This window comes from Pseudomonas sp. B21-047, from assembly GCF_024748775.1.
Classification (GTDB): domain Bacteria; phylum Pseudomonadota; class Gammaproteobacteria; order Pseudomonadales; family Pseudomonadaceae; genus Aquipseudomonas; species Aquipseudomonas capeferrum.
Genome location: NZ_CP087169.1, coordinates 1,535,532 through 1,766,217 on the forward strand (window position 1 = coordinate 1,535,532; position 230,686 = coordinate 1,766,217).

The window sequence follows — 230,686 nt, forward strand, 5'->3', positions numbered from 1 at the left end:
ATGTTGTCGTAGCCATCGTAGGTGAACGTCTGCGAGCTGATTGGCCGCCCGAGGGCATCATGCGGCAGTTGCAGGCCTTGGCACTGATGGCGGATTAACTGACCCCGTGGGTTGTAGCTGAACGTCTCCTTCAGCAGGTCTACCTGCGCCTGTTGCAGGTGGCGTTGTGCCAGCAAACCGTCCTGGCCCCAGGTCTGTTGCAGGCTGCGCTCCGGCTTGCCAGGCTGGCGCCAGGTGCGCCTGCATTCGCGATCCTGGTCGTCGTATTCGATCTCGGTTTCCAGCGATTTACCGCTGTGCAGGTCGCGACTGGTGACCCGTTGCGGCCGCCCAAGCAGGTCATAGGCGTACTGGATCTCCAGGTGGCCTTGGCGCAGTGTCGATACACGCCCAAACTGATCGTACTGGAAAGCGCTGACCAGGCCATTGTCTTGCGTGGTGGTCAAAGGCAGGCCCAGCAGGGAGTGGTCGTGGCGGCGGGTCCAGGCGAGTCCGGACGGTTGCTGCAGGTGCTCTGCCGTCAGTTGATCGTTGATGTTGTACTCGTACTGGTACTCACTGTTGCCATTGCTGCACGCCGTGACCTGGGCACTCACCGGGTCGTAGACAAAACGTGCTTCATCATCGCTCGCGCTGCTGAGCAACGGATAGAGGGTGTGGCTGAGGGTATAGTCGTAAACCACTTCGCGGCCATCGGCGACGACCTTGTGCCGAGCACGTGATTCACCGCCCTGGTAGTGGTAATGCTCCAGCCGTGGGCCGCTGCTGTTTGCCTTGAGGCGATCGAGGCCGTCGAAGAACTGCGCGCCGACTTCTGCACTGCGGTGGAACTCATTGCCGGGCTGAACAAACACACGGATCGGCAGGTCGGTTTCGCTGTGCCCTGCGTAATCCCGGCTGACCAGGGTGTTATCAGGCAAGCGGGTGCTGAGCATCCGGCCCCAGGCGTCGTAGGTATAGTGTTCGGCGTTGCGCCGCTCATCGAGCTTGCGCAAGCACCGACCCAACCCGTCATAGTACCAGCTCTGTTCCGCCTGCTGTGTGCCGTCGCTGTTCAGGCGCAGGGCCTTGACAGGGTTTTCGAACAGGTTCAGCCAGGTTTGCTCACGGGCGCTGACCAGGTCTGCCTGTTGCCGCCAGCGCTGGATGATTTTGCCCGAGTGGCTGGCGTTGCCCAGCGGGTCGGTCTGCTCGTGCCATTCGACACCGTCGGGTGCGACGGTGCACCGGCGCTCACCCCAATGGTCGTACAGAAAACGCTGTGTCAGTGTCAGGCGCTGCCCATCTGCAAGGTAGTCATAGCGGTCTTCCCGAATTGGCCGGCCCTGTTCGTCATACGCCGCATTCAGGGTGTCGACGAAAACTTCTGGCCGTTCGGGGTAAACATGGTCGCGCTGCTCCCGAATGACCCGCCCAAGGCCATCGAGCAGGCTGCGGGTGCACACCTGGCGGGCATCGCTCACCTGTTGACTGGCCTGTTGGTTGTCTTCGGCGCACAGCGCATACTGGTAGTGCCTGCTGGCTTGGTGAGGGGTGTCTTCAGCGACGGTCTCGCGCACCAGGCGGCGCAGTGCATCGTGTTGGTAGCGGGTCTCTACACCGTCGCCATCACGGCCCAGGACCTGCTCGCCGGTGAACAGCGAGCGTTGTTCCAGCGTGGTGCGTTGCGGGCCATCGTAGCCGGTCACCAGCGTTTCCACCTGCAGCACCGTTTGGCTGGGCGCTGTGCCGGCTACCGTGCGATAACGCCACTCGGTGACTGTTTGCAGGGCGTTGCTGACCTGCACCTTGCGATAGGGCCGGCCATGCTGGGCCGGGTCGGTCGGGGCGTCAGTGTGGTGATGCTCGATGCGGCGCAGTTCCTGCTCGCCTTGGCTCAGGTCGAGCAGGGTTTCAGTGCGCAGGGCGTGCCAGCGCGGCAGGTCGCTGCTGGCCAGTGCCGGGAGTGTCACATACCGGTACTGCTGGCTCAGGATGGGCGCTACCCCTTCACCTTGAGCGGGGAAAGTAACCTGCGCCTTGAGGTGACGCACGAACCCTTCGGGGTCGGCGGGGTGGCCATCTTCATCAACCGGGTTGCCATCGTCGTCGCGAATGACCTGGTACCACTCAGAGGTCTGTGTAACGCCGGTGGCTTCTGTTCGACTCAACAGGTTGCCGTGCGTGTCATAACGGCTGGTGACCACCTCGCTACGATGCGGACGGCTGCCGTCCGCCAGCCGCCACTGGCGCTCTTCGGTTACAGGCAACTGAAAGCTCGGCGGCTGTTGAGCGAAAGGCTTGTGGTAGTCCACGTCGTAGCGGGTGAACTGCGTATTGACATGGCCCTGTTCGATCGACGTTTCCCGGGTTGTCAGGTGGAAGCGGTCGAAGCGCCGTTCGATGCGCCGCAGTTCCTGGCCATCGACTGAGATTACCTCGTTGCTGCCGTACTCGTATTCACCCAGCAATTGATACAGGTTGTCTCGCCCTGAATCATCCCAGCCGATGCTAGTGCTACCGCCGATGAAGTTGTTTCCATCGGGAAACGTGTACTCGATACTGATGGGCGGTTGGCCGAAACGGGGCTCTATGCGGTGAGTGGTGACCCGCGGCAAGGGGATGCGGCCGCTGCGGTTGGGGAACTGATGCCCGCCATCGTCGTAACTCAGGTATTCGCGTGAACCCGTCGGGGTGCCGACCTCGCTCATGCACAGATGGCCGAACACCGTTTGGTAGGTGTAGCGCCAGCTGGCCATTTCGGCCGTTGGCAAAACGATCGTGGCCACCCGATTGTCGCTGCCTTGCAGCACCATCCGGTACCTCGCCAAAGGGCCGCCGTCTTCACCCTGGTAGGGGTGTTCATCCAACTCGATACCGCCGCCGTCCCTTTTCAGGCTGAACAGCAACCGGTCGCTGCCGTCTTTGATAGTCGCCAGCACGGGGTGGGTGCTGGCGAACAGGACGTAATCGAAGTTCAACCGGTGCCCTTGGGGCGAGAGCAGGGTCTTGGTCAGGTACACCTGGCGATCGGCGCTACCTTGCTCGGTGAGGATCTCCACCACCCCCGAGCGGTGCACCACACGCAGGCCATCGGCCCCTTCCTGGTAGACATGGAAGTTGTCGAGCCGCTGCTCCTGCAGCGTCATCGGTCGTGTGCCCTGGTCGGTGATCTTGAACGACTCGCCGGTACTCAACGACAGCACCTGGTCGTGGGGCGTGAACTGCGAAATCTTCAGGTTCCAGCCCATGCCGTAACCCGAATCCTCGGTATTGAGCGGGCTGAAGAACAAGCTTGGCTTGAACGCCGGCCCCTGTCCGTCGTTGCCACCCAGTTCTGACAGTTCGATCGCCACCGTGTACTGCCCGGTGCGAGGATCGACGCCGCCTGAAATGAAACTCATGAAGTTCATTGCATTGGAGTGCACGGAAGTCTTGATGGTCATGGTTCACCCTCACGTGGGACGGTCGTGACAACCGCTTTGCCAGTTGGGGGTCACGCTAAGGCCACGCTGCTGCGCTGTCACCTGGCATTTTTGCCAGTTTCGCCACGTTGTGGCGAGCGTATATAACTCTCGCCATTGATCACCGGCACTGCTCGAACGAGCAAGCGAGGCATGTATGGTTTCAAGACCCGTGCTACCCCATATTCCGCTATTGCGTGATGCAAACATCGATGTGGTCGAGCTCAATGGCGGCGCCCTCGAGACCTGGATCAACCCCGGTATGAGCGCTGGCGATCCCATCACCTTGAACTGGCGCGGCTGCACCGCCGATGGCGATGTGGTCGACCTGCTCGGTTTAGAGTGCCCGCAAGATGTCGACCCGGTGCGGGGCGGCAAGGTGACCATTCCGAATGGCGTCCTGGTCAGGTTGTCCGGAGGGTACGTGTTCTACTCCTATGCACCGGGTATGCGGGTGGGGCCTGACACCGAATCGCTGCGGTTGTTCTTCTCGGTCGACGGCGTTGCGAACACGGGGTATTCGTTGGGCGTTGCGCAGATCGCGCAATCGCACGATCTGGTGCTCGAAGTCGGCAAGCTGAATGAGGACCAGACCGTTACCATCCCTCCCTATGAATCGATGTCAGTGGATGATGAGCTGGTTCTGACCTGGCAAGCCTATAGCCGCGACTCTCCCGATCAGCCCTATAAAGGCCGTCACCCTGTCGGGGCGCATGACATCGGCCATCCGATCAGCATGCAGCTCCCTGTCGAGTATGTGTGGGACCTTCAAGAAGGCGACTACGGCGACCTGCACTATGTCATCGCGTACTCCAACGGCAGTACCAGCGAATCCCCGACACAGCGTTTCGTCGTGCAGTCATTCGCCTCGCCCGAACCCCTGTTGGAAGCGCCGCAAATCCCCGGGTACGACGGCAATGGTTACTTGAACCCCGATGACTATCGCGAGGGTGTTCCGCTGGTCATAGCGCCTTACCCCGGAATGCAGGCAGGTGACCAGATCGTCGTGTCCATCAACGGCCGTGATCGCACGGTGCGCGGTGTGCGCATGGATATGAGCAACATCGATAGCCAGCGCCTGTTGGTGTTGTTGGAGCCAGGTTGGCTGAGCGAAGAGCGATTCGGCCAGGCGTTCGAGATCTATTATCAGTATTCCCGTCATCGTCAGGCACGGCGTTCGCTGCCGTTGCAACTGACCGTGCGCCGCCCGCTGTATCTGCCTTGGCCGATCATCGAAAATGCGGTGCCAGACGTCGGCGATGATCCGAACCAAGCCACGCTGCATCCGCGCGATGCGCTCTGGGGGGCCCATGTACGTATTCCAGCCGATGCTGAAACAGCCGGCGCGGTGGTCAAGATGCACTGGGACGGGCATGCCAGTACTGGCTCAATCATCATCGATACGCCCTCTGCCGGTGATCCTCGACGGTATCCCGTCCCTGGCTCTGCCATTCCAGCGAACATAGGTAAGCGTCTGCGGGTGTATTACACCGTCACGCCGCCTGGTGAACAGGCTTATCCCTCCGCAGCCTTCGACCTGCGTGTCGATGATTATGCACAGCAGGTTTATCCGCTAATCAGTGGTCGGGATATCAAGAACAGCGAACTGAGCCTGGCGGATGTGCAGGGTGACAGTAGCCCGTTCACCTTGGCCTCCTGGCCCTTCATGGCTGAAGGGCAACTGCTGCGTATCCAGGCCTTGGGTAGACGCGGGCCGAACGATGAGGTGTCGATCTGGCTGCGTGACAACCTGCCGGTCAGCGAAGAGGAATATTACGTCAGCGAGATTCACGCCCAGTTGCCGAAAAGTTGGCTGGAAAGCCTGCAGCTTGGTCAGGTGTTTCTCATCACGGTCGCAGCAAGTTTCGACGATGGCGAAAGCTACAAGCCTTTTCGCTCCGTGTCTGCACGGCTCGTGCATTAACCATCACTTCAACGTGAGAACCTGCACATGAATAACACATTGCCTGCTTTGCTGAACTGGATGCGTGAAAGAAGTCGGTTATTCGACTGGGACATGATCGTGTCGCTGGACCGCGCCAAATACAACAGGCTGCTCAGCCAGGAATATATTCGTCGTTTCGATACCCAGTCTTACTTGCCGCCAATCAGCGGCAGCATACCGATCATTAATGAATACAAGGTATTCATTCACGACTTCACCCTGGACCGCCCGCGTCTATCGTTCGAGAACGCCACCCTGAACGACTCCAAGGCACGCCTGCGCATGTCGGTCATCGCTGGGCAGCAGGTGGATCTGCAAAATCGTCTAGGCAAATGGTATGTCCAGAGGCTCGACTTCATCGGCCCGCTTGCAGGGCCCGAATTGAAACTCGATCTGCGTTTGGGTGACGTGCCAGGGAATGTTGCGCAAGGGGGCGAGATCAGCCTGGACCTCAGCCAAAGCGACAATTTCGAATTGAGCTTTGCTGATAGCAATAGGGCTAAGGAAGAGGGCGGGGCCTTTTTCCGGGAACTCTTCAGAAAGTTGCCGCCTGCGCAGCGGATGTGGTCTGCGGGGCAGATTGCACCAGGGCTTGAGCCGTTGTTGTTCCCGCAGAGTTTTCGCCTGCGCACCCAGGCGCACCCGGATCAAGCGCCCGGCACCGACGAGGGCGATGGCGCTGTGCTGGGGTTCGTGCGCATGGCAGGCAGCTATGAGGGGTCGCTGCCTGAGACGGATTCAGACTTTCGCTACCTGATCCCCGACGAACCCAGCTACTCGGCGACCGTGCTGCTGGACCGCCAGCGCATCATGACGGCCGAGTTGTTGCGCCAGTTCCGCGGGCTACTGACCGACGCAGAGTTTGAACTTCACTACAGCGAAGGTAAACGGCTTGAACGTATTTCGGCGGTGAACGGGCATTACCTTCATCCCTACCAGGAATTTGATACGGTCGGAGACCCAAAGTTCAGGCTGAACGGCGAGCAAGTCCTCATTTTCATGAAACATAGCGTCGACGTCACCCCAGCGCCCTTGAAAAACAACTTCCACTGCGTACTTGAGGGTAATGATCTTCATCTGGAATGGACAATCACCGCTCTGGCCTCCGTGAAATTGCTGAAACTGGAGGATACGCACCAGCTCTTCACTGAGCATGACTGGGAACAATTTTCAGTTGTCGATCAGCCCTTTTCGCTGCGGGTGAATGCCCATTATGAAATGGGTATTGGCGACACAGGAACGCTTCAACTGAAGTCGCTTGATGTCAACGACATCACACCGCCTGTTGACATACCCGACCATGAGGTTCCGTCGGACAGCGACACGACCCTCCAGGCTTCGCGGAGCAGCGACGCGACCCTCCAGACTTCGCGGGACACCTTGATGGGGTTGTTAGTACTCTACTACGTGTTTTTCGTTCTATTTACGATCCGTGGCCACCTTAGGCCCACTTACGAGACTGCCATCAGAGCCCGCCTGGCCAAGGATATGCCCACGGGCCTGCTGACCGAAGCCCTGGTCCACGATACAGTGCGCTTGAGTTTCGGCGGCGCTGTGATTGGGCATGAGGTGCAGGCGCCTAACGACATCGGCCTGTTCGGCGCGGTCAGCCCGTCACTGACTACCTTCGACATATCGCCCCTGGAACCGGTGATGGTTCAGGGTACTTCGTTGCAGTTCATCAGCGGGCAGCGTGACGATGCGCTGGATTGGGCGTTGAAATGGGTCGATGGCGCCACAGGCAATGTCGGCAGCATTACCCATGGCAATTACCAGGCGCCCCCCGCAAGTGCCATGGACCGAGACTATCTACGTGTCCGCGTCACCGCTACCGATCCCGTGACGAACTTCGCAAGCTCCGCATTGGTTACCGTAATGCGCCAGGGCCTGGACCTGAGTCCCTTGGTGGAGGTCTGCCCCGTGAAGGCCGAGGTGGTACTCACAGCAGGTAGCCTGACGCCGCAGAACCTCAGCTGGCGCATTCTGGGTGACAGCCCCCATGGCTCGCTGAGCGTGACCACTGGCGCACGCACTCATTATGTCGCTGGGGAGGGGATAGCCGGCGCCGCGTTCTTCGTCGAACAGGTTGAAGTGCAGGACAGCGTGTCCCGGCAAACCCATACCACGTGCGTCATCACCCGCATGGCCACTAGTGCGACCCTCTCAATAGCGCACATGGACTTGGTCAAGGGGGAGGTGCAACTTGAGCTCTATGTCAATAATGCCCCGATGCCGAATGCCGCGTGGTCGGTGCTTGTCGGTCCCGGTTCGTTCGACGCCGACACGTACCGAGTTGATCCACTTAGCGATGCACGTTTCGTGGTGCTCCAAGGGCTCTACGACTTCTGCATCCCGACCTTACCCCCGTTCGCCGACTTCATCGTCCTGCCGCTGCCTCTGGCTGATTTCGAGGCTGAAATGCGAACCCTGTGTGCCCATGTAGTCGGGACGGCAGCCGGCCAAGGCTGACGCGCTCCCGCACGCCATTGCAAGCCTCGTCATCGAATCTGGAGAACGCCATGTCTGGTAACGCATTGCCACTGCTGCTGGCTTGGATGAAAGATCACCCCACGCATGGGGATTGGGACTTCATCGCCGCGCTGTCCCCTGCAGTATTCAACCAGTCCCTGCAGGCGGGCTACGTTCAGCGCCTGGCAGAGCAAGGTGCCATAGAGGGGATCGACGCACGCATCGCCATACCCAGCACGGGGATTACCCATCATCTGTTCGGGTACCATCTGGCGGCACCTGAGTTTGAACTGACCGTGCCTTCCTACGAAACTGCGCGGTTCACCCAGCGCACTGCGGTCGCGGGAGGTGTGCATGTTGTGCGCGACAGCATGCAAGGGGTGATCGGCGTAAGCGCTCACGATGCGCTCGACGGCTTGTGTTTGCGACAGACGTTGGACCTGATCGATGGGGGGCAGACGTTGTCCGCCGACCTCGCACTGTCTGACGACCTGGAGTTGTCCCTTGGCCAATCATTACCGGAACGCACTGCGGGCGGCGAGTTTTTCAAATTTTTCTTCACCAGCTTGCCACCTGAGCTGCGCGTCCAGACCTTGCTGGAATTTGCAGACACCTCAGGTAATGCCTATTTGAGGTCGCGCAGGCTTGGTCTGCGTAGCCATGTCAGTGCAGTCGATGGTCAGCTTGCGGTGGTGTTGTTTGCCGCATTGGAGCATGGCTCCTTTGGGGCCTACCCCGCCCGAGGCTCGAATTTCCCGTTTTTGCTGACCGACGAGCAGGGCCCCGACAACCCGGCAACCGTGCTGCTGTCGCGGCGCCTAGTGCACCGCGCCGCTTTTGCTAACGCTGTAGAGCATCTGCTCGAAGGAGGGCAGTTCGATTACCAGCAAGAGGCGGATGTACGGGTGAGCATGCAGGCGAAGGCAGGGTTGCTGCAAGGCCCAGGTATCCATTACGACACCCGTGACTTTCAGTTCCAGTCGTCCAGTATCAGCGTACCTGTTGGGGCAGGTGCGTTGCCGTTGCGTGTGGACCTGCTCGCAAGCCATGCCGAGCTGAATTGGCAAGCACCCTGCTCGGTCGAGTTTCGTTACAAGCGCCCTGATGCCACTTTATGGAAGACCCACACCGCGACATTCGACTTCCAATTGCAGCACCGTTTCGACCTGTTCAAACCAGAACCTGAAGAGGCTGCTGGCGGCCTGTTGTTGGGGCAGATCCTGTGGCCGGTAAGCGATGCGCCTGAGGTGACTCATGTGTCTGGCCTGCCCGAGCTCCTGCCGGCTTCGGAGCTGGCACAGATCAATCAGTTCATTGCCCTCGCCCTTAAACAGACGATTCTCAAGCGTTTGACCCTGCGACTCACGGCGAGGGTGCCTGAGCAAGTGTTGGGGCAAGTGCGCTTGGCCCGCCATGCGCGACTCGCAGCGCGACAGTTGGAGATGCCCAATGGCCTTGCGTTGTTCGGGTCGTTGCAGTCAGGCAACGACACCTTACGTATCACTGAGCCCTACGTGTTGTTGGCGGCGGGTGACCGGCACAGCTTCGAGATCGACCCGGCGCACCGAGGCACTGTTACCTGGAGTGTGGCCGTTGTACCTGGCAGCCAAGGCCTGCCCGGCAACATCGACGCCGCCACCGGCGCCTACCGGGCACCGCCGGCCCATGGTATGGGGCGCGATGGTGTGCGGGTACTGGTCACGGCGACCGACACCAGCACCCGCGCGCGGACCATCAGCCTGGTGAGTGCGCTGCGCCAGCGCATCACGGTCAACCCTTTGATACGGGTTTGCAGTGTCGGCGATGAAGTGCCGGTGAGCGCCGGCACGCTCGGTGGCGAGCTGCAATGGGCGCTGGTCGATCCAAAACCTGGCAGTGGTGCCCTGCGCCCGGCGGCTGAAGGTACTGGCCAAGTCTACGCCGCTGCCGAGCAGATCAGTGATGCCCCGTATCTGATTGAAGAGGTACAGGCCAGTGATTTGCAAACTGGGGCGGCTGCTTCTTGCCATGTTTTGGTGATGGCAGCCGAGCCTTTGCTCCAGGTGCGCTACACCCTGTTGCCCAACGGGGCGCTGCAACTGCAGGCGCTGATCATGGGCAACCCGGTATCCACTGATGTGCAGTGGCAATTACCGCTCGACGGCCCAGGTGAAGTAACCGCCGATGGCCGTTATCTGCCAGACCCGAGCACCGCTGCGCCTTACGTGCTGGTCATCGCTACCTACGAGTTGCCTTCGCCATTAGGGACGGCCTACGGCTACCTGATTCTGCCCCTGGACGAGCGCTGGGACGTCACTGCTCACGCGCATGCCAACCAACCGTAATCAGTTACATGAGGATGAATCATGGCCAATTCAAAGGAACAATTGCTCCGGCGGATGAGTGAAAGGCCGGTAACCGAGGGTTGGGGGGCCGTCGCTGTTTACAGTCGCTCGCGTCTCAATCATTTGTTGGAACAGCAATACAACGAGCGGCTGGACACGATGCGTTTTCTGCCGTCGTTCAGCCAATCGCTGGCCAGTCCGGCGCCTGCTGAACATCGAATCAAACTGGAGAGAATCAACTTTGGTACGCCTCGGCTGTCTTTCAGCAATGCCTCGCTGAGCAACTCCCGGGCATTGCTTACACTCGCTGTTGTTGGCGGGCGCTGCACCACGTTTGATCAAGCTAACGGCGTGCTGCTGTCCACCTTCAGCGTCACCGAGGCCATGGGTTTTTACCTTGAGATGGAGATCGACCTGGAGCATGTCGCGGGCGAGGTTAACCGGCGCGGGCGGGTTACCCTCGACCTGACCAAGGGCGCGCGAATGGCCTGCAATCTGCTGGCTGAGCAGCCCGTGCTCAATGAAGCGCTGGTCACGGCGCTGCACGCCTGGTTCCAGGGTTTGCCGGGCCGTGTCAGTGCCTTCGACCTGGGCATGATCGACTTCGATGGCTACGACCCGCTCTCGCCGGCCAGCTTCGTGCTTCGCACCCAGGCTGCCCCCGGCGCCAGGATCCCCGGCTCGACAAACCATGGCGATGGTGCGGTGCTGGTGTTCATCCGTGTGCTTGGCGACAGCCAGAACGGTGCTTTCCCCGGCGAGGACTTCCCCTACCTTATTCCCGATGGCGACTACTCGGCAACGCTGGTCCTCGCGCAACGCTTGCTCGAGCAGGTGCGCGATGGGCATCTGGAGGTGCTCAGCAGCCTGCTGTTCCCAGGCTCCCACGCCTTTATCGAAAAAGAGCGTAAAACGCCCTTGGACTTGGTGGTGTTCGGCAATATCGACCCGCTGCTCACCACCTATCATATCGAGCCGGCCGGCGTCGTCATTGAGGCAGGGCAGCGCCAGCAGTTCACCTTGCATGACGGTGCCGGCAAACCCGTAACTGCCAGCCGCTGGCGTGCGGTCAGCCTGTCCAGCCACACGGTGCAAGGCCATGGCGAGATCGACTCGCGCAGCGGCCTTTATACCAGCCCGGCACGCAATGCCATCGGCCGCGAAAGCATGGCCGTAGTGATCACCGCCGAGGTGGACAGCGACGTGACCAACCGTCCTTATGTCGCTTCGCTGCGGGCGCTGGTGACGTTCGAGGCGCTGACGCTCTGCCCGCAGGTGGCGAGTTTCGCACCTGGCCAACAAGAGGCCATCGCCCTGAGCGGGTGGAGCGCTGATGCGGCGCCGGTGAGTTGGGAGCTGATCGAACCTCGCCATGGCGAACTGGCGGAACTGGATGGGCAAAAAGCCGTGTTCGTTCCTACACCCCGTGATGTTCAGCGCTCTCTGGTGGCACAACAGGTGCGGGCGCAGGGCACCGCTGAGGCGACAACGGCCTTGTTACTGGTCAATGGTCAGCAGTTGCTGACGGTAGACCCTCCCTATGCCGCCCATGTGCAGCGCGGCAACAGCTTGCAACTGGCCGACGATGGGCGCTTCCTGGACGCCATTCCACGGCGTTGGCGGATGCTCGCGGGCGATGGCCAGGTCGATGAACGGGGTCTGTTCATGAGTGCGGACCAGAGTGCCAGCCAGAGCAACGTGGCCGTCTGCGAGCTGATTCACAATGGCGTGGTGTACGCCAGTGGCTACAGCGTGGTCAACCAGAGCGAAATGGCGCAGGAAGCGTCCTGGAACTTGTTGAGTGTGTTTAATGTGCGAGTTTTGGGTGGTGCGGACAACGGGCGGCTCGGCAGGCTGTATGCCAACGGCTACCAGCAGCTGGAACTGGAGGTGTACATCGAAACGGCGCCCAATGGGCAGGATTACCCGTTGAGTGTCGAAGAGCGAGCCAGCCTGAACCTCATGCTGGTAAGAGGGCCTGAGCATGTGCCGTTCCTCGATGAGCAGCAAGAGGGCATTGAACCGTCGGATGAAACGCCTTGGGCCGTCCGGCTCACGGGTAACCGCTTCGACATGGCCAATGCCAACACGGCGCACTCAGAACGGTCGCAGCTGCTCAATGACCGGCAATGGACCACCAGCCTGTTCCTGCACAGCAGAACGTCTGTGGGCCAGAGCCGTGAATTGTATGCGCGCATCCAGAGCGACAGCGGTGAGTGGCATTCCTCCAACGACACCTCTGACCCGCGTGCGACGGTGGAGGTGACTGCAGCCGAGCTGCCGCGTCAGGGCGCGGAGGACTACAGTTTCGAGCGCCTTCGGGTGGCGGGCGGTTCGCGTAACCCGGGTGACCCTGAGGAAGACGACTTCGATTTCCATTTGCGTACGGTCGACTACTGGACACTCAAATACCGCTATGCGGACTTCGTCAGTTGCGAATTCGTGGCTGTTGAAAATAACCAGGTGCAGCCCGCCAAGCTGACCAACCTCTCGATGATCCGTTGGGAGAGCGAGTACGTGGGCGAGTCGATGTTCAGTTACACAGGTTCCATTTTCCATAATCGACAACGCGGGTATCCGCAGTATGTGACCTTCGACGCGAGCCTGCCGGCCTTGTCGCAGAGGCAAAAGTGGGGTGAGAACGACCTGGAGGTCGGGGCAACAGGCTTTGAGACCGGTGCATTGGTCATTGTCAATGTGCGTGTTGACGACATGCCCTATCACCCGGTGGGTGACCCGAATCGCGACTTCGTTTCCAAACCCGTGGTGGTACTGCTGCACGACAGCAAGGGCAATTCACACTATCGACGCATCGACTACCTGCCGCGAAACACACCGAGTAATCGTAATTACCTGACGCAGCTCCGGGTGGAACCCACGCTTGTTGAACCGGGCCGTACCCTCACCGTTGCGCTGGATCTGAAATACTGACATACCAGGAGCGCCATCATGGTCAACAGATTGTCATACGCTTGTTTGTTGCTCGTTTGCGTGTCCCTTGGGCTATTAGGGGCGGGGTCGAAGGCGCAGGCGCAAGGTTCGATTGATTTTGCCGAACGATTCGAGGGGGGCGCGCCTGCGGGCAAACAGTGCTCGGTCAGTTTGCCGGAAAAGTACAGTATCACGCAACGGCTCGACGAAGTGGGGTGCCACATCAACTCTCAGTACTTCAAATTTAATAATGTGGAGTCGGGGGCGGTTCTGGAACTTTGGGATCATAGAACCTGTGGTGTTCTTCGCGCGGACACGAGGAGCAGTGATTGGGTATTTATACTGCGCACCATCAAGCAGCCGACCACCACGAGATGGATGGCAGTTGCTGAAATTCAGACCGCCGATCCTATGAATAATCCAATCGTTGCCGCAGGTGTTCAAATGCTATTCAAACGCGTTGTGAACAGCGAGTGGGATCAGCTAAGTTGTATCAGGGTTATGCGGCCTTAGCGATGTGCACGGTGAGTTTGGCGCTTCAGGCACGCCGGGATCCAACGCGGGCGAAATGATGCGTTAGCCCTGACAAAACTATTGGAGAATTACGATGTTTTTAGATACTTTCCTGGTTCGATCATCGAGGGTAGGGGTGTTGCTGGCCGGGCTCCTTGTTGTACAAGGGTTGAACGCGCAAGGCCGCATTGTAATGCAAGGTGCTGACAGCAAGGGGAACCCCTCTGGGCCCACGTGCAGCCTTCTCCTGCCAGAGCGTTACAGTGATGAAGTCATTGTCAGAACATTGGGTTGCCCCAATGGCGCATATCATATTACATTTGAGGGTGTGGGTAATTCGGGGCTTTTTCAATTCTCGCAAGGCGAAAGTTGTGGTGTTGTTGATGGTTCTAACTTCTTTGGTCTGTTAACGTGGGCAACATTGCAGACGACCGCTGACAGTGTCACGAGTGAGCGATTTTCCGCAGAGGACCTGTTCTCAACTTTTGATCCGAGGAATAGGAATATTATCGCGCCTGGACTCCGCCTGATCAGTAAAGATGCGGTGCCGGATGTCAGGCGTGGTGAGCCATTTCAGTGCGTACGGTATATACGCTTGTAACTCATCGGGCCGTGCGGGCAGAGATCCCTACTCGTTAATGAGGTGGTTATGACTACTCAACATTCTGTGCACTCGAATGCCTTCAACTTTATGAGCTTCGTCAAGGGCGGTGTCGACTCGCGTACTGGTCAATATACCGTGGCGCTCAAGTTGCCGGAGATCAAAGGCAATGACCTGCAGGGCCCTGCCTTCGAGGTCAATCTGTTTTTCAGCCCGTTGAATGGCGAAGACTCCGGCTATGGTCTGGGCTGGAATTTGCAACTGTCCCAGTACACCCCCCACAACCAGGTGCTGGCGTTAAGTAGCGGCGAAACCTATAAGATCACCGACCAGAGCACCAGCCCGATGACCCTGCGCGAGCAGAAGATAGACAGTTTTCATGTGTACCGCGAAGGCGATGCGGATTTACGTGTTGTGCACCGTTCTGGCCTGGTCGAGATTCTTACTCGGCAAGGCACCCGTGACCATCAGGTGTGGATGACATCCACGCTGTTTTCGCCCTTGGGGCATCGCCTTGATTTAACTTACAGCCTGTTCGACAGCCGCCACCCGATTCTCGACAGCGTCATCGACGGTAATGGCACGCTGCTGTTCAAGCTTACCCGCGAAGGCGGCAAGGTCTCGTTGCTGGAGCAACCCGGGAAGGGTGCGGGGGGGGAGCCGTTGGCGACCTACGAAATTCACCTGACCAGCTCTGACTCGCGCGTTTCAAGCATCGTACTGCCCAGTGCAGATCGAGCCAGTTGGCGTTTTGCCTACAGCAGCGTGCGCGGGTTCCTGTGCGTAAGCGACGCCTGGACGCCTACGGGAGCTCACGAGCAGTTGATGTATGGCGACTCCGGCCACCAATTTCCCCCGGCCAGTGGGCGGCCAGCCTTGCCCCGCGTCACCCGTTACCTGGTTGACCCTGGGTTTGAGCAGGCGCTTGTCGACCATGAATATGAGTACCCCGGTGCTCACAACTTCGTCGGTGGTGGCACACAGATCCCGTGGGACGACACCTCTGGGTACGACAACCTGTACAGCTACCTCGACGCCTACGAGTACGGCTCCGATGAAAAGCTAATGATCGGCGGGCGTGTGGCCCGCGTCATTGAGCGTCGCTTCAACCGCCTGCACCTGATGGTCCGTGAAACGACCCGGCAGAACGGTCACGTACAGGAGAACATCACCCGCTACCATGTGGTCGACGGCAGGCCCTTCGAACAGCAGTCACCAACCTGTCAGCTGCCGATCGAAGACGTACGCAGCTGGGCGCTAGACGGCAGTTGTCTACCACCTCGTACCGAGCGAGTTACCCGCAGTTACGACAACCATGGCAACCTGCTGACCCAGACCGAGGCCACCGGTGTCAACCAGACCAACCAGTGGTATTCGGCAGCCGAAGAAGATGGCCATCCGGCCGACCCGGAAGGCTTCGTGCGCCACCTCAAGCAAACGACCACCACACCGGCTGCAACTGGCAAAGGGTTTGCGCCCGTGCTTTGCCGCACGTATCGCTACCTTACCCTGCCGGCCCTGAGCGGCAGCGGCGTCGCACCTGCGCATCTGGTCGAACAAGAGTCATTGTCCGATATTTCCTCCCAGGCGCTGCTGGAAACCACGCAGTTTCAGCATGCCGATGCGGACGAAGACGCCTTTCTCCACGGCAGGGTGATCAAGCAGGTCGTGAGCAATTTCGACGAGTCCTCGCCGGGCGTGTCGGAGGCTTACGAGACCACCACTGAATACGTTTACACCAAGGCCCCGGCTACCTATGCCTATGAAACCGTATTGAAGACGCAAGAGCGGCTTAGCGGCCATGACGGCGAGAGCAAGACAATCCACCTCGAGCATTCGCTGCTCACTGGCGAGCCGCTGCTCAACCAAGACCAGACGGGGGCGGGCGAAAGCGACATCGAGATTCGTTATGAATACGACGCCTTGCGCCGCGTCACTCGCGAAACGGTAGCGCCCGGCAAACCTTATGAAGCTTCACGCCGTTACGAATATCGCCTCTGCGCGAATGAAGGCGATCAGGCGATGCAGTGGCAACATGACGTCAAGCAGGTCATGACGACCTCGTGTCTCGATGGCCTGAACCGCGCCATCGCTGAAGAGCGGCAAGATGTCGACAACCCCGATTTTGACGGTGCGTCTCGCCCCAGCTATCGCGCCCGCTACGATGCCTTTGGTTTGATGGTCGAGCAAACTGAAATCGACTGGCTGGGCCAGGACACGCTTGAGCTCACCACGACGTTCGAGTATGACGACTGGGGCGCCCAATACTGCATGACCGGGCCAGACGGGGTGAGCACCTTCGAGCAGACCGACCCGGTCGGCACGCCCCAGTCCAACGGGCCGATCATCACACAATGGCGAGAACATTGCGCTAGCCAGGCCATTACCGGCGCGACCATCACCTGGCTGAACCTGTTCGGAAAGCCTGTGCGTATCGAGCGCTTCGACCTGGAGGATGTGGCGATCAGCCTGCAGCGTAACGAGTACGATGGCCTGGGGCGTGTGACCAAGGAAAGCGTAGGGCAGGGCTTGGACCCGCGGGTCAACCAGTACAGCTACGATGCCTTTGACCGCTTGCTAGCCCATACCCTGCCCGACACCCATGTCGTTCACCGTGCTTATGCACCGCACAGCCGCGAAGACCTGCCTATCAGCATCAAGGTCAACGCGATCTTGCTGGGTGAACAGACCTTCGACGGCTTGGGGCGTCGTACCAGCGCCACCACCGGTGGGCGCTTGCAACGCTTCGAATACGCCCCTGGCCAGGCACAACCGAGCCGGATGATCGCCGCCGATGGTGAAGTGGTCGAATATGAATACCTGCCAGCGCTCAGCGATGAACCGCAAAAACGCATCCTGTCGGGCGTCACGGCCAACTATCAGCGTGATCCGCAGAATGGCCGCCTGCTCAGTTGCGATACCCCCGAGATGAAAGTCACGCGTGAGTATTTCAGCACTGGCCAGGTCAAGTATGAACAGCGTGACGATGAACAGAGCCACAGCATGAGCTACGACTACAGCCTGCGTGGGCGCATCCTGGCGTATGCCGATGTTCTCGAACAACTCCAGCTGTACCAGTACGACACTGCCGGCCGTTTGCTGCAGACCCAGCTGTGCCGCCCGGTATCTGGGCCAGTGCCCGCGTACCAGGTGCATCACCAGGAACCCGAACCCGAACTGGAAGTGTTGATCCAGGCGGACTTCACGTATGACGCCTTCGGGCGCAACGAAACTACCACCACCCGGGACATGCTCAGTGGGCAGGTCTTGAAGACCTCACTGCACTACGATGCATTCGAACGCGAGCAGTTGCGTACCTTTGACTTTGGCGATTCTGTCCAGACCCTCGAACAGCACTACGACGACATCGATAATATTACCAAGCGTGTGCTGAAGGAGGGCGAGGAGGTACTTCGTGACGAGGCATATTACTACGACAGAAGAGGCCGCCTTATCCGCTACACTTGCACCCCGGACAGCCCGCTGGCCCCGGTTGACCCTTACGGCAAGACGATCACTCGACAGTCCTTCTCCTTTGACGAGCTGGACAATATCACCCGGGTCATCACCCTCTTCCCGGGCGGGGACAACCAGGCGATCTACGCCTTCGACAATACCGACCCTGCGCAGCTGAGCTCGATCACCAATGACCATGACGATTACCCGAAACGCATCGATTTGACGTATGACGCCAACGGCAATCTGGTGCGCGACGAGGCGGGGCGCGAGTTTCACTACGACTCGCTGAACCGCCTGCTGCAGGTGGTGACGCCTGAAACGTCAGCGAGTTATAGCTACGACCCGCAAGACGTGCTCAGCAGTACCACCAGCGCAGCCCGTTGAACCCCGGCAGGTTAGCGATAGCGGACGATGAAGTTCAAGGCGCCTTTGGCCAGCCCGGCACGCACAGCGTTGCTGGGCTTGGTCTGAATGAACTGCGCTGCGAAGTTGAGGGTGGTCGTGCCATCGTTGAGCGGCACCAGTTCCACTTCGGTCTGCAAAGGCACCGGGCTGCCGCCGTCCCCGAGCAAGCGGATGCCTACGCCTTCGGCGCCGGAGTCCCCGGTTAAGCCGAACACGCCGTCGCTGGGCGGGCCGATGGGTACTGAACCGTTGACCCCGGCGAATTCGATGGTGGCGTAGGTATTGCGGTCCGGGTCGATCTGGCAGCCGCTCAGGACGATCTGGAAGGGCGTCGGCCGGGTGACGAAACCAACGCCGGTGAAGTCCGAGGTGGCCCAGTCGCCCAGCAGCACCGGGTTGGCGCTGACCCCACTGCCACTCAGGCTGCATTCGGTATTCCTGATTTGCCCCTTCAGGTAGTAGATGAAGGCATGGCCGATGTTCGGGTGATCCAGGTGGCCGCTGAACAGGGGGGTATCCAGGTTGTGTATACCCAGGGGTGTGTCACCTGTTTTCACGAGTGTGATCCTGTGGCTCAGGTGGGTGAACGCGAATTCCGTCAGCCATGACTGCCGGTTGTGGACGGCCTGGAAGGGCACAAAGGGCTCACCTATCGGGACGAAGTGCGAGTCGTTGAGGTTGTTGAACGGACTACCGATGCGCACCCGTGCGCCAATGCCCGGCACATTGGTGGGCATGACGGGGCCATCAAAACCTGGCACCGGTACCAACGCCTGCATCTCGCTGAACGTGAAGGTATAGCGCTGCGTTCCATCGTTATTGCACACAAGCCTTGCGCGTTCGGGATTGGGGGTAAAGGCCTGATTGTTCTCGATGCCCAGCAGCCGTCCCACCCTGGCGTCGCGCGGCACGTGGACGGTGCCTAAGTCTCTGGTAAATGTCATTGGTCCGCTCGGCTGCTTGCTGTCCCAATGGCAATAATGACTCGTGACTTCATTTGCCAGTGCCTGCTGGTGCTGGCCAGCGATGACCACGAGCGCGGCCAAGGGCAGCCAGGACTTGATTGATCTCATGTGTGCGGTTTCCTCGTGCGATGCTTTCAAGCGCAAGTTAGGTTTTGCAGGCGGTAGCCCTGGGTGCTGTCGAGGGCCTGCGGGTCGACGTCGAACTCACAGCTATCATCCGCCTGATCACCCCATTGCACGCTCAAGGTCTGGGCCTGTTCGACGTCGCTCAGCATGACGCGCCCGCCCTGGCCAATAAGCCCAAGCATCTGGCCGTCGCGGTCTTGCAGGCGAGCGCCGAATGGCAGCGGCTGGCCACCGGCGTCGTGCAGGGTCAGCACCAGGCGGGTAACGTGGCGGGCGGCGAAGCGCTGTTTGACGATGGCGCCGCGTCGCGGTACGACTTGCGCGGTGCCGTTGTCGATCTCGACTTCGGGGCCCAGTTGGTCGGTCTGTAAAACCAGGTTATTGACCCGATAGGGTTGCAGGTAGGGGATCATGGCGTAGCCGTCCTGGTTGGTCTGTGCGGCTGTCGCGTTCTGCACACCCACCCCCGCCACCGCCGGCACCTCGACCACTGCCGCCGTGTCCCCCACGTAGGGGCCGAACAGCAGCCCGTCACCGTGCAGCAATACCGCACCGCTGGCGTTCAAGGAGAAGTTGCGATAGTCGCTGGCCTCGGTCAGGCCTGCGCTGACCGAGGCATACGGGCCTTGATGGATGATCGTCAGGGCAGCGTTGTTGCGGTAGCGTTCATCCTGGCCGACGCTTGCGTTGTAGCTGTAGCCTTTTTCGTTGCCCCTGAGCGAGGCGCGCTGGTTGTAGCCGTTGGCATTGCTGAAGACGTTGTAGCCAACGTGGGTAGAGCGCCCGAACTCCAGCGGCATGGACAGGCTCAGGCCAAGTTGCCGGGACTTGCCACGTGCATCAGACAACGACTGTGAAGCGAACAGGTTCCAGCTGACGCCTGCCAGGTGGGTATTGAAGCCGAGTTGATATTGGCGCTGTGTGTCGTTGTGTTGCCAGTAATCCTGCTGCGACAGGCTCAAGCTCAGTGAGTGGCGTTTGCCCAGCGACTGGTAAACTGACGCCTCCATGCGGCTACGGCGGCTACCCAGAAACAGGCCCTCGCGGCCGCGTTGGCTTACCGCTTCGTCAAAATCTCGGTAGCCTTCGGTCGAATAGCGATAGCCGGCAAAGCGCAGGCTAGTGCCGGTGATAAAGGCCTTGCCGTATTTCAGTGCGTAGCTCAGCCCCTGCACTTGGGCACCGGTGTTGGCATCCACCTCGGCGCGGGCGTGGGTAACGTCAAAGGCCAACGCGCCCAGTTCGGCAAAATCCCGGCCCACACCCAGGTTGGCGGCGTGGTAATACTCACTGGCCATGAGGCCGCCGTACAGGGTGGTGTTCCACGCCAGACCTGTCGCGAGGGTGCCCTGCGCCAGCCATGGCTTGTCCAAGCTACTGGCAGGATTGTAACGGGCGAATGCCGCGCTGTAGCGCCATACGCCCCGGCGCATGAGGTTGCCGATGCTGGAGTACGGTTGGGTGAAGCGCTTTACCTCGCCGTCGTCTTCGGTCAGGACAACCTCCAGTTCTCCGCTGCCAGAGGTGCTGAGGTCATCGATCGCATAGGGGCCTGGGCTGACGAAGGTTGAGTAGATCGGGTAGCCGTTTTGCCACACTTCCAGTTTCGCCCGCGTCTGCGCCACGCCACGGATGATCGGGGCATAGTTTTGCAGTACGTCGGGCAGCATGCCAATGTCCGAGGCGATGCGTACACCGCTGACCGGGATGCCTCGAAACACGTCGCTGTCGAGAAAGGTCTCGCCCAAGGTAAGGTTGGCGCGGGTGCCGGGGATATCCCGTTGTGCGTAGGTCTGGGTGCGGGTCCACTGCTGTTCGCCATCGTTGGCATCGCGCCACGACTGGCTGCTGCGCAGGCGCCAGTCGCCGAGATTGATCCCCGTGTTCAGGTACAGATCGCTGCTGGCAGTGCTCCCGCTGCGGCGATGGCGGCCCTGCAGGGTGGATGCCTGGTAATTGATGAACGCAGCGTTGATCCCCTTGTCCCATCGTGCAGGGTCGACGCTGCCGGCGATGCCGCGGCGCATGGCGATTTGCGGGACGGAAAGCGCCACTTGCAGTGTGCTGCTATCGAAATCGACTGTGGCGCCCGGGATGACCCTTGCGAGGTCGAGGCAGGCGGCGTTGCTGAGGCTGGCATCGGCCAAACCCTCTGCCCTGACACCGAACTCGGCGAGCATTGCTGCGGGCAGGCAGGGCGCAAGCTGCTGATTGTCGTCTGCGCTGAAGTCCAGTTCGCGGCTGCCTACTGGGTTGAGGTTGACCAGGATATCAACCCGATAACGGCCTGCGGCGAGGGTCTGATGCTCACTCAATGTGTTGAGGATCGCGCTGGATACGCCTTGGGCAAGCTCACTGGTATGGCGCAAAAAGCCCGCATTGAATTCCACGGGGGCGGTACTTTGCGCATGAACGGTCGGCGTCCAGATGGCCAAGCTACCTGACAGGCACAAAAAGCCATACCACTGACGGCCTGATGCCCGCCAGCTAGGCGTGATAACGATCATTGGGACGAATCCTTGCCGGGGGGCTGTTAACGGGTGGCAGCGACGGGTTGCTTGAGCAATGGGGTGAACCCACCGAAGTCATTGATCACGCCGAACTCCGCCTGAAGCTGGCTGCTGGGCTGGATGCCCTTGACGACGTAGTCTTCGCCACTGAAAGGGGCAAGCATGGCCGGGTTTTTCACGCGGGCGGATTGCTGCGGGTCGGCGAGGTTGAGCTGGCTGAACGTGATATGGAAAGGGGAGGGGTTGTGCACCCGCAAGTGAGCCTCACCTGCGACCATGCGCAATGAGAACTGCAGGTTTTTAGCCTCGGTCGCCGGGGTGCCTTTGAGCTGATGGGGCCTGTAGAACAGTTTCAGCCGAGTGCGCAGGGCAATGTTCAAAGCATTGCCTTGGCCAGGAACGGCCTGCGGGATTTCCTGGACATTGAGGAAGAACAGCGATTCGCGGTCTTCGGCCAATGTGTTGGGCAGTGCGTTGATCTGCAGCAGTTGTTCGTTGCCCGGTACCAGACGGAATAATGCGGGCGCCGGCAGCAGCGGTACCACGCTGACATTGTCGTCCGCTTCAGTGTTGATCCAGGCCTGTACCGCGTACGTCTGTTGGCTCGGGTTACGAACCACTACCGAGGTGCTGCGGTTGTCGCTCTGATGGATGATTCTGGTATTGCTCAGGGTCAACGCCGCGTGGCTATCTGCAGTTGGCATGCCGAGAATGAATACGGCCGCGCAGGCGGCCACGGCGGGATGCGCACGAAGCGCCCGATACAATGAAAATGGCATGTGGGTAGCCCCCTGAGCCAGGCGCAGCGCGCGCCTGGCAATGACATTCAAACAGGCGTACAACGCTTAACGTTGTACGTGTGCTCAGTGTTACTTGATGGTGACGGTGAAGTTCACATCCGCATTGGCCTCGCCGGCATCGACGGGGAAGCCAATCGAGCGGTAGTAGGCATAGAACGGAATAACAGTGTCGCCACTGGCGGCGAGGGGCATATCCGCCGATTGTGTGCCAGGAACCAGCAAGTTGGAGTTGCTGTCGCGTATGGCGATGGCAATATTGTCTGCAGCATTGGCTCCGCTTTTGATCGCGAAATAACTACCGCTTGAGTCTGCACTGCCGGCAAACAATACGTTGGCTTCGTTGCTGGTGCCTTTGCATTCCTGTTGGTCCGGGATTACGACGTTGAAGCGCTTGCCCACGCGTTCCTGGTTGGCGGCGGTGAAGCTTGCTGCAGGAACGCTGCCCATGTCTACGCTATTGCTCGCGCCATTGCCCGGATCGATGATGGTAATTGGGCAAGTGTCGGCAGTAATGCTGCCTTCAAAGTTGATGATGCCGGTGTTGGCAAATGCGGTATTCATAGCCGTTGCCGAAAGCAGGCCGAGCGAAAGCGCGAGAAGAGACTTCTTCATTAATGACCTCTGGTTTGATAGTGGAGTGTATGTGGCAATCATGCGCAAACTGACGAGCGTGGTTAGTTTGGGGCGTGACGCCGGTTGCAAGTGTAGGGGTGGGTGTTTTTAATGTGCAATACTGAATATTGCAGTGACTGCCAATTATTTTTTTCAAATAGGCGGATGCAGATTTTTATGTTGTATTTTCTGAAGAAGTTTAAGTGGGAAAGGAAGGCCGTGTGGGGGGCGGGTGAGTTGCAATCAGAATAGTTTGCAAGGTGGGGTAAATAAGGAGGCGGGGGTTTAACTGCTGAGTGACGGCCGGGTGTGAGAATTACGCCTCACGCAGGGCATGAGGCGTAATCAGGCTGGGCCGGTCAGTGCAAGTCACCCTGGCCTGGCAGGGCCAACAGTTTTTTTTCCAGGTGCCAGTCGAAGGGTTCATCATTTTGCTCGGCTTCATGGCGACGTTCTTCGAGCTGCTGATATAAGTCCAACTCATCGTCGGGCATGAAGTGCAGGCAGTCGCCGCCGAAGAACCACAGTAAGTCACGTGGCACCAGATGAGCGATCTGCGGATAGCGCTGGATGACCTGGCAGATCAGGTCCTGGCCCAGGTACTGACTCTCCAGAGGGTCTTGGGGCAGCAGTGTCAGCAGTTCGTCGAAGCGCTCGAGGAACAGGGCGTGGCTTTCTTCTGGCACCTGCTCGGCTTCGCCCAGGGCAACCAGGATGGTGCGCAGGTGATGCAGCAGTTGCAGGTGGTAGTCCAGGTGCGGGGTGGCCATGGAAGGGACCTCGGGGTGGCTGAAAACGGGGGCGGAGTATACGCCGGTCGGGGCCGCTGTGCGGCCCCTTTTGCCGATCGCTCAGCGCACCTTGCCTGTTGTCGGCAGCAGTTGCGCCTTGTCGAACGCATCCACATCGATCACTGCTCGCCGAGCCGTTTCGGCAGCATGAAGGCGCTGAGCCTCCGCAGGCTGAAGCACACCCGAGTCGACGGCAGCGTCAACCGCCAACTGCCCGGCTGCCGGTTGCACCTTGCCTTCCTTGAGCGCCTGGTGCAGGGCCTTGTGCAGGGGCGCTACGTCATCCAGCAGGTCGCTTGCCCGTTGCAGCGCCGCAACCGGATCGCCTTCTGCCTGGGGCCTGTAGCAACCGGCCAGCAGCTCTTCCAGTGCAGGGTCACCCTTGCTGCGGCCGATCAGTTCGGCTACTTCGGCATCCAGTTCATCACTGGGGCCGGTATGACGACGGCCGAACGGAAACACCAGCACGCGCAGCGCGCAGCCCATGAAGCGGTTGGGGAAGTTGTCGAGCAGACGGTCCAGCGCATTTTCCGCCTGGCCTAGACTCTCCTCCATCGCCCAGCGCAACAGCGCTCGCATGTGCTCTGGGGAGCCCAGATCGTGATAGCGCTTGAGCGCGGCAGAGGCCAGGTACAAGTAGCTCAGCACATCACCCAGGCGTGCGCTCAGGCGTTCGCGGCGCTTGAGTGCCCCGCCCAGCAGCATCATCGACAAGTCGGCCATCAGTGCAAAGGCTGCCGCCTGGCGGTTGAGGGCGCGGAAGTAGCCCTGGCTCAGGGCATCGCCCGGCACTTTTTCCAGGTGGCCCAACCCCAGTCCATACACCAAGGTGCTGGCCGCATTGCCGGCGGCGAACATGATGTGCTTCATCAGCAGTTCATCGAACTCGACCAGCGCCTGGTCACGGTCTTCGCGAGCGGCCAGTGCCATCTCCTTGAGTACGAACGGGTGGCAGCGGATGGCGCCCTGGCCAAAGATCATCAGGTTGCGCGAGAGGATATTGGCGCCTTCGACGGTGATGAAGATCGGCGCCCCTTGCCAGTTGCGCCCCAGGTAGTTGTTGGGGCCCATGATGATGCCCTTGCCGCCGTGTACGTCCATGGCATGCTGGATGCATTCGCGGCCACGCTCGGTCAGGTGGTACTTGAGAATGGCCGACAACACCGAAGGTTTCTCGCCCAGGTCCACGGCCTTGGCCGTCAGCAAGCGGGCGCTGTCCATCAGCCAGGCGTTGCCGCCGATGCGGGCCAGCGATTCCTGGATACCTTCGAAGGCGGCCAGTGGCACGTTGAACTGTTCGCGAATGTTCGCGTACTGGCCGGTCACCAGGCTGGTGTACTTGGCCGCGCCTGTGCCTACGGCTGGCAGCGAGATGGAACGGCCCACCGACAGGCAGTTCATCAGCATCATCCAGCCCTTGCCGAGCATGTCCTTGCCGCCGATGAGGAAGTCCAGGGGCACGAACACGTCCTTGCCACTGTTAGGGCCATTCATGAAGGCCGCGCCCAGTGGCAGGTGGCGCTTGCCGATTTCAACGCCAGGGGTATCGGTCGGGATCAGCGCCAGGCTGATACCGAGCTCTTCTTCTTCGCCAAGCAGATGGTCTGGGTCATAGGCCTTGAAGGCCAGGCCCAGCAGAGTAGCGACCGGGCCCAGGGTGATGTAGCGCTTCTCCCAGTTCAGACGCAGGCCGATGACCTCTTCGCCGTGCCATTGGCCTTTGCAGATGACACCCGTGTCAGGCATGGCGCCCGCATCGGAACCGGCCAGCGGGCCGGTGAGGGCGAAGCAAGGGATATCGTCACCGCGGGCCAGGCGCGGCAAGTAGTGGTTGCGCTGTTCGTCGGTACCATAATGCAGCAGGAGCTCGGCCGGGCCCAGTGAGTTGGGGACCATGACGGTGGAGGCCAGGTCGCCGCTGCGCGTGGCCAGTTTCATGGCCACCTGGGAGTGGGCATGGGCAGAGAAGCCCTTGCCGCCGTACTCCTTGGGGATGATCAGGGCGAAGAAGCCATGCGTCTTGATGTGCTGCCAGGCCTCGGGCGGCAAGTCCATGTCCTGGCCGATTTGCCAGTCACTGACCATGGCGCAGAGCGCTTCGGTCGGGCCATCGATGAAGGCCTGTTCCTCTTCGGTGAGTTTCGGCGCCGGGTAGGCGAGCAGGGTGCGCCAGTCTGGGCGGCCGCTGAACAGCTCGCCATCCCACCACACGGTGCCAGCATCGATCGCTTCGCGTTCGGTTTGCGACATAGGCGGCAAGGTGCGCTGGAACCATTTGAACACAGGGCCCGTGAATACCTTGCGGCGCCAGTCAGGCAGCACCAGCAGCGCGGTTTTGGCTGCGAGTATCAGCCAGATCACCGCTAGCAGCCAGCCGGGGGCCTTGCTGAAGATACCCATCAGCAGCGTATAGATGGCGATGATGCCGAGTATCTGCAAGGGCGGCAGGCGCCGGTGCGTGAGGTACGCAGCGCCGATCACCAGAACCACCAACCACAACAGCAACATAATCACTCCTCCTTGGAACCAGGGGCTAGAGCTAACCCACAGAGCTTAGACGCAACGCTATGAACGGCATCGTCAGAACAGTGACAGGGTGTGGCAGCAGGAGTTTCAGGGCATCGTCTGTCTATGCTGGTACAGGCGGCGCAGGTCTGGAGTAGACTTCAGCCCTCTGCACTCATAAGGACGTTGCCATGCTGAAGATCTGGGGCCGCAAGAACTCGAGCAATGTGCGCAAGGCGCTGTGGATCGCCCACGAGCTGGGCCTCGACTTCGAATCCATCGATGCCGGCGGCGCTTTCGGCGTGGTCAACGAGCCGCACTACCGTGCACGCAACCCCAATGGCCTGGTGCCGATGCTCGAAGATGGCGACCTGACCCTGTGGGAGTCCAATACCATCGTGCGCTACCTCTGCGCCGAATATGGCCAAGAGCAGGGTTGGTACCTGGACGACCCGCGGCAGCGGGCCCTGGCAGACAAGTGGATGGACTGGACCACCTCGTCCTTCGCCACCCCGTTCCGCCCGTTGTTCTGGGGCCTGCTGCGCACGCCTGAAGACCAGCGCGACTGGGTGGCGATCAACGCCGCACACAAGCAGTGCGCGCAATTGCTGGCGATTGCCGATGAAACCCTGGCCAGGCAACCCTACCTTTCCGGTGACCAGATCGGCATGGGCGACATCCCACTGGGTAGCTTCATCTATGCCTGGTTCGAACTGCCCATCGAACGCCCGGCCATGTATCACCTGGAGGCCTGGTACGCGCGCCTCAAACAGCGCCCCGCCTATCAGGCAGCGGTGATGACAGCGCTGACTTGAACCTGCCTCGATAGTCACTATCAATACACATGACTGTACTTGTGCGGCCAGCCCTAGCACCATGGCCGCACTCACTGCGCCAGTGATTTGCCCTGGCGTGTCCTGACCTTTTCACTCGGTACGTGACCCGCTATGAGTTCTGCCCTGTCCATTCGACAGCTGACCAAAACCTACGGTAATGGCTTCCAGGCCCTCAAAGGCATCGATCTGGACGTCGCCGAAGGTGACTTTTTCGCCTTGCTCGGCCCCAACGGCGCCGGTAAATCCACCACCATCGGTATTCTTTCGACCCTGGTCAACAAGACCAGTGGCACGGTGAACGTGTTCGGCCACGACCTGGACCGCGAGCCTTCTGCGCTCAAGCGCTGCCTGGGCGTGGTGCCGCAGGAATTCAACTTCAACCAGTTCGAAAAGACCTTCGATATCGTCGTCACCCAGGCCGGCTATTACGGCATCCCACCCAAGCTTGCCAGGGAGCGCGCCGAGCAGTACCTGACCCAGTTGGGCCTGTGGGACAAGCGCGACGTGCAGTCGCGTTCGCTGTCGGGTGGCATGAAGCGCCGGCTGATGATTGCCCGTGCGCTGATCCATGAGCCGCGCCTGCTGATTCTCGATGAGCCCACCGCTGGTGTGGACATCGAGCTGCGCCGGTCGATGTGGAGCTTCCTCACCGAGCTCAACCAGAAGGGCATCACGATCATCCTCACCACGCATTACCTGGAAGAGGCTGAGCAGCTGTGCCGTAACATCGGCATCATCGACCACGGCACCATCGTCGAGAACACCAGCATGCGCCAGCTACTGGGCAAGCTGCATGTCGAAACCTTCGTTCTCGACCTCAAGCAGGACCTGCCCGCCGCCCCTGCGCTACAGGGCTACCCGTGCCGGTTGATCACCCCGCATACCCTGGAGGTGCAGGTGGACAAGGACATCGGCATCACGGCGCTGTTCGGCCAGCTGGCGCTGCAGAACATCGAAGTGCAGAGCTTGCGCAACAAGACCAACCGACTTGAGGAGCTGTTCGTGTCCCTGGTGGAAAAAAACCTGTCGAAGGTGGCCGTATGAGTGTGGAACTGCGCACCAACTGGGTCGCCCTCAACACCATCGTCTACCGTGAAGTGCGGCGCTTCCTGCGGATCTGGCCACAGACCTTGCTGCCGCCAGCGATCACCATGGTCCTGTACTTCGTCATCTTCGGTAACCTGATCGGCCGGCAGATCGGCGACATGGGTGGTTTTACCTACATGGAGTACATCGTGCCCGGGTTGATCATGATGTCGGTGATCACCAACTCTTATGGCAATGTGGTGTCGAGTTTCTTCGGCAGCAAGTTCCAGCGCTCGATCGAAGAACTGATGGTGTCGCCGGTATCGCCGCACACCATTCTCGTCGGCTATGTGCTGGGCGGCGTATTGCGTGGGCTGGCAGTGGGGGTGATCGTCACGATCCTGTCGATGTTCTTTACTCACCTGCAGGTGCATCACCTTGGCGTCACTGTCGTCGTGGTGCTGCTGACGGCCACGATTTTCTCGTTGCTCGGCTTTGTCAACGCGGTGTTCGCACGTAACTTCGATGACATCTCGATCATCCCCACTTTCGTGCTGACGCCGCTGACGTACCTGGGCGGGGTGTTCTATTCGATCAACCTGCTGCCGCCGTTCTGGCAGGCCGTGTCAATGGCCAACCCGGTGCTGCACATGGTCAACTCGTTCCGCTACGGCATCCTAGGGGTGTCGGATATCAGCATTGGCACGGCGATCACCTTCATGCTGGTCGCCACTGCGGTGCTCTACACCCTCTGCATTCGCCTGCTGGTCAGCGGCCGCGGCATGCGTGCATGAGCATTTGAGCTTGCGCCGGCGCCACTGCCGGCCAACCCACCAGCGCCAGTACAGCATGGTGGTGAAGTAGGCGAGGATGCCCAGCACCACGCCGCACACCACCGAGCCCAGCAGGAAGGGTTGCCACACGGTCGACAGCTGGTCGGTGATCCATTCGAAGGTCAGTTCGTCGGGCAGTGTGCGCGGCGGGATCTGCAACAGCCAGGCGCCGGTCATGTAGGTGATGAAGAACACCGGTGGCATGGTCAGCGGGTTGGTCAGCCATACCAGGCTGACGGCGATTGGCAGGTTGCCACGTACCGGGATCGCCAACGCAGCGGCCAGCAGCATCTGCATGGGGATGGGGATCAGCGCTGCGAACAGCCCCACGCCCATGGCCCGAGCCACCGAGTGCCGGTTCAGGTGCCAGAGGTTCGGGTCGTGCAGCAATTTGCCGAAAAAGCGTAAGGATTTGTGTTCCCGAATGCTGGTCGGATCCGGCATGTAGCGTTTGAAAAGACGGCGCGGCATGTAGGCTCCCGGGGCGTTTATCGGGGCAGTATGCCTTGAATCCCTAACCGCCTCGTTTAGAGTTTGTGACAATTGTTGAGCAAGGTTTGCCAGCATTTGCGCTATGCCTCAGAAGGTCATTTCGCTTCTGGGGCTCTACCTTATGCGCACAGGGATGTTTGCGCTCGCACTCGGGCTGCTTTGCCTGGGTTTTCTTCCCGTATTGCCATCGGTCGGATGGCTGCTTGTGCTGTTGCTCGGCGCCGTCGCCAGCCTGTTCACCCGGTTGTGGCCATTGGGCTGCTTTGTGCTGGGGCTGTGCTGGGCGTGCTGGTCGGCCCAGCACGCGCTGGACGATCGGCTCGCGCCTGGGCTTGATGGCCGCACAGTGTGGCTGGAGGGCAGGGTAGCCGGCCTGCCGAGCCGCACCGCGCAAGGTGTGCGGTTCGAGCTGGAGCAGGCCGCTTCGCGGCGTGGCGCATTGCCACGGCGCTTGCAGCTGAGCTGGTACGACGGGCCGCCACTCAGGGCGGGCGAGCATTGGCGTTTGGCGGTGACCTTGCAGCGCCCTGTCGGGCTGCTGAACCCGCACGGGCCTGATCGCGAAGCGCAGTTGCTGGCCCGGCGGATTGGCGCCACTGGCACGGTCAAGGCTGGGCAGGTGTTGAGCGCAGTGGCCGGTGGCTGGCGGGACGAACTGCGCCAACGCCTGCTGGCGGTCGATGCCAACGGCCGGCAGGCGGCGCTGGTGGCGTTGGTGCTTGGGGATGGCGGGGGCCTGGCCCGCGAGGATTGGCAGACGTTGCAGGCCACGGGCACGGTCCATCTGCTGGTGATCTCTGGGCAGCATATCGGCCTGGTCGCGGGCCTGCTGTATGGCTTGGTCGCCGGGCTGGCGCGGTGGGGGCTTTGGCCCGCACGGCTGCCCTGGTTGCCCTGGGCGTGTGGCTTGGCCATGGCGGCAGCACTGGCCTATGGCTGGCTGGCCGGCGCTGGCGTACCGGTACAGCGCGCCTGCCTGATGCTGGCTGTGGTGCTGCTCTGGCGCCTGCGTTTTCGCCACCTCGGCGCCATGCTGCCGTTGCTGCTGGCGCTGGTCGCGGTGCTGCTGGTCGAACCGTTGGCGGGGCTGTTGCCTGGGCTCTGGCTGTCGTTTTCTGCCGTGGCCATTCTTATTTATTGCTTCAGCGCCCGGTTGGGCGGCTGGCGGCCCTGGCAGGCCTGGACGCGCGCGCAGTGGGTGATCGCTATCGGTTTGCTGCCGGTGCTGCTGGCCACTGGTTTGCCGGTGAGCCTGAGCGCGCCGCTGGCCAATCTGCTGGCGGTACCGTGGGTCAGCCTGGCGGTTTTGCCGTTGGCGTTGCTGGGTACGTTGCTTTTGCCCCTGCCGGGCTTCGGGGAGGCGCTGTTGTGGCTGGCCGGTGGCTTACTGGATGTGCTGTTCAGGGGGTTGGCCGTGGTCGCGGGCTGGCGGCCAGCCTGGGTGCCGCCGGCTCTGCCACTGTGGGCCTGGGCGTTGGTTGGCGTGGCCGCGCTGTTGGTGTTGTTGCCCCGTGGCGTGCCCATGCGCGGGTTGGGTGGGGTCATGCTGCTGGCCCTGTGGGTACCCAGAGAGCCGGTGGCGGCAAGGCAGGTGGAAGTCTGGCAGTTGGATGTCGGCCAGGGGCTGGCGGTACTGCTGCGTACCCGTCATCACAGCCTGCTCTACGATGCCGGGCCGGCCAAGGGTGAGTACGACCTGGGCGAGCGGGTGGTGCTGCCAACCCTGCGTAAGTTGGGGGTGGGCAGCCTTGACCTGATGTTGATCAGCCACGCCCACGCCGACCATGCGGGCGGTGCTGGGGCTATCCACCGTGGGCTGCCGGTCAGGCGGATGCTGGGTGGCGAGGCGCTGGAGGGCCTGGCGCTGCAACCATGTGTCAGTGGGGAGCAATGGGAATGGGATGGGGTGCGCTTTTCGCTATGGCGTTGGGCCGAAGGGCAAAGCAGCAATGACCGCTCTTGTGTGCTGCTAGTCGAGGCGCAGGGGGAGCGGCTGCTGTTGGCTGGGGATATGGAGGCGGGTGCCGAACGGTCATGGCTGGCGGCCCACGGGGCGACACGTATCGATTGGTTGCAGTCACCGCACCATGGCAGCCGTAGTTCGTCCACCGAGGCGTTTATCCGCGCTACGGCGCCGCGCGGGGTACTGATTTCGCGGGGGCGTAACAACAGTTTTGGTCATCCACATGCGCAAGTGGTCGAACGTTATCGGCGGCATGGGCTGGCGATTCATGATACGGCGGTGGACGGGGCGTTGCGGTTGGTGTTGGGGGCGCAGGGGGCGGTGGAAGGTGTGCGCGGGCAGCGGCGGTTTTGGCGGGGTGGGGAATGAGGCCCTGAAGCGCTACCGCTGAAAACCCGGCAGCCAATTCCCTGACCTTCGGCAGATGAGCCCCCTGCGCTCCTATGATAGAGTGGCGGCCTTTTTCCGAAGGGGCGTTTACTGTGTGGGAATTGGTCAAGTCCGGTGGTTGGATGATGCTGCCGATCATTCTGAGTTCCATCGTTGCCATGGCTATCGTCGTCGAGCGCCTGTGGACCCTGCGCGCCAGCCGCGTGACCCCGCCACACCTGCTGGGCCAGGTCTGGATGTGGATCAAGGACAAGCAACTCACCAGTGACAAGCTCAAGGCCTTGCGCGCCGATTCGCCGTTGGGCGAAATCCTCGCTGCGGGCCTGGCCAACTCACGCCATGGTCGCGAGATCATGAAAGAGTGCATCGAGGAGGCCGCGTCGCGCGTCATCCACGACCTTGAGCGCTACATCAGCACCCTCGGCACCATTGCCGCGATGGCCCCGCTGCTGGGCTTGCTGGGCACCGTATTGGGCATGATCGACATCTTCAGCGCCTTCATGGGCTCGCAGATGACTGCCAATGCCGCTGTGCTGGCCGGCGGTATCTCCAAGGCACTGGTCACCACCGCAGCGGGCTTGATGATCGGTATCCCGGCGGTGTTCTTCCACCGCTTCCTGCTGCGCCGCATCGATGAGCTGGTAGTCGGTATGGAGCAAGAGGCGATCAAGCTGGTGGAAGTGATCCAGGGCGACCGCGAAGTCGAAGTGGCCGGAGGCAAGGCGTGAAGTTTCGGCGCAATCGCCAGCGGGAGAACGTCGACATCAACCTGGCGTCGTTGATCGACGTGGTGTTCGTCCTGCTGCTGTTCTTCGTGGTCACCACCACCTTCACCCGCGAGACGCAACTGCGCGTCGAGCTGCCCGAGGCCGCCAGTGCCGAGCAGCCGCCGGCCGATGAGGGCAAGCGGGTGGAGATCACCATCAGCGCCGAGGGCGTGTATTCGGTGAACAACAACCTGCTGCCCAAGAGCGACCTGGCCACCTTGAGCGAGGCCATCGAGCAGGCGTCGGGCGGTGATCACAGTTTGCCGCTGGCGATCAGCGCCGATGGCAAGACCCCGCACCAGGCCGTGGTTACCGCGATGGATGCGGCCGGCAAGCTCGGCTTCAGCCAGTTGCGCATGACCACCGTCGAGGCCGCCCAGGGGACACCTTGATGGCCTTCGCCGACCGTTTGCTCGCTGCCTGGTACGCCGGGCATCCGGCGCTGGCGCTGCTGCGCCCGCTCGAAGCCCTGTACCGCCGTGTGGTGATGCGCAAGCGTGCGCGTTTTCTCAGGGGTGAAAGCGCCAGCTACCGAGCCCCGGTGCCGGTCATCGTGGTGGGCAATATCACTGTGGGCGGTACTGGCAAGACGCCGATGATCCTCTGGCTGATCGAGCATTGCCGAAAGCAGGGGCTCAAGGTCGGGGTGGTCAGCCGCGGTTATGGCGCCAAGCCCATGCATCTGCCCTGGCGCGTCGAGGCCGATCAGCGCGCCGAACAGGCCGGTGATGAACCGCTGTTGATCGTGCAGCGCACGGGCGTGCCGCTGATGATCGACCCTGATCGGTCCCGCGCCGTACAGGCGCTGCTGGCCAGCGAGCCGCTTGACCTGATCCTGTGCGATGACGGCATGCAGCACTACCGCCTGGCGCGCGACCTTGAGCTGGTGCTGATTGATGCCGCCCGTGGCCTTGGCAATGGGCGCTGCCTGCCGGCCGGGCCGCTGCGCGAACCGGTCGAACGCCTGCAAGAGGCCGATGCGGTGCTGTTCAACGGTGCCAGCGCTGACGCAGAAGCAGGTTTTTCCTTCCGCTTGCAGCCGTCCGCGCTGGTCAATGTGCGCAGCGGCGAGCGTCGCGGCCTTGATCTGTTCCCGGCAGGCCAGCGCCTGCATGCGGTGGCGGGTATCGGTAACCCGCAACGTTTCTTCAATACCCTGCTGGGGCTAAACTGGCAGCCAGTGCCGCACCCTTTTGCCGACCACGCACAATTCAGCGCCGACCGCCTGTCGTTCACACCGCCATTGCCGCTGGTGATGACCGAGAAGGACGCGGTCAAATGCCGTGCCTTCGCTGCCAACGACTGGTGGTACCTGGCCGTCGAGGCGCAGCCGTCGCCGGCGTTCAGCGCCTGGTTCGACAGCCAGCTGCAACGCTTGCTGCCTGGGCACCGTAAGCCCTGAGCCCCTAATCAATTGCCGGCCACTTGGCCTCAAGGAAGCTTCCATGGACACCAAACTGCTCGATATCCTGGCCTGCCCGATCACCAAAGGTCCGCTCAAGCTCAGCGCCGACAAGACCGAGCTGATCAGCAAGGGCGCGGGCCTGGCCTACCCGATCCGCGACGGCATCCCGGTGATGCTGGAAAGCGAAGCGCGTACCCTGACCGACGACGAGCGTCTGGACAAATGAGCCTGGACTACACCGTGGTGATTCCCGCCCGCCTGCGCTCCACGCGCCTGCCGGGCAAGCCGCTGTTAACGATCGCCGGCAAGCCGATGATCCAGCACGTGTGGGAACAGGCGCGTAAAAGTGCTGCCAGCCGTGTAGTCATCGCCACCGACGATGCCAGTATCGTCGAGGCCTGCCAGGCGTTTGGCGCCGAAGTGCTGCTGACCCGCGCCGACCATGAGTCCGGCACCGATCGCCTGGCCGAAGTGGCGGCGCGTCTCGGCTTGCCTGCCGACGCCATCGTGGTCAATGTGCAGGGTGACGAGCCGCTGATCCCGCCGGTGATCATCGACCAGGTGGCGGCGAACCTCGCGGCCCACCCGGAAGCCGGCATCGCCACTCTGGCCGAGCCGATCCACGAGCCGCAGGCCGTGTTCAACCCCAATGCGGTCAAGGTCGTCAGCGACAAGAACGGCCTGGCCTTGAGTTTCAGCCGTGCGCCGCTGCCCTGGGCGCGTGATGCCTTCGCCAAGGGCCGCGACCAACTGCCCGAAGGTGTGCCCTACCGCCGTCACATCGGCATGTATGCCTACCGCGTGGGCTTTTTGCAGGACTTCGTCGGCTGGGGCCCGTGCTGGCTTGAGCAGACCGAGGCGCTGGAGCAGTTGCGCGCCCTGTGGCATGGCGTGCGCATTCATGTCGAAGACGCCATCGAGGCGCCCGCCGTGGGTGTCGACACCCCTGAAGACCTGGAGCGCGTAAGGCGCCTGCTGGAGGCTTGATGCGCGTCCTGTTCGTTTGCCTGGGCAACATCTGCCGCTCGCCCACCGCCGAGGGCGTGCTGCGTCATCAGTTGCAGGCCGCAGGGCTTGCCGAGCAGGTGCACGTGGCGTCGGCTGGTACCGGTGACTGGCACGTCGGCAAGGCCCCAGACGGCCGTACCTGCAAGGCCGCGCTGGCCCGCGGGTATGACCTTTCGCAGCAACGCGCCCAGCAGGTGAGCGTGGCGCACTTTGCCGAGTACGACCTGATCCTGGCCATGGACGAGAGCAACCTGAGCCACTTGCGTGCCCTGCGCCCGCATTCGGCGTCAGGTGAGCTCGACCTTTTCCTGCGCCGCTATGGCGCGGAGCTGGATGAGGTGCCAGACCCGTACTACGGTGGCGCCGCCGGTTTCGAGCAGGTGCTGGACCTGATCGAGGTGGCGTGCCAGGCATTGGTGGTGGAAATCAAGGGGCGGTTATGACAGCGCTTTGGCAGGAGCAGGTTTCGCTCAAGCCTTTCAATACCTTCGGCATTGACGTCAAGGCCCGGTATTTCAGCCAGGTGCATGATGATGACGAGGTGCGCGAAGCGCTGGCCCAGGCACAGCAGCGCGGGCTGCCAGTGCTGGTCATCGGCGGAGGCAGCAACCTGCTGTTGACCGGTGATATCGATGCGCTGGTGCTGCACATGGCCAGCCGTGGCCGCCGCGTGCTGAGCGATGACGGCGAGCGCGTGGTGGTTGAAGCCGAGGCGGGTGAGCCTTGGCACCCGTTCGTGCAGTGGGCGCTGGCGCAAGGTTTGTGTGGGTTGGAAAACCTCAGCCTGATCCCGGGCACCGTGGGCGCAGCACCGATGCAGAACGTGGGCGCCTATGGCGTCGAGATCAAGCATGTGTTCGCCGGCTTGACTGCGCTGGATCGCCAGACCGGTGAGTTGCGTGATTTTGGTCTGGAAGAGTGCGCCTTTGGCTATCGCGACAGCCTGTTCAAGCGTAACCCTGGCCGCTGGTTGATCTTGCGGGTGCGCTTTGCGCTGAGCCATACGCTGCAGGCTCATCTGGATTATGGGCCGGTACGCCAGCGCTTGGTGGAGCAGGGCGTTGAACAGCCCAGCGCGCAGGCGATCAGCGACGCTATCTGCAGCATTCGCCGGGAGAAGTTGCCGGACCCGGCCGAATTGGGCAATGCCGGGAGTTTTTTCAAGAACCCGGTGGTCTCTGCTGAGCTTGTCGAGGGTATTCGCGGGCGTTTCCCGGGCGTTGTGGCTTACCTTCAGGCTGATGGCCAGGTGAAGTTGGCGGCGGGGTGGCTGATCGAGCAGGCGGGCTGGAAGGGGTATCGCGATGGCGATGCGGGCGTGCATCGGCTGCAGTCGTTGGTGCTGGTCAACTATGGCCAGGCGAGCGGGGCGCAGTTGCATGACTTGGCGCGGCGCATCCAGGCGGACATCCGCGAGCGGTTCGGGGTTGAGCTCGAGATGGAGCCTAATCTGTACTGATTGTTTGGTGCGGGCCGTAGTGCCGCCATAAAAGCGCATAGCCGGTAGCGGCCGCTTCCCGGCGGTGGGAATCCAGTTGCTGGCAAGCCCGGCAGGCGCTTTGGGGCCGATGTAAATCGTGACGCTGCCGTCCGCATTTTTCTTCATCGCGTCCAGGTCATAGGAGGACAGTGTCGTGCGATTGGTATCGCTGTAGATGAACGACATGGTGTCACGGTTATAAACGGTCAATGCCCAGAACTGTTTGACCGGCATGTTGGCGGGGACGCTGATCTTGTAGGTCTTGCCAGGCTCAAAGGGTTTGCCGTTTTTATCGGACATGGCCATCAGGTATTGGGTTGCCGGTGAGTCGCTCAATGCCTTCGGCATATAGGTACACCAGAAGTACTCCGCCGCCCGACCGATCAGATCAATACTGTCGGCGTACTCAAAGGAGAAACGCTTGTTTTCATCCGTCATCAACAGCGAAGCATAGTGGCGATCCGGCCAATAGAACTTGTCTTTGGGCAGGTTATCGAACCTCAGCGATGGTAAGCTGCCATGCGTAGAGACACGACCTTAGACCATATCGCGGAAAGGCTCCAACGCTGGTGAATTTTGCACATTGATCGCCGTTGCCTACGCTCATCCCTGCTTAGTCGATTTCAGGGGATGAGTGATGGATCTGGAAAAACATTGGAGTTACACCCGTTCGGCACTGTTCGCGTCGCTGTGCGTTGTACCCATGGCCCAGGCTGAAGATTCGGCAGAATTGGCGAAAAAAGCCCTCAATCCCGTGGCAGCCATGTACAGCTTGCCGGTGCAATACAACTGGGATCAGAAAATGGGGCCGAGCGGGGAAGGCATGCACAGCGTGACCAATATTCAGCCAGTGCTGCCATTTACCCTCAACGATGACTGGAACCTGATTTCGCGCACCATCCTGCCGATTATTGATCAACACGGCCTGGCACCCAACGGTGCGGCGGACAAGTCGGGTGTCGGCGATATCACCCAGAGCTTTTTCTTCTCGCCCAAAGAGCCTACGGAAAGTGGCTGGATACTCGGTGTCGGCCCGGCGTTGTTGGTTCCCACCGGTAGTGATGAATTGCTCGGTAGTGAACAGTGGGGCATCGGCCCGACCGCCGTTGCGCTTAAACAGGCCAATGGCTGGACTCACGGAATACTTGCCAACCATATCTGGGGGCTGGAGGGCAGCCCGCCGGACGACAAGGAAAAGGTCAACCAGACCTTCCTACAGCCTTTTCTTTCCTACACCACCAGCACGCTCACCACGTATGGGGTCAATACGGAATCGACCTACAACTGGCAGTCACGCGAATGGTCGGTGCCGATCAATCTCACGGTCACGCAATTGTTGAAGATCTCAGGGCACCCACTGACGGTACAGGCTGGGCCGCGATACTGGCTCGACAGCCCGGATGATGGCCCACAGGGCTGGGGGGTTCGCTTCGCCGTAACGTTGTTGTTTCCACGCTGAGACAGAGGCGAAGCGATCAGCATTCAGAAGCGCCAGGTCGCACCGCCACCAATGATATGTAAGGCCGCATTGCGGTAAGTACCCGAAAGCGTATCACCCGAGCGTGCTTTCGTTTGTTCGACGTCCATATCGCCGAGCCAAACCAGGGTATAGGCTGCGTGCAAATCCAGCCCTTCATCGATTTGGTAGTTGACTCCAGTAGCCAGTCGCCAGGCTTCCCCCATGGGGTTGTCAACCGTACGATCCTTATCATCGACTGCTGAGCTGTCGTAACCGATGCCCATGCTCCAGCGTAATTTTTGGGTGGCCTGGTATTGGGTGCCAATCGAGGCGTGCCAGGTGTCTTTGTATTTGCGGTCAACGGTTCGGCTGACATCGGTAGCGCTTACGTCGACGTCTATGCCGATGCTGCCAAACTCACTCCAGTCTTGCCAGCCGAGGCTGCCGAGTAGCTTCCATTGCGAATTCAATTCATGTGCGACGCTGATGAGAGCGGTCTGTGGCACCGCCATATCCAAGTCGAGATCATTCACGTCGAGTCTGCTCAACGCGGCGTTGATTAGTGGATTACTGACCTTGTTCACACTGGGGCTGTCCTTGAATTCCAGATCGATCTTGCTGGTGTAGGCCAAACCAATCTGCGTCCGCGCGTTCAGTCGGTACAGCAGCCCCAGATTCACCCCGGTTCCGACATCAGTGTCTTTGTACTCCAGTTGCCCGTCGGGACTGTCACGCAGTCCGAGCAAGTTGTTGTTGATGGCCATCTCGTTACGGTAGTAGGCGAACATGATGCGCGGCCCTATACCGATGGACAGATCATCGGTGAATTTGTGCGCCAGGGTGGGCTGAAACGACACGCCGATAATTGCGGCCTCTTGATTGAAATAGCGGCCAGCCCAGTCGTCGTCGTAATTCAGTGCGAGTCCAAAGTTACCGTACATGCCAAAACCGACCGCTGAGCGCTCGTCGATTTGATGACTGATGAACAGACTGGAACCGGGCAAGTATTGCAGGGCGTTGCCCCCTTCGTTGCCGTCGAACTGATTGTTACTGTCGCGGGAAAAGCGCATGTGGCCAAGAATTACCTGGGCATTGGCGCTGACCTGGGTTCCTTGCAGCTCGGTGATACCCGCCGGGTTGCTCATGAGAACACTGGGATCGCTGGCCAATGCAGCGGCGCCCGCGTTGGCCAGGCCGTTACCTTCCTGACCGGTTTCATAAACCAGAATTCCGCCCGCCCAGGCGTCGCCAGCAAGCAGACCAAGGCCGAAAATGATTGAGTGTGCAAGACGTTGGCGGCTGAGGTTGAGTGTATTCATCGCGCTTCCCTTTACGAACTCGGCGGGCACTGCGTATCGCCATCCAAGATGACTTAACGAAGTTTTGAAGCTTAGTCATGAATCGTAGAAATGCGATCACTGGCGGTGGACGCAGGTTTGACGGACGGTAAGAGCGCGCCTAGGGTTCACACGGTATTCAGTCTCAGGTCGATCTTAGAGACGGCTTGTGTCCGTCGCACCTGCACGTGAAAGGACGCTCACCATGATTTCATCACGCCATTGGTTGTCTTGTGTTCTGCCCTTGTGTGTTGCGCTCGGCAGCGCGATGCACGCGCAAGCCAGCACGCCGGATTTACTGCTGACCACGCCCGCAACACCTGACGTGGTGGAAAAGGGAATGCAAGCTGATGGCTATAGCCTGGCGATCTCGGCTTACAACTGGGGTTATCCGCTGGTGCGCATGGAAAGAGTGGCACGGGAATACATTACCGTTCCTTCGCCAAAACCAGACACCAGCTATCGCGCCGGCCTTAACCAGATTGGCTGGGCAACCGCGCTGGCGTCGCCGTCCGCCAAGGACATGCCCACCGCCAACAATGACACCTACTACATGAGCGCGGTGCTGGATCTAACCGAGCCCTATGTCTTGAGCGTGCCCGATACCGATGACCGCTATTACGTGGTCGATGTATTCAACATGTGGCAAGAACTTGAGCACTATGTCGGACGACGCACTACTGGCACCAAGGCCGGCAAATATGTCCTGGTGCCACCGGACTGGAAGGGCGAGTTGCCAAAGGACGCGAAGCGCCTCGACGTCTCGACCAAAAAAATCTGGCTGTGGGGGCGCATTCACGTCAAGCAGGGTGAAGATGTCGCGCCGATCCTCGCCTTGCAGAAACAGTTCAGTGTCGTGCCGTTGAGTGGCAAGTCGAACAAGGATGGGGCATTGCCTGCATTGCCGCAGACGGGCGACGACCCGCTGGGTTTCTTCATCGAACTGGCGTCGGCGCTCAAGGACAACCCGGTCAAGCCTGCCGACGCAGCATTGTTTGCCCAATTCGCCCGCATCGGCCTGACGGAAAAAGGCTTTTCACCCGATAAGCTGAATCCGGCCAATCGCAAAGGTCTAGAGCAAGGTTTGAAAGATGCCCCCTACGTGGCGATCGCGTCGCTGGCGAGCACGTCGGAAGTGCGCAATGGCTGGAACTGGGTGACCGGTCTTGACAGCTTTGGCTTCAACTACCCGCTACGCGCCATGGTGGCTGGCCCCTATCTGGGAGGCCAGGGTGAGCGTGAAGCGATGTATCCGTTGCGCTTCACCGATAGCCAGAATCAACCACTCACAGGGGCCAACCAATATGAAATAAAACTGGCCTCTGCACCGCCGGTGAATGCGTTCTGGTCGCTGACCATGTACAACGCTAGCGACAAAATGTTGGTCGACAACGAGATCAGTCGCTACAAGGTCGGTCCCGATACAAAGGGTTTGAAAGTCGCGGCGGACGGTTCAATTACCATTCCGATCTCCCACAAAAAACCGCAGGGAGAGAATGCCGCCAACTGGTTACCGGCACCCGAAGGCGGTTTCTACGTGATGTTACGTCTGTATCAACCTTCAGAGGAGGCTCTCTCGGGCAAGTGGCAGCTTCCACAGCTGAACAAGGTCAATTGAGTACCTGGGACGTCCTGTCCTAACCGTCGGCCAATAGCTTGGGCTTAGCCGTCCACTATTGGCCGATTCTGTTGAAAACGCGCAGCCACCAGGCCACTAGGCAAGAAAAAGCCCCGCCAGTTCGCACTGGCGGGGCTTTTTCATTCAGCCGTTGGCATCAACCGTGATGAGGCTTGTGCTCATCAGCGGTTTCCAGGGCCGGCTCTGCAGCTTCCTGCGCGGCCTTGGCAGCAGCTTCAGCTTCACGCTTGCGGCGACGGACTTCACGTGGGTCGTTCGGCGCGCGGCCGTTGGCCAGCATGACGGTAGCAGCTTCAACCACGGCAGGTGCTTCGACCGGTGCAGGCTCGACAACAACTGGCGCTGGCTCCACGACCACTTCGGGTTGCGCTTCGACAACCACGGCAGCCTGCTCGGCAACCACGGCTTCTTCAACGACTACCGGCGCCTGCTCGATTTCGCCGGCTTCAACTGCTGGCGCTTCGACTGGGGCTTCGACTGGGGCTTCGACAGGCGCTTCGGCAACGACCACCGCTTCAGCGGCAGGGGCCGCTTCGACAACTGGCTGCGGCGTGACTTCGACCACGGGCTCGGCGCTGGCCTCGACCACGGCGACAGGCTCGCTGAGCGGTTGCTCAACCACAGGGGCAACAGCGGCTTCCTCGGCCTGTGCAACAGCTTCGACCTGCTCGGACGGTTTGGCGGCTTCGCTGTTGTCGGTTTCGACGACTTCGGCGGTGGCGCGCTCGGCCTGCTGGTTGGCTTGCGCTTCGGCATCGGCGCTGATGTTGCTGCTGGCAACAGCTGCGGTGACGGCCAGGCCGGCGGCCAGTTCGGCACCCAGCTCGGTGGCCTGGTGCTGTTGTGGCTGCTCTTCGCTGCCTTCGTCTTCACTGCCTTCGATCAGCTCACCGTTGGCATTGCGCTGACGCTCGCGACGGTTGCTGCGACGACGCTGGCCGCGGGAACGGCGACGTGGACGCTCGCCATCTGCGCCTTCCTGCTCGTCCTGCAGCAGTTCATCGTTCGGCAGTTGCTCTTCGGCAAGCTCAGCAGCCTGCTCGGCCGCTTCTTCGGTGGCACGTGGCTGGCGCTCTTCACGCGGCGGGCGCGGGGCACGCTCTTCGCGTGGGGCGCGTTCTTCACGAGGGGCACGCTCTTCACGCGGTGCACGTTCTTCGCGAGGGGCACGCTCTTCACGCGGTGCGCGTTCCTCACGAGGGGCACGTTCTTCACGCGGTGCACGTTCCTCACGTGGTGCACGTTCTTCACGGGCTACACGCTCTTCACGTGGCTGACGCTCTTCGCGTGCAACCGGTGCCGGCGAGGCCTCCAGTGGCTCGCGCAGTTCGCGTACCGGGCGCTCTTCGCGGTTGCCACGACGGTCTTCGCGTGGCTGGCGTGGTTGGCGCTCTTCGCGAGGTGCGCGTTCTTCACGCGGGGCACGTTCTTCACGCGGCGCGCGTTCTTCGCGAGGCTGGCGCTCTTCACGCGGGGCGCGCTCGGCACGCTCTTCGCGTGGTTTGCGCTCTTCGTCGCGGCGGCCATTGCGGTTGCGGCTCTGCTGGCGGCCGTTACGGCGTTCTTCGTTGCGTGGCGTGCGATCAGCGGCTGGTTTTTCGGCCGTGACGGCCGGTGCGGCGACCGGTTCGTCCTTGCCGGCGAACAGGCTGACCAGCGACTTGACCAGGCCTTTGAACAGGCTCGGCTCTGGGGCGCTTGGCGCTGGGGCTACCGGTGCGGCGGGCTGCTGAGGCTCTTCGACAGCGCTCGGCACCGGCGCACTGGTGCGGGCCGGGGCGGTCTTGACCGCAGCCTCCTGGCGAACCAGGGTGCGCGTGGCGGCGGGTACCGGCGTCGCTTCTTCGGTCTCGGTGGCGGCGATCTCGTAGCTGGACTGGTTGTTCAGCACTTCCGGGTTGTCATCGCGCAGGCGCTGGACTTCGAAGTGCGGGGTTTCCAGGTGATCGTTCGGCAGGATGATGATGCGTGCGCGGGTGCGCAGTTCGATCTTGGTGATCGAGTTGCGTTTCTCGTTGAGCAGGAACGCGGCGACCGGGATCGGCACCTGGGCGCGCACTTCGGCGGTGCGGTCTTTCAGGGCTTCTTCTTCGATCAGGCGCAGAATGGCCAGCGACAGCGATTCGACATCACGGATGATGCCGGTGCCCGAGCAGCGTGGGCAGACGATGCCGCTGCTTTCGCCCAGCGATGGGCGCAGGCGCTGACGGGACATTTCCAGCAGGCCGAAGCGCGAGATGCGACCCACTTGCACGCGGGCACGGTCGGCTTCGAGGCACTCACGCACACGCTCTTCAACGGCGCGCTGGTTCTTGGCCGGGGTCATGTCGATGAAGTCGATGACGATCAGGCCGCCGATGTCGCGCAGACGCAGTTGGCGGGCGATTTCCTCGGCCGCTTCCAGGTTGGTCTGCAGGGCGGTTTCCTCGATGTCGCTGCCTTTGGTGGCGCGCGCCGAGTTGATGTCGATGGAAACCAGGGCCTCGGTCGGGTCGATCACGATCGAGCCGCCGGACGGCAGGTCGACGACACGCTGGAAGGCGGTTTCGATCTGGCTTTCGATCTGGAAGCGGTTGAACAGTGGCACGCTGTCTTCGTACAGCTTGACCTTGCTGGCGTACTGCGGCATCACCTGGCGGATGAAGGTCAGGGCTTCTTCCTGGGCGTCGATGCTGTCGATCAGCACTTCGCCGATGTCCTGACGCAGGTAGTCGCGGATGGCGCGGATGATGACGTTGCTTTCCTGGTAGATCAGGAATGGCGCAGCGCGGTCAAGGGAGGCTTCCTTGATGGCGGTCCACAGCTGCAGCAGGTAGTCGAGGTCCCACTGCATTTCTTCGCTGCTGCGGCCAAGGCCGGCAGTGCGCACGATCAGGCCCATGTCGCCCGGCACGGTCAGGCCGTTCAGGGCTTCGCGCAGTTCGTTGCGCTCTTCGCCTTCGATGCGGCGAGAGATGCCACCAGCGCGTGGGTTGTTGGGCATCAGCACCAGGTAGCGACCGGCCAGGCTGATGAAGGTGGTGAGGGCGGCGCCTTTGTTGCCGCGCTCTTCCTTCTCGACCTGGACGATGACTTCCTGGCCTTCGCTGAGGACGTCTTTGATGTTGACGCGGCCTTCGGGGGACTTCTTGAAGTACTCGCGGGAGATTTCTTTCAGCGGCAGGAAGCCGTGACGTTCGGAGCCGAAGTCGACGAAGGCGGCTTCGAGGCTAGGTTCGATGCGGGTGATCTTGCCTTTGTAGATGTTGGCCTTTTTCTGCTCACGCGCGCCGGACTCGATGTCCAGGTCGTAGAGGCGTTGGCCGTCCACCAGGGCTACACGCAACTCTTCGGGTTGAGTTGCGTTAATCAGCATTCTTTTCATGTTGTACCGTCGGTTTCCGGGCTGCCGGAAACGGCGTTCGGCACACACGACGTCTCATGGTCGGTGCCAAGGTGCGCAAAGGGTGGCGGGCCACCCCCGTGTCGAGCGACGTTCGGCACCAGCCGGTTGCCCAGCCTGCCGTTGTCACGACGACGCGTCCTGTTTGCTGCGGTGCCTACCAGGCCCTTGTGGCTTTCGAATAGGTATCCGAATCAACCCAGCGGGCCAAGTGCACTCAGTCAGGAGGAGGAATCAACCTTCAGCCGTGGACGCCCGGAGGCATCTGTTTCAGGACCTTATCCGCTCGCCGGCCATTTCAGTGGGCCGGTGGCCGGACGCGGTGCTACACGGTCCGAGGGCTGTGCATCTCCACCCTGCACGTATCCCTGATAATTCGGGTGCTGCCGCGCGCTGAATCCGCAACGGGTTGCATTTTTCGCCAGCGCAGGTTGAGCGCTGGCGCCATTCATGTCCAAGGCAGGTATTTCCGAAGCATTCGCCGTGCGTTGCGTGCAAACGTCGGGGCGGGCAGAGGTGCAGCGAAAAGAAGCGGGTAAGCAGGTGAAACACCGCACTTGTCGTTTTTTTTCAGTCTTCTCTACACAGCGCTGGTGGCGATTCCAGGCAATTCGGTAAACTGGCGAAAACCCCGTAGGACGGCCTCGCGTCCTGGAGAATTGCGAAGGTCAGGGACCGGCGAAGAGCCTGGTGCCGCTGGCCTGCCGCTTTTGGCGGCGTTCGCGACTATAGCAGCAATGATTAAGTGCTTCAATTCCATAAAAAATTGTTATGATCCCTTGATGACGACCAATACCCCTCCGACTTCCGGCGTTCAGCTGATCGAAGTCGCGCCGGAGCTTGCCGGCCAACGCATCGACAATTTCCTCATCACGGCGCTCAAGGGCGTGCCCAAGACCTTGGTTTACCGCATCCTGCGCAAGGGTGAGGTGCGGGTCAACAAAGGGCGCGTCAAGCCTGAATACAAAATTCAGGCTGGCGATATCGTACGGGTACCGCCCGTCCGCTTGCCTGAGCGTGATGCACCTGCGCCCGTAGCCCAGGGGCTGCTGCAGCGCCTTGAAGCGGCGATTGTCTACGAAGACAAGGCGCTCATCGTGATGAACAAGCCGGCGGGTATCGCCGTGCATGGCGGCAGTGGCCTGAGTTTCGGGGTGATCGAGGCGTTGCGTCAGCTGCGTCCGGATGCCAAGGAGCTTGAGCTGGTGCATCGCCTGGACCGCGACACGTCCGGCCTGCTGATGATCGCCAAGAAGCGCAGCATGCTGCGCCACCTGCATGCCGCCCTGCGCGGCGACGGTGTCGACAAGCGCTACATGGCGTTGGTGCGTGGCCACTGGCCGACCGCGAAGAAGCAGGTCAATGCGCCGTTGCTCAAAAGCAACCTGCGCTCTGGCGAGCGCATGGTCGAGGTCAACGAGGAGGGCAAGGAGGCGCTGACCCTGTTCCGCGTGCTGCGCCGTTTCGGTGAGTTCGCCACCATTGTCGAAGCGCGTCCGATCACCGGCCGTACCCACCAGATCCGCGTGCACACCTTGCATGCCGGGCACATGATCGCCGGCGACAGCAAGTACGGCGACGAAGACTTCAGTCGCGAGATTCGCGAGCTGGGTGGCAAGCGCCTGTTCCTGCATGCCTATGCCCTGACCGTGCCACTGCCTGACGGTGGCGAGCTCAAGCTGGAGGCGCCGGTGGATGAAGTGTGGGCCAAGACTGTAGAGCGTTTGAGTGCGTCCTGAGCGATGAAAAAGTCTTATGAGCTGCTGATCTTCGACTGGGACGGCACCTTGGCCGACTCCATCGGGCGCATCGTCGAGGCCATGAACGCTGCCGCCGAGCGCGCCGGTGAGGCGCCGAGTCACGATGATGCGGTCAAGGGCATCATCGGCCTGGCCCTGGGCGAGGCGATCCATACGCTGTATCCGCACCTGACACCCGTGCAGCTCGAGCGTTTTCGGCAGCACTATGCCGACATCTACACGGCGCTTGATCAAAAGCCGTCGCCGTTGTTCGAGGGTGTGGTCGAGTCGCTGGATGCCTTCCGTGCCGAGGGTTACCGCTTGGCGGTAGCAACTGGCAAGGCCCGTCGAGGCCTGGATCGGGTGCTCAAGGCCAATGGCTGGGAGCAGTTCTTCGATATCACCCGCGCCGCCGACGAGACCCGTGGCAAGCCACACCCGCTGATGCTCGAGGAGATTCTCAGCCATTGCGGTGTCGAGCCTGGGCGCGCGTTGATGGTCGGTGATTCGGCGTTTGATCTGCAGATGGCCAGCAATGCGGGCATGCACTCGGTGGCTGTCGGCTATGGCGCGATGTCGCTGCAGGCACTGGCCGAGTTCGGCCCGCAGGTGTGCATCGATCATTTCTCCCAGTTGCGTGAGTGGCTGGTCGGTTCCGCGTAATTTCACTTCCAAGGCAGGTGAGCATGGCAGACGAATGGAAAGCCCCAGAGTCCGAACCCGAGGAGCGCGAAGAGCGCAAGAGCTGGAAGCTGTTGGAAAAAACCCTGCTGGCGAGTGTTCAGGAGCAGCGCCGCGCACGGCGCTGGGGGATTTTCTTCAAGCTGCTGACCTTTGTTTACCTGTTTGGCATGCTGGTCTTGTTCACGCCGGTGATGGACATGGACAAGGCCGCCTCGCGCAGCGCCAGCCATACGGCATTGATCGAGGTGCGCGGCGTGATTGCCGATCAGGAGGCGGCCAGTGCCGACAACCTCGTCAAGAGCCTGCGTGAGGCGTTCAAGGACGCCAAGACCAAAGCCGTGGTGTTGCGGATCAACAGCCCGGGTGGCAGCCCGGTGCAGGCGGGCTATGTCTATGATGAGATTCGCCGGCTGCGTGCCGAGTACCCGGCGATCAAGCTGTATGCAGTGATCACCGACCTGGGGGCTTCCGGTGCCTATTACATCGCCAGTGCGGCGGATGAGATCTATGCCGACAAGGCCAGCCTGGTTGGCTCCATTGGGGTGACGGCGGCGGGTTACGGGTTTGTCGGCTCGATGGAGAAGCTGGGGGTCGAGCGGCGCACCTATACCGCAGGTGAGCACAAGGCCTTCCTTGATCCGTTCTCGCCAGAGAAGCCTGATGAGCGGGCGTTCTGGCAGGGCGTGCTGAATACCACGCACCAGCAGTTCATCGCCATGGTCAAGCAGGGGCGGGGTGATCGGCTGAAGGACAAGGAGCACCCGGAGCTGTTCAGTGGGCTGATCTGGTCGGGCGAGCAGGCCAAGGCGCTTGGCTTGGTGGATGGCTTGGGCAGTGCCAGCTATGTGGCGCGGGAGATTGTCGGCGAGAAGGAATTGGTGGATTTCACGGTTCAGGAATCGCCGTTTGACCGGTTCTCCAAGCGGATCGGCGCCAGTGTGGCTGAGCATCTGGCGATGTACATGGGGTTCCAGGGGCCGTCTTTGCGCTGAGGGTTGGCCGTTGGTTGTGTGGCACCCCTTTGCAGTACCCATGAGGTCGAGCACCGCTCGATCTCATGGTGCTGGATCGAACTACGGAACCACCACCCCTTCCTTGGTCAGCATGTCCACCAGCCGAATCAGCGGCAGCCCGACCAGGCTGGTCGCATCGCACCCATGCGTGCTTTGAAACAAACTCACCCCCAGCCCTTCGGCCTTGAAGCTCCCTGCGCAATCCAGCGGCTGTTCCGCAGCCACGTAGCGCTCCACGCGCTCCCGGCTCAGTTCCCGCATCGTCACCGTAAACGGCACGCAATCGACCTGGCATTGCCCTGTAGCGCTATTGAGTAGCGCCAGCCCGGTCAGGAAGGTGACCTGCTGCCCGCTGGCCTCCAGCAGCTGCTCGCAGGCCCGCTCGAAGCTCAAGGGCTTGCCAAGGATCTGTTCGCCCAGCACGGCCACCTGGTCCGAGCCGATGATCAGGTGCCCGGGGTGGCTGCCCGCCAGTGCCTCGGCCTTTTGTTTGGCCAGGCGCCGTACCAGCTCCACGGCAGGCTCGTCACCCAGGCGCTGCTCGTCTATATCGGGGCTTTCCCAGGTGAAGGGCAGGCGCAGGCGGGCGAGCAGTTCGCGTCTGTAAGGTGAACTGGAAGCCAGTAATAAGGGCAGCATGGTAGACTCCTGATCTGTTGTACTCATCCTATCACGCGATTTGCCGCCGAATTTCCTTTGACAGGGGCGGGGGCCATCCCTAGAATGCTGCGCCTATGTTGAATGACCCGATTCCACCTCACGTTGACCCGCGCAAATTAGCCGATCGTGGCGTAACCCTTAACGGTTCGCTGCAACTCGCTGATTTGGAAAGACTCTGCGACCCGCTTTCCGACAATGTCGGTACGGTGCAGGCGAAGTTAAATTTTGAACGAGATGAACAGCACGTGGTGGTTATCCACAGCGAGCTTGACGTCGAGGTCAAGATGGTTTGCCAGCGTTGTCTTGAGCTGGTCACCCTGCCGATCCACAGCGAATGTACTTACGCCGTGGTAAAGGAGGGTGCGAATACCCAGTCGTTGCCGAAAGGCTATGACGTGCTGGAACTGGGCGAAGATCCATTGGATCTGCAGGCGTTTATCGAGGAGGAGCTTCTGCTCGCCTTGCCAATCGTGCCTGCTCATCATCCGGAAGAATGCCAGCAGCCGGCGGGCGCAGACGAGCCCGATTCGAGCAAGGACGAGGTATCGCGGTCCAACCCGTTCAGTGTTTTGGCGCAGTTAAAGCGTGACCCAAACGTTTAGGAGTTAATCAATTATGGCTGTTCAGCAGAACAAAAAATCCCGCTCTGCCCGTGACATGCGCCGTTCGCACGACGCCCTGTCGGAAAACGCGCTGTCGGTAGAGAAGACCACCGGTGAAATTCACCTGCGCCACCACGTATCGCCAGAAGGCGTATACCGTGGTCGCAAAGTGATCGACAAGGGCGCTGACGAGTAATCCTTGTCCGCTCAGATCATCGCGATCGACGCAATGGGCGGGGACTTCGGTCCCCGCAGCATTGTCCAGGCTAGCATTGCCTGCCTTTCGGCTACCCCCTCGCTGCACCTGACCCTCGTCGGTCAACCCTCCCTCCTTGAAGATCTTGTCAGCGGCCTTGCAGCTGCGGATCGCGCGCGCCTGCAGATTGTCGCGGCAAGCGAGGTGATCGGTATGGACGAGCGGCCTTCCCAGGCGTTGCGCGGCAAGCCGGACTCGTCGATGCGCATTGCGCTCGAACTGGTGCGTGACGGCAAGGCCCAGGCCTGCGTGAGTGCCGGAAACACCGGGGCGCTGATGGCGTTGTCGCGCTTCGTGCTCAAGACCCTGCCGGGTATCGATCGGCCCGCCATGGTGGCGGCGATCCCGACCCAGGCGGGGTACTGCCAGTTGCTCGACCTGGGCGCCAATGTCGATTGCAGTGCCGAGAACCTTTACCAGTTCGCCGTGATGGGCTCGGTGGCTGCCCAGGCCTTGGGCGTTCATCGCCCGCGCGTGGCGCTGCTGAACATCGGCACCGAGGACATCAAGGGCAACCAGCAGGTCAAGCTGGCGGCCACGTTGCTGCAGAACGCCCGCGGCCTTAACTATGTGGGTTTCGTCGAAGGCGATGGCCTGTACCGTGGCGAGGCGGATGTGGTGGTGTGCGACGGCTTTGTCGGCAACATCCTGCTCAAGTCCAGCGAAGGCCTGGCGACGATGATCGGTGCGCGCATCGAGGCGTTGTTCAAGGGCGGAGTGCTGGCCCGTGCTGCCGGCGCCTTGGCCATGCCATTGCTCAAGCGCCTGCAGGCCGACCTGGCGCCGGCGCGGCACAATGGTGCAAGCTTTCTGGGGTTGCAGGGTATCGTCATCAAAAGCCATGGCTCGGCGGGCGTGCAGGGGTTTCAGAGCGCCATTCAGCGCGCGTTGATCGAGATCCAGGAAAACCTGCCCCAGCGGCTGCATGGTCGCCTTGAAGACCTGTTGCCTTAGGCATTTCGCCGATGAAGTGCTTAAATGTGACCGCTTGGTCCGCGTATCCATCCAAGTTTTCAGATTCCGCGCCAGGCTAACGCCCGGCGTACCCCATCCGACGACAAGATCATAAGGGCTTGTTCAATGTCTGCATCCCTCGCATTCGTCTTTCCTGGTCAAGGTTCCCAGTCGCTGGGCATGCTCGCCGAACTCGGCGCCCAGAAGCCGGTGATCGTCGAAACCTTCAAGGAAGCTTCCGAAGCTTTGGGCTACGACCTGTGGAAGCTGGTCCAGGAAGGTCCGGAAGAGCAACTCAACCAAACCGACAAGACCCAGCCGGCCATTCTTACCGCCTCCATCGCCTTGTGGCGCCTGTGGCTGGAAGAGGGCGGCGCAAAGCCTGCGTTCGTTGCGGGCCATAGCTTGGGTGAATACAGCGCGCTGGTCGCCGCTGGCAGCCTGTCGCTGAAAGACGCAGTCAAGCTGGTCAAGCGCCGTGGTGAGCTGATGCAGGAGGCTGTGCCGGCCGGTCACGGCGCCATGGCCGCAATTCTTGGCCTGGGCGACGATGAAGTGAAGGCCATTTGCGTCGAAGCGGCCGAAGATGAAGTGGTCAGTGCAGTGAACTTCAACTCTCCGGGCCAGGTAGTCATTGCCGGTAACGTTGCGGCGGTGAACCGTGCCATCGAGTTGTGCAAGGCCAAAGGCGCCAAGCGTGCCTTGCCGCTGCCGGTCAGCGTGCCATCGCACTGCGCCTTGATGAAGCCTGCCGCCGAGCGTTTTGCCGAGTCGGTCAACGCCATCGAGTGGAAGGCCCCGCAGATCCCGGTGGTGCAGAACGTCACCGCCGCCATCGCCGCCGACCTCGATGCGCTCAAGCACGACCTGCTGGCGCAGCTGTACCAGCCCGTGCGCTGGGTCGAATGCGTGCAGACCCTGGCCGCCAATGGCGCCGTCAATCTTGTTGAATGCGGCCCAGGCAAAGTCCTTGCCGGCCTCAACAAGCGTTGCGCCGACGGCGTGACCACCTACAACCTCAATACCCCTGATGCCGTCGCCGCCACCCGCGCGGCGCTGGCCTGAATTGGAGAAGCTTGCATGAGCCTGCAAGGTAAAGTTGCACTGGTCACCGGCGCCAGCCGTGGCATTGGCCAGGCCATCGCCCTCGAACTGGGCCGCCAGGGCGCGACCGTGATCGGCACCGCCACGTCCGCCTCCGGTGCCGAGCGCATCGGCGCTACCCTGAAAGAGCACGGCATCACCGGTACCGGCATGGAGCTGAACGTGACCAGCGCCGAGTCCGTCGAAGCGGTGCTGGGCGCCATCACCGCGCAGTTCGGTGCACCGGCCATCCTGGTCAACAACGCAGGTATCACGCGCGACAACCTCATGCTGCGCATGAAGGACGACGAGTGGTTCGACGTGATCGACACCAACCTGAACAGCCTCTACCGTCTGTCCAAGGGCGTGCTGCGCGGCATGACCAAGGCGCGTTGGGGTCGTATCATCAGCATCGGCTCGGTCGTCGGTGCCATGGGTAACGCTGGTCAGGCCAACTATGCCGCCGCCAAGGCTGGCCTGGAAGGCTTCAGCCGCGCCCTGGCGCGTGAAGTGGGCTCGCGAGGCATCACCGTCAACTCGGTGACCCCAGGCTTCATCGACACCGACATGACCCGTGAGCTGCCAGAAGCGCAGCGCGAAGCCCTGCAGACCCAGATTCCGCTGGGCCGCCTGGGCCAGGCCGAGGAAATCGCCAAGGTGGTTTCCTTCCTGGCGTCCGACGGCGCAGCCTATGTGACCGGTGCTACCGTGCCGGTCAACGGCGGGATGTACATGTAAAACTGCAACTCAATGTGACGGATTTCGTAAAAAAAGAGTCATACTGCGAGCCTAAAATCCGTTATAAAGCTGCAACCAGATTCCAGGCAGAGGGTCGGGTGACTAATTCGAAGGTGCGTTTAGCTTGAAAAGCGAACGTCTTTCTATAAAATTGGTCACCGGCCAGCTGCCTGACATATGTCCATTAGGAGTGAAAACTAGGTATGAGCACCATCGAAGAACGCGTCAAGAAAATCGTCGCCGAGCAACTGGGCGTCAAGGAAGAGGAAGTGACCAACGAGAAGTCCTTCGTCGATGACCTGGGTGCCGATTCGCTTGACACCGTTGAGCTGGTGATGGCTCTGGAAGAGGAATTCGAGACCGAAATCCCAGACGAAGAAGCCGAGAAGATCACTACCGTTCAAGCCGCTATCGACTACGTCAACAGCCACAAGGCCTAAGACGTTTTAGTCGACGCTACTTGTCGGGAAAAACCGCACTGCCTTTGCTGGCGTGCGGTTTTTTCTTTGCGAGCCCCCCTTGGCTCAAGGGTATCGTTCACCGCGCACCGAGAGCCTGTTGTCATTTCATTCCATCGCATGAATGCAATGCCAAGAGACTCTGTTATTAGAAAAGGAGAGTACTGTGTCGCGTAGACGCGTCGTGGTCACCGGTATGGGTATGCTGTCACCACTGGGTACCGATGTACCGAGTACCTGGCAGGGCATTCTGGCTGGCCGCAGTGGCATCGGTCCGATCGAACATACGGATCTGGCTGCCTACTCCACCCGTTTCGGCGGCTCGGTGAAAGGCTTCGAGGTCGAGCAGTACCTGTCGGCCAAAGAGGCCCGCAAGCTTGACCTGTTCATCCAGTACGGCCTGGCGGCCGGTTTCCAGGCGGTGCGTAATGCCGGCCTGGAAGTGACCGACGCCAACCGCGAGCGTATTGGCGTGGCCATGGGCTCAGGCATCGGCGGCTTGACCAACATCGAAGAAACCAGCCGGACCTTGCATGAGCAAGGCCCGCGGCGCATTTCGCCGTTCTTCGTGCCGGGTTCGATCATCAACATGATCTCCGGCTTCCTGTCGATCCACCTGGGGCTGCAGGGGCCGAACTACGCCATTGCCACCGCCTGCACCACGGGCACCCACTGCATCGGCATGGCCGCGCGCAACATCGCCTACGGTGAAGCCGACGTGATGATCGCCGGTGGCGCCGAGATGGCCGCTTGCGGCCTGGGCATGGGCGGCTTCGGTGCCTCGCGCGCGCTGTCGACCCGTAACGATGAGCCAAGCCGTGCCAGCCGTCCTTGGGACAAAGGCCGTGACGGCTTTGTGCTGTCCGACGGTGCTGGTGCCTTGGTGCTCGAAGAGCTTGAACATGCCAAGGCCCGTGGCGCGACCATCTATGCCGAACTGGTTGGTTTCGGCATGAGCGGTGACGCCTACCACATGACCTCGCCACCCGATTCCGGTGAAGGTGCTGCCCGTTGCATGGCCAATGCCCTGCGCGACGCTGGCATCCAGCCTGAAGAGGTCAGCTACATCAACGCCCATGGCACCTCGACCCCGGCGGGCGATGTGGCCGAAGTGGCTGCGATCAAGCGTGTGTTCGGCGAGCATGCCTACAAGCTCGCGGTCAGTTCGACCAAGTCGATGACTGGCCATTTGCTGGGGGCTGCGGGCGCGGTGGAAGCGATCTTCAGCGTACTGGCAATCAACAGCCAGATGGCGCCGCCGACCATCAACCTGGATGAGCCGGACGAGGGCTGTGACCTCGACTTCGTGCCGCACCAGGCGCGCAGCATGCCGATCGACGTGGTGCTGTCCAACTCGTTTGGCTTTGGTGGCACCAACGGCTCGCTGGTGTTCCGCCGGTTCGCTGGTTGATGCACAGCTGGCTCGACGGCCAGCCGGCGGATGCAGTCAATCTGCAGAACCGCGGCCTGGCCTACGGCGATGGACTGTTCGAGACCATCGCCGTGCGAGGCGGCCGGCCGAGCTTGATGGCCGGCCACCTTGCACGCCTGGCGCTGGGTTGCCAGCGCCTGGCCATCGACGTCGACCTGGCGTTGGTCGAAGACGAGATCCGGCGTTACGCCAGCCAGCTAGGTGATGGCGTTGCCAAGCTCATCCTCACCCGTGGCGACAGCCAGCGAGGCTATGCCCCGGTTGCCGGTGCGGCGCCACGGCGCATCCTTCAGGGCGGCCCGCTGCCCAGCTATCCTGTCGAACATGCCGAACTCGGTGTGCAATTGTTTCCCTGCCAGACCCGGCTTGGGGAACAACCGCTGCTGGCCGGCCTCAAACACCTCAATCGCCTGGAGCAGGTGCTGGCGCGTGCCGAATGGCAGGGCGGCGAGCATGCCGAAGGCCTGATGCGTGATGGGCAGGGCAGGGTAGTCGAAGGGGTGTATAGCAATTTGTTTCTGGTGCGTGACGGTGTGCTGCTGACCGCAGACCTCAGCCGCTGCGGCGTCGCCGGCGTGATGCGTGCCGCGTTGCTGCAGCAGGCCCAGGCATTGGCCATCCCCGTACAGGTCCGCGACCTGGCATTCGATGAACTGGAGCAGGCGGATGAGGTATTCGTGTGCAACAGTGTCTATGGTGTCTGGCCTGTGCGGGGTTTTGCCGCGCTGAACTGGTCGCCGGGCCCACTCACCCGTAAACTGCAGGCCGTTGCCCGTACGTTACTGGATACCTGAATTCGTGAGACGCAAATTCCTGCTGCTGCTGGAAATGGGGTTGATCCTGGCCGGCCTGGCTTTGGGCTGGTCGGCCTGGAAGGTCGACTCGGTCCTGGAGCAGCCCTTGCACGTGACGCAGGAGCGCCTGCTCGACGTGCCCAATGGCACCAACCCCAACCGCATGTTTTACCGCATGCAGAACGATGGGCTGCTCGATGACGCCTTCTGGTTGCGGCTTTACTGGCGCTTCAATATGGCTGGCACGCCCTTGCATACTGGGGAGTACCGCCTGACCCCGGGGATGACGGTCGAGCAGCTGTTCGACGCGTGGCGCCGTGGCGATGTGGTGCAGTACAACCTCACCCTGGTCGAAGGCTGGACCTTCCGCCAAGTGCGCTCGGCCGTTGCCAAGCACGAAAAGATCAAGCACACGCTGGACGGCCTGACGGACGCCGAGGTGATGGACAAGCTTGGCCACACCGGCGTGTTCCCCGAGGGCCGCTTCTTCCCGGATACCTATCGCTTCGTGCGTGGCATGAGCGACATCGAGTTGTTGCAACAGGCCTACATGCGCCTGGACGAAGTGCTGGCCAAAGAATGGTCGGAGCGCACCACCGACCTGCCGTATCGCGACCCTTACCAGGCGCTGATCATGGCCTCGCTGGTGGAGAAGGAAACCGGCATCCCACAAGAGCGTGGGCAGATTGCTGGCGTGTTCGTGCGGCGCCTGCGTCTGGGCATGATGCTGCAGACCGACCCGACCGTGATCTATGGCATGGGCGAGCGCTACAACGGCAGAATTACCCGTGCCGACCTGCGCGAGCCGACGCCCTATAACACCTATACCATGACCGGCTTGCCGCCGACGCCGATCGCCATGGTCGGGCGCGAGGCTATTCACGCTGCGCTCAATCCGGCCACTGGCACCAGCCTGTACTTCGTTGCCCGCGGCGATGGCAGCCATGTGTTCTCCGACGACCTGGACGACCACAATTCGGCGGTGCGCGAGTTCCAGCTCAAGCGGCGTGCGGATTACCGCTCGAGCCCGGCACCGCAGGCCCAGCCGGGTGTCAGCGAGGCCACCGAGCCCGATGCGCCCGCAGCGGACCAGCCGTCTGCGCAGCCTGAGCCCGACGCGGCCCCCGCGCAGCAATCGGCCCCGGCCGGCGACCCCGCAGCGGCCGATGCGCCGACGCCCGAAGAACAACCTTAAGGACTGCCTGTGAGCGGCTTGTTTATTACCCTGGAAGGCCCCGAAGGCGCGGGCAAGAGCACCAACCGCGAATACCTGGCGGCGCGCCTGCGCGAACATGGCCTGGATGTGCTGCTGACCCGCGAGCCGGGCGGTACACCGCTGGCCGAAAAGGTGCGCGAGTTGCTGCTGGCGCCAAGCGATGAAAGCATGGCGGCGGATACCGAGCTGCTGCTGGTATTCGCTGCGCGCGCCCAGCACCTGGCGCAGGTGATCCGGCCTGCCCTGGCCCGGGGGGCGGTGGTGCTGTGTGACCGGTTTACCGATGCTACCTACGCTTATCAGGGCGGTGGGCGGGGATTGTCCGTCGAGCGCATCGCCACACTGGAGCAGTTCGTCCAAGGCGACCTGCGCCCAGACCTGACCCTGGTCTTCGACCTGCCGGTCGAAGTCGGCCTTGCCCGTGCTGCCGCACGTGGCCGCTTGGACCGTTTCGAGCAGGAAGGCCAGGCATTCTTCGAGGCGGTGCGCCAAGCCTACCTGCAGCGTGCCCATCGCGCGCCGCAGCGCTACAGCCTGCTGGATGCCGCGCAGCCCCTGGAGGCCGTGCAGCGCGCCATCGACGCACTGCTGCCGGGTATCCTGGAGCGTTGCCGTGGCTGAGGCCTACCCCTGGCAGCAAGCCATCTGGCAGCAGTTGGCCGGTCGCAGCCAGCACGCACACGCCTACTTGCTGCATGGGCCGCAGGGTATCGGCAAGCGAGCCCTGGCCGAGCGCCTGATGGCGCGTTTGTTGTGTCAGCACCCTCAGGGGCTGGATGCCTGCGGCACCTGCAAGTCCTGCCTGTTGCTCAAGGCCGGTAGCCACCCGGACAACTACGTACTGGAGCCGGAGGAGGCCGACAAGCCGATCAAGGTCGATCAGGTGCGCGAGTTAGTGGCCTTCGTGGTGCAGACTGCGCAGTTGGGCGGGCGCAAGGTCGTGTTGATCGAGCCGGTCGAGGCGATGAACGTCAATGCGTCCAATGCGTTGCTCAAAAGCCTTGAAGAACCTTCGGGCGATACCGTCCTGCTGTTGGTTACCCATCAGCCCAGCCGCCTGCTGCCGACCATCAAGAGCCGCTGCCAGCAGGTCGTCTGCCCGCAGCCCAGCCTGGCCCAGAGCCAAGCCTGGCTTGCCAATGCGCTGGCCGACAGCGATGAAGCCGAGCGCGAAGAGCTGCTGACCCTGGCCGCAGGTTCGCCGTTGAGGGCGGTCAGCTTGCAGGCACAGGGCATACGTGAACAGCGCGCGCTGGTCACCGATGGGGTGAAGAAACTGCTCAAGCAGCAACAGTCCCCTAGCCAGCTGGCCGATGCCTGGAGTGGTGTGCCGCTGCTGCTGCTGTTCGACTGGTTCTGCGACTGGTCGCACCTGATCCTGCGCTATCAGTTGACCCAGGACGAAGAAGGGTTAGGCTTGGCCGATATGCGCAAGGTCGTGCAGTACTTGGCGCAAAAGAGCCGCCAGGCGAAGGTGCTGCAGGTTCAGGCGTGGGTCCTGGAGCAGCGCCAGAAGGTGCTGGGCAAAGCCAACCTCAATCGCGCCCTGCTGCTCGAAGCGCTGCTGGCTCACTGGCAGCAGTTGCCGGGCGCCCGCTGACTTTCCCTTTTATTCATGTGTGCCGTTATCCCATGCTCGTAGATTCCCATTGCCACCTTGACCGTCTTGACCTGAGTGCCCACCAGGGCTCGCTCGATGCTGCCCTGCAGGCTGCGCGCGAACGCGGGGTCGGGCATTTTCTGTGCATTGGCGTCAGTGCCGATAACGCCGGGGCGGTCAAGGCCCTGAGTGAGCAGTACGCCGATGTCGACTGCTCGGTGGGGGTGCATCCACTGGACCTGGCGCCGGGCGAGACCCCAGCGCTGGAGTGGCTGTTGCGTGAGTTGGCACACCCGCATGTTGTGGCGATCGGCGAAACCGGCCTGGACTACCACTACGAGCCGGAAGCGGCCGAGTTGCAGCAGGCATCGTTTCGCCTGCACCTGGAGGCATCGCGCCAGACCGGCAAACCGGTGATCGTGCATACCCGTGCAGCGCGGGCCGATACCCTCGCGCTGCTGCGCGAGGCGAACCTGCCTCAGGCCGGTGTGCTGCACTGCTTCACCGAAGACTGGGACATGGCCAAGGCGGCGCTGGACCTGGGCTATTACATTTCGTTGTCGGGCATCGTCACCTTCCGCAATGCTGACGCCTTGCGTGAGGTGGCACGCCAAGTGCCGGTCGACCGCCTGCTGGTGGAAACGGATTCGCCTTACCTGGCGCCGATTCCGTATCGGGGCAAGCCGAACCTGCCGCAGTATGTGCGCGAAGTGGCCGAGTATGTCGCCTCGTTGCGTGGGGCCAGTTATGAGCAGTTGGCGGAGCAGACCACGGCGAACTTCAAGCGCTTGTTCCCCTTGGCACGTGTGGTCTGAGGGCACCCCTTCAAACAGGCAAAAAAAACCCGGGTTCTGGGGGAGGGAATCCGGGTTAAGACCATTAGGAGTAAAACAAAGGTACGCGGTCCCTGAGCACCTTTATCGGCGCGCCACTTGGGGGGGATGCGCCGCGCCAACAGTTCAAGTATTGGTCAGGTTTGGCACAGTGCCAGTCCCTATTGGTCGTTTTTTAAACAGATTTGGAATACGTCCGGTATCCATCCCCGCTCTCAATGCATGGCCAGCCGGCGAACCTGCTGCACAGCTTCGTCAATTAGCTGCTCGCTGGTATAGAAATGCGGTGAAAATCGCACGCCACCGCCCCGTAGGGCACAAATTGTGCGCTCAGCCATCAATGCCTTTTGAGTCTGCACGCTATCCTGGCCTTTGATACTGAATGTGACGATGCCCGCCCGCCTGTCGGGATCAGCGGGTGTCTGCAGCAAAACGCCAGGCACCGCAGCCAAGCCTTGATATAACTGCGCCACGCGCTGCTGCAAGCGCTGCGCTACCGTGCTGATCCCGACCTCCTCCAGCAACGAAAGGCTCGCCTCCAGGGCGCAGGCACCGAGCATGTTCGGGCTACCACATTCAAAACGCCGCGCGCTACGCGCCGGCTGCCATTGGCGCCGCTCGAAATCGCCCAGGTGCTCCAGCATGTGCCAGCCATACGCATTGAGCTCAAGCTGCGGGCGTATTTCGGCGCGGCAATAGAACAGCCCCAACCCCTCGGGGCCGAGCATCCACTTGTGGCCATCGGCCATGGCGAAATCGCATTGAAAGCGCTGCACGTCGAAGGGCAGGGCGCCGACCTGCTGGATGGCGTCGACGCAAAACAGCACATTGCGTACCCGGCAACCTTCACCAAGGCGGGCCAGGTCAAGGCGCAGGCCGCTGCCGAATTGCACGGCGCTGATCGCCAGCAAGCGGGTGCATGGCCCGCAGGCCGCCAGCAACGTGGCCTCGGGGTCGGGCCCCGCCAGGCTGGCCTGGATCACCTGCACGCCACGGTCGGCCAAGGCTTCCCATACGACGCGGTTGGAGGGGAATTCCTCGTCGCTGATCACCACTTGGTCGCCGTGCGCCCAGTCCAGGCCAAAAGCGACCAGCGACAGCCCCTCGGAAGTGTTCTTCACCAGGGCGATGTCGCCGGGCGAGGGGGCGTGGATCAGCCGCGCCAGCCGCTCGCGCAGGCGCCGCTCGGTCGCCAGCCAGGTCGGGTACTCGCTGGCACCCAGGCAAACGTTGTCGCGGGCAAAGCGTGCCACCGCCTCGGCAGCCCGGCGTGGCCAGGGGGCGATGGCCGCGTGGTTCAGGTAGCGCAGCCCCGGGGTTTGATCGAACTCATCGTGAAACATAGACATGGTTGGATGATCCGTGCAATTTCCCGCAAGTTAGGCATAATAAACCGCTTCGATCGTCAACCAGTCCTTCCTATGCAGAAAGAACCTCGTAAGGTCCGTGAGTTTCGCCGTCGCGAACAGGAAATCCTCGATACGGCGCTCAAGCTGTTTCTCGAACAGGGTGAAGACAGCGTCACCGTCGAGATGATCGCCGACGCCGTGGGTATCGGCAAAGGCACGATCTACAAGCACTTCAAGTCCAAGGCGGAGATCTACCTGCGCCTGATGCTCGACTACGAGCGCGATTTGAACGAGCTGTTGCATTCGGCCGACGTCGACCGTGACAAGGAAGCCCTGTCGCGCGCCTACTTTGAGTTCCGCATGCGCGATCCGCAGCGCTACCGGCTGTTCGACCGCCTGGAAGAAAAGGTGGTCAAGGGCAATCAAGTGCCGGAGATGGTCGAGCAGCTGCACAGCATCCGCGCCTCCAACTTCGATCGCCTGACCCAGCTGATCAAGGGCCGTATCAGCGAAGGCAAGCTCGAAGACGTACCGCCGTACTTCCACTACTGCGCGGCCTGGGCCTTGGTACATGGCGCCGTGGCGCTGTACCACTCGCCGTTCTGGAGCAACGTGCTCGAAGATCAGGAAGGTTTCTTCCAGTTCCTCATGGACATCGGCGTGCGCATGGGCAACAAGCGCAAACGCGACCCAGAACCCGCCAACTGACAGAGCAGGGCCGCTGCGGGGCCCTTGCAGTTGACCCGGCATGAACAAGGGGCTTGCAAAAACCTGATTTATGAGTCAGGTTTTGCCAGCCCCGCTTCATCCATGCCGGAGTCATCCATGATTGTCGATCGTCAAGGCAGGCGCTTTCGTAACCTGCGTGTCAGCCTGACGGCTGCCTGTAACTATGCCTGTACCTACTGCGTGCCCGATGGCAAGCGCCTGGTGGCGGCGCAGCACGAGTTGCCTGCCGAGGCGTTGGCGCGGGGCGTTGCCTACCTGATTGAAGCCGCTGGCATCGAGCGTTTGCGCATTACCGGTGGTGAGCCGTTGGTCAGCCCTAGGCTGGACGATTTTCTGGCTGCCGTGGCCAAGCTCCCCCTCGGCGATATCTCGCTGACCACCAACGGCCAGTTGCTTGCGCGCAAGTTGCCACAGCTACGCGCAGCAGGCATCCGCCGTCTGAATGTATCCCTCGATACCCTGGACCCACTGGCTTTTCGCCGCATCGCCCGCGGTGGCGACCTTGCCAGCGTGCTGGCGGGCATGCAGCAAGCCAGCGCGCAGGGTATGCAGATCAAGGTGAACATGGTGCCGATGCGCGGCCAGAACCTCGACCAGGTTCTGCCGATGCTCGATTACTGCCTGGCGCGGGGTTTTGAGCTGCGTTTCATCGAGCTCATGCGCATGGGCCATCTGGCCAATGACCGCAATGCTTTCCTGCAGCAGTTCGTTGGCCTTGACCACTTGCTCGGGCTGATCGGGGCCGAGCATGCCTACGAGCAGGTGGACGCGGCGGTGGATGCCACTGCCCTGCGCTACCAGGTCCCCGGTAAAGGCCATTTCGGTGTGATCGCCAACGAGAGCGTGCCGTTCTGCCGGAGTTGTTCGCGGCTGCGTTTGTCATCCACCGGTTGGCTGCATGGCTGCTTGTCGTCGAGCAATCGCCACTTTGTCGGCGACCTGTTGGAAAAGCCGCGTCATCAAGCGCTTCCCGCCTTGCAGCGGCTGCTGGTCAAGGCCCTGGCAGACAAACAGGATGTGGCGTTTTCCGGGGGGGTGACAGTGATGAAGGTGATCGGCGGCTGAGTCTGGCGCAAAAGCTGCATCCGCCGGCTATTCGCCGGTTTTTCGTCGCCGGCCACTGGAGGAAAGATGCGTAGCTTGGTCTTGCTGCTGGCGCTGATGGCGTTGGGCGGCTGCATGAATGTCAGCGATATGGGCGAGGGCGTCCGTTACCACATGAGCGATGCCGGTCTGCTCGACCACAGCGATACCCGCCGGACCCTATCAATCCGTCTGCAGCCCGACTCGTTTATCTTCATTGGCCAGGGCGCGTTCATGCCCCCCGGTAAAGGCCCGTTGCCGCGGCAAAATGTGGTGGCCGACGAGGCGTTCAAGGGTTTCGTCGAGTATTTCCCGCTGGTGCGCCGCGCCCAAGGCCCGCTTGGCCTGGAGGAAGCGATGGCCGAGGCGCGCTCGGTGGGCGCGGACTATGTGCTGTACACCCGTTTCGCGCGCACCGACGACCGTATCGGCAACGGTGACGAGTGGTATGACGAGCAGGCGGTCGACCGGCTGGGTTGGGATACCGGAGTGGTGCAGATGATGCTCATCGAAACCAATACCCGCTACCTGATCGACACGGCCCGCATCAAGAGTCGTGGCGGTTTGTTGACGTTCCACGACAACACGCCGGAAGATTTGCTTGCCGCGCCGATGCGCGAGTACGCTCGTAGCCTTCTGGGCATGAGCGAATGAGGCAAGTGTGATGAGCGATTCCGGCAAGGCCAATGATCTTCTGGCACAAATCCCCAAAGCAAAGGGGCTGCCGCCGGTGCATCTGTGGAACCCGGACTTTTGCGGCGACATCGACATGCGCATCGCCCGCGATGGCACCTGGTATTACCTGGGTACGCCAATCGGGCGCAAGCCGATGGTGCGGCTGTTTTCCACGATCATCCGCCGCGATGGTGATGACTACTTCCTGATCACACCGGTGGAGAAGGTCGGTATCCGTGTCGATGATGCGCCCTTTGTCGCGATTGCCCTGGAGGTGCTGGGCAGTGGTGAGCAACAGGTGCTGCGCTTTACCAGCAATGTCGATGACCAGGTCGAGGCGGGCCCGGCTAACCCGCTGCGGGTCGAGATCGATCCTGTTACCCAGGAGCCTTCACCTTATGTGCTGATGCGCAGCAACCTCGATGCGCTGATTCATCGCAATGTGTTCTATCAGCTGGTCGAGCTGGCGGTGCCGCGCATCATCGAGGGTGAGGAGTGGTTAGGGGTCTGGAGCCAGGGTGAGTTCTATCTGATCGGGCGTACCTGAGAGCAGGGGCCGTAATAGGCCTCCTGGTTTTTCGCCGCATTGGCCATTTTCCCCAGGCACCACCGGGCCTAACCTGCTGGCAGTCGCCCATCAGGAGTAGCCCATGAAACCCTCATCTTTTGCCATTGCCTCGCTCATCAGCATTGGCCTGCTCGCCGGCCATATCCCCGCCTGGGCGCATGGCGATGCCCCCGATCAGGTCCAGGTCCTGCAAGAAAAAATACCCAGCAACGCCACCGGTAAAAAGGCGGTGATGCTCACCGTCAGCTATGCCCCCGGCCAGGCGTCGCCCGCCCACCAACACCCTGGGGCAGTCATGGCCTACGTATTGGAAGGTGCGGTGGTTTCAAAGCTCAATGATGAGCAAGAAAAGACCTACAAGGCCGGCGAGTACTGGTACGAAGCGCCTGGGACCGTGCACAGTGTGTCGCGCAATGCCAGTAAAAGCAGGCCTGCCAAGCTGTTGGTGTGGAGCCTGGTGGATGAAGGCAAGCCTGTGACCGAGCCGCTGCAGCAGTAGCAGGGCCGGAAATGAAAAAACCTCCAGTGCTTGCGCAACTGGAGGTTTTCAGTGTTTGGCTCCGCGACCTGGACTCGAACCAGGGACCCAATGATTAACAGTCATTTGCTCTACCGACTGAGCTATCGCGGAATCTGCGTTCATCTTACTGATCACCAAGGGGAAGTCAAGCTTCCCCTCGGTAAACTAGAGCAGAATCAAACAGTTACAGGACTTCGACGATGGCCTTGGTGACCACGTGGATGTTGCTCTGGTTCAGTGCCGCTACCGCGATACGGCCAGTGTCCAGCGCGTAGATGCCGAACTCGTTCTTCAGGCGCGCGACCTGCTCTACAGTCAGGCCCGAGTACGAGAACATGCCAACCTGGCGGCCGACGAAGCTGAAGTCGCGCTTGGCACCGTAAGTCGCCAACAGCTCGACCATCTGCTTGCGCATGCCGTGGATGCGCTGGCGCATTTCACCCAGCTCGTCTTCCCACATCTGACGCAGCTCATCGTTGTTGAGCACGGTGGCGACGATGGTCGCGCCATGGGTCGGCGGGTTGGAGTAGGTGGTGCGGATCACGCGCTTGACCTGCGACAGCACGCGGGTGCTTTCGTCCTTGGAGCCGGTCACGATCGACAGTGCGCCCACGCGCTCGCCATACAGCGAGAACGATTTGGAGAACGAGCTGGAGACGAAGAAGTCCAGGCCCGACTCGGCGAACAGGCGTACGGCGAAGGCGTCTTCGGCGATGCCGTCACCGAAGCCCTGGTAGGCCATGTCGAGGAATGGCACGTGGCCTTTGGCCTTGACCACTTCCAGGACGTTTTTCCAGTCGTCCAGGGTGAGGTCGACGCCGGTCGGGTTATGGCAGCAGGCGTGCAGGACGATGATCGAGCCGGACGGCAGGCTGTTCAGATCTTCGAGCATGCCGGCGCGGTTGACGTCGTGGCTCGGAGCGTCGTAGTAGCGGTAGTTCTGTACCGGGAAACCTGCGGTCTCGAACAGCGCGCGGTGGTTTTCCCAGCTTGGGTCGCTGATGGCCACCACGGCGTTGGGCGACAGGCGCTTGAGGAAATCGGCGCCAATCTTCAGAGCACCGGTGCCGCCAACGGCTTGCACAGTGACGACACGGCCGGCGGCCAGCAGCGGCGACTCGGCGCCGAACAGCAGCTTTTGCACGGCCTGGTCATAGGTGGCGATGCCGTCGATCGGCAAGTAGCCGCGCGAGGCATGCTGGGCAGCACGCTGGGTCTCGGCTTCGATCACGGCGCGCAGCAGCGGAATGCGGCCTTCCTCATTGCAGTAGACGCCCACGCCAAGGTTGACCTTGTCGGTACGTGGATCGGCGTTGAATGCTTCGTTGAGGCCCAGAATAGGGTCGCGGGGTGCCAGCTCGACAGCGGAAAACAGGCTCATTGTTACCTTGGCTCTGAATGGAGAGTGATAGGACGTACACGCTCCAGCCCGAATGCACTGAAGCGGTGCACAAACGGGGAGTCAGTATAGTGATACCGACCGGTCACTGCGACACTCTGGCACAGCTTTTCCAGGCATTTGCGCAAATATTTTTTGACCATTGGTCTATTTGCCGTGTCCACAGCAATAAGCGTTCACACCCGGGGCTTGAAACCGGCCCCGAATGGGCGCATTTGGGTATAGACTACTGGCTAAATTTACAGTTGCTGCAGCACCGCGAGGTCCCTCATGTCCGAGTTCCAGCTCGTCACCCGTTTCCAGCCGGCCGGCGATCAGCCCGAAGCCATTCGCCAGATGGTCGAAGGCATCGAGGCCGGGCTGTCGCACCAGACGCTGCTCGGGGTGACCGGCTCGGGCAAGACCTTCAGCATCGCCAACGTCATCCAGCAGGTGCAGCGCCCGACCCTGGTGCTGGCGCCTAACAAGACCCTGGCCGCGCAGTTGTATGGCGAGTTCAAGGCGTTTTTCCCGAACAACGCGGTCGAGTACTTCGTTTCCTATTACGACTACTACCAGCCCGAAGCCTATGTGCCGTCGTCCGACACCTTCATCGAGAAGGACGCGTCGATCAACGACCACATCGAGCAGATGCGCCTGTCGGCGACCAAGGCATTGCTCGAGCGGCGTGACGCGATCATCGTCACCACCGTGTCGTGCATCTATGGCCTGGGTAGCCCCGAAACCTACCTGAAAATGGTCCTGCACGTGGACCGCGGCGACAAGCTCGACCAGCGCGCCTTGCTGCGCCGCCTGGCCGACCTGCAGTACACCCGCAACGAGATGGATTTCGCCCGTGCCACCTTCCGCGTGCGGGGCGATGTGATCGACGTGTTCCCGGCCGAGTCCGACCTTGAAGCCATCCGTATCGAGTTGTTCGATGACGAGGTGGAGAACATCGCCGCTTTCGACCCGCTCACCGGTGAAGTCTTTCGCAAGCTGCCGCGTTTCACCTTCTACCCCAAGAGCCATTACGTCACCCCGCGCGAAACGCTGCTGGGTGCGGTCGAGGGCATCAAGGAGGAGCTCAAGGACCGCCTCGAATACCTGCACAAGGGCAACAAACTGGTGGAAGCGCAGCGGCTGGAGCAGCGCACCCGTTTCGACCTGGAGATGATCCTCGAGCTGGGCTACTGCAACGGCATCGAAAACTACTCCCGCTATCTGTCCGGGCGCCCCTCGGGCGCACCGCCACCCACCCTCTACGATTACCTGCCAGCGGATGCGCTGTTGGTGATCGACGAATCGCACGTCAGCGTTCCCCAGGTCGGCGCCATGTACAAGGGTGACCGCTCGCGCAAGGAAACCCTGGTCGAGTACGGTTTCCGCCTGCCCTCGGCGCTGGACAACCGGCCCATGCGTTTCGATGAATGGGAGGCGGTCAGCCCGCAGACCATTTTCGTTTCGGCAACCCCCGGCCCTTATGAAGCGGAACATGCCGGGCGGGTGGTCGAGCAGGTGGTGCGACCGACCGGTCTGGTCGACCCTCAGGTAGAAATCCGCCCGGCGCTGACCCAGGTCGATGACCTGTTGTCGGAGATCCGCAAGCGTGTCGATGCCGGTGAACGGGTGCTGGCGACCACGCTGACCAAACGCATGGCCGAAGACCTCGCCGATTACCTGGCCGATCACGACGTGCGGGTGCGCTACCTGCACTCGGACATCGACACTGTCGAACGGGTAGAAATCATCCGCGACCTGCGCCTGGGTACCTTCGATGTGCTGGTGGGCATCAACCTGCTGCGTGAGGGGTTGGACATGCCGGAAGTGTCGCTGGTGGCGATCCTCGATGCCGACAAGGAAGGCTTCCTGCGTTCAGAGCGGTCACTGATCCAGACCATCGGCCGGGCTGCGCGTAACCTCAATGGCCGGGCCATCCTCTACGCCGACCAGATGACTGGCTCGATGCAGCGGGCCATCGACGAGACCGAGCGGCGTCGGGAGAAACAGATTGCCTTCAACCTGGCCAACGGTATCGTGCCCAAGGGGGTGGTGAAGGACATCACCGACATCATGGAAGGTGCCACGGTGCCTGGCTCGCGCAGCAAAAAGCGCAAAGGCATGGCCAAGGCCGCGGAGGAGAGCGCCCGCTACGAGGCAGAGCTGCGCACGCCGGGCGAAATCACCAAGCGTATCAAGCAGCTGGAAGAGAAGATGATGCAGTTCGCCCGCGACCTGGAGTTCGAGGCTGCGGCGCAGTTGCGCGACGAAATTACCCAGTTGCGCGAGCGGCTGATTACCAGCTGATGCTTCGCCACCTGCACTGGCCTCTTCGCGGGGCGGATCGCCGCACCGCGAAGAGGCCAGTGCAGCTAAGCGCCCATTCAGTGCGCTTCGCCAGCCTTCAACCCCTCCGGCAGCTTGCGCGTCAGCAGCACTGCCACCATGCTCACCGCCAAGCCGATCCCGACAAAATGGAAGGCGTCGTTGTACGCCATGATCTGCGCCTGCCGCTCCGCCAGTTGTGCCAGGCGCTCTGCCACCTGCGGATTGCTCGGCACCAGTGACTCGCGCAGGTAGTCGAAGTACACCTTGGTCCGCGCATCCAGCAAGGTGGCAAGCAGCGCGATGCCGATGGCGCCCCCCAGGTTGCGCAGGCGTTGTCGGGTGGTAGCAGGCTGAACTGGGCGCCGGAGGCTGCGAACAGGCTGTTGACCCTACCCTCGACAGTGTCGTTCGCGCGATTGCTGGAGCCCGGTGCCTGCTCCCTGCTAACATCCCGCCTTTGTTTCATCTTTCGTTCGAGACCTTCCATGACCACCGTACGCACGCGCATCGCGCCATCGCCCACGGGCGACCCCCATGTTGGCACCGCCTACATCGCCTTGTTCAACTACTGCTTTGCCAAGCAGCACGGCGGTGAGTTCATCCTGCGCATCGAAGATACCGACCAACTGCGCTCCACCCGCGAGTCGGAACAGCAGATCTTCGACGCCCTGCGCTGGCTCGGCATCGAATGGAACGAAGGCCCGGATGTTGGTGGCCCGCACGGCCCTTACCGGCAGAGCGAACGTGGCGAGATCTATGCCCAGTACGCCAAGCAACTGGTCGATGCCGGCCACGCGTTCTACTGCTTCTGCACCGCCGAAGAGCTGGAGCAGATGCGCGCCGAGCAGATGGCCCGTGGCGAGACCCCGCGCTACGACGGCCGTGCCTTGTTGCTGAGCGCCGAGGAAGTACAGCGCCGCCTGGACGCCGGCGAGCCCCACGTGATCCGCATGAAGGTGCCGAGCGAAGGCATCTGCGTGGTGCCGGACATGCTGCGCGGTGACGTCGAAATCCCGTGGGACCGCATGGACATGCAGGTGCTCATGAAGAACGACGGCCTGCCGACCTACTTCCTGGCCAACGTGGTCGACGACCACCTGATGGGCATCACCCACGTTCTGCGTGGCGAAGAGTGGCTGCCGTCGGCTCCGAAGCTGATCAAGCTGTACGAGTACTTTGGCTGGGAGCAGCCGAAGCTGTGCTACATGCCGCTGCTGCGTAACCCGGACAAGTCCAAGCTGTCCAAGCGCAAGAACCCGACCTCGGTGACCTTCTACGAGCGCATGGGCTTCATGCCCGAGGCGATGCTCAACTACCTCGGCCGCATGGGCTGGTCGATGCCGGATGAGCGCGAGAAGTTCTCCCTGGACGAGATGGTCGAGCACTTCGACCTGTCGCGCATCTCGCTCGGTGGGCCGATCTTCGACATCGAGAAACTGTCCTGGCTCAATGGCCAGTGGCTGCGTGAGCTGCCGGTCGAAGAATTCGCCACACGCCTGCAGAAATGGGCGTTCAACAGCGACTACATGATGAAGATCGCCCCGCACGTGCAGGGCCGGGTCGAAACCTTCAGCCAGGTTGCACCGCTGGGTGGTTTCTTCTTCGAAGGCGCGCTGAAGCTTGATGCCAAGCTGTTCGAGAGCAAAAAGCTGTCGGGCGACCAGGTGCGTCAGGTCATCCAGTTGATCCTGTGGAAGCTCGAAAGCCTGCGCCAGTGGGAGAAGGACCGCATTACCGGCTGCATCCAGGCGGTGGTCGAGGCGTTGGAACTGAAGCTGCGTGACGCCATGCCGCTGATGTTTGCCGCCATTACTGGCCAGGCCAGCTCGGTGTCGGTGCTCGATGCCATGGAAATTCTCGGCCCGGACCTGACGCGCTACCGCTTGCGCCAGGCCCTGGACCTGCTCGGTGGCGTGTCGAAGAAAGAAAACAAAGAGTGGGAAAAGCTGCTGGCGACTATCGCCTGACGTGGCGTTAGCGCGAACCTGTGGGCGCAGGCTTGCCCGTTACCACAGGTTCAAATGCTCAGAAAACCATGGGAGAACAAAGGGCAGGGCGGTAAGTGATTGTTATCTGTGAAAAAACTTTTGGATAATTTCAAAAATTCGTTTGACAGCCGTGCAATCCGATCTTAATATGCGCCCCGTCCACAGCGATGAGCGAAACGAAACGCCAGCCACCCAGCCAGCGATTCTGCTCAAAGCGACATTGTGGGGCTATAGCTCAGCTGGGAGAGCGCCTGCATGGCATGCAGGAGGTCAGCGGTTCGATCCCGCTTAGCTCCACCAAATTCCGCTTAGCAGCCAAGGCTGATAAGCAAGACCGGGTCCAGCAACCGGGTCTTGAAGGTAAGAAGGTTCGTCCCCTTCGTCTAGTGGCCTAGGACACCGCCCTTTCACGGCGGTAACAGGGGTTCGAGTCCCCTAGGGGACGCCAGTTTTGCACAAGCGATGTTTCATTGTGTCGCTGGGCCGAGAGGCTAGAAATCCGGGGCTATAGCTCAGCTGGGAGAGCGCCTGCATGGCATGCAGGAGGTCAGCGGTTCGATCCCGCTTAGCTCCACCAATTTTGCCGCGGTACGTGAAAACGGACCGGCACGAAGGTTACGTCCCCTTCGTCTAGTGGCCTAGGACACCGCCCTTTCACGGCGGTAACAGGGGTTCGAGTCCCCTAGGGGACGCCACTTTTACCCGCGTTTTGCGGGGCTTAAAGAGGCTCATTCGTATATTGGATGAGCCTTTTGTTTTCGGGGCTATAGCTCAGCTGGGAGAGCGCCTGCATGGCATGCAGGAGGTCAGCGGTTCGATCCCGCTTAGCTCCACCAATTTTGCCGCGGTTTGTGAAAATGAACCGGCACGAAGGTTACGTCCCCTTCGTCTAGTGGCCTAGGACACCGCCCTTTCACGGCGGTAACAGGGGTTCGAGTCCCCTAGGGGACGCCAGTTTTACCCGCGTTTTGCGGGACTTTAAAGGCTCATTCGCTTATTGAATGGGCCTTTTGTTTTTTCCCCTCCAACTATTCCCGGTACCGACAGGTGGCTGAGAATTCCGCTTGCCAAAAAATATTACGCCTATCATATTACTAGCATAATATTTGAGGTGGCCATGAACGACAAAAAGAGCAAGACCCGCGAACGGATTCTCGAGGCAGCGCGCAGTGCCTTGATTCAACATGGCCCGGCAGAGCCGAGCGTCAGCCAAGTCATGGGCGCCGCCGGGCTTACCGTCGGGGGGTTCTATGCCCATTTCGACAGCAAGGACGAGCTGATGCTCGAAGCGTTCCGCCAGTTGCTGGGCGAGCGGCGGGCCTTGCTGGCCCAGGTCGACCCTAGCCTGGATGGCGAAGCACGCCGCGCCTTGGTGTCGGCCTTCTACCTCTCGCGCAAGCACCGCGACGCTGAAGTTCATGCCTGCCCGCTGCCCAACGCCCTGGGCGAGATGCAGCGGTTGCCAGAGGTGTTCCGCGAGGTGCTGGCCGAGCACATCGAGCTGATGACCGCGAAAATGGTCGATCGCCCCGAAGACAGCGACAAAGCCCTGGCCGACCTTGCACTGATGGTCGGTGGCCTGGCCCTGGCGCGTGCCCTGGGCACTGGCGAGCTGTCCGACCGTGTATTGCGTGCCGCCAAGTCGGCGGTGATCTGAATAACCACAAGGCGGGAGCAAGGCGATGACTACCCTGAGCTGGATTCGTGGCATCAATGGCACCCTGGGCCACCTGGCGCCGGAGCATGTGGCCGGCAAGATGCGCCGCGCCTTCATGACCCCGCGCACGCTGCCGCCAAGAGCGTGGGAACTGCCACTGCTGGCCAAGGCCGAGCGCATCACCCTGCGCTTCGGGCTTTCGGCGTTGCGCTGGGGCAAGGGCCCGACGGTATTGCTGATGCACGGCTGGGAAGGGCGCCCCACGCAGTTTGCCGCGTTGATCGAAACCCTGGTCCAGGCTGGGCACACGGTAGTTTCGTTGGAGGGGCCGGCGCATGGGCGTTCGCCTGGCCATCAGGCTCACGTGGTGCTGTTTGCCCGCGCGCTGCTGGAAGCGGCGGCCGAGCTGCCGCCGCTGCGTGCAGTGATCGGGCATTCCATGGGCGGTGCCAGTGTGCTGCTGGCGCTGCAGATGGGCTTGCGCGCCGAGGCGGCGGTGAGCATCGCGGCACCGGCGCGATTGCTCGGCGTGTTGCGCGGCTTCGCCCATCACCTGGGGCTGCCAGCGCGGGCGCGGGCAGCGTTCATTCGCCAGGTCGAGCGGGATGTCGGGATGCAGATCGCACGCCTGGATGTCAGTGGTTATCAACTGGAGCTGCCAGGCTTGGTGGTGCATGCCGCTGACGATGGCCTGGTGGCCGCCGAAGAGGCCCAGATCATCCACAAGGCCTGGTTCGACAGCCGCCTGATGCTGTTGGAGGAGGGCGGGCACCAACGGGTGCTGGCCGACCCGCGTTTGGGCGAGGCAGTGCTCGAGCTGTTGAGCCGTGCCAGTGCGCCGGCGCGGCAAAGCGCCTGAGCATCCGTTACACTCGCCAGGACCGTGGAGCGCAAAGCGCCGCAATCTCCCCCAAAGAAACCTCTCAGGAGCGCGCATGAGCTGGGACCTGGCAACACCCTTCATCATCGACCTGCGCGTCGGCAGCGAAGACATCGACGGCCTCGGCCACGCCAACAACGCCGCCTACGTCACTTGGCTCGAACGCTGTGCCTGGCGCCATTCCCAGCGCTTGGGTCTGGACCTGGCCGAGTACCGGCGCCTGGACCGCGCCATGGCCGTGGTACGCCACGAAATTGACTACCTGGCCGCCGGCTACGAAGACGACGAGCTGCAACTGGCAACCTGGATCATCGAATGGGATCAGCGCTTGCGCATGACCCGCCGCTTCCAGCTCAAGCGCCCACGCGATGGTGTGACCCTGCTGCGGGCGCAGACCACCTTCGCCTGTATCGAGTTGTCCAGCGGCAAGCCCAAACGCATGCCGGTCGAATTTATCGAGGGTTACGGCCAAGCGCTGATCGGTGCCTGAAGGCGTACGGTTTTTTGCTAGACTGCCGCCTTTTCCCGCCGAGACCCACACATGCAAATTGCCCTGGCCCCCATGGAGGGGCTGGTCGACAACATCCTGCGCGACGTCCTGACCCGAGTGGGTGGCATCGATTGGTGCGTCACCGAGTTCATCCGGGTGTGCGACCGCCTGTTGCCGCCTTCATCGTTCGACAAGCTGGCGCCTGAGTTGCGCCAGGGCGCAAGGACTGCGGCCGGCGTACCGATGCGTGTGCAACTGCTGGGCTCTGACCCGGTGTGCCTGGCCGAGAACGCTGCGCTGGCCTGTGAGCTGGGGGCACCGGTAATCGACCTGAATTTCGGCTGCCCGGCCAAGACCGTGAACAAGTCGCGTGGCGGCGCGGTGCTGCTCAAGGAGCCTGAGTTGCTGCATGCCATCGTCCGCGAGGTACGCCGAGCGGTACCGGCGGACATCCCGGTCACTGCAAAGATGCGCCTGGGCTTCGACAGCCCCGACGGTGCACTGGAGTGCGCCACGGCCCTGGCCGAGGGCGGTTCGGCGCACCTGGTGGTGCATGCGCGGACCAAGGTCGAGGGCTACAAGCCGCCGGCTCATTGGGAATGGGTGGCGCGGGTGCAGGATGTGGTCAAGGTGCCGGTGTTCGCCAACGGCGAGATCTGGACCGTGGACGACTGGCGGCGCTGCCGCGAGGTCAGTGGTGCCGAGCACATCATGTTGGGGCGCGGGCTGGTGTCGCGGCCCGACCTGGGCCTGCAGATCGCCGCTGCCCGCGACGGCCGGGCGTACCAGCCCATGAGCTGGGATGACCTGCTGCCGCTGCTGCGCGAATTCTGGCGTCAGGCCCAGGCCAAGCTGTCCCCGCGCTATGCGCCGGGGCGGATGAAGCAGTGGTTGGCGATGCTGACCCGCAGCTACCCAGAGGCGGTGGTGCTGTTTGCCGAGCTGCGTCGGGAAGATGATTGCGCGCGCATCAGCCGCTTGCTGGGGGTTGAGGCGCCGGCCTTCGAGGCATGCGTGGCCTGATCTGCCGCTGTGCAGTAAAAGCGGGAAAACAGAAAATTTTTTCGTAGCCCCTCTTGAAAGCCGTTTCACCGGCCATATCTTTTGAGTACGCGATGCCGAAGTCGGGTCGCGTAGTGACTTACTTGCTGAATCTCAGGAGTTTATGACCATGACTACCGCTTTCTCTCTCGCTCCACTGTTCCGTCATTCCGTTGGTTTCGACCGTTTCAACGACCTGTTCGAATCCGCGGCACGTAACGAGGCCGGTAGCAGCTACCCGCCCTACAACGTGGAAAAACATGGCGAAGACCACTACCGCATCGTGGTTGCCGCTGCCGGTTTCCAGGAGCAGGACCTCGACCTGCAGGTCGAAAAAGGTGTCCTGACAGTCTCCGGTGGCAAGCGCGACAGCAGCGCCGCTGAAGTGACCTACCTGCACCAGGGCATCGCCCAGCGTGCCTTCAAGCTGTCGTTCCGCCTGGCCGACCACATTGAGGTCAAGGCCGCTGGCCTGGCCAATGGCTTGCTCAGCATCGACCTGCTGCGCATCGTGCCTGAAGAAGCCAAAGCCAAGCGCATCCCGATCAATGGCGATAAGCCAGCGCTGAACTAACAGTCAGCCGGTCGGTAACGAGAAGGGCACCTCAGGGTGCCCTTTTCGCATTCCGGCATCAGAAATCTGCCGGTGCCTCCAGCAACATCTGGCGGAACTCCGACAATGGCAGTGGCCGGCTGTGCAGATACCCTTGGTACAAGTGGCAGCCCAACTGCTCGAGAAACGCCAGTTGCTCGGTCAACTCCACGCCTTCGGCGATCACCGCCAGGTCCAGGCTGTGGGCCATGGCGACGATAGCGCGGACGATTTCGGCGTCATTGGGGTCGATCGGCGCGTCGCGCACGAAGGTCTGGTCGATCTTCAGGGCGTCCACTGGCAAACGCTTGAGGTAGGTCAGTGACGAGTAGCCCGTGCCGAAGTCGTCCATGGCAAAGCTCACCCCGTGCCGCTTCAGTTCGCGCATCTTGCTGATGGTGTCTTCGAGGTTCTGGATGACGATGCCTTCGGTGATCTCGAGCTTGAGCATCTGCCGTGGCAGGCGGTAGTCGTCCAGGCTGCGCAGGACCCGCCCGACGAAATCGTTCTGGCGGAACTGCCGCGGGCTGATGTTCACGCACAGGCTGAAGTCATTAGCGTCGATCAACCCATCCATGAGCATGTGCGCGCACGCGTCGCAGGCTTCGTCGAGGATCCAACTGCCCACTTCCAGAATCAGCCCGCTTTCTTCCAGCACCTGGATGAACTGCGCCGGCGGCTGCTGGCCGAGTTGCGGGTGGTGCCAGCGCAGCAATACCTCGGCACCAACGATACGGTTGTCGCGGGCATCCACCTGGGGCTGGAAGTGCAGGGCCAGCTCACCCCGGGCCAGCGCCAGGCGAAGGTCGTTTTCCATGCGCAAGCGCTCGCTGGCGGCCTTTTGCATGGTGGTGTGGAACAGCTGGGTGGTGTTGCGCCCGGAGTCCTTGGCCCGGTACAGCGCAATATCGGCGCGTTTGAGCAGGTCTGCCGGGGTGGTGCCGTGATCGGGGATCAGCGCCACGCCGATGCTGGGGGTCACCTGCAGGCGTTGGCCATCCAGCGACATCGGTTCGGCCAGCAGCTCACGCAGGGTATCGGCCAGATCGCGCACCTTGCTTTCGACCTGTTCGCGGCTGCCTTCCAGGCCGCTAAGTAGCACCACGAACTCGTCGCCGCCCAGCCGCGCCACGGTGTCTTCCAGACGCACACTGGCCTCCAGGCGCGCGGTGATGATCTTCAGCACGGTGTCGCCCACCGGGTGGCCGAGCGAATCGTTGATGTGCTTGAAGTGATCGAGGTCGAGAAACAGCAGCGCACCCCGCAGGTTGTGGCGTTTGAGCAGGGCGATCTGCTGGCTCAGGCGGTCCATCAGCAGGGCGCGGTTGGGCAGGTTGGTCAGCGGGTCGTGGTACGCCAGGTGGCGGATCTGCGCTTGGGCATTCTTCAGCTGGCTGACGTCGCGGGCGGTTAGCAGCAGGCAGTCGGTCTCGTTCAGGGTGATCGGTTCCACCGACACTTCGACGGTGAGGATATCGCCGCGCTTGTTGCGCCCGAGCATCTCCCGATGGTGCACCCGGCCCCGCTCCTTGAGCTCGGCGAGCAGGGCGCTGCGCTGCTTGTCGTCGGCCCAGATGCCCAGCTCGTAAACGCTGCGCCCGACCACTTCCGCCGCGCTGTAGCCGGTCAGCCGGCAGAACCCGTCGTTGATTTCCAGGTAGCGGCCGCTGTAGCGCTCGGTGATGGTGATGGCGTCGGGGCTGGAGTGGAAGGCCTTGGCGAACTTCTCTTCACTGGACTTGAGCGCCGCTTCGGCGCGTTGCTGCTGGGTAATGTCGCGCAGGGTGGTGACGCTGCAGGGCTGGTCATCGACACTGATCAGGCAGCTGGATATCACGCAGGTCAAGGGTGAGCCGTTGCGGTGGTTGACCACCACGGCCACGTTGCTCAGGGCCTGTTCGCGGATCACTCGCTCGATGCGTTGCGCGCGTTCGATGGACTCTGCCCACAGGCCGATTTGCTCGGCGGTGCGGCCGATCACCTGGTCGGCGTTCCAGCCGAAGGTCTGGGTGAAGGCCGGGTTGATCTCGATGAACTGGCCGGTGTCCTGGCGGGTCACGCAGATCGGGTCTGGGCTGACCTGGAACAGGCTGGCGAACTTTTCTTCCGAGGCACTCAGGCGCTGTTCGCGCTCTACCTGGTCGGTGATGTCCAGCAGCGTGCCAGCCATGCGCAGGGGGTTGCCCTGGTCGTCCCGGTACAGCCGCGCACGGCTTTCGATATAACGCGAAGTGCCGTTGTCCAGCTGTACCCGGTAGGTGATCTGGTAATTGCCCGCAGGCCCTTCGCGCAGGCTGCGGTAGGCCTGGCGCATGACGTTGCGCTCTTGCTCCGGCACACCTTCGAAAAAGGCATCGAAGGACTCATGGAAGGGGATGGGGTCAAGGCCGTGCAGTTGCGCCGCGCGGGCCGAGCCATACAGCATGCCGCTGGGGATGTGCCAGTCCCAGGTGCCCAACTGCGCCGAATCCAGGGCCAGATCGAGTCGCTCCTGGCTGTCCTTGAGGGCCTGCTCGGCGCGCTTGCGCTCGGTGGTGTCGACGAAGGTGCTGAGCAGAAAGGTCACGCCCTCCAGTTCGATGCCCTGGGTGCAGAGGATGCCGTCATGCACCTTGTCGTTGCTGGCCCGGAACTGCACCTCCAGGTTCAGCGGGCCGCTGCTGGCGCGGGTGGCGTCGAGCATCTGCTGGCGTTGCTCGGGGTGCACCCACAGGCCCAGCTCCAGGCTGGTCTTGCCGATTACCTGGCTGCCCGGCCAGCCGAACATGTCCTCGAAATGCTGGTTGACCTCGAAGATCATGCCGTCGTGGCGACGGGTCAGCAGGATGGCATTGGGGCTCAGGTGAAACAGCGTGGCGAAGCGCTTTTCCGAGTTGATCAGCGCCGTTTCCCGCTCGCGCTGGCGAGTGATCTCGCGGATCACCCCGATCATCTGCGGCCGGCCATGGTGGTCGTGGGTCAGGCTGCCGTTTATCTCCAGCCAGTGCAGGCTGCCATCCGGCCAGCGGATGCGGTGGCGCATGGCCTGCTCCACGGGCTCGCCGTTGACCACTGCCTGGAACAACTGGCGGGTGCGCGCGCGGTCTTCCTCGGGCAGCAGGTCGAGGTAATCGATGTCGTTGGGCAGCGGGCGTTGCGGGTCGAAGCCGAACAACGCCTGGGTGCCGCGTGACCAACTGACCCGACCGGTTTCGATGTCCCACAGCCAGGCCCCCAGGTGGGCACCGTTAAGCGCGGCCAGCAGCTGTGGGGCGTTTTGCCAGGCCTGCTCGGATTCCTGAGGGTCAGCCGCAGAGATACGCGGCAGGCGCGGAAAGCGGTTTGCTGATTTGGGCATTGGTACCAGACCTTTGGCGTTTGAGGCGTCCTTGAGTTGGAAATGCCGAACTGACGACCGGTCAGGCGGACCCTGCGTGACTGTCGAGCAGGGCCATGAAGGCCCTCGCCGCATTCGATAGCGTTCGCTCCGTGTGCAGTATGTAGCCTAGCTGGCGCGACAGCTGTATGCCGGGTAAAGCGATAGGTGCAACCTGATCGTCGAGCATGGTGCGGGGCAGCACGCTCCAGGCCAGGCCAATGGAAACCATCATCTTGATGGTTTCCAGGTAGTTGGTGCTCATGGCGATGTTCGGCGTCAGCCCCTGGCTTTCGAACAGGCGCTGGACGATGTGGTGGGTAAAGGTGTTCCCGCCCGGGAACACCGCCGGGTGGCGGGCGACATCGGCCAGGCTGACCGCGTGGTTGCTGGCCAGTGGGTGCTCCGGTGCCGCCACGAAGTCCAGGGCGTCGTTCCAGACCGGGATCGCCTTGATCAGGTGGTGGGGCTCGGGTGCCAGGGTGATCACGGCAATTTCAGCGCGGCCATGGAGAATCTCGTCGTAGGCCGCTTCTGAATCCAGGAACTGAATATCCAGTGCCACCGAGGGGTGCTGCCGGGTAAAGGCCCTTAGAAGCGGAGGCAAGCGGTGCAAGCCGATATGGTGGCTGGTGGCCAGGGTCAGTCTACCGCTCACCTGTCCCGTCAAATTGGTCAGTGCGCGTCGAGTATCATCGAGCACATTGAGTATTTGATAGGCCCGTGGCAGCAACGCCCGGCCGGCTTCGGTCAGGGTCACTTCACGCCCCAGCCGGTCGAACAGGCGCACGTCCAATTGCTGCTCAAGGCCGGCGATGCGTTTGCTGATGGCAGGCTGGGTCAGGTGCAGGCGTTCGCCGGCCCCGGAGAAGCTGCCGGTTTCGGCAATGGCGATAAAAGCACTGAGGTTGGCCAGGTCCATCTCTCTGATTCCTGATGGTTATGCAAAGCATGAAAATTATGAATTTGAGTTATTCAATCTATCGCCATAGCATCGTCCGTACAAGCCAAGGGGTCTTTGGCATAGAAAGACGCTGATGAGGAACAGTCTGATGGCTGGCAAAACGCTCTACGACAAACTCTGGGAAGCCCATGAGGTCAAGCGCCGTGATGACGGCTCGTCCTTGATCTACATCGACCGACACATCATCCACGAAGTGACGTCGCCCCAGGCCTTCGAAGGCCTGCGCCTGGCGAACCGCAAGCCATGGCGCATCGACACCAACATCGCCACGCCCGACCACAACGTGCCGACCACGCCAGAGCGCAAGGGCGGTATCGAGGCCATCGTCGACCAGGTGTCGCGCCTGCAGGTGCAGACCCTCGACGAAAACTGTGACGAGTACGGTATCGTCGAATTCAAGATGAACGACGAGCGCCAGGGCATCGTCCACGTCATCAGCCCGGAGCAGGGCGCTACCTTGCCGGGCATGACCGTGGTCTGCGGCGACTCGCACACCTCCACCCACGGTGCATTTGGCGCCTTGGCCCACGGCATCGGCACCTCGGAGGTCGAGCACGTGCTCGCTACCCAGTGCCTGGTCGCCAAGAAGATGAAGAACATGCTGGTGCGCGTCGAAGGCCAATTGCCTGCCGGTGTCACCGCCAAGGACATCGTCCTCGCCATTATCGGCAAGATCGGCACCGCGGGTGGCAACGGCCACGCCATGGAATTTGCCGGCAGCGCTATCCGTGGTTTGTCCATGGAAGGCCGCATGACCATCTGCAACATGTCGATCGAGGCTGGTGCCCGTGTCGGCTTGGTGGCGACCGATGCCACCACCGTTGCCTATGTTGAAGGTCGCCCCTACGCGCCGAAGGGCGAGCAGTGGGAGCAAGCGGTAGCGTCTTGGCAAGACCTGGTTTCCGATGACGACGCGGTGTTCGACACCGTGGTCGAGCTGGACGCCGCGCAGATCAAGCCGCAGGTCAGCTGGGGCACTTCGCCCGAGATGGTGCTGGCGGTTGACCAGCGCGTGCCGGACCCGGCCGCCGAGGCCGACCTGGTCAAACGTGGCTCGATCGAGCGTGCCTTGAAGTACATGGGCCTGACCGCCAACCAGGCGATCACCGATATCCAGCTCGACCGCGTATTCATCGGCTCCTGCACCAACTCGCGGATCGAAGACCTGCGCGCCGCAGCCGAAATTGCCAAGGGCCGCAAGGTCGCTGCCACCGTCAAGCAGGCCATTGTCGTTCCGGGCTCGGGCTTGGTTAAAGCGCAGGCCGAGCGTGAAGGCCTCGACAAGATCTTCCTCGAAGCCGGTTTCGAGTGGCGTGAACCGGGTTGCTCGATGTGCCTGGCGATGAACCCGGACCGCCTGGAAAGTGGCGAGCACTGCGCCTCGACGTCCAACCGCAACTTCGAAGGCCGTCAGGGTGCCGGTGGCCGTACCCACCTGGTCAGCCCGGCCATGGCTGCCGCCGCCGCGGTGACGGGCCACTTCATCGATGTACGCGAGTTGATCCAAGGGAGCGCAGCATGAAAGCCTTTACCCAGCACACCGGCCTTGTCGCGCCATTGGACCGTGCCAACGTCGACACCGACCAGATCATTCCCAAGCAGTTTCTCAAGTCGATCAAGCGCACTGGCTTCGGCCCCAACCTGTTCGACGAGTGGCGTTACCTGGATGTGGGCCAGCCCTACCAGGACAACAGCAAGCGCCCGCTGAACCAGGAGTTCGTGCTCAACCACGCACGCTATCAGGGTGCCAGCGTGTTGTTGGCGCGGGAGAACTTCGGTTGCGGCTCCAGCCGCGAGCACGCGCCCTGGGCGTTGGATGAATACGGCTTTCGCAGTGTCATCGCACCGAGCTTTGCCGACATCTTCTTCAACAACAGCTTCAAGAACGGTCTGTTGCCGATCATCTTGAGCGATGAGGAAGTCGACGAGCTGTTCAAGCAGGTGGAAGCCAACCCTGGCTATCAGTTGACCGTCGACCTGCAAGCCCAGGCCGTGACCCGTCCTGATGGCAAGGTGCTGCACTTCGAGATCGATGCCTTCCGCAAGCACTGCCTGCTCAACGGCCTCGACGACATCGGCTTGACCTTGCAGGACAGCGATTCGATCAAAGCCTTCGAAGGCAAGCACCGCGCCAGCCAGCCCTGGCTGTTCCGGGATGCCTGATTGACCGGCTCCCACATTGGCAACGCTGCCGATGTGGGAGCGGGTTCGCCGGCGAAGCCTGCATAGGCAACACAACACCAAAAGGATTGCCCCATGACCAGTACCACCCACACCGATGTGGTCCAACGCCAGTTCGGCGAACAGGCCAGCGCCTACCTCAGCAGCGCGGTACATGCCCAGGGCACTGAATTCGCCCTGCTGCAAGCCGAGCTGGCAGGCCATGCCGAGGCGCGTGTACTGGACTTGGGCTGTGGTGCCGGTCATGTCAGTTTCCACGTCGCGCCTCTGGTGGCGGAAGTGGTCGCCTACGACCTGTCGCAGTCGATGCTCGACGTGGTCGCCAGTGCCGCTGCCGAGCGTGGCCTGGGCAATATCACCACCGAATGCGGTGCCGCCGAGCGCCTGCCGTTCGCCGACGCCTCGTTCGACTTCGTCTTCAGCCGCTACTCGGCGCACCACTGGAGCGACCTGGGCCTGGCCCTGCGCGAAGTGCGCCGCGTGCTGAAGCCGGGTGGGGTGGCGGCGTTCATCGATGTGCTGTCACCCGGCAGCCCGTTGCTCGACACCTACCTGCAAACGGTCGAAGTGCTGCGCGACACCAGCCACGTGCGCGATTATTCTGCCGCCGAGTGGCAGCGCCAGGTCAGCGAAGCCGGCCTGCACGCCCGTAGCCACACGCGTCAGCGCCTGCGCCTGGAGTGGAGCTCGTGGGTAGAGCGCATGCGCACGCCCGAGCCGCTGCGTGTGGCCATACGCCAATTGCAGCAAGCCATGGGTGAAGAAGTGCGGCAGTATTATCAGATTGAAGCCGACGGCTCGTTCAGCACCGATGTCATCGTGTTGTGGGCCGAGCGCTGAGTTTATTTCGCTGCGGCCGAGCTGGCCGCAGCGCTTGAATGGATAGAGGAAAGCATGAGCAAGCAGATTCTGATTCTCCCAGGTGATGGCATCGGCCCGGAAATCATGGCCGAGGCGGTCAAGGTGCTGGAGCTGGCCAACGACAAGTTCCAGTTGGGCCTGAGTCTGGCGCACGACGTGATCGGTGGCGCGGCCATCGACAAGCATGGCGTGCCGCTGGCTGACGAGACCCTGGAGCGTGCGCGCCAGGCCGATGCCGTGCTGCTGGGCGCCGTGGGCGGCCCGAAATGGGACAAGATCGAGCGTGACATCCGCCCTGAGCGTGGCTTGCTGAAAATTCGCTCGCAACTGGGCCTGTTCGCCAACCTGCGCCCGGCCATCCTCTACCCGCAACTGGCCGATGCTTCCTCGCTCAAGCCAGAAATCGTCTCGGGCCTGGATATCCTCATCGTCCGCGAGCTGACCGGTGGCATCTATTTCGGCGCGCCACGTGGTCAGCGTGAACTCGAAGGTGGCGAGCGCCAGGCCTACGACACACTGCCCTACAGCGAAAGCGAAGTGCGCCGCATTGCCCGCGTCGGTTTCGACATGGCCCGTGTGCGCGGCAAGAAGCTGTGTTCGGTGGACAAGGCCAACGTCCTGGCTTCGAGCCAGCTGTGGCGCGAAGTGGTCGAAGACGTGGCCAAGGACTACCCGGATGTCGAACTGAGCCACATGTACGTCGACAACGCTGCCATGCAGTTGGTCCGCGCGCCCAAGCAGTTCGACGTGGTAGTGACCGACAACATGTTCGGTGACATTCTGTCGGATGAAGCTTCCATGCTGACGGGTTCCATCGGCATGCTGCCTTCGGCGTCGCTGGATGCCGACAACAAAGGCATGTACGAGCCGTGCCACGGCTCGGCGCCAGACATCGCCGGCCAGGGCATCGCCAATCCGCTGGCGACCATCCTGTCGGTGTCGATGATGCTGCGTTACAGCTTCAACCAGCAGGCTGCAGCAGAGGCCATCGAGCAGGCCGTCAGCCTGGTGTTGGACCAAGGTTTGCGCACCGGTGACATCTGGTCGGCCGGCTGCGACAAAGTAGGCACGCAGGAAATGGGCGACGCAGTAGTCGCAGCGCTGCGGAATCTGTAATCTCTCTGGCCCGCCACCGTTTTTGGTCGGTGGCGGCCCACTTTTAGCAAAGGTGTAGTTGCGATGAAACGTGTAGGTCTGATCGGTTGGCGCGGTATGGTCGGTTCCGTGCTCATGCAGCGGATGCTGGAGGAGCAGGATTTCGACCTTATCGAGCCGGTGTTCTTCACCACCTCCAATGTCGGTGGCCAAGGCCCGAACGTGGGCAAGGATACAGCTCCGCTCAAGGACGCGTATTCGATTGAAGAACTCAAGACCCTCGACGTGATCCTGACTTGCCAGGGCGGCGACTACACCAACGAGGTCTTCCCCAAGCTGCGTGAAGCTGGCTGGCAGGGTTACTGGATCGATGCCGCCTCGTCCCTGCGCATGCAGGATGACGCGGTCATCATCCTCGACCCGGTCAACCGCAAGGTCATCGACCAGCAGCTCGATGCCGGCACCAAGAACTACATTGGCGGCAACTGCACGGTCAGCCTGATGCTGATGGGCCTGGGCGGCCTGTTCGAGGCCGGCCTGGTCGAGTGGATGAGCGCCATGACCTACCAGGCAGCTTCCGGTGCCGGCGCGCAGAACATGCGTGAGCTGATCAAGCAGATGGGCGCCACCCACGCGGCCGTGGCCGATGACCTGGCCAACCCGGCCAGCGCCATTCTGGACATCGACCGCAAGGTTGCCGAGACCATGCGCGGTGAAGCGTTCCCCACCGAGAACTTCGGTGTGCCGCTGGCCGGCAGCCTGATTCCGTGGATCGACAAGGAGCTGCCGAACGGGCAGAGCCGTGAAGAGTGGAAGGCCCAGGCCGAAACCAACAAGATCCTCGGTCGTTTCAAGAACCCGATCCCGGTCGACGGTATCTGCGTGCGCATCGGCGCCATGCGATGCCACAGCCAGGCGCTGACCATCAAGCTGAACAAGGACGTGCCGCTGGCCGACATCGAAGGCATGATCAGCCAGCACAACCCATGGGTGAAGCTGGTGCCGAACCAGCGAGAGATCAGCATGCAAGAGCTGACCCCGACCAAGGTCACCGGTACCTTGAACATTCCGGTGGGTCGCCTGCGCAAGCTGAACATGGGCTCGCAGTACCTGGGTGCGTTCACCGTGGGTGACCAGCTGCTGTGGGGCGCCGCCGAACCGCTGCGCCGCATGCTGCGGATTCTGCTGGAGCGTTGATCGCTCTGGTTTGACCGAAAACCCGCGCTGGCGACAGCGCGGGTTTTTTTATGGTGGGTTACGCCTGGTAGCAAACGAATGGCTGTGTTGGCCTCGTCGGGGCAATGCGAGTAAAGTGCCGCTCCCCGTTTCGCCTGAGGCAGCCCGTAGCATGAACCCTTCTCTCGATATCGCCGTCGTCGGCGCCACCGGCAGCGTCGGTGAAACCCTGGTACAGATTCTCGAAGAACTGGCGTTCCCGGTCGCCACCTTGCACCTGCTGGCCAGCATGGAGTCCGCAGGCAGCAGCGTGATGTTCGCCGGCAAAAAGCTCAAAGTCCGCGAAGTGGACAGCTTCGATTTCGCCCAGGTCAATCTGGCCTTCTTCGCCGCAGGCGCGGCGGTCAGCCGCAGCTTCGCCAGCAAGGCCCTGCAGGCAGGCTGCACGGTCATCGACCTGTCCGCCGGCCTGGACGATGCCCTTGCCGTGGTGCCTGAAGCCAATGCCGAACGCCTTGCCGGCTTGACGCTGCCTGCACGCATTGCCAGCCCTAGCAGCGCAGCCGTTGCCCTGGCCGTTGCGCTGGCACCGCTCAAAGGCTTGCTGGACATCGAACGGGTTCAGGTGATGGCCGCGCTGGCGGTGTCCGCGCAGGGGCGCGAAGCGGTCAGCGAACTGGCCCGGCAGACCGCCGAGCTGCTCAACGCCCGCCCCCTGGAGCCGCGCTTCTTCGACCGCCAGATGGCGTTCAACCTGCTGGCCCAGGTCGGCGCCGCCGACGAACAGGGCCACACCGCGCTGGAGCGGCGCCTGGTCAGCGAATTGCGCGTGCTGCTCGGGCAGCCTGAACTGAAGATTTCGGTGAACTGCGTTCAAGTCCCGGTGTTTTTCGGCGATAGCTTCAGTGTGGCTGTGCAGAGCCGTCGCCCGGTCGACCTGGCTGCGGTCAACCAGGCCCTGGAGTCTGCCGACAGCGTCGAGTTGGTGGAACGCGACGATTATCCGACCCCGGTTGGTGACGCAGTGGGCCAAGACGTGGTCTATGTTGGTCGTGTACGCCATGGTGTCGATGAAGACCAGCAGCTCAACCTCTGGCTGACCACCGACAACCTGCGCAAGGGCGCGGCGCTCAATGCTGTGCAGGTGGCACAATTGTTGATTAAAGACAGGCTGTAAAAGATACTGCGAGCACTTTTGTCCTGCTCTGCATGCAGGTTTCGGGACGATTCATACAAGGGAAGAGGTCATGCTTCGAATTCGCAAACTGGTTCTGGCCATGGCGGCTGCCTCGGCGCTGTCGTCGGGTATGGCCAATGCCCTGGGCCTGGGGGAGCTGACTCTCAAGTCGGCACAGAATCAGCCGCTGGACGCCGAGATCGAATTGCTCGATGTGCGCGACCTCACTGCCGCCGAGGTGGCGCCAAGCCTGGCGCCGCCGGAAGAGTTCAGCAAGGCGGGGGTGGCCTTTCCGACTTACCTCGAAGACCTGACGTTCACACCGGTGATCAACCCCAACGGCAGGAGCGTGCTGCGCGTCACTTCCAGCCAGCCGCTGCCGGGCTCGGTGGTCAAGTTCCTGGTCCAGGTGATGTGGCCGCAAGGGCGACTGCTGCGCGACTACAGCGTCCTGCTCGACCAGGCCAAGGCGCAGGGCAAGCAACCGGCGGCGGCCAATGTGGCGCCGGCGGTGACGGGTGCGAGCAACTACACCACCCAGCGCCGCGACACCTTGTGGCAGATTGCCGCGCGCAACAGCCAGGGCGGTTCGATACAGCAGACCATGATCGCGATCCAGGCGCTGAACCCGGACGCCTTCATTGGCAACAACATCAACCAGTTGAAGGTTGGCCAGGTACTGCGCCTGCCCGATCAGCAACAGGTGCAGAACATCCCTCAGGGCGAAGCGGTTCGCGACGTGGCCGAGCAGTATGCGGCCTGGCGTGAGGGCCGGCGCCTGGGGCCGCGTGCCCGCCAGCTCGACGCCACCCGCCGTGGTGCTGCCGACGCGGCGCCGGAGCGCATTGCCCAAGGTGACAACCTGCGCCTGGTCAGCCCCGGCAACCAGGCTGGCGCAGGGCAGGCCAAGGCGCTCAATGACAAGCTGGCCGTGGCCCAGGAAAGCCTCGACACCAGCCGCCGTGACAACGACGAGCTCAAGAGCCGCATGGCAGACTTGCAGAGCCAACTGGACAAGCTGCAGCGTCTGATCGAGTTGAAGAACAACCAACTGGCCCGCCTTGAAGCCCAGGGCGCAGCCGGCACGGCCCCGGTCGCCGCCGCGCTGCCAGGCGAGCCAGCACCCACGAAACCGGCGGCAAATGCCCAGCCAGTGGTCAAGCCTGCGCCGGCCGCTGTCGACACCGCGCCGAAAAACGTGCCTGCCGCCAATGCTGCGCCGGCTGCCCAGCCGCGCGGCGCCTTCGACGATGTGCTCGGCAACCCCTTGATGCTGTGGCTGATTGCAGGGTCTGCGTTCCTCGTGCTGCTGCTTCTGCTGGTGCTTTTGATGCGCAAGCGCAAGGCTCAGGAAGAGGCAGAGAAACACCTGCGCATGGCGCGGGCGTTGGCTGAGGAAGAGCAGGGTGCGGGGCTGGACATGGCCTCCGACAGCTTTGAAGGCCTGGATGTTACGGCACCGAGCGTCACGCTGTCGCCAGCCGTGGTCGCGGCCTCCGCCGCAGCTGCCGCCGCCGCGGAAAAACCTGCGGCCCCGGTCACCGAGCCTGTGCTTGAGCCCGACGCCACTGCCGCGCTGCTGGCCGAGGTCGAGCAGAGCGTTGAAAGCGGCCGTCTGAATCATGCCGCCGAGCTGCTCGAAACCGCCCTCGCCGCAGAGCCCGGCCGTGATGAGCTGCGCCTGAAGCTGATGGAAGTGTATGCCCGCCAGGGTGATCACAGTGCGTTCGTCGAGCAGGAGCGTGTGCTGCCGGCCACCGAACAGAACGTGGCTCAGGTTCAGGAAATCAAAGGCCGCTTCCCAGCCATGCTGGGTGTGGCCGCCGCCGGTCTGGGCGCGGCAGCGCTGGCTGCTGAAATGGATGAGCAGTACGTGCAGGGCCTGCTGCAGGACCCGCCTGAGGCACCGGTGGTTGAAGACGTTGTTTCCGAGGGCATGGCAGAGCAAGCGCTTGAGCCTGAGCCAGAAGACGAACCAGCGGTACTGGAGCAGCCCGATTCGGTCGCTGAGGCAGCGCTGGATGACATCGTCGAGCCTGAAACCGAGGCCTTTAGCGAAATGCCTTCGCTTGAGGAATCGGACCTGGACAGCGCCTTCGATCTGAGCCTTGACGAAGACCTGCCCGAGGAAGATCCACTGGCAGCGCCGCTGTTGGACGAGCCGGTACTGGACGAGACTGTACTGGATGAATCGGTGCCGGATGAGCCCGTACTGGACGAGGTGCAGGTAGAGCAACAGCCGGCCGTCGTGGATGCCGAGCTGCAAGCCGAAGCCGAAGCCGATGCTGATTTCGAAGCGATGCTGGCGCAGGCCGAGCCGCAGCCGGTTGCGGACCTGGACGACTTCGACCTTGATGTCAGCGAGCCGGTTGCCCCGGCTGTCGCCGATGAAACCCCGGTGGATGTCGCCGCCGAACTGGCCGCCTTCGACAGCGTGCCGGAGTTCGAGCCGATCTCCGAGCTCGACCTGCCGTCCGATTTCGACCTGTCGCTGTCGCTGGACGACGATTCGCCGGCCGCGAAAAGCTTTGCTTCGGAGCTGGACGACGTCAACGCAGAGCTGGACAAGCTGTCGCAGAACCTCGAGTCGCCTTCGCTGGAGCCGCACTTCACCACTGAGGATGCAGTGGCGCAGCCGGAGCCCGAGCCGCTGGATGACCTGGACTTCGACTTCTTCTCTGGCAGTGACGAAGTGGCCACCAAGCTCGACCTGGCGCGTGCCTACATCGACATGGGCGACCACCAGGGGGCGCGTGACATCCTTGATGAAGTGGTCAAGGATGGCGACGGGACCCAGCGTCAGGAAGCCGAGGAGCTGTTGTCCCGGTTGGTCTGATTCTACTGCTGAAGCGTTGTCGCCGGCGTGTCGGCGACAGGGCCATGACAGGCGTTACCCCCAACGGCAGCCCAACAGGGCTGCCGTTGTCGTTATAATCCCGCCATTGCGTATTCACCACAGGTTTCATGCTCTTGGACATCATCGACACCGCCGCCGAATCCGCGGCCGAAGGCTACTCCCGTATCGCCCTGGGCGTGGAATACAAGGGCTCGCGCTATCGCGGCTGGCAGCGCCAGGCCAGTGGTGTGCCCAGCGTCCAGCAAGCCCTCGAGCAGGCCTTGTCGAAAGTGGCGAACGAGCCTATCTCGGTGATCTGTGCCGGGCGCACCGACGCCGGGGTACACGGCTGCGGGCAGATCGTGCATTTCGATACGCGCGCCATCCGCGACGAACGCGCCTGGACCCTGGGTACCAATTTCAACCTGCCCCACGACATCAGTGTGGTCTGGTCGCGCCCGATGCCGTCAGACTTCCACGCCCGGTTCAAGGCCACGGCGCGGCGTTACCGCTACGTCATCTACAACGACCCGATCCGCCCGGCACACCTGGCCGAGGAGGTGACCTGGAACCACCGCCCGCTGGATGTCGAACGCATGGCCGAAGCCGCCGCGTTCCTGCTGGGCACCCACGACTTCAGCGCCTTCCGCGCCAGCCAGTGCCAGGCCAAGTCGCCGATCAAGCACATCCATCACCTGCGCGTTTCCCGCCATGGCCAGATGATCGTGCTGGACGTGCGTGCCACGGCGTTCCTGCACCACATGGTGCGTAACATCGCCGGTGTCTTGATGACCATTGGCGCGGGCGAGCGGCCAGCCACCTGGGCACGTGAGGTGCTGGAGGGGCGCAATCGCCGTGAAGGCGGGGTGACGGCGCATCCGTACGGCCTGTACCTGGTGCAAGTGGAATACCCCGAAGCCTTCCAATTGCCCAAGCGTTACATCGGCCCACACTTTTTGACCGGCTATGAGGCATTGGCTGACTGACGGACGAAAAGTCATTTGCTAACATCCGGCCTTTCACCGCAATAGCAGGGTTCGCAGTCCATGAGCAACGTTCGCAGCAAGATCTGCGGTATTACCCGCATCGAAGACGCGCTGGCTGCCGCCGAGGCGGGGGCTGATGCCATCGGCTTCGTGTTCTACGCCAAGAGCCCGCGCGCCGTGGACGTGCGCCAGGCGCGTGCGATCATTGCCGAGCTGCCGCCATTCGTGACCACGGTCGGGCTGTTCGTCAACGCCTCGCGCTGCGAGCTGAACGAGATCCTCGAAGTGGTTCCGCTGGACCTGCTACAGTTCCACGGCGACGAAACCCCGCAAGACTGCGAGGGTTACAACCGCCCCTGGATCAAGGCCCTGCGGGTGCGCCCAGGCGATGACCTGGAGGCGGCCTGTCGGCTTTACGCTGGCGCCCGGGGTGTGCTGCTGGACACCTACGTGCCCGGCATACCTGGGGGCACTGGCGAGGCCTTCGACTGGTCGCTGGTGCCGGCCCGCCTGAGCAAGCCGATCATCCTTGCCGGTGGGCTGTCTGCACAGAATGTCGGCCAGGCCATTGCCCAGGTGCGGCCTTATGCGGTGGATGTCAGCGGCGGGGTGGAACAGGCCAAGGGCATCAAGGATGCGGCGAAGATCGAAGCCTTCATGCGCGCGGTGAAACAGGCGTGACAGTGGATGTGACGGTTGGCGGCGCACCATCGTCCATAGCTATCGCAGCCCCAACGGGGCGGCCGTCGGTGCGACGGTCGAACAATACATTAACGGTGGAGCGGCGCGCAGGAAGCCCCGGCGGCCGGTCCATCATCGTTTCATAAAAGATATTGAGCTCAAGGGCAGGGCAGGCCGGTCACGCTGGCCCCCGCCCGCCGATACTGGAGAAAGAAAGCATGAGCAACTGGTTAGTCGACAAACTGATCCCTTCGATCATGCGTTCCGAGGTGAAAAAGAGCTCGGTGCCTGAAGGCCTGTGGCACAAGTGCCCGGCTTGCGAGGCCGTGCTGTATCGTCCGGAGCTGGAAAAGACCCTGGATGTCTGCCCCAAGTGCAACCACCACATGCGCATCGGCGCACGTGCGCGTATCGACATCTTCCTCGACGCCGAAGGCCGTGCCGAACTGGGCGCCGAGCTGGAGCCGGTCGACCGCCTGAAGTTCCGCGATGGCAAGAAGTACAAGGACCGCCTCACCGGTGCGCAGAAGCAGACCGGCGAGAAAGACGCCCTGATCTCCATGAGCGGCACCCTGATGGGCATGCCAATCGTGGTCAGTGCGTTCGAATTCTCCTTCATGGGCGGCTCCATGGGTGCCATCGTCGGTGAGCGTTTCGTGCGCGCCGCCAATTACGCCCTGGAAAACCGCTGCCCGATGGTCTGTTTCTCGGCCTCTGGCGGTGCGCGCATGCAAGAAGCGCTGATCTCGCTGATGCAGATGGCCAAGACCTCGGCCGTGCTGGCGCGCCTGCGTGAAGAAGGCATCCCGTTCATTTCGGTGTTGACCGACCCGGTCTACGGCGGCGTTTCCGCCAGCCTGGCGATGCTCGGCGACGTCATTGTCGGCGAGCCAAAGGCACTGATCGGTTTTGCCGGCCCCCGCGTGATCGAGCAGACCGTGCGCGAGAAGCTGCCAGAAGGCTTCCAGCGCAGCGAGTTCCTGTTGGAGCATGGCGCCATCGACCTGATCATCTCCCGTGGCGAGCTGCGCCCGCGTCTGGCCCGCCTGCTGGCGCAGATGACCGGCCAGCAAACTCCGGAGCAGGCACGTGAGGCGGCTGCGGTCGCGTGATGAAACAAAGATCCCTGGGCGAATGGCTCGCCTACCTCGAACAGTTGCATCCATCGGCCATCGACATGGGCCTGGAACGTTCGCAGAACGTGCTTGCCCGCCTTGCGCTGGGCAAGCTGGCGCCGCGCGTGGTAACCGTCACCGGTACCAATGGCAAAGGCTCCACCTGTGCCTTCGTCGCTGCGATGCTGCGTGCCCAGGGGCTCAAGGTTGGCGTGTACAGCTCGCCGCACCTGTTGCGTTACAACGAGCGGGTGCTCATCGATGGCCAGGAGGCCAGTGATGAGCGCCTGTGCGATGCCTTCGCCGCCGTCGAGGCGGCGCGGGGCGAAATTTCCCTGACCTATTTCGAGATGGGCACCCTGGCGGCGTTCTGGTTGTTCTACCAGTCGAAGCTGGATGCCGTGGTGCTCGAAGTGGGCCTCGGTGGCCGTCTGGACACCGTGAACGTGGTCGATGCCGACCTGGCGCTGGTAACCAGTATCGGCGTCGACCATGTCGACTACCTGGGTGATACCCGTGAGTGCGTCGCCTTCGAGAAGGCCGGTATCTTCCGCGCCGGCAAGCCGGCGCTGTGTGGCGACCTCGACCCGCCGCAGCCCTTGCTGGACAAGGCACAGGAGCTGGCAGCGCCGTTGTACTTGCGTGGCCGTGATTTCGACCTGGCAAGCAGCGACGCTGCCTGGCACTGGCGCGGGACCTCGGCCGAAGGTGGCCGGGTAGAGCTGCGCGATCTGCCATTGCTCGACCTGCCCATGGAAAACGCCACCTTGGCCCTGCAGGCCTATTTGTTGATGGGCCTGCCATGGGATGCCGGGCAAATCCGCCAGGCATTGCTCGATACCCGCATCACCGGGCGCCTCGATCGCCGCCAACTGAACTGGCAGGGCACGCCGGTGGAGTTGCTGCTGGATGTGGGGCATAACCCGCATGCCGCCGCCTACCTGGCGCGGCGCCTGGCCGCTCGACCGCCCAAGGGGCGCCGCCTGGCGGTGTTCGGCCTGCTCGCTGACAAGGACCTGCAGGGCGTTGTCGAACCCTTGCAGGGGCTGGTCGACGACTGGGCGGTGGCACCACTGGATACACCTCGCAGCCGTCCGGCCGCAGAACTGGCGAATGCCTTGACGAACCTCGGCGCCTCGGTGAAGTCTTATGCCAGCGTCGACGCCGCCCTCGAAGGGCAATGCGCGCAGGCGACGGCGGATGACCAGATCCTGCTGTTCGGTTCGTTTTTCTGTGTCGCCCAGGCCCTGGAGTGGTTGGCGCGGCAGGCCCCGGAGGGTTGAGTAGATGGCAGTGCTGGATAAAGGGATGAAACAGCGCATGGTCGGTGCGTTGGTGCTGGTGGCGCTGGCGGTGATCTTCCTGCCGATGCTGTTCACCCGCGAGGACGAGATGCGCCAGGTACGGGTTGAAGCCCCGCAGGCACCGGCCATGCCGAGCCTGCCCGAGGTGAAGGTGGAGCCGGTCGCCGTGCCGGAACCTCAGGTCATTCCTGAGGAGCCACAGCAGCCCCCGGTAGTGATCGACGAGGCTACTGCGCCAGCGAGCACGCCAAGCCAGCCGATCACGCCGTCGCCACAGACCCAGGCCCAGGCCCAGGCCGCCAAGCCGTCAGTGCCCGCACAGAAGGTGGAAACCAAGCCCGCCGCTGCGCCGGCGCCTGCCGTCGCAGCAGCCAAGCCCGCAACGCCGTCCAAAATCGACGTCAATGGGTTGCCGGTGAGTTGGTCCATCCAGCTGGCCAGCCTGTCCAACCGCGCGGGGGCAGAAAGCCTTCAGCAGACCTTGCGCAGCCAGGGCTACAACGCCTACATCCGCTCTGCAGGCGGTATGAACCGGGTGTATGTCGGGCCGCTGATCGAACGCGCCGAGGCCGAGCGTGTGCGTGATGCAATCAACCGCAAGCACAGCCTCAAAGGCTTCGTGATGCGTTTCCAGCCTGAACGCGGTTGATGGTGCCAGCGCGGTCCGCTCCCACAGGTATCGCGCAGTTGCTGATCGGCCCGACATTCCGCTTACTCCCAGCCCGCTGCTCTGATAAAATGCGCCGCCTCAAACGTCTGTAGGCGGCACCGTGGCATTTACCTGGGTTGATTGGGCGATCATTGCGATCATCGCCGTCTCCACACTGATCAGTCTCAAGCGCGGCTTCGTCAAGGAAGCCTTGTCCTTGCTCATCTGGATCATTGCCGGTGCGGTTGCCTGGATGTTCGGTGGCTCGCTCTCGGTGTATCTTGAAAGCTATATCCAGACACCGTCGATGCGTACCATCGCCGGTTGCGCCATTCTATTTGTCGCCACCCTGCTGGTGGGGGCCATGATCAACTTCCTCATCGGCGAGCTGATCCGCGTGACCGGGCTGTCCGGCACCGATCGTTTCCTCGGCATGGCCTTCGGCGCCGCGCGGGGGGCTTTGCTGGTGGTGGTGGCCATCGGGCTGCTCAGCCTGGGGCCGGTTCAACAAGACACCTGGTGGCAGGAATCACGCCTGATACCACAATTTCTCTTGGTCGCTGACTGGTCGAAAAACCTGATTCTCGGTTTCACCAGCCAGTGGATGTCCAGTGGGGTGATCAGCACACCGGCTGATCTCCCGTTCAAGGAACAGTTGCTCGGGCCCGCAAAGCCCTGAGCGCTATTCACTCAAGTTTCGTCAAAGTAGGGGTTGCGTCGCATGTGTGGCATCGTCGGTATCGTCGGTAAGTCGAACGTCAATCAGGCGCTGTATGACGCGCTTACGGTCCTCCAGCACCGCGGCCAGGACGCTGCCGGTATCGTGACCAGCCATGACGGCCGGTTATTCCTGCGCAAGGATAATGGCTTGGTGCGCGACGTCTTCCAGCAGCGCCACATGCAGCGCCTGGTGGGCCACATGGGCATCGGCCACGTGCGCTACCCGACCGCGGGCAGCTCGACCTCGGCCGAGGCCCAGCCGTTCTACGTCAACTCGCCGTACGGCATTACCCTGGCGCACAACGGCAACCTGACCAACGTCGAGCAGTTGGCCAAGGAGATCTACGAGTCCGACCTGCGCCACGTCAACACCAACTCCGATTCGGAAGTGCTGCTGAACGTGTTCGCCCACGAGCTGGCCGTGCGCGGCAAGCTGCAGCCAACCGAAGAAGACGTGTTCGCTGCGGTTTCTCACGTGCACAGCCGTTGCGTCGGTGGCTACGCGGTGGTGGCGATGGTCACTGGCTACGGTATCGTCGGTTTCCGTGACCCGAACGGTATTCGCCCGGTGGTGTTCGGTCAGCGCCACACCGACGAAGGCGTGGAATACATGATCGCTTCCGAAAGCGTCGCCCTGGACGTGCTCGGCTTTACCCTGATTCGCGACCTGGCGCCGGGCGAAGCGGTGTACATCACCGAAGAAGGCCAGCTGTACACCAAACAGTGCGCGAAGAGCCCGAAACTGCAGCCGTGCATCTTCGAACACGTCTACCTGGCCCGCCCGGACTCGATCATGGACGGCGTCTCGGTGTACAAGGCGCGCCTGCGCATGGGTGAGAAGCTGGCCGAGAAGATCCAGCGCGAACGCCCAGAGCACGACATCGACGTGGTCATCCCGATCCCGGACACCAGCCGCACTGCGGCCCTGGAGCTGGCCAACCACCTGGGCGTCAAATTCCGCGAAGGCTTCGTCAAGAACCGCTACATCGGCCGTACCTTCATCATGCCCGGCCAAGCCGCACGCAAGAAGTCGGTGCGCCAGAAGCTCAATGCCATCGAGCTGGAATTCCGCGGCAAGAACGTGATGCTGGTGGACGACTCGATCGTGCGCGGCACCACCTGCAAGCAGATCATCCAGATGGCCCGCGAAGCGGGCGCCAAAAACGTCTACTTCTGCTCCGCAGCCCCTGCGGTACGCTATCCCAACGTCTACGGCATCGACATGCCGAGCGCTCACGAACTGATCGCCCACAACCGCACCACCGACCAGGTGGCCGAGTTGATCGGCGCCGACTGGCTGATCTATCAGGACCTGCCTGACCTGATCGAATCGGTCGGTGGCGGCAAGATCAAGATCGAGCACTTCGATTGCGCGGTGTTCAACGGTGAGTACGTCACCGGCGACATCGACGCGGCCTACCTCGAGCGTATCGAGCAGGCCCGTAACGATCTGGCCAAGGTGAAGACCCAGGCGGTCAGCGCGATCATCGACCTCTACAACAACTGATTAGGGAGCGACGGCATGACGGATCAATGGGATGCCGGGCGCCTGGACAGTGACCTCGAGGGTGTCGGTTTCGACACCCTGGCGGTGCGCGCCGGGCAACACCGTACACCGGAGGGCGAGCACAGCGAAGCGATGTTCCTGACCTCCAGCTATGTGTTTCGTACGGCCGCCGATGCGGCGGCACGCTTTGCTGGCGAAACGCCGGGTAACGTCTATTCGCGTTACACCAACCCGTCCGTGCGCGCCTTCGAGGAGCGCCTGGCGGCCATGGAAGGCGCCGAACAGGCCGTGGGCACCTCCACCGGCATGGCGGCAATCCTGGCGGTGGTGATGTCGCTGTGCAGCGCGGGCGACCATGTACTGGTATCGCAGAGCGTGTTCGGCTCGACCATCAGCCTGTTCGAGAAGTACTTCAAACGCTTTGGTGTGCAGGTGGACTACGTGCCGCTGGTCGACCTTGGCGGTTGGGAAAAGGCCATCAAGGCCAATACCAAGCTGCTGATCGTCGAGTCGCCGTCCAACCCGTTGGCCGAGCTGGTCGATATCGCCGCCCTCAGCGAAATCGCCCACGCCGGTGGTGCCATGCTGGTGGTGGACAACTGCTTCAGCACCCCGGCGCTGCAGCAGCCGCTCAAGCTTGGCGCTGACATCGTGTTCCACTCGGCGACCAAGTTCATCGACGGCCAGGGCCGTTGCATGGGCGGCGTGGTGGCGGGGCGTAGCGAGCAGATGAAAGAAGTGGTGGGCTTCCTGCGTACCGCAGGCCCGACCCTCAGCCCGTTCAACGCCTGGATCTTCACCAAAGGCCTGGAAACCCTTCGTTTGCGCATGCGTGCGCACTGCGAGAGCGCCCAGGTACTGGCCGAATGGCTGGAGCAGCAGGACGGCATCGAGAAGGTGCATTACGCCGGCCTGCCAAGCCACCCGCAGCACGCGCTGGCCAAGCGCCAGATGAGCGGCTTTGGCGCCGTGGTGAGCTTTGAGGTGAAGGGTGGCAAAGAGGGCGCCTGGCGCTTTATCGACGCCACGCGGATGATCTCTATCACCACCAACCTGGGCGACAGCAAGACCACCATCGCCCACCCGGCCACCACCTCCCATGGCCGTCTGTCGCCGCAGGAGCGTGAAGCGGCGGGTATCCGCGACAGCCTGATCCGCGTTGCCGTGGGCCTGGAAGATGTCGCTGACCTGCAGGCTGACCTTGCACGCGGGCTGGCGGCACTGTGATTGAAATCAGAGGCGGTGCACCGGGCCATAACGGTCGGGTAGCCCTGGTGACCGGTGCCGCTCGCGGTATCGGCTTGGGGATTGCCGCCTGGTTGATCTGTGAAGGCTGGCAGGTGGTGCTAAGCGACCTGGACCGCCCGCGTGGGGCCAAGGTAGCCAAGGCGTTGGGTGACAATGCCTGGTTCATCACCATGGACGTTGCCGACGAGGCGCAGGTCAGTGCCGGGGTGTCCGAGGTACTGGGGCAGTTCGGGCGGCTGGACGCGCTGGTGTGCAATGCAGCGATCGCCAACCCGCATAACCAGACGCTGGAAAGCCTGAGCCTGGCGCAATGGAACCGGGTGCTGGCGGTCAACCTCAATGGCCCGATGCTGCTGGCCAAGCATTGTGCGCCGTACCTGCGTGCGCACAATGGGGCGATCGTCAACCTGACCTCGACCCGTGCGCGGCAATCCGAGCCTGACACCGAGGCCTACGCGGCGAGCAAGGGCGGCCTGGTGGCTTTGACCCATGCCTTGGCCATGAGCCTGGGCCCGGAGATCCGCGTGAATGCGGTGAGCCCGGGCTGGATCGATGCGCGTGACCCTTCCCAGCGCCGTGCCGAGCCGTTGACCGAAGCCGACCATGCCCAGCACCCGACGGGCAGGGTAGGGACGGTGGAAGACGTTGCGGCGATGGTGGCCTGGCTGCTGTCGCGCCAAGCGGCGTTCGTCACCGGCCAGGAGTTTGTGGTCGATGGCGGCATGACCCGCAAGATGATCTACACCTGAGCTGTAACACTATGAGTTGTAAAGGAAAGGGGCCGAGAAGGCCCCTTTTTTGTTTTTTCGGCGGCGCCTATGCCAGTGGTGTAGCGATGGCAGCAGGCTTGCCCTTGAACACGCCAACAGGAACAACCCAAATGGCACAGGGTGTGGAAACCGCTTTTTTGCCTTTTTTGAAAAAAAATTCAATGGGGGTATTGACTTAGCATCGGTACCTGCGTAAATTTCGCGGCCTCAGCGAAGCAAACGCAACAAGCAACATCGCGGGGGTGATTAGCTCAGCCGGGAGAGCATCTGCCTTACAAGCAGAGGGTCGGCGGTTCGATCCCGTCATCACCCACCACTTCCTGAGCGTTCCTGACGCAAGACGCTTCGAAAGAAGCCGATCGCCAGAGAGGAACAAGGCCTGATAAGCCATTATGCGCAGCGGTAGTTCAGTCGGTTAGAATACCGGCCTGTCACGCCGGGGGTCGCGGGTTCGAGTCCCGTCCGCTGCGCCACTTTTTAGTAACAGATGGGTGCCTTGCACCGGTCTGAGACCGAAAGGCAAATATGCCTGAGGTCGATCCCAGTTTCAATCGGGCGCAAGCCTGAATGATACGCAGCGGTAGTTCAGTCGGTTAGAATACCGGCCTGTCACGCCGGGGGTCGCGGGTTCGAGTCCCGTCCGCTGCGCCATCTTCGTTTCGAGGCCCCTTGAACGCCTCGAAGCAACAAAAAGAGCGATCAACGTGTCGCTTTTTTTGTGCCTGATAAAACTGTGCCTCTGGCCAGTAAGCAGGCAAAGCAGGTTTCACCGGGCGCAAGCCCAAGCGATACGCAGCGGTAGTTCAGTCGGTTAGAATACCGGCCTGTCACGCCGGGGGTCGCGGGTTCGAGTCCCGTCCGCTGCGCCATCTTCGCCTCGAGGCCCTGAACACCTCGAAGCAACGTGAAAAGCGACCTTAGGGTCGCTTTTTTCGTTTTCACGGCCTGCTTGGCCACCTTTACACGAAGCTGACAGACTCTTCACGGATGAACGGTTTCAGTGTCTGTGCGCGCTGATGCACAATAGGCACCTTCTCGACTTACCCGGAATTCGCAATGACCAGATCATCCGTCTTTGGTGCGCTCGGGCTGGCCCTGGTGCTGGCGGGCGTGACCGGTTGTTCCTCGAAAAAAACGGCCATCTACGAGCACGAGAACTTCGACGACTCGGGGACGTTCTCGCGCAGCTTTCCGGTGACCGATGCCGGCTCCTGCGAGGCCGCTCGCCGTGCCTTGCTCAGCCAGGGCTATATCATCACCAGCAGCGGTGCCAACCAGGTTACCGGCAACAAGAGCTTCCAGCAGAACAGCGAAAACCACCTGCAGATCAGTTTCAACGTCACCTGCGCGCCAGACGTGAGCGACGAACAGCGTTCGACCATGTTCGCCAACGCCCTGCAGGATCGCTACAGCCTGAAGAAGTCCAATACCTCCGCCAGCCTGGGTGTGGGCGTGCTGGGTTCGGTGTCGATGCCGATCGGTTCGAGTGACGACTCGATGGTCAAGGTGGCCAGCGAGACGGTGACTGCGGCGCAGTTCTACGACCGGTATTTCGCACTGGTGGAGAGCTATCTGCCCAAGCCCAAGAAGGTCAGCAAGGCCAAGGTCGAGCCTGAGGCGCCTGCGCCGAAGGTAGAAAAGCCCGCAGTTGACCTGGGGCTGCCAGAGCAGGCGGCTGCCGCCCCAGCAGCGGTTCCCGCAGCCGCCCCAGCGCCTGCCGCCGTTGCCCCGGCCGCCGAGGTGCCAGCGGCGCCTGTGGTCAATGACAGCCAGGGCTCGCAACCTGTAGCACCGCCGGCAGAGCCGGCACCGATCCAGGCGCAACCTGCTGAAGCCCCGCCGGCCACCCTCTGAGCCTCTTTGCGCCTGCGGCTACGCGCGGGCACAGCACACATTCCCTGTTACAGACGGGCGCCGATAGCGCGTTCGATACCTGCTACGTTTACTTCTCATGAGCTTGTCATCATTCCTTCACCCAACCTGCTTAGGTTGAAGGCGACACCTACGAAGACAGATGAGAAAAGAGGACGCAGGGCAATGGACGAATATCAGGAAGAGCTGCTCGAGTTCCAGGCATACGAACTGGATACCCCGGAACCTGCCGAGGACGCCACTGAGCTTTAGCCGGCCTGCCGCTGACTGCGGCGAAACTCCCCCGGCGTGAGGCCGGTCCAGCGCTTGAATGCGCGCTGGAAAGCCTCTGCCGAAGCAAACCCCAGCAGATAAGCGATTTCGCCGAAAGCCAGCGCCGTGTCACGGATGTAGGTTTCGGCCAGGTCGCGCCGTGTCTCGTTCAGCACGTCGCGAAAGCGCGTGCCCTCCTCAGCCAGCTTGCGCCGCAATGTCCAGGTGGGCAGTTGCAGGCTCTGGGCCACTTCGTCCAGGTCCGGTTCGCGGCCGCCATTGAGTAACGGGCCGAGCAGGTGCGTGATGCGTTCACCCAGGCTGCGTACCCGTGTGCGCTGGAGCAACTCGGCTTCGCAGAGTTGCAGCAGGTGCTGCCAGGTGCTCGGGCAATGCTGCGGGTTGGCTATCTGTAGCGTGGCGCGGCTCAGGCGCAGTTGATTGCCAGCGGCTGCGAACTGCACCGGAGTACAGCACAGCGGCTGATACTGAGTGGCATAGTCAGGCGCTGCAAATTCAATATCCAGCCGTTCGGCCTGCAGCACGGTGCCTGTCAGGTCGCCCAGTTGTGCCAGCCAGCCGGCGAGCAACGAATCGACCACGAAACGGTTGTACGTGTTGTACGGGCTGATGGAGTAGAAGCGCAGCCAGGCGCCCTGGGCATCTTCCTGAAAGCTTGAGTGGCCTCGGTAGTTGGCAGCGTACAACGGCTCGAAGCGCAGCAAGGTGCGCGCCGCTTCGCCCAGGGTGGGCGCCTGGGCCGCCGTGATGCCCGCCAGGCCGGCATGGGCCAGGCGGCTGAGGCGCCCCATGTGCAGGCCCAGGGCTGGGTCTGCGCAGAGCGCGATGGCGGCATGCCCAAGGTGCATGTAGCGGGGGATCGACAAGCGTGCGCCCGCTTCGGCCAGGCGCGCAGCATCGAGGCCATAGCGCTGCAGCAGGGGCGCTGGGTCGTGGCCCAGCGCGCGCACAGCCTCGGCCAATGGCTGGACGAAGCCTACCGACAAGTCACCCAGGCGCACGCGGGGGCGGGCCACGGGGTCACAACCACAGGTTCAGCAGGCGGGCGCCCTGGCTAGGGTTGCCCGCCAGCAGTTCGCCCGATTGATGGGCAAAGCCCTGGCCGTCGCCGGCCTGCTCCCAGAACTGCCCGCGCATGAACACGCTCATGCTGCTGACACCTGCGCCAGCCGCCTGGGTCAGGCGCTGCCAGGCGGTTTGCTCGCTTACCTCGCCACGCTGCAAGGCAAGCTCGGCCGCCGCTTGCTGGTGGCGGTTGCCGCGCCAGGGCGCCTGCCAGCTACCTTTGCCGCTGAGGAACACCGGGTTGGCGATCAGTTGGACCGACTGTTGCTCCAGTTGCTGGTGGTTTTCCGGGTACCAGCTGTCACTGCCGATCAGTACACCGAGGCGCCCGGCGGGGGTTTGCAGGACCTGCAGCGGGTGCTGGCGGCCATCATGGATGTAGCGGCGCATTTCGCTGTCTGGGTACTGCTGGCGCTGGGGCTGGCCCAGCAGCGAGCCGTCGCCGGCAAACACCACGCTGCTGTTGTACAGCGGGCCACTGCCGGCGTGCAGCACGCCCTGTTTGACATAAGGGGCAGGGAGCACGATAGAGCCAGCCACCAGGGTTACCCCAAACTCCTTGGCCAGGCCACCGAACAGCTGCTGATAGTCGGCGGCCATCTGCTCGGCCTTCATGCGCAGGTGCGCGTCGGTGCGCCAGTCGTCGGCGTTGGCGCGCAGCATCGCCAGGCCATAGCGCAGCGGGTTGCTCAGCTCCAGCCATTGCAAGGCCTCGCGGCTCTGCGTGACCTGGTACAGCTCGTTCTTTTCGCCGCGCGCCCACAGCCAGGTGCCGATGTGCTCCGGCAACACCACCACCGTGCGTGGGCCAACCAGCCCCTGCATTCGGGCCTGCTGCAGATAGGCCGAGAGCTTGCGGTGCAGGCGCTGCAGGTTCTGGTAGTCACTTGGGTAAAGCAGCGGCTCGACGCCCAGCAGGTTGCCGTGTTCGCCCGGCACGCCATGGTTGAGCGCGAGCTCGATGCGCAGGTCGGACAGGTAATGGCCCTCCGGGCGCTGCTGGGTCCAGAAGCCGTAGCCGCACACGGCGGCGATCATCACCAGCGCCAAGGCGCTTGCCAGGAGTTTTCGCATGAAGCGGTACTGCGCCTTGGAAGTCAGAGTTGTCTAGGGTAGCCGTGCTGTGAGGCAGGATCAATAAGTTGTCAGTTTCGATCATTGAGCCTGTTCAAACGCCTGTTTAATGTCATCGGCAGATAAACGACGGGCCCGCCGGCAGGCGAGGTACCCGCATTCCGTGATCACGCCACATGGGGACCTTCCATGGCTGCCGACCTTTATCCGCACCTGCTCGCACCGCTCGACCTCGGCTTCACCACCTTGCGCAATCGCACCCTGATGGGCTCGATGCACACCGGCCTTGAAGAGCGGCCCGGTGGTTTCGAGCGCATGGCGGCCTATTTTGCCGAGCGCGCCCGGGGTGGTGTCGGCCTGATGGTCACCGGCGGCATCGCGCCCAATGATGAAGGTGGGGTCTATTCTGGCGCCGCCAAGCTCAGCACCGAAGAAGAAGCCGACAAGCACCGCATCGTGACTGACGCGGTACACGCCGCGGGCGGCAAGATCTGCCTGCAGATCCTGCATGCCGGGCGCTACGCCTACAGCCCGCGCCAGGTCGCGCCGAGTGCCATCCAGGCACCGATCAACCCGTTCAAGCCCAAGGAGCTGGACGAAGCGGGCATCGAGAAGCAGATCGCCGACTTCGTCAATTGCGCCGTACTGGCCCAGCGCGCGGGCTACGATGGCGTCGAGGTAATGGGTTCGGAAGGCTATTTCATCAACCAGTTCCTCGCTGCCCACACCAACCACCGCACCGACCGCTGGGGTGGCAGCTACGCCAACCGCATGCGCTTGGCCGTGGAAATCGTCAGCCGCGTACGTGAGGCCGTGGGCCCGAACTTCATCATCATCTTCCGCCTGTCGATGCTCGATCTGGTCGAGGGTGGCAGCTCCTGGGATGAAATCGAGCTGTTGGCCAAAGCCATCGAGCAGGCCGGTGCGACCCTGATCAACACCGGCATCGGTTGGCACGAGGCGCGCATCCCGACCATCGCCACCAAGGTGCCGCGTGCGGCGTTCAGCAAGGTCACCGCCAAGCTGCGGGGGGCGGTGAACATTCCGCTGATCACCACCAACCGTATCAACACCCCGGAAGTGGCCGAGGCGGTGCTCGCCGAAGGCGACGCCGATATGGTCTCCATGGCGAGGCCGTTCCTGGCCGACCCGGACTTCGTCAACAAGGCCGCCGCCGGGCACGCTGATCAAATCAACACCTGCATCGGCTGCAACCAGGCCTGCCTGGACCACACCTTTGGCGGCAAGCTGACCAGTTGTCTGGTCAACCCGCGCGCCTGCCACGAGACTGAGCTCAACTACCTGCCTGTGCGCGCGGTGAAGCGTATTGCCGTGGTCGGTGCAGGCCCAGCCGGCCTGGCGGCCGCCACTGTGGCCGCTGAGCGTGGCCACCAGGTGACGCTGTTCGATGCCGCTGGCGAGATCGGTGGGCAGTTCAACGTGGCCAAGCGGGTGCCGGGCAAGGAAGAGTTCTTCGAGACCCTGCGCTACTTTGCCAACAAGCTCAGCAGCACAGGCGTGGACGTGCGCCTGAACACCCGCGTCGATGTACAGGCGCTGGTGGACGGCGGCTTCGACGAGGTCATCCTGGCCACGGGTATCGCGCCACGCACCCCAGCGATCCCGGGGGTGGAGCACGCCAAGGTGCTCAGCTACCTGGATGTGCTGCTCGAACGCAAGCCGGTCGGCGCGGCCGTCGCGGTGATTGGGGCCGGCGGTATCGGTTTCGATGTGTCCGAATACTTGGTGCATCAGGGTGTGGCCAGCAGCCAGGACCGTGACGCGTTCTGGAAAGAGTGGGGCATCGACACCCAGCTTGAGGCCCGCGGTGGCGTGGCCGGAATCAAGGCCGCGCCGCACGCGCCGGCACGCCAGGTGTTCCTGCTGCAGCGCAAGGCGTCCAAGGTAGGTGACGGTCTGGGCAAGACCACCGGCTGGATCCACCGCGCAGGGCTGAAGAACAAACAGGTGCAGATGCTCAATGGCGTTGAATACCTGAATATCGACGACGCCGGTTTGCACATTCGTGTCGGCGGCGGTGAGCCGCAACTGCTGGCGGTGGACAACGTGGTGATCTGCGCCGGGCAAGAGCCGCTGCGTGAGTTGTACGACGGGCTGGTGACCGCAGGGCAGTCGGTGCATTTGATCGGCGGCGCGGACGTGGCAGCGGAGCTGGATGCCAAGCGGGCGATCAACCAAGGCTCGCGCCTGGCTGCCGAGCTTTGATAGGGCCGGGGGCTGCTTTGCGGCCCCCCGCTGTTTCACTGATAGACTGATGAATCAGCCTCAGGCCCCGATCCATGTCCATCGATTTCTTGAACCTCCCCCAGGCCCCTCTGCACCCCCTGACCCTGCCTTGGCTACAAAACGCCAATGTCGAAGCTGCCATCTTGCGCCTGGACCTGATCGACCCCCTGATCAGCGGCAACAAGTGGTTCAAGCTGCGCCACCACCTTGCACAAGCCCATGAAGCAGGCGCCCCCGGCCTGATCAGCCTGGGCGGTAGCCACTCCAACCACTTGCACGCCCTGGCTGCCGCCGGCAAACGGTTTGGCTTCGCCACCGCCGGCTTGCTGCGTGGCCATGCCCAGGACACCCCGACGGTGCGTGATCTGCAGACGCTGGGCATGCACGTGCACTGGCTGGGCTATGGTGGCTACCGTGCCCGCCATGAAGCGGGGTTCTGGCAACCCTGGCAGGCACGTTACCCCGGCTGGCACTGCATCCCCGAAGGCGGTGGCGGCATGGCGGGCGCGCAAGGCTGCGGTTTGATCGTCGAGCAAGCGCGTGCACAGCTCGCCGGCATCGGTTGGGACGATTACAGCGCCTGGTGGCTGGCCGTGGGTACCGGTACCACGCTGGCTGGCCTGGTGCTGGCAGAGGCCGGCGCGCATGACGTGCACGGCGCGCTGGCGGTGCCAGGCGATCATGGCGTGGCGGAGAATGTGAGCCAACTGGTCGGCGACAGTGGTTATAGGCTGCACGATGCCTGCCGGGGCGGCTTTGCCCGGGTCGACGACGAACTGTTGGGGTTCATCGACGCCTGCGAGCGCAGCACCGGCGTGCCGCTCGAAGCGCTCTACACCGGCAAGGCCTTGCTGGCGCTGCGTGAGCAGGTCGAGGCCGGCGTATTCCCGCCCGGCACCCGCCTGCTCGTGCTGCACACCGGTGGCCTGCAAGGCCGACGCGGTTACTTGTAGGGCAGCATGCGCAGCAGCGTGTTGTCGCGTTGCACGTAGTGGTGATACAGCCCGGCCAGCGCATGCAGGCCGATCAGCCAGTAACCCCAACTGCCGACGCGCTCATGCCAGCCTTTGATGAACTTGGCTTGGTCCGGGTCTGCGCCGATCAGGTGGGGCAGCTCGAGGCCATAGAAGGGTACCGGCTTGTCGGCGGCGCTGAGAATCAGCCAGCCGGCCAGGGGCAGGCCGATCATCAACAGGTACAGTGCCAGGTGCATCAGGTGGGCAAGGCCGGTCTGCCATGCAGGGGGCTTGGGCAGAATGGGCGGGGTGGGGCGGCTCAGGCGTACCGCCAGGCGCAGCCAGACCAGCACGAACACCGTCAGGCCCAGCATGAAGTGCAGGTCCTTCATCAGGTTGCGCTCAGCGCTGTCCTTGGGGAACAGGCCGCGAAACTCGATGCAGGCATAGACGGCGGCCAGCAGCACCAGCATCAGCCAGTGCAGGGCGATGGACAGGCGCGCGTAATGAGGCGTCGGGGTGAGTGAAACCATGCTTGATCCTCGTCATCAGGTTTAAGGTGGCGCTCTTGCTGGCGCTCACGGGTAACTGTAACTGCTGATTTGAGGGGATGCTTTGCGCTGGGTCGGTGAAAGGTGTTTGGCCGGTGGGGAATGGCTTGAGGTTTTCAGCGCCTACGAGATCGAGCGCCGCGCGGGCGGCGCTCGATCTTCTGGGGGGGGGGCGCCACAAACCTCAAGCCCTGCGCACAAACCCACCTACTCGCTCAGCGCCGGCCAGCCATCGGCCACCAAAAATACCCGCTCTACTTCATGCCAGGCCCCATCGGCCTGCATGTGCAACCTGACCAGCATCTGCGCCGGCGCCTGCTCATCCAACCCCGCCAGCCAAGCCTCGAACTGCTGCACTGTCCAGCACGCCTCAGCCGTGACCCGCGCTGGCGCCAGCCAGGCATTGCGCGGCAGGGGCTGCCAACGTTCAGCTGTGGCCCTTGGCCAATCCCGCCGGCGTAACCAACGCCCGCGCAGATGCAGCGGGTTGGCCCCCTCAGGCGGTTCTGCATGCCCAGGCCATGGGTAGAACAGATAACCCGCAAGCCACAGATGCGCCTGCACCTGCTGCACGCCAAGCCCGGCCAGCGCCACACGGCTGTGCGCACCACTAGACATGGGCAACTGATGCCCGGCCAGGTGCGCCAGCTTGCTGCCCAATCGGTCGTAACACCCCGGCCCGAGCCACTGTGCGGGGTCGCGACCACCGCTGTGGTCCGGCCCCAGGTAAAGCTTGATCGCCAGCTCCAGGTGGTGGGTGCCTTCAGCGTCGCGCAGCAAGATATCCAGCTCGCCCAGCGTGCGCCCACCTTCGCGGATCGCCAGGTTGGCCGCCAGCAGCTCGATACCCGGCGCCTGGCCCAGGGCGAACTGCCACAGGCTTTCGTAGTAAAGCCCCAGGCGCCGGCTGGTCAGCCTCGCCAGCCCGTCACGCAGCGGCTGGTCATCGGCATCCAAGGCCAACAACCAGGCTTTCAGGCGCTGCGGCTCATCGGCCCAGCCACTGCCTGCCAGCGGGTGGCGCTGGGGGCAGGGCGGGGCGCTGAGCAGCGGTGGGGACAGCAGTGCCCAGGCCAGGTCGCGCACGGCAGGGCGGCGCAACTGGCGGGGCAAGTCGTGGAGTTCGGCGAAGGGCATCATCCAGCGAGCATAGCCGGTTTGCCGCTGCCCGGTCGTTTCGCCCATAATCGGCGCATAGTCACCCGCCGCAGAGCCTCGCAGGAGCCCCATGGAGCAATTTCGCAATATCGGTATCATCGGACGCCTTGGCAGCTCACAGGTGCTCGACACCATTCGCCGACTGAAAAAATTCCTCATCGAGCGCCACCTGCATGTGATCCTCGAGGACACCATCGCCGAAGTGCTGCCCGGCCACGGCCTGCAGACGTCCACGCGCAAGCTGCTGGGCGAGGTCTGCGACCTGGTCATCGTCGTTGGTGGTGATGGCAGCCTGCTCGGCGCCGCCCGCGCCTTGGCCCGGCACAACATTCCGGTGCTGGGCATCAACCGCGGCAACCTGGGCTTTCTTACCGATATCCGCCCCGACGAGCTGGAAGAAAAGGTCGCCGAAGTGCTCGACGGCCACTACCTGGTAGAAAACCGCTTCCTGTTGCAGGCCGAAGTGCGCCGGCACCACGAGGCCATCGGCCAGGGCGATGCGCTCAACGATGTGGTCCTGCACCCCGGCAAATCGACGCGGATGATCGAGTTCGAGATCTACATCGATGGCCAGTTCGTCTGCAGCCAGAAGGCCGACGGCCTGATCGTCGCCACCCCGACCGGCTCGACCGCCTATGCGTTGTCGGCGGGCGGCCCGATCATGCACCCCAAGCTCGACGCCATCGTCATCGTGCCGATGTACCCGCATACCCTGTCGGGCCGGCCTATCGTGGTGGACGGCAACAGCGAACTGAAGATCGTCGTGGCCAAGGACCTGCAGATCTATCCGCAGGTCTCCTGTGACGGCCAGAACCACTTCACCTGCGCCCCCGGCGACACCATCACGGTGAGCAAGAAGCCGCAGAAACTGCGCCTGATCCATCCGCTGGACCACAATTACTACGAAGTCTGCCGTACCAAACTCGGCTGGGGCAGCCGCCTTGGCAGCAGGGACGACTGATGCTCGATCCGGCGCGAAGTTTCGACATCATCGGTGACGTGCATGGTTGTGCGCTGACCCTTGAACGCCTGCTCGACGCCCTGGGTTACAAGCGTGTGGCGGGCGTCTGGCGCCACCCACGGCGCCAGGCACTGTTCCTCGGCGACATCGTTGACCGTGGGCCGCGTATCCGTGAGGCCTTGCACATCGTGCACGACATGGTCGAGGCCGGTCAGGCGTTCTGCATCATGGGCAACCATGAGTACAACGCCCTGGGCTGGGTTACCCCGGCCCTGCCCGGCAGCGGCAAGGCCCATGTGCGCGAGCACACGCCACGTCACGCCCGGCTGATCGACGAGACCCTGACCCAGTTCGCCCACCACCCCGGCGACTGGCATGACTTCGTCAACTGGTTCTATGAATTGCCGCTGTTCGTCGACGCCGGGCGCTTCCGCCTGGTGCACGCCTGCTGGGACCCCCGGTTGATCGAGCCGCTACGCCAGCAATATCCGAATGGGCGCATCGACCAACACTTCATCCAGGCCTCGGCCGTGCCCGGCAGTTTCGCCGCCACGGTGTGCAATCGCCTGCTGCGGGGCACCGACATGCGCCTGCCGGACGGGCTGACCCTGACCGGTGGCGATGGCCTGACCCGCGCCTTCTTCCGCACCAAATTCTGGGAAGAAGACCCGCAAACCTATGGCGACATCGTGTTCCAGCCCGATGCCCTGCCCGAGGCAGTCGCCAGCACGCCGCTCAGCCATACCCAGAAGAACGCCCTGCTGCGCTACGCCGAGGACCAACCCTTGCTGTTCGTCGGCCATTACTGGCGCAGCGGCCGCCCGGCGCCGATACGCGACAACCTGGCCTGCCTGGACTACAGCGCCGTGCTCTATGGCAAGCTGGCAGCCTATCGGCTGGATGATGAAACCCGGATCGACCCGCACAAGTTCGTCTGGGTCGACGTCGATCGCCCACAGGCCAATCAATGAACATAATCGAAGTGATGCGCCTGCCGCTGTCGGTCGACCTCAGCGGCTTCGTCCATCTGCTGCAGCGCTTGCAGGTGCCGCACCGGGTCAGCGAAGAAGGCGATGCCCAGGTGCTCTGGGCGCCCGATACCCTGGCCGAAGACGTGCTGCAACTCTACCAGCGCTTCCCGGACGGCAACGCCGACCTTGAGCTTGCCCAGGCGCCAATGGCAGCGGCTTCAACCGCGACTGCCGCCACCCAGCCCTCCCTGAAGGACCAGGCAAAAGCCTGCAAGGTCACCACCGTGATCCTGCTGCTGTGCTTCATCGTCGCGGGCCTCACCAGCCTTGGCGAAAACTTCTCGACCATCGGCTGGTTCACCTTCCTCGATTTCCGCGTACAAGGCGACTACCTGTACTTCACCCCACTGGCCCAAGGCCTCGCCGAGGGCCAATGGTGGCGCCTGGTGTCACCGATGCTGCTGCACTTCGGCGTGCTGCACCTGGCCATGAACAGCCTGTGGTACTGGGAGCTGGGCAAGCGCATCGAACTGCGCCAGGGCCCGTGGCTGTTGCTGGGCCTGACCCTGTTGTTCAGCCTGGTGTCCAACCTGGCCCAGCACTACACCAGCGGCCCGAGCCTGTTCGGCGGCCTGTCTGGCGTGCTCTACGGCTTGCTTGGGCATATCTGGCTGTACCAGTGGCTGGCGCCCAACCCGCACTTCAACCTGCCCAAGGGCGTGCTGGTGATGATGCTTATCTGGCTGGTGGTGTGCCTGACCGGGGTGGTCGGCCAGCTCGGCTTTGGCCAGATCGCCAATGCCGCCCACGTTGGCGGGTTGCTCATCGGATGCCTGACAGGGCTCTTGGGTGGCGGGATGGCCCGGCGTAAACTGTCGGCTTGAATTAGGAGACGCTATGTCCACTTTCGCGCAAATGATCGAAAACATTACCCCCGAAATCTACGAGAGCCTGAAAACGGCCGTGGAGATCGGTAAATGGTCCGATGGCCGCAAGCTCACTGTCGAACAGAAAGAGCTGTCGTTGCAGGCCGTGATCGCCTGGGAGATGCAAAACCTCCCCGAAGATCAGCGCACCGGTTACATGGGCCCGCAGGAATGCGCGTCGAAGTCGGCGCCGATCGCTAACATTCTGTTCAAGTCGGACTCGGTACATTGATCGAACTCGCTCGTGGCTCTTTGAGCAAGATGGCAGTGCGCCTGGAAGCACCGGTCGTGCAATACAGCTTTCGCCTGGGTGAGGAGCAGGTACCGGTCAACCCGTTGATCGGCCAGCGCCTGCGCCTGGAGTACCTCGGCGCCATTCATTGCAGCCATTGCGGCAAGCGCACCAAGACCAGCTTCAGCCAGGGTTACTGCTACCCGTGCATGACCAAGCTGGCCCAGTGCGACATTTGCATCATGGCCCCGGAACGCTGCCACTACGACGCCGGCACCTGCCGCGAGCCGTCCTGGGGCGAGCAGTTCTGCATGACCGACCACGTGGTCTACCTGGCCAACTCGTCGGGGGTCAAGGTCGGCATCACCCGCGCCACCCAACTGCCCACCCGCTGGCTCGACCAGGGTGCCAGCCAGGCCCTGCCGATCATGCGCGTGGCCACCCGCCAGCAATCAGGTCTGGTCGAAGACGTGCTGCGCAGCCAGGTACCCGACCGCACCAACTGGCGTGCACTGCTCAAGGGCGACGCCGAAGTGCTGGACCTGGTCGCCATCCGCGAACAGATCTTCGATGCCTGCGCCGACGGCCTGCGCGAGCTGCAGGCACGCTTTGGCCTGCAGGCGCTGCAGCTGCTGCCGGATGCCGAAGTGGTGCAGATGCGTTACCCGGTCGAGGCCTACCCGACGAAGATCGTCAGCTTCAACCTGGACAAGAACCCGGTGGTGGAAGGCACGCTGCTGGGCATCAAGGGCCAGTACCTGATTTTCGACACCGGCGTGATCAACATTCGCAAGTACACGGCCTACCAGTTGGCCGTGCTCCAGTAAAAAGGACCTGCACATGCGTACCGAACAACCGCAAGTGATCTACCTCAAGGACTACCAGGCGCCCGAGTACCTGATCGACGAGACGCACCTGACCTTCGAGCTGTTCGAGGACCACACCCTGGTCCATGCGCAACTGGTCATGCGCCGCAACCCGGCACGCGGTGCCGGCCTGCCGCCACTGGTGCTCGACGGCCAGCAGCTCGAACTGCTGCGCGCCTCGCTGGACGATCAGGAGCTGCAGCCAAGCGACTACCAGCTTGAAGCCGACAGCCTGACGGTCCACCCCAAGGCCGAGCGCTTCACCCTCGACACCAGCGTGAAGATCCACCCCGAGAGCAACACCGCGCTGGAAGGCCTGTACAAGTCCGGCAAGATGTTCTGCACCCAGTGCGAGGCCGAGGGCTTTCGCAAGATCACCTATTACCTCGACCGCCCGGATGTGATGAGCACCTTCACCACCACGGTGATCGCCGAGCAGCATCGCTACCCGGTGCTGCTGTCCAACGGCAACCCGATCGGCAGCGGGCCGGCTGAAGAGGGCCGGCACTGGGCGACCTGGGAAGACCCGTTCATGAAACCGGCCTACCTGTTCGCCCTGGTGGCCGGCGACCTGTGGTGCGTCGAGGACAGCTTCACGCGCCAGTCGGGCCGCGACGTGACCCTGCGTATCTACGTCGAACCCGAGAACATCGACAAGTGCGACCACGCCATGGTCAGCCTGAAGAAGTCCATGCGCTGGGACGAGGAAGTCTACGGCCGTGAGTATGACCTGGACATCTTCATGATCGTCGCGGTCAATGACTTCAACATGGGCGCCATGGAAAACAAGGGCCTGAACATCTTCAACTCGAGCTGCGTGCTGGCCCGCGCCGAAACCGCCACCGACGCCGCCCACCAGCGGGTCGAAGGCGTGGTCGCCCACGAGTACTTCCACAACTGGTCGGGCAACCGCGTAACTTGCCGCGACTGGTTCCAACTGTCGCTCAAGGAAGGCTTCACGGTGTTCCGCGACGCCGAGTTCAGCGCCGACATGAACTCGCGCACGGTCAAGCGCATCGAGGACGTCGCCTACCTGCGTACCCACCAGTTCGCGGAAGATGCCGGCCCCATGGCCCACCCGGTACGCCCGGACAGCTTCATCGAAATCTCCAACTTCTACACCCTGACCGTGTACGAGAAGGGTGCCGAAGTGGTGCGCATGGTCCGCACCCTGCTGGGCGCCGAGGGCTTCCGCAAGGGCAGCGACCTGTACTTCGAACGCCACGATGGCCAGGCGGTGACCACCGACGACTTCATCAAGGCCATGGAAGATGCCAACGGCGTCGACCTGACGCAGTTCAAGCGCTGGTACAGCCAGGCCGGCACGCCGCGCCTTGAGGTGAGCGAAGCCTATGACGCGGGTGCCCAGACCTACAGCCTGACGTTCCGCCAGAGCTGCCCGCAGACGCCGGACAAGGCCGACAAATTGCCGTTCGTGATCCCGGTCGAACTGGGCCTGCTGGATGCCGAAGGCAGCGACCTGTCACTGCGCCTGGCCGGCGAAGCCGCCGCTGCCGGCAGCAGCCGCGTGCTGTCGGTGACCGAGGCCGAGCAGACCTTCACCTTCGAAGGCATCACGGCCAAGCCGCTGCCCTCGCTGCTGCGTGGTTTCAGCGCGCCGGTGAAGCTGAGCTTCCCGTATGACCGCGACCAGCTGATGTTCCTCATGCAGCATGACAGCGACGGCTTCAACCGCTGGGAAGCGGGCCAGCAACTGTCGGTGCAGGTGCTGCAGGAGCTGATTGGCCAGCATCAGCGCGGCGAAGCGCTGAAGCTCGACCAGCGTCTGATCACTGCGCTGGGCACCGTGCTGGGCAACACGTCGCTGGACGCTGCCATGGTCGCCGAGATGCTGTCGCTGCCGGGCGAGGCCTACCTCACCGAGATCAGCCAGGTGGCCGACGTCGATGCCATCCACGCCGCCCGCGAGTTCGCTCGCCAGCAGATCGCCGAGCAGTTGTTCGATGGCCTGTGGGCGCGCTATCAGGCGCACCGCGAGGCCTCGCGCAGCACGGCCTACGTCGCTTCGGCCGAGCACTTCGCCCGCCGCAGCCTGCAGAACATCGCCCTGTCGTACCTGATGCTGAGCGGCAAGCCGCAGGTGCTGGAAGCGACCCTGGAGCAGTTCGACCAGTGCGACAACATGACCGAACGCCTGACGGCCCTGGCGGTACTGGTCAACTCGCCGTTCGAGGCTGAGCGGGCCAAGGCGCTGGCAACCTTTGCCGAGCACTTCCAGGACAACCCGCTGGTCATGGACCAGTGGTTCAGCGTGCAGGCCGCCAGCTCACTGCCGGGCGGGCTGGCGCGGGTCAAGGCGCTGATGCAGCACCCGGCGTTCACCCTGAAAAACCCGAACAAGGTGCGCGCGGTGGTTGGTGCCTTTGCCGGGCAGAACCTGGTCAACTTCCATGCGGCGGATGGTTCGGGCTATCGCTTCCTGGCAGACCTGGTGATCGAGCTGAATGCGCTGAACCCGCAGATTGCTTCGCGTCAACTGGCACCGCTGACCCGCTGGCGCAAGTATGACGCTGCGCGTCAGGCGTTGATGAAGGGCGAACTGGAGCGGATCCTCGCTTCTGGGGCGCTGTCCAGTGATGTGTATGAAGTGGTGAGCAAGAGCCTGGCTTGATTGCCAGTGGGGCCGCAAAGCGGCCCCAGCCTTTCATGTGCTTAACAAAACATAACGTCCCGCTCGTTGTATCCGCGCAACGTTCCCCGCTACGATCCCCTCAAGCTATTGCAGGCCTCTACCACAGGCTTTTCGCAGTACCTGCAAGGCATTGACCCACTAAGAAGAACACAACAGGGGACAGTCATGAGGGAGCAGCTGATGGCGCAGCCCAGGCGTGGTGCCTGGCCGCTGGCCGCCGGTGCGATGCTGGCGCTGGCATTGGGAATGTGGACGGGCAGCGTCGAAGCCGCTGCCGCCGACGAATACTCGACCGAATCGGCCAAGGCCAGCCAGAGCCTGCTGATCGACGCCGTCCACGCCGGCAAGCGCCTGGTAGTGGTGGGCGATCGCGGTCATATCCTGTTCTCCGACGACCAGGGCAAGACCTGGACCCAGGCGCGGGTGCCCACCCGGCAACTGCTCACCGCCGTGTTTTTTCTCGACGACAAGCGTGGCTGGGCAGTCGGCCATGATGCGCAGATCCTCGCCAGCACCGACGGCGGCGCGACCTGGAGCAAGCAGTTCGAAGACCTTACCCGTGAAGCCCCGTTGCTCGATGTCACCTTCCTCGACGCCCAGCACGGTTTTGCCGTAGGTGCCTATGGCGCCTTGCTGGAAACCCGCGACGGCGGCCAGCACTGGCAGGACGTCGCCGAGCGGCTGGACAACCCCGACCAGTTTCACCTCAACGGCATCGCCGTGATCAAGGAAGCCGGCCTGTTCATTGTCGGCGAGCAGGGCAGCATGTTCCGCTCCAGCGACAACGGCCAGGCCTGGGCCAAGGTCGACGGCCCTTACGATGGCTCGTTGTTCGGCGTGATCGGCACCGCCCAGCCGCAGACCCTGCTGGCCTACGGCCTGCGCGGCAACCTGTTCCGTTCAACGGACTTCGGTGACAGCTGGCAGCCGATCGCGCTCAAGGCCGCGCGCGGCGCACTCGAATTCGGCCTGGCAAGCGCTACGCTTGTCGAGGATGGCAGCGTGGTGCTGGTCGGTAACGGCGGCAGTGTGTTGCGCAGCCATGACGACGGGCAAACTTTCAGCGTCTACAACCGCGCCGACCGCATCGCCCTGGCCGGCGTCACTGGCCTGTCCACGGGCGGCTTGCTGCTGGTGGGGCAGGGTGGTGTGCACCTGGCCACCGCCGAAGGTGCCGACCAGGCTGCCGAGGAGCCGCGCCCATGACCAGCAGGGAGAGCATCACCATGCACCCGCATCATCAGGACAAGGCCACGCTGCTCGAACGCCTGATCTTCAACAATCGCCCCGTGGTCATCGCCCTGTGCGTGCTGGTCAGCATTTTCCTGTTCTGGCAGGCCACGCAGATTCGCCCCTCGACCAGCTTCGAAAAAATGATCCCGCTCGAACACCCGTTCATCGAGCAGATGATGGAGCACCGCAACGACCTGGCCAACCTCGGCAATACCGTGCGTATTTCCGTGGAGGCGGTCAACGGCGACATCTTCGACAAGGACTACATGGAGACCCTGCGCCAGATCCATGACGAGGTGTTCTACATCCCCGGTGTCGATCGCGCCGGGCTGAAGTCGCTGTGGAGCCCCAGCGTGCGCTGGACCGAAGTGACCGAAGAAGGCTTCTCCGGTGGCGAGGTGATCCCCAATACCTACAATGGCTCGGCCGAAAGCCTCGACGCGTTGCGCGACAACGTGCTCAAGTCCGGCCAGGTCGGGCGCCTGGTGGGTAACAACTTCAAGTCCACTATCGTTGACGTGCCGCTGCTGGAGAGCTACCCCGACCCGCAGGACCAGGGCAAGCAGGTCAAGCTCGACTACCAGCAGTTCTCGCATCAGCTGGAAGAAAAGATCCGCGACAAGTTCCAGGCACAGAACCCCAACGTGAAGATCCATATCGTCGGCTTCGCCAAGAAGGTCGGCGACCTGATCGACGGCCTGGTGATGGTGGTGATGTTCTTCGGCGTGGCCCTGGCCATCACCTGTGTGCTGCTGTACTGGTTTACCTGGTGCATCCGCAGCACCATCGCCGTGCTCATCACCACCCTGGTGGCGGTGGTCTGGCAACTGGGGTTGATGCATGCGGTGGGCTTCGGCCTGGATCCGTATTCGATGCTGGTGCCCTTCCTGATCTTCGCCATCGGCATTTCCCATGGGGTGCAGAAGATCAACGGCATCGCCCTGCAGTCCAGCGACGCCGACAACGCCCTGACTGCGGCCCGGCGCACCTTCCGCCAGCTGTTCCTGCCCGGGATGATCGCCATCCTCGCCGATGCCGTGGGCTTCATCACCTTGCTGATCATCGACATCGGGGTCATCCGCGAGCTGGCCATCGGCGCTTCGATCGGTGTCGCGGTCATCGTCTTTACCAACCTGATCCTGCTGCCGGTGGCGATCTCCTATGTCGGCATCAGCAACAAGGCCGTCGAGCGCAGCAAGAAGGATGCGACCCGTGAACACCCGTTCTGGCGCCTGCTGGCCAACTTCGCCAGTGCCAAGGTGGCGCCGGTGTCGATTGGCCTGGCCTTGGTGATGTTCGCCGGTGGCCTGTGGTACAGCCAGAACCTGAAGATCGGCGACCTCGACCAGGGCGCTCCGGAACTGCGCCCGGACTCACGCTACAACCAGGACAACAACTTCATCATCAGCAACTATTCGACCAGCTCGGACGTGCTGGTGATCATGGTCAAGACGCCGTCGGAAAGCTGCTCGATCCACTCGACAATGGCGCCGATCGACGAGCTGATGTGGACCATGGAGAACACCCCGGGCGTGCAGTCGGCGATCTCGCTGGTGACCGTGTCCAAGCAGGTGATCAAGGGCATGAACGAGGGCAGCCTGAAATGGGAAACCCTGTCGCGCAACCCGGACGTTCTCAACAACTCCATCGCCCGCGCCGACGGCCTGTACAACGCCGACTGCTCGCTGGCGCCGGTGCTGGTGTTCCTCAACGACCACAAGGCCGAGACCCTGGAACGGGTTACCGCCGCCGCCAAGGCCTTTGCCGACAGCTACAACAAGGAAGGCCTGCAGTTTTTGCTGGCAGCCGGCAACGCCGGGATCGAGGCGGCCACCAACGAGGTCATCAAGTCGGCCGAGCTGACCATTCTGGTGCTGGTGTACATCTGCGTGGCGGTGATGTGCCTGATCACCTTCCGCTCGTTCGCCGCGACCTTGTGCATCGTCCTGCCGCTGGTGCTGACATCGGTGCTGGGTAATGCACTGATGGCCTACATGGGCATTGGCGTGAAGGTCGCCACCTTGCCGGTAGTGGCCTTGGGCGTGGGCATTGGCGTGGACTACGGCATCTACATCTACAGCCGCCTGGAAAGCTTCTTGCGCGCAGGCCTGCCGCTGCAGGAGGCCTACTACGAAACCCTGCGTTCGACTGGCAAGGCCGTGTTGTTCACGGGGTTGTGCCTGGCCATTGGCGTGTGCACCTGGATCTTCTCGGCGATCAAGTTCCAGGCCGACATGGGCCTGATGCTGACCTTCATGCTGCTGTGGAACATGTTCGGTGCGCTGTGGCTGCTGCCGGCGCTGGCGCGGTTCCTGATCAAGCCCGAGAAGATGGTGGGCAAGGAGGGTGGGTCGATTTTCGCCCACTGATTGCTGTATCTGGGGGCCGCATTGCGGCCCCAGGGTTATAATGCCGGCACTTCTCTAACTGGTATCCCCATGTCCCCCCTTGCCACCGCCCTCGCAGCCTGCGACATGCTGCTGATCGACGGCCTGCACGCCTTCGACTTCACCGCCAACGAAACCGGCCTCACCGTCGAATGCATGGACGGCCGCCAGCTGCGCCGCTGGGCCTTCACCGCCGAACAGGTCGCCGCCGCCATCGCCACGGGTGACGAGTGGCAGCTCAGCGATGCCCAGGGCGAGCATCGTCTAGTCTGTATGAGTGCCTTTCGTGCCCCGGATGAAGACGACGATGAAGCGAATCTGGACGAGCCTGCTGACCGCTAGCCTGATGACCCTGACCCTCAATGCCCAGGCTGCCACACTGCTGGTGGGCAGCTACACCGATGGCGCCAGCCAAGGTATCTACCGCTACCGGTTCGACAGCACGACAGGCCATATCGACCCCACCCCGCAACAGGTGGTCAAGAGCGTGAGCCCCTCCTGGCTGGTGCTCTCGGCCGACCAGCGGCAACTGTTCGCCGTCAACGAAACCGTTCAGGGCCACGTCAGCAGTTTCAGCGTGAGCAGCAAAGGCGAGATCAAACCCCTCAACCAGGTGGCCAGCCGGGGCGACGAGCCAACCCACGCCAGCCTCAGCCGCGACCAGCGCTACCTGTTCGTTGCCAATTACGCGGTCAAGCCAGACCCCGGTGGCAGCCTGGTGGTGATCCCGGTGGCCAAGGACGGCAAGCTCAAGGCGGTGGTGCAGCAGGCCCGGCACAAGCCAAGTGGCGCCAACCCCGAACGCCAGGCCGGCGCCCATGTGCATTCGCTGGTGCTGTCGCCGGATGGGCAGCACCTGTATGCCAGCGACCTGGGCGCCGACAAGGTGTTCATCTATCGCTACGATGGCGCCAGCGCGGACCACCCACTGACCCCGGCGATTCCTGCTTCAGTGGCCTTGCCGCCGGGCAGCGGCCCGCGCCACCTGCTGTTCGACGGCAAGGGGCGACACGCTTACCTGACCCTGGAAATGAGCGCCGAGGTGGTGATGTTCGATGTTCAGGAAGGCAACCTTGTCGAACGCCAGCGCCTGCCCCTGACCGAGCGCCAGGATGCCGCGGCGAAAGCAAGTGGTGGCTTGCACCTGTCGGCGGACGGGCGCTTCCTGTATGTCAGCAATCGGGGCACGGCCAACGAGATCGTGGCGTTCAGCGTAGGTAAGGATGATGGCCAACTGGCGTTCTTGCAGCGCCGTTCGGTCGAAGGTGATCACCCTCGGGAATTTGCCCTGGACCCCAGCGACAACTTCCTGCTCGTGGCCAACCAGAAGAGTAACCAGATTGTGGTCATGCGCCGCGATCCGCGTAGCGGCAAACTGGGGGACACGGTGCAGACGCTGCCACAGGATGCGCCGTCGGACCTGAAATTCATCGAGTGACTATCGATCAGCGTGATAATGGTTACTGTCGCAATGAATTTCTAGCGGCGACCTTGGCGGCGTAAGTTTGACCCAAGGCCCAAACGGGCCAACGTCAAACCACCGCCGTCGAGGTAAGCCCAGATGAACTTCAATCTCTTCCCGGTCATCGCCGCATCCGCCATCTCCGCTTCGGTCGTGCTGCCGGCACAGGCCCATGCCGACACCAGCAGCAAGGCGTCCAGTACCCACAGCTATACCGAGCAGTACCTGCGCCAGAGCGCGCATTTCCATGCAGCCTTGAGTGGCAAGCACGGCCACTGAGCACTACCCGGCTTTTGTGTAGGAGCGGCCTTGCGTCGCGAACAGGGCTGCGCAGCGGCCCCAGCAATCTGTGTAGCGACACAGAACTTGGGGCCGCTACGCGCCCCTTTCGCGACGCAAGGCCGCTCCTACACAAGGGCCATGTCAGGTCACTTGGCCATGACAGCCTTGAACAGGTCCGACGCCAGCCACCCCTCCAGCCAGCTCCGCACCCGCGGATAAGCCGCCTCGGCGAACCACTGCGGCTCGACCCCGGCAAACTGGCGCATCAGGGGCAGCAACGCGGCGTCGGCCAGGCTCGGATGATCGGCCAGCAGGTAAGCCCGGCCTTCAAGCAGTACTTCAAGCGCTGCCAGCCAGGTTTCGGCCTGCTGGCGGTAGTGCTCGCGGGAATGCTCAGGGTATCGCTCGGCGTACTTGTACAGGTTCACCTGCGCCTTGAACGTGGAGTCGTTACGGGCGATCAGCGCCTCGGCCTGTTGCGCCGCCGCCGGGTCCGCCCGTAGCCGCCAGTCCTGCGGGTCGTTGCGTTCCAGCGCCCAGCGCATGATGTCCAGGCTCTCCTCCAGCACGCCGGTACCGGTGTCCAGCACCGGCACCGTACCCTTGGGCGACAACGCCAGCAGCGCGGCCGGTTTGTTCTTCATCGCCACTTCCTCGACCCGTACTTCGCACCCGGCATAGCGCAGGGCCAGGCGCGCGCGCATGGCCCAGGGGCAGCGGCGGAACGAGTAGAGGATCACCCGCACACCTCGACGTCACTCAGGCCGTTGCCCTGGCGGCGCACCTGGATCTGCACCGGGATGCGTTCATGCATCTCCTGCACGTGGGAGATCACCGCGACCTTGCGGCCCTGAGCCTGCAAGCCGTCGAGGGCATCCATGGCCAGTTGCAGTGATTCTGGGTCGAGGCTGCCGAAGCCTTCGTCGATGAACAACGATTCGATGCGCAGGGTGCTCGAGGCCATCGATGCCAGGCCCAGTGCCAGGGCCAGCGATACCAGGAAGGTTTCACCGCCCGACAGCGAATGCACCGAGCGCAGCTCGTCGCCCATCTCGGTGTCCAGCACCAGCAGGCCCAGGGCACTGCCGCCGCGCTTGAGGCGGTAGCGACGCGCCAGTTGGCGCAACTGGCTGTTGGCATGGTGCAGCAGCAGGTCGAGGTTGTAACCCTGGGCGATCTTGCGGAACACATCGCCAGAGGCCGAACCGATCAACGCATTCAGGCGCGCCCAGCGCTGCCATTGCTGATGGGCCTGTTCGATGTCCTCTGCCAGCGCCTGATACGCCAGTTGGCGACGCTGGTCTTCGGCCTGGGCGGCGCGCAGCTCGGCGCACTGCTGTTCATGGTTGGCCAGCAACGTGCGCAGAGCTGCGAGGGACTGCTCAAGGTCTTCGGCCGTGGCCTCGACGCTGGCTTGCGCGGTATGTTGCTGCAGGCGCTGTTCACGCTCCTGCAACAGCACGCGGCCTTGTTCGATGGCCTTTTGTGCAACTTGCAGGTGCTGGCGCAGTTCGCCCACTTGTGCGTCGTCCATGGCCAGCAGGCGGTCGAGGCCGCTATCGTCGAGCTCGGGGTGTGCGGCGCGCCACTGAGCGATTTCACCCTGCAACTGCTGGTGTTCGTGGTCCAAAGCCTGCTGGCGGGCGCTATTGGCCTTGAGTTCGCCGGCCAGCTGCAGGGCATGAGTGCGGGCCTGTTGCAACTGTTCGGCAGTCTCGGCTTCGCCTGTGCGGGCGTGCTCTACCTGTTGCTCCAGATGGCGTTGCCAGTCCTCGGCACGCGGGTGTTCACCCAGCAGCTCGGCCAGGGCGGCGCGGGCCTTGTCCATCTGTTCGGCCAGCCCGCTGACCTGCAGTTGCAGTTCTTGCTGGCGCTGCACGCGGGTTTGCTGCTGGTCGTGCAGGCGCTCCAGCTGTTGCAGGCGCTGCTGATGTTCTTGCAGTTCGTCCTTTTGCTGGTCCAGCTGTTGCTGGCGCTGGGCGATCTGCTGGTCGAGGCTGAGGAAGGCCTGCGCCGGCTCATCGCGCAGGGCCTGCAGCACAGGGGGCGGCAGCAGGTTGGCGAAATCGGCCAAGGCCTGCTCAAGGCGTTCCTGGTCGGCGGCCAGAGCTTGGTGCTGCTGGTCCAGGCGGCGTTGTGCCTGCTGTTGGGCTTCGCTCGCGGCTTGCAACTGCTGATTGAGGCGGGTGGCATCCCTTTGCAGGGTCAGCAGCGTGGCTTGGCGCTGTTCGTCACGGCCGATTTCCTGGTCGAGGCGGCGCAGTTGGCTGTCCAGCCAGGCACTGCGGGCCTTGTCTTCATGGGCACTGAGTGCGGGCCACAGGGCATGGGCCGCCAGTTGCTCGGCCAGCGGCTGCAACTGCTCACTCAGTTGCGCCTGTTGATGCTGATACTCCTTGATCTGGCCATTGACCACACCCACCTGGGTGCGCAACTCGATCAGGCGGGAATTGAAGTGCTCGACCTGTGCCAGGGCCGTCGCTTCTTCGGCCTGGTCATGCCGGCCCAGGCTTTGCAGCAGCGCTTCGGGCTGATGGAAGGGATGCTCGGCGCTGCCACAGACCGGGCAGGGTTCGCCCTCGTGCAATTGCGCACGCAGTTCTTCGACGCTGGTGCTGCGCGCCAGGCGCTGACGTTCCAGCAGTTGCCGGGTGAGCGCCAGCGCCTGCTCGGCAGCTTCAAGCTCGGCCTTGGCGGCGGTGCCTTCGCCAATCAGTTGCTGGCGTTGCTGCAGGGCCAGTTGCTGGCGTTCGCGCAACGACTGGATACCCTGTTGCAGCTCCTGCTCGCGGGCATGCAGGCGCGACAGTTGTTCCACGGCACGTTGCTGTTTGCGGTTTTCCTGCAGCATGCCGCCCAACAGGTCGAGCTGTTCGGCCAAGGCCTGGGGCTCTGCTGCGGCTTCGCGGAACAGCACTTCGAGGGCGTCGCGCTGGGTTTGCAACTGCGCATTGGCCTGGCTGGCCTGGGCCTGCAGGCCCGGCAGCTCTTCGCCGCCCTGGTTCAGGCGGTTGCCGATCTGCAGCAACTGTTGCAGCTGTGGGCGATAAGCCTGCCAGGCGCTGGTGAGGGCAGCCAGGGGGGCACTCTCGGCCAGAGCAGTGTCGATCTGCGCCAGTTGCTGCTGGCCGCGCTGCTGGTGCTCGGCCAACTGCTGCAGTTGTTGCGCGAGCTCGGCGGCGGCCAGGTCGGCCTGCTGGCCGGCCTCGCGGGCCTTGGCCAGTTCTTGCTCCAGGCGGGTGAGGGTGTCTTGCTCGGCGAAGGCCTGGCGCAGGCGCGGGGCGTTTTCGCCCTGGCTGGCCTGGGCCTGGCTCAGCGCCTGACGGGCTGATTCGAGGGCCCGTTCAAGTTCGCCGATGCGGCCTTGCAGGTCGCTCTGCTGGCGGTGTTGTTCGCTGAGCTCGCTGGCCAACGGCGCGAGCTGCGCCGCCAGGGCCTGCTGACGGTGGAACTGGTGGCGCTGGGGCGCCAGGCGCTCCAGGCGCTCCAGGTCCAGGCGCTGATCGGTGAGGTGCTGCCAAGCCTGCTCGGCGGCCTGCAATGCTGAGCTGGCTTCGCCCTGCTGTACCTGCAGCTGGCGCTGTTCATCGAGCCAGGTACGTTGCTGCTCGAGCTGGCGCTCTTGCGCCTGGTCGGCCTTGAACTGCTGCTGTGCCTGCTCCAGGCGCTGGTCGAGTTCGGCACGGGCATCGCTCGGCATGGGCAACAGGTGGCTGGCGCGGTCCTTCAGGGCACTGTGCGCCTCGCCGGCCTCGCGGGCCTTGCTGAAGGCACGCTGGCCAAGGCGGGTGTAAATCGCCGTGTTGGTGAGCTTTTCCAGCAGTTCGCTGCGTTCCTTGTCGTCGGCCTTGAGGAAGGCGCCGAACTCGCTCTGGGCCAGCATCACCGCGCGGGTGAACTGCTCGAAGTTCAGGCCCAGGCGCGCTTCGACCAGTTGCTTGTATTCCTGCTTGCCACTGGCCAGTACCTGCTCGCTGTCCAGGTCATAAAAGCTCTGGCGGCTGTGTTGCAGCTTGCCGTTGGCCTTGTCGCGGGCGCGGTTGGCTTCCCAGCGGGCACGGTAGCGACGGCCGTCGATGCCGACGAAGTCGACTTCGGCGAAACCGCTGCCGGTGCCTCGGCGCACCAGGTTGCGTGGGTCAGAGGTCGGGATCTCGCCGTCGGCGTCCGGCACCTTGGCTTCGCGGCCAATGTCGTTGAGCCGGGGGACAGTGCCGAACAGGGCCAGGCACAGGGCATCGAGCAGCGTGCTCTTGCCGGCGCCGGTCGGGCCGGTGATGGCGAACAGGCCGGCGCTGGCCAGCGGCTCGGCGGTGAAATCGATGTCGATCGGGCCGGCCAGGGATGCCAGGTTCTTCAGGCGGATGGCGAGAATCTTCATGGCTGTTCCTCTTCCAGCTGTGCGTCCTGCAACAGCAGGGCGAAGTCGGCCAAGGCCTGTTCATCGGCGGGGTTGCCGTAGGCTTGCTCCCAGGCGCGGCTGAACAGGTCCTGCGGGGTCATCTGGGACAGTTCGACGAAGGCCAGGTCGTCGTCCTCGGCGCTGGCGCGCCCGGCATATTCGGCGCCAATGCGGATCAGCCGCACGGCTTTGCCTTGCAGGGCGCCTTCGATTTGCTGGCGCAGGTCGGGCTGCGGTTCGTCCAGCACGACGCGCACTTCGAGCCAGGGCTGGCGGTTAGGGTCTTCGAGCAGGTCGATCACCGGCAGTTCGGCGAGCTGTGCCAGCAGCTCGCCAAGCGGTGCCGGGCCGATGCGTTGCAGGGCCACGGCGCGAGGCACCGGGCGCGCTTCGACGCTGACCAGCTCGGCACCGTCCAGCTCTACCTCCAGCACCTGGTGCGGGTAGTTGATCTCGGCGAACGACAGTGGGATCGGCGAGCCGCTGTAGCGAATGCGGTCTTCGCGGTTGACCTTCTGCGGCTTGTGCAGGTGGCCCAGGGCGACATAGCTGATGGCCTTGTCGAACAGCTTGGCCGGCAAGGCCTCGGCGTTGCCGATGATCAGGCTGCGCTCGGAGTCTTCCGACACGGCGCCGCCGGCCATGTGGGCATGGCTGATGGCGACCAGCGCCTGGTCCTTCTTGCGTTTTTGCAGGGCGGCGGCAATCAGTTGCTGGTGCACCTGGGTGATGCCTTGCAGGTAATCGTCACCCAGCTGCGGGCCGGTCACTTCCGCGGGGCGCAGGAAGGGCAGCGCCAGGCACCAGGCGCTGATTTTGCCGCGGGCGTTGGTCAGTGGGATCAGCAGGCGCTCGGCATCCAGCTGGCCTTCGTCGAGCCAGTGCACACGGCCCAGGGCGTGGGTGCGCAGGCGGCGCATCAATGCTGCGGGCAGTTCGATGCGCGAGCCGGAGTCGTGGTTGCCGGCGATCATCACGATGTCCAGCTTGGGCTGTTGCTCGTGGGCCTGGACGATGAAGTCGTAGAGGCGCTCCTGGGCTTTGACCGGTGGGTTGACCGTGTCGAAGATGTCGCCGGCGATCAGCAGCGCATCCGGCTGGCGCAGGTGCAGTTGGCCGAGCAGCCAGTGGAGGAAGCAAGCGTGTTCGAAATCGCGTTCCTGGCCGTGCAGGCTTTGGCCCAGGTGCCAGTCGGAGGTATGAAACAGACGCATGGATGACCTGTTGGTGTCGAGTCGAGCAAGCGGGGGGCTTGGCTTGGATGATGGGCGTTGCGCAGAGGGGTATGGTAACTCAATGGTGGGGGAGAGGGGCATGCCTGAGGGGGATTGCCTGTGGGGGAATGGATGTGGGAGTACAGGTGCATGTCATGAGTCTTTCAGCGCCTATGAGATCGAGCGCCGCCCGCGCGGCGCTCGATCTCATAGGCCCTGAGTACGTTGTGGCAAGCACCTGCCAGCCCCGGCGCTCGATCTCATAGGCGCTGAAAATGCCAAGCCCTGCACCCGCTGCAGCCCACATGTCACTTCGGATACAACGGCGGCAACCCCCCCGTATCCCCGGAAGGCAGCAGCACCTGCTCGGCCGGCGGAATGGTACCGATCGCCCGCCACAAATCCTCACCCTGCCAATACTGGCCACTCTCGCTATACAAAGCCCCATTCAGCCCATCCAGCGCATCGGACAACGGCACGAAACGCGCCGCCATCTCCGCCAGCGTCTGCGGTTGCTGGCGTGCCCAGGCGTCGAGCGCCTGGCGCGTGGCCTGCGGGTCGTTGGCCTGGCAGGCGCGCTTGAGGTCGTCCAGCAGGGTGCGTGGGCTGGGGCCTTGTTGCGCGGCGCGCAGCACCGCCGGTTGCGAGCGCGCCCGCCACCACAGGGTGAAGCCCAGCAGCGTAGTCAGGGCCAACACCAGCGTGGCAAGCTGCCAAGGCCACAGCAAGCCGCTGCCAGAACGGCTGTCGCCGACCGGGGTGTCGGCGCTCAGCGCCGGGTTGTCCTGAACGTCCAGGGTTCGCGCCGGCAGGCTGGTGTGCTCGAGGTGATCTTCACGGGTGTTCCACCACGATACTTCCAGCGCTGGCAGGGCCAACTCGCCACTGTGGGTAGGCACCAGAGCCTCACGCTCCTCGCGGTTGGCGGTCATGCCGCGGTCGTTGATTTCGTTGCGCAGCAGCGGCTGGTCGGGGTAGCGGCGCAGGCCGGTGATCTCGGTGGCCGGCAGCGGCGGCAGCTGAGTGCTGGACAAACCGTCAGCGCGCAGGGTGATGTTGCGGGTGAGGGAATCGCCAATCTGCGTCTGCTGGCTGCCTGGGTCGGGGTTCCAGTGCTCTTCAAGGGTCAGGCTGCGTGCGGGCAGCCACGGCGCACCGGCCGGCCAGGCCGCCGGAATCGGGCGCACGGCGAGGCGCAGCGGCAGCGAGCTGACCTGCACCTGGCGGCCGGCACGCGGCGCTGCGGCGGGCGACTGTTCGTCGTCGACGCTGGCGGCGGCGGTGGCGGTAAAGGTCAGGGGGGGGATTTCCAGGCCGCCGCTCTGCTGCGGATAGACGGCATAGCGGGTTTCAATCACCCCGTGGCGCACGCCGTTGATTTCCTTTTCGTAAGTGCGCGACTCGCCCAAAGGCTCGACCTTGGCGTTGTCCAACTGCAGCGGGCTGAGGCTGCTGTCGTCATACAGCGCCACCGAATGGTAGATGCGCAGGGTCAGCACCGCCTGGGCCTGGACATACACATCGGTGCTGTCCAGGGTCGCTTCGATGAACACTTGGGAGGCGCTGTCCTGGCGGCTGGCATCGGCCTGCAGCACTTGCAGGTCGATGGCCTGGCTGCGTGACTGGCCCAGTTGCAGTTCCGGGATGCGCAGGCTGCCGCTGCGCCGTGGCAGCAGGGTGATGATCCAGCGGGTGCTGGCGCGGGTTTCGCCGTCGAGGGTGTGCAGGCTGTTCAACTGACGAGTGCCACGCACCTCGAAGTCGCCCTCCAGGGCACGCAGGTCGGGCTTGCCAAACTGGGTCACGTCCTGGCTTTCGAGGGTCAGTTCCAGGCTTTCGCCGGCGCCCAGGCGGGTACGGTCGACGCTGGCTTGCAGCATCGGTTCGGCCTGGGCCAGCAAGGCCCATAAGAAACCGAGGAGAAAGACGCCGAAGCGACTCATTGTGGGTTGTCCTGATGCAATTGCTGTTCATACCAGAATTTGCGCCGCAGCAGTTCCGCCGGGTTATCGGGGATCTCCCGCAGCCACTGTTCAAGGGCTTGACGCTGTTCGGCGTCGAGGCTGGTGGACACTGGGCGCTGGGGTGGCTGGATGATGTCGTCGGCGGCGCCGCCCTGGTTGCCCGGTGTGGCCTGGCTGTTGTTGCTGCCTTCGCCGGGTTGTTCGGCGTTGGCGTGTTCGTCACTGCCGGGCGTGCCCTGTGCGGGGTTGCTGGCCGAGCTGCTGTTGCCTTCGGTTTCGCTGCCGGGTGTGCCTTGGGCTTCGCTGCTGGCGGCTTGTTGTTCGGCCTTGGCCTCACGCTGTTGCAGCATTTGCTGGACCAGCGCCTGGTTGTCCAGTGCCGGTTGCAGGTCGGGTTGGCGCTCCAGGGCCTGGTCATAGGCGTCCAGCGCGGCTTCCAGCTCACCACTGCGGGCCAGGGCATTGCCTCGATTGTAGTGCGCTGCCGCCGTGTTGCCTTCGGAGAAGGCCTGGGCGGCACCGGCGTAATCGCCGGCCTGATACAGCGCCATGCCGCGCCATTGCGCGTCCTGGAAATGGCGCGCGGCGCTGGCCGGGCGGTTCTGTTCGAGCAGGCGCTGGCCTTGCTGGTCGGGGCGCAGCCACAGGTCATTGAACTCGAACGCCTGGCTGGGCTGCGGCAGGGCCAGCAATAGCGGCAGGCAGAACAGCCAGCCGCGACGGCCGGCGCAGGCCGCCAGCAGCAGCAGTGGAATCAGCAACCAGTAGCCCTGGTCTGCCCAGCTATCCAGTTGCAAGGTCTGGCCGTCGTTACGCAAGGCGCGCGGGTTGTCGAACAGGCCCAGGCCGCGCAGGTCGAGGTCGTCGACCCGGGCATTGCGGTAGCGCCCGCCGGTGCTGCTGACAAATGCCTTGAGGCTGGCGCTGTCCAGGCGTGGCAGCAGGATGCCGCCCTGGTCATCCTTGAGGAATTCGCCGTTGGCCTGCCGCACCGGGGCGCCGTCGCGGCTGCCGATGCCCAGCATCAGCAGGCTTGGGCCCTGGCGGCCGAGGGCCTGGACGATGCCTTGGCGTTCCGCTGCGCTGAGCGAGGAGCCAATCAACAGCAGGCGGCCTTGCCCCAGGCCGCTCTGGGCCAGCAAGGCCAGGCCTTTTTGCACCGCCAGGTCTGCGCGCTGGCCGGGTTTGGGCATGATCGACGGGTCGATCGCCTCCAGCAGGTTGCGGGTGGTACCCAGGTCGTCGGACAGCGGCACCAGGGTGTGGGCGGACCCTGCGTAGACGATCAGTGCGGTCTGGCTGTCGTGGCGGTGTTCGAGCAGGTCGAGGACCTTGCGCCGGGCCTGCTCCAGACGGTTGGGTGGGCTGTCCTCGGCGAGCATCTGTGGGGTGAGTTCAAGCAGGATCACCAGCGGGTCGGCCGGGCGTTGGCGGTTTTCTTCCACGCGTTGCCAGCTCGGCCCGAGCAGCGCCATGACCACCAGTGCCCAGGCCAGGCCCAGCACGACCCAGGGCAGTTTGCTGGTGCTGCCGCTGCCGCCCCCAAGCAGCACGGCATGGAAGGCCGGCGGCAAGATCATCTGCCAGCGCCCGGCGCGTTTACGCCGGTGCCAAAGCTTGAACAGCAGCCAGCCGAGCAGCGGCACGACCAGCAGCCAGAGGGGGCGCAACCATTGTGGCCAGAGCTCGATCATCGCCGCCTCCTCAGCCGCAGGCGTTTGAGGCGCTGGCGCCATTCCGGATGCGGCTGCAGAAAGCGCGGTTTGCGCAGCAGGCGCTGCAGACGGTTGTCGGGCCATTGCACGGCCACCACCAGCAGCACGCTGAGCAACAGCGCCAGGGCCAGTGGCCAGGCATACAGGGCCTTGGCGGTGCGCGCCTGGGTCGGTTGCTGGGCCACCGGCTCCAATTCGTCGAGGGCGTCGCCGATGGCGTCCAGTTCGGCGCCGTCGTGGGCGCGGAAGTAGGCGCCGTGGGTCATGTCGGCGATTTCCTTGAGCGAGGCTTCGTCCAGGTCAAGGCTCGGGTTGAGGCCCAGCAGGCCAGGAGTGCCGCTGGCCTCGGGGTTGGCACCGATGCCGATGGTATAGATGCGCACGCCTTCCTGGGCGGCCAGGCGGGCGGCGGTCAGCGGGTGGATCTGCCCGCCGTTGTTGGCGCCGTCGGTGATCAGCACCAGCACCCGGCTCTGTGCCGGGCGCTGGCGCAGGCGCTTGACCGCCAGGCCGATGGCGTCACCGATGGCGGTGTTCTTGCCGGCGATGCCGATCTGCGCTTCGTCGAGGAAGGTACGCACGGTACGCCGGTCGAAGGTCAGCGGGGCCTGCAGGTAGGCCTGGCTGCCAAACAGGATCAGGCCGACCCGGTCGCCTTCGCGGTCCTGAAGAAAGTCGCCCAGCAGCGCCTTGACCAGGTCGAGGCGGCTGATCTCGTCGTCCTTCCACTGCATGTCGGGGAAGTCCATCGAGCCCGACACATCCACCGCCACCAGCAGGTCGCGACCGCTGGCCGCCACCGGTACCGGGTCGCCGAGCCATTGCGGGCGGGCTGCGGCCAACAGCAGCAACAGCCAGATGATGACGAAGGGCGCCTGTTGGCGCCAGGTCGGCAGGTTGAGCCGCGCCCGGCGCCCGGCAAGGCCTTCCAGCTCGTTCAGGAAGCCCACCTTGAGCACCGGCTCGCCACTGTCGGCGGCGGGCAGCATCATGCGTGCCAGCCACGGCAGCGGCAGCAGGGCGAACATCCACGGCCAGGCCAGTTCAAACATGCTTGCGGATCCAGGTTTCGACAGCCTGGCTGAGGCCGACGATGGCTTTGTCGTCGAGTTTGCACTCAGGCTTGTAGGCGCCTTCGACCAGCACCATCCAGCGGGTCAGGCCGGCGGCCGGGCAGCGGTTGTCGAGAAATGCCAGCCACTGGCGACCGTTGAGCGTGTGGCTGTTGGCACCGGGGTAGTGGCTGCGGCACAGGCGCTTGAGCAAGCCGTTGATCTGCTGCAGCCAGGCGCCGGCCGGGGCTCCGTCATAGGGGCGCGGCAGGCGAGCAAGTTCGGCCAGGGCGGCCACGCGCACTGGGTCGAGCGGTTGCTCGGCACGCACGATGCGGCGTTTGCCGGGGCGCCAACGGCGCATACGCCACAGGCCCCAGGCAAGCAGCGGCAGCAAGGCCAGCAACACCCACCAACCCGGTGCCGGTGGCCACAGGCCGATTGCCTCTGGGGTGATCAGCGGGTGCAACTGGTCCAGCGGGTTCATTTGCTGCTCCCCGCGCGCTGGGCGTTAAGGTACTCGCGCAACTGCTCGATCATCTCGCTTTGGGTGCTCAGCGGCATCAGCACCACGCGCAGCTTCTGTGCCATCAGTTCCCAGCGCTCGATACGCGACTCGGCTTGCTGGCGGTAAGCCTGGCGCAGGCTGGCGTCCAGGGTGTCGAGCTCCAGTTGCGCGCTGCGCTGGGCGAAGCGCAACAGGCCGGCAGCGGGCAAGGCGTGGTCGAGCGGGTCGGAGACGGGCAGCAGCAACAGGTCGCAGTGGCGCGAGAGCATGGCCAGGTGTTGCTCGACCTGGTCGGTCAGCGCGCGTTCGTCGCAGATGATGATCGCCAGGCTGCCAGGGCGCAGCACTTCGCGCGCCCGGCGCAAGGCCAGGCCAAGGCTGTCGGCCTGGGGCGTGGCTTCGGTGTGCAGCGACTGGTTGACCTTGGCCAGGCGGTTGAGCAACTGCAGCAGGCTCTGCTTGCTGCGCCGCGGCTTGATTTCGTGGTGTTCGTTGTCGCCGAACACCAGCCCGCCAATGCGGTCGTTGTGCCCCAGCGCTGCCCAGCCGAACAGTGCTGCGGCCTGGGCTGCCAGTACCGACTTGAACATCAGCCCCGAGCCGAAGAACAGCCGCTGGCTCTGCTCGACCAGAATGAAGATCGGCCGCTCGCGCTCTTCATGGAACAGCTTAGTGTGTGGCTCCTGCGTGCGCGCGGTGACGCGCCAGTCGATGTTGCGCACATCGTCGCCGGCCTGGTAGACGCGCACCTGGTCGAAGTCCACGCCGCGTCCGCGCAGCTTGGAGTGGTGCAGGCCCACCAGCGGGCTGCGCTGGCCGGGCCGGGAAAACAGCTGGATTTCGCGCACGCGGTGGCGCATGTCGATCAGCTCGGCAAGGCCGATACGGATGCCGGGCTCGGCCAGCTGCGCGGTGGGCATGGGCTCAGGCAACGGCGACGACGTCGAGGATACGCTGGACCACCCGGTCCTGGTCGATCCCCGCAGCCTCGGCCTCGAACGACAGGATGATGCGGTGGCGCAGCACGTCGAACAGCACCGCCTGGATATCCTCGGGGCTGACGAAGTCGCGCCCGGCCAGCCAGGCATGGGCACGTGAGCAGCGGTCCAGCGAAATCGAGCCGCGGGGGCTGGCGCCGTAGGCGATCCAGTCGGCCAGTTCGGTATCGAACTTGGCCGGGGTACGTGTGGCCATCACCAGTTGCACCAGGTATTCCTCGACGGCGTCGGCCATGTACAGGCCGAGGATTTCCTTGCGCGCGGCGAAGATCGCCTGCTGGCTGACCCGGCGCTCGGGCTTGGTCTCGCCGCCCAGTGCTTCGCCGCGGGCTTGCAGCAGGATGCGCCGCTCCACCGCAGCGTCCGGGAAGCCGATTTTCACGTGCATCAGGAAGCGGTCGAGCTGAGCCTCGGGCAGCGGGTAGGTGCCCTCTTGCTCGATGGGGTTCTGGGTGGCCATGACCAGAAACAGCGGTGACAGGTCGTAGGTACTGCGGCCCACGCTGACCTGGCGCTCGGCCATGGCTTCGAGCAGCGCCGACTGGACCTTGGCCGGGGCGCGGTTGATTTCGTCGGCCAGCACCAGGTTGTGGAAGATCGGCCCCTGCTGGAACACGAAACTGCCGGTTTCCGGGCGGTAGATTTCGGTGCCGGTAATGTCGGCAGGGAGCAGGTCGGGGGTGAACTGGATGCGGTGGAACTGCGCTTCGATACCCTCGGCGAGCTCCTTGATGGCCTTGGTCTTGGCCAGGCCCGGGGCGCCCTCGACCAGCATGTGGCCGTCGGCCAGGAGCACGATCAGCAGCCGCTCGACCAGCTTCTCCTGGCCTAGGATCTGGGAGGAAAGAAAGGTGCGCAGCGCGATCAGCGCTTCACGGTGTTCCATCGGCGACGGTTCCTGGTATTGGGCCGCAGGCGCGCTGGGGGGCAGCTGCCTCGGCAAGGGGTGATACTTTAATCTATCCGGGGGGGTGGCGACTAATGGCGGCTGGCAAATTTATCCAGGCCGTCTGAGCATCATGCGTGAGTTGGCGCTGCGCGCGGGCGTGCCGTTTGCCGAGTTGGGCAACGATGAGGCCTATGCAGTGCCGGATGAGTTGGGCGAAATCAGCCGCAAGCTGCATGATTTTGCCTTGGGGCGTAGTGACCACGCGCATTTGACCGAGCAGGAGCAACGGCTGTTGCGCGAGCGCTACACTCATACATCGGCGAACTGGAACCCTGTTAAAGGGCTGCGCAATAGCACGCTTGACCTGCTGTTCGTCAACCGGCCCGGTGAGGCGGGGCGGGTGGTGCACTCGGGTGGCAGTGTCCGTGGCTGAGGGTAGGAGCGGCCTTGCGTCGCGAAAGGGGTGCGGAGCAGCCCCAGGATCTCAGCTTCGCCGTATAGATTGCTGGGGCTGCTTCGCACCCCTTTCGCGACGCAAGGCCGCTCCTACAGGGGCGTGCGTTACTGGGGTGCGAGCGCGTCCAGCAGCCCTTTGAGGTAGGCACTGCCTTGCGGGTCCAGCGGCTGCAGGGGCAGTCGCGGTGCGCCCACATCCTGGCCCCGCATTTTCAGCCCAGCCTTGATGGTGGTGGGCAGGCCACGGCGGGTGATGTACGCCAGCAATTCGTATTGGCGGTAGAACAGCGCACGCGCCTCTGCCAGCTCGCCGTTCTGCACGGCGTCCCACAAGGCCAGGTTCAACGCGGGGATCAGGTTTGGCGCTGCGGTGCACCAGCCCGTGGCACCGGCAACCAGGGCTTCCAGGGTGAGCGGGTTGCAACCGTTGTAGAACGCCACCTTGCCTTCGGTCGCGGTGTACAGGCGGTGCATGCGCTGAATATCACCGGTGCTCTCCTTGACCATGGTGACATTGGCGACTTCGCCCAGAATACGCAGGATCAGCTCTACCGACAGGTCGGTGCCGCTGGTGCCCGGGTTGTTGTAGAGCATGATCGGGATGTCGATCGCCGCGCCGACCGCTCTGTAGTGGTCGACCACCTCGGCCTCGGTCAACTTCCAATAGGAGACGGGCAACACCATCACCGCCGTGGCCCCGCACGCCTGGGCCAGGCGGGCACGCTGCACGGTACGCGCGGTGGTCAGGTCCGAGACGCTGACCACGCTGGGTACACGGCCGGCGACCTTCTCCAGGCTGAAGCGAACCACAGATTCCCACTCGCTATCGGACAGGTAGGCGCCTTCGCCGGTACTGCCCAGCGGGGCGATAGCGTGCACGCCGGCCTGGATCAGGCTGTCGATGGATCTACCCAATGCGTTCAGATCGACCGAGCCGTCTGCCGCGAAGGGGGTGATGGTGTAGCCGATGACGCCGCGAATTACAGGTGTAGACATGACCAGGTACCTTTGCCGTTGTTCAGGAAGGGGGACAACTTCGATCAGCCCAGGCAGTCGCCATGGGCACGCAAGGCACGACGCGCGTAATAGCTGAACGCGGCGCCATGGCGTTTGGGCGTGGAAATCCAGTCATGGGCTTCTTTGCCAAGTGCTTCGGGGATCGGGCGGATCTCACCGGCGCCCATGGCCAGCAGCTGCATCCTGGCGGCGCGTTCGAACAGTAGAGCAAGCACACAGGCTTCCTCGATCGAGCGGCCGGCGATCAACAGGCCATGGTGGGAAAGCAGGATCGCCCGCTTGTCGCCGATGGCCCCGGCGATGATCTCGCCTTCTTCATTGCCCACCGGCACGCCCGGCCATTCCTTGAGGAAGGCGCAATCGTCGAACAGCGGGCAAAGGTCCATGTGCGAGATGGCCAGCGGCACTTCGAGTATCGACAGGGCGGCGCTGTGCAACGGGTGGGTATGGATGATGCAGTTCACGTCGGGGCGTGCGCGATACAGCCAGCTGTGAAAGCGATTCGCTGGGTTGGCCATGCCGTGGCCGTGCAGCACGTTCAGGTCTTCGTCGACGACCAGCAGGTTGGAGGCCGAAATCTCGTCGAAGCCCAGGCCAAGCTGTTGGGTGTAGTAGGTGCCAGGCTCCGGCGCCCGTGCGGTGATCTGCCCGGCCAGGCCGGAGTCGTGGCCGCCGTCGAACAGGATTCGGCAGGTCAGGGCGAGTTTCTGCCGCGGGGTGTAAGTGTTGTCGGCCAGCGCAGTCAGCATCTGCTGCTGGGCATGTTTGACGAGCTGGTCCTTGGGGGTCTGCATGGTCGTGGTCACGGAGAGTACCTGCATGAGAAGGCGGTAATGACTACCTGGCTGGCACAGCGTGCAAGCTAGGACACACATCGATACTAATGACACTTTGTGTCATAAGCAAGCAATGTGTCATCGCTTCTCGATGATCAGATGCAGGTCGCCATGAAAGGCCCGCGCTTACCGTCCCCCGGCAGCACCGTCATTTTCCAGGATCCTGGCCCCCGATCCCTCCTTGCCCAGCACGTCCTCGGGGTTGCGCAGCGGGCAGTCTTGCAACGACAGGCAACCGCAGCCGATGCAGTTGTCCAGGCTGTCTCTCAGGGCCTCCAGCGTGCGAATGCGGGCGTTCAGGTCTTCTCGCCAGGCCGATGACATCTCGCCCCACTGGGCGGCCGTGAGTTTGCTGTTCGGCGGGTAGCGGCCCAGGGCGCGTTTGATTTCTTCGAGGGGGATGCCGGTGCGCTGGGCCACCTTGATGATGGCGATGGTGCGCAGCACCAATGCGGGGTAACGCCGCTGGTTGCCGGCGGTACGGGTGCCGGCGATCAGCCCTTTGGATTCGTAGAAGTGCAGGGCGGAGACCGCCACGCCACTGCGTTTGGCGACCTCGCCGACGGTGAGCAGCCGCGAGCTGTCGGTGGATGATTTAACTGTCACGCCGGTTGACCTCAAGTTAGCTTGAGCTCTTATAGTCCCGCCCGATCGTTCCTGCAACCACACGCGCCAGGCCAATAGCGAATGGCATGATCTTCAATCGTGACTAGGTCAGCGCCCTGATGTAGTCCATTTCCCAAAAACTTCTGCCGACTGCATCTCGTTGCACACCCTCTGTTGGGTCACTAATCTGCCTTCCGCAGAGGCATACCACCTATCAGGAAGGCATTTGTACGTATTCATTTGCGTATTATTTTGCGCAAAATTGTGTGCTATCAAGTCGGCAAGAGCAGCTGCATCCCTTCCTTACTCCCTGTAGTCTTCGGAGGCAATGCAGCAACTGACGGGAGCAAACATGCGATGGGTGGACTAATGATCAGAGCTGAGCAGGCTGTGTCTGCCACGGCGATGGCTAGAACGTTTGGTGCGCGCTTGAAGGAAGTGACCAGCGGGAATGCGACCCATCTTGTCATTTTCAAGGACAACGAGCCGGCCGATGAAGTCTACGAAGCTGCCAACAGGCGTGTGTAAACCTTAAGCCCCACTTTGCCTGTATCGGGCCGCTTCGCCGCTCTTCGGGCTTGTATCAGACCTCGCAGACGAACGTCCCGGTCCCCTGCAGAATGTTCTGCAGCGTTTCCTTCACCTCGTCCATATCGCTCAGTTCGCTGGTCAGGATGATCTCCAGCGTTTCATCCCCCTTCAAGGCATCGCGATCCCCGGCCGCCACTTCGATCAGCAGGCGCTGGGCAGTCAAGGTCACCTTCAAGCCATCCAGCGTCGAGGGCTCGTCATCGAGCGTCAGGTCGACCGTGTCTTCATCCGGGTAGCGGGTGAGCAGGACCATCTGACCCTTGTCGCCGTGGCAGCAGAGGGTCGCCATGTTGTCTTCCTCGTCATCGCAAGGGTTGGCGAAGAGCAGGGCGGTCTTGATTTGCATGAACAGGCTCGGGTCAAAGGAAACGGAAGGGAATTCTGACAGTCTTGTGTACATCCATAAACGTAAAGTTACCGCCCCTTGACCGAAATTGTCGCAGCGCTGCAAGCGTTGGTGACTACTCAGTCGTTAAGCTTCGGCGAGCCCTGAGCGTGCCACGCACGTTCAACGCCTGGTTTAACCGTCCGCCTTGCCACGGGTTGGCTATCGTTGATTCGTACACGGCGCACGCGAGCGACGCTTCAATTATTACAAAGCCCAAGCGGAGTACCACAGATGGCGTTTTTCACCGCAGCCAGCAAGGCCGACTTCCAGCATCAACTGCAAGCGGCTCTGGCGCAGCACATCAGCGAACAGGCACTGCCACAAGTGGCCCTGTTCGCCGAACAGTTCTTCGGCATCATCTCAATGGACGAACTCACCCAGCGCAGGCTTTCCGACCTGGCTGGCTGTACCCTTTCTGCCTGGCGCATCATCGAGCGCTTCGACGCCGAACAACCCCAAGTGCGGGTGTACAACCCTGATTACGAACGCAATGGCTGGCAGTCGACCCACACTGTGGTCGAGGTGTTGCACCACGACCTGCCGTTTCTGGTGGACTCGGTGCGCACCGAGCTCAACCGCCGCGGCTACAGCATCCACACCCTGCAGACCACCGTACTGAGCGTGCGCCGCGGTGCCAAAGGCGAGCTGCTCGAGCTGCTGCCCAAGGGCACCCACGGCGAGGGTGTGCGCCATGAGTCGCTGATGTACCTGGAGATCGACCGTTGCGCCAACGCCGCCGAACTGACGGTGCTGACCCGCGAGATCGAACAGGTGCTGGCTGAAGTGCGTGTGGCGGTCGCCGACTTCGAACCGATGAAGGTCAAGCTGCGCGAAGTGGTGGCGCAGGTCGAGCAGACTGCGTTTGGCCCGGCGCAGCACGAGAAGGGCGAGGTGAAGGCGTTTCTCGAGTGGTTGCTGGACAACCATTTCACCTTCCTGGGCTACGAGGAGTTCACCGTCCAGGGCGGCAGCGATGGCGGCCAGATGGTCTACGACGAGCAGTCCTTCCTCGGCCTGCCGCGGCGCTTGCGCGTGGGGCTGACGTCTGAAGAGCTGCGCATCGAAGACTACGCCGTGGCCTACCTCAACGAGCCACTGTTGTTGTCCTTCGCCAAGGCCGCGCTGCCCAGCCGTGTGCACCGCCCGGCCTACCCGGACTACGTGTCGATTCGCCAGCTGGACGCCGAGGGCAAGGTGGTCAAGGAATGCCGCTTCATGGGCCTGTACACCTCTTCGGTGTACGGCGAGAGCGTGCATGCCATCCCTTACATTCGGGTCAAGGTTGCCGAAGTCGAGCGCCGTTCGGGCTTCGACCCCAAGGCTCACCTGGGCAAGGAGCTGGCCCAGGTGCTCGAGGTGCTGCCGCGCGACGACCTGTTCCAGACGCCGATCGACGAGCTGTTCAGCACCGTCATGGCCATCGTGCAGATCCAGGAGCGCAACAAGATCCGCGTGTTCCTGCGCAAGGACCCGTACGGCCGCTTCTGCTACTGCCTGGCCTACGTACCGCGTGAGATCTACTCCACCGAAGTGCGGCAGAAGATCCAGCAGGTGCTGATGGAGCGCCTGAAAGCCAGCGACTGCGAGTTCTGGACCTTCTTCTCCGAGTCGGTACTGGCGCGGGTGCAACTGATTCTGCGGGTCGATCCGAAAAACCGCATCGACATCGACCCGCAACAGCTGGAAAACGAAGTGATCCAGGCGTGCCGCTCGTGGCACGACGACTACTCGACCCTGGTGGTGGAGAACTTCGGCGAAGCCCAGGGCACCAACATCCTGGCCGACTTCCCCAAAGGCTTCCCGGCGGGCTACCGCGAGCGCTTCGCTGCGCATTCGGCAGTGGTCGACCTGCAGCACGTGCTGGGGCTGTCCGAAAGCAAGCCGCTGGCCATGAGCTTCTATCAGCCATTGACCCAGGTCGGCGAGCGTACCCTGCATTGCAAGCTGTACCACGCCGACACCCCGTTGGCGCTGTCCGATGTGCTGCCGATCCTGGAGAACCTCGGCTTGCGCGTGCTGGGCGAGTTCCCGTACCGCCTGCGTCACGCCAATGGCCGTGAATACTGGATCCACGACTTCGCCTTCACCTACAGCGAAGGCCTGAGTCTGGACATCCAGCAGCTCAACGACACCTTGCAGGACGCGTTCATCCACATTGTCGGCGGCGACGCCGAGAACGACGCCTTCAACCGCCTGGTGCTGACCGCCGGCCTGCCTTGGCGCGATGTGGCACTACTGCGTGCTTATGCCCGCTACCTCAAGCAGATCCGCCTGGGCTTCGACCTGGGTTACATCGCCAGCACCCTGAACAACCACACCGACATCGCCCGCGAGCTGACCCGGTTGTTCAAGACCCGCTTCTATTTGGCGCGCAAGCTTACCCAGGACGACCTGGACGACAAGCAGCAACGCCTGGAACAGGCGATCCTGAGCGCCCTGGACGATGTTCAGGTACTCAACGAAGACCGCATCCTGCGTCGCTACCTGGACCTGATCAAGGCCACCCTGCGGACCAACTTCTACCAGCCGGACGGCAACGGCCAGAACAAGTCGTACTTCAGCTTCAAGTTCAACCCCAAGCTGATCCCCGAGCTGCCAAAGCCGGTACCCAAGTTCGAGATCTTCGTCTATTCGCCACGGGTCGAGGGTGTGCACCTGCGCTTTGGCAACGTCGCCCGCGGCGGCCTGCGCTGGTCGGACCGCGAGGAAGACTTCCGCACCGAGGTGCTCGGCCTGGTCAAGGCCCAGCAGGTGAAGAACTCGGTGATCGTGCCGGTCGGCGCCAAGGGCGGCTTCCTGCCGCGCCGCCTGCCACTGGGTGGCAGCCGTGACGAAATCGCCGCTGAAGGCATTGCCTGCTACCGCATTTTCATTTCCGGCCTGCTCGACATCACCGACAACCTCAAGGACGGTGGCGTGGTGCCGCCGGCCAATGTGGTGCGCCACGACGATGACGACCCGTACCTGGTGGTGGCCGCCGACAAAGGCACCGCGACGTTCTCCGACATCGCCAACGGCATTGCCATCGACTACGGCTTCTGGCTGGGCGATGCCTTCGCCTCGGGCGGCTCGGCCGGCTATGACCACAAGAAAATGGGCATCACCGCCCGGGGCGCGTGGGTTGGCGTACAACGCCACTTCCGTGAGCGCGGCATCAATGTGCAAGAAGACCCGATCACCGTGATCGGCGTCGGCGACATGGCCGGCGACGTGTTCGGCAATGGCTTGCTGATGTCCGACAAGCTCAAGCTGGTGGCGGCGTTCAACCACCTGCACATCTTCATCGACCCGAACCCGGAGCCGGCCAACAGCTTCGCCGAGCGCAAGCGCCTGTTCGACTTGCCGCGTTCGGCCTGGAGCGACTACGACACCAGCATCATGTCCGAAGGCGGCGGGATCTTCCCGCGCAGTGCCAAGAGCATCGCCATCAGCCCACAGATGAAAGAACGCTTCGCCATCGAAGCCGACCGCCTGACCCCGACCGAGCTGCTCAATGCACTGCTCAAGGCGCCGGTCGACCTGCTGTGGAACGGCGGCATCGGCACTTACGTCAAGGCCAGCACAGAAAGCCACGCCGATGTCGGCGACAAGGCCAACGACGCCCTGCGCGTCAACGGCAACGAGCTGCGCTGCAAGGTGGTGGGCGAGGGCGGCAACCTCGGCATGACCCAGCTCGGCCGGGTCGAGTTCGGCCTCAATGGCGGCGCGACCAACACCGACTTCATCGACAACGCTGGTGGCGTCGACTGCTCGGACCACGAGGTCAATATCAAGATCCTGCTCAACGAAGTGGTGCAGGGTGGCGACATGACCGAGAAGCAGCGTAACCAGCTGCTCGGCAGCATGACCGAAGAGGTCGGCGCGCTGGTGCTGGGCAACAACTACAAGCAGACCCAGGCGCTGTCCCTGGCAGCCCGTCGCGCCCGCGAGCGGATCGCCGAATACAAGCGCCTGATGGCGGACCTGGAAGGGCGTGGCAAGCTGGACCGTGCCATCGAATTTCTGCCGTCCGAAGAGCAACTGGCCGAGCGCCTGGCCGCAGGCCAAGGCCTGACTCGCGCCGAGCTGTCGGTGCTGATCTCGTACAGCAAGATCGACCTCAAAGAGCAACTGCTCAAGTCGCGGGTGCCGGACGACGACTACCTGACCCGCGACATGGAAACTGCGTTCCCGCCCTCGCTGGTCAGCAAGTTCGCCGATTCCATGCGTCGCCACCGCCTGAAGCGCGAGATCGTCAGCACCCAGATCGCCAACGACCTGGTCAACAACATGGGCATCACCTTCGTCCAGCGCCTGAAGGAGTCGACGGGCATGAGCCCGGCCAACGTGGCGGGTGCGTATGTGATCGTGCGCGACATCTTCCACCTGCCGCACTGGTTCCGTCAGATCGAAGCCCTGGACTACCAGGTGCCGGCCGAGGTCCAGCTGACCTTGATGGACGAACTGATGCGCCTGGGCCGCCGCGCCACCCGCTGGTTCCTGCGCAGCCGTCGCAATGAGCAGGACGCCGGGCGCGACACCGCGCACTTCGGGCCGAAGATCGCGCAACTGGGGCTCAAGCTGGACGAGTTGCTGGAAGGGCCGACCCGCGAGCGCTGGATGGTGCGTTACCAGGGCTTTGTCGAAGCCGGTGTGCCTGAACTGCTCGCGCGCATGGTGGCCGGTACCAGCCACCTGTACACGCTGTTGCCGATCATCGAGGCGGCTGATGTCACCGGCCATGACCCGGCGCAGGTGGCCAAGGCGTTCTTCGCGGTGGGCAGTTCGCTGGACCTGACCTGGTACTTGCAGGAAATCAGCAACCTGCCGGTGGAAAACAACTGGCAGGCCCTGGCCCGCGAGGCATTCCGCGACGACATCGACCTGCAGCAGCGGGCGATCACCATCTCTGTGTTGCAGATGGCCGATGCGCCGCAAGACATGGATGCCCGCGTGGCGCTGTGGGCCGAGCAGCACCGGGTGATGGTCGAGCGCTGGCGTGCGATGCTGGACGACCTGCGCAATGCCACCGGCACGGACTATGCGATGTATGCGGTGGCCAACCGCGAGCTGGTCGACCTGGCAATGAGCGGGCAGGCGGCGGTGGTGCCTTCATAAGTCGCAGGCTGTAAGCTACAAGCTGCAAGCAGACCTTCGCAGGTTTCGCTTGCAGCTTTTGTCTCCGCCACCATTGGCTGTCTTGGCGCAGTCCCGCTTTTTTCTTGTAGCTTGAAGCTTACAGCTTGAAGCTTTCTTACTTGAACCGACGCTCCACGCCTTTTTCCACCAGAATCTTCGCCGAAATCTCCTCCACCGAAAAATGCGTGGAATTGATATTGGGAATGTTCTCCCGGCGGAACAGGCTCTCTACCTCGCGGACTTCGAACTCGCACTGGGCAAAGCTTGAGTAGCGGCTGTTGGGCTTGCGCTCGTGGCGAATGGCGGTCAGGCGGTCGGGGTCGATGGTCAGGCCGAACAGCTTGTTGTGGTGCTTTTTCAGCACCGCTGGCAATTGCAGGCGCTCCATGTCGTCTTCGGTCAGCGGGTAGTTGGCCGCACGGATACCGAACTGCATGGCCATGTACAGGCAGGTTGGCGTCTTGCCGCAACGCGAGACCCCGACCAGAATCAGGTCGGCCTTGTCGTAGTAGTGCGTGCGCGCGCCATCATCATTGTCCAGGGCGAAGTTGACCGCTTCGATGCGCTCCATGTAGTTGGAATTACCGCCGATCGAGTGCGATTTGCCGACGGAATACGACGAATGGGCGGTCAATTCCTGCTCAAGCGGGGATAAAAACGACGAAAAGATGTCGATCATGAAGCCGTTCGAGGTGGCCAGGATCTCACGGATGTCCTGATTGACGATGGTGTCGAAGATGATCGGCCGCACGCCATCACGCTCGGCAGCAGCGTTGATTTGCTGCACCATGGTTCGCGCTTTGTCCGGCGAATCGATGTAGGGACGGGTGAATTTGCTGAACGGAATGCTTTCGAATTGAGCGAGCAGGCTTTGCCCCAGGGTCTCGGCAGTGATGCCGGTGCCGTCGGAGATGAAGAACGCGGTTCTTTTCATTTGCACCCTGGGCCTTAAGCTGATGACGTTTCTTGGATATGATAAGTTCGGTTTGCCGAATGCGGCTGTCGGCATTCTCACTTATTTTCCAGGTACAGGCCACAAACGCCCGGCCAAGTCAAAGAAGACAGGCGGGCGCCTTTGAGCTTTTCCAACACAGTTAGTGGAGAGATCACCTTGGTAGAGTACGTAGTTTCCCTCGAAAAGCTCGGCGTCCATGATGTGGAGCATGTGGGGGGCAAGAACGCATCCCTGGGCGAGATGATCAGCAACCTTGCGGGTGCTGGTGTATCGGTGCCGGGCGGCTTTGCCACTACGGCGCAGGCGTACCGCGATTTTCTCGAACAGAGTGGTCTCAACGAGCGTATCCATGCCGCGCTCGATGCGCTGGATGTCGATGACATCAATGCCCTGACCAAAACCGGCGCGCAGATTCGCCAGTGGGTCATGGAAGCCGAATTCCCGGCGCGTCTGGATTCGGAAATCCGTACGGCCTTCGCTGAAATGGCCGCAGGCAACGACAACATGGCCGTAGCCGTGCGCTCGTCTGCCACCGCCGAAGACTTGCCGGACGCCTCGTTCGCCGGCCAGCAGGAAACCTTCCTCAACATCCGTGGCGTCGACAACGTGATCCGCGCGGCCAAGGAAGTGTTCGCCTCGCTGTTCAACGACCGCGCCATCGCCTACCGCGTGCACCAGGGCTTCGACCACAAGCTGGTGGCCCTGTCTGCCGGTGTGCAGCGCATGGTCCGTTCGGAAACCGGCACCGCCGGTGTGATGTTTACCCTCGACACCGAGTCGGGTTTCCGCGACGTGGTGTTCATCACCGGCGCCTATGGCCTGGGTGAAACCGTGGTGCAGGGTGCGGTCAACCCAGACGAATTCTACGTACACAAGAACACCTTGCAGGCTGGCCGCCCGGCGATCCTGCGCCGCAACCTGGGCAGCAAGGCGATCAAGATGGTCTACGGCGACGAAGCCAAGGCCGGTCGTTCGGTCAAGACCGTCGAGGTCGACCGTGCCGAGCGCGCCCGCTTCTGCCTGAGCGATGCCGAAGTCAACGAGCTGGCCAAACAGGCCATGATCATCGAGCAGCACTACCAGCGCCCGATGGACATCGAGTGGGCCAAGGACGGTGACGACGGCAAGCTGTACATCGTTCAGGCCCGCCCTGAAACGGTGAAAAGCCGCTCCAGCGCCAATGTCATGGAACGCTACCTGCTGAAAGAAAAGGGCACCGTACTGGTCGAAGGCCGTGCGATCGGCCAGCGCATCGGCGCCGGCAAGGTCCGCGTGATCAACGATGTGTCCGAGATGGACAAGGTACAGCCCGGTGACGTACTGGTCTCCGACATGACCGACCCTGACTGGGAACCGGTCATGAAGCGCGCCAGCGCCATTGTCACCAACCGCGGCGGGCGTACCTGCCACGCGGCGATCATTGCCCGTGAGCTGGGTATCCCTGCAGTCGTCGGTTGCGGTAACGCCACCCAGTTGCTCAAGGACGGCCAGGGCGTGACAGTGTCCTGCGCCGAGGGCGACACCGGCTTCATCTTCGAAGGTGAGCTGGGCTTCGACATCAAGCAGAACTCGGTCGACGCCATGCCGGACCTGCCGTTCAAGATCATGATGAACGTCGGCAACCCGGACCGTGCCTTTGACTTCGCCCAGCTGCCCAACGCCGGTGTCGGCCTGGCGCGCCTGGAGTTCATCATCAACCGCATGATCGGCGTGCACCCCAAGGCGCTGCTCAACTACGCCGGCCTGCCGGCAGAGTTGAAGGACAGCGTCGACAAGCGCATCGCCGGCTACGACGACCCGGTCGGCTTCTATGTCGAGAAGCTGGTCGAAGGCATCAGCACCCTGGCGGCAGCCTTCTACCCGAAAAAGGTCATCGTGCGCCTGTCGGACTTCAAGTCCAACGAGTACGCCAACCTGATCGGCGGCAAGCTGTACGAGCCGGAAGAAGAAAACCCGATGCTGGGCTTCCGCGGCGCTTCGCGTTACATCAGCGAATCGTTCCGTGACTGCTTCGAGCTCGAGTGCCGTGCCCTGAAGCGCGTGCGCAACGAGATGGGCCTGACCAACGTCGAGATCATGGTGCCGTTCGTGCGCACCCTGGGCGAAGCCAGCCAGGTCATCGACCTGTTGGCCGAAAACGGCCTGGCCCGTGGCGACAACGGCCTGCGCGTGATCATGATGTGCGAGTTGCCGTCCAACGCGATTCTGGCCGAAGAGTTCCTCGAGTACTTCGACGGCTTCTCGATCGGCTCCAACGACCTGACCCAGCTGACCCTGGGCCTGGACCGTGATTCGGGTATCATCGCGCACCTGTTCGACGAGCGTAACCCGGCCGTGAAGAAGCTGCTGGCCAACGCCATCCAGGCGTGCAACAAGGCCGGCAAGTACATCGGCATCTGCGGCCAGGGCCCATCGGACCACCCGGACCTGGCCAAATGGCTGATGGAGCAGGGCATCGAAAGCGTGTCGCTGAACCCGGACTCGGTGCTCGAGACCTGGTTCTTCCTGGCCGAGGGCCAGGGCGCAGCCTGATACAGTGGATTGCGGGGGCGCGTCTGGCGCGCCCCCGCCTGGTTTGATCCAGGGCGAGTTCCAGTAATGGTTCCCGCCCTTTTTTGTGCACCAAGCAACCTTATGCAAAGCAGCAGCACTTTATTTCCCGTGGCCTTGCTCAGCGCTGAGCGGCGAGGCGACTTGAGCGAAGACGTGTACCGGATCAAGGCCGGCAACAGCCCTGATCCGAGCGTCGAGCTGGCCGTGACCCGCCTTGGCCTGGCCGATCAGGGTCAGGCTCAAGGCGTGCCGGTCATTCTTCTGCACGGCAGTTTTTCCAATCGGCGCTTCTGGTATTCGCCCAAAGGGGTCGGCCTGGGCGCGTTTCTGGCCCGCGCGGGTTTCGATGTGTGGATCCCGGAGATGCGCGGCCATGGCCTGTCGCCGCGCAATCGCCAGTGGCAGCACAACCGTGTCGCCGACTATGCCCGCGATGACTTGCCGTTGATTGGCGCTTTCGTGCTGGAACAAACCGGCCAAGCGCCGCACTGGCTTGGCCATTCCCTGGGCGGGACAACCTTGGCCGCTGCACTGGGTGGCGGCTACCTGCCAACCGAGCAGGTGGCCAGCGCCGCATTCTTCGGTACCCAGGTCAGCCGCGTGTACTGGCCGTTGAAAGTGCCGCCAGTGGTGTGGGGGGCGAAGTTGCTGCTCAAGCGCTGGCGGCAGATTCCCGGGCAGCGGCTTAAGCGTGGCCCCGAGGACGAACCGATTGGCTTGGCACTTGAAAGCATGCGCTGGCATGGCCTGTTCGGGCGCTTTGGCGACAAGGACAACGACTGGTGGGCGGGCCTGGCGCAGGTGGATGTGCCGGTGCTGGCCGTGGCCGGTGCGGGCGATTACCAGGACCCGGTCTGGGCTTGCCGCAAGTTGTTCGACCAGTTGGGCGGGGAGCGCAAGCAGTTTCTGCGCTTGGGCCGCGAGGAAGGCTTCGATGCGTTCGGGCATGTCGACATGCTGGTCAGCAAGGCCGCGCAGGCACAGGTCTGGCCGTTGGTGGAACGCTGGTTGAGGAACCCGTCTATGCCGGTGCATGCGTCGACTGTTGTGGCGCAGGCTGTGCCAGCCAGCTGATTCCATGCTGCCTGCGCTGGCCCCGCGAAGAGGCCAGTGCCGAAGGAAGGCAACTGACTGCTCGGTCCCGGATGACGTCAACAGCTTCCTCGGTGTAGCCTTGGCCCATACCCGCTTTCGTTGTGACTGACAGGAGCTTCCCATGCAGCATTACGTAACGCCCGACCTGTGTGACACCTACCCTGACCTGGTCCAGGTGCTCGAACCTATGTTCAGCAACTTCGGCGGCCGCGATTCGTTCGGTGGCCAGATCGTCACCCTCAAGTGCTTCGAAGACAACTCGCTGGTCAAGGAGCAGGTCGAGCTCGACGGCAAGGGCAAGGTTCTGGTGGTCGACGGTGGCGGTTCGCTGCGCTGTGCGCTGCTGGGCGACATGCTGGCCGAGAAAGCGGCCAAGAACGGCTGGGAAGGCCTGGTGATCTACGGCTGCGTGCGTGACGTGGACATCTTGATCCAGACCGACGTCGGCGTGCAGGCCTTGGCCAGCCACCCGAAAAAAAGCAACAAGCGTGGCGTCGGCGAGCTCGACGTGCCGGTGACTTTCGCCGGGGTGACCTTCCGCTCGGGCGAATATGTGTATGCCGACAACAATGGCGTGCTGGTTTCGCCAAGCCCGCTGAAAATGCCGGAGTGATGCGCCGCACGCGCTGATGGAGCTTTGATGTTCGAGGAAGACAACGCGCAGTGGGGGCTGGTGCATGCCCTGGTGCTCGATGGCAAAGGCGGCGCGCGCTCGATTGCCCGTACCGAGCTGGACGACCTGCAACTGCACCCCCAGGAAAGCCTCTGGTTGCACTGGGACCGCAGCCATCCACAAACCCGCACCTGGCTGCTGCGCGACAGCGGCCTGAGCGAGTTCGCCTGCGAACTGCTGCTGGAAGAAAACACCCGGCCGCGCTTGCTGCCGCTGGTGGACGAACAGTTGTTGCTGTTCTTGCGCGGGGTCAACCTCAACCCGGGCGCCGAACCTGAAGACATGGTCTCGGTGCGCATCTTCGCCGAGGCGCAGCGGGTCATCTCGCTGCGCTTGCGGCCGCTTCGGGCCAGTGACGAGATGCTCCAGTTGCTCGGCGAGGGCAGGGGGCCGAAGTCAGCTTCGGAGTTATTGCTGCTGATGGGTGAACTGCTGACCGAGAAGGTCCAGGGCCTGGTCAGCGACCTGTCCGAGCTGGTCGACCTTGAGGAAGAAAAGGTCGAATCCGACGAACGGTACACTCCCGAGCAGGGTAGCCTGCAGCAGATCCGCCGCCGTGCGGCCGGCTTGCGACGTTTTCTGGCGCCGCAGCGGGAAATCTACGCACAGCTGTCACGCAGCAAGTGGAGCTGGTTCGCTGATGCCGATGCCGACTACTGGAACGAGTTGAACAACAGCCTGATCCGCTACCTCGAGGAGCTGGAGCTGACCCGCGAGCGGGCCGCATTGGTGCTTGAAAGCGAGGACCGGCGGCGCAGCGAGCGCATGAACCGCACCCTGTACCGCTTCGGCATCATCACCTGCATCTTCCTCCCCATGAGCTTCATCACCGGCTTGCTGGGCATCAATGTCGGCGGCATTCCGGGGGCGGAAAACCCCTACGGCTTCTTGTTTGCCTGCATCATCGTGCTGGGGCTGGCGGTAGGGCAGTGGTGGCTGTTCCGTCGGCTGCGGTGGGTCTAGATGTTGAATCCCTTGCCCGCGAAGCAGGCGACAGCGGTTCATTTTGCACCACACGCCCCCAGGCGATGTGTGACCCATGCCCCGGCGCCCTCGTCTCTGACAGATACTGCGCGAGGTGCCCATGCACGATCCGTTTGAAGAATCCCTGCGCGACCTGCTCAAGGCGTCGCCGTCCGGCCAGGACCGAGACGACGCCGCCTGCCTGGGTCGTGTGCTGAAAACCGCCAACCGCCAGGTCGGTGCGGGTGATCTGTTCAGCCTGCTTGGCCGTTGGAGCCAGGCGCTGCTGATCGCCGTCAACAATGGCTCGGCGCATGTAGCGCCGGTGCGCAGAAACTCTACCCGCAACGCTGCCACCGGCAGCAAAGCAGATAAGGCCGATTGAATATGGAACTGGATCTCTGGACCCAAAGCCTGGTCACCGCCATGACTGCCCTTTGGACCAAGGTGGCGAACTTCATCCCTAACCTGTTCGGCGCCCTGGTCGTGGTGCTGCTCGGTTTCGTGGTGGCCAAGCTGCTCGATACGCTGCTGTCCAAGCTGCTGGCCAAGCTCGGCCTGGACCGCCTGATGGCAGGTACCGGGCTGACCAAGATGCTGAGCCGCGGTGGCATCCAGGTGCCGATTTCGACCCTCATCGGCAAGATCGTCTACTGGTTCGTACTGCTGATCTTCCTCGTCTCGGCCGCGGAATCGCTGGGCCTTGAGCGGGTTTCGGCGACCCTCGACATGCTCGCCCTGTACCTGCCGAAAGTATTCGGCGCGGCGCTGGTGCTGCTGGCCGGTGTGCTGCTGGCGCAGGTGGCCAATGGCCTGGTGCGCGGCGCTGCCGAAGGCATTGGCCTTGAGTACTCCGCAGGCCTTGGGCGTATCACCCAAGGCCTGGTGATCATCATCAGCATCTCGGTGGCCATCAGCCAGCTCGAGGTCAAGACCGACCTGCTCAACCACGTGATCGTCATCGGGCTGATTACCGTTGGTCTGGCCGTTGCCTTGGCCATGGGCCTCGGTAGCCGCGAAATCGCCGGGCAGATACTGGCCGGTATTTACGTGCGTGAGCTGTATCAGGTCGGCCAGCAGGTGCGGATTGGAGAGGTCGAAGGGCATATCGAGGAAATCGGCACGGTCAAGACGACGCTGTTGACCGATGATGGCGAACTGGTGTCGCTGTCGAACCGTGTGCTGCTTGAGCAGCGCGTCAATAGCCGCTAACCGCACAAAAGCTGTTAATGTATGCCGCCGCGAAATCGACCCCCGGGGTCGCGCGGCGACATTGACCTGACTGTCGGCCAGATTCGTTTTGAATAAAGTTCATTCGCCGCCCATGCGTTATGACCCCCGCGAGCTCACCGACGAAGAGTTGGTGGCGCGTTCGCATGAGGAGCTGTACCACGTTACCCGCGCCTATGAGGAGCTCATGCGGCGCTACCAGCGGACCCTGTTCAACGTCTGTGCGCGTTATTTGGGGAACGACCGGGATGCCGACGATGTCTGTCAGGAGGTGATGCTCAAAGTGCTGTACGGGCTGAAGAACTTCGAGGGCAAATCGAAGTTCAAGACCTGGCTCTACAGCATCACCTACAACGAGTGCATTACCCAGTACCGCAAGGAGCGCCGCAAACGTCGGCTGATGGATGCCTTGAGCCTGGACCCTGTTGAAGAGGCGTCCGAGGACAAGGCTCCGAAACCCGAAGAAAAGGGCGGGCTGGACAAGTGGCTGGTGCATGTGAACCCGATCGACCGGGAAATCCTGGTGCTGCGATTTGTCGCAGAGCTGGAATTTCAGGAGATCGCCGACATCATGCACATGGGCCTGAGCGCGACGAAAATGCGTTACAAGCGCGCGCTAGATAAGCTTCGGGAGAAATTTCACGGGCTCGATGAAACTTAAGCGTGTGCAAATATCTCTAACGAATCGGCGAGTTCTGCTAGACTTGCCGTCGAGTTGTCCCCCTTGTTGTTGGTGGGACTGCTTAACTATCACCAGATGGGGATTTAACGGATGAAATTGAAAAACACCTTGGGCTTGGCCATTGGTTCGCTTGTAGCCGCCACTTCGATTGGCGCTATGGCACAAGGTCAAGGCGCCGTCGAAACTGAAATCTTTTACAAAAAAGAATTCTTCGACAGCCAGCGCGACTTCAAGAACGACGGCAACCTGTTCGGCGGCTCGATCGGTTACTTCCTGACCGACGACGTTGAACTGCGTCTGGGCTACGACGAAGTTCACAACGCTCGTGGCGAAGACGGCAAGAACATCAAGGGCTCGAACACCGCCCTGGACGCCGTTTACCACTTCAACAACCCGTACGACGCCATCCGTCCGTACGTTTCCGCTGGTTTCTCGCACCAGTCGCTGGGCCAGACCGGCCGTGGCGGTCGTGACCACTCCACCTTCGCCAACGTTGGCGCTGGCGCCAAGTGGTACATCACCGACATGTTCTACGCCCGTGCCGGCGTTGAAGCTCAGTACAACATCGACCAGGGCGACACCGAGTGGGCCCCGAGCGTTGGCGTTGGTCTGAACTTCGGCGGTAGCCCGAAGCAAGCTGAAGTTGCTCCGGCCCCAGTTGCCGAAGTCTGCTCCGACAGCGACAACGATGGCGTCTGCGACAACGTCGACAAGTGCCCAGACACCCCGGCCAACGTCACCGTTGACGCCGATGGCTGCCCGGCTGTTGCCGAAGTCGTTCGCGTTGAGCTGGACGTCAAGTTCGACTTCGACAAGTCGGTCGTCAAGCCTAACAGCTACGGCGACATCAAGAACCTGGCTGACTTCATGAAGCAGTACCCATCGACCACCACCACCGTGGAAGGTCACACTGACTCCGTGGGTCCAGACGCTTACAACCAGAAGCTGTCCGAGCGTCGTGCCGACGCTGTCAAGCAAGTACTGACCAATCAGTACGGCGTAGAATCCAACCGTGTTGAATCGGTTGGCTACGGCGAGACCCGTCCGGTTGCCGACAACGCCACCGAACAAGGTCGCGCTGTTAACCGTCGCGTTGAAGCGCAAGTAGAAGCCCAGGCCAAGTAATTGGTTTGATGCTTCATGAAAAACCCGGCCTCGGCCGGGTTTTTCTTTGTCTGTGATTTAGGGGGGCACACTGAGATTCTGGGGCTGCTACGCAACCCTTTCGCAACGCAAGGCTGCGCTTACAGCGCCGGTGACGACCTCGCCGATCACCAGAATTGCCGGGCTGCTTAGCCCGAACGCCCGCGCATCCTCAACCATCCCCTGTACATCACTGCGGCATTCGCGCTGCTGCGCCAATGACGCATTCTCGATCATCGCCACCGGCATATGCGCAGCCATCCCGCCGGCCAGCAGGCCTTGGCGAATCTGCTCCAGCCGCGCAACGCCCATGTACACCACCAGCGTCGTACCGCCCTGGGCCAGCGCCGCCCAGTTCAGCTCGCTGTCATCCTGGGTGTGTGCCGTTACCAGCGTCACGCCGCGGCTCACCCCGCGCGAAGTCAGCGATATACCGCATTGCGTCGCGCCTGCCAGGCCCGCCGTGATGCCGTTGACCAGCTCCACTTCGATGCCATGCCCTTGTAGCCAGGCAGCCTCTTCGCCGCCACGGCCGAAGATGCACGGATCGCCCCCTTTGAGCCTGACCACGCAGCGCCCCTGGCGCGCATGGCGTAACATCAGGCGCTGGATAAAGGCTTGAGGCGTGGACCGGCAGCCGCCGCGCTTGCCCACGGCCATCACCCGTGCCTGGGGACAATGCTCCAGCACTGCGGGGTTGACCAGGTCGTCGATCATCACCACCTGGGCTTGCTGCAATGCGCGCACGGCCTTGAGGGTAAGCAGTTCGGGATCACCAGGGCCGGCGCCGACCAACCAGACTTTCGCATTCATCGTTGTTTCCTCTTCGGCAAGGTGTACTCAGCCCTTGAGCAGGACGAGCAGCACTATCAGGTTGCACAGCAGGGACAGCAGGGCCAGGGTGCGCCAGACTTTCAGCGGTTCGCGCTCCAGCAAGGGCCGGGGGCGGTGGGCCAGCTCCTGGCGGTCGCCGCGTTCGAGTAGCAACAACCAGTGCTCGGCGGTTTCAAAGCGTTGCGCCGGGTCGGCCGCTACCGCTTGCAGCAGGTTGTGCTGCAACCATTCCGGCAGGTCGGGGCGATAGCGCGAAGCGTTGACCGGCTGGCTGAAGCGTGGCCGCTGGAACGGCTCCACTTCGCCATAGGGGTAGTGCCCCGTCAGCAGCTGGTAAAGCGTCACGCCGACGGCATAAAGGTCTTGCCGCGGGCTGGGTGGTTGGCCGTCGAAGGCTTCCGGGGCGATATAGGATGGCGTGCCAGGCAGCTCGTGCTGCGGGTCTTCAGACAAGCCGGGGCAATACGCCAGGCCGAAGTCCAGCAACCGCAACTGTCCATCGGCGCCCAGGTGCAGGTTGTCTGGCTTGATGTCGCGGTGCAGCAAGTTGCGCCGATGCAGCACGCCGACCGCTTGCAGCAATTGACGGGCGATCTCCAGCCACTGCGCCAAGGGCAGCGGCCCGTGCTCGGCGAGCAGTGCCGAAAGGCTCTGGCCTGGGTGTTCGCGCATCACGTAATACAGGTGCTGGCGCTGGCTGGCGACGTGGAGTTCGGGGAAGTGTCGCCCTGCGACCCGGCGCAGAAACCACTCTTCCATCAGCAACCCTTGGGCTGCCCCTGGCTCCTGTTCGCGCGCGCTGGGCAGGGTCTTGAGCAGCCAGGGCTGGCCGTGGCCGTCGCGTACCCGGTACAGCAGCGATTGACGGCTGTGCGAGAGCAGGGTGTCGACCTGCCAACCATCGAGCGCCTGGCCTTCACGCAGGGGGCCGGGTACAGGCCACTGTTGCAACTGCGCCAGGGTATCGCCCAGGTTGGCCGTACCCAGCTGTTGCACCTGCACCAGCAGGGCGCTGGCGTTGTCCTGGCTGCCATTGAGGTGAGCGCTGGCGACCAGCGTGTCAGCGGCCAACTGCAGGTCGGGTTGCTCGCGCAATACCGCCTGGATGTGCTGGTCCCCCAGGCTGGCCCAGACGCCGTCGCTCACCAACACGTAGCACTCGCCCGCCTGCAGTTCACCTTCCAGGTAATCGACCAGCAGTTGTTGGTCCAGGCCCAGCGCGCGCTTGAGCACATGCTGCATGCCCGGTTGGTCCCAGACGTGGTCTTCGCTCAGGCACCGCAGGTGCCCTTGGTGCCAGCGGTAGACCCGGCAGTCGCCAACATGCGCCAAGGTAAAACGCCGCCCGCGTAGCACCAGGGCGCTGAGCGTGGTCAGCAGCGGTTGGCCGCTACCCTGGGCACGCAGCCAACGGTTCTGCGCCAGCAGCAGGCGGTCCAGCGCCTGCGCCACGCTCCAGGTGGCGGGGGTGGCGTAGTAGTCCAGGGCCAGGGCCTGCAAGCTGGCGCGTGCTGCCAGGCCGCCATCGGCGCATTGGCTGACACCGTCGGCGAGGGCGAACAGGTAGCCTTTGCTGGCGGCCAGTTCCGGCGCCGGCGTGACCAGGCGCAGGGCATCCTGGTTTTCCGCGCGCGGCCCGGTGGCACTGGCGTGGGCAAAGCTCAGTTGCAGGCTCATCGGCGTGCCTCAGACCCGCGCCGCAGTCACGGCGGCCGAGCCCCAGGTGGTGCGCCAGCGCTGTTTGACGCCATGCAGGCCGAACCAGGCCAGCAGGCCGAGGCTGGCGAACAGCCACAGCCCCAACTGGTAGTCACCGGTGTGCTGCTTGATGGTGCCAAGCCCCGCAGCCAGCAGGAAGCCGCCAATACCACCGGCCATGCCGATCAGCCCGGTCATCACGCCGATCTCCTGGCGAAAGCGTTGCGGCACCAGCTGGAATACCGCGCCATTGCCTGCGCCCAGGCCGAGCATGGCGCTGACGAACAGCGCCAGGGCAGCGGTTGCGCTGGGCAGGTTGAAGCCGACTGCGGCGATGCAGATGGCGGCCACGCTGTACATGCCCAGCAAGGTGCGGATGCCACCGAAGCGATCGGCCAGGGCGCCGCCGAGTGGGCGCATCAGGCTGCCGGCAAAGACGCAGGCGGCCGTGTAGTAGCCGGCGGTGACCGGGCTCAGGCCATATTGGTCACTGAAGTAGCCGGGCAGGGCGCTAGCCAGGCCGATGAAGCCGCCGAAGGTGACGCTGTAGAAGAACATGAACCACCAGCTGTCGCGGTCACCGAGGGCCTTGAGGTAGTCGGCCATGGCCTTGCGCTTGGGCCGCTCAGGTGCGTTGCGCGCCAGCAGGGCAAATACCACCAGGGTCAGCGACAGCGGGATCAGGGCGAAGCCGAACACGTTGTTCCAGCCAAAGCCCGCGGCCAGGGCGGGCGCCAGCAACGCCGCGAACACCGTGCCCGAGTTGCCGGCACCGGCGATCCCCATGGCCTTGCCCTGGTGCTGAGGCGGGTACCACTGCGAGGCCAGCGGCAGCGAAACGGCGAACGAGGCCCCGGCAAAACCCAGGAAGACGCCCAGCAGCAGGGCTTGCTCGTAGCTGTGCACGCCCAGGTACCAGGCGCCGGCCAGGGCAATGATGACCACGACCTGGCCGATCAGGCCGGCGGTCTTGGGCGACAGGCGATCGACCAGCAGGCCCATGGCGAAGCGCAATATCGCACCGGCCAGAATGGGTGTGGCCACCATCAGGCCCCGTTGCTGTGCACTCAGCTGCAAGTCGGCGGCAATTTGCACCGCCAGCGGGCCGAGCAGGTACCAGACCATGAAGCTCAGGTCGAAATACAGGAACGCAGCGAACAGCGTGGGCACATGCCCGGATTTCCAGAAGCTGGTACTCATTGAACACCTCACTCGGCAAAGCAACGGAACGAAAAAGACGCCGCTACCCGGTCCACGGCTGTGGAGGGGTGAGCGACGTCTTTGTCGGGATCAAGTGGGGCAACCGCCGTTGGCTACCGGTGTGGTTTCTTCAGCAAGAGCTGGGCCAACTCGCTCCTTCGGGTTTCAGCCCAACATTTCGTGCATGGCGATGATCTGCTCGGCCACCTGGATCAGCTTTTGTTGCCGGCTCATGGCCTGGCGGCGCATCAGGGTGTAGGCCTGCTCTTCGTTGCAGTCCTTCATCTTCATCAGCAAGCCTTTGGCCTGTTCGATGCGCTTGCGCTCGGCCAACTGCTGGTCGCGCGCCACCAACTGCGCCTTGAGCGCCTGGTCGCTCTCGAAGCGGGCCATGGCCACATCCAGGATTGGCTGCAGCCGCGCGGCGTGGATGCCCTCGACGATGTAGGCGCTGACCCCCGCCTGGATAGCCTGGCGCATCACGCCCGGGTCATGCTCGTCGGTGAACAGCACGATGGGCCTTGGGCGGTCGCGGCTGACCAGTACCACTTGTTCCATCACGTCGCGATCCGGTGAGTCGGTATCGATCAACACGACGTCCGGGTGCACCGTTTCGACGCAGGCGGGCAGGTCGATGGTCAGGCCTGGGGCTTCGATGACGTCGAAGCCGGCCTCGCTCAGGGCCGCCTTGAGCCTGCCCAGCTTGTTTTGAGTGTCGTCGATCAACAAAATACGCAGCATGTTCATCCCCCTCACAGGCCAGCGCAGGCTTCGGGTGTGTCGCCCAGGGCATGCAAGCGGAAGCTGCGGGCATAGCCGTAGGGGTCGCTGCCGTCCCAACGTGTACCGTCGATCAGCAGGCTGCTGCGCATCGGCAGGCCGTGGCAAGGGATGCCCAGGGTGTCTGCGGCTTCGCGATAGAGCCCCAGTTGCTGGACCTGGCTGGCCACGCCGAGGTAGTCGGGGTCGTCGCGCAGCAGGCCCCAGCGGCGGAACTGGGTCATGAACCACATGCCGTCGGACAGGTACGGCAGGTTGGCTTGGCCCTGGTCGAACAGGCGCAGGGCGTGGGGGTCTTGCCACTGGTTGCCCAACCCATCCTGGTAGTCGCCAAGCAGGCGTGGCTCGATGTTGCCCACCGGGGTGTCCAGGTAGGCATTGGCGCTGAGTAGCTGTGCGGTGCTGCGGCGGTTCTCAGGGCTTTGCTCGATGAAGCGGCTGGCCGCGAGGATCGCCTTGATCAAGGCGCGGGCACTGTTGGGGTACTGCTCGGCGAAGGTGCGGGCGCACGCGAGGACTTTCTCTGGGTGGTCCGGCCAGATCGACTGGCTGGTTGCCAAGGTAAAACCCTGGCCCTTGCCGACGGCATCGGCTGACCAGGGCTCGCCGACACAGAAACCGTCGATGCGGCCTGCCTGGATATGCGCGGCCATCTGTGCCGGCGGTACTACCACGCTGTCGACGTCGCGCAGCGGGTGGATGCCTTGGCTCGCCAGCCAGTAGTACAACCACATGGCGTGGGTGCCCGTGGGGAAGGTCTGGGCAAAGGTCAGGCGTGCGCCATGCTGGTGCACCAGGCGCGCCAATGCCTCAGGGCTGGTCACACCCTTGCGTTGCAGGGCAGGGGACAGGTTGATGGCCTGGGCATTCTGGTTCAGCCCCATGAGCACGGCCATGTCACTGGCCGGCACACCACCAATGCCCAGGTGCACGGCATAGGCCAGGCCGTACAGGCAGTGCGCGGCATCCAGTTCGCCGCTGACCAGTTTGTCGCGCAGCCCCGCCCAGGAACCCTGGCGCTTGAGGTTGAGGGCCAGGCCGTGCTGCTGGGCAAAACCCTGGGTGGCGGCGACCACCACCGAGGCGCAATCGGTCAGGGCCATGAAGCCAATGTTCAGGCTGGGTTTTTCCGGCGCGTCGCTGCCGTTGACCCAGGCCAGGGGCGTTGCTCGGGGTGCTGTGTTCACAAGGTTCCTCGCCCGTACTGAAAAGGCAGTGCGGTGTGCGAAGCAACGCATGTGCCAAGCGGCCGAGGATTTACTGTCATGCCAGCCGTGCGCTGGCTATAATCGCCCCCTCATTCACCCCGAGCCTTGCCCGCCCATGTATACCCTGGCCCGCCAGCTGCTGTTCAAGCTTTCCCCGGAAACCTCCCACGACCTGTCCCTGGACCTGATCGGTGCCGGTGGCCGTCTTGGTCTCAATGGCATGCTGTGCAAGCAGCCGGCGGCCTTGCCGGTGTCGGTCATGGGCTTGAACTTCGCCAACCCGGTGGGCCTTGCCGCTGGCCTGGACAAGAACGGCGCGGCCATCGATGGCTTTGCTCAGCTGGGCTTCGGCTTCGTCGAGATCGGTACCGTCACACCGCGCCCGCAGCCGGGCAATCCGAAGCCGCGGATTTTCCGCCTGCCGGAAGCCACGGCGATCATCAACCGCATGGGTTTCAACAACCTGGGCGTCGATCACCTGCTCAAGCGCGTGCGAGCTTCGCGTTACAACGGCGTGCTGGGCATCAACATCGGCAAGAACTTCGACACCCCGGTCGAGCGTGCGGTCGATGACTACCTGATCTGCCTGGACAAGGTCTATGCCGACGCCACCTACATCACCGTCAACGTCAGTTCGCCGAACACGCCGGGGCTGCGCAGCCTGCAGTTTGGCGACTCGCTGAAGCAGTTGCTCGATGCCTTGGCCGAGCGCCGCGAGCAGTTGGCGGTTACGCAGGGCAAGCGCGTGCCGTTGGCGATCAAGATCGCCCCGGACATGAGTGATGAAGAAACCGCACTGGTGGCTGCTGCGTTGATGGAATCGGGCATGGACGCGGTGATCGCCACCAACACCACGCTGAGCCGTGAAGGCGTCGAAAGCTTGCCTTATGGGGGCGAAGCCGGTGGTTTGTCGGGTGCTCCGGTACTGGCGAAGAGTACTCACACGGTGAAGGTGCTGGCAGGTGAGCTGGGCGGCAAGCTGCCGATCATTGCTGCGGGTGGCATCACCGAGGGGCGTCACGCCGCCGAGAAAATCGCCGCCGGGGCCAGCCTGGTGCAGATCTACTCGGGCTTCATCTATAAAGGCCCTGCGCTGATCCGCGAGGCAGTGGATGCTATCGCCGCGATGCCACGACAACCTTCAGGTTTGTAACCGGCCATAAAAAGGGCCCCATCAAGGGGCCCCTGGGCCTTCGCCCGCCGCCCGGATGGGGCGTGCATGGTAAATCGAATTCAGTGTCCTCGATCAGCCAACGGCGTGATTTTCGTTGAGTCTATGGATGCCAGCGGTGCCAGTCATGCCGTCCCAGTTATCACCGCGACCTTCACGCCAGCCGTTGATCCAGGCTTGGCGAACAGAAGGAAGATTGAACGGGCAAAGTTCGCGGGATTTGCCGGTGACCCCGTATTGGTAGCCACGTGAATATGCTCTTTCCAACGGATCACGCTTAAGTCTTCTCATAGGGTGTTGCCCTCACTTGTTGACTGTAATGTCCCGTCGGCCTCTCCGAGGCCGGGCAGAGTCTTTCTGCCGGTTTGAGCTCGCTGCCGGCGTGGCGAGCTGAAGGTGCCGCCTCGTTGCGAAGCGGCCTAAGACCAGTTCTAACGAATGCGAGTCACGGTGTGAATGATCGATTTGTCATAAGCACGTAACCTTTCCAAGGGTGAAGTGATAAGTAAATAAATGCGACTCAACCTTATTTGGCGTTGAGCCCGCAATGATCGGGGTTTGCCGATCATTGACGTCATTTCGCCAGCGTTGCTGGGCCATGACAGAATTATTTTGAAATGCGACGAAGGGTCACATCGGTCCCTGAATCGCTCGAATTTTTCAAACTGCCTGATGATCTAAGCTGTCTTTGCCCCTGGCGAAGTGCTGATCGGTCAGGCGGCCCGGTCGTTCTGCTGCGCAGTTGTGCAGGGGAGGGCCACTCGGATGCCTGCTGGAAGGGTGTTCGGGCAAACATCGCGGGGCGATGCGTCGCCTCGTCAGTCAAATAGCCAAAGGCTCTGGAATCCTCATGTCGGACCGTTTCGAACTCTATCTCACCTGCCCCAAAGGCCTGGAAGGCCTGCTCGCCGAAGAGGCCAAGGGCCTCGGCCTCGATGAGGTGCGCGAGCACACCTCGGCCATTCGCGGCGCCGCCGACATGGAAACCGCCTACCGCCTGTGCGTCTGGTCGCGCCTGGCCAACCGGGTGTTGCTGGTGCTCAAGCGCTTCAACATGAAGAACGCCGACGACCTCTACGATGGCGTCAACGCGGTTGACTGGGCTGACCACCTGGCCGCCGACGGTACGCTTGCGGTGGAATTCAGCGGCCATGGCTCGGGCATCGACAACACCCATTTCGGTGCGCTCAAGGTCAAGGACGCCATCGTCGACAAGCTGCGCAACCGTGAAGGCCTGCGCCCGTCGGTGGAAAAGATCGACCCCGATGTGCGTGTGCACCTGCGCCTGGACCGCGGCGAGGCGATTCTCTCGCTCGACCTGTCCGGCCACAGCCTGCACCAGCGCGGATACCGCTTGCAGCAAGGCGCCGCGCCGCTCAAGGAAAACCTGGCGGCGGCTGTGCTGATCCGCGCCGGTTGGCCGCGCATCGCTGCCGAAGGCGGCGCCCTGGCTGACCCGATGTGCGGTGTGGGTACCTTCCTGGTCGAAGCCGCAATGATTGCCGCCGATATGGCACCTAACCTCAAGCGCGAGCGTTGGGGCTTCAGCGCCTGGCTTGGCCATGTGCCGGCACTGTGGCGCAAGGTCCATGACGAGGCGCAAGCGCGCGCGCAGGCCGGCCTGGCCAAGCCACCGCTGTGGATCCGTGGCTACGAGGCCGACCCGCGGCTGATCCAGCCTGGGCGCAACAACGTCGAACGTGCCGGCCTGAGCGACTGGGTAAAGATCTACCAGGGCGAGGTCAGCACCTTCGAGCCGCGGCCAGACCAGAACCAGAAAGGCCTGGTCATCAGCAACCCGCCTTACGGCGAGCGCCTGGGCGACGAAGCCAGCCTGCTGTATCTCTATCAGAACCTGGGCGAACGTTTGCGCCAGGCCTGCATGGGCTGGGAAGCGGCGGTGTTCACCGGGGCGCCGGAGCTGGGCAAGCGCATGGGCATCCGTAGCCACAAGCAATACGCATTCTGGAACGGTGCGCTGCCGTGCAAGCTGCTGTTGTTCAAGGTGCAGCCTGACCAGTTCGTCACCGGCGAGCGTCGCGACCCTCAGGCTGAAAACGACGAGGCCCGGCGCCAGGAGCCACAGGCAAGCGAGCCTGCGCGCCTGTCGGAAGGTGCGCAGATGTTCGCCAATCGTCTGCAAAAAAACCTCAAGCAATTGGGCAAGTGGGCCCGTCGCGAGCAGGTCGACTGCTACCGCCTGTACGATGCCGACATGCCCGAGTACGCCCTGGCAGTAGACCTCTACCACGACTGGGTGCACGTGCAGGAATACGCGGCACCCCGCACGATCGACCCAGAGAAGGCCCAGGCGCGTCTGCTCGATGCCCTGGCCGCAATTCCGCAGGCACTGGGTATCTCGCCCCAGCGTGTGGTGCTCAAGCGCCGCGAGCGCCAGAGCGGCACCCGCCAGTACGAGCGCCAGGCCACCGAAGGGCGCTTCCAGGAAGTCAACGAAGGCGGCGTCAAGCTGCTGGTCAACCTCACCGACTACTTGGATACCGGCCTGTTCCTCGACCATCGCCCGATGCGCATGCGCATCCAGCGCGAGGCTGCCGGCAAGCGCTTCCTCAACCTGTTCTGCTACACCGCCACGGCAACCGTGCATGCGGCCAAGGGCGGCGCGCGCAGCACCACCAGCGTCGACTTGTCGAAAACCTACCTGGACTGGGCGCGGCGCAACCTGTCGCTCAATGGTTTCTCCGAGCGCAACCGCCTGGAGCAGGGCGATGTGATGGCCTGGCTGGAAGCCAACCGCGACACCTATGACCTGATCTTCATCGACCCGCCGACCTTCTCCAACTCCAAGCGCATGGAAGGTGTGTTCGACGTACAGCGTGACCATGTGCAACTGCTGGACCTGGCGATGGCGCGGCTGGAGCCAGGTGGCGTGCTGTACTTCTCCAACAACTTCCGCAAGTTCCAGCTTGATGAGCACCTGATGGCGCGTTACGCGGTAGAGGAGATCACCGCCCAGACGCTGGACCCGGACTTCGCCCGCAACAACCGTATCCACCGCGCGTGGCGCCTGCAATTGCGCTGAAGCGACGAGGTGCATTGCGCCGCTAATGGCCAATAGCTATAACTGACGGCAGGGCAAGATAATCCGCAGGACGCTGACGTGACGAGATGGGTTTATGTCCAAGTTTGGCGTACGTGCGAGGTTTCTTGGCCTGTGCAGCGAAGGGGTGTCCGCCTGGGCCGTGGCGCTGGTGGCCTTGGTGGCTGGCGGCCTGCTGTCGGCCACCCTGGCGCTTGCCGCGCACACCTTTTACAAGCAGCAACTGCGCCAGCGCTTCGAGTTGCTGGCCAGCGAGCGCTACAGCCGCATCGCCGAGCGTTTTGATGATCAGCAGCAGCGCCTGGACGGGCTGCGGCGGTTTTTCAGCTTCTCCAATGAAATCACCCCCCGCGAATTCGATGGTTACGCACGGCCCTTGCTGCAGCGCACTTTGGCTTACGCCTGGGCGCCGCGCGTAGAGGCGGCGCAGCGTGCCGATTTCGAACAGCGCACCTCGGCCTGGCTGGGCCAGGGTTATGTGATCCGCGATCAGGATGCGCAGGGCAACTGGCAGCCGGCGCCACTGCGTGACCACTACTTTCCGGTGCTCTACACCCAGTCAGCTGATCAGCCGGCACTCCCTTACGGGCTCGACCTTGCTGGCCTGGGCGCGCGCCAGGCAACCCTGGCGCGTGCGCTGGAACCTGGCAGCATGGCGGTGTCCGAGCCCCTGCAGATCATGGATGCCGAGGCTGGGCGGCCGGCAGCACAGGCACGTGGCCTGCTGATGGTGGCGCCGGTGTTCTCCGACGCAGCGCCGCATGGCGCGGCGGCGGGGTATGTGATGGCGTTGCTCAACCTGCGCGAGCTCATCAGCGATGGGTTGCCGGCCCTGGCTGATGACAATCTGGTCGTGCGCATCGAAGACCCTTCCGGGCGGCAAGGGCCTGAAGTGGTGTTCGACTCCCAGAACGAGGCAGCACCCCTGGCGTTGGCGAGCAGCCAGTTGCTGCACCTGGCTGACCACCCATTCCAGCTGCTTGTGCGGCCGAGTGTGGCGTTTCTGAAGGCCAACCGTTCATCGGCTGCGCTGACGGTCGGGCTATTGGGCGGGCTGTTGAGCTTACTGCTCAGTGCCTTGCTCTACAGCCTGTTCAGCCAGCGCCAGCGCGCCTTGACCCTGGTCGAGCAGCGCACTGCAGAGCTTCGAGTCAGCGAGCAATCCCTGCGCGGCACTCACAACCAGTTGCGCAGCGTGCTGGATGCCGCGACCCAGGTGGCGATCATCGCTACCAACCTCAAGGGGGTGGTCAGCACCTTCAATGCCGGAGCCGTGCGCATGCTCGGCTATTCGGCCAGCGAGGCGATCGGCCAACTGCGCCTGGAGGACCTGGTGCTGCCTGAAGAGCTCAGCCAGCGCGCCCATGCCTTGAGCCAGCGCTACGGGCGGCGTATTGCCGGTGGCCAGGCGATGTTTGCCGAAACGGTGCAGGAAAGCGGTGCCGAGCCTGGCGAGTGGACCTTGCTGCGCGCCGATAACAGCCATCTGCTGGCCAACATGCTGGTCACGGCCATGCTCGATGAACAAGGCCTATGGGTCGGCTACCTGGCGATCTGCATCGATGTCACGGAACGACGCCGGGTGCATGAGGCGCTGGCGGCGCGTGACCGGCTGCTGGAAAAACTCAGTGCCGAGGTACCCGGCGGCATCTATCAGTACCGCCTGGATGCCGATGGCAGCTCGTGCTTCCCGTATGCCAGCAAAGGCCTGTACGACATCTACGAGGTCGACCTGCAGCAGCTGCACGAGGACGCCACGCTGGTGTTCGAGCGTATCCACCCCGATGACCTGGACCGCGTACGCCGGTCGGTGCGCTACTCGGCCAACCACCTCACGCCGTGGCGCGAGGAGTACCGGGTCTGCCTGCCGCGTGCGGGCTTGCGCTGGGTGCGCGGCGAAGCGACACCAGAGGTCGGCGATGCGGGGTGTACCCTTTGGCATGGCTACCTGACCGACATCTCCGACCTCAAGGGGGTGGAGGAGGAGTTGCGTGCGCTGTCGGTGACCGACGCGCTGACCGGTATTCATAACCGGCGCTATTTCCAGGAGCGGCTCAAGGTCGAGCTGGATCGCGCTCAGCGTGATGGCTTGGCGTTGGCGGTGATCATGCTCGATATCGATCACTTCAAGCGCATCAATGACCAGTTCGGCCACGCGGTGGGTGACCTGGTGCTGCGCAGCCTGTGCCAGCGCATCGCCCTGCGCTTGCGACGAACCGACGTGTTCTGCCGGCTGGGCGGGGAGGAGTTCATGGTGCTGTGCCCGGGTAGCGATGCCGAGCAGGCGCGGCTACTGGCGATGGAGCTGTGGCAGGGTGTGCGCAACGTACCGATCGAAGGGGTAGGCGAGGTGACCGCGAGCTTCGGTGTGGCGGGGTGGCGGCCAGGCGAAGGGGCCGATGCCTTGCTGTGGCGCGCGGATGCCGGGGTGTATGCCGCCAAGCAAGCGGGGCGGGACCGGGTGGAAGGCGAGTTGCCCTGAGCCCTGCATGGGCTCGGTGGCCGGCAGACACGGGGGCCGTTCCTGCGGCCCCCCACCGGTGTTTAGGCCGAGACTTGGTCAGTTGGCCGCAGTACTGGTGCCCAGTTTCGGCTGGCGATAGAGGTCCAGCAGTACCTGGTCAAGCACCTGCGATGCGCCCCACGGTTTCGGGTCGTTGAGAATGGCCGCGACCGCCCAGGTATGCCCGTTGCTGTCGCGGCTGAAGCCCGCGATGGCCCGCACGGTATTCAGGGTGCCGGTCTTGATGTGCCCCTCACCGGTCATGGCCGTGCGTTTCAGGCGCTTGCGCATGGTGCCGTCCATGCCCACCAGCGGCATGGAGCTGATGAACTCGGCCGAGTAGGGGCTCTTCCAGGCAGCCTGCAGCAGCGCGGCCATCTCGCGGGTGCTGACGCGTTCGGCACGCGACAGGCCGGAGCCGTTCTCCATCACCAGGTGAGGTGCAGTAATGCCTTTTTTCGCCAACCACTGGCGAACGACGCGTTGCGCCGCACGGGCATCATCGCCATCGGCATCGGTACGGAACTGTGCACCCAGGCTGAGGAACAGCTGCTGGGCCATGGTGTTGTTGCTGTACTTGTTGATGTCGCGGATCACTTCCACCAGGTCGGGCGAGAAGGCCCGTGCCAGCAGGCGTGCGCTCTTGGGCACGTTCTCGATGCGATCGCGGCCCTGGATGTTGCCACCAAGCTCGTTCCAGATCGCCCGCACGGCGCCGGCGGCGTAGGTCGGGTGATCGAGCAGCGACAGGTAGGTCTGCGAGTTGCAGCCATCGCCGAGTTGGCCGCTGACCACCACGCTGACGCCATCGGCCTGGGGCACAGGGTTGTAGCGCACGTCACCCTTGCACTGCTTGGACGCCACGGCCTTGACCTGGTTATCGATGCGGATGTTGGCAATCGGCGGTTCAACGGCGATGGTCACCTTGCCACCATCGTTGCGGGCGACAAAGCGCAGTGCCTTGAGGTTGACCAGCAACGAGTCAGGCTTGACCAGGAACGGCTTGTTGACGTCGCCGCCATCATCGTTGAACTGCGGCAGGTTGGGCTGCACGAAGTGGCTGCGGTCCAGTACCAGGTCACCGCTGATGGTGCGCACGCCGTTGGCCCGCAGGTCACGCATCAGCAGCCACAGTTTTTCCATGTTCAGCTTCGGGTCGCCGCCACCTTTGAGGTACAGGTTGCCGTTGAGCACACCGTTGCTCAAGGTGCCGTCGGTGTAGAATTCGGTCTTCCACTGGAATGTAGGGCCGAGCAGTTCAAGGGCTGCGTAGGTGGTGACCAGCTTCATGGTCGAGGCCGGGTTCACCGAAACATCGGCGTTGAACACGGTCGCGGCGCCTGGGCCATCCAGCGGCAGCATCACCAAAGACAGCGCAGTGTCTTGCAGCTTGTTGGCTTTAAGCGCCTGCTGCACCTTGGGTGGCAGGCTGGTATTGACGGCGGCGGCCTGGCTGGGCAGGGCGAAGGGCAGGAGCAGGCCGGCGAGAACGAGGGGACGGAGCGTTTTGATCATATTCAGTAAATACCCTGCGGCGAGGGAGAAGGACATTGGGGCTGTAAGAGATGATGGCCCCAGGACGAAATAGAACGCGCATTATGCCCCAAGCTTAGCCACGATGGGCCACGTTCGACACAAAAGCGACGCGAACAAAAAAGGCCACCCCGAAGGGTGGCCTTTTCAGCGTGCAAGCCGCTGGGTAGCGCAGGTATCACTCGGCCGCGTTGATCGCGTTGCCCGGATACCATGCGTCGAGCAGCGGGCTGACTTCGATCTTGGTCAGTTCGCTGCGGCCCTTGAGCCAGGCTTCGACGGCAGCACGCTGCTCTTCGGTGACCGAACCGCGTTTGGCCGAGCACACCAGACCGAAATCGTCACCGCCTACGTAGTCGAGGCCGTTGGCGTCCATGGCTTCTTCCAGGAAGGCATCGAGGAATGCGTCGATCGCCTGATCATCCAGGTCTTCCTTGAAGTCCAGGTTCAGCTCGAAGCCCAATTCCTGAAACTCGTCGACACACAGCTTTTTGCGCAGGCGGCGGGAGCGGTTAGTGGCCATGAAACAATCCTCTTAGGTAATATCGCCGCGCAGTCTACCAGCTTCGGCGTGTGGCTGCCTTGCTCATTCAAGCCCGCCGGTAGCCTTGATGTCAGCGGCCAACGCCTTCTCCACCCGGCGCATGTGCCGGGCCAGGGCCTGGCGCCGTAGGCGCAGTTGCGGTGTCGGCAACGTGGTGTTCTGCAGCGCTTCGCACGCCGCCATCAGCTCGGGCGCCTCCAGCATGCGGGCGGCGCTGAGGATCTTGTGCGCCTGGTCGGCAACGGCGTCGGCGTCTTGTGCGGGCAGGCTCATCAGAATCACCAGGTCCGTTTGCAGGCTCTCGTGCAGGGCGGCCAGAAAGCGCTGGCGGTCGTTCGGGGCTTGGCCGACGATCGTGCCCAGGCCCTCCAGGTCGAACAGTTTGCGCCGCCATGGCTGTCGGCCCCGTGGGCTGATGCCGGCCAGGCGCTGGCTCAGGGTGGTCAGGCTGATGGGTTTGAGCAGGCAGTCATCCATGCCGGCATCCAGGCACTTGCGCATGACCTCGGGCTGGGCGTTGGCGGTATAGCCGAGGATGGTGCAGCGCGATCGCCCGTATTGCCGTTCTTCGGCACGTACGGTACTGGCCAACTGGTAGCCGTTCATGTGCGGCATGTTGCAGTCGAGCACCAACACATCGAAGGCGCCTGCGCGCCACAGGCCCAAGCCTTCACGGCCATCCCTGGCGCAGGTGTGGCCCAGGCCCAGGTAACCCAGCTGCTGTGCCATCAACTGCAGGTTGGCGGGATGGTCGTCGATCACCAGCACGTTCAGGCGTGGATCGGGTACGTCGACAGGTTCGATCACCGGCCTCTCGACAGCGTCGGCGCTGACAACTTGCAACGGCATTTTCAAGCGAACCTGGGTGCCGACATCTTCGAGGCTCTTGATGGTCAGCGTGCCTCCCATCATTTCGCACAGGCTCCGGCAGATCGCGAGGCCAAGGCCAGTGCCTGCGCGGGCACCCTGGCTGTGCGGGTTGGCCTGGATGAATGGGTTGAACAGGCGTTGCAAGTCATCGGCGTGAATGCCGATGCCGCTGTCACGTACTTCCAGCTCTAGAGTCGGGTAAGAGGAGGCTTCTGCTTCCTGCAGGCAAACGCAGATGCGTACCTGGCCATGCTCGGTGAACTTGATGGCGTTGCTGACCAGGTTGGACAGCACCTGCTTGAAGCGCAGCGGGTCGAGCAATGCATGGCAGCGGGCAGCCGGTTCGATCATCACCTCCAGGGCCAGGCCCTTCTGCCGCGCCTGGCCATCGAAGATACGGCCCACCGACTCGACCAGTGCGGCCAGGTCGACCGGCTCCGGAGTGAGTGACAGATGCCCGGATTCGATGCGCACGATATCGAGGATATCGCCGATCAGCCCCAGCAGGTCCTTGGCCGAATGGTGGGCCAGTTCCAGGGCTGAACGGTCCACCCGACCCTGGTCGGCACGTTTGACGGCAAGTTCGAGCATGCCGATGACGGCGTTCATCGGCGTTCGGATTTCATGGCTGATGGTGGCCAGGAACGTGCTTTTGGCGCGGTTGGCATCTTCGGCTTGCTGCTTGGCCTGGCGCAGTTCCTGAACCAGCTGGCGCCGTTCGCTGATATCGATCCAGCCGCCGATGATGCCTTGTACTTCGCCCAGCGAGTCGCGGTATGGCAGGATCCAGTGGTAGATGGTCATTTCGCGGCCTTTGACCCGCAGCGGCCGATCGATGATCAGTGGGGTCCCGGCGGCCATGACCTTCAGGTAATCGGCCTGGATCTGGTGAGTATGTTCGCAGTCAGCGAACAGGCTTTGCTCCAGGCGCTTGCCCATGACCTCTTCGCTGCAGGCCTGAACGGCTTCCAGGTAGCTGTCGTTGCAACTTTGCAGGCAACCTTCGCGATCACGCACGTACATGGGGTGCGGTGTGCCGTTGAGCAGCGCACGCATGAATGCCAGCTGGTCGTTCAACGCCCGCTCGGCGCTTTGACGCTGCTTGATCTGCAGGCGCAGGCGGGCATTCCAGATCAGTGCCAGCAGCAGCAACAGCCCGGTACCCAGCAGCACCTGCCAGGCGAGCCGGCGAAAGCTTTGCCAGGTGCTGTCGTCATGCAGGCCGTAACCGCGCCAGCGGTTGTTTATCACCCCCAGCTCTTCCGGCGGAATGCTCAACAACGCTTTGTCGAGGATCGATACCAGCGTCTGTGAATGGCTGGCGGCTGCCATGGCGTAGCTGGCCGGCTCGCTGCCGACGGTGGCGCGTATGACCAGGTCGGGGTGGGTGGCCACCGCATGGTTGGCGTCTATCAAGGTGGTGATCACGGCATCTACAGCACCGCTTTTGAGCAGCGCCGTGGAATAGAAGGAGCTCTCGGTCTCGATCCAGCCAATGTGCGGATAGCGCGTGGAAAGGTCATCCATCGCGCTGTAGCGGGTAATCGCGATGCGTCGGTCCTTCAGTTGTTCCAGAGAGGTGTATTGCCCGTTGCTCGCTCGGCTGACCAATACATAGACACTTTCAAGGTAAGGGCGGCTGATTTGCAGGGTCTGCTCGGCCTCACCGTCGGTAGTGAGCGCCGCAATCACATCCACCCGGCCGTCCTTGAGGCGGGCGATCATGTCGGCAATGCCGCTGGCGCGCTGCACCTCGAAACGCAGGCCGGTGCGCAGGCGGATGAGCTCTAGCAGGTCGGCGGTGATGCCCCTGAAATATCCCGAACCATCGAAGAAGGACAAGGGCGCCGCAGTATCGTCGATGGCCACGCGCATGACCGGGTGGTGTTGCAACCAGAATTCCTCAGCCTCTGTCAGTTGCAGCTTGCGGTCGGTCAGGAGCAGGTCGCTGCCGGCACTCCAGCGCTTGAAGATACTGGCGCGCACGGCTGCAGGCTGATTGTCGAGAATGGCGTTGACCAGTTCCAGCAGCAACGCATCCGCCTTGCGCATGGCAAAGCTGAAGCCGATCGCTTCGTGCTTGCTGAAATTGGCGATGCGCAGGCCGGGCAGGTGGCCGCGATTGAGCTGGTAATGGGTGGAGATGGTGTCGCCGATGAACACGTCGGCCTGGCCAAATGCAACGGCATTCAAGGCCTGGGAAGACGAGCCGAAGGCCAGCACCTGGGCCTTGGGGTAGGCACTGCCTATCTCCTGCCTCGGCAGGTAGTGGTAGAGCATGCCCAGCCGCATGTTCTCCAGGCCCAGGTCCAAAGGGCGGCGTTCGTCCTCACGGGTGACCAGCACCGGCTGGTCAATGGCATAGGGGTGCGACAGTGCCAGACCGTCCGTTGTCGCTTCATAGCCGTTGGCACTGCCGAGCAGGTCGATATCGCCGCGTTTGAGTGCCTCTACCGCTGCCTGTCGGCTGTTGAAGCGCAGCACGCGTACAGGCAGCTGCAGGGCAAGGCTGATCAGGTTTGCATACTCGGCGGTGAGGCCTTGATAGTCGCGGCCGCCACTGGTGATGTCGAAGGGCGGATAGTCGGGCGCAGAGGTCCCCAGCACCAGTTCGTGTCGGCTTTCGAGCCATTGGCGTTGCGGGGCCGTAAGAGAAGGCTGTGCTGGCATTACCGGTGAGCGTGCCAGCAGGGCATACGCGGTAACTCCGTGGTGGTTGGCGTGTATTGCGCCGCTGACCAGTGCCAGGGCGAGTAACAGCCGGGCGATATGGCGCGCCATGAAAACCCTCAGACCAGTGCGTTGCGTTTGGCCATTTCGATCAGGTCCACCAAGGTCTCGACCTGGAGTTTGTGCATCAGGCGCTTCTTGTAGGTACTCACCGTCTTGTTGCTGAGGAACATGCCTTTGGCGATTTCCTTGTTGCTTCGCCCTTGGGCAAATAATTGCAGGACCATGAGTTCACGGTCATTGACCTGGCGGAAGAGTTGCAGGTCGGCATCTACCGTTTGATTGTGTTTGATTGCCTGGCTGGGGAAATAGTTGTAACCGGCAAGTACTGCCTTGATCACGCTGAGCAGTTCGCTGAGGTCTTCCTGCTTGCACACATAGCCCGCAGCGCCCGAGTGCATGCAGCGTACGGCGAACAACGCCGGGGATTGGGCGGTCAGCACCAGAACCTTCAACGGCAGGGACATGGCCTGGAAGCGGGAAAGCACCTCTAGGCCGTCTAGCTTGGGGATGCTGATGTCGAGGATGACCAGGTCAGGGGCGGTTTCTCGAATCATCTGCATGGCGTCAACGCCATTGTCCGATTCGCCGACGATCTTGTAGTTCTGATTTTCCAGCAACATACGAACGGCCAGGCGGATAACGGGGTGGTCGTCGACAATAAATACGGAGTGCATGTTCAACTTCCCTGCGGGCGAGTGAGGGTGACGGGTGGCACCTTATCCCAGTTGGAAGTCGTCGGGCATGTGAGGAAGGGCTATTCGCTGTATATGGGAAATGGCTTACAGGATAAAACAAATCGGGCTACGAATTTGGCCTGTGGAGCTTGATGTCAAACCTTGTTTGGTAACTTTTCATTGACTGTTATTCGTGGTGTTTAATCGGCACCTACACAAGTAGGAAGTTTCCTTCAAGAAAGGGTGCAGCCAGAGGCTGTGCTCGGGCTGCACCTGACGGGCTCAGGTCGGGCTGGAGCGCCCCGTCATTTCGCGGGCCATTTCACTGGCATAGCTGTCGGTCATGCCGGCGATGAAGTCGATCATGCGCAGAAAGGCACTGTGCAATGAGCCATGCGGGTCCGGTGCATTGTTGCCGATCAGGTCGAGCACACGCCGGCTCTTGAACGACGGGGTGCGGCCGCCATGCTGTTCGAGGGCCGCGCCGCAGAAGGTGTTCAAGAGGATCTCGAGTGTGGTGTAGGCGCCGATCTCGTGCAGGGTCTTGCGTTTGTCCTGGAAGATCTTGTTGCGCGCCATGTCCTTGGCTTGCAGCACGCAGTGCTTGGCCGGGCCATGCATGTGTTCGACCAGGTCGCCGGGCAGATGCCCGGCGAGCAGTGCCTGTTGCTGTTCGACGAAGGCGTGGGCGGCGGCGTTGGTCAGGTGTTCGATGGCCTTGCCGCGCAGGATCGCCAGCTTGCGCCGTCGCGAGTCGCGCGGGCCGAGTTGGCGATAGGTCTCCGGCAGGTCGTCGCCCACCAGGCCGAGTAGCAGCGCCTCGACTTCGGCATACTCCAGCAACTCCATCTCCACACCGTCTTCCAAGTCGATCAGTGCATAGCAAATGTCATCTGCGGCCTCCATCAGGTAGACCAGCGGGTGGCGCGCCCAGCGTTGATCTTCCAGTTGCGGCAAGCCGAGTTTGCGGGCGATCTGTTCGAGCAACGGCAGTTCACTCTGGTAGCTGCCGAACTTGTGTTTCTTGTAACCCAGGGCATCGGCATGGCGGGCGCTCCAGGGGTACTTGAGGTAAGTGCCGAGGGTGGCGTACGTCAGCCGGGTACCGCCGTCGAACTGGTGATACTCCAGTTGGGTGAGTACGCGAAAGCCTTGTGCATTGCCTTCGAAGTTGAGGAAGTCGGCGCGCTCGTCATCGCTCATGTCGTCCAGCCAGCCACGCCCTGCAGCCTGTTGGAACCAGTGGCGGATGGCGTCTTCGCCGGAGTGGCCGAACGGCGGGTTGCCGATGTCGTGGGCCAGGCAGGCCGATTGCACGATCATCCCGAGGTCACTCGGTTCGCACCAGTCTGGCAGGCTGTCACGCAGGGTTTCGCCCACCCGCATGCCGAGCGAGCGGCCGACGCAACTGACTTCCAGGGAATGGGTCAGGCGCGTATGGATATGGTCGTTGCTGGTAACCGGGTGTACTTGAGTCTTGCGCCCAAGCCGGCGGAAGGCGCCGGAGAAGATGATGCGGTCGTGGTCCTTGTGGAAAGGGCTGCGCCCGAGTTCTTCGGGGCTGTACAGGGCTTTGCCCAGGCGTTCGCGGGTCAGCAAGGTATGCCAGTCCAAGGCTCGATCTCCTGTCGGTCGATGGGCATAGCTTCCTGTGTCGTGAGTCACCATGCAAGCTGAAGGTTTACGCGATCACCGGCGGGTGATCGCGTCTGTTCAGGTGATGCGAAAACGTCAGTGCCGGCGGCTGCCCTGCAGGTACAGCCGGATCAGTGGCAGCAGGCTGCCGCCCAAGCGCACCAGCCGTGTCAGGTTGCCACTGCGCACGCCCTTGCCGGTGAGAAAGCCCAAGGCGACCACCGCGCCAATCCCCCACAGCGGCGCATGCTTGATGCCAAGCCCCTCGTGCAGCGAACTGCCCATGCCGCGCATGCGCTGCAGTGGCTCAAGCAGTTGCCCCGACTCGTGGCGGATTTCCTGGCGGTGCATCTCCAGACGCAGGCGCAACAGGGCCTTGCGCAGTTCGCGAGGGTTACGGGTATTGGGTAGTTCAGGCAGGCTCATGGCAACAGGCGCTCCCGGTCCTTGGCAAGTTCCTCGAGGGTCGCGCCGAACGGCGATGACTCGTCGAACACTGCAGCCTTCAAACGCAAGCCGCAATACAACGCGGCCACACCGTAGAACACGCACAGGCCGATGATGCCCGCCAGGCGATAGCTGTCCCACAGCAGCACCAGCAGCAGCCCGGACAGCGCCGTCAGCAGCAGCAGGGCGAACACCAGTGCCAAACCTGCGAACAACAGCAGACTCAAGGTGCGGCCCTTCTGCTCCTGCAGCTCGATACCAAACAGCTCGATGTGGCTGTGCAGCAGCCCGAGCATCGCCGCGCCCAGGCGTTTGCCCGAAGCGCCGGCGCCGATGGCGTCATTCTCCATGGGAACCCCTCAGCGCCGATTGGCCAGCAGGCCGATCAACAGCCCCACGCCCGCCGCAATACCGATGGCCTGCCAGGGGTTTTCCTGCACGTACTGCTCGGCGGTGCCAAGGGCTGCCTGGCCGCGGTCGCGCACCGATTCCTGAGTCAGTTGCAGGGTTTCACGGGCCTGAGTCAGGCGGTCATGGATCTGTTCACGCAATTCGTCAGCCTGATCGCCTGCCAGGTTGGCGGTGTCGGCGAGCAGCTTCTCGGTGTCGCGGACCAAGGCCTGAAAGTCAGCCATCAATATCTCTTGAGCAGTCTTTGCCGATTTGCTGGCCATGGGTCTCTCCCTGTTGATGAGTGTTGGTAGTTCGAGTGATAGCACATGCCGAAGGTTCAAGTGGCTGTGCGGGTAACTGGGCTGGTATGGGCCTTGCTAAGGCTTTGCCACGTAGCGGGGCGCCGCTGGCGCGCACTGCGCCGATTCGGGGCGCCCTGCGTGACGAACTACCGTAAACCTTAACCCAATCCTCGACAAACCCAAGAATAAACCATGCAGGCCTCGCCCCATTCAGCAAACGGGGCAGGGGGCTGGCACCGATTCGGTGCAGGGATGCAGGTTCTTGAACTGTCCTGGTGCCTTTTCCGCAGGTCTGCCTATTCATGGAACACATGCACAGCGCGATGGACTCCCTGGTCCACGGTTCGAATACCCTGTTCATTCTCATGGGCGCCATTCTGGTGCTGGCCATGCATGCTGGCTTCGCCTTTCTCGAAGTGGGCACCGTACGGCACAAGAATCAAGTCAATGCCTTGTCGAAGATCCTCAGCGACTTCGCCATTTCGGCGCTGGTGTACTTCTTTATCGGCTATTGGATCGCCTACGGCGTGAGTTTCTTCCAGCCGGCGGCGCAACTGGCCGTCGACCATGGCTATGCGCTGGTCAAGTGCTTCTTCCTGCTCACGTTCGCAGCTGCCATCCCGGCGATCATCTCCGGGGGTATTGCCGAGCGTGCGCGTTTCGTTCCGCAGCTGTGTGCCACCGCGTTGATCGTGGCGTTTGTCTATCCGTTTTTCGAAGGCGTGGTGTGGAACGGCAACTTCGGTGTGCAGGCCTGGCTGCACGCACGCTTCGGCGCGCCGTTCCATGACTTTGCCGGCTCTGTCGTGGTGCATGCCATGGGCGGCTGGCTGGCGCTGGCGGCTGTGGTGTTGCTGGGGCCACGGCGTGGGCGCTACCGCGACGGCCGCCTGGTGGCTTTTGCACCTTCGAGCATTCCGTTTCTGGCGCTGGGTTCGTGGATCCTGATCATTGGCTGGTTCGGCTTCAACGTGATGAGCGCCCAGACCTTGCAGGGCGTAAGCGGCCTGGTGGCGATCAATTCGCTGATGGCCATGGTCGGTGGCACCCTGGCGGCCTTGCTGGCCGGGCGCAACGACCCGGGCTTCCTGCACAATGGGCCGCTGGCCGGGCTGGTGGCGATCTGTGCCGGTTCCGACCTGATGCACCCGATTGGCGCGCTGGCCACCGGCCTGGTGGCTGGGGTGCTGTTTGTCTGGAGTTTCACAGCGGCGCAGAACCGCTGGAAAATCGACGACGTGCTGGGCGTGTGGCCGTTGCACGGCCTGTGCGGTGTGTGGGGTGGCATTGCCTGTGGCGTGTTCGGCCAGGCCGCCTTGGGTGGCATGGGCGGTGTCAGCCTGGCCAGCCAGTTGCTGGGCAGTCTTATGGGGGTGCTGGTGGCATTGCTCGGTGGCTTTGTCGTCTATGGGGTGATCCGAGCGCTGCATGGCTTGCGCTTGAGCCACGAGCAGGAGTTTCAGGGCGCGGACCTGTCGCTGCACCGCATTGGTGCGACCAGCCAGGATTGAGCGAGGCCAGGTGCGCAGTGGGCGGGACGGACCTAGAATAGGCTTTTCCAAAGCCAAACCGAGAACTGCCCCATGCTGCCTGAATGCCAATTGTTCGGCACCCTCGGCTGCCACCTGTGCGAAGTGGCCGAGGCTGTGCTGATGCCTTTCGTCGATCATGGCCTGTTGGTGGAGCTGGTCGACATTGCCGATAACGAGGCCATGTTCGAACGCTATGGCCTGATCATTCCCGTGCTGCGTCGCTGTGACAATGGCGGCGAGCTGCATTGGCCGTTCGATGCCGAGCAAGTGGTGGCGTTTCTCGCGCAATGATCGCCCAATGGGCACGCGTTCCTCACGCCATGGTTGAGATTACAAGTCGATGATCGGGTGCCGGCCACTGCTGCCGGTGCCCTTGAACTGTCATCGAGAATCTAACCATGTTCATCACGCCTCATTTCACCCTGGATGAAATGACCGCTTCGCAAATCGCCGCAAGGGAAGGGTTTGACAACACCCCTACACCTGAGGTGCTGGCCAATCTAACTGTCCTGTGTGGCGTGCTTGAAAAGGTACGTGCGCTGCTCGGCATGCCGATCATCATCAGTAGCGGCTACCGCTGCAGTGCGCTTAATCAGCGTGTCGGTGGGGCACCTTCAAGCCAGCATGTGCTGGGGTTGGCAGCCGACTTCACGGTGATCGACGTCAGCCTGCGTGAGGTGATACGCAGAATCGGCGACAGCGACGTACCCTTCGATCAACTGATCCTGGAGTTTGACCGGTGGGTGCATTTGTCCGTGACCACTGGCACTCCGCGGGGCCAGGTACTGACCATTCGCAGAGGCACTGGTTACCTGCAGGGGTTGCAATGACGCGCTGGCGAATTGACGTGGATGAGGGGAGGTCCGTATACTGTATATAAATACAGTGTTCGAGAGGAAGGCCATGCTCAACGTCGAGCAACTCAAGTACAGCGTCAACCACATGCCCGTCGAGCGGGTGTGCGATGCCGTTCTGGAACTGCGCCTCGAAGGCCTGGTGACTGAAGATCGAACGCCGTTCGGCAAGGTTCACTTCAATACCTGTTTTGCCGAGATCGAGGCATTGTTCCAGCGTGCCGGTTACCACCGTGGCCTGGACGTCGTAGGTTACCAGGGTTTGTTATATGCCCTGTACGACCCCAGCCGCTGGGAGGCCGTGCAAGTACTGCGCTGGTTGAAGGCGCGCAGCGAGGCGACGCTACAGGCTGGTTGAGGTGGAAGGCTTGGAGGATAATGCGCGGCCTCCAACCTTTTGAGCGCTGCCATGACCACGCCTTTCGACCCTGCCCGCCAGCAAGCCAGCACGGTGTGCCTGCCCCCCGGCAACTGGGCGACGGTGCTCGATTGCCTGTGTGACCATTTCAAGGCCATCGATCGGGCGCAGTGGCTTGACCGCTTTGCCCGGGGCCGCGTGCTCGATGCGCAGGGGCAGGCAGTCTCTGTTGGGCTGGCTTATAAACGCGGCATGCGCTTGCACTACTTCCGGGAAGTGCCAAATGAGCGGCCGATCCCTGTGCAGGAAACTCTGTTGCACGTGGACGAGCATTTGGTGGTTGCCGACAAACCGCACTTTCTGCCGGTGACCCCGACCGGTGAGTATGTCGAGCAGACTTTGCTGCGCCGGCTGATTCGGCGTCTGGACAACCCGCATCTGGTGCCTTTGCACCGCATCGACCGGCATACCGCAGGGCTTGTGCTGTTCTCCGCCAACCCCCAGACGCGCAGTGCCTACCAGCGCTTGTTCCCCGAGCGGCGGATCGACAAACGCTACCAGGCCATCGCCGCAGCCATGCCCCAGCACAACTTCCCGCTGGTGCACAAAAGCCGCCTGGTGCATGGCGAGCCGTTCTTCCGCATGCAGGAGGTGGAGGGCGTTGACAACAGCGAAACCTTGGCCCAGGTGCTGGAGGCGCGTGGCGAGTTATGGCGCTACGGTCTGTCGCCGGTGACCGGCAAGACCCACCAATTGCGTGTACACATGGCGGCATTGGGCGCGGCAATCTGCAACGATCCGTTCTACCCCGAACTGCTGCAGACCGATGACGATTATCAGCGGCCTTTGAAACTGTTGGCGCAGAGCCTGCGTTTCGAAGATCCGTTGACGGGTGAGGAGCAGTATTTCGAGAGCCGGTTGCAACTGGACTGGTAGGAGCGGCCCGCCAAGGCCGCCCCAATAGCACCCAAGGCTCGGTGTCTTAGCGGTTGAAACGCTCCACCAGCGAATACTGGCTACCGGCAGTGCTGGTCAGTTCCTCGCTGAGCAGCGCCGAATGCTGGGCCTGTTCAGCGGTCTGGTCGGCAAGGTCGGCAATGGTGCTGATGTTGCGGCTGATCTCGTCGGCGACGGCAGTCTGCTCTTCGGTAGCGGCTGCGATCTGGGTCGCCATGTCGGTGATATTGGCCACCGCTTCGCTGATACCGACCAACGCTTCATCGGCCTGCATGACCCGGTCGACCCCTTCCTGTGCCTGGCGGTGGCCGGTTTCCATGGTCAGTACGGCATTGCTGGCTGTCTGCTGCAGCTTGGCGATCAGGCCGTGGATCTGCCCGGTGGATTCGGCGGTGCGCTGGGCCAACTGGCGTACCTCGTCGGCCACGACCGCAAAACCACGGCCCATCTCTCCGGCGCGGGCCGCTTCGATGGCGGCGTTCAGCGCCAGCAGGTTGGTCTGGTCGGCGATGCCCTTGATCACATCGACCACACCGCCGATTTCGTCGCTGTCCTTGGCCAGTTGCGTCACCGTTGCACCGGTTTCACCCACTGCCGCCGACAGGCGCTCGATGGCCTCACGGGTTTCACCGGCAATCTGCCGGCCCTGGCTGGTCAGGCGATTGGCTTCCTGGGTGGCGTCGGCAGTGCGTTGCACATGGTTGGCCACTTCCTGGGTGGTGGCAGCCATCTGGTTGACGGCGGCCGCCACTTGCTCGGTTTCCACCCGCTGGCGCTCCAGCCCCGAAGAGCTCTTGTGGGCCAGGGCATCGGATTGCCGCGCCTGTTCGCTGAGGTGTTCTGCACTGTCCTGCAGGCGTGTCAGGCAGGTTTTCATGCGTGCATCCTGGCTGAGCATGGCCATTTCCAGGCGGGCTTGAACGCCGCGGCTATCGGTGTACATCTGCGCGATGAGGGGGTCGGACGTGGTTTGTTCCGCCAGGCGCAGCAGGCGCTTGAGGCCACGTTGCTGCCAGCTCAGGCCGAGCAAGCCAAGGGGCACCGACAGGGCCGCCGCCAGGCCGAAGCCCCAGGAGTGGCCAAGCCAGTTGCCAATCAGGAAGCCCACCTGGCTTACCAGAATGAACGGCAGCCAGTCCTGCAGAATCGGCAGCCATTGATCACGTCGCGGCACCGCCGACTTGCCCTGGTTCAGGCGCTGGTAGAGGCCTTCGGCCCGGCGGATCTGTTCGGCGGTGGGTTTGACCCGCACCGATTCGAAACCGACCACCTGGTTATTGTCGAAGATCGGCGTGACATAGGCGTTGACCCAGTAGTGGTCACCGTTCTTGCAGCGGTTCTTGACGATGCCCATCCAAGGCTGGCCCTGTTTGAGGGTTTGCCACATGTGGGCGAACACGGCCGCGGGCACATCCGGGTGACGCACCAGGTTGTGCGGCGCGCCGGTCAACTCTTCGCGGGTGAACCCACTGATTTCGATAAACGCGTCATTGCAGTAGCTGATCACGCCCTTGGCGTTGGTGGTGGAGATCAACCGCTGCTGGGCAGGGAAAGTCCGTTCTCTCTGGGTAATCGGCTGGTTGTTACGCATGGGTGGGTAATCCGCAAAGAATCCGCAAGGCTTTCGTGAGGTATCGGCAAGCCGCTGGTTTTATTGAATGGATATTTAATGGGCTTGATTTGTGGCAATAGGCCATTATTCAGATTGAGCTGGGGAACAGGCACGTTTGATCAAAATGGCGTCATTTTTGCGTTTTTAAGGCTGTTTGGTGACGTGTGAGTCTGATGATGACTCAATGGCTGGCCAAGAGCCAGTAGCCGATAGCGGAATGAGGCCGCCGAGAGAGGGGGTAGGGGGGCGTTGGCTGGGGATTTGCGGTGCCTGTGAAATCCCCAGCCAAGCCTTGCATCTCAACCAGCAATCAACTGGCGCAACACATAATGCAGAATCCCCCCCGCCTTGAAGTACTCCACCTCATTCAAGGTATCGATGCGGCACAGCACCTCGATCTGCTCCTGCTGCCCGTCCTCGCGGGTGATACGCAGCGTCAGGCTCATGCCTGGCCGTAGATGAGCACCGCTCAATCCCAGCACATCGATGCGCTCCCTGCCGGTCAGCGCCAGTTGCTTGCGATCCTGCCCGGCCTGGAACTGCAGGGGCAGCACGCCCATGCCCACCAGGTTCGACCGGTGGATGCGTTCAAAGCTTTCTGCCAGCACCGCCTTGACCCCCAACAGATTGGTGCCCTTGGCGGCCCAGTCACGGCTGGACCCTGTGCCATATTCCTGGCCGGCGATCACCACCAGCGGCGTGCCCTGGGCCTGGTACTGCATGGCGGCATCGTAGATCGACAGCTTTTCGCCCGTTGGCACGAATAGGGTATTGCCCCCTTCCTCACCCCCAAGCATCTCGTTGCGAATACGGATGTTGGCGAACGTGCCGCGCATCATCACCTCGTGGTTACCCCGGCGCGATCCGTAGGAGTTGAAGTCCCGCGGTTCCACACCCTTGCTGCGCAGGTAGCGCCCGGCCGGGCTGTCGGCCTTGATGTTGCCGGCCGGGGAGATGTGGTCGGTGGTGACCGAGTCGCCGAGCAGGGCCAGCACGCGGGCACCCTCGATGTCCTCGACCTGCGGCGGCGGCCCGCCGATGTCGTCGAAGAACGGTGGATGCTGAATGTAGGTCGATGCCTCCTGCCAGACATACGTGGCCGCTTGCGGCACCTCGATGGCCTGCCACTGCGCGTCGCCTTCGAAGACTTCGGCGTACTCCTTGTGGAACATCGCGGTGTCGACCTTGGCCACGGCGGCGGCGATCTCCTGCTGGCTGGGCCAGATGTCGCGCAGGTACACCGGCTGGCCGTCCTTGCCAGTGCCCAACGGGTCGCGGGTCAGGTCCAGGCGCACGCTGCCGGCCAGGGCGTAAGCCACTACCAGCGGCGGCGAGGCCAGCCAGTTGGTCTTGACCAGCGGATGCACGCGGCCCTCGAAGTTGCGGTTGCCCGAGAGTACCGAGGCAACGGTCAGGTCGGCGCTGCCGATGGCTTGCTCGATCGCTTCATCCAGTGGGCCGGAGTTGCCGATGCAGGTGGTGCAGCCGTAACCCACCAGGTCAAAACCCAACTCATCCAGATACGGCGTCAGCCCGGCAGCCTTGAAGTAGTCGGTGACCACCTTGGAGCCAGGGGCCAGCGAGCTCTTGACCCAGGGTTTGCGCTGCAGGCCCTTCTCCAGGGCCTTTTTCGCCACCAGCCCGGCGGCCATCATCACGCTGGGGTTCGAGGTGTTGGTGCAGGAGGTGATCGCGGCGATGACCACTGCACCGTCGCGCAGGGTGTGGGTCTGGCCTGCATGGCTGTAGTCGATTTCGCCCGCCTGGTCGGCGTTGCCCACCGCCACACCGCCGCCGCCTTCGCTTTCCAGGCGGCCGACTTCCTTGGCCAGTGGCTTGGGCTGCAGTTCGATGAAGTGGTCGAACGCCTGGCTGACCTGGCCCAGGGCGACCCGGTCCTGGGGGCGTTTGGGCCCGGCCAGGCTGGCCTCGACGTCGGTCATGTCGAGGGCCAGGGCATCGCTGAACACCGGGTCCTGGCCAGGCAGGCGCCACAGGCCTTGGGCCTTGCAGTACTGTTCGACCAGTTGCACTGTCTGCTCGGGGCGCCCGGTCAGGCGCAGGTAGTCAAGGGTCACCTGGTCGACCGGGAAGAAGCCGCACGTGGCGCCATACTCGGGGGCCATGTTGGCGATGGTGGCACGGTCGGCGAGGGGCAGCTCGGCCAGCCCATCGCCGTAGAACTCGACGAACTTGCCCACCACCCCTTTCTTGCGCAGCATCTGCGTCACGGTCAACACCAGGTCGGTGGCGGTAATGCCCTCGCGCAACTTGCCGGTCAATTTGAAGCCGATCACTTCCGGGATCAGCATCGACACTGGCTGGCCGAGCATCGCAGCTTCGGCCTCGATGCCGCCAACACCCCAGCCCAGTACTCCGAGGCCGTTGATCATGGTGGTGTGCGAATCGGTACCGACCAGGGTGTCGGGGAAGGCATAGGTGCGGCCGTCTTCTTCACGGGTCCAGACGGTGCGGCCAAGGTATTCCAGGTTGACCTGGTGGCAGATGCCGGTGCCCGGCGGTACTACCCGGAAGTTGTCGAAGGCGCTCTGGCCCCAACGCAGGAAGGCATAGCGCTCGCCATTGCGCTGCATTTCGATGTCGACGTTCTCGCTGAACGACTGGGGCGTGCCATAGCGGTCGACCATCACCGAGTGGTCGATTACCAGGTCGACCGGCGACAGCGGGTTGATCCGCTGCGGGTCGCCACCGGCCTTGGCCATGGCGGCGCGCATGGCTGCCAGGTCGACCACGGCGGGTACGCCGGTGAAGTCCTGCATCAGCACCCGGGCCGGGCGGTACTGGATTTCCCGGTCGGAGCGGCGCGCCTCCAGCCATTGGGCAATAGCGCGCAGGTCGTCACCGGTGACGGTCTTGCCGTCCTCCCAGCGCAGCAGGTTTTCCAGCAGCACCTTGAGCGACATGGGCAGGCGTTGCAGGTCGCCCAACTGGCGGGCGGCCTCGGTAAGGCTGTAATAGTGGTACGTCTGGTCGGCGACCTTGAGGGTCTTGAGGGTGTTCAGGCTATCGAGCGAGGGCATTGCCAACTCCTTCTGCGCCGGTGCCCGGCAAATCTGGGTGTTTGCCGGTGTCACCGCTCTGTTTCGATCCGCACGGTACGGACCTGGCTGAATGGTCAGGTTAGACCGGTTTGGCCTGCCTGACCCTTTTCTGGACCGGCGGGACGTGTCGCAGGTTCCGAACTTCCTTTATCATCGCCGCCCTGCCGGCGCCTGTGGTGCGCCCGCCGTAGTGGAGTGAGAGATGAGTACCCTGTTCATGCATTGCCGGCCCGGTTTCGAGGGCGAGGTCTGCGCCGAGATCAGCGAACATGCCGCCCGCCTGGGGGTTGCCGGCTATGCCAAAGGCAAAGCGCAGAGCGCCAGTGCCGAGTTTGTCTGCACCGAGGACAATGGCGCCGAGCGCCTGATGGGGGAACTGCGCTTCGCTGAGCTGATCTTCCCGCGGCAGTGGGCCCGTGGCAGTTTCGTCGAGTTGCCGGAGAGCGATCGCATCAGCGTATTGCTCGAGCACCTGGCCAGCCTGCCTGTGTTCGGCAGCCTGTGGCTGGAAGTGCTCGACAGCAACGAAGGCAAGGAGCTGTCGACGTTCTGCCGCAAATTCGAGGTGCCATTGCGCAAGGCCCTGGAAAAGGCCGGTCGCCTGGTTGAAGACGCCAGCCGTCCACGCCTTCTGCTGAGCTTCATCACTGGCCGGCGGGTATTTGTCGGCCAGGCTGCGGCCAACAACAGCGCGCTCTGGCCAATGGGCATCCCGCGCCTGAAGTTTCCCCGTGAAGCGCCCAGCCGCTCGACCCTCAAGCTGGAAGAAGCCTGGCATCAGTTCATCCCCCGCGAGCAGTGGGACCAGCGCCTGGGTGATGACATGACCGGTGTCGACCTGGGCGCCTCGCCTGGCGGCTGGACCTATCAGCTGGTGCGCCGCGGGATGTTGGTCACCGCCATCGACAACGGCCCGATGGCCGAGAGCTTGATGGACACCGGGCTGGTCCAGCACCTGATGGCGGATGGTTTCACCTGGCAGCCGAAGCAGCCGGTGGACTGGATGGTCTGCGACATCGTCGAGAAGCCGGCGCGGACCACCGCATTGATTGAAACCTGGCTGGGGGAAGGGCTGTGCCGCGAGGCGGTGGTCAACCTCAAGCTGCCGATGAAGCAACGCTACACCGAGGTGCGGCGCCTGCTCGACCGCATGCAGGCCACGTTCAAGGCGCGCAAGATCAGGGTTTCGATCGCCTGCAAGCAGCTGTATCACGACCGTGAGGAAGTGACCTGCCATCTGCGCAGGCTGGACCTGAAGCCGCGTTGAGTGCGTGGGCGGCGCGCAGCCCTTGGTGCGCGCCGCACGATGCGCGACAATGATGAACATTTTGGAGCCGCCCATGACTGATTTAACCCCCGACGCCGTCCTCGATGCCACCGGCCTGAACTGCCCCGAGCCTGTGATGATGTTGCACCAGCACGTGCGTGGCCTGGCTGCCGGTGGCTTGCTCAAGGTCATTGCCACCGACCCGTCGACCCGCCGCGACATCCCCAAGTTCTGCAACTTCCTCGGCCATGAACTGCTGCAGCAGCAAGAGGACGCGGGCACCTTCCTGTACTGGATCCGCAAGAAAGCCGACTGAACCGCTCTGGAACACGCCGCGCGTAGCGCCTACACTGCGTTCCCCTGACAGGAGAGCGCCATGCTGATAGTTGCCGACGAGAACATTCCGCTGCTCGATGCCTTCTTCGAAGGTTTCGGCGAGATCCGCCGCTATCCGGGCCGAAGCCTCGATGCCGCCAGCGTCAAGGACGCCGACGTGCTGCTGGTGCGCTCGGTGACCAAGGTCGACCGCCAACTGCTTGAAGGCAGCCGTGTGCGTTTTGTCGGCACGTGCACCATCGGCACCGACCACCTCGACCTGGACTACTTTGCCGAGGCTGGCATCCACTGGAGCAGCGCGCCGGGCTGCAATGCCCGCGGCGTGGTGGACTATGTGCTGGGCAGCCTGCTGACCCTGGCCGAGCTGGACGGTGTCGCGCTACCCAAGCGCACGTACGGCGTGGTGGGCGCGGGGGAGGTCGGTGGCCGCCTGGTGCGTGTGCTGCATGGCCTGGGCTGGAAAGTGCTGGTGTGCGACCCGCTGCGTCAGGCCGCCGAAGGGGGCGATTACGTCAGCCTCGATACGGTACTGGAACAGTGCGATGTGATCAGCCTGCACACCCCCTTGCAGCGGGGCGGCGAGTACCCCACCTGGCACCTGCTGGGCCAGGCGCAACTGGCACGGTTGCGCCCAGGGGCGTGGCTGATCAATGCCAGCCGTGGCCCGGTGGTGGACAACGATGCCTTGCGTGAGCTGCTGTTGGACCGTGAAGACGTGCATGCCGTGCTCGATGTGTGGGAAGGCGAACCGCAGGTCGACCTGCAACTGGCCGACCTGTGCACGCTGGCTTCGCCGCACATCGCCGGCTACAGCCTCGATGGCCGGCAGCGGGGCACTGCGCAGATCTACCAGGCGTTGTGCCGTCACCTGGGCGAAGCGGAGCTGGTGCGCCTGGCCGATTTGCTGCCCAAGCCGCCGCTGGCGCAAGTTGAACTCGATGCCACTACAGACCCGGCCTGGGCCTTGGCCACCTTGTGCCGCGCCGTGTACGACCCGCGCCGTGACGATGCAGACTTCCGCCGTAGCTTGAGCGACGACCCGGCCGAGCAGCGGGTGGCATTCGATCAGTTGCGCAAGCAGTATCCACCTCGGCGTGAAATCGAAGGGCTGGCGGTGCGGATTCGTGGCGAGTCGCCGCAATTGGCGCAGTTGGTCAGTGCGCTGGGTGGGGTGTTGGTCTGAGTGATGTGCCTGCGTCGGCCTTTTCGCCGGCCGAGGCAATAAAAACCCGGCGCAGGCGCCGGGTTGCAATGAATTAGCCGATCAGCCTTTACGGGCTTTAGTACCCCGGCTTTGTTCCAGTTCCTGGCAGGCTTTCTGGATCATCTGCTCGGTGATCGGAACCTCGCGCCCTTGGGCGTCGATGATCGAGCCGCACACCTGGGGTTGCGGGTTGTTCTGGGGTTTCGGGGTATCGCTGCTGTGCTGCAAGCTCATGTCCTGTCTCCTCATCAGGTTCAAGCTCAGGGTAGTCCTGCGCCGTGACTGGCCTGTGACAGATCCTCGACTGTCACGGCCCTGACAGTCCACCAGAAATGGCGGTAAAGCTCCAGAGCCCTTTTAGATCGAAAGGCTATAGTCACCCCCAAGCGTTCCGCGCGCTCCGATGAGTGGTAGTCTGCTGCTTCCTTGCCGCTTTGGTTGCCGCCATGCCCGAATCCGTCTCCCCTGGCCAACGTCGCGCCCTGCGCCTGGGTTGGCAGTTCGTTCGCCCGTATCGCCGGCAAATGCTCCTGGCATTGCTGGCACTGGTGGTCACGGCGGCAATCACCCTGTCCATGGGGCAGGGCATCCGCCTGCTGGTTGACCAGGGTTTCATGACCCGCTCCGCGCACCAGCTCAACCAGACCATTGGCCTGTTCCTGCTGTTGGTGCTGGCACTGGCGGTGGGTACCTTCAGCCGCTTCTACCTGGTGTCGTGGATCGGCGAGCGCTGCGTGGCTGATATCCGCCGTGCGGTGTTCGATCACCTGGTCGGGCTGCACCCTGGGTTTTTCGAAGACAACCGCAGCTCCGAGATCCAGTCGCGGCTGACGGCTGACACAACCTTGCTGCAATCGGTGATCGGCTCTTCGCTGTCGATGTTCCTGCGCAATGCCTTGATGGTGGTAGGGGGCGTGGTGCTGCTGTTCATCACCAACCCCAAGCTCACCAGCATCGTGGTGGTGGCCTTGCCGCTGGTGCTGGCGCCGATCCTGCTGTTCGGCCGGCGCGTGCGCAGCCTGTCGCGGCAGAGCCTGGACCGGGTGGCGGATGTCGGCAGCTACGTCGCCGAAACCCTGGGGCAGATCAAGACCGTGCAGGCCTATAACCATGAGCCGCTCGATCGCGAACTGTTCGCCAGCACCGTCGAGGCGGCCTTCAGCGTGGCCCGCCAGCGTATTGCCCAGCGTGCATGGCTGATCACCCTGGTCATCGTGCTGGTGCTCGGCGCGGTGGGGGTCATGCTCTGGGTCGGGGGCATGGACGTGATTGCCGGGCGTATCTCGGCAGGCGAGCTGGCTGCCTTCGTGTTCTATAGCCTGATCGTCGGCAGTGCGTTCGGCACGCTCAGCGAGGTGATCGGTGAGCTGCAGCGCGCCGCCGGTGCGGCCGAGCGCATTGCCGAGCTGTTGGCGGCACGCAGTGCAATCCTGCCGCCGCGCGTAGCCGCCTCACTGCCTCAGCGGCGTGCTGTCGGGCGTATTGCGTTGCAAGACGTGCATTTCGCCTACCCGTCGAGGCCTGCGGTTGCAGCCATCGACGGCTTGAGCCTGGCGATCGAGCCGGGGCAGACCGTGGCCCTGGTCGGGCCTTCGGGCGCCGGCAAATCGACCCTGTTCGACCTGCTGCTGCGCTTCTACGACCCTCAGCAGGGGCGCATCCTGCTCGATGGCCAGGCCATCACTGAACTCGACCCGGCCGAGCTGCGCCAGCAGTTCGCGTTGGTGGCGCAGAACCCGTCGCTGTTTCGCGGCACGGTCGAGGCCAACATTCGCTATGGCCGCCCAGGGGCGACGCTGGCCGAGGTCGAGGCAGCGGCGCGCGGTGCGCATGCCGACGAATTCATCCAGCAACTGCCGCTGGGCTACCAGACGCCGCTGGGGGAGGGTGGCATCGGCTTGTCGGGCGGGCAACGGCAGCGCTTGGCGATTGCCCGGGCGCTGCTGGTCGATGCGCCGATCCTGTTGCTGGATGAGGCTACCAGCGCCCTTGATGCGCAAAGCGAACACCTGATTCAGCAGGCGCTGCCCAGTGTGATGGCCGGTCGCACCACCTTGGTGATCGCCCATCGTCTGGCCACGGTGCAGCACGCCGATCGCATCGCGGTGATCGACAAGGGGCGCCTGGTGGCAATAGGCACGCACCGCCAGTTGATCGAAGAAAGCCCGCTGTATGCCCGATTAGCCTCGTTGCAGTTCACCACGGGCTAGCCTGTCGTGGTTCTGTAACAATTCTGTAGGAATTGCCTGACACTATTTGTCTCAATTGTTGTGCAAGTGCTCAAGCTGGCTGCTATCGAACGATGGCAGCCTTTTTTTTGCGGTGAGCCTACGGGGACATGGAATGTCTTACCCGGCGCCGCAAGCGTGCGCCGTTCCTTTCCTTTGGTCTTGAGATCGCGATGTTGCGTAAATCCCTCAGAGTGCAAATTCTCGCCCTGCTCGGCGGCAGCCTGGTAGCGATGCTGCTGATCGCGCTGGTGTGTTTCCAGTTTCTGTCTTCCAGCGTGCGCGGCTACGCCGAGCTGGTGGATGGGCCCTTGCGGGCTTCGCAATTGATCGATGAGGCCAACCTGCAGTTCAAGATCCAGGTGCAGGAATGGAAGAACGTGCTGCTGCGCGGACGCCAGCCCGCCGAGCTGGACAAGTACTGGCAGCAGTTCCAGGCCCGCGAGCAGCAGGTGCAGCAGATGCTTGGGCAACTGATCGACAGCAGCGATGCCAGGCTCAAGGCGCCGCTGCAACAGCTGCGTGCCAGCCATCTGCAACTGGGCCAGGCTTATGCGCAGGGCCGCCAGGCGTTTGTCGCCGCAGGTGGTGACCCGGTTGCAGGCGACCTAGCGGTCAAGGGCGTGGACCGTGCTGCCAGCGAACAGATGAGCGAGCTGGTCGAACAACTGCGCGCCGATGCGCGCGAGCGTGCATCGAGCATCAACGCCAGCGCCGAGCGTACGGTGTGGCTGGGCTTGCTGGTGATGCTGGGCTCGGCGGTGCTGGTCGGCCTGTTCAGCCTGTGGCTGGTCAATCGCAGCCTGATCGAGCCGATTCGCCAGTTGATCGAGTATGTCGCGCAGTTGAGCCAGGGGCGCTTCGTGGCGCGTGTGGACAGCCGCCGTGAAGATGAACTGGGGCGCTTGGCACGTGCGGCCAATACCCTGCGTGATTTTCTTGCCGAGACAGTCGGCCGGCTCAAGGACAATGCCCAGGAGCTGGAAGGCGCCAGTGGCCAGCTGCGCAGCATCGCGGCTGACATGGCCCAGGGCACGCATGACCAGTTCCAGCGCACCGATCAGGTGGCGACGGCCATGCATGAGATGTCCGCCACCGCTCAGGAGGTGGCTCGCCACGCCGCCGATGCCGCCCGCGCGGCCGATGATGCCGATCACAGCGCCCAGGCTGGCGAGCAGGTGATGCAGCAGACCATCGACATCATTGGCGTGGTCAACCGCGAAATCGCCGGTACCGCCGCGGTGATCCGTGACCTGGAGCATGACAGCACGCGGATTGGCAAGGTGCTCGAAGTCATCCGCGGCATCGCCGAGCAGACCAACCTGCTGGCGCTCAATGCAGCGATCGAGGCGGCCCGTGCGGGCGAGGCCGGGCGCGGCTTTGCGGTGGTCGCCGACGAGGTGCGCAGTTTGGCCCAGCGCACCGCTGCATCGATCGCCGAAATTCACCAGATCATCGAAGCGGTGCAGTCGGGTGCGGTAGAGGCGGTCAAGGCCATCGAAAGTGGCCAGCAGCGCAGCGAGGAAGGAGCCGAGCAGGTGCAGCAGGCGGGGCAGATGCTGCAGCGCATCACCTCGGCGGTGGAGGCGATCCGAGACATGAACCGGCAGATCGCCACGGCGGCCGAAGAGCAGACCAGCGTGGCCGAGGACATCTCGCGCAACCTGATCGAAATTACCCGCATCGCCACCACCAACCAGGCAGCGGTGCAGCAGACCGAGCAGGCCGGGCAGCGTTTGCATGGGTTGTCCGGGCAGTTGGGGGAGGTGACTTCGCAGCTGACGGCCTGACCCTCCGGCGCGGGGAAATCCGCCACTGTAGCGCTGAACCTGGTGCAACTGTGGCGGATTGTCGCCATGCGACCGGGTGTCCCACCCCTTAGCCATTGGTCTAATGCCAGTTGGCACACTCTCTGCTTTAGGGCGCCAATCCTTCACTTCAATCGGATTGCGCTACTAATGAAAAAAATCCTGCTGACGCTCCTTTGCCTGAGCGTCATCGGCTGCTCCAAACCCGCAGAGCCGGACAAGACCGTCGACGTCCTGCTGATCGGCGGCGGCATCATGAGTGCCAGCTTGGGCACCTACCTTACCGAGCTGGAGCCGAACTGGAAGGTCGACGTCTACGAGCGCATGGACCAGGTGGGCGAAGAAAGCTCCAACGCCTGGAACAACGCCGGTACCGGCCACTCCGCGTTTTGCGAACTGAACTACACCAGTGTCGGCACGGATGGCAGCATCGACATCAGCAAGGCCGTGGGCGTCAACGAGCAATTCGAAGTCTCCAAGCAGTTCTGGGCCTACCAGGTCGAGCAAGGCGTGCTGAGCAACCCGAAAACGTTCATCAACAACGTGCCGCACATGAGCTTTGTGTGGGGTGACGACAACATTGCCTTCCTCCACAAGCGCGTCGCTGCCCTGCAGCACAGCTCGCTGTTCCGTGGCATGCAGATCAGCGAAGACCACGAGCAGATCCGCCAATGGGCGCCGTTGGTGATGGAAGGCCGTGACCCTCAACAGAAGGTCGCAGCCACGCGCATGGCGATCGGCACCGACGTGAACTTTGGCGAGATCACCCGTCAGCTGTTCGCCTCGATGACCCGCAACCCTAACGTCAGCGTGAACCTCAGCCATGAAGTGCGTGACATCGTGCGCAACGATGACGGCACCTGGCGGGTGGTGGTGGCCGACCTGGCCAATGGCGGCAACGAAGTGGCGGTCAACGCCAAGTTCGTCTTCATCGGTGCCGGTGGTGGCGCGCTCAAGCTGTTGCAGAAGTCGGGCATCCCCGAAGCCGAAGGCTATGCCGGGTTCCCGGTGGGTGGCCAGTTTCTGATGACCGACAACCCGGACGTGGTTGCACGCCACCAGGCCAAGCTGTACGGCAAGGCGTCGGTCGGTGCACCGCCTATGTCGGTCCCGCACCTGGACACACGTATGATCGACGGCAAGCAGGTGCTGCTGTTCGGCCCGTTCGCGACCTTCTCCACCAAGTACCTCAAGCACGGCTCGCTGCTGGACATGTTCGCGTCGCTGAACAGCCACAACATCCTGCCGATGGTGAACGCCGGCATCGACAACATCGACCTCAGCACCTACCTGATGGGGCAATTGATGCTGAGCTTCGACGACCGCATGAATGCCCTGCGCGAGTACTTCCCCAATGCCAAGAACCAGGACTGGAAGCTGCTGCAGGCCGGCCAGCGCGTGCAGGTGATCAAGAAGGACCCGGTGCTCGGTGGCGTGCTGCAGTTCGGTACTGAAGTGGTCGCTGCCCAGGACGGCACTATCGCCGCGCTGCTGGGGGCCTCGCCAGGCGCTTCGACTGCCGCGCCGATCATGCTGACGGTGCTGGAGAAGACTTTCAAGGACCGCCTCAAGAGCCCTGAGTGGCAGGCCAGGCTCAAGCAGATCGTACCCAGCTACGGGCAGAAGCTGAACAACAACCTTGAGCTGACCAACCACACCCGGGCATGGAGCAGCGAGCGTTTGCAACTGCTGTACGTGCCCGTGCAGGCCGAGCAGTAAGCCGCGCCTGCCGCCCCCTGTGCATGCAGGGGGCATTTTTGGCGCACAACAAAAAGCCCGCGCAAGGCGGGCTTCTTGAATAGGATGTGGTCGGAGAGACAGGATTCGAACCTGCGGCCTTCTCGTCCCGAACGAGACGCGCTACCTGGCTGCGCTACACTCCGATGAACGAAATCCTACTGCATCCCTTTTTTGCACGCAAGCCCTTGTTGTTAAAAGGGCGTTTGCCAAAAAGGGAAGCCAGATCACAGCTCTTTGACGGTACGGATCTGGTCTTTGTTCAGGCGCGTACGCTTGCCATCAAGTTGCTCGAATTCGTAGAAGCCCGAGTCCTCGTCGAACGAAGGGGTGTCCACTGCCTGGATCTCGCGACCATCGTTCAGGGTAATGACGGTTGGCGATGCGCAGCCAGCGAGGGCGCCCAGGCCCAGGGCAAGCAGAAAGGCGGGAAGGGTCCGTTGAATCATCGTGTTTCTCCAGTGCGATGGTGCTAGATGACAGTTATGACGCAGGGCGTCCGCGCAAGTTCCTTTACAGTGCAGCATAGCGGCAAAACCTGAGTATTGACCAAGGGCAAGGGCACAGGGGCGCGCCGCTGTGTCGGGGGTGTGCTGTGTTATAAATGCGCCATCCCATCTTCTTGTGACGGACACCCATGAAAGCCAAGGCAGATACCCCCTTCGTGCCGCTGAACATCGCCGTGCTGACGGTCAGCGACACGCGTACCTTCGACACCGACACCTCCGGCCAACTGTTCGTCGACCGCCTGACTGCGGCTGGTCATCAACTGGCGGCGCGGGTGTTGCTCAAGGATGACCTGTACAAGATTCGCGCCCAGGTCGCGACCTGGATCGCCGAGGAAGGCGTGCAGGTGGTATTGGTTACTGGCGGCACCGGTTTCACCGGCCGCGACAGCACCCCCGAGGCCGTGGCCTGCCTGCTGGACAAGCAGGTGGACGGTTTCGGTGAGCTGTTCCGGCAGATCTCCGTGGCCGATATTGGCACCTCTACCGTACAGTCGCGTGCGCTGGCAGGCCTGGCCAATGGCACGCTGGTGTGCTGCCTGCCGGGCTCGACCAATGCAGTGCGCACCGGCTGGGACGGCATCCTCGCCGAGCAGCTCGATGCCCGCCATCGCCCGTGCAATTTCGTGCCACACCTGAAGCAGGCAGCGGCCTGTGAAAGCCGTGGCTGAGGTCAATCAGGCCCGGCCGCTGATGCCGGTGGAAGACGCTTTGGCGCGGTTGCTTGCGCTGGCAGAGGCCGCACCGATCCGGGAAACCGAAAACGTGCCGTTGGCCGAAGCCGAGGGGCGCGTGCTGGCCAGCGACCTGGTGGCGTCTCTCGACCTGCCGCCTTGGCCGAACAGCGCCATGGATGGCTACGCCCTGCGCCTGGCGGACTGGCAGGGCGAGCCCTTGCCGGTCAGCCAGCGTATCTTTGCCGGCCATGCCCCACAGCCCCTGCAGCCAGGTACGTGTGCGCGCATCTTCACCGGCGCACCGGTGCCGGCCGGCGCTGACTGTGTCGAGATGCAGGAAAACGCCGACGTGACTGACGACGGTCGGGTACGCTTCCTCGAACCATTGAAAACCGACCAGAACATCCGCCCACAAGGCCAGGAAACGCGTCAGGGCGAGCAGGTGATGAGCGCCGGTACACGCCTGGGGCCGATCGAGCTGGGCTTGGCTGCAACCCTCGGCCAGGCCAGCCTGGGCGTGGTGCGCAAGGTGCGCGTGGCCGTGCTGTCTACCGGTGACGAGCTGATCGAGCCTGGCCAGCCCTTGGGACCAGGGCAGATCTACAACAGCAACCGTCGCCTGTTGGTCAGCTGGTTGCAGCGTTTGGGGTGCGAGGTTCGGGATGCGGGTATTCTGCCTGATGACCTGGCGCGTACCCGTGAATGCCTGGGGGCACTGGGCGATGTTGACCTGATCCTGTCCACCGGCGGTGTCTCTGTTGGCGAGGCCGATTACCTGGGGGCCGCTTTGCGTGAGGCCGGCGAACTGGCCTTGTGGAAGCTGGCTATCAAGCCGGGCAAGCCACTGACCTTCGGCCATTTTCGCGGTGTGCCGGTGATCGGCCTGCCGGGTAACCCGGCTTCCACGCTGGTCACCTTCGGCCTGCTGACGCGGCCGTACCTGTTGCGGCGCCAGGGTGTGGCCGATGTCACGCCGCTGCGCTTCGACATGCCGGCAGGCTTCGACTGGCCCAAGCCAGGCATGCGGCGCGAGTACCTGCGTGCCCGCATCGAGCATGGCCAGGTGCGCATCTACAAGAACCAGAGCTCTGGGGTGCTGCGCAGTGCGGCCTGGGCCGAAGGCTTGGTGGAGGTGCGCGAAGGCAGCACGCCCAAGCTGGGTGACAGTGTGCCGTTTATCCCGTTCAGCGAGCTACTTGGCTGAACGACCGAGCCAGCCTCCCAGCAGTTGCATAGCGTCGGTGGGCTGTGCCTGGTGCAGGCGCATGTGCACGTTTTCCAGTTGCTGCGCCGCGACACTCCAGTCGTGACGCTGGCGAGCGAATTGCCGGCCGGCTTCGCTCAACTGCGCCATGCGCCACGGCTGGTTGAGCAACTGGGTGATCAGCAGCGCCAGTTGGTCGCCATCGTCGCTGCCCAGGTAATGCTCAGCGTTGTTCACGGCCAGCCCTGAAACACCCTTGCTGGTGGTGATCACCGGCAGCCCGGCAGCCATCGCTTCGAGCACCTTGGCCTTGGAGCCCCCGGCATAAAGCAGGGGGGCGAAGAACAGCGCCGAGCGGCGCTGCAGCTCGCGCAGGTCGGGGCGATAACCGACCCATTCGATGCGTGGGTCGTTCCAGTGCAGCCTCCAGCTGGCGGGCAGCGCATGGCCGGCAATGGCCAGGCGCACTGCTGGGTTGCTCATCCACACCTGCGGCATGATCTCTTCCAGCGCCCATTCGATGGCCTCCAGGTTGGAGCCATATTCGAAGTTGCCTACAAACAGCAGGCGCTGGCTGTGCAGCGAGGGTTGCACCTGCTGATAGAAGTCGCAGTCCACGCCACTGACCACCACGTTCACCGGGCGGCCGCTGATCTGGGCGATCAGCTCGGCGTCATGGCTGCTGACGGCCACCACTTCAGTGGGTTGGCGCAGTACCCGTTGCTCCCAGCGCCGGTAGCGCCAGCGATCAAATGCGTTGAGCGGGCGCAGCCATAGCGGCAGGCGGTCATGGCGAGCGCCGCCCATGACCGATTCCAAGGTGTGTTCGCTGAGCATGTAGGGCAGGCCGCGGGCCTGCAGGGCCTTCTCGAACGGTTGGAAGCTGTAGCTGTGCTCGATCTGGATGACGTCCCAGGGCTCGTCCAGCAATTGCTCGAAGCGGTGCCTGAGGCAGGGCGCCAGGCCATTGATGATCGCCCGCATGGGGTAGTCGATGATCGGTGATGCCAGCAGGTTGAGCGGGCTGTGCAGGGCACGCCTGGGCAGTACGATCAAGCGTTCGAGCAGGGGCTCGAGGGCTTCGCGGGCAGCGTCGCTCAAGGGGATCTTGGACTGCACCAGCAGGGTGATCCGGTGGCCACGCTGGGCGAGTGCGCGCATCAGGTGGTATTGCCGGGTCTTGCTGCCGCTGGTGGTCGGCCAAGGCAGGTAGGGCAGTGTCCAGAGAATGCGCATGTCCCGGAATCCTCGCTACAGATCGCGGATGAAAAGACGCGCCCATCGGCAGTCAGCTAATCACTGCTGCCGGGGCGCGTCCATGGCTTTCGGAAATAGGGGCCCAAGGTTGACCGAGTCAATATGCTGACTCGCCGGGTGATTTTCAGCGCTTGGGTCAAATACTTGTCAACTGTGCATTTTCTGAGCATAGCCGGGCATTGGCGGGTGTGTGGAAAATGGCTGAAATCCATTGTTTATTGTGTTCGGTATGCAACGATCAGTGTGCGTCAGTGGTCGAGATCAGGGTTGGTCATTTTTCTCGGAGAAGCGCGATGCAAGGGCGCAAGGCAATGTTGATCCTGCACGGCAAGCAGGCGATGAACGAAGCGCTGCGCAGTGCCGTTCTGGCGATGCGCGAGACCGGCTGGGTGCTGGATGTGCGGGTAACCTGGGAGGCCGGGGATGCCCAGCGCCTGGTGGCCGAGGCACTGGCAGCCGGCTACAGCCATATCGTCGCCGGGGGCGGTGACGGCACCTTGCGCGATGTGGCAGAGGCCATGGGCCTGGCGGCGACCGACGCCAGCCTGGCGCTGATGCCGCTGGGCACCGCCAATGATTTTGCCAAGGCTGCGGGGGTGCCCTTGGAGCCGGCAGAGGCGCTGGCGCTGCTGAACAACCCGGCGCAACCAATCGACCTGGGGCAGGTCGGTGATCAGTTGTTTCTCAATATGGCCACCGGTGGCTTCGGCAGCCAGGTCACGGCCAACACCTCCGAGGACCTGAAAAAGGTCCTGGGCGCTGCTGCCTATCTGTTCACGGGCTTATCGCGTTTCAGCGAGTTGCAGGCGGCGTCGGTAGAGCTGCAGGGCCCGGATTTTCAATGGCAAGGTGACCTGCTGGCACTGGGTATCGGCAATGGCCGGCAGGCCGGCGGTGGCCAGGTACTGTGCCCGGATGCGCTGGCTGACGATGGCCTGCTCGACGTCGCCATCCTGCCGGCGCCGCAGGAGGTGGTGGGGGCATTGCGCGACCTGGTGGCCGGCGATGGGTTGTTTGTGCGAGCCAGGTTGCCGTGGGTTGAAATCAAGAGCTCGCAGGGCCTGGACATCAACCTCGATGGCGAGCCGTTGCAGGCCGACAGCCTGCGCTTCGAAGCAAGGCCAGCGGCGCTGCGCCTGCACTTGCCGGCCGGGTCGCCGTTGCTCAGTCGTCCAGGCTGATGATTTTTTCGCGCACCGCGTACAGCACCAGGCCTGCCACATCGTGAATCTGCAGGCGTTTCATGATCTGCGAGCGGTGGGTTTCCACGGTTTTTATCGAAAGCCCCAGGCCGCTGGCGATCTCCCGGGTCGATTTGCCCCGCACGATCAGGCGCAGGATTTCCAGTTGGCGGGCAGTCAGGGTGTGGCGCTCACCGCTCGGTTGCTTGCGATGCTGGGTATGCAGCAATGCCTGGTTGATGACCGTGTGCGCGATTGCCGGGCTGAGGTAGCGCTCGCCGTTGCGCAGGGCGCACAGGGCCTGCTCCAGTTCGGTGGCGCTGGTGTCCTTGAGCAGGTAGCCATGGGCGCCGCTTTCCAGGGCGCGCATGATCAGGTCCGGGTCGGTGTGCATCGACAGGATCAGCACCTTGCAGGTGCTGCCGCTGGCGCTGAGTTGGGTCAGGGCATCCAGGCCGCTGGTCGAGCGCATGGAGATGTCCAGCAAAACGATATCGGGTGCCAGCGTGCGCACCTGCTCAAGTAACAGATTGCCGTCGTCGGCCTCGCCGACCACGCAGTAGCCAGGGATGTCGGAGACCAGCGCGCGCACCCCGGCGCGTATCAGTGAGTGGTCGTCCACCAGCAGCAATTTACAGGTCATGGGCGGTCAAGGTCCTGGCGCGTTCCCGGGTGCGCGGCGGCCACGGGAACAGGGCTTCGATCTGCGTGCCAAGGCCCGGCTGGCTGGTGATCTGCAGGCGGCCTTGCAAGGCTGTCACGCGTTCCTGCATGCCAGCCAGGCCACGCTGGCCCGACGCGGCCGGGTGCCTGGCGGGGAGAAAACCGCGACCATCGTCCTCGATCTTCAAGGCAAGCCCGGCGGGGCTGCGTTGCAGGCGGATCGACAGGTTGCGCGCCTGGGCATGGCGCAACATGTTGGTCACGGCCTCCTGGGTGATGCGAAACACTGCCATCGCGACGGCTTCGTCAATGCCCCTGAGGCGCTGGTTGCATGCCAGGCTCCAGTGCACGTCGGTATTTTCCAGCGTGCGCAGCAGGTGCGCGCGAAGGCTGGCTTCGAGCCCAAGGCTGGCCAGTTGCCGCGGGTTGAGCAGGGCGGAGACATCGCGCACGTTGCCAAGGGCGTCGTCGAGCGTGGTGCCCAGGGTATCGCAGTGGCTGTGCAGTTCATCGGGCACCCGCCGTTGCAGCCATTGCAATTGAAGCTTGGCGGCGGTGAGCAGTTGGCCGATGTCGTCATGCAGTTCGCGGCTCAGTTGCTGGCGCTCGCCCTCTTGAACCTTGAGCATGCGCTTGGCCAGTTCTGCCGGGTGCAGGCGGATCGACCCTGCCCCTAGGCTTACCTGCAGGCCCACGCCGAGCATCGCCGCAGCGTGCAGCAGCAACAGGCTGGCTGGCATCGGTTTGCCGGCCATGTACAGCAGCAGGTTGGCGACCACCGAGGCCACGCACAATACTATCGTCGTCCAGCGCAGCAGCGCAGTACGGGAGCAGCAGCGCAGAGGAGTCTTCAAGCGTGGGAGCATAAATAGAGAAGCCACTGAAGTGTTGCTGATGGAGGCCTTGCACACGTCTTGCCAGAGGCTTTGGCGCATTACTTTCGAAGTTTTGCCGGGTCACGTCCTCAATCAGCCTTGTTACAGACTGCAGGCATTCGCTGGCGAGCATGGTAACACTTCGCGTGGCGTTGGTCGCTGCTGGGCAACGCTTTGAAACCTCATGGTTTACGGGGTATTCCGGGACGTCCGTCCGATTAGCGCAAGTAGCAAAATGCCATCCGTTATTCGGCTGGCAATCACTTTCAGAGCAACTAGCGGGTTAATGCCAGCGGTATTGCGGCCGACACTTGGGGGAACTTCCAAGTTAGACCATCGTGGGCTTGAACAAGGCCCTTAGTTGCTCTTCGGGTGAGTTAATGCGCAGCGCGAGGGCGCGTGTCGGGGGTAGCGTCTGCGTGTGGGTGAAGGCAGTGGCTGCCCTGTTCTTCGCACGAGGCACACGTTTGCGGTAGCGATTGTTCCAAAACACTGGCCAATTCAGTAAGCAGCGTGACCTGTTCACCGCTATCAAGGTTCAGCTGCCCGGTGCTGGGGTCTGTCAGCTCCAGTTGCCAGGCCAGCAGAGTCAGGCAGGCATCCGTCGCCGGCAAGGCCCCACGCAGCAGGCGTTGCTGCTGGCAGGCGGGTGCCAGCAGTTGCTGCAGTACGGTGGTGTAGTGGGCAACCTCAACCAATTGCAGGCGGCTGGCACGGCGGGCCAGGGTGTCGAGGGCGGTGTTCAGGCACTTGCAGGCATCTGCATCGTTGTCGATCAGCTCCAGGTGCTGCAGGCACTCCTGGGACTGAGTCAGCAAGACATGCGCATCCCGCAGAAACTCCTGCAGGGCAGCTTCAAACGATAAGGCACTGTCCATCAGGACGCTCCAGCGCTTGGAGCTGCAGCAAGGGGCGGACACGGCGATACGATAGCGAGCAAAAGCCTGACTCCATTCATGCAATGAGAATGGTGTCACATTAATGGCTAATGGATATCGCGAACATCAGGTTGCACCCGATTGCCACTAAGGGTTTCCCTGATGTGCGGCTAGGGTGCAACAAGGTGCAAAGCGGCAGACAGCCACCGTGAAGTGCCCGCAGTAAAGCATGATGGTAAAGTGATATCAATTGCCTCGGCGGCATTTTCCAGCAAGGGTCAAGGTGTGCGTGAATCCGCCGATACAGGGTGAAGAACTCAACTTTTCGACTCAAGCCTGGGGGCTTCCAATGGCTGGCATTCTCGACACGGTAGACCAACGCACGCAATTGGTGGGTGAGAACCGCCTGGAAATTCTGATGTTTCGCCTGGCAGGTCGGCAGCTGTTCGCGATCAACGTGTTCAAGGTGCAGGAGGTGCTGCAACTGCCCAAGCTGACGCTGATGCCGCAGCGCCATGCCTTCGTCTGCGGGGTGGTCAACCTGCGTGGGCAGACCTTGCCGGTGATCGACCTGTCCCAGGCGATTGGCATGCGCCCACTGCAGCCTGGGCCGGACAGCACCATCATCGTGACGGAGTACAACCGCTCGGTGCAGGCCTTCCTGGTGGGTGGCGTGGACCGCATCGTCAACATGAACTGGGAAGCGATCATGCCGCCGCCTACCAGTGCCGGGCGCCAGCATTACCTCACCGCCATCACCAAAGTCGACGAGCAACTGGTCGAAGTGATCGATGTGGAGAAGGTGCTGGCTGAGATCGTGCCCTACAACGCCAAGGTCTCCGGCGAGCGCCTCGCCGACCCGGTGCTGGCCCGCGCGCGAGGGCGTGAAGTGCTGCTGGTGGACGATTCCAGCGTAGCCCTGGCGCAGTTGCGCGACACCCTGTCGCAACTGGGCATGAAGTTGCACGTGGCCAGCGATGGCCTGAAAGCCTTGCGCCTGCTCAAGAGCTGGGCCGATGCCGGTGAGGATGTTTGCGAGAAGCTGCTGATGGTGTTCACCGATGCTGAAATGCCGGAGATGGACGGCTACCGGTTGACCACCGAGATCCGCAGCGATGCCCGCCTGCGTCAGCTCTACGTGGTGCTGCACACCTCGTTGTCGGGCAGTTTCAACGAGTCCATGGTCAAGAAGGTTGGCTGTGACAACTTCTTGTCCAAGTTCCAGCCGGATCGTCTGGTCGAGGTGGTCAAGCAGCGGTTGCTGCTGGATTCCGCTACTGCGTGATACCGGGCCCTGCGGGGTATAAGCTTGGCGTTTTGAATGACGCGAGGCGGCAGGGATGTTTCTGAGTGAGTTGTATCGGTACCCGGTGAAGTCGGGGCGGGCGCAAAGCCTGCAGGCGTCACCGGTTGGCCAATTGGGGTTGTTGGGTGACCGTCGCTGGATGGTGGTGGAGGCAGACAATGGCCGCTTTCTCACCCAGCGTGCCTGGCCACAGCTCGGCCAGCTCAGGGCGAGCTACGATGCTGCCGGGCAGTTGTTGCTGGAGGCCCCAGGGCAGGCGCCACTTCGCGTGCCCGTACCGCTTGCAGACGACGACCTGCGGGGGGTGACCCTCTGGCGTGACACCCTGCGGGTACCGGATGCCGGCGACGCGGCAGCGCTGTGGCTGTCGGCGCTGCTTGGCAAGGACGTGCGGCTCGTCTATTGCCCGGAACAGCGGGCGCGTTATCTGCCCAATGGTTATGGCCTCAACAGTGACCGTGCAGCGTTTCCGGATGGTTTTCCGCTGCTGTTGATCGGCCAGGGTTCGTTGGACGAATTGAACCGGCGCATTGGCCGGCCGATGGAGATGCTGCGGTTCAGGCCGAATCTGGTGGTGCAGGGTGCAGAGCCGTTTGCCGAGGATGGCTGGAAGCGGATTCGCATCGGCGCGCTGGAGTTTCGAGTGCTCAAGCCCAGTGTGCGTTGCATTTTCACCACGATCGACCCGTTGACCGGCGAGCGCAGCGCAGACCGCGAGCCGATGACCACGCTCAAGACGTTCCGCGAGAAGGAGGGGGATGTGTTGTTCGGCCAGAACCTGGCCGTGGATGGCAGTGGCGTACTTGAAGTGGGTATGGAAGTCGAGGTCTTGTAGGCGCGGCCTTCCGTTGCGAAAGGGCCGCGCAGCGGCCCCTACACGACCCCGACGCAGCTACATATCGTCGAAGTACCGCTCGTGCCACTCCACCAGCGGCTGCGGCGAGTTGAGCTTCTGCCCGTAGATCACCGAATACGACAGCACGTTCTGCACATACTGACGTGTCTCATCGAAGGGTATCGATTCGACCCAGACATCGAAGCTCAAATGCTTGGCGCCCTTGAGCCACTGGCGTACTCGTCCGGGGCCTGCGTTATAGGCCGCAGAAGCCAGTACCCGGTTGCCATTGAACTGGCTGTGTACCTGGCTCAGGTACGCGGCCCCCAACTGGATGTTCTTGTCCGGGTTGAACACCTGCGCAGGCGAGGCCAGCGGGATGCTGAACTTGCGCGCGGTTTCCTTGGCGGTGGCCGGCATCAGTTGCATGAGGCCGCTGGCGCCCACGCTGGAGCGTGCATCTTCCATGAAGGCGCTTTCCTGGCGGGTGATGGCGAACACCCAGCTCGAATGCAGCCCACGGACCTTGGCCTCGCGCACCAGGGTGTCGCGGTGGGCCATCGGGAAGCGGATATCCAGGTCATCCCAGTACTTCGCCTGGCTGATGGTGCGGATGGCCGGGAAGTACCAGCGCAGGTCGTAGGCCAGGCGTGCCTGGGCGACCATCTCGTCGCGGTTGAAGTGGCGGCTGACGTGGTACCACTCGCGGCGCCCATCGACGATCTGCCCGCGGGCGTGGAATTCCAGCGCGCGCTGGATGCCCGGGGTGTTGCGCACCTTGCTGACCAGTTGCGGGCTCAGTACCAGTGGCTTGTTGTTCAACTGGTAGGGGGTCTGCGCCCGGTCGGCTGCAAGGAACCCATAGAAATCACGCTCGCGCGCCACGGTCTTGTACAGCAGGGTGACCTGCGGGTTGTTCGGCTGGGCCAGCTCAAGGCTGCGGGCTTGCCAGTACTTCCAGCGGCTACTGCTGGCCAGGTCCTGGGGCAGGCGTTTGGTCAGCTCGTAGGCATCCTCCCAGCGGCCCAGGCGCAGCAGCAGGCGCAGGCGCCATTCGCTGACGGTGTTGTCACGCAGCTCGGGGTCGTAGCGGGTCATCAGGTCGAGCGCGCGAGGGTCGTAACGGCGCGCCAGGGTCAGGCCGATTTCGCGGGCGATGGCGACTTTTTCATCGCGCGAGAAGTGCATGCGCTGGGCGTAGTCGTCGAGCAGCGCCATGGCCCGCTCCGGGTTCTGCCGGGCCAGGCGGCGCAGGCCGAGGCTGACCACGTCGGACATGGCTTCGTTGACCGGGCTGAAGCGCGATGGCTGGTTGAGCAGCTCGGGCTTTTGCGCCACGTCGATCAGCAGACGCCCTTGTGGGCCGAGGGTGGTCAAGGTCTTGACCAGGTTGTTGGCCAGGCCGTAGTTGCGTGCCTGTGCCGCCAGTTTGGCCCGGTTCCAGCGCTTGGCCTCGGTCAGTTGGCCTTCGGCGGCCCACATGCCGAACAGGGTGTCACAGGCCGCCGGTTGCGACTTGCCGACGTTCCACAGCTTGTCGGCCGTGGCATAGCCTTCGGCGCGCAGGCCATGGCTCAACTGGTACTGGCCGTTGAGGCAGTCCAGTTCGGTGAAATTGAGTTTGGGGTCGTAGTACTTGACGAAAGTATTCCATTCGCCGCGCTCGGCCAGCCAGCGCAACCAGCGCAGTTTCATCCAGTTGGACTGGGGCAGGTCGCCATGCTTGGCCAGGAACCCTTCGATCTCCTCGTTGCTGGCGCTTTTCAGGCGCGCGGTCAGCTCGTCGTACGTGAGGTAAGGCGTCAGCGGGTAGTCGCGCAACTGTTGGGCATAGCGCAGGTAAGGGCCTTTGTCGCCCTTGGCCAGGGCGCGCTTGGCCTCGTCGTAGTACTGGCGTTGTTGAGTGAGGTCGAGGGCCTGCGCCGCGCTGGCGGTGGCGGCGGTAAGCAGCAGGCAGGATGCAATCTGTAACAGGCGGCTGCGCATGATACGTCCGGGCAGTTGAACCATGGGGAAGTGACGGCGAAGCCAGCACTGTTGGAAGCTATGGCCTTAGCTTAGCCGTTTGCCGGCGGCAGATGAAAGCACAGTGCTTGTATCAAGACATTAAGCTCGACCAGATGTCGTAAAGCCCTCGCAGGGTGGTCAACTTAATGCCCTCGGGCCCCAAGTCAGGTAGAATGCGCGCCCGATTTCTGGAGACCAATATGACCCTGCTCAAATTCAGCGATGTGTCCCTCGCATTCGGCGCCATGCCGCTGCTGGACAAAGTGTCCTGGCAGATCGCTCGTGGTGAGCGGGTGTGCATCATCGGCCGCAACGGCACCGGCAAGTCGAGCATGATGCGCCTGGTCAAGGGCGAACAGAAGGGCGACGACGGTGAGATCTGGCGCGCCCCGGGCCTGAAAATCGGCGAGCTGCCGCAAGAGTTGCCGCTGGCCGACGAGCGCAGCGTGTTCGATGTGGTGGCCGAGGGCCTTGACGGCGTGGGTGCGCTGCTGGCCGAGTTCCACCACCTGAGCCAGAACATCCAGGGCGACGAAGACCTGGAAAAACTCATGCACGTTCAGCACGAACTCGAAGCCCGTGACGGCTGGCGCCTGCAGCAAGTGGTGGATAGCACCCTGAGCCGCCTGCAACTGCCCGCCGACAAGACCCTGGCCGAGCTGTCCGGTGGCTGGCGTCGCCGTGTGCTGCTGGCCCAGGCGCTGGTGTCCGAGCCTGACCTGCTGCTGCTCGATGAACCGACCAACCACCTGGACATCGGTGCGATCGCCTGGCTTGAAGAGGCGCTGCGCGGGTTCAATGGTGCGGTGCTGTTCATTACCCACGACCGCTCCTTCCTGCAAAACCTCGCGACCCGCATCCTCGAACTGGACCGCGGTGGCCTGATCGACTGGAACGGCGACTACGCCAGCTTCCTGGTGCACAAGGAAGCCGCGCTGGCCGCGGAAGAAACCGCCAACGCGCTGTTCGACAAGCGCCTGGCCCAGGAAGAAGTGTGGATCCGCCAGGGCATCAAGGCCCGCCGTACCCGCAACGAAGGGCGTGTGCGTGCCCTCAAGGCCTTGCGCGTCGAACGCGGCGAGCGCCGTGAGCGTCAGGGCAAGGCGAACATCCAGATCGAAGCGGCCGACAAGTCCGGCAAGCAGGTCATGGTGCTGGAGAACGTCAGCTTCGCCCATGCCGAAGGCCCGATGCTGGTCAAGGACTTCTCCATGGTCCTGCAGCGCCAGGATCGCATTGGCCTGCTGGGTGCCAACGGTACCGGCAAGACCACCTTGCTCAAACTGATGCTCGGCGACCTGGAGCCTACCTCGGGCAAGGTCGAGCGTGGCACCAAGTTGGAAGTGGCGTATTTCGACCAGATGCGTCATCAGCTCGATCTGGAAAAAACCGTGATCGACAACCTGGCCGAAGGCCGTGATTTCATCGAGATCGATGGCCAGAACCGCCACGTGCTGAGCTACCTGGGCGACTTCCTGTTCAGCCCCCAGCGTGCCCGGACCCCGGTCAAGGCGCTGTCGGGTGGCGAGCGTGCACGTTTGCTGCTGGCCAAGCTGTTCAGCAAGCCGGCCAACCTGCTGGTGCTCGACGAACCGACCAACGACCTGGACGTGGAAACCCTCGAACTGCTGGAAGAGGTGCTGGCCAACTACAAGGGCACGGTGCTGATGGTCAGCCACGACCGGGCCTTCCTCGACAACGTCGTCACCAGCACCCTGGTGTTCGAAGGTGGGGGCAAGGTACGCGAGTATGTCGGCGGCTATGAGGACTGGATCCGTCAGGGCGGTTCGCCCAAGCTGCTGGGGGTAACCGAGAGCAAAGGCGGCAAGTCCGAACTCAACAGCGCGGTGGTTGAGAAGCAGGAAGTGCAAGCGGCACCGGCGCCGGTGGCGGCGGCTGCCGATGCCTCGAAGAAGAAGCTCAGCTACAAGCTGCAGCGTGAGCTGGAGATGCTGCCTGGGCAAATCGACGAGGTCGAACAGCGCATGGCGGCGGCCCAGGAAGAGGTCAATGCACCAGGTTTCTATCAGCGGTCGATCGAAGAGACCACCGCGGTGCTGGCCAAGATCGAGCAGTTGCAGGCAGAGCTGGATGTGCTGGTAGAGCGCTGGGCCGAGCTGGAAGGGTGATCAGCTTTTGATCTGCACTGGCTTCTTCGCGGGTAAACCCGCGAAGAAGCTGGCACAGGTCAACTCATTCCTTCTTCAGCAAGCGCACTGCCAGCACATCGCAGGGTGCGCCGTGCAGTACATCGTTGGCGGTGGAGCCCAGCAGCAACGCCAGGCCATGCCGGCCATGGCTGCCCACGACGATCAGGTCGCACTTCTGGTCCTTGGCCAGTTGGTGGATTTCCTGGCGTGGCTGGCCGTAGGTCAGGTGCGAATCGCCGCGCTGGATGCCCGGGTACTTGTTGAATAGGCGGTCCATGCGCTCTTTGGCCTGGTCGAACTGCTGTTGTTGCAGTTGCGACAGGTCCATGGGGACGTCACCGCCAAAAGCCATGGCCATGGGTTCGACGATGTGCACCAGCGAGACCTTGGCGTTGTACGGCGCTGCCAGCGCCATGGCACGCTTGATCACCGGGTCGCATTCCTCGGTCAGGTCGACGGCAACCAGAAGATGTTCGTAGGACATGAGCGGTACTCCTGACAATCGCGATAGAAGAAGTATGGTCGCTTTCGGGCGGGTCTTCCGTGAAAAATGGCTAACCAGCTCATTTGCAACGCTTTATGGGGTCTACTGATATGACGGTATTGCTGGTGGTGTCAATCCTTGCGCTGATTCTCAGCCCGCTTTCCTGGTTGCGCACGTCGCGCAAGCAGAGCGAGCAGATGAACCTGCGCCTGGAAGCGCGGCGCATGGGGCTGGCCATGCAGCTGGCGCCCCAGCAGTGGCCGCACTGGCTGGAAAAGGAGCCGCCAAGCCCCTGCCCGCAGTACCATTGCGCACGGCGCCGGGGGCGTGAGGACAGCTTCTGTTACTGGCAGGTCACGCCGGGCGTGTGGTGGAACCAGTGGCGCGAGCCGTGTGAGGACCCGCGCCTTGCCGAGGCCTTTGCGCGCTTGCCCGCCAGCGTCTACAAGGTCGAAGCCGACCCCCGCATGATCGCCTTGTACTGGACCGAACGGGGCGATAAATCTGTATTGCAGGATATTGCCCAGGTCTTCGAAACGCTCGCCTGACACATGGCTTAACGACAAAGCGGCGGCTTGGCAGAGCCCCTGAAGGGGTGGGGTGCCAAGTCGCCGCTTTGCGTTCTGCTGCGCAGAAAAGGCCAGGCAGGCCGGGAATGCTTGAAGCCATTGGCAGTGTAGTCGGCTGCCAGTGAAATGCCGGAAAAATCTTCCCCTCGCAGGGTCACGCCCTCCTTCTCGTGGTCAATCGCTGACATGAATGCCCCGTGATCACTGACGTCATGCTTAGTACCCAGACGCTACAAAATGACCGGAAAGTCGTGTTTTCACTCTGTGCGTGAGCATTTGACAACGCTGATCTTTTCGGAGAATGTGTGCACACCCAAATCAAACGGGCGTATGAATTGAGCGTTTGTATGTCACACGGCTCGTTCATAGTCCCGACTAGCGCGCTGACGGGTGTGCCTGGGCAGGGCCACATGGCCTGCCTGGGCAGCAGCGACCGGCGTGTACAGTTAGCTTCCATATCGTGGAGATCAGTTGATGATTTACGAAGGTAAAGCCATCACGGTTAAGGCTCTTGAAAGTGGCATCGTCGAACTCAAGTTCGACCTCAAGGGTGAGTCCGTCAACAAATTCAACCGCCTGACCCTGAACGAGCTTCGCCAAGCCGTCGATGCCATCAAGGCCGACGCTTCGGTCAAAGGCGTAATCGTCAGCAGTGGCAAGGACGTGTTCATCGTCGGCGCCGACATCACCGAGTTCGTCGACAACTTCAAGCTGCCCGAGGCCGAACTGGTCGCTGGCAACCTGGAAGCCAACCGCATCTTCAACGCCTTCGAAGACCTCGAAGTGCCGACCGTAGCCGCCATCAACGGCATCGCCCTGGGCGGCGGCCTGGAAATGTGCCTGGCGGCCGACTACCGGGTCATGTCCAGCAGCGCCAAGATTGGCCTGCCTGAAGTCAAACTGGGTATCTACCCAGGCTTTGGCGGTACTGTGCGCCTGCCACGCCTGATCGGCTCGGACAACGCTGTCGAGTGGATTGCGGCCGGCAAGGAAAACCGCGCCGAAGACGCCCTGAAAGTAGGCGCCGTCGATGCCGTGGTCGCCCCGGAGCTGCTGCAGGCTGGTGCCCTTGACCTGCTCAAGCGCGCCATCAGCGGCGAGCTGGACTACAAGGCCAAGCGCCAGCCGAAACTGGAAAAACTCAAGCTCAATGCCATCGAGCAGATGATGGCGTTCGAGACGGCCAAGGGCTTCGTTGCCGGCCAGGCTGGGCCGAACTACCCAGCGCCGGTCGAAGCGATCAAGAGCATTCAGAAAGCCGCCAACTTCGGCCGTGACAAGGCCCTGGAAATCGAGGCCGCTGGCTTTGCCAAGCTGGCCAAGACCTCGGTTGCCGAGAGCCTGATCGGCCTGTTCCTGAATGACCAGGAGCTCAAGCGCAAGGCCAAGGCCCATGACGAAATCGCCCACGACGTGAAGCAGGCTGCCGTGCTCGGCGCCGGCATCATGGGTGGCGGTATCGCCTACCAGTCGGCGGTCAAGGGCACGCCGATTCTGATGAAGGACATCCGCGAGGACGCCATCCAGCTGGGCTTGAATGAAGCCTCCAAGCTGCTGGGCAATCGCGTCGAGAAGGGCCGCCTGACCCCGGCGAAGATGGCTGAAGCACTCAATGCCATCCGTCCGACCCTGTCCTACGGTGATTTCGCCAACGTCGATATCGTCGTCGAGGCCGTGGTCGAGAACCCTAAGGTCAAGCAAGCTGTGCTGGCAGAAGTCGAAGGCCAGGTGAAAGAGGATGCCATCCTCGCGTCCAACACCTCGACCATCTCCATCAACCTGCTGGCCAAGGCGCTCAAGCGCCCCGAGAACTTCGTCGGCATGCACTTCTTCAACCCGGTGCACATGATGCCGCTGGTCGAAGTGATTCGTGGCGAGAAGTCCAGTGATGTGGCGGTTGCCACCACCGTGGCCTACGCCAAGAAGATGGGCAAGAACCCGATCGTGGTCAACGACTGCCCGGGCTTTTTGGTCAACCGCGTGCTGTTCCCGTACTTCGGCGGCTTCGCCAAACTGGTCAGTGCAGGGGTCGACTTCGTGCGCATCGACAAGGTCATGGAGCGCTTCGGCTGGCCCATGGGCCCTGCATACCTGATGGACGTGGTCGGCATCGACACCGGCCACCATGGCCGCGACGTCATGGCCGAGGGCTTCCCGGACCGCATGAAAGACGAGCGCCGCTCGGCGATAGACGCCCTGTACGAGGCCAACCGCCTGGGCCAGAAGAACGGCAAAGGCTTCTACGCCTACGAGACCGACAAGCGCGGCAAGCCGAAGAAGGTGTTCGATGCCGCCGTGCTCGACGTGCTCAAGCCAATCGTGTTCGAGCAACGTGAAGTCAGCGACGACGACATCATCAACTGGATGATGGTCCCGCTGTGCCTGGAGACCGTGCGCTGCCTGGAAGACGGCATTGTCGAGACCGCCGCCGAAGCTGACATGGGGCTGGTCTACGGCATTGGCTTCCCTCCGTTCCGCGGTGGTGCGCTGCGCTACATCGACTCGATTGGTGTCGCCGAATTCGTCGCCCTGGCCGATCAGTACGCCGACCTGGGGCCGCTGTACCACCCGACCGCGAAGCTGCGCGAAATGGCCAAGAGCGGCCAGCGTTTCTTCAACTGAGCGGCCAACGCAAGAGTAGAGCGAGAGATTTGATATGAGCCTCAATCCAAGAGACGTGGTGATTGTCGACTTCGGTCGCACACCAATGGGCCGCTCCAAGGGTGGCATGCACCGCAACACGCGCGCCGAAGACATGTCCGCGCACCTGATCACCAAGCTGCTGGAACGCAACGGCAAGGTCGACCCTAAAGAGGTCGAGGATGTGATCTGGGGCTGCGTCAACCAGACCCTGGAGCAGGGCTGGAACGTCGCCCGCATGGCCTCGCTGATGACCCCGATCCCGCATACGTCGGCGGCGCAGACCGTCAGCCGTCTGTGCGGGTCGTCGATGAGTGCGCTGCACACCGCTGCCCAGGCAATCATGACTGGCAATGGCGATGTGTTCGTGGTCGGGGGTGTCGAGCACATGGGCCACGTCAGCATGATGCATGGCGTCGACCCCAACCCGCACCTGTCCTTGCATGCCGCCAAGGCTTCCGGAATGATGGGCCTGACTGCAGAGATGCTCGGCAAAATGCATGGCATCAGCCGCGAACAGCAAGATCTGTTCGGCCTGCGTTCGCACCAGCTCGCCCACAAGGCGACGGTCGAAGGCAAGTTCAAGGACGAGATCATCCCGATGCAGGGCTATGACGAGAACGGCTTCCTGAAGGTCTTCGATTTCGACGAGACCATTCGCCCGGAAACCACCCTCGAAGGGCTGGCGTCGCTCAAGCCTGCGTTCAACCCCAAAGGTGGCACCGTTACCGCCGGTACTTCGTCGCAGATTACCGACGGCGCTTCGTGCATGATCGTCATGTCTGGCCAGCGTGCCATGGACCTGGGTATCCAGCCATTGGCGGTGCTTCGCTCGATGGCCGTGGCCGGTGTCGACCCGGCGATCATGGGCTACGGCCCGGTGCCGTCGACCCAGAAAGCCCTCAAGCGCGCCGGCCTGACCATGGCCGATATCGACTTCATCGAGCTCAACGAAGCCTTCGCTGCACAGGCCCTGCCAGTGCTCAAAGATTTGAAAGTGCTCGACAAGATGGATGAGAAGGTTAACCTGCACGGCGGCGCCATTGCTTTGGGCCACCCGTTCGGTTGCTCTGGGGCACGGATTTCCGGCACCCTGCTCAACGTCATGAAGCAGAATGGCGGTACTCTGGGGGTCGCTACCATGTGCGTCGGCCTCGGCCAGGGCATCACCACTGTCTTCGAACGCGTCTGATCGCGTTGCGGGACAGCAGCCGGGGCCATGTGCCCCGGTTTTTGTTTTTTACAAGATTTGTTCAAGAGGGTGAGTAGCATGCAGATACAGCCAGGCGTATACCGGCACTACAAGGGGCCTGAGTACCGTGTCTTCAGTGTTGCGCAGCACTCCGAGAGCGAAGAGTGGATGGTGTTCTACCAATGCCTGTATGGTGATTACGGGTTCTGGGTACGCCCCCTTTCGATGTTCCAGGAGTCCGTCGAGGTTGACGGCGAGCAGGTGCCACGCTTTGCTTTGGTCAAGGCCGAAGAGGGGCTGCCAGGGTTGCTTGGCAAGTCGCACGTGTGAACGACCGCGCTTGACCTCACTCTTTTGCCACTATATATAGCGGTGCCGCGTCTGGCACCTGACGCGTTTTTCATCTTTCAGATTCAGGAATACTCCGATCCATGGGCAAATCGCTGGTCATTGTGGAATCCCCGGCCAAGGCCAAGACCATCAACAAGTACCTGGGCAACCAGTACGTGGTGAAGTCGAGTATCGGCCATATCCGAGACCTCCCCACCAGCGGTTCGGCCAGCGCTAGCAAAGAGCCGGCCGCCAAGCGTGGCAAGGCTGCGGGTGAGGCGCCGGCCCTTTCGCCGAAAGAAAAGGCACGCCGCCAACTGGTGGCGCGCATGGGGGTCGACCCCGATCACGGCTGGAAGGCCAAGTACGAGATCCTGCCTGGCAAGGAAAAGGTGATCGAAGAACTGCGCCGCCTGGCCAAGGACGCCGACACCATCTATCTCGCAACCGACTTGGACCGCGAAGGGGAGGCCATCGCATGGCACCTGCGCGAAGCCATCGGTGGTGACGACAGCCGCTACAAGCGCGTGGTGTTCAACGAAATTACCAAGAAGGCCATCCAGGAGGCCTTCTCGCAACCGGGCGAGCTGGACATCGACCGCGTCAATGCCCAGCAGGCGCGACGCTTCCTCGATCGCGTGGTTGGCTACATGGTTTCGCCGCTGTTGTGGGCCAAGATTGCCCGTGGCTTGTCGGCCGGCCGGGTCCAGTCGGTAGCGGTGAAGCTGGTGGTCGAGCGCGAACGCGAGATCCGCGCCTTCATCCCCGAAGAGTACTGGGAGATCCACGCCGACCTCGGCACCGCCAAGAACGCCAAGGTGCGTTTCGAAGTGGCGCGCGAGAAGGGTGAGGCTTTCAAGCCGCTGAATGAAGCACAGACCATGGCTGCGTTGGAGAAGCTCAAGGCTTCCAGCTACAGCGTGGTCAAGCGAGAAGACCGCCCGACCAGCAGCAAGCCGTCGGCGCCGTTCATTACCTCCACCTTGCAGCAGGCGGCGAGCAACCGCCTGGGCTTCGGGGTGAAGAAAACCATGATGATGGCCCAGCGTCTGTACGAAGCCGGCTACATCACTTATATGCGTACAGACTCGACCAACCTGTCGGCTGATGCCCTGGACATGGCGCGTGGCTACATCGAGCGCGAGTTCGGCAAGCAGTACCTGCCGGAAAACCCGCTGGTGTATAGCAGCAAGGAAGGGGCTCAGGAGGCGCACGAAGCGATTCGTCCTTCCGACGTCAACACCCACCCGACCAAGCTCAGTGGCATGGAGCGCGACGCAGAGCGCCTGTACGAGTTGATCTGGCGCCAGTTCCTGGCCTGCCAGATGCCGCCGGCGCAGTACCTGTCCACCAGCGTCACTGTAGCCGCTGGCGACTTCGAGCTGCGTGCCAAGGGCCGTATCCTCAAGTTCGACGGTTACACCCGTGTGCTGCCGCAACAGAGCAAGCCTGGCGAAGACGACGTACTGCCGGAGATGGTCCAGGGTGAAGCGCTCAAGCTGATCCAGATCGACCCGAGCCAGCACTTCACCAAGCCACCGGCGCGGTTCACCGAAGCCAGCCTGGTCAAGGAAATGGAAAAGCGCGGCATCGGCCGCCCGTCGACCTACGCCGCGATCATCTCGACCATCCAGGACCGTGGCTATGTGACACTGCACAACCGCCGCTTCTACTCCGAGAAGATGGGCGACATCGTCACCGAGCGCCTGTCCGAGAGCTTCGCCAACCTGATGGACTACGGCTTCACCGCCGGCATGGAAGAAAACCTCGACGACGTGGCCCAGGGCGAGCGTGACTGGAAGAACGTGCTCGACGAGTTCTACGGCGACTTCAGCAAAAAACTGCAGACAGCCGAGTCGGCCGAAAACGGCATGCGTGCCAACCAGCCGACCATGACCAACATTGCCTGCAAGGAATGTGGTCGCCCAATGATGATTCGCACCGCCTCGACGGGCGTGTTCCTTGGCTGCTCGGGCTACACCCTGCCGCCCAAGGAGCGTTGCAAGGCAACCGTCAACCTGGTGCCGGGTGACGAAATTGCAGCGGACGATGAAGGCGAGTCGGAATCCCGTGTTCTCTTGGGCAAGCACCGCTGCCCGATCTGCGCCACGGCGATGGACGCTTACCTGCTGGACGAGAAGCACAAGCTGCACATCTGCGGTAACAACCCGGACTGTGTGGGCTACGAGATCGAAGAGGGTAGCTACCGCATCAAGGGCTACGAAGGGCCGAGCCTGGAGTGCGACAAGTGTGGCAGCGAGATGCAGCTCAAGACCGGCCGCTTCGGCAAGTTCTTCGGTTGCACCAACCCTGCGTGCAAGAACACCCGTAAGCTGCTCAAGAGCGGTGAGGCGGCGCCACCGAAGATGGACAAGGTGGACATGCCGGAGCTCAAGTGCGAGAAGGTCGATGACACCTACGTGTTGCGTGACGGTGCTTCGGGGTTGTTCCTGGCGGCCAGCCAGTTCCCGAAAAACCGCGAGACACGTGCACCACTGGTGTTGGAGATTGTCCCGCACAAGCATGAGATCGATCCGAAGTACCACTTCCTCTGCGATGCACCGCAGAAAGACCCGGAAGGGCGTCCAGCGGTAATTCGCTACAGCCGCAAGACCAAGGAGCAGTATGTGCAGTCCGAGGTCGATGGCAAGCCGACCGGCTGGAAGGCGTTCTACGACGGTAATGCGTGGAAGGTTGAAGACAAACGCTGATTGGCGTTGAACTGGGGGCCGCTTTGCGGCCCCCAGTCATTTCAGGGACATTCAGCTTGCGGCCGGGCAGGGCTTGCCGGAAACTGGCTGCAATCGTTCTGCATCTCAGGGGAGGGCAATGAAATGGCCCAGGAACTCTACACCCGCACCAATCAGAAGCTGTTCTTCGCAGGCCTCGCACTCGAGTCCATGGCCAAGGCCGAACAGGGCCAGGCCATGAACGCCCAGGGCCTGGTCCAGGCCGAACGCGAATCGGCACTGTTCCACCTGTACGGTGCTCTGCTGGGGCTGTGCCATGAGATCGGCGGTTTCTACCGCTTGCCGGCAGGGGCTAATGTCGAGCAGCTGCTGGCTGGCGATGCTTTCAATGAGATTGCTATCCCGGAGGTGGCCGAGCTGCTGGAATTGTCCCGCCAGCGGGAAACCTGGCTGGCGCAAATGCTCAGTGCTTATGCCGATCTGTTCCGACCACCGGTCGCGAAAAAAACGCCTAAAACCGATGTCACCCAGCCGTTGATCCAGGCCGTCAATCTCGATGAGCCCGAGCAACCCGCGCTGTCGCGTGAAGAATTGGAAAGCTGGCGCAGCAACCTCAAAAGCTTGGTGAGACGTTTCCGTGACGCGTTGAGTGAGTGCTGATAGCCGCTGCGGCTGGTACAATGCTGGCCTTTCGTGGAGAACAGCCTTTTATGTCTACGTCTTTTCTGGAAATTGTCGAGTTGCCTGATGGCCGGATCGAACTGCGTCGTGCGGAGGATGAGGGCTCTCTGGTAACCCTGGATTTCTCGGAAGACGCCAAGGTGTTCCTGCAGGGTCAGCATGTGGAAGTGGCCAAGGCCATGCTCAGTGTGGGCGTGCAGATGGCAGGTCGCCTGATGGACGGCGAGCTCGAACGCGAAGAAGGCCCTCGCGTTCTGCATTGATCGGCGTGCAGGGTATCAGCGGTTTCTGAGTGACAGGCAAAGCCTGAACATCAGCCGAGGCGGATGTTCAGGCTTTGTGCGTTTCCGGCACTGGCTGAGCGAAGCAGCAGTTGACGCGCGCTGGCATTGACGCTGCCAAGCCAGCTGACCACGGTGTGGCTGCGGCCCAGGCGCAGCGCTTCGCAAGTGAGTTGCAGTGGGCTCTGATTGCCACGAGGGTGCAGCAGCAGGATGCGTTCGCGGTTGAGGCCGGCATCGCGCAACCAGGCCTGGGTCAGGCTTGCGGGTGGGGCGATCAGGGTCAACCAGCGGGCATCGTCCTCTTCGCTCAGTTCGCGCAGCACCGGGGCCAACAGGCTCTGGCAGTGCCCGGCAGCGCCGCGCAGCGACAGCTCGCTGAACAGATCGGGCTGGCTGATCTTGCGCGCCTGCTCACTGGCTTTCAGGCCGGGCAGGATGGGCTGGGCTAGAAATGCTTCGAACAGTGGCAACTGGGCTTGCTCGGGTGCGTGAATGAACTGCTGCATGGCGCCTCCTGGATCAGCGGCGTATGACGCCGACGCTCAAGCCCTCGATCACCAGTTCCTGTTCTTTCAGGTCGACTTCGATGGGGGCGAATTCGGGGTTTTCGGCAAGCAGCCAGACCTTGGTGCCTTCGCGCTTGAAGCGCTTGACGGTCACCTCGTCACCGATGCGGGCGACGACGATCTGGCCATTGCGGGCTTCGCGGCAGGTGTGCACTGCCAGCAGGTCGCCGTCGAAGATGCCGACATCCTTCATGCTCATGCCGTGTACGCGAAGCAGATAGTCGGCGTGAGGGTGGAAGAAGCTCGGGTTGATGTTGCAAGATTGCTCGATGTGCTGCTCGGCGAGGATCGGTGCGCCGGCTGCGACCCGGCCAATGATCGGCAGGCCGTTCTCTTCGGCCTTGGTTTCAAGGCCCGGGATACGGATGCCGCGGGATGCGCCCGGGGTCATCTCGATGGCGCCTTTGCGGGCAAGGGCCTTGAGGTGCTCTTCGGCGGCGTTGGGCGATTTGAAGCCCAGTTCCTGAGCGATTTCAGCGCGCGTCGGAGGGAAACCGTTGTCTTCAAGGCAACGTTTGATGAACGCGAGAATTTCGGCTTGGCGTGGCGTCAGTTTCAACATGGTGAGCGCTCTGTCTTTTTATACAGTGACTGGGATTATATACAGTACTGGATGAGCTGCAAGCGCCAAGCAACAACAAAAAGTGCCGCGCGGGCCAACTTGTCGCTTGCAGCGTGTAATGGGGCGCTTTTAAATGGCGACCGCCCGGTCACCGAGCCTTGACAGAAGCAGGGCTGAAACGTATGTTTCAAACACCTGTTTGTCTGGCGGAATAATCATGGCCCAATCGGAAACCGTTGAACGCATTCTCGATGCTGCCGAGCAGTTGTTCGCGGAAAGAGGGTTTGCAGAAACGTCGTTGCGGCTGATTACCAGCAAGGCCGGGGTGAACCTGGCAGCGGTCAACTATCACTTCGGTTCCAAGAAGGCCCTGATCCAGGCGGTGTTCTCGCGCTTCCTTGGGCCGTTCTGTGCCAGCCTCGAGCGTGAGCTGGAGCGTCGTCAGGCGCGCCCGGAGCAAAAGCCCAGCCTCGAAGAGCTGTTGGAAATGCTCGTCGAGCAGGCCCTGGCCGTTCAGCCGCGCAGCAATAACGACCTGTCCATCTTCATGCGCCTGTTGGGGCTGGCTTTCAGTCAGAGCCAGGGGCACTTGCGCCGCTACCTGGAAGACATGTACGGCAAGGTGTTCCGCCGCTACATGCTGCTGGTCAACGAGGCTGCGCCACGGGTGCCGCCGCTGGAGCTGTTCTGGCGCGTGCATTTCATGCTCGGCGCCGCCGCGTTCAGCATGTCCGGCATCAAGGCCCTGCGTGCCATCGCCGAGACCGATTTCGGCATCAATACCTCGATCGAACAGGTCATGCGCCTGATGGTGCCATTCCTGGCTGCGGGCATGCGCGCCGACAGCGGGGTTACCGACGAAGCGATGGCAGCGGCCCAGCTGCGCCCACGCAGCAAGACCAGCACCAGCGCCACCACCGCCAAGGCCTGAAGGCTGGGCGGGGCAGGGCGCTTCGGCTAAGCTAGCGCCCATGCCCGATCTCGATTTTTTGCACATATCCCTTGCCGACCAGTGCCTTTATGGGTTCACCCAGGGGCGGCTGTGCGTGCGCATGGTGGTTTCTACGGCGCGCAACGGCGCTGGCGAGCGCAACGGTTCGGGCTGCACCCCGCGCGGGCTGCATCAGGTGCGGGCAAAAATTGGCGCGGGCCTGCCGCTGAACGCAGTGTTGCGCGGGCGGCGCTGGACCGGCGAAGTCTGGTCGCACGAGCTGCAGGCGCAGTTCCCCGGGCGTGACTGGGTGCTCACCCGCATACTCTGGCTCAGTGGCTGCGAGCCGGGCGTCAACCGCCTGGGTGCGGTCGACACGTTCCGGCGCTATATCTACCTGCATGGCACCCCGCTGAGCGAACCTTTGGGCGTGCCGCTGTCCGATGGCTGCATTCGCCTGCACAACACCGATTTGCTTGCCCTGTTCGACCGGGTGCCGGCCCATTGCCGCGTGCGCATCGAACAGGCGGCTTGCCCCCAGTGGGCTTCTTTAAGTCTTCAATAAAGGATTTCCCATGACCGTCAGCCTGCAAGGCTCCCTGATGGTGGACATCGCCGGTAAATGGCTGACCGCCGAAGACCGTCACCTGCTGCGCCAGCCTGAAGTGGCCGGCTTGATCATTTTTGCCCGCAACATCGACAGCCCGCGCCAGGTGCGCGAACTGTGTGCGTCGATCCGCGCGATTCGCCCTGAGTTGATCCTGGCGGTCGACCAGGAGGGTGGTCGGGTACAGCGGCTGCGCCAAGGTTTCGTGCGCCTGCCGGCCATGCGTGCGCTGGCCGACAACGACAACGCCGAGTACCTGGCGGAACAATGCGGCTGGTTGATGGCCACCGAGGTGTTGGCTGTAGGCCTGGACCTGAGCTTTGCGCCGGTGCTGGACCTGGATCACCAGCGCAGCGCCGTGGTCGGCAGCCGCGCCTTCGAAGGTAACCCGCAGCGTGCCACGCAGTTGGCGGCGGCCTTTATCCGTGGCATGAACGCTGCGGGCATGGCGGCCTGTGGCAAGCATTTCCCGGGGCATGGTTGGGCCGAGGCCGATTCCCATGTGGCCATCCCCACTGACGAGCGCAGCCTTGAGCAGTTGCGCCAGGCGGACCTGGTGCCGTTCACCCGGCTCAGCGGGCAACTGGCGGCGGTAATGCCGGCGCACGTGATCTATCCGCAGGTCGACAACCAGCCGGCGGGCTTCTCGCGGCGTTGGTTGCAGGGCATCCTGCGGGGCGAGTTGGGCTTTGACGGGGTGATCTTCAGTGACGACCTGTCCATGGCCGGTGCGCACGTGGTCGGGGATGCCGCCAACCGGATCGAGGCGGCCTTGAGCGCCGGTTGCGACATGGGCCTGGTGTGCAATGACCGGGCGGCGGCGGAGCTCGCATTGAGTGCGGCGCAGCGGCTCAAGGTCAAGCCTTCGCCGCGCATTGCGCGGATGCAGGGGCAGGGCTTTGCACGTACCGATTACCGCCAGCAGCCGCGTTGGCTGGAGGCGTTGGGGGCCTTGAAAGAGGCGCAGTTGATCGACTGAGTTTGGCCAAGAGGCGTATGTCTTGAGGCTTGAGGTGTGTTGGGAATCGAGCGCCGCCCGCGCGGCGCTCGATTCTGAAGGCGCCGTAAACCCCAAGCGGACGCCGTAAGCTCAGCGCCCGCGCTTGCCAGGCAGCGGCGCGAACAGCGCTTCGATCTCCTCATCCCCCAGCCGCCACTGCCCTGCCTGCCCACCATCGAGCAGGCTCGAGGCCAGTGCCGCCTTCTCCTGTTGCAACAACTGGATTTTCTCTTCCACGGTGCCGCGGGTGATCAGCTTGAACACGAACACCGGCTTGTCCTGGCCAATGCGGTAAGCGCGGTCGGTGGCCTGGTTCTCGCTTGCCGGGTTCCACCAGGGGTCGAAGTGGATCACCGTGTCTGCAGCCGTCAGGTTCAGCCCGGTGCCACCTGCCTTGAGGCTGATCAGAAACACCTCGCTGTCCCCCTGCTGGAATGCCTGCACCGGTGTGCGGCGGTCACGGGTGTCGCCGGTCAGCAGGCTGTAACGGACTTTGCGCTTCTGCAGTTCCTGCTCGATCAGTGCCAACATCGAGGTGAACTGGGAGAACAACAATACCCGGCGGCCTTCACTGAGCAGCTCTTCGAGCATTTCCAGAAGCGCCCCGAGCTTGCCCTTGTCGGCCTGGTTGCCCTTGGTTTCAACGCCCTTCACCAGGCGCAGGTCGCAGCACACCTGGCGCAACTTGAGCAGGGCGTCGAGGATGATGATCTGGCTACGCGAGGCGCCATTGCGGGCGATCTCGTCGCGGACCTTCTTGTCCATGGCCACGCGCACGGCTTCGTAGGTGTCGCGCTGGGCATCGCTGAGCTCGACCCAGTGGACCATTTCGGTCTTGGCAGGCAGCTCGGTGGCTACCTGCTCCTTGGTTCGGCGCAGCAGGAACGGGCGGATGCGGCTGGCCAGGTGGGCCAGGCGCTCGGTATCGCCATGGCGTTCGATCGGGGTCCGGTAGGCCTGGTTGAAGTGCTTGAGGTCGCCCAGCCAGCCAGGCATCAGGAAGTGGAAGATCGACCACAACTCGCCGAGGTTGTTTTCCATGGGCGTGCCGGTCAGGCACAGGCGTTGTTCGGCCTGCAATTCGCAGACGGCGAGGGCCGCCTTGCTGGTGCTGCTTTTGATGTTTTGCGCCTCGTCGAGCACCAGCAGGTGCCAAGGCTGCGCGCGCAGGTGTTCGAGGTCGCGGGGTACCAGGGCGTAGGTGGTCAGGACCAGGTCGTAGTCGTGCAGCGCGGCAAAATGCTTGCTGCGCCCCGGGCCGTGTAACGCCAGCACGCGCAGGTCGGGGGCGAAGCGTTGGGCTTCGTCGAGCCAGTTCGGTACCAGGCTGGTCGGCATCACAGCCAGGGCCGGGGCGGTCAGGCGCCCGGACTGTTTTTCCAGCAGCAGGTGCGCCAGGGCCTGCAGGGTCTTGCCCAGGCCCATGTCATCGCCGAGGATGCCGCCGGTACCCATTTCGCGCAGGGCCTGCAACCAGTTCAGGCCTTGTTGCTGATAGGGGCGCAGGGTGGCGTTCAGCTGCGTGGGCGGCGCGACCTGCAGGTCGCGCGCATCGCGCAGACGCTTGCCCAAATCGCGCACATGCGCACCACCTTCCCAGTGCAACGTCAGGTGATCGAGTTCGTTCAGGCGCGCGGCATCTGCACGGTCCAGGCGCAGCGAGGGGCCTGCGGCGTGTTCATGCAGGTACAGTTCGCCAAGGGTGCCCATGACGGCCTTGATGCGGCCGTAGGGCAGGGCGACGCGCAACGCAGGGCTGTCGAGGCGGCCGCGGTTGAGGTCGATCAGCAGGTGTTCGTCATCGCTGCGCCGGGCCAGTTCGGTGGCGCGCAGCAGCTCCGGGTTGCTGCGCAGCAACTGCAGCACGATCGGCAGCAGGCTGTGGCGCTGGCCATCGACCACGATGCCCAGCTCCAGGTCGAACCATTCATGGCCGGGGGCTTCGTCGATGTTGGCGTACCAGTCGTCCACCTCTTGCAGGTTGAAGGCAAAATCACGGTGGATATCGATCACCCAGCCGTCTTCACGCAGGCGGGCCAAGTCGTTGCGGGCAAAGTGCAGCCAGGCCTCGTCATCCGGCAACTGGTGCATCTCGCCGGCGCTGTCGGGCAGGGCTTTGCTCTGCCGGGTGGCGGCCTTGAAGCCCAGGTCGCGCAAGGCTTTGCGCAGTGCCTGCTCGGCTTTGGGCTGGCGGCGAATGCGCTGGCTGGTGGCATCGACCAGGCGGGTCAGTGGCTTGTCGTCGTTGCCGCGGGTGCGCAGGCCATCGTAGTCGAACGACAGCGCGGCACGGTGCTGCATCTGGCGCTGCATGCGGCCGGTCTTGGGCATGTAGGCGCTGAATTCGAGGCTGCCCAAGGTCAGGTGAGGGCGCGGCTGGATGTCATCGATCTGTTCGCTGCGCACGGTTGTGGGGGTCGGCACCTGCCGGTTCAGCGCATTCAAGCGATGGCTCAACGGAATGATCAGGTGCTCGGGAACCGTGGGTGCACTCGCCAACTGACTGGCAATGAACGGGTCAAGGTCATGCAGCAGCTTGCCGGTCTGCCCGTTCTGGGTGTCCACGTAATAGAGTGGGTCGAGCGGCAGTGCCAACCGGTGGGCATGTTCATCATGGTGCCAGGCGCCGCGATAGCTACCGTTGTCCAGTCGCACCCAGCGAAATTCGGCAGGCAGGTCCGGGCCTTGGGCCAGTGGAGCCTGTTGTTCGTCATACAGCAAGCGGCCGGTGGCCAGCGCATACTCATAGAGTTCGGCGCCCTTTTTGCCTTCCAGTCGCGCGATCGGCAGGCTGTAATCCTTGCCGAGGGCATCGATCAGCCGCAGTGCGCGCAAGTCCTCATCGGTCACGTATTTGGGCGTGTAGTAGATGAGCTCGGGCATCGAACTGGGGCGGCCCAGCTTCAAGGTGCCATCGGCCTGCCGGGTGCCTTTGAAGACGCTGAGCATGCATTGGCCATGGTTGTTGCTCACCACGTAGTAGAGTGCGGGGCCTTTTCGCTTGGCAGGCTCCGCGGTGGGTGCGGCTGGTAGTTCCAGCGCCTCCACCCAGTGCGCGAGTTCGGGGGGCAGTTCAAGGGATTGCTGCGCTGACTGCGTGGCAGCAAGGGGCTGGTCTGGCGCGCCTTCGATAAAGTCCGGGCCACGTTCCAGCACATAGAGCGCCGCCGCGCAGTGCTTGCAATTGTCACCGACCGGGCACGAGCACGTTCCCTCGCATTCAAGGCCGTCCTCGGTCATGTCCAGTTCGATGCGTTGGTAGTATTCGCGGCCGCCGGAACCCGCACATTGAGCGCGGATGGTCAGGTCGAGGATCGATACGATCTTGCTCCTGCCATCCTCGGCATAATCCAGGCCGCGCTGCAGGGTTTTGCGGTCAAACGTGAACGTCCACCCGTCATGCTCGCGGACGAAGAACTGCGCATCGCTCTCGCTCACATCACTGCTCCATCATCTCCGGGTCCAGTGCCGGCAGTTTGCGCATCCCGGCCGGGGTCACCTTCAGCAGCACCGCCAGGTGCCCGCCGTCGAGGAAGGTCAGCTGGCCAGCCTTGACGTTGCTGTTGCTCTGCTTGAATTGCTCGCTGCGCAGCACGCTACCGTTGCTGTCGAGCTGGTTGACCCAGAAGTTGGCCTGCACGGCAATGAAGCGGCCTTCGGCGATGCTCAGGTTGCCTTCGATGGGGAAGTGGCCGAACTGCTCTTCACCCTCGCTCAGGGCGATGCGGCTGGGCTCGCTGCCGGCCTGCTGCTGCCAAGCCTTGTGCATGAGCACGGTGTAGTCGGCGGTGGCCTGCAGGCGGGTGACCTCGTCCTCCAGGCCCAGCGGGCGCTCGGCCGCCTTGTCCAGGGGGTTGCCGTCGGCGCGCCAGTTTTCGGGCGCGAACGGGCTGGTGAAGGCGGGCACGCTGTTTTGCCGCACCAGGATCATTTCTACCTGATACACCCCTTCGGCAAAGGCTGTTGGCGCGAACAGCGCCAGCAGCAGGGTCAGGCAACGGATGGCACGCATGGATCTTCCTTAGGCAGGCTGTGGGGTCAGGCGCTCGAACAGCGCCTCAAGGGTGTTGAAACGTTCGTCGGGGCGCTCCATCGGGACCAGGAAGCGGAACTGGGTGGCGCCTTCGAATTTGTAGCGTTTGGGCTGGCCCTGGATCAGCTTGATCAAGGTCAGCGGGTCGACCGGTGTTTCGGCCTCGAACTCGAGTTTGCCGCCGTTGGGGCCGGCATCGACTTTCTTGATGCCGAGCTTTTCCGCCTGCAGTTTGAGTGAGGTCAGGCGCATCAGGTTTTTGGTCGGCTCGGGCAGCAGGCCGAAGCGGTCGATCATCTCGACCTGCAGGTCCTTGAGGCCCTCTTCGTCGGCCGCCGAGGCGATGCGCTTGTAGAGGATCAGCCGTGCATGCACATCGGGCAGGTAGTCTTCGGGGATCAGCGCTGGCAGGCGCAGGTTGATCTCTGGGCCGCCACCGAGCGGTTGCTCCAGGTTCGGCTGGTTGCCCTTGCGGATCGCCTTGACGGCGCGTTCGAGCATTTCCATGTAGAGGGTGAAGCCCACGGCCTGGATCTGCCCGCTCTGGCCTTCGCCAAGCAGTTCGCCGGCGCCGCGGATTTCCAGGTCGTTGGTGGCCAGAACAAAACCGGCCCCCAGGTCCTGGGTATTGGCGATGGCTTCCAGGCGTTTCTCGGCGTCGCTGCTGACCTTCTGCCGTGCCGGGGTCAGCAGGTAGGCGTAGGCCTGGTGGTGGCTGCGCCCGACCCGGCCGCGCAACTGGTGCAGCTGGGCCAGGCCGAACTTGTCGGCACGCTCGATGACGATGGTGTTGGCACTGGGCACGTCGATGCCGGTCTCGATGATGGTCGAGGCGATCAGCACGTTGAAGCGCTTGTGGTAGAAGTCGCTCATCACCTGTTCCAGCTCGCGCTCGCGCATCTGCCCGTGGCCGATACCGATGCGTGCTTCCGGCACCAGTTCGGCGAGGTCTGCGGCGCATTTTTCGATGGTTTTCACATCGTTGTGCAGGTAATACACCTGGCCGCCGCGCAGCAGTTCACGCAGCAGTGCTTCTTTGACCGTGCTGTTGTTGTGCTCCATGACGAAGGTGCGCACCGACAGGCGTCGCGCCGGCGGCGTGGCGATAATCGACAGATCGCGCATGCCGGCCACGGCCATGTTCAGGGTGCGTGGAATCGGCGTGGCGGTCAGGGTGAGGATGTCCACTTCGCTGCGCAGCGCCTTGAGCTGTTCCTTCTGGCGTACGCCAAAGCGGTGCTCTTCGTCGATCACCACCAGGCCCAGGTCCTTGAAGCGGACATCGTCCTGCAGCAGCTTGTGGGTGCCGATGAGGATGTCGATCTTGCCCTCGGCAAGGTCTGCCGCAGCGCTGGCCACTTCCTTGGCCGACTTGAAGCGGCTCATCACTTCGACGGTCACCGGCCAGTCGGCGAAGCGGTCGCGGAAGCTGTTGTAGTGCTGTTGGGCGAGCAGGGTAGTAGGCACCAGTACCGCCACCTGGCGGCCGCTGTGCACGGCGATGAAGGCCGCACGCATGGCCACTTCGGTCTTGCCGAAGCCCACGTCGCCACACACCAGGCGGTCCATCGGCTTGGCCGCGAGCATGTCGGCGCGCACGGCTTCAATGGCGTTTTGCTGGTCGGGGGTTTCCTCGAAGGGGAAGCCGGCACTGAAGGTGGCGTAGTCGGCGGCCGGGTCGGCGAAGGCATAGCCTTTGCGGGCGGCGCGGCGGGCGTAGATGTCGAGCAGTTCGGCAGCGACATCGCGCACCTGTTCGGCGGCCTTGCGCTTGGCCTTCTGCCAGGCCTCGGAGCCGAGCCGGTGCAGCGGCGCCAAGGCGTCGTCGCTGCCGGTGTAGCGGGCAATCAGGTGCAGGTTGGCCACCGGCACGTAAAGCTTGGCGTTCTCGGCGTATTCCAGGGTGAGGAACTCAGCGGCCTGGCCGTCGATCTCCAGGGTCGCCAGGCCCAGGTAGCGGCCCACGCCATGGTCGATGTGCACCACCGGCGCGCCTTCGCGCAGCTCGGTGAGGTTCTTGATCACGGCATCGTTGGCGGCTTCGCCACGTTTGTCGCGGCGCCGGCGCTGCATCACGCGCTGGCCGAACAACGGGCTCTCGGCCACCAGGGCGATGGCCGGGTCGTCCAGCACCAGGCCCTCGTCAAGCGGCGCGACGGTGATCGCCAGGCGCTCGGAGCCGGTGATGAAGTCGGTCCAGCCTTCGACGGTGTGGGGGCGCAGCTTGAGGCGCTCGAGCAATTCCAGCAGCACTTCGCGACGGCCCGCCGATTCTGCGGTGAACAGTACCCGCCCGGGGAACTGGTCGAGGAACCCGGCCAGCGCGGCCAGCGGCTGATTGGCCTTGGCCTCGATGGCAAGGTCCGGCAGGGCGCGTGCCGGGAAGCGCTCACGGCCGGCGCCAGGGTCGACGTCTTCGGCGCTGACCACCACCCGCGGCCATTGCTTGAGCTGGGCGAAACAGTCTTCGACCGGCAGGAACAGTTCGGCAGGCGGCAGCAATGGCCGGCTCAGGTCGCCACGGCGGTCTTCGTAGCGCCCGCGCACGTCGTTCCAGAAGTGCTCGGCCGCCTGCTCGACACCGGGCAGGGAAAACACCTGGGTATCGCTGGGCAGGTAGTCGAACAGGGTCGAGGTTTCTTCGAAGAACAGCGGCAAGTAGTACTCGATGCCGGCCGGGATGATGCCGCTGGCCAGGTCCTGGAAGATCGCGCTGCGCCGGAAGTCGACGTCGAAGCGCTCCCGGAAGCGGGCCTTGAAGCGGGTCACTTCCTCTTTCTGCATCGGGAACTCGCGCGCCGGCAGCAGGCGCACCGAGTCGACCTTGTCGATCGAGCGCTGGGTCTCGGGGTCGAAGGTGCGCAGCGTTTCGATCTCGTCATCGAACAGGTCGATGCGGTAGGGCAATTTGCTGCCCATGGGGTACAGGTCGATGAGGGCGCCGCGCACGGCGAACTCGCCATGCTCGTACACCGTGTCGACGCAGCGGTAGCCGCTGGCTTCGAGGCGCGTGCGCATCTGCTCGACGTCGATGGTCTGGCCGATGTCCAGCACCAGGCTGCTGCCCAGCAGGAAGCGGGTCGGCGCCAGGCGATGCAGGGCGGTGGTGATCGGCACCACCAGGATGCCGTGGCTCAGCTCCGGCAGCCGGTACAGGCTGGCAATACGTTGGGAGATGATGTCCTGGTGTGGCGAGAACAGGTCGTAGGGCAGGGTTTCCCAATCGGGGAAGGGCAGCACCGGCAGGTCTGGGGCAAAGAAGCGCAGCTCCTGTTCCAGACGGTCGGCGGCCTGGCTGTCTGCCGTCAGCAGCAGGGTAAAGCGGCCAGCGCTGCTGGCGGCTTCGGCAATGGCAAGGCTGAGGGCGGCACCGGGCAGGTTGCCCCAGGTTTGTTTGCCGGCCGTGGCCGACAGTTGCGGTAGGCGCAGAACTGACACGGGAGATTGCACTCCAAGCGTTGCGGCAAAGAGACCGATTGTACCGGTGCCGGTGCCCGCTGTCAGGCTCCAAAGGCCATGAACACTGGCTCTGGCTGCCACGACAGGCGCTCATTGCCCGTTCCGCGTTGGGGCGTCATAATGTAGCCCCTTTTTTCTGTCCCTACATGTGGAAGGTTCCCGTGACTCAGAAGCCCGACCAGTGTCTTGGTGAGTGGATTGATCGTGAAGCGTTGGCTGAAGCGATGATCCCGCTTATCGGTCAGCTCTACCGCAACAACAACGTGGTGAGCTCGATTTATGGCCGCAGCCTGATCAACCGTTCGGTTATCTCGATCCTCAAAGCACACCGCTTTGCGCGTCATCGTCAGGCCGACGAGACCGAACTGTCTGTCCACGAGACGTTCCCCCTGCTCAAGGCCATGAGCGAGCTGAAACTGGGCGCCGCTTCGGTCGACCTGGGCAAGCTGGCCAACAAGTTCAAGCTAGAAGGCAACGGCCGCAGCGCCGAGCAGTTCGTGCGTGAAGAACTGGCCGACGTGGTTGGCCAGCAGAACGCTTCGGCGCGTAAAGGCACCGACGTCGTGCTGTACGGTTTTGGCCGTATCGGCCGCCTGCTGGCGCGCATCCTGATCGAGAAGACCGGTGGTGGCGACGGCCTGCGTCTGCGTGCCATCGTCGTGCGCAAAGGCGCCGAGAACGACCTGGTCAAGCGTGCCAGCCTGCTGCGCCGTGACTCGGTGCACGGCCCGTTCGATGGCACCATCACCATCGACGAAGCCAACAACACCATCACCGCCAACGGCAACCTGATCCAGGTTATCTACGCCAAGAGCCCGAGCGAAGTCGACTACACCCAGTACGGTATCGACAACGCGCTGATCGTCGACAACACCGGCGTATGGCGTGATGCCGACGGCCTGGGCCAGCACCTGGCCTGCCCGGGCGCTGCCCGCGTGATCCTCACCGCACCTGGCAAGGGCGCGCTGAAGAACATCGTGCACGGCATCAACCACGGCGAAATCGCTGCTGATGACAAGATCATCTCGGCCGCCTCCTGCACCACCAACGCCATCGTGCCGGTGCTGAAGGCTGTCAACGACCAGTACGGCATCATCAATGGTCACGTCGAAACCGTTCACTCGTTCACCAACGACCAGAACCTGATCGACAACTTCCACAAGGGCAGCCGCCGTGGCCGCGCCGCGCCGCTGAACATGGTCATCACCGAGACCGGTGCCGCCACTGCTGCTGCCAAGGCGCTGCCAGTGCTCAAAGGCAAGCTGACCGGCAACGCCATTCGCGTGCCGACGCCGAACGTCTCGATGGCCATCCTGAACCTGAACCTGGAAAAGGCCACCACCCGCGAAGAGATCAACGAGTACCTGCGCCAGACGGCCATGCACTCGGACCTGCACAAGCAGATCGACTACGTCAGCTCGCAGGAAGTGGTTTCCACCGACTTCGTCGGTTCGCGCCACGCCGGTGTGGTTGATGCCGAAGCCACCATCTGCAACGACAACCGCGTTGTGCTGTACGTCTGGTACGACAACGAATTCGGTTACAGCTGCCAGGTGGTTCGCGTGATGGAAGACATGGCCGGTGTGAACCCGCCAGCGTTTCCGCGCTGATTCGCTTGTAAGGCAATGAAAAAACGGGAACCTTCGGGTTCCCGTTTTTTTGTCCTGACTATTGTGTTGTCCGGGCTTGCCCCGCGAAGAGGCCGGCCCGATAGTCGAGTAAGCGAATGTGCGTACAGTTCTTCTCCTGGCATTGATGCTCCTCACCGCCTGCAACCAAGGCCCGACCCTGGAGCGCCTGGGCGGCCCTGCCATGGGCAGCAGCTACAGCATCCAGTACGTGCGCGAGCCCGCAGGCCCGCCCCCGGCCCAGGTGCAGGTGGCAGTCGAGGCAATCCTGCAGGAGATCGACCTGCACTACTCGACCTATCGCAGCGATTCCACCGTCAGCCAGTTCAACCAGCTCGCGGCCAACCAGTGCCTGGCGCTGCCGCGCGACATGCTCGACCTGGTCCGTTTCGGCCAGCACCTGGCTGTGCAAAGTGCCGGCGCCTTCGACCTCACTGTCGAGCCCTTGCTCGACCTCTGGGGCTTCGGCCCCCAGGCCCGTCACGAACAGGTGCCCGACCCGCAAGCCCTGGCCCAGGTGCGCCTTCGCGTGGGCTACCAGCACCTGCGCATCGAAGGCCAGGCGCTGTGCAAGGACGCCCCCGTCGAGCTGGATTTCAACAGCATCGCCGCCGGCCACGCCGTCGACCTGATCGCCGAGCGCCTGCGCGCCATGGGTATTACCAGCTTCATCGCCGAAGCCACTGGCGAGCTCAAGGCCGTTGGCCGCAAGCCTGATGGCAGCGCCTGGCGCATCGCCCTGGAGCTGCCCCGTGAAGACCGCCAGATCGCCCGCCAGGTCATCCCGGTGGATGGCCTTTCGGTATCGACCTCGGGTGACTATCGCCATTATTTCGAGGAGAATGGCCGGCGCTATTCGCACACCTTCGATGCCCGCCTCGGGCGCCCGGTCGCGCACGACCTGGCCGCCGTCACCGTGCTCGATGCCTCGGCGCTGCAGGCCGATGGCTACTCGACCCTGCTGCTGATCCTCGGGCCGGAGCGCGGCTGGGATTTCGCCATCAGCCATGACCTTGCCGCTGTGCTGGTGACTCGGGCCGAGGGTGGCTTCGTCTCCCGAACCACCCCTGCGTTCGAGCGGGCAATGAAAGGCGAGTGAAAGCGCAAGGATGGATGATCGCCAGGGAATCGGTGAACCACATGTAGTGCAGGCAAAATTGGCCTACGACGCGACCAAGGGTTAATGTGCGCGGCGTTCACGCTTGATTAGACTGCAACCGAATTTTCTCATGGCGCCCCGGCGACATGATCGCGCCCCGCGAGCCACCGTGACTCGCGGGCCAGTTCTGAAGGAGTACGCATGGCTGTCTACAACTACGACGTAGTGGTGCTGGGTTCCGGCCCGGCCGGAGAAGGCGCGGCAATGAACGCCGCCAAAGCAGGGCGCAAGGTGGCGATGGTCGACAGCCGTCGCCAGGTCGGCGGCAACTGCACCCACTTGGGCACCATCCCGTCCAAGGCACTGCGTCACTCGGTGCGGCAGATCATGCAGTTCAACACCAACCCGATGTTCCGTGCCATCGGCGAGCCCCGCTGGTTCTCCTTCCCGGACGTGCTAAAGAGCGCCGAGAAGGTCATTTCCAAGCAGGTCGCCTCGCGCACCGGCTACTACGCGCGCAACCGTGTCGACCTGTTCTTCGGCACCGGCAGCTTCGCCGACGAGCAGACCGTCGAAGTGGTCTGCCCCAACGGTGTGGTGGAAAAACTAAACGCCAAGCACATCATCATCGCCACCGGCTCGCGCCCTTATCGCCCGGCCGACATCGACTTCCATCACCCACGCGTCTACGACAGCGACACCATCCTCAGCCTCAGCCACACCCCGCGCAAACTGATCGTCTACGGCGCCGGCGTGATCGGCTGCGAGTACGCCTCGATCTTCAGCGGCTTGGGCGTGCTGGTCGAGCTGGTCGATAACCGTGGCCAGTTGCTGAGCTTCCTGGATTCGGAAATTTCCCAGGCGTTGAGCTACCACTTCAGCAACAACAACATCACCGTACGCCACAACGAGGAGTACGAGCGGGTCGAAGGCCTGGACAATGGTGTGGTCCTGCACCTGAAGTCGGGCAAGAAGATCAAGGCCGACGCCTTGCTGTGGTGCAACGGCCGTACCGGCAACACCGACAAGCTGGGCCTGGAAAACATCGGCATCAAGGTCAACAGCCGTGGCCAGATCGAGGTCGACGAGGCCTACCGCACGACCGTGCCGAACATCTACGGCGCCGGTGATGTGATCGGCTGGCCGAGCCTGGCCAGTGCCGCCCACGACCAGGGCCGTTCGGCTGCCGGCAGCATCGTCGACAATGGCAGCTGGCGCTTCGTCAATGACGTGCCGACCGGCATCTACACCATTCCGGAGATCAGCTCGATCGGCAAGAACGAGCAAGAGCTGACCCAGGCCAAGGTGCCGTACGAAGTGGGCAAGGCCTTCTTCAAAGGCATGGCGCGTGCGCAGATCGCTGGCGAGCCGCAGGGCATGCTGAAGATTCTGTTCCACCGTGAAACCCTGGAGATCCTCGGCGTGCACTGCTTCGGCTACCAGGCCTCGGAAATCGTCCACATCGGCCAGGCCATCATGAACCAGCCGGGTGAGCTGAATAACCTGAAGTACTTCGTCAACACCACCTTCAACTACCCGACCATGGCCGAAGCTTATCGGGTAGCTGCCTACGACGGCCTGAACCGGCTTTTTTAAGCGGCTCCGGCCGGTGGCCTGAGCCGGTCGGGGAGACCGATTTCAGCCCTACCCGAGGGTGGTCTTGGCCAAACCGGGAAAGTCTGTAATCAGGCTGTCCACGCCAAAATCAGCGAGCCGGCGCATCAGTGCCGGTTCGTTGACTGTCCACACCGACACGTGCAACCCCTGGCCCTGTGCCTTGAGCAGGCGCTCGGGGGTGCACAGTGTCCAGTTCAATGCCAACAGCTCGCAGCCGTAGTTCTGCGCGACCTTCAGTGGGTCGAGCCAGGCGTATTCGGCCACCAGCCCGCGCGCCACGTCCGGCACCAGCTCCAGGGCAGCACCCAGCACTTCGCGTGAGCTCGAGGTGATGGTGACTTTGTCCAGCAGGCCGTATTGCTGGGCCAGTTCACGAATCGCCAGCACCGTGCTGGCGGCGCGGGTGCGCGAGGCGCTCTTGACCTCCAGCTGCCAATGCTCGAAAGCGCATTTTTCGAACAGTTCTTCCAGTTTCGGGATGGGGCAGGGCTGCACCCAGCCCGGGCCGCCCTTGCGCGCGTCGATCTTGGTGAGGTCGGCCGCCAGCTGCTCGACCACCTTGCCGCGACGGCCGGTGGTGCGTTTGAGGGTCGGGTCGTGGATCACCATCAGTTCGTTGTCGGCCGACAGGTGCAGGTCCAGCTCGCAGCGATTGACGCCGTGGGACAGGCATTGGCGGAAGCTGTTCAGGGTGTTTTCGGGGGCTTCGCCCTTGGCGCCGCGATGGCCGTAGATCAGGGTCACGTTCGTTCCTTCAATTCAAAGGGAAAGGCTCAGGAAGCAGGGTCGTTCTGTTCCAGTTGCTGGCGCCGTTGCTGTTGCTGGCGCTGCAGGATGTAACGGGCCAGCAGTTGGCGCTGGGCGTCGGTCATGTCGATGAATTCGGTGCCGACCTCGAAGCTGCCGTCCGGGCGCGGCTCGCAGTGGCTGACCTTGCCGCGCAGCAGCAGGCCGTGGGCGCGGGGCATCAGCACCATCTTCACCTTGACCCGGGTGCCGGGGGCGATGGGCTGGGCCTGGCTGGACTCGATGCCGCCTTCGGAGATGACCACTGCCTGCGGCTGGCCTATTTCGCCGATGAGGGTCTGCGCGACCACGGCGCTGAGCAGGTCGAGGCGTTTGCTCTGCGCCCGCAGAAACGCCGCGAGGGTGCGGTCTTTGTCACTCAACTGGCGCAGCAGGTGCTGGGCTTCGAAGTCGGACAGGTGCAGCTCGCTGAGCAGGTTGAACAGCGGTGAATCATCCTGCAACACTTCTGGCTCAAGGGCTTCGGCCGCACTCAAGGGGCTGATTTGAAGTGCGATCTGATCTTCGATGCGGTAGTATTCGCGGCGATCTTCTTCGTCTAATGTCGTCATGGCGAACCCATGGTAGCGGCGGTGGTCCGAGTGTAAAGCCGCCGTAAGCGCCTCGCCACAAGGACGTTCCCTTTCATCCGAACAAGCCCCGACATGTTCAGACCTCTTTTCGCATTTATCGGCACGCGTTATACCCGTGCCAAACGTCGCAATCACTTCGTCTCGTTCATTTCCCTGACCTCGATGATCGGCCTCGCCCTGGGCGTGGTGGTGATGATCGTGGTGCTCTCGGTCATGAACGGCTTCGACCACGAGATGCGTACCCGCGTGCTGGGCATGATTCCCCATGCCACGCTCGAGAGCGGCCAGCCGCTTGACGACTGGCCTGCGCTTGCCCAACAAGTAAAGCAGAATCCGCAGGTGGTGGCGGTTGCGCCCTTCACCCAGATGCAGGGCCTGCTGACCCATGACGGCAAGGTGCAGAAGGTGCTGCTCAATGGCATCGACCCGGCGCGCGAACGCGAGGTGTCGATCATCGACAACTTCGTCCAGCAAGGCCGTCTCGACCAGCTGGCGCCGGGCGAGTGGGGCATCATGATCGGCGACAAGGCCGCGGCCAAGCTGGGTGTCGCCATCGGCGACAAACTGACCTTCGTCGCCCCCGAGGTCAGTGTGACCCCGGCCGGCATGTTCCCGCGCATGAAGCGCTTCACCGTGGTCGGTACCTTCCACGTGGGCGCCGGCGAGATCGACGGTTACCTGGGTCTGACCAACATCAACGACCTGTCCCGCCTGCACCGCTGGAAGCCGAACCAGGTGCAGGGCCTGCGCCTGAAGTTCGACGACTTGTTCCAGGCACCGCGCGTGGCCTGGGACATCGCCCAGCACTTGGGTGACCAGGAGTTCTACAGCCGTGACTGGACTCGCACCCATGGCAACCTGTACCAGGCGATCCGCATGGAGAAGGCCATGATCGGCCTGCTGTTGCTGCTGATCGTGGCGGTGGCGGCGTTCAACATCATTTCCACCCTGGTAATGGTGGTGAACGACAAGCGCGGCGACATCGCGATCTTGCGCACCCTTGGCGCCACGCCTGGGCAGATCATGGCCATCTTCATGGTGCAGGGTACGGTGATCGGGGTGATCGGCACCTTGATCGGCGCGGTGGTCGGCATCCTGGCAGCGCTCAACGTGAGCGCGGCGATTGCCGGCATTGAGACGCTGATCGGGCACAAGTTCCTCAACGCCGACGTCTATTTCATCGATTACCTGCCGTCGCAGATCATGGCCAATGACGTGTACATGGTCTGCGCTGCGGCGCTGGTCCTGAGTTTCTTCGCCACCCTGTACCCGGCCTGGCGTGCGGCCCGCACCCAGCCTGCAGAGGCGCTACGTTATGAGTGAGTCGCGCATGAGTGATAAAGCCGTTCTGAGTTGCCGCAACCTGGGCAAGTCCTACGACGAAGGCCCGGAGTCGGTACAGGTGCTGTCGGGCCTGCAGTTGGAGCTGCACCCGGGTGAGCGCGTGGCCATCGTCGGCAGCTCGGGCTCTGGCAAGAGCACCTTGCTCAACCTGCTTGGCGGCCTCGACACGCCCACCCAGGGCAGCGTCTGGCTGGCGGGTGAGGAACTGTCGGCCCTGGGTGAGCGTGCGCGTGGCCTGTTGCGCAACCGGGCACTGGGTTTCGTTTATCAATTCCACCACCTGCTGCCGGAATTCACCGCGCTGGAAAACGTCTGCATGCCGCTGCTGATCGGCCGCACGCCAATCCCGGAAGCCCGTGAGCGCGCTGAGGCGCTGCTCAAGCGGGTCGGCCTGAGCCACCGGCTCACGCACAAGCCGGCCGAGCTGTCCGGCGGCGAGCGCCAGCGTGTGGCGATCGCCCGTGCACTGGTCAACCGCCCGGGCCTGGTGATGCTCGACGAGCCTACCGGCAACCTCGACCACCACACCGCCCAGGGTATTCAGGAATTGATGCAAGAGCTGTCCAGCGCCTCGCGCACGGCGTTCCTGGTGGTAACCCACGACCTCAACCTGGCGCGCCAGATGGACCGCGTGCTTAAACTCGACGACGGTCACCTGGTGGCGATCTGAGCCGCCTGCACGGGGTGGCCTGAGCCGCCCCGCAACTCTTTCATTGGGTGTTTTACATGTTCAGACCCTTGCCCTTGTTCATCGGTGCTCGCTACACCCGTGCCAAGCGCCGCAACCATTTCATCTCGTTCATCTCGATGACTTCGATGATCGGCCTGTCCCTGGGCGTGCTGGCGATGATCGTGGTGCTGTCGGTAATGAACGGCTTCCAGCGTGAAATGAGCTCGCGCATCCTTGGCCTGGTGCCGCATGCCAGCATCCTGGGCGTGCAGCCGCTGGACGACTGGCGCACGGTCGCCGATGCCGCGCTGAAAGACCCGGCAGTGATGGCCGCCGCGCCGATCACCGAGATGGAAGGCATGCTCTCGTACAAGGGCGCGATGCAGCCGATCCAGGTCAGCGGCATCGACCCGGCAGAGGAAGGCAAGGTCTCCATTGTCGGCCAGCATATTGTCCAGGGCCGTTTGCAAGACCTGCAGCCGGGTGAGTTCGGCGTGGTGATCGGTGAGCTGAGTGCGCGCCGTTTCCGCCTGAACACCGGCGACAAGCTGACCCTGATCGTGCCGGAAATCAGCAAGGCACCGGGTGGCATCACCCCGCGCATGCAGCGCCTGACGGTGGTCGGCATCTTCAAGGTTGGCGCCGAGTTGGATGGTTCGCAAGCCTACATTCACGTCGCCGATGCGGGCGAAATGCAGCGCTGGGCACCGGGCCAGGTGCAGGGCGTGCGGCTGAAGCTGCATGACCTGTATGCGGCGCCGCAGGTGTCCAAGGCCATCGTCGCGGGCCTGGGCGATGCCTACCGCGCCGATGACTGGTCGCATACCCAGGGCAGCCTGTTCAGCGCCATGAAGATGGAAAAAACCATGATCGGCCTGTTGCTGATGATGATCATCGCGGTCGCGGCGTTCAACATCATTGCCACGCTGGTGATGGTGGTGAACGACAAGGGGCCGGATATCGCCATCCTGCGTACCTTGGGCGCCACGCCTGCGCAGATCATGGGCACGTTCATGGTCCAGGGTAGCTTGATCGGTGTGGTGGGGACGTTGATCGGGGGTGTGCTGGGGGTGATTGCCGCGTTCAATGTCAGCCAGATCGTGGGCTGGCTGGAGCGGGTCAGCGGCCAGCACATCTTCACTTCGGATGTGTACTTCATCAGCAGCCTGCCTTCGCAGTTGCAGTGGGGGGATGTGGCGATGATCTGTGCGGCGGGGTTGGTGATGAGCTTTTTGGCGACTATTTACCCGGCTTATCGGGCATCGCAGGTGCAGCCGGCGATTGGCTTGGCGGTTTGAGGGCTGTTTGAGCGTTTGGGGGCGCATTGCGCCCTCGGTCACCGACCTTCAGGCAGCTCAATCACAAAGCGCGTCCAGCCGTTTTCACTCGTCGCAGAAATGCTGCCGCCATGGGCTTGCACGATCGAGCGGGTAATCGCCAAGCCTAAACCTGCATGCTCGCTACTGCCTTCCCGTCGCGCCGGGTCCACCCGGTAGAACCGATCGAACAAGCGTGGCAATGCACCCGGTTCGATCGCAGCCCCGGTATTGGCGACGCATATCCGTGAACCAGGCCCCAACGTCACCTGTACCTGCCCACCCGGCGGGGTAAAGCGCAAGGCGTTGTCGAGCAGGTTGGACAGTGCCCGGCGCAGCATATGGCGGTCCCCCTGCAGCAGCAATTGGCCTTCGCGCAACAGCCTTACATCAGAGTCTTCGGCCAGCGGGGCATAGAACTCCAGCAACGCATCCACATCCTCGTGCAAGGCCAGCGCAGCCTGACCGGGCACCAGCAAGCCGTGGTCGGCTTTGGCCAGGTACAGCATGTCGTTGATCATCTGTGCCATCCATTGCAGCTCCTCCAGGTTGCCATGCAGCGCCTCGCGGTACTCTTCGAGGCTGCGCGGGCGGGTGAGGGTGACCTGGGTGTGGGTCAGCAGGTTGGACAGCGGCGTGCGCAGTTCGTGGGCGATATCGGCCGAGAACGCCGACAGGCGCTGGAAGGCATCGTCCAGGCGTTGCAGCATGGCATTCACGGTGGTGGCCAGTTCGGCCAGTTCTTCCGGCATCTGCGCCACTGGCAAACGGGTGGTCAGCGAGCGTGCCGACACACTGGCGGCGACCTGGCCCATCTGCCGCAGGGGCCGTAGCCCGCGGCGTACGGCCCAGGCACCGAGCAGCGCCGTAGCCAGGGCCGAGAGGCCGACGGTAAGCCAGATCAAGCGCTGCATACCCTGCAGAAAA

Annotated in this window: 185 protein-coding genes, 12 tRNA genes and 5 pseudogenes (2 of these 202 only partly in view); 133 read left to right on the plus strand and 69 right to left on the minus strand. The window is 62.9% G+C overall.

The features are described 5' to 3' along the window. Window positions 1-3,425, minus strand: partial view of an RHS repeat domain-containing protein gene (locus LOY26_RS07080; RefSeq protein WP_258714521.1) — the 5' portion only. Its footprint begins 1,360 nt before the window's first position; the window shows 3,425 of its 4,785 coding nt (coding positions 1-3,425); the start codon lies at window positions 3,423-3,425; the stop codon falls past the left edge of the window. A 190-nt stretch (window positions 3,426-3,615) separates the two neighbouring features. On the opposite strand from LOY26_RS07080, the gene LOY26_RS07085 reads away from it, so the two are divergent. The 6 genes from LOY26_RS07085 to LOY26_RS07110 all read left to right on the plus strand — a co-directional run bounded on the left by LOY26_RS07085 (window position 3,616) and on the right by LOY26_RS07110 (window position 18,069). Then, on the plus strand, window positions 3,616-5,367 hold the full coding sequence (locus tag LOY26_RS07085) for a hypothetical protein (protein WP_258714522.1): 1,752 nt from the start codon (window positions 3,616-3,618) through the stop codon (window positions 5,365-5,367). Between the two features lie 27 nt (window positions 5,368-5,394). Continuing rightward, entirely contained in the window at window positions 5,395-7,857 is a 2,463-nt protein-coding gene (locus LOY26_RS07090) for a hypothetical protein (RefSeq protein WP_258714523.1), read from the plus strand. 50 nt (window positions 7,858-7,907) lie between these two features. After that, the gene (locus LOY26_RS07095) at window positions 7,908-10,181 is read left to right on the plus strand and encodes a hypothetical protein (RefSeq protein ID WP_258714524.1); all 2,274 of its coding nucleotides are present in this window, start codon (window positions 7,908-7,910) and stop codon (window positions 10,179-10,181) included. 351 nt (window positions 10,182-10,532) lie between these two features. Further along, entirely contained in the window at window positions 10,533-13,112 is a 2,580-nt protein-coding gene (locus tag LOY26_RS07100) for a hypothetical protein (protein WP_258714525.1), read from the plus strand. 18 nt (window positions 13,113-13,130) lie between these two features. Then, entirely contained in the window at window positions 13,131-13,625 is a 495-nt protein-coding gene (locus LOY26_RS07105) for a hypothetical protein (protein ID WP_258714526.1), read from the plus strand. 649 nt (window positions 13,626-14,274) lie between these two features. Next, window positions 14,275-18,069: a hypothetical protein gene (locus LOY26_RS07110; protein ID WP_258714527.1), complete on the plus strand. Its 3,795-nt coding sequence runs from the start codon at window positions 14,275-14,277 to the stop codon at window positions 18,067-18,069. Between the two features lie 11 nt (window positions 18,070-18,080). On the opposite strand, the gene LOY26_RS07115 is transcribed toward LOY26_RS07110, so the two are convergent. From LOY26_RS07115 to LOY26_RS07140, 6 genes are all read right to left on the minus strand, one after another. After that, the gene (locus LOY26_RS07115; RefSeq protein WP_258714528.1) at window positions 18,081-19,163 is read right to left on the minus strand and encodes a fimbrial protein; all 1,083 of its coding nucleotides are present in this window, start codon (window positions 19,161-19,163) and stop codon (window positions 18,081-18,083) included. A gap of 26 nt (window positions 19,164-19,189) precedes the next feature. Then, entirely contained in the window at window positions 19,190-21,688 is a 2,499-nt protein-coding gene (locus LOY26_RS07120) for a fimbria/pilus outer membrane usher protein (protein WP_258714529.1), read from the minus strand. A gap of 26 nt (window positions 21,689-21,714) precedes the next feature. Further along, window positions 21,715-22,470 carry a molecular chaperone gene (locus tag LOY26_RS07125; RefSeq protein ID WP_186664065.1) on the minus strand — a complete coding sequence of 252 codons (756 nt, stop codon included), beginning with the start codon at window positions 22,468-22,470 and terminating at the stop codon, window positions 21,715-21,717. Window positions 22,471-22,560: 90 nt separating this feature from the next. Next, window positions 22,561-23,103, minus strand: a complete 543-nt coding sequence (locus LOY26_RS07130) for a fimbrial protein (protein ID WP_186664067.1) — start codon at window positions 23,101-23,103, stop codon at window positions 22,561-22,563. Between the two features lie 359 nt (window positions 23,104-23,462). Continuing rightward, window positions 23,463-23,873, minus strand: a complete 411-nt coding sequence (locus LOY26_RS07135) for a PA2817 family protein (RefSeq protein WP_186653738.1) — start codon at window positions 23,871-23,873, stop codon at window positions 23,463-23,465. An 81-nt stretch (window positions 23,874-23,954) separates the two neighbouring features. Further along, window positions 23,955-26,402, minus strand: a complete 2,448-nt coding sequence (locus LOY26_RS07140) for an acyl-CoA dehydrogenase (protein ID WP_258714530.1) — start codon at window positions 26,400-26,402, stop codon at window positions 23,955-23,957. A 188-nt stretch (window positions 26,403-26,590) separates the two neighbouring features. Here LOY26_RS07140 and LOY26_RS07145 point away from each other — a divergent pair, with 188 nt between their 5' ends. The 3 genes from LOY26_RS07145 to LOY26_RS07155 all read left to right on the plus strand — a co-directional run bounded on the left by LOY26_RS07145 (window position 26,591) and on the right by LOY26_RS07155 (window position 29,055). Further along, entirely contained in the window at window positions 26,591-27,214 is a 624-nt protein-coding gene (locus tag LOY26_RS07145) for a glutathione S-transferase (RefSeq protein WP_033700589.1), read from the plus strand. Between the two features lie 132 nt (window positions 27,215-27,346). Further along, window positions 27,347-28,279 carry an ABC transporter ATP-binding protein gene (locus LOY26_RS07150; protein ID WP_186653745.1) on the plus strand — a complete coding sequence of 311 codons (933 nt, stop codon included), beginning with the start codon at window positions 27,347-27,349 and terminating at the stop codon, window positions 28,277-28,279. Continuing rightward, window positions 28,276-29,055: an ABC transporter permease gene (locus LOY26_RS07155; protein ID WP_033700586.1), complete on the plus strand. Its 780-nt coding sequence runs from the start codon at window positions 28,276-28,278 to the stop codon at window positions 29,053-29,055. Before LOY26_RS07150 ends, LOY26_RS07155 begins: the two co-directional genes overlap by 4 nt. 12 nt (window positions 29,056-29,067) lie before the next feature. Here the strand turns inward: LOY26_RS07155 and LOY26_RS07160 are convergent. Further along, a pseudogene (locus tag LOY26_RS07160) lies at window positions 29,068-29,565 on the minus strand (DUF2062 domain-containing protein); the annotation flags it as partial. 142 nt (window positions 29,566-29,707) lie between these two features. Here LOY26_RS07160 and LOY26_RS07165 point away from each other — a divergent pair. The 8 genes from LOY26_RS07165 (at window position 29,708) to murB (ending at window position 36,578) form a co-directional block, all read left to right on the plus strand. Further along, window positions 29,708-31,918, plus strand: coding sequence for a DNA internalization-related competence protein ComEC/Rec2 (locus LOY26_RS07165; protein ID WP_258714531.1), 2,211 nt, complete (start codon window positions 29,708-29,710; stop codon window positions 31,916-31,918). A gap of 113 nt (window positions 31,919-32,031) precedes the next feature. Further along, entirely contained in the window at window positions 32,032-32,667 is a 636-nt protein-coding gene (locus tag LOY26_RS07170) for a MotA/TolQ/ExbB proton channel family protein (RefSeq protein ID WP_033700585.1), read from the plus strand. Further along, complete coding sequence (locus tag LOY26_RS07175; RefSeq protein ID WP_186653751.1) at window positions 32,664-33,098, plus strand: biopolymer transporter ExbD; 435 nt, start codon at window positions 32,664-32,666, stop codon at window positions 33,096-33,098. Before LOY26_RS07170 ends, LOY26_RS07175 begins: the two co-directional genes overlap by 4 nt. Next, the gene (lpxK, locus tag LOY26_RS07180; protein ID WP_186653753.1) at window positions 33,098-34,108 is read left to right on the plus strand and encodes a tetraacyldisaccharide 4'-kinase; all 1,011 of its coding nucleotides are present in this window, start codon (window positions 33,098-33,100) and stop codon (window positions 34,106-34,108) included. The genes LOY26_RS07175 and lpxK overlap by 1 nt, the downstream gene beginning before the upstream one ends. A 43-nt stretch (window positions 34,109-34,151) precedes the next feature. Then, window positions 34,152-34,337 carry a Trm112 family protein gene (locus tag LOY26_RS07185; protein ID WP_003247142.1) on the plus strand — a complete coding sequence of 62 codons (186 nt, stop codon included), beginning with the start codon at window positions 34,152-34,154 and terminating at the stop codon, window positions 34,335-34,337. Next, a complete protein-coding gene (gene kdsB / locus LOY26_RS07190; RefSeq protein ID WP_047583572.1) occupies window positions 34,334-35,098 on the plus strand; it encodes a 3-deoxy-manno-octulosonate cytidylyltransferase in 765 nt (254 codons plus the stop codon). Before LOY26_RS07185 ends, kdsB begins: the two co-directional genes overlap by 4 nt. Further along, on the plus strand, window positions 35,098-35,562 hold the full coding sequence (locus LOY26_RS07195; protein WP_033700581.1) for a low molecular weight protein-tyrosine-phosphatase: 465 nt from the start codon (window positions 35,098-35,100) through the stop codon (window positions 35,560-35,562). The genes kdsB and LOY26_RS07195 overlap by 1 nt, the downstream gene beginning before the upstream one ends. Next, window positions 35,559-36,578, plus strand: coding sequence for a UDP-N-acetylmuramate dehydrogenase (gene murB, locus LOY26_RS07200; RefSeq protein ID WP_186653768.1), 1,020 nt, complete (start codon window positions 35,559-35,561; stop codon window positions 36,576-36,578). Before LOY26_RS07195 ends, murB begins: the two co-directional genes overlap by 4 nt. A gap of 33 nt (window positions 36,579-36,611) precedes the next feature. Here the strand turns inward: murB and LOY26_RS07205 are convergent. After that, window positions 36,612-37,037, minus strand: a pseudogene (locus LOY26_RS07205) (DUF1214 domain-containing protein); the annotation flags it as partial. Window positions 37,038-37,302: 265 nt separating this feature from the next. On the opposite strand from LOY26_RS07205, the gene LOY26_RS07210 reads away from it, so the two are divergent. After that, complete coding sequence (locus tag LOY26_RS07210) at window positions 37,303-38,058, plus strand: transporter (RefSeq protein ID WP_408980768.1); 756 nt, start codon at window positions 37,303-37,305, stop codon at window positions 38,056-38,058. Window positions 38,059-38,081: 23 nt separating this feature from the next. Here LOY26_RS07210 and LOY26_RS07215 read toward each other — a convergent pair whose 3' ends face one another. Continuing rightward, window positions 38,082-39,377 carry an OmpP1/FadL family transporter gene (locus tag LOY26_RS07215; RefSeq protein WP_186653786.1) on the minus strand — a complete coding sequence of 432 codons (1,296 nt, stop codon included), beginning with the start codon at window positions 39,375-39,377 and terminating at the stop codon, window positions 38,082-38,084. A gap of 223 nt (window positions 39,378-39,600) precedes the next feature. Between LOY26_RS07215 and LOY26_RS07220 the strand changes: the two genes are divergently transcribed. Then, window positions 39,601-41,013 (plus strand): DUF1254 domain-containing protein, encoded by a 1,413-nt coding sequence (locus tag LOY26_RS07220; protein ID WP_258714532.1) that lies wholly within the window; start codon window positions 39,601-39,603, stop codon window positions 41,011-41,013. Window positions 41,014-41,170: 157 nt separating this feature from the next. Here the strand turns inward: LOY26_RS07220 and rne are convergent, their stop codons facing one another. Then, on the minus strand, window positions 41,171-44,398 hold the full coding sequence (rne, locus tag LOY26_RS07225; RefSeq protein WP_258714533.1) for a ribonuclease E: 3,228 nt from the start codon (window positions 44,396-44,398) through the stop codon (window positions 41,171-41,173). A gap of 800 nt (window positions 44,399-45,198) precedes the next feature. On the opposite strand from rne, the gene rluC reads away from it, so the two are divergent. Genes rluC through LOY26_RS07240 form a run of 3 tightly spaced genes read left to right on the plus strand, consistent with a single transcriptional unit; the run spans window position 45,199 to window position 47,831 of the window. After that, window positions 45,199-46,155 (plus strand): 23S rRNA pseudouridine(955/2504/2580) synthase RluC, encoded by a 957-nt coding sequence (gene rluC / locus LOY26_RS07230; protein ID WP_033700578.1) that lies wholly within the window; start codon window positions 45,199-45,201, stop codon window positions 46,153-46,155. A gap of 3 nt (window positions 46,156-46,158) precedes the next feature. Then, window positions 46,159-46,818 carry an HAD family hydrolase gene (locus LOY26_RS07235; RefSeq protein ID WP_186653794.1) on the plus strand — a complete coding sequence of 220 codons (660 nt, stop codon included), beginning with the start codon at window positions 46,159-46,161 and terminating at the stop codon, window positions 46,816-46,818. Window positions 46,819-46,841: 23 nt separating this feature from the next. Further along, entirely contained in the window at window positions 46,842-47,831 is a 990-nt protein-coding gene (locus LOY26_RS07240; RefSeq protein ID WP_258714534.1) for a S49 family peptidase, read from the plus strand. Window positions 47,832-47,912: 81 nt separating this feature from the next. On the opposite strand, the gene LOY26_RS07245 is transcribed toward LOY26_RS07240, so the two are convergent. Further along, entirely contained in the window at window positions 47,913-48,491 is a 579-nt protein-coding gene (locus LOY26_RS07245) for a nucleoside triphosphate pyrophosphatase (RefSeq protein WP_186653800.1), read from the minus strand. A 95-nt stretch (window positions 48,492-48,586) separates the two neighbouring features. On the opposite strand from LOY26_RS07245, the gene LOY26_RS07250 reads away from it, so the two are divergent. The 12 genes from LOY26_RS07250 (at window position 48,587) to LOY26_RS07305 (ending at window position 58,460) form a co-directional block, all read left to right on the plus strand. After that, the gene (locus LOY26_RS07250; RefSeq protein WP_077068576.1) at window positions 48,587-49,114 is read left to right on the plus strand and encodes a YceD family protein; all 528 of its coding nucleotides are present in this window, start codon (window positions 48,587-48,589) and stop codon (window positions 49,112-49,114) included. A gap of 13 nt (window positions 49,115-49,127) precedes the next feature. Further along, on the plus strand, window positions 49,128-49,310 hold the full coding sequence (gene rpmF / locus LOY26_RS07255; protein WP_016485486.1) for a 50S ribosomal protein L32: 183 nt from the start codon (window positions 49,128-49,130) through the stop codon (window positions 49,308-49,310). A gap of 3 nt (window positions 49,311-49,313) precedes the next feature. Beyond that, window positions 49,314-50,324, plus strand: coding sequence for a phosphate acyltransferase PlsX (gene plsX, locus LOY26_RS07260; protein WP_077068575.1), 1,011 nt, complete (start codon window positions 49,314-49,316; stop codon window positions 50,322-50,324). 126 nt (window positions 50,325-50,450) lie between these two features. Beyond that, the gene (fabD, locus tag LOY26_RS07265) at window positions 50,451-51,389 is read left to right on the plus strand and encodes an ACP S-malonyltransferase (protein WP_033700573.1); all 939 of its coding nucleotides are present in this window, start codon (window positions 50,451-50,453) and stop codon (window positions 51,387-51,389) included. A gap of 15 nt (window positions 51,390-51,404) precedes the next feature. After that, window positions 51,405-52,145, plus strand: coding sequence for a 3-oxoacyl-ACP reductase FabG (fabG, locus tag LOY26_RS07270; RefSeq protein WP_033700572.1), 741 nt, complete (start codon window positions 51,405-51,407; stop codon window positions 52,143-52,145). A 203-nt stretch (window positions 52,146-52,348) separates the two neighbouring features. After that, window positions 52,349-52,585, plus strand: coding sequence for an acyl carrier protein (gene acpP / locus LOY26_RS07275; protein WP_008096410.1), 237 nt, complete (start codon window positions 52,349-52,351; stop codon window positions 52,583-52,585). A gap of 184 nt (window positions 52,586-52,769) precedes the next feature. Further along, window positions 52,770-54,014: a beta-ketoacyl-ACP synthase II gene (fabF, locus tag LOY26_RS07280; RefSeq protein ID WP_033700571.1), complete on the plus strand. Its 1,245-nt coding sequence runs from the start codon at window positions 52,770-52,772 to the stop codon at window positions 54,012-54,014. Next, window positions 54,014-54,829: an aminodeoxychorismate lyase gene (gene pabC / locus LOY26_RS07285; RefSeq protein ID WP_258714535.1), complete on the plus strand. Its 816-nt coding sequence runs from the start codon at window positions 54,014-54,016 to the stop codon at window positions 54,827-54,829. Before fabF ends, pabC begins: the two co-directional genes overlap by 1 nt. 4 nt (window positions 54,830-54,833) lie before the next feature. After that, window positions 54,834-56,024, plus strand: a complete 1,191-nt coding sequence (mltG, locus tag LOY26_RS07290; protein ID WP_258714536.1) for an endolytic transglycosylase MltG — start codon at window positions 54,834-54,836, stop codon at window positions 56,022-56,024. A 9-nt stretch (window positions 56,025-56,033) separates the two neighbouring features. After that, window positions 56,034-56,666, plus strand: coding sequence for a dTMP kinase (gene tmk / locus LOY26_RS07295; RefSeq protein WP_033700568.1), 633 nt, complete (start codon window positions 56,034-56,036; stop codon window positions 56,664-56,666). Next, window positions 56,659-57,645 carry a DNA polymerase III subunit delta' gene (locus LOY26_RS07300; RefSeq protein ID WP_186664083.1) on the plus strand — a complete coding sequence of 329 codons (987 nt, stop codon included), beginning with the start codon at window positions 56,659-56,661 and terminating at the stop codon, window positions 57,643-57,645. Before tmk ends, LOY26_RS07300 begins: the two co-directional genes overlap by 8 nt. Window positions 57,646-57,677: 32 nt before the next feature. Further along, window positions 57,678-58,460: a TatD family hydrolase gene (locus LOY26_RS07305; RefSeq protein ID WP_033700566.1), complete on the plus strand. Its 783-nt coding sequence runs from the start codon at window positions 57,678-57,680 to the stop codon at window positions 58,458-58,460. 233 nt (window positions 58,461-58,693) lie between these two features. Here LOY26_RS07305 and LOY26_RS07310 read toward each other — a convergent pair whose 3' ends face one another. Beyond that, window positions 58,694-59,827: an aminotransferase class V-fold PLP-dependent enzyme gene (locus LOY26_RS07310; protein WP_186664085.1), complete on the minus strand. Its 1,134-nt coding sequence runs from the start codon at window positions 59,825-59,827 to the stop codon at window positions 58,694-58,696. Window positions 59,828-59,899: 72 nt separating this feature from the next. Here LOY26_RS07310 and LOY26_RS07315 point away from each other — a divergent pair, with 72 nt between their 5' ends. The 5 genes from LOY26_RS07315 (at window position 59,900) to LOY26_RS07335 (ending at window position 63,381) form a co-directional block, all read left to right on the plus strand. After that, window positions 59,900-60,535, plus strand: a complete 636-nt coding sequence (locus LOY26_RS07315; protein ID WP_019473685.1) for a TetR/AcrR family transcriptional regulator — start codon at window positions 59,900-59,902, stop codon at window positions 60,533-60,535. 117 nt (window positions 60,536-60,652) lie between these two features. Continuing rightward, on the plus strand, window positions 60,653-61,621 hold the full coding sequence (locus tag LOY26_RS07320) for a GTP 3',8-cyclase MoaA (protein WP_186653830.1): 969 nt from the start codon (window positions 60,653-60,655) through the stop codon (window positions 61,619-61,621). A 66-nt stretch (window positions 61,622-61,687) separates the two neighbouring features. Beyond that, the gene (locus tag LOY26_RS07325; protein ID WP_186664087.1) at window positions 61,688-62,293 is read left to right on the plus strand and encodes a DUF4823 domain-containing protein; all 606 of its coding nucleotides are present in this window, start codon (window positions 61,688-61,690) and stop codon (window positions 62,291-62,293) included. Window positions 62,294-62,303: 10 nt separating this feature from the next. Then, window positions 62,304-62,861, plus strand: a complete 558-nt coding sequence (locus LOY26_RS07330) for a DUF1285 domain-containing protein (protein WP_186653843.1) — start codon at window positions 62,304-62,306, stop codon at window positions 62,859-62,861. A gap of 103 nt (window positions 62,862-62,964) precedes the next feature. Beyond that, a complete protein-coding gene (locus tag LOY26_RS07335; RefSeq protein WP_186664089.1) occupies window positions 62,965-63,381 on the plus strand; it encodes a cupin domain-containing protein in 417 nt (138 codons plus the stop codon). 56 nt (window positions 63,382-63,437) lie between these two features. On the opposite strand, the gene LOY26_RS07340 is transcribed toward LOY26_RS07335, so the two are convergent. Both LOY26_RS07340 and LOY26_RS07345 read right to left on the minus strand, forming a co-directional pair. Further along, a tRNA-Asn gene (locus LOY26_RS07340) sits at window positions 63,438-63,513 on the minus strand. 73 nt (window positions 63,514-63,586) lie between these two features. Then, window positions 63,587-64,783, minus strand: a complete 1,197-nt coding sequence (locus LOY26_RS07345) for an amino acid aminotransferase (protein ID WP_047583564.1) — start codon at window positions 64,781-64,783, stop codon at window positions 63,587-63,589. Between the two features lie 288 nt (window positions 64,784-65,071). Between LOY26_RS07345 and uvrB the strand changes: the two genes are divergently transcribed. Beyond that, entirely contained in the window at window positions 65,072-67,087 is a 2,016-nt protein-coding gene (gene uvrB / locus LOY26_RS07350; RefSeq protein ID WP_033700558.1) for an excinuclease ABC subunit UvrB, read from the plus strand. A 77-nt stretch (window positions 67,088-67,164) separates the two neighbouring features. Here the strand turns inward: uvrB and LOY26_RS07355 are convergent. After that, window positions 67,165-67,437 (minus strand): annotated as a pseudogene (locus tag LOY26_RS07355) (EmrB/QacA family drug resistance transporter); the annotation flags it as partial. A 156-nt stretch (window positions 67,438-67,593) separates the two neighbouring features. Here LOY26_RS07355 and gltX point away from each other — a divergent pair. From gltX to LOY26_RS07415, 12 genes are all read left to right on the plus strand, one after another. Then, complete coding sequence (gene gltX / locus LOY26_RS07360; RefSeq protein WP_033700555.1) at window positions 67,594-69,075, plus strand: glutamate--tRNA ligase; 1,482 nt, start codon at window positions 67,594-67,596, stop codon at window positions 69,073-69,075. A 245-nt stretch (window positions 69,076-69,320) separates the two neighbouring features. Further along, window positions 69,321-69,396: transfer RNA gene (locus LOY26_RS07365), tRNA-Ala, on the plus strand. A gap of 72 nt (window positions 69,397-69,468) precedes the next feature. Then, a tRNA-Glu gene (locus tag LOY26_RS07370) sits at window positions 69,469-69,544 on the plus strand. A 53-nt stretch (window positions 69,545-69,597) separates the two neighbouring features. Continuing rightward, a tRNA-Ala gene (locus LOY26_RS07375) sits at window positions 69,598-69,673 on the plus strand. A gap of 42 nt (window positions 69,674-69,715) precedes the next feature. Beyond that, window positions 69,716-69,791, plus strand: a tRNA-Glu gene (locus LOY26_RS07380). A gap of 65 nt (window positions 69,792-69,856) precedes the next feature. Further along, window positions 69,857-69,932: transfer RNA gene (locus tag LOY26_RS07385), tRNA-Ala, on the plus strand. 42 nt (window positions 69,933-69,974) lie between these two features. Then, a tRNA-Glu gene (locus LOY26_RS07390) sits at window positions 69,975-70,050 on the plus strand. Window positions 70,051-70,213: 163 nt separating this feature from the next. After that, window positions 70,214-70,753 (plus strand): TetR/AcrR family transcriptional regulator, encoded by a 540-nt coding sequence (locus LOY26_RS07395; RefSeq protein WP_047583563.1) that lies wholly within the window; start codon window positions 70,214-70,216, stop codon window positions 70,751-70,753. A gap of 25 nt (window positions 70,754-70,778) precedes the next feature. Further along, the gene (locus LOY26_RS07400; RefSeq protein WP_095064827.1) at window positions 70,779-71,612 is read left to right on the plus strand and encodes an alpha/beta hydrolase; all 834 of its coding nucleotides are present in this window, start codon (window positions 70,779-70,781) and stop codon (window positions 71,610-71,612) included. A gap of 76 nt (window positions 71,613-71,688) precedes the next feature. Continuing rightward, the gene (locus LOY26_RS07405; RefSeq protein ID WP_033700551.1) at window positions 71,689-72,123 is read left to right on the plus strand and encodes a thioesterase family protein; all 435 of its coding nucleotides are present in this window, start codon (window positions 71,689-71,691) and stop codon (window positions 72,121-72,123) included. A 51-nt stretch (window positions 72,124-72,174) separates the two neighbouring features. Further along, entirely contained in the window at window positions 72,175-73,146 is a 972-nt protein-coding gene (locus tag LOY26_RS07410; RefSeq protein WP_186653850.1) for a tRNA-dihydrouridine synthase, read from the plus strand. Between the two features lie 148 nt (window positions 73,147-73,294). Further along, window positions 73,295-73,738: an Hsp20 family protein gene (locus tag LOY26_RS07415; RefSeq protein WP_033700549.1), complete on the plus strand. Its 444-nt coding sequence runs from the start codon at window positions 73,295-73,297 to the stop codon at window positions 73,736-73,738. Window positions 73,739-73,796: 58 nt separating this feature from the next. On the opposite strand, the gene LOY26_RS07420 is transcribed toward LOY26_RS07415, so the two are convergent. Beyond that, window positions 73,797-77,093 (minus strand): bifunctional diguanylate cyclase/phosphodiesterase, encoded by a 3,297-nt coding sequence (locus LOY26_RS07420; RefSeq protein WP_258714537.1) that lies wholly within the window; start codon window positions 77,091-77,093, stop codon window positions 73,797-73,799. A gap of 61 nt (window positions 77,094-77,154) precedes the next feature. Continuing rightward, on the minus strand, window positions 77,155-78,033 hold the full coding sequence (locus LOY26_RS07425; protein WP_186653856.1) for a LysR family transcriptional regulator: 879 nt from the start codon (window positions 78,031-78,033) through the stop codon (window positions 77,155-77,157). A gap of 130 nt (window positions 78,034-78,163) precedes the next feature. On the opposite strand from LOY26_RS07425, the gene leuC reads away from it, so the two are divergent. The 21 genes from leuC to LOY26_RS07530 all read left to right on the plus strand — a co-directional run bounded on the left by leuC (window position 78,164) and on the right by LOY26_RS07530 (window position 98,235). Next, window positions 78,164-79,597, plus strand: a complete 1,434-nt coding sequence (gene leuC, locus LOY26_RS07430; protein ID WP_033700545.1) for a 3-isopropylmalate dehydratase large subunit — start codon at window positions 78,164-78,166, stop codon at window positions 79,595-79,597. Further along, on the plus strand, window positions 79,594-80,238 hold the full coding sequence (leuD, locus tag LOY26_RS07435; protein WP_186653858.1) for a 3-isopropylmalate dehydratase small subunit: 645 nt from the start codon (window positions 79,594-79,596) through the stop codon (window positions 80,236-80,238). The genes leuC and leuD overlap by 4 nt, the downstream gene beginning before the upstream one ends. Window positions 80,239-80,331: 93 nt before the next feature. Then, a complete protein-coding gene (locus tag LOY26_RS07440) occupies window positions 80,332-81,096 on the plus strand; it encodes a class I SAM-dependent methyltransferase (RefSeq protein WP_047583559.1) in 765 nt (254 codons plus the stop codon). Window positions 81,097-81,150: 54 nt separating this feature from the next. Further along, window positions 81,151-82,233, plus strand: a complete 1,083-nt coding sequence (gene leuB / locus LOY26_RS07445; protein ID WP_033700541.1) for a 3-isopropylmalate dehydrogenase — start codon at window positions 81,151-81,153, stop codon at window positions 82,231-82,233. Window positions 82,234-82,296: 63 nt separating this feature from the next. Beyond that, window positions 82,297-83,409, plus strand: coding sequence for an aspartate-semialdehyde dehydrogenase (asd, locus tag LOY26_RS07450; protein WP_186653863.1), 1,113 nt, complete (start codon window positions 82,297-82,299; stop codon window positions 83,407-83,409). Between the two features lie 151 nt (window positions 83,410-83,560). Next, window positions 83,561-84,565: an aspartate-semialdehyde dehydrogenase gene (locus LOY26_RS07455; RefSeq protein WP_258714538.1), complete on the plus strand. Its 1,005-nt coding sequence runs from the start codon at window positions 83,561-83,563 to the stop codon at window positions 84,563-84,565. Between the two features lie 70 nt (window positions 84,566-84,635). After that, window positions 84,636-87,401, plus strand: coding sequence for a FimV/HubP family polar landmark protein (locus LOY26_RS07460; RefSeq protein WP_186653868.1), 2,766 nt, complete (start codon window positions 84,636-84,638; stop codon window positions 87,399-87,401). Window positions 87,402-87,529: 128 nt separating this feature from the next. Continuing rightward, on the plus strand, window positions 87,530-88,387 hold the full coding sequence (gene truA, locus LOY26_RS07465; protein ID WP_258714539.1) for a tRNA pseudouridine(38-40) synthase TruA: 858 nt from the start codon (window positions 87,530-87,532) through the stop codon (window positions 88,385-88,387). Between the two features lie 60 nt (window positions 88,388-88,447). Then, on the plus strand, window positions 88,448-89,068 hold the full coding sequence (locus tag LOY26_RS07470) for a phosphoribosylanthranilate isomerase (RefSeq protein ID WP_186653871.1): 621 nt from the start codon (window positions 88,448-88,450) through the stop codon (window positions 89,066-89,068). Between the two features lie 218 nt (window positions 89,069-89,286). Further along, on the plus strand, window positions 89,287-90,180 hold the full coding sequence (gene accD, locus LOY26_RS07475) for an acetyl-CoA carboxylase, carboxyltransferase subunit beta (RefSeq protein WP_033700534.1): 894 nt from the start codon (window positions 89,287-89,289) through the stop codon (window positions 90,178-90,180). Further along, entirely contained in the window at window positions 90,180-91,466 is a 1,287-nt protein-coding gene (gene folC / locus LOY26_RS07480; protein ID WP_258714540.1) for a bifunctional tetrahydrofolate synthase/dihydrofolate synthase, read from the plus strand. Before accD ends, folC begins: the two co-directional genes overlap by 1 nt. Window positions 91,467-91,470: 4 nt before the next feature. Next, window positions 91,471-92,136 carry an SPOR domain-containing protein gene (locus tag LOY26_RS07485; protein ID WP_258714541.1) on the plus strand — a complete coding sequence of 222 codons (666 nt, stop codon included), beginning with the start codon at window positions 91,471-91,473 and terminating at the stop codon, window positions 92,134-92,136. 121 nt (window positions 92,137-92,257) lie between these two features. Then, a complete protein-coding gene (locus tag LOY26_RS07490; protein ID WP_033700530.1) occupies window positions 92,258-92,815 on the plus strand; it encodes a CvpA family protein in 558 nt (185 codons plus the stop codon). A gap of 42 nt (window positions 92,816-92,857) precedes the next feature. Beyond that, window positions 92,858-94,363: an amidophosphoribosyltransferase gene (gene purF / locus LOY26_RS07495; RefSeq protein WP_033700529.1), complete on the plus strand. Its 1,506-nt coding sequence runs from the start codon at window positions 92,858-92,860 to the stop codon at window positions 94,361-94,363. A gap of 15 nt (window positions 94,364-94,378) precedes the next feature. Further along, entirely contained in the window at window positions 94,379-95,590 is a 1,212-nt protein-coding gene (locus LOY26_RS07500) for an O-succinylhomoserine sulfhydrylase (RefSeq protein WP_033700528.1), read from the plus strand. After that, window positions 95,587-96,360, plus strand: coding sequence for an SDR family oxidoreductase (locus tag LOY26_RS07505; RefSeq protein ID WP_033700527.1), 774 nt, complete (start codon window positions 95,587-95,589; stop codon window positions 96,358-96,360). Before LOY26_RS07500 ends, LOY26_RS07505 begins: the two co-directional genes overlap by 4 nt. A 261-nt stretch (window positions 96,361-96,621) precedes the next feature. After that, window positions 96,622-96,697: transfer RNA gene (locus LOY26_RS07510), tRNA-Val, on the plus strand. Window positions 96,698-96,777: 80 nt separating this feature from the next. Further along, window positions 96,778-96,854 (plus strand) — tRNA-Asp (locus LOY26_RS07515). Window positions 96,855-96,955: 101 nt separating this feature from the next. Then, a tRNA-Asp gene (locus LOY26_RS07520) sits at window positions 96,956-97,032 on the plus strand. Between the two features lie 141 nt (window positions 97,033-97,173). Continuing rightward, window positions 97,174-97,250, plus strand: a tRNA-Asp gene (locus LOY26_RS07525). A 187-nt stretch (window positions 97,251-97,437) separates the two neighbouring features. Then, entirely contained in the window at window positions 97,438-98,235 is a 798-nt protein-coding gene (locus LOY26_RS07530) for a DUF2242 domain-containing protein (RefSeq protein ID WP_047583557.1), read from the plus strand. Window positions 98,236-98,501: 266 nt separating this feature from the next. On the opposite strand, the gene LOY26_RS07535 is transcribed toward LOY26_RS07530, so the two are convergent. Continuing rightward, window positions 98,502-99,542, minus strand: coding sequence for an AraC family transcriptional regulator (locus tag LOY26_RS07535; protein WP_186664097.1), 1,041 nt, complete (start codon window positions 99,540-99,542; stop codon window positions 98,502-98,504). Between the two features lie 4 nt (window positions 99,543-99,546). Then, window positions 99,547-100,665: a nitrilase-related carbon-nitrogen hydrolase gene (locus tag LOY26_RS07540; RefSeq protein ID WP_258714542.1), complete on the minus strand. Its 1,119-nt coding sequence runs from the start codon at window positions 100,663-100,665 to the stop codon at window positions 99,547-99,549. A gap of 189 nt (window positions 100,666-100,854) precedes the next feature. On the opposite strand from LOY26_RS07540, the gene LOY26_RS07545 reads away from it, so the two are divergent. Next, window positions 100,855-102,891, plus strand: a complete 2,037-nt coding sequence (locus tag LOY26_RS07545) for an NADPH-dependent 2,4-dienoyl-CoA reductase (RefSeq protein WP_258714543.1) — start codon at window positions 100,855-100,857, stop codon at window positions 102,889-102,891. Between the two features lie 74 nt (window positions 102,892-102,965). Then, a complete protein-coding gene (locus tag LOY26_RS07550; RefSeq protein ID WP_189673401.1) occupies window positions 102,966-103,865 on the plus strand; it encodes a 1-aminocyclopropane-1-carboxylate deaminase/D-cysteine desulfhydrase in 900 nt (299 codons plus the stop codon). Here the strand turns inward: LOY26_RS07550 and LOY26_RS07555 are convergent. Further along, window positions 103,856-104,401 carry a cytochrome b gene (locus LOY26_RS07555; RefSeq protein WP_033700521.1) on the minus strand — a complete coding sequence of 182 codons (546 nt, stop codon included), beginning with the start codon at window positions 104,399-104,401 and terminating at the stop codon, window positions 103,856-103,858. The two genes, LOY26_RS07550 and LOY26_RS07555, sit on opposite strands and share 10 nt — an antisense overlap. A 225-nt stretch (window positions 104,402-104,626) precedes the next feature. Beyond that, the gene (locus LOY26_RS07560; protein WP_258714544.1) at window positions 104,627-105,649 is read right to left on the minus strand and encodes a DUF1853 family protein; all 1,023 of its coding nucleotides are present in this window, start codon (window positions 105,647-105,649) and stop codon (window positions 104,627-104,629) included. On the opposite strand from LOY26_RS07560, the gene LOY26_RS07565 reads away from it, so the two are divergent. The 11 genes from LOY26_RS07565 (at window position 105,648) to LOY26_RS07615 (ending at window position 117,547) form a co-directional block, all read left to right on the plus strand. Further along, entirely contained in the window at window positions 105,648-106,538 is an 891-nt protein-coding gene (locus tag LOY26_RS07565; protein WP_033700519.1) for an NAD(+) kinase, read from the plus strand. The genes LOY26_RS07560 and LOY26_RS07565 overlap by 2 nt on opposite strands. Further along, entirely contained in the window at window positions 106,538-107,509 is a 972-nt protein-coding gene (locus LOY26_RS07570; RefSeq protein ID WP_186653891.1) for a metallophosphoesterase, read from the plus strand. The genes LOY26_RS07565 and LOY26_RS07570 overlap by 1 nt, the downstream gene beginning before the upstream one ends. Then, window positions 107,506-108,393, plus strand: coding sequence for a rhomboid family intramembrane serine protease (locus LOY26_RS07575; RefSeq protein ID WP_186653901.1), 888 nt, complete (start codon window positions 107,506-107,508; stop codon window positions 108,391-108,393). The genes LOY26_RS07570 and LOY26_RS07575 overlap by 4 nt, the downstream gene beginning before the upstream one ends. 13 nt (window positions 108,394-108,406) lie before the next feature. Next, entirely contained in the window at window positions 108,407-108,667 is a 261-nt protein-coding gene (locus LOY26_RS07580; protein ID WP_033700516.1) for a YeaC family protein, read from the plus strand. After that, window positions 108,664-109,494, plus strand: coding sequence for a DUF2797 domain-containing protein (locus LOY26_RS07585; protein ID WP_033700515.1), 831 nt, complete (start codon window positions 108,664-108,666; stop codon window positions 109,492-109,494). Before LOY26_RS07580 ends, LOY26_RS07585 begins: the two co-directional genes overlap by 4 nt. 13 nt (window positions 109,495-109,507) lie before the next feature. Next, window positions 109,508-112,165: an aminopeptidase N gene (gene pepN / locus LOY26_RS07590; protein ID WP_258714545.1), complete on the plus strand. Its 2,658-nt coding sequence runs from the start codon at window positions 109,508-109,510 to the stop codon at window positions 112,163-112,165. A 186-nt stretch (window positions 112,166-112,351) separates the two neighbouring features. Continuing rightward, on the plus strand, window positions 112,352-113,392 hold the full coding sequence (locus LOY26_RS07595; RefSeq protein ID WP_186664105.1) for a YCF48-related protein: 1,041 nt from the start codon (window positions 112,352-112,354) through the stop codon (window positions 113,390-113,392). A gap of 20 nt (window positions 113,393-113,412) precedes the next feature. Beyond that, entirely contained in the window at window positions 113,413-115,788 is a 2,376-nt protein-coding gene (locus tag LOY26_RS07600) for an RND family transporter (RefSeq protein ID WP_258714892.1), read from the plus strand. Between the two features lie 69 nt (window positions 115,789-115,857). Further along, window positions 115,858-116,148: a DUF5629 family protein gene (locus LOY26_RS07605; RefSeq protein ID WP_033700512.1), complete on the plus strand. Its 291-nt coding sequence runs from the start codon at window positions 115,858-115,860 to the stop codon at window positions 116,146-116,148. Then, window positions 116,114-117,244, plus strand: coding sequence for a lactonase family protein (locus tag LOY26_RS07610; protein WP_202883654.1), 1,131 nt, complete (start codon window positions 116,114-116,116; stop codon window positions 117,242-117,244). The genes LOY26_RS07605 and LOY26_RS07610 overlap by 35 nt, the downstream gene beginning before the upstream one ends. 123 nt (window positions 117,245-117,367) lie before the next feature. Continuing rightward, window positions 117,368-117,547, plus strand: coding sequence for a hypothetical protein (locus LOY26_RS07615; RefSeq protein WP_033700510.1), 180 nt, complete (start codon window positions 117,368-117,370; stop codon window positions 117,545-117,547). Between the two features lie 149 nt (window positions 117,548-117,696). On the opposite strand, the gene LOY26_RS07620 is transcribed toward LOY26_RS07615, so the two are convergent. From LOY26_RS07620 to LOY26_RS07660, 9 genes are all read right to left on the minus strand, one after another. Next, window positions 117,697-118,290 carry a glutathione S-transferase gene (locus LOY26_RS07620; RefSeq protein WP_186664109.1) on the minus strand — a complete coding sequence of 198 codons (594 nt, stop codon included), beginning with the start codon at window positions 118,288-118,290 and terminating at the stop codon, window positions 117,697-117,699. Further along, window positions 118,287-121,931, minus strand: coding sequence for an AAA family ATPase (locus LOY26_RS07625; RefSeq protein WP_258714546.1), 3,645 nt, complete (start codon window positions 121,929-121,931; stop codon window positions 118,287-118,289). The genes LOY26_RS07620 and LOY26_RS07625 overlap by 4 nt, the downstream gene beginning before the upstream one ends. Next, complete coding sequence (locus LOY26_RS07630) at window positions 121,928-123,166, minus strand: exonuclease SbcCD subunit D C-terminal domain-containing protein (protein WP_033700507.1); 1,239 nt, start codon at window positions 123,164-123,166, stop codon at window positions 121,928-121,930. Before LOY26_RS07630 ends, LOY26_RS07625 begins: the two co-directional genes overlap by 4 nt. Before the next feature lie 308 nt (window positions 123,167-123,474). Next, on the minus strand, window positions 123,475-125,109 hold the full coding sequence (locus LOY26_RS07635; protein WP_186653916.1) for a BatD family protein: 1,635 nt from the start codon (window positions 125,107-125,109) through the stop codon (window positions 123,475-123,477). Then, a complete protein-coding gene (locus tag LOY26_RS07640) occupies window positions 125,106-126,824 on the minus strand; it encodes a tetratricopeptide repeat protein (RefSeq protein WP_186653918.1) in 1,719 nt (572 codons plus the stop codon). The genes LOY26_RS07635 and LOY26_RS07640 overlap by 4 nt, the downstream gene beginning before the upstream one ends. Next, window positions 126,821-127,897 (minus strand): VWA domain-containing protein, encoded by a 1,077-nt coding sequence (locus LOY26_RS07645; protein WP_186664113.1) that lies wholly within the window; start codon window positions 127,895-127,897, stop codon window positions 126,821-126,823. Before LOY26_RS07645 ends, LOY26_RS07640 begins: the two co-directional genes overlap by 4 nt. After that, window positions 127,890-128,384 carry a DUF4381 domain-containing protein gene (locus tag LOY26_RS07650; RefSeq protein ID WP_033700502.1) on the minus strand — a complete coding sequence of 165 codons (495 nt, stop codon included), beginning with the start codon at window positions 128,382-128,384 and terminating at the stop codon, window positions 127,890-127,892. The genes LOY26_RS07645 and LOY26_RS07650 overlap by 8 nt, the downstream gene beginning before the upstream one ends. Continuing rightward, a complete protein-coding gene (locus tag LOY26_RS07655; RefSeq protein WP_033700501.1) occupies window positions 128,381-129,325 on the minus strand; it encodes a DUF58 domain-containing protein in 945 nt (314 codons plus the stop codon). Before LOY26_RS07655 ends, LOY26_RS07650 begins: the two co-directional genes overlap by 4 nt. 4 nt (window positions 129,326-129,329) lie before the next feature. Next, window positions 129,330-130,289, minus strand: a complete 960-nt coding sequence (locus LOY26_RS07660; RefSeq protein ID WP_033700499.1) for a MoxR family ATPase — start codon at window positions 130,287-130,289, stop codon at window positions 129,330-129,332. A gap of 124 nt (window positions 130,290-130,413) precedes the next feature. Here LOY26_RS07660 and LOY26_RS07665 point away from each other — a divergent pair. Then, window positions 130,414-130,725, plus strand: a pseudogene (locus LOY26_RS07665) (DUF2235 domain-containing protein); the annotation flags it as partial. A 128-nt stretch (window positions 130,726-130,853) separates the two neighbouring features. Here LOY26_RS07665 and LOY26_RS07670 read toward each other — a convergent pair. The 4 genes from LOY26_RS07670 to LOY26_RS07685 form a co-directional block, all read right to left on the minus strand. Continuing rightward, window positions 130,854-131,744, minus strand: coding sequence for a dihydrodipicolinate synthase family protein (locus tag LOY26_RS07670; protein WP_186653924.1), 891 nt, complete (start codon window positions 131,742-131,744; stop codon window positions 130,854-130,856). Between the two features lie 44 nt (window positions 131,745-131,788). Continuing rightward, window positions 131,789-132,571 (minus strand): aldolase, encoded by a 783-nt coding sequence (locus tag LOY26_RS07675; RefSeq protein ID WP_186664119.1) that lies wholly within the window; start codon window positions 132,569-132,571, stop codon window positions 131,789-131,791. 156 nt (window positions 132,572-132,727) lie between these two features. Beyond that, the gene (soxR, locus tag LOY26_RS07680) at window positions 132,728-133,174 is read right to left on the minus strand and encodes a redox-sensitive transcriptional activator SoxR (protein WP_408980769.1); all 447 of its coding nucleotides are present in this window, start codon (window positions 133,172-133,174) and stop codon (window positions 132,728-132,730) included. Between the two features lie 616 nt (window positions 133,175-133,790). Next, a complete protein-coding gene (locus tag LOY26_RS07685; protein WP_033700495.1) occupies window positions 133,791-134,144 on the minus strand; it encodes a hypothetical protein in 354 nt (117 codons plus the stop codon). Window positions 134,145-134,417: 273 nt separating this feature from the next. Between LOY26_RS07685 and LOY26_RS07690 the strand changes: the two genes are divergently transcribed. Then, a complete protein-coding gene (locus tag LOY26_RS07690) occupies window positions 134,418-139,283 on the plus strand; it encodes an NAD-glutamate dehydrogenase (RefSeq protein WP_033700493.1) in 4,866 nt (1,621 codons plus the stop codon). A gap of 136 nt (window positions 139,284-139,419) precedes the next feature. On the opposite strand, the gene LOY26_RS07695 is transcribed toward LOY26_RS07690, so the two are convergent. Beyond that, complete coding sequence (locus LOY26_RS07695; RefSeq protein ID WP_033700492.1) at window positions 139,420-140,238, minus strand: pyruvate, water dikinase regulatory protein; 819 nt, start codon at window positions 140,236-140,238, stop codon at window positions 139,420-139,422. A 177-nt stretch (window positions 140,239-140,415) separates the two neighbouring features. Here LOY26_RS07695 and ppsA point away from each other — a divergent pair, with 177 nt between their 5' ends. The 8 genes from ppsA (at window position 140,416) to LOY26_RS07735 (ending at window position 148,580) form a co-directional block, all read left to right on the plus strand. Beyond that, entirely contained in the window at window positions 140,416-142,791 is a 2,376-nt protein-coding gene (gene ppsA, locus LOY26_RS07700) for a phosphoenolpyruvate synthase (RefSeq protein WP_033700491.1), read from the plus strand. A 102-nt stretch (window positions 142,792-142,893) separates the two neighbouring features. Further along, window positions 142,894-143,886, plus strand: coding sequence for an alpha/beta fold hydrolase (locus LOY26_RS07705; RefSeq protein WP_371856435.1), 993 nt, complete (start codon window positions 142,894-142,896; stop codon window positions 143,884-143,886). A gap of 142 nt (window positions 143,887-144,028) precedes the next feature. Beyond that, on the plus strand, window positions 144,029-144,520 hold the full coding sequence (rraA, locus tag LOY26_RS07710; RefSeq protein WP_033700488.1) for a ribonuclease E activity regulator RraA: 492 nt from the start codon (window positions 144,029-144,031) through the stop codon (window positions 144,518-144,520). Between the two features lie 27 nt (window positions 144,521-144,547). Continuing rightward, window positions 144,548-145,543, plus strand: a complete 996-nt coding sequence (locus LOY26_RS07715; RefSeq protein ID WP_186664121.1) for a zinc transporter ZntB — start codon at window positions 144,548-144,550, stop codon at window positions 145,541-145,543. Between the two features lie 121 nt (window positions 145,544-145,664). Further along, the gene (locus tag LOY26_RS07720) at window positions 145,665-145,928 is read left to right on the plus strand and encodes a hypothetical protein (protein WP_033700486.1); all 264 of its coding nucleotides are present in this window, start codon (window positions 145,665-145,667) and stop codon (window positions 145,926-145,928) included. 2 nt (window positions 145,929-145,930) lie between these two features. Beyond that, window positions 145,931-146,755, plus strand: coding sequence for a mechanosensitive ion channel family protein (locus tag LOY26_RS07725; RefSeq protein ID WP_033700485.1), 825 nt, complete (start codon window positions 145,931-145,933; stop codon window positions 146,753-146,755). Between the two features lie 112 nt (window positions 146,756-146,867). Beyond that, window positions 146,868-147,434 carry an RNA polymerase sigma factor SigX gene (gene sigX / locus LOY26_RS07730; protein ID WP_033700483.1) on the plus strand — a complete coding sequence of 189 codons (567 nt, stop codon included), beginning with the start codon at window positions 146,868-146,870 and terminating at the stop codon, window positions 147,432-147,434. A 111-nt stretch (window positions 147,435-147,545) separates the two neighbouring features. Then, window positions 147,546-148,580: an OmpA family protein gene (locus LOY26_RS07735; protein WP_047583273.1), complete on the plus strand. Its 1,035-nt coding sequence runs from the start codon at window positions 147,546-147,548 to the stop codon at window positions 148,578-148,580. Between the two features lie 87 nt (window positions 148,581-148,667). On the opposite strand, the gene cobA is transcribed toward LOY26_RS07735, so the two are convergent. The 5 genes from cobA to LOY26_RS07760 form a co-directional block, all read right to left on the minus strand. Then, the gene (gene cobA / locus LOY26_RS07740; RefSeq protein WP_033700480.1) at window positions 148,668-149,411 is read right to left on the minus strand and encodes a uroporphyrinogen-III C-methyltransferase; all 744 of its coding nucleotides are present in this window, start codon (window positions 149,409-149,411) and stop codon (window positions 148,668-148,670) included. A gap of 27 nt (window positions 149,412-149,438) precedes the next feature. Next, complete coding sequence (locus tag LOY26_RS07745) at window positions 149,439-151,109, minus strand: bifunctional protein-serine/threonine kinase/phosphatase (RefSeq protein WP_186664123.1); 1,671 nt, start codon at window positions 151,107-151,109, stop codon at window positions 149,439-149,441. Window positions 151,110-151,118: 9 nt separating this feature from the next. Next, window positions 151,119-152,330 (minus strand): NarK/NasA family nitrate transporter, encoded by a 1,212-nt coding sequence (locus LOY26_RS07750; protein WP_047583276.1) that lies wholly within the window; start codon window positions 152,328-152,330, stop codon window positions 151,119-151,121. 165 nt (window positions 152,331-152,495) lie between these two features. Further along, window positions 152,496-153,071, minus strand: a complete 576-nt coding sequence (locus LOY26_RS07755) for an ANTAR domain-containing response regulator (RefSeq protein ID WP_186653930.1) — start codon at window positions 153,069-153,071, stop codon at window positions 152,496-152,498. A gap of 11 nt (window positions 153,072-153,082) precedes the next feature. Then, window positions 153,083-154,297, minus strand: a complete 1,215-nt coding sequence (locus tag LOY26_RS07760) for a CmpA/NrtA family ABC transporter substrate-binding protein (RefSeq protein ID WP_186653933.1) — start codon at window positions 154,295-154,297, stop codon at window positions 153,083-153,085. A 136-nt stretch (window positions 154,298-154,433) separates the two neighbouring features. Between LOY26_RS07760 and LOY26_RS07765 the strand changes: the two genes are divergently transcribed. Next, window positions 154,434-155,471 carry a quinone-dependent dihydroorotate dehydrogenase gene (locus tag LOY26_RS07765; RefSeq protein WP_258714548.1) on the plus strand — a complete coding sequence of 346 codons (1,038 nt, stop codon included), beginning with the start codon at window positions 154,434-154,436 and terminating at the stop codon, window positions 155,469-155,471. A gap of 93 nt (window positions 155,472-155,564) precedes the next feature. Here the strand turns inward: LOY26_RS07765 and rmf are convergent, their stop codons facing one another. Next, the gene (rmf, locus tag LOY26_RS07770; protein ID WP_003248687.1) at window positions 155,565-155,780 is read right to left on the minus strand and encodes a ribosome modulation factor; all 216 of its coding nucleotides are present in this window, start codon (window positions 155,778-155,780) and stop codon (window positions 155,565-155,567) included. Between the two features lie 559 nt (window positions 155,781-156,339). Here rmf and rlmKL point away from each other — a divergent pair. Further along, window positions 156,340-158,532 carry a bifunctional 23S rRNA (guanine(2069)-N(7))-methyltransferase RlmK/23S rRNA (guanine(2445)-N(2))-methyltransferase RlmL gene (rlmKL, locus tag LOY26_RS07775; RefSeq protein WP_186653943.1) on the plus strand — a complete coding sequence of 731 codons (2,193 nt, stop codon included), beginning with the start codon at window positions 156,340-156,342 and terminating at the stop codon, window positions 158,530-158,532. A gap of 94 nt (window positions 158,533-158,626) precedes the next feature. Beyond that, window positions 158,627-161,032 carry a diguanylate cyclase gene (locus LOY26_RS07780; protein WP_258714549.1) on the plus strand — a complete coding sequence of 802 codons (2,406 nt, stop codon included), beginning with the start codon at window positions 158,627-158,629 and terminating at the stop codon, window positions 161,030-161,032. A 78-nt stretch (window positions 161,033-161,110) separates the two neighbouring features. Here LOY26_RS07780 and dacB read toward each other — a convergent pair whose 3' ends face one another. The 8 genes from dacB to LOY26_RS07820 all read right to left on the minus strand — a co-directional run bounded on the left by dacB (window position 161,111) and on the right by LOY26_RS07820 (window position 170,163). After that, on the minus strand, window positions 161,111-162,568 hold the full coding sequence (dacB, locus tag LOY26_RS07785; RefSeq protein WP_186653955.1) for a D-alanyl-D-alanine carboxypeptidase/D-alanyl-D-alanine-endopeptidase: 1,458 nt from the start codon (window positions 162,566-162,568) through the stop codon (window positions 161,111-161,113). Between the two features lie 196 nt (window positions 162,569-162,764). Beyond that, the gene (locus LOY26_RS07790) at window positions 162,765-163,109 is read right to left on the minus strand and encodes a YggL family protein (protein ID WP_047583280.1); all 345 of its coding nucleotides are present in this window, start codon (window positions 163,107-163,109) and stop codon (window positions 162,765-162,767) included. Window positions 163,110-163,172: 63 nt separating this feature from the next. Beyond that, window positions 163,173-166,781, minus strand: coding sequence for a transporter substrate-binding domain-containing protein (locus tag LOY26_RS07795; RefSeq protein ID WP_258714550.1), 3,609 nt, complete (start codon window positions 166,779-166,781; stop codon window positions 163,173-163,175). An 8-nt stretch (window positions 166,782-166,789) separates the two neighbouring features. Next, a complete protein-coding gene (locus LOY26_RS07800; protein ID WP_258714551.1) occupies window positions 166,790-167,407 on the minus strand; it encodes a response regulator transcription factor in 618 nt (205 codons plus the stop codon). Between the two features lie 282 nt (window positions 167,408-167,689). Next, complete coding sequence (locus LOY26_RS07805) at window positions 167,690-169,021, minus strand: deoxyguanosinetriphosphate triphosphohydrolase (RefSeq protein ID WP_033700467.1); 1,332 nt, start codon at window positions 169,019-169,021, stop codon at window positions 167,690-167,692. Window positions 169,022-169,138: 117 nt separating this feature from the next. Next, the gene (locus LOY26_RS07810; RefSeq protein ID WP_186653961.1) at window positions 169,139-169,468 is read right to left on the minus strand and encodes a hypothetical protein; all 330 of its coding nucleotides are present in this window, start codon (window positions 169,466-169,468) and stop codon (window positions 169,139-169,141) included. Continuing rightward, window positions 169,465-169,839 (minus strand): phage holin family protein, encoded by a 375-nt coding sequence (locus tag LOY26_RS07815; RefSeq protein WP_033700463.1) that lies wholly within the window; start codon window positions 169,837-169,839, stop codon window positions 169,465-169,467. The genes LOY26_RS07810 and LOY26_RS07815 overlap by 4 nt, the downstream gene beginning before the upstream one ends. A 9-nt stretch (window positions 169,840-169,848) precedes the next feature. Beyond that, the gene (locus LOY26_RS07820; RefSeq protein WP_047583282.1) at window positions 169,849-170,163 is read right to left on the minus strand and encodes a YqjD family protein; all 315 of its coding nucleotides are present in this window, start codon (window positions 170,161-170,163) and stop codon (window positions 169,849-169,851) included. A 323-nt stretch (window positions 170,164-170,486) separates the two neighbouring features. Here LOY26_RS07820 and LOY26_RS07825 point away from each other — a divergent pair, with 323 nt between their 5' ends. The 5 genes from LOY26_RS07825 to LOY26_RS07845 all read left to right on the plus strand — a co-directional run bounded on the left by LOY26_RS07825 (window position 170,487) and on the right by LOY26_RS07845 (window position 173,864). After that, the gene (locus LOY26_RS07825) at window positions 170,487-171,695 is read left to right on the plus strand and encodes an ammonium transporter (RefSeq protein WP_186664138.1); all 1,209 of its coding nucleotides are present in this window, start codon (window positions 170,487-170,489) and stop codon (window positions 171,693-171,695) included. 72 nt (window positions 171,696-171,767) lie between these two features. Then, the gene (locus LOY26_RS07830; RefSeq protein ID WP_033700458.1) at window positions 171,768-172,007 is read left to right on the plus strand and encodes a glutaredoxin family protein; all 240 of its coding nucleotides are present in this window, start codon (window positions 171,768-171,770) and stop codon (window positions 172,005-172,007) included. Between the two features lie 107 nt (window positions 172,008-172,114). Continuing rightward, window positions 172,115-172,546 carry a D-Ala-D-Ala carboxypeptidase family metallohydrolase gene (locus tag LOY26_RS07835; protein ID WP_186664140.1) on the plus strand — a complete coding sequence of 144 codons (432 nt, stop codon included), beginning with the start codon at window positions 172,115-172,117 and terminating at the stop codon, window positions 172,544-172,546. 73 nt (window positions 172,547-172,619) lie between these two features. Next, a complete protein-coding gene (locus tag LOY26_RS07840) occupies window positions 172,620-172,928 on the plus strand; it encodes a transcriptional regulator (RefSeq protein ID WP_186664178.1) in 309 nt (102 codons plus the stop codon). 51 nt (window positions 172,929-172,979) lie between these two features. Continuing rightward, window positions 172,980-173,864: a pseudouridine synthase gene (locus LOY26_RS07845; protein ID WP_258714552.1), complete on the plus strand. Its 885-nt coding sequence runs from the start codon at window positions 172,980-172,982 to the stop codon at window positions 173,862-173,864. 46 nt (window positions 173,865-173,910) lie between these two features. Here LOY26_RS07845 and LOY26_RS07850 read toward each other — a convergent pair whose 3' ends face one another. Next, complete coding sequence (locus LOY26_RS07850; RefSeq protein WP_033700452.1) at window positions 173,911-175,476, minus strand: PAS domain-containing methyl-accepting chemotaxis protein; 1,566 nt, start codon at window positions 175,474-175,476, stop codon at window positions 173,911-173,913. 320 nt (window positions 175,477-175,796) lie between these two features. Then, on the minus strand, window positions 175,797-178,538 hold the full coding sequence (gene acnA, locus LOY26_RS07855; protein WP_258714553.1) for an aconitate hydratase AcnA: 2,742 nt from the start codon (window positions 178,536-178,538) through the stop codon (window positions 175,797-175,799). Between the two features lie 223 nt (window positions 178,539-178,761). Between acnA and rlmM the strand changes: the two genes are divergently transcribed. The 3 genes from rlmM to pdxB all read left to right on the plus strand — a co-directional run bounded on the left by rlmM (window position 178,762) and on the right by pdxB (window position 181,345). Further along, complete coding sequence (gene rlmM, locus LOY26_RS07860; RefSeq protein WP_047583284.1) at window positions 178,762-179,826, plus strand: 23S rRNA (cytidine(2498)-2'-O)-methyltransferase RlmM; 1,065 nt, start codon at window positions 178,762-178,764, stop codon at window positions 179,824-179,826. A gap of 73 nt (window positions 179,827-179,899) precedes the next feature. After that, window positions 179,900-180,142, plus strand: coding sequence for a sulfurtransferase TusA (tusA, locus tag LOY26_RS07865; protein WP_186653972.1), 243 nt, complete (start codon window positions 179,900-179,902; stop codon window positions 180,140-180,142). Window positions 180,143-180,202: 60 nt separating this feature from the next. Further along, window positions 180,203-181,345, plus strand: coding sequence for a 4-phosphoerythronate dehydrogenase PdxB (pdxB, locus tag LOY26_RS07870; protein ID WP_186664144.1), 1,143 nt, complete (start codon window positions 180,203-180,205; stop codon window positions 181,343-181,345). Window positions 181,346-181,426: 81 nt separating this feature from the next. On the opposite strand, the gene LOY26_RS07875 is transcribed toward pdxB, so the two are convergent. Further along, on the minus strand, window positions 181,427-181,600 hold the full coding sequence (locus LOY26_RS07875) for a PA1571 family protein (protein WP_167334463.1): 174 nt from the start codon (window positions 181,598-181,600) through the stop codon (window positions 181,427-181,429). Between the two features lie 212 nt (window positions 181,601-181,812). Between LOY26_RS07875 and LOY26_RS07880 the strand changes: the two genes are divergently transcribed. The 4 genes and pseudogenes from LOY26_RS07880 to mqo all read left to right on the plus strand — a co-directional run bounded on the left by LOY26_RS07880 (window position 181,813) and on the right by mqo (window position 187,121). Beyond that, a complete protein-coding gene (locus LOY26_RS07880) occupies window positions 181,813-183,576 on the plus strand; it encodes an ABC transporter transmembrane domain-containing protein (protein ID WP_033700445.1) in 1,764 nt (587 codons plus the stop codon). A 764-nt stretch (window positions 183,577-184,340) separates the two neighbouring features. Further along, window positions 184,341-184,451: pseudogene (locus LOY26_RS26990) on the plus strand (hypothetical protein); the annotation flags it as partial. 228 nt (window positions 184,452-184,679) lie between these two features. Continuing rightward, entirely contained in the window at window positions 184,680-185,384 is a 705-nt protein-coding gene (locus LOY26_RS26995) for a methyl-accepting chemotaxis protein (RefSeq protein ID WP_408980770.1), read from the plus strand. 168 nt (window positions 185,385-185,552) lie between these two features. Then, on the plus strand, window positions 185,553-187,121 hold the full coding sequence (gene mqo, locus LOY26_RS07890) for a malate dehydrogenase (quinone) (protein WP_186664150.1): 1,569 nt from the start codon (window positions 185,553-185,555) through the stop codon (window positions 187,119-187,121). Between the two features lie 87 nt (window positions 187,122-187,208). Here the strand turns inward: mqo and LOY26_RS07895 are convergent. Next, window positions 187,209-187,285: transfer RNA gene (locus tag LOY26_RS07895), tRNA-Pro, on the minus strand. Between the two features lie 81 nt (window positions 187,286-187,366). Then, on the minus strand, window positions 187,367-187,588 hold the full coding sequence (locus tag LOY26_RS07900; protein WP_027596642.1) for a YgdI/YgdR family lipoprotein: 222 nt from the start codon (window positions 187,586-187,588) through the stop codon (window positions 187,367-187,369). 188 nt (window positions 187,589-187,776) lie between these two features. Between LOY26_RS07900 and moaB the strand changes: the two genes are divergently transcribed. Further along, window positions 187,777-188,316 carry a molybdenum cofactor biosynthesis protein B gene (moaB, locus tag LOY26_RS07905; RefSeq protein ID WP_033700442.1) on the plus strand — a complete coding sequence of 180 codons (540 nt, stop codon included), beginning with the start codon at window positions 187,777-187,779 and terminating at the stop codon, window positions 188,314-188,316. Continuing rightward, complete coding sequence (gene glp / locus LOY26_RS07910) at window positions 188,300-189,526, plus strand: gephyrin-like molybdotransferase Glp (protein WP_258714555.1); 1,227 nt, start codon at window positions 188,300-188,302, stop codon at window positions 189,524-189,526. The genes moaB and glp overlap by 17 nt, the downstream gene beginning before the upstream one ends. Here glp and LOY26_RS07915 read toward each other — a convergent pair. After that, window positions 189,515-190,762, minus strand: coding sequence for a glycosyltransferase family 4 protein (locus tag LOY26_RS07915; protein WP_186654000.1), 1,248 nt, complete (start codon window positions 190,760-190,762; stop codon window positions 189,515-189,517). The two genes, glp and LOY26_RS07915, sit on opposite strands and share 12 nt — an antisense overlap. Window positions 190,763-191,076: 314 nt before the next feature. On the opposite strand from LOY26_RS07915, the gene yegS reads away from it, so the two are divergent. After that, window positions 191,077-191,964, plus strand: coding sequence for a lipid kinase YegS (yegS, locus tag LOY26_RS07920; protein ID WP_258714556.1), 888 nt, complete (start codon window positions 191,077-191,079; stop codon window positions 191,962-191,964). On the opposite strand, the gene LOY26_RS07925 is transcribed toward yegS, so the two are convergent. The 3 genes from LOY26_RS07925 to LOY26_RS07935 all read right to left on the minus strand — a co-directional run bounded on the left by LOY26_RS07925 (window position 191,948) and on the right by LOY26_RS07935 (window position 194,380). Next, complete coding sequence (locus tag LOY26_RS07925) at window positions 191,948-192,607, minus strand: response regulator transcription factor (protein ID WP_033700438.1); 660 nt, start codon at window positions 192,605-192,607, stop codon at window positions 191,948-191,950. The genes yegS and LOY26_RS07925 overlap by 17 nt on opposite strands. Then, entirely contained in the window at window positions 192,597-193,493 is an 897-nt protein-coding gene (locus tag LOY26_RS07930) for a sensor histidine kinase (RefSeq protein WP_186664154.1), read from the minus strand. The genes LOY26_RS07925 and LOY26_RS07930 overlap by 11 nt, the downstream gene beginning before the upstream one ends. A 386-nt stretch (window positions 193,494-193,879) precedes the next feature. Continuing rightward, window positions 193,880-194,380 (minus strand): histidine kinase, encoded by a 501-nt coding sequence (locus tag LOY26_RS07935; protein WP_258714557.1) that lies wholly within the window; start codon window positions 194,378-194,380, stop codon window positions 193,880-193,882. A gap of 349 nt (window positions 194,381-194,729) precedes the next feature. On the opposite strand from LOY26_RS07935, the gene LOY26_RS07940 reads away from it, so the two are divergent. Together LOY26_RS07940 and LOY26_RS07945 are read left to right on the plus strand one after the other, a co-directional pair. After that, window positions 194,730-195,665, plus strand: coding sequence for a chemotaxis protein CheV (locus tag LOY26_RS07940; protein WP_033700434.1), 936 nt, complete (start codon window positions 194,730-194,732; stop codon window positions 195,663-195,665). Window positions 195,666-195,720: 55 nt separating this feature from the next. Further along, a complete protein-coding gene (locus LOY26_RS07945) occupies window positions 195,721-196,521 on the plus strand; it encodes an MOSC domain-containing protein (protein WP_033700433.1) in 801 nt (266 codons plus the stop codon). 57 nt (window positions 196,522-196,578) lie between these two features. Here the strand turns inward: LOY26_RS07945 and LOY26_RS07950 are convergent, their stop codons facing one another. Continuing rightward, window positions 196,579-198,507: a transglycosylase SLT domain-containing protein gene (locus tag LOY26_RS07950; RefSeq protein WP_186654024.1), complete on the minus strand. Its 1,929-nt coding sequence runs from the start codon at window positions 198,505-198,507 to the stop codon at window positions 196,579-196,581. 221 nt (window positions 198,508-198,728) lie between these two features. On the opposite strand from LOY26_RS07950, the gene LOY26_RS07955 reads away from it, so the two are divergent. Continuing rightward, on the plus strand, window positions 198,729-200,657 hold the full coding sequence (locus LOY26_RS07955; protein ID WP_033700430.1) for an ATP-binding cassette domain-containing protein: 1,929 nt from the start codon (window positions 198,729-198,731) through the stop codon (window positions 200,655-200,657). 64 nt (window positions 200,658-200,721) lie between these two features. Here the strand turns inward: LOY26_RS07955 and LOY26_RS07960 are convergent, their stop codons facing one another. After that, window positions 200,722-201,162: a universal stress protein gene (locus LOY26_RS07960; RefSeq protein ID WP_258714558.1), complete on the minus strand. Its 441-nt coding sequence runs from the start codon at window positions 201,160-201,162 to the stop codon at window positions 200,722-200,724. Window positions 201,163-201,272: 110 nt separating this feature from the next. Between LOY26_RS07960 and LOY26_RS07965 the strand changes: the two genes are divergently transcribed. The 7 genes from LOY26_RS07965 to LOY26_RS07995 all read left to right on the plus strand — a co-directional run bounded on the left by LOY26_RS07965 (window position 201,273) and on the right by LOY26_RS07995 (window position 209,527). Next, window positions 201,273-201,710, plus strand: a complete 438-nt coding sequence (locus LOY26_RS07965; protein ID WP_258714559.1) for a hypothetical protein — start codon at window positions 201,273-201,275, stop codon at window positions 201,708-201,710. Between the two features lie 495 nt (window positions 201,711-202,205). Continuing rightward, window positions 202,206-204,353 (plus strand): fatty acid oxidation complex subunit alpha FadB, encoded by a 2,148-nt coding sequence (gene fadB, locus LOY26_RS07970; RefSeq protein ID WP_258714560.1) that lies wholly within the window; start codon window positions 202,206-202,208, stop codon window positions 204,351-204,353. A gap of 34 nt (window positions 204,354-204,387) precedes the next feature. Then, the gene (gene fadA, locus LOY26_RS07975; protein ID WP_258714561.1) at window positions 204,388-205,563 is read left to right on the plus strand and encodes an acetyl-CoA C-acyltransferase FadA; all 1,176 of its coding nucleotides are present in this window, start codon (window positions 204,388-204,390) and stop codon (window positions 205,561-205,563) included. A 78-nt stretch (window positions 205,564-205,641) separates the two neighbouring features. Continuing rightward, window positions 205,642-205,893 carry a DUF1653 domain-containing protein gene (locus LOY26_RS07980; RefSeq protein WP_033700421.1) on the plus strand — a complete coding sequence of 84 codons (252 nt, stop codon included), beginning with the start codon at window positions 205,642-205,644 and terminating at the stop codon, window positions 205,891-205,893. A 101-nt stretch (window positions 205,894-205,994) separates the two neighbouring features. After that, complete coding sequence (gene topA / locus LOY26_RS07985) at window positions 205,995-208,604, plus strand: type I DNA topoisomerase (RefSeq protein ID WP_033700418.1); 2,610 nt, start codon at window positions 205,995-205,997, stop codon at window positions 208,602-208,604. A gap of 123 nt (window positions 208,605-208,727) precedes the next feature. Continuing rightward, a complete protein-coding gene (locus LOY26_RS07990; RefSeq protein ID WP_033700416.1) occupies window positions 208,728-209,243 on the plus strand; it encodes a DUF6586 family protein in 516 nt (171 codons plus the stop codon). 50 nt (window positions 209,244-209,293) lie between these two features. Beyond that, window positions 209,294-209,527, plus strand: coding sequence for a hypothetical protein (locus LOY26_RS07995; RefSeq protein WP_028632474.1), 234 nt, complete (start codon window positions 209,294-209,296; stop codon window positions 209,525-209,527). Between the two features lie 50 nt (window positions 209,528-209,577). Here the strand turns inward: LOY26_RS07995 and sulA are convergent, their stop codons facing one another. Both sulA and lexA read right to left on the minus strand, forming a co-directional pair. Continuing rightward, window positions 209,578-210,054: an SOS-induced cell division inhibitor SulA gene (gene sulA, locus LOY26_RS08000; protein WP_033700413.1), complete on the minus strand. Its 477-nt coding sequence runs from the start codon at window positions 210,052-210,054 to the stop codon at window positions 209,578-209,580. 13 nt (window positions 210,055-210,067) lie between these two features. After that, the gene (gene lexA, locus LOY26_RS08005) at window positions 210,068-210,676 is read right to left on the minus strand and encodes a transcriptional repressor LexA (RefSeq protein ID WP_033700412.1); all 609 of its coding nucleotides are present in this window, start codon (window positions 210,674-210,676) and stop codon (window positions 210,068-210,070) included. Between the two features lie 217 nt (window positions 210,677-210,893). Here lexA and LOY26_RS08010 point away from each other — a divergent pair, with 217 nt between their 5' ends. Genes LOY26_RS08010 through nagZ form a run of 3 tightly spaced genes read left to right on the plus strand, consistent with a single transcriptional unit; the run spans window position 210,894 to window position 213,193 of the window. Continuing rightward, window positions 210,894-211,607, plus strand: a complete 714-nt coding sequence (locus LOY26_RS08010) for a TetR/AcrR family transcriptional regulator (protein WP_033700410.1) — start codon at window positions 210,894-210,896, stop codon at window positions 211,605-211,607. A 40-nt stretch (window positions 211,608-211,647) separates the two neighbouring features. Beyond that, a complete protein-coding gene (locus LOY26_RS08015; RefSeq protein WP_258714562.1) occupies window positions 211,648-212,172 on the plus strand; it encodes a L,D-transpeptidase in 525 nt (174 codons plus the stop codon). 22 nt (window positions 212,173-212,194) lie between these two features. Next, on the plus strand, window positions 212,195-213,193 hold the full coding sequence (nagZ, locus tag LOY26_RS08020; protein ID WP_186654231.1) for a beta-N-acetylhexosaminidase: 999 nt from the start codon (window positions 212,195-212,197) through the stop codon (window positions 213,191-213,193). A 111-nt stretch (window positions 213,194-213,304) separates the two neighbouring features. On the opposite strand, the gene LOY26_RS08025 is transcribed toward nagZ, so the two are convergent. Genes LOY26_RS08025 through mfd form a run of 3 tightly spaced genes read right to left on the minus strand, consistent with a single transcriptional unit; the run spans window position 213,305 to window position 220,685 of the window. After that, complete coding sequence (locus LOY26_RS08025; RefSeq protein ID WP_258714563.1) at window positions 213,305-216,652, minus strand: DEAD/DEAH box helicase; 3,348 nt, start codon at window positions 216,650-216,652, stop codon at window positions 213,305-213,307. A 1-nt stretch (window position 216,653) separates the two neighbouring features. Further along, window positions 216,654-217,226 (minus strand): CsiV family protein, encoded by a 573-nt coding sequence (locus tag LOY26_RS08030; RefSeq protein ID WP_033700403.1) that lies wholly within the window; start codon window positions 217,224-217,226, stop codon window positions 216,654-216,656. A 9-nt stretch (window positions 217,227-217,235) separates the two neighbouring features. Further along, the gene (gene mfd, locus LOY26_RS08035; protein WP_186654043.1) at window positions 217,236-220,685 is read right to left on the minus strand and encodes a transcription-repair coupling factor; all 3,450 of its coding nucleotides are present in this window, start codon (window positions 220,683-220,685) and stop codon (window positions 217,236-217,238) included. A 167-nt stretch (window positions 220,686-220,852) separates the two neighbouring features. On the opposite strand from mfd, the gene LOY26_RS08040 reads away from it, so the two are divergent. The 3 genes from LOY26_RS08040 to sthA all read left to right on the plus strand — a co-directional run bounded on the left by LOY26_RS08040 (window position 220,853) and on the right by sthA (window position 225,029). Beyond that, on the plus strand, window positions 220,853-222,316 hold the full coding sequence (locus LOY26_RS08040; protein ID WP_033700399.1) for a glyceraldehyde-3-phosphate dehydrogenase: 1,464 nt from the start codon (window positions 220,853-220,855) through the stop codon (window positions 222,314-222,316). 118 nt (window positions 222,317-222,434) lie between these two features. Continuing rightward, window positions 222,435-223,433, plus strand: coding sequence for an FAD:protein FMN transferase (locus LOY26_RS08045; RefSeq protein WP_258714564.1), 999 nt, complete (start codon window positions 222,435-222,437; stop codon window positions 223,431-223,433). A gap of 201 nt (window positions 223,434-223,634) precedes the next feature. Further along, on the plus strand, window positions 223,635-225,029 hold the full coding sequence (gene sthA / locus LOY26_RS08050) for a Si-specific NAD(P)(+) transhydrogenase (RefSeq protein WP_033700396.1): 1,395 nt from the start codon (window positions 223,635-223,637) through the stop codon (window positions 225,027-225,029). A 48-nt stretch (window positions 225,030-225,077) separates the two neighbouring features. On the opposite strand, the gene LOY26_RS08055 is transcribed toward sthA, so the two are convergent. Both LOY26_RS08055 and LOY26_RS08060 read right to left on the minus strand, forming a co-directional pair. Continuing rightward, window positions 225,078-225,794, minus strand: a complete 717-nt coding sequence (locus LOY26_RS08055; RefSeq protein WP_258714565.1) for a glycerophosphodiester phosphodiesterase — start codon at window positions 225,792-225,794, stop codon at window positions 225,078-225,080. Window positions 225,795-225,823: 29 nt separating this feature from the next. Then, complete coding sequence (locus LOY26_RS08060; RefSeq protein WP_186654052.1) at window positions 225,824-226,408, minus strand: PilZ domain-containing protein; 585 nt, start codon at window positions 226,406-226,408, stop codon at window positions 225,824-225,826. Between the two features lie 93 nt (window positions 226,409-226,501). Between LOY26_RS08060 and LOY26_RS08065 the strand changes: the two genes are divergently transcribed. The 3 genes from LOY26_RS08065 to LOY26_RS08075 are packed head-to-tail and all read left to right on the plus strand — an operon-like array spanning window position 226,502 to window position 229,741. Next, on the plus strand, window positions 226,502-227,752 hold the full coding sequence (locus LOY26_RS08065; RefSeq protein ID WP_033700392.1) for a lipoprotein-releasing ABC transporter permease subunit: 1,251 nt from the start codon (window positions 226,502-226,504) through the stop codon (window positions 227,750-227,752). A 7-nt stretch (window positions 227,753-227,759) separates the two neighbouring features. Continuing rightward, on the plus strand, window positions 227,760-228,443 hold the full coding sequence (lolD, locus tag LOY26_RS08070; RefSeq protein ID WP_177326495.1) for a lipoprotein-releasing ABC transporter ATP-binding protein LolD: 684 nt from the start codon (window positions 227,760-227,762) through the stop codon (window positions 228,441-228,443). Window positions 228,444-228,499: 56 nt separating this feature from the next. Then, the gene (locus tag LOY26_RS08075) at window positions 228,500-229,741 is read left to right on the plus strand and encodes a lipoprotein-releasing ABC transporter permease subunit (RefSeq protein WP_033700388.1); all 1,242 of its coding nucleotides are present in this window, start codon (window positions 228,500-228,502) and stop codon (window positions 229,739-229,741) included. Window positions 229,742-229,779: 38 nt separating this feature from the next. Here LOY26_RS08075 and LOY26_RS08080 read toward each other — a convergent pair whose 3' ends face one another. Further along, a protein-coding gene (locus tag LOY26_RS08080) for a heavy metal sensor histidine kinase (protein WP_202883655.1) crosses the window boundary here: on the minus strand, window positions 229,780-230,686 show its 3' portion. It continues 446 nt past the right edge of the window; the window shows 907 of its 1,353 coding nt (coding positions 447-1,353); its start codon lies beyond the right edge, outside the window — the gene reads right to left on this strand; its stop codon occupies window positions 229,780-229,782.

What these genes read in the sequence shown, in the direction of transcription:
- accD (WP_033700534.1), top strand. Translation starts at nt 89,287, where the DNA reads ATGAGCAACTGGTTAGTCGACAAACTGATCCCTTCGATCATGCGTTCC.
- LOY26_RS07440 (WP_047583559.1), top strand. Translation starts at nt 80,332, where the DNA reads ATGACCAGTACCACCCACACCGATGTGGTCCAACGCCAGTTCGGCGAA.
- LOY26_RS07750 (WP_047583276.1), bottom strand. Translation starts at nt 152,330, where the DNA reads ATGAGTACCAGCTTCTGGAAATCCGGGCATGTGCCCACGCTGTTCGCT.
- LOY26_RS07640 (WP_186653918.1), bottom strand. Translation starts at nt 126,824, where the DNA reads ATGATCGAGCTCTGGCCACAATGGTTGCGCCCCCTCTGGCTGCTGGTC.
- rlmM (WP_047583284.1), top strand. Translation starts at nt 178,762, where the DNA reads ATGAGTACCCTGTTCATGCATTGCCGGCCCGGTTTCGAGGGCGAGGTC.
- LOY26_RS07690 (WP_033700493.1), top strand. Translation starts at nt 134,418, where the DNA reads ATGGCGTTTTTCACCGCAGCCAGCAAGGCCGACTTCCAGCATCAACTG.
- LOY26_RS08015 (WP_258714562.1), top strand. Translation starts at nt 211,648, where the DNA reads ATGCCCGATCTCGATTTTTTGCACATATCCCTTGCCGACCAGTGCCTT.
- LOY26_RS07780 (WP_258714549.1), top strand. Translation starts at nt 158,627, where the DNA reads ATGTCCAAGTTTGGCGTACGTGCGAGGTTTCTTGGCCTGTGCAGCGAA.
- acpP (WP_008096410.1), top strand. Translation starts at nt 52,349, where the DNA reads ATGAGCACCATCGAAGAACGCGTCAAGAAAATCGTCGCCGAGCAACTG.
- murB (WP_186653768.1), top strand. Translation starts at nt 35,559, where the DNA reads ATGACAGCGCTTTGGCAGGAGCAGGTTTCGCTCAAGCCTTTCAATACC.
- LOY26_RS07615 (WP_033700510.1), top strand. Translation starts at nt 117,368, where the DNA reads ATGAACTTCAATCTCTTCCCGGTCATCGCCGCATCCGCCATCTCCGCT.
- LOY26_RS07165 (WP_258714531.1), top strand. Translation starts at nt 29,708, where the DNA reads ATGCGCACAGGGATGTTTGCGCTCGCACTCGGGCTGCTTTGCCTGGGT.
- LOY26_RS07965 (WP_258714559.1), top strand. Translation starts at nt 201,273, where the DNA reads ATGACGGTATTGCTGGTGGTGTCAATCCTTGCGCTGATTCTCAGCCCG.
- LOY26_RS07540 (WP_258714542.1), bottom strand. Translation starts at nt 100,665, where the DNA reads ATGCGAAAACTCCTGGCAAGCGCCTTGGCGCTGGTGATGATCGCCGCC.
- LOY26_RS07310 (WP_186664085.1), bottom strand. Translation starts at nt 59,827, where the DNA reads ATGTCTATGTTTCACGATGAGTTCGATCAAACCCCGGGGCTGCGCTAC.
- cobA (WP_033700480.1), bottom strand. Translation starts at nt 149,411, where the DNA reads ATGAATGCGAAAGTCTGGTTGGTCGGCGCCGGCCCTGGTGATCCCGAA.
- pdxB (WP_186664144.1), top strand. Translation starts at nt 180,203, where the DNA reads ATGCTGATAGTTGCCGACGAGAACATTCCGCTGCTCGATGCCTTCTTC.
- LOY26_RS07650 (WP_033700502.1), bottom strand. Translation starts at nt 128,384, where the DNA reads ATGAACCCGCTGGACCAGTTGCACCCGCTGATCACCCCAGAGGCAATC.
- LOY26_RS07220 (WP_258714532.1), top strand. Translation starts at nt 39,601, where the DNA reads ATGATTTCATCACGCCATTGGTTGTCTTGTGTTCTGCCCTTGTGTGTT.
- LOY26_RS07560 (WP_258714544.1), bottom strand. Translation starts at nt 105,649, where the DNA reads ATGGGGCTCCTGCGAGGCTCTGCGGCGGGTGACTATGCGCCGATTATG.
- fabG (WP_033700572.1), top strand. Translation starts at nt 51,405, where the DNA reads ATGAGCCTGCAAGGTAAAGTTGCACTGGTCACCGGCGCCAGCCGTGGC.
- lpxK (WP_186653753.1), top strand. Translation starts at nt 33,098, where the DNA reads ATGGCCTTCGCCGACCGTTTGCTCGCTGCCTGGTACGCCGGGCATCCG.
- LOY26_RS07705 (WP_371856435.1), top strand. Translation starts at nt 142,894, where the DNA reads ATGCAAAGCAGCAGCACTTTATTTCCCGTGGCCTTGCTCAGCGCTGAG.
- LOY26_RS07410 (WP_186653850.1), top strand. Translation starts at nt 72,175, where the DNA reads ATGCAAATTGCCCTGGCCCCCATGGAGGGGCTGGTCGACAACATCCTG.
- LOY26_RS07830 (WP_033700458.1), top strand. Translation starts at nt 171,768, where the DNA reads ATGCTGCCTGAATGCCAATTGTTCGGCACCCTCGGCTGCCACCTGTGC.
- LOY26_RS07115 (WP_258714528.1), bottom strand. Translation starts at nt 19,163, where the DNA reads ATGAGATCAATCAAGTCCTGGCTGCCCTTGGCCGCGCTCGTGGTCATC.
- LOY26_RS07235 (WP_186653794.1), top strand. Translation starts at nt 46,159, where the DNA reads ATGAAAAAGTCTTATGAGCTGCTGATCTTCGACTGGGACGGCACCTTG.
- dacB (WP_186653955.1), bottom strand. Translation starts at nt 162,568, where the DNA reads ATGATCAAAACGCTCCGTCCCCTCGTTCTCGCCGGCCTGCTCCTGCCC.
- LOY26_RS07600 (WP_258714892.1), top strand. Translation starts at nt 113,413, where the DNA reads ATGCACCCGCATCATCAGGACAAGGCCACGCTGCTCGAACGCCTGATC.
- LOY26_RS07500 (WP_033700528.1), top strand. Translation starts at nt 94,379, where the DNA reads ATGACGGATCAATGGGATGCCGGGCGCCTGGACAGTGACCTCGAGGGT.
- LOY26_RS07990 (WP_033700416.1), top strand. Translation starts at nt 208,728, where the DNA reads ATGGCCCAGGAACTCTACACCCGCACCAATCAGAAGCTGTTCTTCGCA.
- LOY26_RS07210 (WP_408980768.1), top strand. Translation starts at nt 37,303, where the DNA reads ATGGCCCAGGCTGAAGATTCGGCAGAATTGGCGAAAAAAGCCCTCAAT.
- LOY26_RS07555 (WP_033700521.1), bottom strand. Translation starts at nt 104,401, where the DNA reads ATGGTTTCACTCACCCCGACGCCTCATTACGCGCGCCTGTCCATCGCC.
- LOY26_RS07150 (WP_186653745.1), top strand. Translation starts at nt 27,347, where the DNA reads ATGAGTTCTGCCCTGTCCATTCGACAGCTGACCAAAACCTACGGTAAT.
- LOY26_RS07485 (WP_258714541.1), top strand. Translation starts at nt 91,471, where the DNA reads ATGGCAGTGCTGGATAAAGGGATGAAACAGCGCATGGTCGGTGCGTTG.
- acnA (WP_258714553.1), bottom strand. Translation starts at nt 178,538, where the DNA reads ATGCCCTCGCTCGATAGCCTGAACACCCTCAAGACCCTCAAGGTCGCC.
- LOY26_RS07575 (WP_186653901.1), top strand. Translation starts at nt 107,506, where the DNA reads ATGAACATAATCGAAGTGATGCGCCTGCCGCTGTCGGTCGACCTCAGC.
- truA (WP_258714539.1), top strand. Translation starts at nt 87,530, where the DNA reads ATGCTCTTGGACATCATCGACACCGCCGCCGAATCCGCGGCCGAAGGC.
- LOY26_RS08075 (WP_033700388.1), top strand. Translation starts at nt 228,500, where the DNA reads ATGTTCAGACCCTTGCCCTTGTTCATCGGTGCTCGCTACACCCGTGCC.
- LOY26_RS07695 (WP_033700492.1), bottom strand. Translation starts at nt 140,238, where the DNA reads ATGAAAAGAACCGCGTTCTTCATCTCCGACGGCACCGGCATCACTGCC.
- LOY26_RS07845 (WP_258714552.1), top strand. Translation starts at nt 172,980, where the DNA reads ATGACCACGCCTTTCGACCCTGCCCGCCAGCAAGCCAGCACGGTGTGC.
- LOY26_RS07670 (WP_186653924.1), bottom strand. Translation starts at nt 131,744, where the DNA reads ATGTCTACACCTGTAATTCGCGGCGTCATCGGCTACACCATCACCCCC.
- LOY26_RS07720 (WP_033700486.1), top strand. Translation starts at nt 145,665, where the DNA reads ATGCACGATCCGTTTGAAGAATCCCTGCGCGACCTGCTCAAGGCGTCG.
- LOY26_RS07735 (WP_047583273.1), top strand. Translation starts at nt 147,546, where the DNA reads ATGAAATTGAAAAACACCTTGGGCTTGGCCATTGGTTCGCTTGTAGCC.
- topA (WP_033700418.1), top strand. Translation starts at nt 205,995, where the DNA reads ATGGGCAAATCGCTGGTCATTGTGGAATCCCCGGCCAAGGCCAAGACC.
- kdsB (WP_047583572.1), top strand. Translation starts at nt 34,334, where the DNA reads ATGAGCCTGGACTACACCGTGGTGATTCCCGCCCGCCTGCGCTCCACG.
- LOY26_RS07995 (WP_028632474.1), top strand. Translation starts at nt 209,294, where the DNA reads ATGTCTACGTCTTTTCTGGAAATTGTCGAGTTGCCTGATGGCCGGATC.
- lexA (WP_033700412.1), bottom strand. Translation starts at nt 210,676, where the DNA reads ATGTTGAAACTGACGCCACGCCAAGCCGAAATTCTCGCGTTCATCAAA.
- LOY26_RS07550 (WP_189673401.1), top strand. Translation starts at nt 102,966, where the DNA reads ATGTCCATCGATTTCTTGAACCTCCCCCAGGCCCCTCTGCACCCCCTG.
- LOY26_RS07945 (WP_033700433.1), top strand. Translation starts at nt 195,721, where the DNA reads ATGTTTCTGAGTGAGTTGTATCGGTACCCGGTGAAGTCGGGGCGGGCG.
- fadA (WP_258714561.1), top strand. Translation starts at nt 204,388, where the DNA reads ATGAGCCTCAATCCAAGAGACGTGGTGATTGTCGACTTCGGTCGCACA.
- pepN (WP_258714545.1), top strand. Translation starts at nt 109,508, where the DNA reads ATGCGTACCGAACAACCGCAAGTGATCTACCTCAAGGACTACCAGGCG.
- folC (WP_258714540.1), top strand. Translation starts at nt 90,180, where the DNA reads ATGAAACAAAGATCCCTGGGCGAATGGCTCGCCTACCTCGAACAGTTG.
- LOY26_RS07795 (WP_258714550.1), bottom strand. Translation starts at nt 166,781, where the DNA reads ATGGCGCGCCATATCGCCCGGCTGTTACTCGCCCTGGCACTGGTCAGC.
- moaB (WP_033700442.1), top strand. Translation starts at nt 187,777, where the DNA reads ATGAAAGCCAAGGCAGATACCCCCTTCGTGCCGCTGAACATCGCCGTG.
- sthA (WP_033700396.1), top strand. Translation starts at nt 223,635, where the DNA reads ATGGCTGTCTACAACTACGACGTAGTGGTGCTGGGTTCCGGCCCGGCC.
- LOY26_RS07145 (WP_033700589.1), top strand. Translation starts at nt 26,591, where the DNA reads ATGCTGAAGATCTGGGGCCGCAAGAACTCGAGCAATGTGCGCAAGGCG.
- lolD (WP_177326495.1), top strand. Translation starts at nt 227,760, where the DNA reads ATGAGTGATAAAGCCGTTCTGAGTTGCCGCAACCTGGGCAAGTCCTAC.
- LOY26_RS07305 (WP_033700566.1), top strand. Translation starts at nt 57,678, where the DNA reads ATGCTCGTAGATTCCCATTGCCACCTTGACCGTCTTGACCTGAGTGCC.
- LOY26_RS07110 (WP_258714527.1), top strand. Translation starts at nt 14,275, where the DNA reads ATGACTACTCAACATTCTGTGCACTCGAATGCCTTCAACTTTATGAGC.
- LOY26_RS07095 (WP_258714524.1), top strand. Translation starts at nt 7,908, where the DNA reads ATGTCTGGTAACGCATTGCCACTGCTGCTGGCTTGGATGAAAGATCAC.
- LOY26_RS07420 (WP_258714537.1), bottom strand. Translation starts at nt 77,093, where the DNA reads ATGCCCAAATCAGCAAACCGCTTTCCGCGCCTGCCGCGTATCTCTGCG.
- sulA (WP_033700413.1), bottom strand. Translation starts at nt 210,054, where the DNA reads ATGCAGCAGTTCATTCACGCACCCGAGCAAGCCCAGTTGCCACTGTTC.
- LOY26_RS07960 (WP_258714558.1), bottom strand. Translation starts at nt 201,162, where the DNA reads ATGTCCTACGAACATCTTCTGGTTGCCGTCGACCTGACCGAGGAATGC.
- LOY26_RS07455 (WP_258714538.1), top strand. Translation starts at nt 83,561, where the DNA reads ATGAACCCTTCTCTCGATATCGCCGTCGTCGGCGCCACCGGCAGCGTC.
- LOY26_RS07130 (WP_186664067.1), bottom strand. Translation starts at nt 23,103, where the DNA reads ATGAAGAAGTCTCTTCTCGCGCTTTCGCTCGGCCTGCTTTCGGCAACG.
- LOY26_RS07810 (WP_186653961.1), bottom strand. Translation starts at nt 169,468, where the DNA reads ATGAGCCTGCCTGAACTACCCAATACCCGTAACCCTCGCGAACTGCGC.
- fabD (WP_033700573.1), top strand. Translation starts at nt 50,451, where the DNA reads ATGTCTGCATCCCTCGCATTCGTCTTTCCTGGTCAAGGTTCCCAGTCG.
- LOY26_RS07625 (WP_258714546.1), bottom strand. Translation starts at nt 121,931, where the DNA reads ATGAAGATTCTCGCCATCCGCCTGAAGAACCTGGCATCCCTGGCCGGC.
- LOY26_RS07185 (WP_003247142.1), top strand. Translation starts at nt 34,152, where the DNA reads ATGGACACCAAACTGCTCGATATCCTGGCCTGCCCGATCACCAAAGGT.
- purF (WP_033700529.1), top strand. Translation starts at nt 92,858, where the DNA reads ATGTGTGGCATCGTCGGTATCGTCGGTAAGTCGAACGTCAATCAGGCG.
- LOY26_RS07140 (WP_258714530.1), bottom strand. Translation starts at nt 26,402, where the DNA reads ATGTTGCTGTTGTGGTTGGTGGTTCTGGTGATCGGCGCTGCGTACCTC.
- LOY26_RS07835 (WP_186664140.1), top strand. Translation starts at nt 172,115, where the DNA reads ATGTTCATCACGCCTCATTTCACCCTGGATGAAATGACCGCTTCGCAA.
- LOY26_RS07240 (WP_258714534.1), top strand. Translation starts at nt 46,842, where the DNA reads ATGGCAGACGAATGGAAAGCCCCAGAGTCCGAACCCGAGGAGCGCGAA.
- LOY26_RS07605 (WP_033700512.1), top strand. Translation starts at nt 115,858, where the DNA reads ATGTCCCCCCTTGCCACCGCCCTCGCAGCCTGCGACATGCTGCTGATC.
- uvrB (WP_033700558.1), top strand. Translation starts at nt 65,072, where the DNA reads ATGTCCGAGTTCCAGCTCGTCACCCGTTTCCAGCCGGCCGGCGATCAG.
- LOY26_RS07815 (WP_033700463.1), bottom strand. Translation starts at nt 169,839, where the DNA reads ATGGAGAATGACGCCATCGGCGCCGGCGCTTCGGGCAAACGCCTGGGC.
- rne (WP_258714533.1), bottom strand. Translation starts at nt 44,398, where the DNA reads ATGAAAAGAATGCTGATTAACGCAACTCAACCCGAAGAGTTGCGTGTA.
- LOY26_RS07925 (WP_033700438.1), bottom strand. Translation starts at nt 192,607, where the DNA reads ATGACCTGTAAATTGCTGCTGGTGGACGACCACTCACTGATACGCGCC.
- LOY26_RS07120 (WP_258714529.1), bottom strand. Translation starts at nt 21,688, where the DNA reads ATGATCGTTATCACGCCTAGCTGGCGGGCATCAGGCCGTCAGTGGTAT.
- LOY26_RS26995 (WP_408980770.1), top strand. Translation starts at nt 184,680, where the DNA reads ATGTCCGCCACCGCTCAGGAGGTGGCTCGCCACGCCGCCGATGCCGCC.
- LOY26_RS07980 (WP_033700421.1), top strand. Translation starts at nt 205,642, where the DNA reads ATGCAGATACAGCCAGGCGTATACCGGCACTACAAGGGGCCTGAGTAC.
- LOY26_RS07880 (WP_033700445.1), top strand. Translation starts at nt 181,813, where the DNA reads ATGCCCGAATCCGTCTCCCCTGGCCAACGTCGCGCCCTGCGCCTGGGT.
- rpmF (WP_016485486.1), top strand. Translation starts at nt 49,128, where the DNA reads ATGGCTGTTCAGCAGAACAAAAAATCCCGCTCTGCCCGTGACATGCGC.
- LOY26_RS07345 (WP_047583564.1), bottom strand. Translation starts at nt 64,783, where the DNA reads ATGAGCCTGTTTTCCGCTGTCGAGCTGGCACCCCGCGACCCTATTCTG.
- LOY26_RS08060 (WP_186654052.1), bottom strand. Translation starts at nt 226,408, where the DNA reads ATGACGACATTAGACGAAGAAGATCGCCGCGAATACTACCGCATCGAA.
- LOY26_RS07405 (WP_033700551.1), top strand. Translation starts at nt 71,689, where the DNA reads ATGAGCTGGGACCTGGCAACACCCTTCATCATCGACCTGCGCGTCGGC.
- LOY26_RS07645 (WP_186664113.1), bottom strand. Translation starts at nt 127,897, where the DNA reads ATGTTTGAACTGGCCTGGCCGTGGATGTTCGCCCTGCTGCCGCTGCCG.
- LOY26_RS08010 (WP_033700410.1), top strand. Translation starts at nt 210,894, where the DNA reads ATGGCCCAATCGGAAACCGTTGAACGCATTCTCGATGCTGCCGAGCAG.
- LOY26_RS07470 (WP_186653871.1), top strand. Translation starts at nt 88,448, where the DNA reads ATGAGCAACGTTCGCAGCAAGATCTGCGGTATTACCCGCATCGAAGAC.
- LOY26_RS07570 (WP_186653891.1), top strand. Translation starts at nt 106,538, where the DNA reads ATGCTCGATCCGGCGCGAAGTTTCGACATCATCGGTGACGTGCATGGT.
- LOY26_RS07800 (WP_258714551.1), bottom strand. Translation starts at nt 167,407, where the DNA reads ATGCACTCCGTATTTATTGTCGACGACCACCCCGTTATCCGCCTGGCC.
- rmf (WP_003248687.1), bottom strand. Translation starts at nt 155,780, where the DNA reads ATGAGAAGACTTAAGCGTGATCCGTTGGAAAGAGCATATTCACGTGGC.
- LOY26_RS07245 (WP_186653800.1), bottom strand. Translation starts at nt 48,491, where the DNA reads ATGCTGCCCTTATTACTGGCTTCCAGTTCACCTTACAGACGCGAACTG.
- LOY26_RS07335 (WP_186664089.1), top strand. Translation starts at nt 62,965, where the DNA reads ATGAAACCCTCATCTTTTGCCATTGCCTCGCTCATCAGCATTGGCCTG.
- LOY26_RS07940 (WP_033700434.1), top strand. Translation starts at nt 194,730, where the DNA reads ATGGCTGGCATTCTCGACACGGTAGACCAACGCACGCAATTGGTGGGT.
- LOY26_RS07820 (WP_047583282.1), bottom strand. Translation starts at nt 170,163, where the DNA reads ATGGCCAGCAAATCGGCAAAGACTGCTCAAGAGATATTGATGGCTGAC.
- gltX (WP_033700555.1), top strand. Translation starts at nt 67,594, where the DNA reads ATGACCACCGTACGCACGCGCATCGCGCCATCGCCCACGGGCGACCCC.
- LOY26_RS07580 (WP_033700516.1), top strand. Translation starts at nt 108,407, where the DNA reads ATGTCCACTTTCGCGCAAATGATCGAAAACATTACCCCCGAAATCTAC.
- LOY26_RS07900 (WP_027596642.1), bottom strand. Translation starts at nt 187,588, where the DNA reads ATGATTCAACGGACCCTTCCCGCCTTTCTGCTTGCCCTGGGCCTGGGC.
- LOY26_RS07610 (WP_202883654.1), top strand. Translation starts at nt 116,114, where the DNA reads ATGAAGCGAATCTGGACGAGCCTGCTGACCGCTAGCCTGATGACCCTG.
- LOY26_RS07685 (WP_033700495.1), bottom strand. Translation starts at nt 134,144, where the DNA reads ATGCAAATCAAGACCGCCCTGCTCTTCGCCAACCCTTGCGATGACGAG.
- LOY26_RS07125 (WP_186664065.1), bottom strand. Translation starts at nt 22,470, where the DNA reads ATGCCATTTTCATTGTATCGGGCGCTTCGTGCGCATCCCGCCGTGGCC.
- LOY26_RS07195 (WP_033700581.1), top strand. Translation starts at nt 35,098, where the DNA reads ATGCGCGTCCTGTTCGTTTGCCTGGGCAACATCTGCCGCTCGCCCACC.
- LOY26_RS07135 (WP_186653738.1), bottom strand. Translation starts at nt 23,873, where the DNA reads ATGGCCACCCCGCACCTGGACTACCACCTGCAACTGCTGCATCACCTG.
- mqo (WP_186664150.1), top strand. Translation starts at nt 185,553, where the DNA reads ATGAAAAAAATCCTGCTGACGCTCCTTTGCCTGAGCGTCATCGGCTGC.
- LOY26_RS07630 (WP_033700507.1), bottom strand. Translation starts at nt 123,166, where the DNA reads ATGCGTCTGTTTCATACCTCCGACTGGCACCTGGGCCAAAGCCTGCAC.
- LOY26_RS07595 (WP_186664105.1), top strand. Translation starts at nt 112,352, where the DNA reads ATGAGGGAGCAGCTGATGGCGCAGCCCAGGCGTGGTGCCTGGCCGCTG.
- LOY26_RS07565 (WP_033700519.1), top strand. Translation starts at nt 105,648, where the DNA reads ATGGAGCAATTTCGCAATATCGGTATCATCGGACGCCTTGGCAGCTCA.
- LOY26_RS07840 (WP_186664178.1), top strand. Translation starts at nt 172,620, where the DNA reads ATGCTCAACGTCGAGCAACTCAAGTACAGCGTCAACCACATGCCCGTC.
- LOY26_RS07330 (WP_186653843.1), top strand. Translation starts at nt 62,304, where the DNA reads ATGAGCGATTCCGGCAAGGCCAATGATCTTCTGGCACAAATCCCCAAA.
- rraA (WP_033700488.1), top strand. Translation starts at nt 144,029, where the DNA reads ATGCAGCATTACGTAACGCCCGACCTGTGTGACACCTACCCTGACCTG.
- LOY26_RS07755 (WP_186653930.1), bottom strand. Translation starts at nt 153,071, where the DNA reads ATGCTGCGTATTTTGTTGATCGACGACACTCAAAACAAGCTGGGCAGG.
- LOY26_RS07155 (WP_033700586.1), top strand. Translation starts at nt 28,276, where the DNA reads ATGAGTGTGGAACTGCGCACCAACTGGGTCGCCCTCAACACCATCGTC.
- LOY26_RS07530 (WP_047583557.1), top strand. Translation starts at nt 97,438, where the DNA reads ATGACCAGATCATCCGTCTTTGGTGCGCTCGGGCTGGCCCTGGTGCTG.
- LOY26_RS07745 (WP_186664123.1), bottom strand. Translation starts at nt 151,109, where the DNA reads ATGAGCCTGCAACTGAGCTTTGCCCACGCCAGTGCCACCGGGCCGCGC.
- LOY26_RS07635 (WP_186653916.1), bottom strand. Translation starts at nt 125,109, where the DNA reads ATGAGTCGCTTCGGCGTCTTTCTCCTCGGTTTCTTATGGGCCTTGCTG.
- LOY26_RS07425 (WP_186653856.1), bottom strand. Translation starts at nt 78,033, where the DNA reads ATGGACCTGGCCAACCTCAGTGCTTTTATCGCCATTGCCGAAACCGGC.
- rlmKL (WP_186653943.1), top strand. Translation starts at nt 156,340, where the DNA reads ATGTCGGACCGTTTCGAACTCTATCTCACCTGCCCCAAAGGCCTGGAA.
- LOY26_RS07875 (WP_167334463.1), bottom strand. Translation starts at nt 181,600, where the DNA reads ATGAGCTTGCAGCACAGCAGCGATACCCCGAAACCCCAGAACAACCCG.
- LOY26_RS07930 (WP_186664154.1), bottom strand. Translation starts at nt 193,493, where the DNA reads ATGCTCCCACGCTTGAAGACTCCTCTGCGCTGCTGCTCCCGTACTGCG.
- LOY26_RS07660 (WP_033700499.1), bottom strand. Translation starts at nt 130,289, where the DNA reads ATGGAACACCGTGAAGCGCTGATCGCGCTGCGCACCTTTCTTTCCTCC.
- LOY26_RS07320 (WP_186653830.1), top strand. Translation starts at nt 60,653, where the DNA reads ATGATTGTCGATCGTCAAGGCAGGCGCTTTCGTAACCTGCGTGTCAGC.
- LOY26_RS08030 (WP_033700403.1), bottom strand. Translation starts at nt 217,226, where the DNA reads ATGCGTGCCATCCGTTGCCTGACCCTGCTGCTGGCGCTGTTCGCGCCA.
- LOY26_RS07790 (WP_047583280.1), bottom strand. Translation starts at nt 163,109, where the DNA reads ATGGCCACTAACCGCTCCCGCCGCCTGCGCAAAAAGCTGTGTGTCGAC.
- LOY26_RS07825 (WP_186664138.1), top strand. Translation starts at nt 170,487, where the DNA reads ATGGAACACATGCACAGCGCGATGGACTCCCTGGTCCACGGTTCGAAT.
- LOY26_RS07460 (WP_186653868.1), top strand. Translation starts at nt 84,636, where the DNA reads ATGCTTCGAATTCGCAAACTGGTTCTGGCCATGGCGGCTGCCTCGGCG.
- LOY26_RS07715 (WP_186664121.1), top strand. Translation starts at nt 144,548, where the DNA reads ATGTTCGAGGAAGACAACGCGCAGTGGGGGCTGGTGCATGCCCTGGTG.
- LOY26_RS08065 (WP_033700392.1), top strand. Translation starts at nt 226,502, where the DNA reads ATGTTCAGACCTCTTTTCGCATTTATCGGCACGCGTTATACCCGTGCC.
- LOY26_RS07325 (WP_186664087.1), top strand. Translation starts at nt 61,688, where the DNA reads ATGCGTAGCTTGGTCTTGCTGCTGGCGCTGATGGCGTTGGGCGGCTGC.
- LOY26_RS07415 (WP_033700549.1), top strand. Translation starts at nt 73,295, where the DNA reads ATGACTACCGCTTTCTCTCTCGCTCCACTGTTCCGTCATTCCGTTGGT.
- LOY26_RS07105 (WP_258714526.1), top strand. Translation starts at nt 13,131, where the DNA reads ATGGTCAACAGATTGTCATACGCTTGTTTGTTGCTCGTTTGCGTGTCC.
- LOY26_RS07850 (WP_033700452.1), bottom strand. Translation starts at nt 175,476, where the DNA reads ATGCGTAACAACCAGCCGATTACCCAGAGAGAACGGACTTTCCCTGCC.
- tusA (WP_186653972.1), top strand. Translation starts at nt 179,900, where the DNA reads ATGACTGATTTAACCCCCGACGCCGTCCTCGATGCCACCGGCCTGAAC.
- LOY26_RS07250 (WP_077068576.1), top strand. Translation starts at nt 48,587, where the DNA reads ATGTTGAATGACCCGATTCCACCTCACGTTGACCCGCGCAAATTAGCC.
- yegS (WP_258714556.1), top strand. Translation starts at nt 191,077, where the DNA reads ATGCAAGGGCGCAAGGCAATGTTGATCCTGCACGGCAAGCAGGCGATG.
- sigX (WP_033700483.1), top strand. Translation starts at nt 146,868, where the DNA reads ATGCGTTATGACCCCCGCGAGCTCACCGACGAAGAGTTGGTGGCGCGT.
- asd (WP_186653863.1), top strand. Translation starts at nt 82,297, where the DNA reads ATGAAACGTGTAGGTCTGATCGGTTGGCGCGGTATGGTCGGTTCCGTG.
- LOY26_RS07950 (WP_186654024.1), bottom strand. Translation starts at nt 198,507, where the DNA reads ATGCGCAGCCGCCTGTTACAGATTGCATCCTGCCTGCTGCTTACCGCC.
- LOY26_RS07395 (WP_047583563.1), top strand. Translation starts at nt 70,214, where the DNA reads ATGAACGACAAAAAGAGCAAGACCCGCGAACGGATTCTCGAGGCAGCG.
- leuC (WP_033700545.1), top strand. Translation starts at nt 78,164, where the DNA reads ATGGCTGGCAAAACGCTCTACGACAAACTCTGGGAAGCCCATGAGGTC.
- LOY26_RS07765 (WP_258714548.1), top strand. Translation starts at nt 154,434, where the DNA reads ATGTATACCCTGGCCCGCCAGCTGCTGTTCAAGCTTTCCCCGGAAACC.
- LOY26_RS07655 (WP_033700501.1), bottom strand. Translation starts at nt 129,325, where the DNA reads ATGCCCACCGCGCAGCTGGCCGAGCCCGGCATCCGTATCGGCCTTGCC.
- LOY26_RS07935 (WP_258714557.1), bottom strand. Translation starts at nt 194,380, where the DNA reads ATGGACAGTGCCTTATCGTTTGAAGCTGCCCTGCAGGAGTTTCTGCGG.
- LOY26_RS07915 (WP_186654000.1), bottom strand. Translation starts at nt 190,762, where the DNA reads ATGCGCATTCTCTGGACACTGCCCTACCTGCCTTGGCCGACCACCAGC.
- LOY26_RS07090 (WP_258714523.1), top strand. Translation starts at nt 5,395, where the DNA reads ATGAATAACACATTGCCTGCTTTGCTGAACTGGATGCGTGAAAGAAGT.
- LOY26_RS07545 (WP_258714543.1), top strand. Translation starts at nt 100,855, where the DNA reads ATGGCTGCCGACCTTTATCCGCACCTGCTCGCACCGCTCGACCTCGGC.
- leuB (WP_033700541.1), top strand. Translation starts at nt 81,151, where the DNA reads ATGAGCAAGCAGATTCTGATTCTCCCAGGTGATGGCATCGGCCCGGAA.
- fadB (WP_258714560.1), top strand. Translation starts at nt 202,206, where the DNA reads ATGATTTACGAAGGTAAAGCCATCACGGTTAAGGCTCTTGAAAGTGGC.
- pabC (WP_258714535.1), top strand. Translation starts at nt 54,014, where the DNA reads ATGCACAGCTGGCTCGACGGCCAGCCGGCGGATGCAGTCAATCTGCAG.
- LOY26_RS07215 (WP_186653786.1), bottom strand. Translation starts at nt 39,377, where the DNA reads ATGAATACACTCAACCTCAGCCGCCAACGTCTTGCACACTCAATCATT.
- LOY26_RS07955 (WP_033700430.1), top strand. Translation starts at nt 198,729, where the DNA reads ATGACCCTGCTCAAATTCAGCGATGTGTCCCTCGCATTCGGCGCCATG.
- LOY26_RS08040 (WP_033700399.1), top strand. Translation starts at nt 220,853, where the DNA reads ATGTGGAAGGTTCCCGTGACTCAGAAGCCCGACCAGTGTCTTGGTGAG.
- LOY26_RS07400 (WP_095064827.1), top strand. Translation starts at nt 70,779, where the DNA reads ATGACTACCCTGAGCTGGATTCGTGGCATCAATGGCACCCTGGGCCAC.
- rluC (WP_033700578.1), top strand. Translation starts at nt 45,199, where the DNA reads ATGACGACCAATACCCCTCCGACTTCCGGCGTTCAGCTGATCGAAGTC.
- LOY26_RS07315 (WP_019473685.1), top strand. Translation starts at nt 59,900, where the DNA reads ATGCAGAAAGAACCTCGTAAGGTCCGTGAGTTTCGCCGTCGCGAACAG.
- LOY26_RS07725 (WP_033700485.1), top strand. Translation starts at nt 145,931, where the DNA reads ATGGAACTGGATCTCTGGACCCAAAGCCTGGTCACCGCCATGACTGCC.
- leuD (WP_186653858.1), top strand. Translation starts at nt 79,594, where the DNA reads ATGAAAGCCTTTACCCAGCACACCGGCCTTGTCGCGCCATTGGACCGT.